At 58.1% G+C, this 230,686-nt stretch carries 203 protein-coding genes, 2 tRNA genes, 3 rRNA genes and 11 pseudogenes (1 of these 219 cut by a window edge); 101 read left to right on the top strand and 118 right to left on the bottom strand.

Going from position 1 to position 230,686, the window contains the following annotated elements; all coding sequences use genetic code 11:
• Together rnr and rlmB are read left to right on the top strand one after the other, a co-directional pair.
• A protein-coding gene (gene rnr, locus AC1M2H_RS24810) for a ribonuclease R (RefSeq protein ID WP_480149466.1) crosses the window boundary here: on the top strand, positions 1-2,253 show its 3' portion. Its footprint begins 195 nt before the window's first position; 2,253 of the gene's 2,448 nt are visible here — the last part of the coding sequence; its start codon lies off the left edge, out of view; the stop codon is at positions 2,251-2,253.
• A 78-nt stretch (positions 2,254-2,331) separates the two neighbouring features.
• A complete protein-coding gene (gene rlmB, locus AC1M2H_RS24805; RefSeq protein ID WP_045853349.1) occupies positions 2,332-3,063 on the top strand; it encodes a 23S rRNA (guanosine(2251)-2'-O)-methyltransferase RlmB in 732 nt (243 codons plus the stop codon).
• Between the two features lie 8 nt (positions 3,064-3,071).
• Here the strand turns inward: rlmB and AC1M2H_RS24800 are convergent, their stop codons facing one another.
• On the bottom strand, positions 3,072-4,367 hold the full coding sequence (locus AC1M2H_RS24800) for an MFS transporter (RefSeq protein ID WP_480149465.1): 1,296 nt from the start codon (positions 4,365-4,367) through the stop codon (positions 3,072-3,074).
• Positions 4,368-4,559: 192 nt separating this feature from the next.
• On the opposite strand from AC1M2H_RS24800, the gene AC1M2H_RS24795 reads away from it, so the two are divergent.
• Positions 4,560-6,197, top strand: coding sequence for an isovaleryl-CoA dehydrogenase (locus AC1M2H_RS24795; RefSeq protein ID WP_480149464.1), 1,638 nt, complete (start codon positions 4,560-4,562; stop codon positions 6,195-6,197).
• Here AC1M2H_RS24795 and yjfN read toward each other — a convergent pair.
• Together yjfN and bsmA are read right to left on the bottom strand one after the other, a co-directional pair.
• Entirely contained in the window at positions 6,188-6,463 is a 276-nt protein-coding gene (gene yjfN, locus AC1M2H_RS24790; RefSeq protein ID WP_480149463.1) for a DUF1471 family protease activator YjfN, read from the bottom strand. The two genes, AC1M2H_RS24795 and yjfN, sit on opposite strands and share 10 nt — an antisense overlap.
• 137 nt (positions 6,464-6,600) lie before the next feature.
• Complete coding sequence (gene bsmA, locus AC1M2H_RS24785) at positions 6,601-6,909, bottom strand: biofilm peroxide resistance protein BsmA (RefSeq protein ID WP_480149462.1); 309 nt, start codon at positions 6,907-6,909, stop codon at positions 6,601-6,603.
• Between the two features lie 209 nt (positions 6,910-7,118).
• Here bsmA and yjfP point away from each other — a divergent pair, with 209 nt between their 5' ends.
• Positions 7,119-7,835, top strand: coding sequence for an esterase (gene yjfP / locus AC1M2H_RS24780; RefSeq protein WP_480149461.1), 717 nt, complete (start codon positions 7,119-7,121; stop codon positions 7,833-7,835).
• Positions 7,836-7,897: 62 nt separating this feature from the next.
• Here yjfP and AC1M2H_RS24775 read toward each other — a convergent pair whose 3' ends face one another.
• Positions 7,898-8,173 carry a YdgH/BhsA/McbA family protein gene (locus AC1M2H_RS24775; RefSeq protein WP_095104384.1) on the bottom strand — a complete coding sequence of 92 codons (276 nt, stop codon included), beginning with the start codon at positions 8,171-8,173 and terminating at the stop codon, positions 7,898-7,900.
• A gap of 340 nt (positions 8,174-8,513) precedes the next feature.
• On the opposite strand from AC1M2H_RS24775, the gene rpsF reads away from it, so the two are divergent.
• Genes rpsF through rplI form a run of 4 tightly spaced genes read left to right on the top strand, consistent with a single transcriptional unit; the run spans position 8,514 to position 9,950 of the window.
• Entirely contained in the window at positions 8,514-8,909 is a 396-nt protein-coding gene (rpsF, locus tag AC1M2H_RS24770) for a 30S ribosomal protein S6 (RefSeq protein ID WP_095104382.1), read from the top strand.
• A gap of 5 nt (positions 8,910-8,914) precedes the next feature.
• The gene (gene priB / locus AC1M2H_RS24765; protein WP_095104380.1) at positions 8,915-9,229 is read left to right on the top strand and encodes a primosomal replication protein N; all 315 of its coding nucleotides are present in this window, start codon (positions 8,915-8,917) and stop codon (positions 9,227-9,229) included.
• 4 nt (positions 9,230-9,233) lie between these two features.
• Positions 9,234-9,461, top strand: a complete 228-nt coding sequence (rpsR, locus tag AC1M2H_RS24760; protein ID WP_002210155.1) for a 30S ribosomal protein S18 — start codon at positions 9,234-9,236, stop codon at positions 9,459-9,461.
• A gap of 39 nt (positions 9,462-9,500) precedes the next feature.
• Entirely contained in the window at positions 9,501-9,950 is a 450-nt protein-coding gene (gene rplI, locus AC1M2H_RS24755; RefSeq protein WP_041143727.1) for a 50S ribosomal protein L9, read from the top strand.
• 85 nt (positions 9,951-10,035) lie between these two features.
• Here the strand turns inward: rplI and AC1M2H_RS24750 are convergent, their stop codons facing one another.
• Positions 10,036-10,701: a LysM-like peptidoglycan-binding domain-containing protein gene (locus AC1M2H_RS24750; protein ID WP_480149460.1), complete on the bottom strand. Its 666-nt coding sequence runs from the start codon at positions 10,699-10,701 to the stop codon at positions 10,036-10,038.
• A 331-nt stretch (positions 10,702-11,032) separates the two neighbouring features.
• Here AC1M2H_RS24750 and bamJ point away from each other — a divergent pair, with 331 nt between their 5' ends.
• Complete coding sequence (bamJ, locus tag AC1M2H_RS24745; RefSeq protein ID WP_041143729.1) at positions 11,033-11,653, top strand: BamJ family beta-barrel-assembly machinery protein; 621 nt, start codon at positions 11,033-11,035, stop codon at positions 11,651-11,653.
• A gap of 306 nt (positions 11,654-11,959) precedes the next feature.
• Positions 11,960-13,363, top strand: coding sequence for a D-serine/D-alanine/glycine transporter (gene cycA / locus AC1M2H_RS24740; RefSeq protein WP_480149459.1), 1,404 nt, complete (start codon positions 11,960-11,962; stop codon positions 13,361-13,363).
• Positions 13,364-13,501: 138 nt separating this feature from the next.
• Here cycA and ytfE read toward each other — a convergent pair whose 3' ends face one another.
• From ytfE to AC1M2H_RS24720, 4 genes are all read right to left on the bottom strand, one after another.
• Positions 13,502-14,164, bottom strand: coding sequence for an iron-sulfur cluster repair protein YtfE (gene ytfE, locus AC1M2H_RS24735; protein WP_480149458.1), 663 nt, complete (start codon positions 14,162-14,164; stop codon positions 13,502-13,504).
• A gap of 82 nt (positions 14,165-14,246) precedes the next feature.
• A complete protein-coding gene (locus AC1M2H_RS24730; protein ID WP_480152029.1) occupies positions 14,247-15,221 on the bottom strand; it encodes a DMT family transporter in 975 nt (324 codons plus the stop codon).
• A 75-nt stretch (positions 15,222-15,296) separates the two neighbouring features.
• Positions 15,297-16,121, bottom strand: coding sequence for an AraC family transcriptional regulator (locus tag AC1M2H_RS24725; protein WP_480149457.1), 825 nt, complete (start codon positions 16,119-16,121; stop codon positions 15,297-15,299).
• A gap of 80 nt (positions 16,122-16,201) precedes the next feature.
• Positions 16,202-17,050: an SDR family oxidoreductase gene (locus tag AC1M2H_RS24720; RefSeq protein WP_480149456.1), complete on the bottom strand. Its 849-nt coding sequence runs from the start codon at positions 17,048-17,050 to the stop codon at positions 16,202-16,204.
• Positions 17,051-17,139: 89 nt separating this feature from the next.
• On the opposite strand from AC1M2H_RS24720, the gene AC1M2H_RS24715 reads away from it, so the two are divergent.
• A complete protein-coding gene (locus AC1M2H_RS24715) occupies positions 17,140-17,520 on the top strand; it encodes a winged helix-turn-helix transcriptional regulator (protein ID WP_480149455.1) in 381 nt (126 codons plus the stop codon).
• Positions 17,521-17,528: 8 nt separating this feature from the next.
• On the opposite strand, the gene AC1M2H_RS24710 is transcribed toward AC1M2H_RS24715, so the two are convergent.
• Positions 17,529-19,472: a bifunctional 2',3'-cyclic-nucleotide 2'-phosphodiesterase/3'-nucleotidase gene (locus AC1M2H_RS24710; protein ID WP_480149454.1), complete on the bottom strand. Its 1,944-nt coding sequence runs from the start codon at positions 19,470-19,472 to the stop codon at positions 17,529-17,531.
• Positions 19,473-19,663: 191 nt separating this feature from the next.
• Between AC1M2H_RS24710 and cysQ the strand changes: the two genes are divergently transcribed.
• Positions 19,664-20,407 (top strand): 3'(2'),5'-bisphosphate nucleotidase CysQ, encoded by a 744-nt coding sequence (cysQ, locus tag AC1M2H_RS24705; protein ID WP_480149453.1) that lies wholly within the window; start codon positions 19,664-19,666, stop codon positions 20,405-20,407.
• Here cysQ and AC1M2H_RS24700 read toward each other — a convergent pair.
• Positions 20,397-20,954, bottom strand: coding sequence for a YtfJ family protein (locus AC1M2H_RS24700; RefSeq protein ID WP_480149452.1), 558 nt, complete (start codon positions 20,952-20,954; stop codon positions 20,397-20,399). The two genes, cysQ and AC1M2H_RS24700, sit on opposite strands and share 11 nt — an antisense overlap.
• A 318-nt stretch (positions 20,955-21,272) precedes the next feature.
• Between AC1M2H_RS24700 and AC1M2H_RS24695 the strand changes: the two genes are divergently transcribed.
• Entirely contained in the window at positions 21,273-21,479 is a 207-nt protein-coding gene (locus AC1M2H_RS24695) for a DUF1107 domain-containing protein (RefSeq protein WP_480149451.1), read from the top strand.
• A gap of 74 nt (positions 21,480-21,553) precedes the next feature.
• Here AC1M2H_RS24695 and paeA read toward each other — a convergent pair whose 3' ends face one another.
• Both paeA and msrA read right to left on the bottom strand, forming a co-directional pair.
• Complete coding sequence (paeA, locus tag AC1M2H_RS24690; RefSeq protein ID WP_480149450.1) at positions 21,554-22,897, bottom strand: polyamine export protein PaeA; 1,344 nt, start codon at positions 22,895-22,897, stop codon at positions 21,554-21,556.
• A gap of 172 nt (positions 22,898-23,069) precedes the next feature.
• Positions 23,070-23,708, bottom strand: a complete 639-nt coding sequence (msrA, locus tag AC1M2H_RS24685) for a peptide-methionine (S)-S-oxide reductase MsrA (protein ID WP_480149449.1) — start codon at positions 23,706-23,708, stop codon at positions 23,070-23,072.
• Between the two features lie 209 nt (positions 23,709-23,917).
• Between msrA and tamA the strand changes: the two genes are divergently transcribed.
• Genes tamA through AC1M2H_RS24670 form a run of 3 tightly spaced genes read left to right on the top strand, consistent with a single transcriptional unit; the run spans position 23,918 to position 29,771 of the window.
• Positions 23,918-25,651, top strand: a complete 1,734-nt coding sequence (gene tamA, locus AC1M2H_RS24680) for an autotransporter assembly complex protein TamA (RefSeq protein WP_480149448.1) — start codon at positions 23,918-23,920, stop codon at positions 25,649-25,651.
• Complete coding sequence (gene tamB, locus AC1M2H_RS24675; RefSeq protein WP_480149447.1) at positions 25,648-29,424, top strand: autotransporter assembly complex protein TamB; 3,777 nt, start codon at positions 25,648-25,650, stop codon at positions 29,422-29,424. The genes tamA and tamB overlap by 4 nt, the downstream gene beginning before the upstream one ends.
• Positions 29,425-29,426: 2 nt before the next feature.
• Positions 29,427-29,771, top strand: a complete 345-nt coding sequence (locus AC1M2H_RS24670) for a gamma-glutamylcyclotransferase family protein (RefSeq protein WP_095104349.1) — start codon at positions 29,427-29,429, stop codon at positions 29,769-29,771.
• 141 nt (positions 29,772-29,912) lie between these two features.
• Here the strand turns inward: AC1M2H_RS24670 and ppa are convergent, their stop codons facing one another.
• The gene (gene ppa / locus AC1M2H_RS24665) at positions 29,913-30,443 is read right to left on the bottom strand and encodes an inorganic diphosphatase (RefSeq protein ID WP_426813336.1); all 531 of its coding nucleotides are present in this window, start codon (positions 30,441-30,443) and stop codon (positions 29,913-29,915) included.
• A gap of 401 nt (positions 30,444-30,844) precedes the next feature.
• On the opposite strand from ppa, the gene ytfQ reads away from it, so the two are divergent.
• From ytfQ to yjfF, 4 genes are all read left to right on the top strand, one after another.
• The gene (ytfQ, locus tag AC1M2H_RS24660; protein ID WP_480149446.1) at positions 30,845-31,801 is read left to right on the top strand and encodes a galactofuranose ABC transporter, galactofuranose-binding protein YtfQ; all 957 of its coding nucleotides are present in this window, start codon (positions 30,845-30,847) and stop codon (positions 31,799-31,801) included.
• 74 nt (positions 31,802-31,875) lie between these two features.
• Complete coding sequence (gene ytfR / locus AC1M2H_RS24655) at positions 31,876-33,378, top strand: galactofuranose ABC transporter, ATP-binding protein YtfR (protein ID WP_480149445.1); 1,503 nt, start codon at positions 31,876-31,878, stop codon at positions 33,376-33,378.
• Positions 33,379-33,387: 9 nt separating this feature from the next.
• Positions 33,388-34,413: a galactofuranose ABC transporter, ATP-binding protein YtfT gene (gene ytfT / locus AC1M2H_RS24650; protein ID WP_480149444.1), complete on the top strand. Its 1,026-nt coding sequence runs from the start codon at positions 33,388-33,390 to the stop codon at positions 34,411-34,413.
• The gene (yjfF, locus tag AC1M2H_RS24645; protein ID WP_480149443.1) at positions 34,400-35,383 is read left to right on the top strand and encodes a galactofuranose ABC transporter, permease protein YjfF; all 984 of its coding nucleotides are present in this window, start codon (positions 34,400-34,402) and stop codon (positions 35,381-35,383) included. Before ytfT ends, yjfF begins: the two co-directional genes overlap by 14 nt.
• A gap of 47 nt (positions 35,384-35,430) precedes the next feature.
• Here the strand turns inward: yjfF and fbp are convergent, their stop codons facing one another.
• The gene (gene fbp / locus AC1M2H_RS24640) at positions 35,431-36,429 is read right to left on the bottom strand and encodes a class 1 fructose-bisphosphatase (RefSeq protein WP_480149442.1); all 999 of its coding nucleotides are present in this window, start codon (positions 36,427-36,429) and stop codon (positions 35,431-35,433) included.
• A gap of 175 nt (positions 36,430-36,604) precedes the next feature.
• Between fbp and mpl the strand changes: the two genes are divergently transcribed.
• Entirely contained in the window at positions 36,605-37,978 is a 1,374-nt protein-coding gene (mpl, locus tag AC1M2H_RS24635) for a UDP-N-acetylmuramate:L-alanyl-gamma-D-glutamyl-meso-diaminopimelate ligase (protein ID WP_480149441.1), read from the top strand.
• 63 nt (positions 37,979-38,041) lie between these two features.
• Positions 38,042-38,563 (top strand): GNAT family N-acetyltransferase, encoded by a 522-nt coding sequence (locus AC1M2H_RS24630; RefSeq protein ID WP_480149440.1) that lies wholly within the window; start codon positions 38,042-38,044, stop codon positions 38,561-38,563.
• A gap of 88 nt (positions 38,564-38,651) precedes the next feature.
• On the opposite strand, the gene AC1M2H_RS24625 is transcribed toward AC1M2H_RS24630, so the two are convergent.
• A complete protein-coding gene (locus AC1M2H_RS24625) occupies positions 38,652-39,860 on the bottom strand; it encodes an aldose 1-epimerase family protein (protein WP_480149439.1) in 1,209 nt (402 codons plus the stop codon).
• Between the two features lie 99 nt (positions 39,861-39,959).
• On the opposite strand from AC1M2H_RS24625, the gene AC1M2H_RS24620 reads away from it, so the two are divergent.
• Complete coding sequence (locus AC1M2H_RS24620) at positions 39,960-40,142, top strand: hypothetical protein (RefSeq protein WP_480149438.1); 183 nt, start codon at positions 39,960-39,962, stop codon at positions 40,140-40,142.
• A 227-nt stretch (positions 40,143-40,369) separates the two neighbouring features.
• On the opposite strand, the gene yjgA is transcribed toward AC1M2H_RS24620, so the two are convergent.
• Complete coding sequence (gene yjgA, locus AC1M2H_RS24615) at positions 40,370-40,921, bottom strand: ribosome biogenesis factor YjgA (protein ID WP_480149437.1); 552 nt, start codon at positions 40,919-40,921, stop codon at positions 40,370-40,372.
• Between the two features lie 94 nt (positions 40,922-41,015).
• Between yjgA and pmbA the strand changes: the two genes are divergently transcribed.
• The 12 genes from pmbA (at position 41,016) to AC1M2H_RS24555 (ending at position 51,824) form a co-directional block, all read left to right on the top strand.
• Positions 41,016-42,368 carry a metalloprotease PmbA gene (gene pmbA / locus AC1M2H_RS24610; protein WP_480149436.1) on the top strand — a complete coding sequence of 451 codons (1,353 nt, stop codon included), beginning with the start codon at positions 41,016-41,018 and terminating at the stop codon, positions 42,366-42,368.
• A 111-nt stretch (positions 42,369-42,479) separates the two neighbouring features.
• Complete coding sequence (gene cybC, locus AC1M2H_RS24605; RefSeq protein WP_480149435.1) at positions 42,480-42,869, top strand: cytochrome b562; 390 nt, start codon at positions 42,480-42,482, stop codon at positions 42,867-42,869.
• 301 nt (positions 42,870-43,170) lie between these two features.
• Positions 43,171-43,509 carry a glycine dehydrogenase gene (locus tag AC1M2H_RS24600; RefSeq protein ID WP_095104325.1) on the top strand — a complete coding sequence of 113 codons (339 nt, stop codon included), beginning with the start codon at positions 43,171-43,173 and terminating at the stop codon, positions 43,507-43,509.
• Positions 43,510-43,520: 11 nt separating this feature from the next.
• A complete protein-coding gene (locus AC1M2H_RS24595) occupies positions 43,521-43,883 on the top strand; it encodes an SFCGS family glycine-rich protein (RefSeq protein WP_341799308.1) in 363 nt (120 codons plus the stop codon).
• Between the two features lie 2 nt (positions 43,884-43,885).
• Entirely contained in the window at positions 43,886-44,185 is a 300-nt protein-coding gene (locus AC1M2H_RS24590; protein WP_041143761.1) for a DUF4312 family protein, read from the top strand.
• A gap of 21 nt (positions 44,186-44,206) precedes the next feature.
• On the top strand, positions 44,207-44,983 hold the full coding sequence (locus tag AC1M2H_RS24585) for a DUF4311 domain-containing protein (protein ID WP_480149434.1): 777 nt from the start codon (positions 44,207-44,209) through the stop codon (positions 44,981-44,983).
• 13 nt (positions 44,984-44,996) lie between these two features.
• The gene (locus tag AC1M2H_RS24580; RefSeq protein WP_367969880.1) at positions 44,997-45,641 is read left to right on the top strand and encodes a DUF4310 family protein; all 645 of its coding nucleotides are present in this window, start codon (positions 44,997-44,999) and stop codon (positions 45,639-45,641) included.
• A gap of 42 nt (positions 45,642-45,683) precedes the next feature.
• Positions 45,684-46,817 carry an amidohydrolase/deacetylase family metallohydrolase gene (locus AC1M2H_RS24575; RefSeq protein ID WP_480149433.1) on the top strand — a complete coding sequence of 378 codons (1,134 nt, stop codon included), beginning with the start codon at positions 45,684-45,686 and terminating at the stop codon, positions 46,815-46,817.
• Positions 46,801-47,919, top strand: a complete 1,119-nt coding sequence (locus tag AC1M2H_RS24570) for a DgaE family pyridoxal phosphate-dependent ammonia lyase (protein ID WP_480149432.1) — start codon at positions 46,801-46,803, stop codon at positions 47,917-47,919. The genes AC1M2H_RS24575 and AC1M2H_RS24570 overlap by 17 nt, the downstream gene beginning before the upstream one ends.
• The gene (dagF, locus tag AC1M2H_RS24565) at positions 47,916-48,656 is read left to right on the top strand and encodes a 2-dehydro-3-deoxy-phosphogluconate aldolase (RefSeq protein ID WP_480149431.1); all 741 of its coding nucleotides are present in this window, start codon (positions 47,916-47,918) and stop codon (positions 48,654-48,656) included. The genes AC1M2H_RS24570 and dagF (AC1M2H_RS24565) overlap by 4 nt, the downstream gene beginning before the upstream one ends.
• A gap of 82 nt (positions 48,657-48,738) precedes the next feature.
• Positions 48,739-49,890 carry a lactonase family protein gene (locus AC1M2H_RS24560; protein ID WP_480149430.1) on the top strand — a complete coding sequence of 384 codons (1,152 nt, stop codon included), beginning with the start codon at positions 48,739-48,741 and terminating at the stop codon, positions 49,888-49,890.
• Between the two features lie 23 nt (positions 49,891-49,913).
• Complete coding sequence (locus AC1M2H_RS24555) at positions 49,914-51,824, top strand: BglG family transcription antiterminator (protein ID WP_480149429.1); 1,911 nt, start codon at positions 49,914-49,916, stop codon at positions 51,822-51,824.
• A gap of 6 nt (positions 51,825-51,830) precedes the next feature.
• Here AC1M2H_RS24555 and nrdG read toward each other — a convergent pair whose 3' ends face one another.
• The 3 genes from nrdG to AC1M2H_RS24540 form a co-directional block, all read right to left on the bottom strand.
• On the bottom strand, positions 51,831-52,295 hold the full coding sequence (gene nrdG / locus AC1M2H_RS24550; protein ID WP_480149428.1) for an anaerobic ribonucleoside-triphosphate reductase-activating protein: 465 nt from the start codon (positions 52,293-52,295) through the stop codon (positions 51,831-51,833).
• Between the two features lie 264 nt (positions 52,296-52,559).
• Positions 52,560-54,695, bottom strand: a complete 2,136-nt coding sequence (gene nrdD / locus AC1M2H_RS24545) for an anaerobic ribonucleoside-triphosphate reductase (protein WP_480149427.1) — start codon at positions 54,693-54,695, stop codon at positions 52,560-52,562.
• A 366-nt stretch (positions 54,696-55,061) separates the two neighbouring features.
• Positions 55,062-55,805: a MurR/RpiR family transcriptional regulator gene (locus AC1M2H_RS24540; protein WP_480149425.1), complete on the bottom strand. Its 744-nt coding sequence runs from the start codon at positions 55,803-55,805 to the stop codon at positions 55,062-55,064.
• Between the two features lie 307 nt (positions 55,806-56,112).
• On the opposite strand from AC1M2H_RS24540, the gene AC1M2H_RS24535 reads away from it, so the two are divergent.
• The 3 genes from AC1M2H_RS24535 (at position 56,113) to celB (ending at position 59,143) form a co-directional block, all read left to right on the top strand.
• Positions 56,113-56,376, top strand: a complete 264-nt coding sequence (locus AC1M2H_RS24535) for a PTS sugar transporter subunit IIB (protein ID WP_480152028.1) — start codon at positions 56,113-56,115, stop codon at positions 56,374-56,376.
• A gap of 80 nt (positions 56,377-56,456) precedes the next feature.
• Positions 56,457-57,764 (top strand): 6-phospho-beta-glucosidase, encoded by a 1,308-nt coding sequence (locus AC1M2H_RS24530; protein WP_480149424.1) that lies wholly within the window; start codon positions 56,457-56,459, stop codon positions 57,762-57,764.
• Between the two features lie 26 nt (positions 57,765-57,790).
• Positions 57,791-59,143 carry a PTS cellobiose transporter subunit IIC gene (celB, locus tag AC1M2H_RS24525; RefSeq protein ID WP_480149423.1) on the top strand — a complete coding sequence of 451 codons (1,353 nt, stop codon included), beginning with the start codon at positions 57,791-57,793 and terminating at the stop codon, positions 59,141-59,143.
• 80 nt (positions 59,144-59,223) lie between these two features.
• Here celB and treC read toward each other — a convergent pair whose 3' ends face one another.
• The 3 genes from treC to treR all read right to left on the bottom strand — a co-directional run bounded on the left by treC (position 59,224) and on the right by treR (position 63,430).
• Entirely contained in the window at positions 59,224-60,879 is a 1,656-nt protein-coding gene (treC, locus tag AC1M2H_RS24520; RefSeq protein ID WP_480149422.1) for an alpha,alpha-phosphotrehalase, read from the bottom strand.
• A 55-nt stretch (positions 60,880-60,934) separates the two neighbouring features.
• Positions 60,935-62,353 carry a PTS trehalose transporter subunit IIBC gene (gene treB, locus AC1M2H_RS24515; RefSeq protein WP_480149421.1) on the bottom strand — a complete coding sequence of 473 codons (1,419 nt, stop codon included), beginning with the start codon at positions 62,351-62,353 and terminating at the stop codon, positions 60,935-60,937.
• A 129-nt stretch (positions 62,354-62,482) separates the two neighbouring features.
• Positions 62,483-63,430, bottom strand: a complete 948-nt coding sequence (gene treR, locus AC1M2H_RS24510; protein WP_480149420.1) for a trehalose operon repressor TreR — start codon at positions 63,428-63,430, stop codon at positions 62,483-62,485.
• Between the two features lie 445 nt (positions 63,431-63,875).
• On the opposite strand from treR, the gene AC1M2H_RS24505 reads away from it, so the two are divergent.
• From AC1M2H_RS24505 to AC1M2H_RS24465, 9 genes are all read left to right on the top strand, one after another.
• A complete protein-coding gene (locus AC1M2H_RS24505) occupies positions 63,876-65,594 on the top strand; it encodes an IlvD/Edd family dehydratase (RefSeq protein ID WP_480149419.1) in 1,719 nt (572 codons plus the stop codon).
• Positions 65,595-65,611: 17 nt separating this feature from the next.
• Positions 65,612-65,905 (top strand): hypothetical protein, encoded by a 294-nt coding sequence (locus AC1M2H_RS24500; RefSeq protein WP_480149418.1) that lies wholly within the window; start codon positions 65,612-65,614, stop codon positions 65,903-65,905.
• A 36-nt stretch (positions 65,906-65,941) separates the two neighbouring features.
• Positions 65,942-66,636 (top strand): IS1 family transposase gene (locus AC1M2H_RS24495; protein ID WP_480147781.1). Its coding sequence is split into 2 segments (ribosomal slippage): positions 65,942-66,188 and positions 66,188-66,636, totalling 696 coding nucleotides; the frame shifts between segments, so codons are not numbered across the junction.
• Positions 66,605-67,078, top strand: a complete 474-nt coding sequence (locus tag AC1M2H_RS24490) for an RraA family protein (RefSeq protein WP_480149417.1) — start codon at positions 66,605-66,607, stop codon at positions 67,076-67,078. Before AC1M2H_RS24495 ends, AC1M2H_RS24490 begins: the two co-directional genes overlap by 32 nt.
• Positions 67,079-67,219: 141 nt before the next feature.
• Complete coding sequence (locus AC1M2H_RS24485; protein WP_480149416.1) at positions 67,220-68,506, top strand: MFS transporter; 1,287 nt, start codon at positions 67,220-67,222, stop codon at positions 68,504-68,506.
• The gene (locus AC1M2H_RS24480) at positions 68,503-69,264 is read left to right on the top strand and encodes an IclR family transcriptional regulator (protein WP_480149415.1); all 762 of its coding nucleotides are present in this window, start codon (positions 68,503-68,505) and stop codon (positions 69,262-69,264) included. Before AC1M2H_RS24485 ends, AC1M2H_RS24480 begins: the two co-directional genes overlap by 4 nt.
• A gap of 131 nt (positions 69,265-69,395) precedes the next feature.
• The gene (gene mgtL, locus AC1M2H_RS24475) at positions 69,396-69,449 is read left to right on the top strand and encodes a mgtA regulatory leader peptide MgtL (RefSeq protein WP_220432789.1); all 54 of its coding nucleotides are present in this window, start codon (positions 69,396-69,398) and stop codon (positions 69,447-69,449) included.
• A 143-nt stretch (positions 69,450-69,592) separates the two neighbouring features.
• Positions 69,593-72,301: a magnesium-translocating P-type ATPase gene (gene mgtA / locus AC1M2H_RS24470; protein WP_480149414.1), complete on the top strand. Its 2,709-nt coding sequence runs from the start codon at positions 69,593-69,595 to the stop codon at positions 72,299-72,301.
• Between the two features lie 158 nt (positions 72,302-72,459).
• Positions 72,460-74,853, top strand: coding sequence for a beta-N-acetylhexosaminidase (locus AC1M2H_RS24465; protein WP_480149413.1), 2,394 nt, complete (start codon positions 72,460-72,462; stop codon positions 74,851-74,853).
• 70 nt (positions 74,854-74,923) lie between these two features.
• Here AC1M2H_RS24465 and AC1M2H_RS24460 read toward each other — a convergent pair whose 3' ends face one another.
• Complete coding sequence (locus AC1M2H_RS24460; protein WP_480149412.1) at positions 74,924-75,784, bottom strand: aldo/keto reductase family oxidoreductase; 861 nt, start codon at positions 75,782-75,784, stop codon at positions 74,924-74,926.
• A gap of 101 nt (positions 75,785-75,885) precedes the next feature.
• On the opposite strand from AC1M2H_RS24460, the gene AC1M2H_RS24455 reads away from it, so the two are divergent.
• Positions 75,886-76,788: a LysR family transcriptional regulator gene (locus tag AC1M2H_RS24455; RefSeq protein ID WP_480149411.1), complete on the top strand. Its 903-nt coding sequence runs from the start codon at positions 75,886-75,888 to the stop codon at positions 76,786-76,788.
• A gap of 50 nt (positions 76,789-76,838) precedes the next feature.
• Here AC1M2H_RS24455 and ridA read toward each other — a convergent pair whose 3' ends face one another.
• The 5 genes from ridA to AC1M2H_RS24430 all read right to left on the bottom strand — a co-directional run bounded on the left by ridA (position 76,839) and on the right by AC1M2H_RS24430 (position 78,934).
• Positions 76,839-77,225, bottom strand: a complete 387-nt coding sequence (gene ridA, locus AC1M2H_RS24450; protein ID WP_426813312.1) for a 2-iminobutanoate/2-iminopropanoate deaminase — start codon at positions 77,223-77,225, stop codon at positions 76,839-76,841.
• A 158-nt stretch (positions 77,226-77,383) separates the two neighbouring features.
• Positions 77,384-77,845 carry an aspartate carbamoyltransferase regulatory subunit gene (gene pyrI / locus AC1M2H_RS24445; RefSeq protein ID WP_480149410.1) on the bottom strand — a complete coding sequence of 154 codons (462 nt, stop codon included), beginning with the start codon at positions 77,843-77,845 and terminating at the stop codon, positions 77,384-77,386.
• 12 nt (positions 77,846-77,857) lie between these two features.
• A complete protein-coding gene (pyrB, locus tag AC1M2H_RS24440) occupies positions 77,858-78,793 on the bottom strand; it encodes an aspartate carbamoyltransferase (RefSeq protein WP_480149409.1) in 936 nt (311 codons plus the stop codon).
• Between the two features lie 2 nt (positions 78,794-78,795).
• A complete protein-coding gene (locus AC1M2H_RS24435) occupies positions 78,796-78,855 on the bottom strand; it encodes a pyrBI operon leader peptide (RefSeq protein WP_426815560.1) in 60 nt (19 codons plus the stop codon).
• Positions 78,830-78,934, bottom strand: a complete 105-nt coding sequence (locus AC1M2H_RS24430) for a pyrBI operon leader peptide (RefSeq protein WP_080773194.1) — start codon at positions 78,932-78,934, stop codon at positions 78,830-78,832. The genes AC1M2H_RS24435 and AC1M2H_RS24430 overlap by 26 nt, the downstream gene beginning before the upstream one ends.
• Positions 78,935-79,128: 194 nt before the next feature.
• Here AC1M2H_RS24430 and AC1M2H_RS24425 point away from each other — a divergent pair, with 194 nt between their 5' ends.
• Complete coding sequence (locus tag AC1M2H_RS24425) at positions 79,129-79,581, top strand: NanQ anomerase/TabA/YiaL family protein (RefSeq protein WP_480149408.1); 453 nt, start codon at positions 79,129-79,131, stop codon at positions 79,579-79,581.
• 101 nt (positions 79,582-79,682) lie between these two features.
• On the opposite strand, the gene argF is transcribed toward AC1M2H_RS24425, so the two are convergent.
• Positions 79,683-80,687 carry an ornithine carbamoyltransferase gene (argF, locus tag AC1M2H_RS24420; RefSeq protein WP_426813308.1) on the bottom strand — a complete coding sequence of 335 codons (1,005 nt, stop codon included), beginning with the start codon at positions 80,685-80,687 and terminating at the stop codon, positions 79,683-79,685.
• Positions 80,657-80,752: a putative translational regulatory protein ArgL gene (gene argL / locus AC1M2H_RS24415; protein ID WP_480149407.1), complete on the bottom strand. Its 96-nt coding sequence runs from the start codon at positions 80,750-80,752 to the stop codon at positions 80,657-80,659. Before argL ends, argF begins: the two co-directional genes overlap by 31 nt.
• A gap of 98 nt (positions 80,753-80,850) precedes the next feature.
• Between argL and rraB the strand changes: the two genes are divergently transcribed.
• Both rraB and miaE read left to right on the top strand, forming a co-directional pair.
• Positions 80,851-81,276, top strand: coding sequence for a ribonuclease E inhibitor RraB (gene rraB, locus AC1M2H_RS24410; RefSeq protein ID WP_426813306.1), 426 nt, complete (start codon positions 80,851-80,853; stop codon positions 81,274-81,276).
• A 49-nt stretch (positions 81,277-81,325) separates the two neighbouring features.
• Positions 81,326-82,090 (top strand): tRNA isopentenyl-2-thiomethyl-A-37 hydroxylase MiaE, encoded by a 765-nt coding sequence (gene miaE, locus AC1M2H_RS24405; protein ID WP_480149406.1) that lies wholly within the window; start codon positions 81,326-81,328, stop codon positions 82,088-82,090.
• A gap of 52 nt (positions 82,091-82,142) precedes the next feature.
• Here the strand turns inward: miaE and AC1M2H_RS24400 are convergent, their stop codons facing one another.
• From AC1M2H_RS24400 to pepA, 4 genes are all read right to left on the bottom strand, one after another.
• Positions 82,143-82,646, bottom strand: coding sequence for a GNAT family N-acetyltransferase (locus AC1M2H_RS24400; RefSeq protein WP_480152027.1), 504 nt, complete (start codon positions 82,644-82,646; stop codon positions 82,143-82,145).
• Positions 82,647-82,796: 150 nt separating this feature from the next.
• Entirely contained in the window at positions 82,797-85,652 is a 2,856-nt protein-coding gene (locus AC1M2H_RS24395) for a valine--tRNA ligase (RefSeq protein WP_480149405.1), read from the bottom strand.
• Positions 85,652-86,095, bottom strand: a complete 444-nt coding sequence (gene holC, locus AC1M2H_RS24390) for a DNA polymerase III subunit chi (protein WP_132513874.1) — start codon at positions 86,093-86,095, stop codon at positions 85,652-85,654. The genes AC1M2H_RS24395 and holC overlap by 1 nt, the downstream gene beginning before the upstream one ends.
• 191 nt (positions 86,096-86,286) lie before the next feature.
• A complete protein-coding gene (gene pepA / locus AC1M2H_RS24385; RefSeq protein ID WP_480149404.1) occupies positions 86,287-87,798 on the bottom strand; it encodes a leucyl aminopeptidase in 1,512 nt (503 codons plus the stop codon).
• Positions 87,799-88,065: 267 nt separating this feature from the next.
• Here pepA and lptF point away from each other — a divergent pair, with 267 nt between their 5' ends.
• Together lptF and lptG are read left to right on the top strand one after the other, a co-directional pair.
• Positions 88,066-89,163 carry an LPS export ABC transporter permease LptF gene (lptF, locus tag AC1M2H_RS24380; RefSeq protein WP_480149403.1) on the top strand — a complete coding sequence of 366 codons (1,098 nt, stop codon included), beginning with the start codon at positions 88,066-88,068 and terminating at the stop codon, positions 89,161-89,163.
• Positions 89,163-90,245 carry an LPS export ABC transporter permease LptG gene (gene lptG, locus AC1M2H_RS24375; protein ID WP_480152026.1) on the top strand — a complete coding sequence of 361 codons (1,083 nt, stop codon included), beginning with the start codon at positions 89,163-89,165 and terminating at the stop codon, positions 90,243-90,245. The genes lptF and lptG overlap by 1 nt, the downstream gene beginning before the upstream one ends.
• Positions 90,246-90,285: 40 nt before the next feature.
• Here lptG and AC1M2H_RS24370 read toward each other — a convergent pair whose 3' ends face one another.
• Together AC1M2H_RS24370 and AC1M2H_RS24365 are read right to left on the bottom strand one after the other, a co-directional pair.
• Positions 90,286-91,788, bottom strand: a complete 1,503-nt coding sequence (locus tag AC1M2H_RS24370; RefSeq protein WP_480149402.1) for a helicase HerA-like C-terminal domain-containing protein — start codon at positions 91,786-91,788, stop codon at positions 90,286-90,288.
• Between the two features lie 98 nt (positions 91,789-91,886).
• Entirely contained in the window at positions 91,887-92,708 is an 822-nt protein-coding gene (locus AC1M2H_RS24365; protein ID WP_480149401.1) for a TIM barrel protein, read from the bottom strand.
• 119 nt (positions 92,709-92,827) lie between these two features.
• Between AC1M2H_RS24365 and AC1M2H_RS24360 the strand changes: the two genes are divergently transcribed.
• From AC1M2H_RS24360 to iolB, 3 genes are read left to right on the top strand one after another with little or no spacing between them, the layout of a single operon-like run.
• Positions 92,828-93,010, top strand: coding sequence for a hypothetical protein (locus AC1M2H_RS24360; RefSeq protein ID WP_480149400.1), 183 nt, complete (start codon positions 92,828-92,830; stop codon positions 93,008-93,010).
• Positions 93,011-93,059: 49 nt separating this feature from the next.
• Positions 93,060-94,565, top strand: a complete 1,506-nt coding sequence (locus AC1M2H_RS24355; RefSeq protein WP_480149399.1) for a CoA-acylating methylmalonate-semialdehyde dehydrogenase — start codon at positions 93,060-93,062, stop codon at positions 94,563-94,565.
• 18 nt (positions 94,566-94,583) lie between these two features.
• Positions 94,584-95,393, top strand: coding sequence for a 5-deoxy-glucuronate isomerase (iolB, locus tag AC1M2H_RS24350; RefSeq protein WP_480149398.1), 810 nt, complete (start codon positions 94,584-94,586; stop codon positions 95,391-95,393).
• 122 nt (positions 95,394-95,515) lie between these two features.
• On the opposite strand, the gene AC1M2H_RS24345 is transcribed toward iolB, so the two are convergent.
• The gene (locus tag AC1M2H_RS24345) at positions 95,516-96,364 is read right to left on the bottom strand and encodes a MurR/RpiR family transcriptional regulator (protein WP_426813300.1); all 849 of its coding nucleotides are present in this window, start codon (positions 96,362-96,364) and stop codon (positions 95,516-95,518) included.
• Between the two features lie 148 nt (positions 96,365-96,512).
• The gene (locus tag AC1M2H_RS24340; RefSeq protein WP_480149397.1) at positions 96,513-98,426 is read right to left on the bottom strand and encodes a bifunctional 5-dehydro-2-deoxygluconokinase/5-dehydro-2-deoxyphosphogluconate aldolase; all 1,914 of its coding nucleotides are present in this window, start codon (positions 98,424-98,426) and stop codon (positions 96,513-96,515) included.
• Positions 98,427-98,951: 525 nt separating this feature from the next.
• Here AC1M2H_RS24340 and iolD point away from each other — a divergent pair.
• The 9 genes from iolD (at position 98,952) to AC1M2H_RS24295 (ending at position 111,983) form a co-directional block, all read left to right on the top strand.
• Positions 98,952-100,892, top strand: coding sequence for a 3D-(3,5/4)-trihydroxycyclohexane-1,2-dione acylhydrolase (decyclizing) (iolD, locus tag AC1M2H_RS24335; RefSeq protein WP_480149396.1), 1,941 nt, complete (start codon positions 98,952-98,954; stop codon positions 100,890-100,892).
• Positions 100,893-100,940: 48 nt separating this feature from the next.
• Positions 100,941-101,954 carry a bifunctional inositol 2-dehydrogenase/D-chiro-inositol 1-dehydrogenase gene (gene iolG / locus AC1M2H_RS24330; RefSeq protein ID WP_237374926.1) on the top strand — a complete coding sequence of 338 codons (1,014 nt, stop codon included), beginning with the start codon at positions 100,941-100,943 and terminating at the stop codon, positions 101,952-101,954.
• A gap of 42 nt (positions 101,955-101,996) precedes the next feature.
• On the top strand, positions 101,997-102,881 hold the full coding sequence (locus tag AC1M2H_RS24325) for a sugar phosphate isomerase/epimerase family protein (RefSeq protein ID WP_480149395.1): 885 nt from the start codon (positions 101,997-101,999) through the stop codon (positions 102,879-102,881).
• A 23-nt stretch (positions 102,882-102,904) separates the two neighbouring features.
• Positions 102,905-103,804, top strand: a complete 900-nt coding sequence (gene iolE, locus AC1M2H_RS24320; protein WP_480149394.1) for a myo-inosose-2 dehydratase — start codon at positions 102,905-102,907, stop codon at positions 103,802-103,804.
• 150 nt (positions 103,805-103,954) lie between these two features.
• The gene (locus AC1M2H_RS24315) at positions 103,955-105,448 is read left to right on the top strand and encodes a sugar porter family MFS transporter (protein WP_480149393.1); all 1,494 of its coding nucleotides are present in this window, start codon (positions 103,955-103,957) and stop codon (positions 105,446-105,448) included.
• A gap of 277 nt (positions 105,449-105,725) precedes the next feature.
• The gene (locus tag AC1M2H_RS24310; protein ID WP_480149392.1) at positions 105,726-106,634 is read left to right on the top strand and encodes a dihydrodipicolinate synthase family protein; all 909 of its coding nucleotides are present in this window, start codon (positions 105,726-105,728) and stop codon (positions 106,632-106,634) included.
• 14 nt (positions 106,635-106,648) lie between these two features.
• Positions 106,649-108,616 carry a YjhG/YagF family D-xylonate dehydratase gene (locus tag AC1M2H_RS24305; protein ID WP_480149391.1) on the top strand — a complete coding sequence of 656 codons (1,968 nt, stop codon included), beginning with the start codon at positions 106,649-106,651 and terminating at the stop codon, positions 108,614-108,616.
• A gap of 358 nt (positions 108,617-108,974) precedes the next feature.
• Complete coding sequence (locus AC1M2H_RS24300; protein WP_480149390.1) at positions 108,975-110,351, top strand: glycoside-pentoside-hexuronide (GPH):cation symporter; 1,377 nt, start codon at positions 108,975-108,977, stop codon at positions 110,349-110,351.
• 12 nt (positions 110,352-110,363) lie between these two features.
• Positions 110,364-111,983 carry a glycoside hydrolase family 43 protein gene (locus AC1M2H_RS24295; RefSeq protein ID WP_480149389.1) on the top strand — a complete coding sequence of 540 codons (1,620 nt, stop codon included), beginning with the start codon at positions 110,364-110,366 and terminating at the stop codon, positions 111,981-111,983.
• 3 nt (positions 111,984-111,986) lie between these two features.
• Here AC1M2H_RS24295 and AC1M2H_RS24290 read toward each other — a convergent pair whose 3' ends face one another.
• From AC1M2H_RS24290 to ahr, 7 genes are all read right to left on the bottom strand, one after another.
• Entirely contained in the window at positions 111,987-112,745 is a 759-nt protein-coding gene (locus AC1M2H_RS24290; RefSeq protein WP_480149388.1) for an IclR family transcriptional regulator, read from the bottom strand.
• Between the two features lie 120 nt (positions 112,746-112,865).
• Positions 112,866-114,170 carry an ABC transporter substrate-binding protein gene (locus AC1M2H_RS24285; protein ID WP_480149387.1) on the bottom strand — a complete coding sequence of 435 codons (1,305 nt, stop codon included), beginning with the start codon at positions 114,168-114,170 and terminating at the stop codon, positions 112,866-112,868.
• A 2-nt stretch (positions 114,171-114,172) separates the two neighbouring features.
• Entirely contained in the window at positions 114,173-115,258 is a 1,086-nt protein-coding gene (locus AC1M2H_RS24280; protein WP_480149386.1) for an ABC transporter ATP-binding protein, read from the bottom strand.
• A 5-nt stretch (positions 115,259-115,263) separates the two neighbouring features.
• Positions 115,264-116,088 carry a phosphodiesterase gene (locus tag AC1M2H_RS24275; RefSeq protein ID WP_480149385.1) on the bottom strand — a complete coding sequence of 275 codons (825 nt, stop codon included), beginning with the start codon at positions 116,086-116,088 and terminating at the stop codon, positions 115,264-115,266.
• A 10-nt stretch (positions 116,089-116,098) separates the two neighbouring features.
• Complete coding sequence (locus tag AC1M2H_RS24270) at positions 116,099-116,986, bottom strand: carbohydrate ABC transporter permease (protein ID WP_283826207.1); 888 nt, start codon at positions 116,984-116,986, stop codon at positions 116,099-116,101.
• Positions 116,976-117,848 carry a carbohydrate ABC transporter permease gene (locus tag AC1M2H_RS24265; RefSeq protein ID WP_480149384.1) on the bottom strand — a complete coding sequence of 291 codons (873 nt, stop codon included), beginning with the start codon at positions 117,846-117,848 and terminating at the stop codon, positions 116,976-116,978. The genes AC1M2H_RS24270 and AC1M2H_RS24265 overlap by 11 nt, the downstream gene beginning before the upstream one ends.
• 191 nt (positions 117,849-118,039) lie before the next feature.
• Entirely contained in the window at positions 118,040-119,059 is a 1,020-nt protein-coding gene (gene ahr / locus AC1M2H_RS24260) for an NADPH-dependent aldehyde reductase Ahr (RefSeq protein ID WP_480149383.1), read from the bottom strand.
• Positions 119,060-119,621: 562 nt separating this feature from the next.
• Between ahr and AC1M2H_RS24255 the strand changes: the two genes are divergently transcribed.
• Positions 119,622-119,706: transfer RNA gene (locus AC1M2H_RS24255), tRNA-Leu, on the top strand.
• 152 nt (positions 119,707-119,858) lie between these two features.
• Positions 119,859-121,098 (top strand): annotated as a pseudogene (locus tag AC1M2H_RS24250) (tyrosine-type recombinase/integrase).
• A gap of 100 nt (positions 121,099-121,198) precedes the next feature.
• Here the strand turns inward: AC1M2H_RS24250 and AC1M2H_RS24245 are convergent.
• Both AC1M2H_RS24245 and AC1M2H_RS24240 read right to left on the bottom strand, forming a co-directional pair.
• A complete protein-coding gene (locus AC1M2H_RS24245) occupies positions 121,199-122,407 on the bottom strand; it encodes an IS256 family transposase (RefSeq protein WP_480149382.1) in 1,209 nt (402 codons plus the stop codon).
• A gap of 69 nt (positions 122,408-122,476) precedes the next feature.
• Positions 122,477-122,902: pseudogene (locus tag AC1M2H_RS24240) on the bottom strand (DDE-type integrase/transposase/recombinase); the annotation flags it as partial.
• Here AC1M2H_RS24240 and AC1M2H_RS24235 point away from each other — a divergent pair.
• The 9 genes and pseudogenes from AC1M2H_RS24235 to AC1M2H_RS24195 all read left to right on the top strand — a co-directional run.
• A pseudogene (locus AC1M2H_RS24235) lies at positions 122,850-122,987 on the top strand (hypothetical protein); the annotation flags it as partial. The pseudogenes AC1M2H_RS24240 and AC1M2H_RS24235 sit on opposite strands and share 53 nt — an antisense overlap.
• A gap of 6 nt (positions 122,988-122,993) precedes the next feature.
• Positions 122,994-123,311: a P-loop NTPase family protein gene (locus tag AC1M2H_RS24230; protein ID WP_480152066.1), complete on the top strand. Its 318-nt coding sequence runs from the start codon at positions 122,994-122,996 to the stop codon at positions 123,309-123,311.
• Positions 123,311-124,294 carry an ABC transporter permease gene (locus AC1M2H_RS24225; protein WP_426813269.1) on the top strand — a complete coding sequence of 328 codons (984 nt, stop codon included), beginning with the start codon at positions 123,311-123,313 and terminating at the stop codon, positions 124,292-124,294. The genes AC1M2H_RS24230 and AC1M2H_RS24225 overlap by 1 nt, the downstream gene beginning before the upstream one ends.
• Before the next feature lie 75 nt (positions 124,295-124,369).
• Positions 124,370-124,786 carry a RidA family protein gene (locus tag AC1M2H_RS24220; RefSeq protein WP_480149381.1) on the top strand — a complete coding sequence of 139 codons (417 nt, stop codon included), beginning with the start codon at positions 124,370-124,372 and terminating at the stop codon, positions 124,784-124,786.
• Between the two features lie 26 nt (positions 124,787-124,812).
• A complete protein-coding gene (locus tag AC1M2H_RS24215; protein ID WP_480149380.1) occupies positions 124,813-125,697 on the top strand; it encodes a fumarylacetoacetate hydrolase family protein in 885 nt (294 codons plus the stop codon).
• Between the two features lie 20 nt (positions 125,698-125,717).
• A complete protein-coding gene (locus AC1M2H_RS24210; RefSeq protein ID WP_480149379.1) occupies positions 125,718-126,716 on the top strand; it encodes a DODA-type extradiol aromatic ring-opening family dioxygenase in 999 nt (332 codons plus the stop codon).
• Positions 126,717-126,727: 11 nt separating this feature from the next.
• A pseudogene (locus AC1M2H_RS24205) lies at positions 126,728-127,894 on the top strand (FAD-dependent oxidoreductase).
• A gap of 187 nt (positions 127,895-128,081) precedes the next feature.
• Positions 128,082-129,425, top strand: a complete 1,344-nt coding sequence (locus AC1M2H_RS24200) for a uracil-xanthine permease family protein (RefSeq protein ID WP_480149378.1) — start codon at positions 128,082-128,084, stop codon at positions 129,423-129,425.
• Positions 129,422-130,066 (top strand): cysteine hydrolase family protein, encoded by a 645-nt coding sequence (locus AC1M2H_RS24195; RefSeq protein WP_480149377.1) that lies wholly within the window; start codon positions 129,422-129,424, stop codon positions 130,064-130,066. Before AC1M2H_RS24200 ends, AC1M2H_RS24195 begins: the two co-directional genes overlap by 4 nt.
• Positions 130,067-130,226: 160 nt before the next feature.
• Here AC1M2H_RS24195 and AC1M2H_RS24190 read toward each other — a convergent pair whose 3' ends face one another.
• The 23 genes from AC1M2H_RS24190 to AC1M2H_RS24080 all read right to left on the bottom strand — a co-directional run bounded on the left by AC1M2H_RS24190 (position 130,227) and on the right by AC1M2H_RS24080 (position 156,787).
• Entirely contained in the window at positions 130,227-131,960 is a 1,734-nt protein-coding gene (locus tag AC1M2H_RS24190) for an ABC transporter ATP-binding protein (RefSeq protein ID WP_480149376.1), read from the bottom strand.
• A 7-nt stretch (positions 131,961-131,967) separates the two neighbouring features.
• The gene (locus tag AC1M2H_RS24185) at positions 131,968-132,915 is read right to left on the bottom strand and encodes an acetamidase/formamidase family protein (RefSeq protein ID WP_480149375.1); all 948 of its coding nucleotides are present in this window, start codon (positions 132,913-132,915) and stop codon (positions 131,968-131,970) included.
• A gap of 58 nt (positions 132,916-132,973) precedes the next feature.
• Positions 132,974-134,578, bottom strand: coding sequence for an ABC transporter substrate-binding protein (locus AC1M2H_RS24180; RefSeq protein WP_480149374.1), 1,605 nt, complete (start codon positions 134,576-134,578; stop codon positions 132,974-132,976).
• A gap of 12 nt (positions 134,579-134,590) precedes the next feature.
• On the bottom strand, positions 134,591-135,511 hold the full coding sequence (locus AC1M2H_RS24175) for an ABC transporter permease (RefSeq protein ID WP_480149373.1): 921 nt from the start codon (positions 135,509-135,511) through the stop codon (positions 134,591-134,593).
• The gene (locus tag AC1M2H_RS24170) at positions 135,511-136,359 is read right to left on the bottom strand and encodes an ABC transporter permease (protein ID WP_480149372.1); all 849 of its coding nucleotides are present in this window, start codon (positions 136,357-136,359) and stop codon (positions 135,511-135,513) included. Before AC1M2H_RS24170 ends, AC1M2H_RS24175 begins: the two co-directional genes overlap by 1 nt.
• Positions 136,356-136,949 (bottom strand): ANTAR domain-containing response regulator, encoded by a 594-nt coding sequence (locus AC1M2H_RS24165; protein ID WP_480149371.1) that lies wholly within the window; start codon positions 136,947-136,949, stop codon positions 136,356-136,358. Before AC1M2H_RS24165 ends, AC1M2H_RS24170 begins: the two co-directional genes overlap by 4 nt.
• On the bottom strand, positions 136,946-138,073 hold the full coding sequence (locus tag AC1M2H_RS24160; RefSeq protein WP_480149370.1) for a transporter substrate-binding protein: 1,128 nt from the start codon (positions 138,071-138,073) through the stop codon (positions 136,946-136,948). Before AC1M2H_RS24160 ends, AC1M2H_RS24165 begins: the two co-directional genes overlap by 4 nt.
• Before the next feature lie 283 nt (positions 138,074-138,356).
• Positions 138,357-139,514, bottom strand: coding sequence for a CdaR family transcriptional regulator (locus AC1M2H_RS24155; RefSeq protein WP_132513954.1), 1,158 nt, complete (start codon positions 139,512-139,514; stop codon positions 138,357-138,359).
• Positions 139,511-140,686: a glycerate kinase gene (locus AC1M2H_RS24150; protein ID WP_480149368.1), complete on the bottom strand. Its 1,176-nt coding sequence runs from the start codon at positions 140,684-140,686 to the stop codon at positions 139,511-139,513. Before AC1M2H_RS24150 ends, AC1M2H_RS24155 begins: the two co-directional genes overlap by 4 nt.
• Before the next feature lie 13 nt (positions 140,687-140,699).
• Positions 140,700-142,037, bottom strand: coding sequence for an MFS transporter (locus AC1M2H_RS24145; protein WP_480149367.1), 1,338 nt, complete (start codon positions 142,035-142,037; stop codon positions 140,700-140,702).
• Between the two features lie 106 nt (positions 142,038-142,143).
• Positions 142,144-143,022 carry an SMP-30/gluconolactonase/LRE family protein gene (locus AC1M2H_RS24140; RefSeq protein ID WP_480149366.1) on the bottom strand — a complete coding sequence of 293 codons (879 nt, stop codon included), beginning with the start codon at positions 143,020-143,022 and terminating at the stop codon, positions 142,144-142,146.
• 13 nt (positions 143,023-143,035) lie between these two features.
• Positions 143,036-144,373, bottom strand: coding sequence for an MFS transporter (locus tag AC1M2H_RS24135; protein WP_480149365.1), 1,338 nt, complete (start codon positions 144,371-144,373; stop codon positions 143,036-143,038).
• 133 nt (positions 144,374-144,506) lie between these two features.
• A complete protein-coding gene (locus AC1M2H_RS24130) occupies positions 144,507-145,697 on the bottom strand; it encodes a thiolase family protein (RefSeq protein WP_480149364.1) in 1,191 nt (396 codons plus the stop codon).
• An 11-nt stretch (positions 145,698-145,708) separates the two neighbouring features.
• Positions 145,709-146,443, bottom strand: coding sequence for a 3-oxoacyl-ACP reductase FabG (fabG, locus tag AC1M2H_RS24125; protein ID WP_480149363.1), 735 nt, complete (start codon positions 146,441-146,443; stop codon positions 145,709-145,711).
• A 10-nt stretch (positions 146,444-146,453) separates the two neighbouring features.
• Positions 146,454-148,046, bottom strand: a complete 1,593-nt coding sequence (locus tag AC1M2H_RS24120; protein WP_480149362.1) for an acyl CoA:acetate/3-ketoacid CoA transferase — start codon at positions 148,044-148,046, stop codon at positions 146,454-146,456.
• Positions 148,043-149,599, bottom strand: a complete 1,557-nt coding sequence (locus AC1M2H_RS24115) for a class I adenylate-forming enzyme family protein (protein WP_480149361.1) — start codon at positions 149,597-149,599, stop codon at positions 148,043-148,045. Before AC1M2H_RS24115 ends, AC1M2H_RS24120 begins: the two co-directional genes overlap by 4 nt.
• A gap of 310 nt (positions 149,600-149,909) precedes the next feature.
• Entirely contained in the window at positions 149,910-150,068 is a 159-nt protein-coding gene (locus AC1M2H_RS24110; protein ID WP_041143845.1) for a YqaE/Pmp3 family membrane protein, read from the bottom strand.
• An 880-nt stretch (positions 150,069-150,948) separates the two neighbouring features.
• Positions 150,949-151,643 (bottom strand): IS1 family transposase gene (locus tag AC1M2H_RS24105; RefSeq protein ID WP_480147781.1). Its coding sequence is split into 2 segments (ribosomal slippage): positions 150,949-151,397 and positions 151,397-151,643, totalling 696 coding nucleotides; the frame shifts between segments, so codons are not numbered across the junction.
• A 36-nt stretch (positions 151,644-151,679) separates the two neighbouring features.
• Positions 151,680-152,060 carry a hypothetical protein gene (locus tag AC1M2H_RS24100; protein WP_480149360.1) on the bottom strand — a complete coding sequence of 127 codons (381 nt, stop codon included), beginning with the start codon at positions 152,058-152,060 and terminating at the stop codon, positions 151,680-151,682.
• A 13-nt stretch (positions 152,061-152,073) separates the two neighbouring features.
• Positions 152,074-154,617, bottom strand: a complete 2,544-nt coding sequence (locus AC1M2H_RS24095; protein WP_480149359.1) for a fimbria/pilus outer membrane usher protein — start codon at positions 154,615-154,617, stop codon at positions 152,074-152,076.
• Positions 154,618-154,646: 29 nt separating this feature from the next.
• Positions 154,647-155,336, bottom strand: coding sequence for a fimbrial biogenesis chaperone (locus AC1M2H_RS24090; RefSeq protein ID WP_480149358.1), 690 nt, complete (start codon positions 155,334-155,336; stop codon positions 154,647-154,649).
• 61 nt (positions 155,337-155,397) lie between these two features.
• A complete protein-coding gene (locus tag AC1M2H_RS24085; protein WP_480149357.1) occupies positions 155,398-155,964 on the bottom strand; it encodes a fimbrial protein in 567 nt (188 codons plus the stop codon).
• 670 nt (positions 155,965-156,634) lie between these two features.
• Positions 156,635-156,787: a hypothetical protein gene (locus AC1M2H_RS24080; RefSeq protein WP_480149356.1), complete on the bottom strand. Its 153-nt coding sequence runs from the start codon at positions 156,785-156,787 to the stop codon at positions 156,635-156,637.
• Positions 156,788-156,943: 156 nt separating this feature from the next.
• On the opposite strand from AC1M2H_RS24080, the gene AC1M2H_RS24075 reads away from it, so the two are divergent.
• The 4 genes from AC1M2H_RS24075 (at position 156,944) to yjeJ (ending at position 161,615) form a co-directional block, all read left to right on the top strand.
• Positions 156,944-157,288, top strand: a complete 345-nt coding sequence (locus tag AC1M2H_RS24075; RefSeq protein ID WP_480149355.1) for a hypothetical protein — start codon at positions 156,944-156,946, stop codon at positions 157,286-157,288.
• 61 nt (positions 157,289-157,349) lie between these two features.
• Positions 157,350-158,633 (top strand): HlyD family secretion protein, encoded by a 1,284-nt coding sequence (locus AC1M2H_RS24070; protein ID WP_480149354.1) that lies wholly within the window; start codon positions 157,350-157,352, stop codon positions 158,631-158,633.
• Entirely contained in the window at positions 158,626-160,770 is a 2,145-nt protein-coding gene (locus AC1M2H_RS24065; protein WP_480149353.1) for a peptidase domain-containing ABC transporter, read from the top strand. The genes AC1M2H_RS24070 and AC1M2H_RS24065 overlap by 8 nt, the downstream gene beginning before the upstream one ends.
• Positions 160,767-161,615: a YjeJ family protein gene (gene yjeJ, locus AC1M2H_RS24060; RefSeq protein WP_480149352.1), complete on the top strand. Its 849-nt coding sequence runs from the start codon at positions 160,767-160,769 to the stop codon at positions 161,613-161,615. The genes AC1M2H_RS24065 and yjeJ overlap by 4 nt, the downstream gene beginning before the upstream one ends.
• 64 nt (positions 161,616-161,679) lie before the next feature.
• Here the strand turns inward: yjeJ and AC1M2H_RS24055 are convergent, their stop codons facing one another.
• The 4 genes from AC1M2H_RS24055 to AC1M2H_RS24040 are packed head-to-tail and all read right to left on the bottom strand — an operon-like array spanning position 161,680 to position 167,915.
• A complete protein-coding gene (locus tag AC1M2H_RS24055; protein WP_480149351.1) occupies positions 161,680-164,832 on the bottom strand; it encodes a CusA/CzcA family heavy metal efflux RND transporter in 3,153 nt (1,050 codons plus the stop codon).
• Complete coding sequence (locus AC1M2H_RS24050; RefSeq protein WP_480149350.1) at positions 164,829-166,127, bottom strand: efflux RND transporter periplasmic adaptor subunit; 1,299 nt, start codon at positions 166,125-166,127, stop codon at positions 164,829-164,831. The genes AC1M2H_RS24055 and AC1M2H_RS24050 overlap by 4 nt, the downstream gene beginning before the upstream one ends.
• Before the next feature lie 25 nt (positions 166,128-166,152).
• Entirely contained in the window at positions 166,153-166,500 is a 348-nt protein-coding gene (cusF, locus tag AC1M2H_RS24045) for a cation efflux system protein CusF (RefSeq protein WP_480149349.1), read from the bottom strand.
• Between the two features lie 29 nt (positions 166,501-166,529).
• Complete coding sequence (locus tag AC1M2H_RS24040; protein WP_480149348.1) at positions 166,530-167,915, bottom strand: Cu(I)/Ag(I) efflux RND transporter outer membrane protein; 1,386 nt, start codon at positions 167,913-167,915, stop codon at positions 166,530-166,532.
• 171 nt (positions 167,916-168,086) lie between these two features.
• Here AC1M2H_RS24040 and AC1M2H_RS24035 point away from each other — a divergent pair, with 171 nt between their 5' ends.
• Both AC1M2H_RS24035 and AC1M2H_RS24030 read left to right on the top strand, forming a co-directional pair.
• A complete protein-coding gene (locus AC1M2H_RS24035; protein WP_480149346.1) occupies positions 168,087-168,770 on the top strand; it encodes a copper/silver response regulator transcription factor in 684 nt (227 codons plus the stop codon).
• On the top strand, positions 168,760-170,208 hold the full coding sequence (locus AC1M2H_RS24030; RefSeq protein ID WP_480149345.1) for a Cu(+)/Ag(+) sensor histidine kinase: 1,449 nt from the start codon (positions 168,760-168,762) through the stop codon (positions 170,206-170,208). Before AC1M2H_RS24035 ends, AC1M2H_RS24030 begins: the two co-directional genes overlap by 11 nt.
• A 49-nt stretch (positions 170,209-170,257) precedes the next feature.
• Here AC1M2H_RS24030 and AC1M2H_RS24025 read toward each other — a convergent pair whose 3' ends face one another.
• The gene (locus tag AC1M2H_RS24025) at positions 170,258-171,379 is read right to left on the bottom strand and encodes a ribosomal protein uL16 3-hydroxylase (RefSeq protein ID WP_480149344.1); all 1,122 of its coding nucleotides are present in this window, start codon (positions 171,377-171,379) and stop codon (positions 170,258-170,260) included.
• A 602-nt stretch (positions 171,380-171,981) separates the two neighbouring features.
• On the opposite strand from AC1M2H_RS24025, the gene AC1M2H_RS24020 reads away from it, so the two are divergent.
• From AC1M2H_RS24020 to AC1M2H_RS24000, 5 genes are all read left to right on the top strand, one after another.
• Positions 171,982-173,521 (top strand): 16S ribosomal RNA (locus AC1M2H_RS24020).
• 166 nt (positions 173,522-173,687) lie between these two features.
• Positions 173,688-173,763: transfer RNA gene (locus AC1M2H_RS24015), tRNA-Glu, on the top strand.
• Between the two features lie 187 nt (positions 173,764-173,950).
• Positions 173,951-176,856 (top strand): 23S ribosomal RNA (locus AC1M2H_RS24010).
• A gap of 196 nt (positions 176,857-177,052) precedes the next feature.
• Positions 177,053-177,168, top strand: a 5S ribosomal RNA gene (rrf, locus tag AC1M2H_RS24005).
• Together the 16S, 23S and 5S rRNA genes with 1 tRNA gene alongside form the textbook arrangement of a ribosomal RNA operon.
• Before the next feature lie 566 nt (positions 177,169-177,734).
• Positions 177,735-178,052 (top strand): hypothetical protein, encoded by a 318-nt coding sequence (locus AC1M2H_RS24000; protein ID WP_426813228.1) that lies wholly within the window; start codon positions 177,735-177,737, stop codon positions 178,050-178,052.
• Here the strand turns inward: AC1M2H_RS24000 and AC1M2H_RS23995 are convergent.
• Positions 178,051-178,195 (bottom strand): annotated as a pseudogene (locus tag AC1M2H_RS23995) (hypothetical protein); the annotation flags it as partial. The gene AC1M2H_RS24000 and the pseudogene AC1M2H_RS23995 sit on opposite strands and share 2 nt — an antisense overlap.
• 257 nt (positions 178,196-178,452) lie before the next feature.
• Here AC1M2H_RS23995 and AC1M2H_RS23990 point away from each other — a divergent pair.
• The gene (locus tag AC1M2H_RS23990; RefSeq protein ID WP_480149343.1) at positions 178,453-179,853 is read left to right on the top strand and encodes a GGDEF domain-containing protein; all 1,401 of its coding nucleotides are present in this window, start codon (positions 178,453-178,455) and stop codon (positions 179,851-179,853) included.
• Positions 179,854-179,906: 53 nt separating this feature from the next.
• Here AC1M2H_RS23990 and trpS read toward each other — a convergent pair whose 3' ends face one another.
• From trpS to AC1M2H_RS23865, 25 genes are all read right to left on the bottom strand, one after another.
• Positions 179,907-180,914 carry a tryptophan--tRNA ligase gene (gene trpS / locus AC1M2H_RS23985; protein WP_480149342.1) on the bottom strand — a complete coding sequence of 336 codons (1,008 nt, stop codon included), beginning with the start codon at positions 180,912-180,914 and terminating at the stop codon, positions 179,907-179,909.
• A gap of 209 nt (positions 180,915-181,123) precedes the next feature.
• A complete protein-coding gene (locus AC1M2H_RS23980) occupies positions 181,124-181,453 on the bottom strand; it encodes a DMT family transporter (protein WP_041143869.1) in 330 nt (109 codons plus the stop codon).
• A 16-nt stretch (positions 181,454-181,469) separates the two neighbouring features.
• Positions 181,470-181,880 carry a DMT family transporter gene (locus tag AC1M2H_RS23975; RefSeq protein ID WP_480149341.1) on the bottom strand — a complete coding sequence of 137 codons (411 nt, stop codon included), beginning with the start codon at positions 181,878-181,880 and terminating at the stop codon, positions 181,470-181,472.
• Positions 181,881-181,894: 14 nt separating this feature from the next.
• Entirely contained in the window at positions 181,895-182,584 is a 690-nt protein-coding gene (locus tag AC1M2H_RS23970; RefSeq protein WP_480149340.1) for a hypothetical protein, read from the bottom strand.
• Between the two features lie 12 nt (positions 182,585-182,596).
• The gene (locus tag AC1M2H_RS23965; RefSeq protein WP_480149339.1) at positions 182,597-183,223 is read right to left on the bottom strand and encodes a phosphate propanoyltransferase; all 627 of its coding nucleotides are present in this window, start codon (positions 183,221-183,223) and stop codon (positions 182,597-182,599) included.
• On the bottom strand, positions 183,220-183,630 hold the full coding sequence (locus AC1M2H_RS23960; protein ID WP_480149338.1) for a BMC domain-containing protein: 411 nt from the start codon (positions 183,628-183,630) through the stop codon (positions 183,220-183,222). The genes AC1M2H_RS23965 and AC1M2H_RS23960 overlap by 4 nt, the downstream gene beginning before the upstream one ends.
• 12 nt (positions 183,631-183,642) lie before the next feature.
• Positions 183,643-184,590 (bottom strand): choline TMA-lyase-activating enzyme, encoded by a 948-nt coding sequence (cutD, locus tag AC1M2H_RS23955; protein ID WP_480149337.1) that lies wholly within the window; start codon positions 184,588-184,590, stop codon positions 183,643-183,645.
• A 114-nt stretch (positions 184,591-184,704) separates the two neighbouring features.
• Positions 184,705-188,091, bottom strand: a complete 3,387-nt coding sequence (cutC, locus tag AC1M2H_RS23950) for a choline trimethylamine-lyase (RefSeq protein WP_480149336.1) — start codon at positions 188,089-188,091, stop codon at positions 184,705-184,707.
• A gap of 25 nt (positions 188,092-188,116) precedes the next feature.
• Positions 188,117-189,271, bottom strand: coding sequence for a 1-propanol dehydrogenase PduQ (locus AC1M2H_RS23945; RefSeq protein ID WP_480149335.1), 1,155 nt, complete (start codon positions 189,269-189,271; stop codon positions 188,117-188,119).
• 15 nt (positions 189,272-189,286) lie between these two features.
• A complete protein-coding gene (locus tag AC1M2H_RS23940) occupies positions 189,287-189,544 on the bottom strand; it encodes a EutN/CcmL family microcompartment protein (RefSeq protein ID WP_159871445.1) in 258 nt (85 codons plus the stop codon).
• A gap of 26 nt (positions 189,545-189,570) precedes the next feature.
• Entirely contained in the window at positions 189,571-191,175 is a 1,605-nt protein-coding gene (locus AC1M2H_RS23935; RefSeq protein WP_480149334.1) for an acetaldehyde dehydrogenase (acetylating), read from the bottom strand.
• Between the two features lie 53 nt (positions 191,176-191,228).
• The gene (locus AC1M2H_RS23930; RefSeq protein ID WP_015585230.1) at positions 191,229-191,507 is read right to left on the bottom strand and encodes a BMC domain-containing protein; all 279 of its coding nucleotides are present in this window, start codon (positions 191,505-191,507) and stop codon (positions 191,229-191,231) included.
• Positions 191,508-191,521: 14 nt separating this feature from the next.
• Entirely contained in the window at positions 191,522-191,806 is a 285-nt protein-coding gene (locus AC1M2H_RS23925; RefSeq protein WP_041143877.1) for a BMC domain-containing protein, read from the bottom strand.
• Between the two features lie 16 nt (positions 191,807-191,822).
• Positions 191,823-192,101, bottom strand: coding sequence for a BMC domain-containing protein (locus tag AC1M2H_RS23920; RefSeq protein ID WP_010634659.1), 279 nt, complete (start codon positions 192,099-192,101; stop codon positions 191,823-191,825).
• Positions 192,102-192,515: 414 nt separating this feature from the next.
• The gene (locus tag AC1M2H_RS23915; RefSeq protein WP_480149333.1) at positions 192,516-193,034 is read right to left on the bottom strand and encodes a FidL-like protein; all 519 of its coding nucleotides are present in this window, start codon (positions 193,032-193,034) and stop codon (positions 192,516-192,518) included.
• Positions 193,031-193,843, bottom strand: a complete 813-nt coding sequence (locus tag AC1M2H_RS23910; protein ID WP_480152025.1) for a winged helix-turn-helix domain-containing protein — start codon at positions 193,841-193,843, stop codon at positions 193,031-193,033. Before AC1M2H_RS23910 ends, AC1M2H_RS23915 begins: the two co-directional genes overlap by 4 nt.
• Before the next feature lie 44 nt (positions 193,844-193,887).
• Positions 193,888-194,472: a TetR/AcrR family transcriptional regulator gene (locus AC1M2H_RS23905; protein WP_480149332.1), complete on the bottom strand. Its 585-nt coding sequence runs from the start codon at positions 194,470-194,472 to the stop codon at positions 193,888-193,890.
• 149 nt (positions 194,473-194,621) lie between these two features.
• Positions 194,622-195,368, bottom strand: a complete 747-nt coding sequence (gene dagF, locus AC1M2H_RS23900; RefSeq protein ID WP_480149331.1) for a 2-dehydro-3-deoxy-phosphogluconate aldolase — start codon at positions 195,366-195,368, stop codon at positions 194,622-194,624.
• On the bottom strand, positions 195,355-196,464 hold the full coding sequence (gene dgaE / locus AC1M2H_RS23895) for a D-glucosaminate-6-phosphate ammonia lyase (protein ID WP_480149330.1): 1,110 nt from the start codon (positions 196,462-196,464) through the stop codon (positions 195,355-195,357). The genes dagF (AC1M2H_RS23900) and dgaE overlap by 14 nt, the downstream gene beginning before the upstream one ends.
• A gap of 3 nt (positions 196,465-196,467) precedes the next feature.
• Positions 196,468-197,328, bottom strand: a complete 861-nt coding sequence (locus tag AC1M2H_RS23890) for a PTS system mannose/fructose/sorbose family transporter subunit IID (protein WP_426815555.1) — start codon at positions 197,326-197,328, stop codon at positions 196,468-196,470.
• Positions 197,325-198,074: a PTS mannose/fructose/sorbose/N-acetylgalactosamine transporter subunit IIC gene (locus tag AC1M2H_RS23885; RefSeq protein ID WP_004857504.1), complete on the bottom strand. Its 750-nt coding sequence runs from the start codon at positions 198,072-198,074 to the stop codon at positions 197,325-197,327. The genes AC1M2H_RS23890 and AC1M2H_RS23885 overlap by 4 nt, the downstream gene beginning before the upstream one ends.
• Positions 198,075-198,098: 24 nt before the next feature.
• Entirely contained in the window at positions 198,099-198,584 is a 486-nt protein-coding gene (locus AC1M2H_RS23880) for a PTS sugar transporter subunit IIB (RefSeq protein ID WP_046853146.1), read from the bottom strand.
• A 10-nt stretch (positions 198,585-198,594) separates the two neighbouring features.
• A complete protein-coding gene (locus AC1M2H_RS23875) occupies positions 198,595-199,023 on the bottom strand; it encodes a PTS sugar transporter subunit IIA (protein WP_045860230.1) in 429 nt (142 codons plus the stop codon).
• Between the two features lie 120 nt (positions 199,024-199,143).
• Complete coding sequence (gene dagR, locus AC1M2H_RS23870) at positions 199,144-201,945, bottom strand: transcriptional regulator DagR (protein ID WP_480149329.1); 2,802 nt, start codon at positions 201,943-201,945, stop codon at positions 199,144-199,146.
• Between the two features lie 191 nt (positions 201,946-202,136).
• Positions 202,137-202,919, bottom strand: coding sequence for an NAD(P)H-dependent oxidoreductase (locus tag AC1M2H_RS23865; protein ID WP_480149328.1), 783 nt, complete (start codon positions 202,917-202,919; stop codon positions 202,137-202,139).
• Positions 202,920-203,006: 87 nt separating this feature from the next.
• On the opposite strand from AC1M2H_RS23865, the gene AC1M2H_RS23860 reads away from it, so the two are divergent.
• From AC1M2H_RS23860 to AC1M2H_RS23845, 4 genes are all read left to right on the top strand, one after another.
• On the top strand, positions 203,007-203,906 hold the full coding sequence (locus AC1M2H_RS23860) for a LysR family transcriptional regulator (RefSeq protein ID WP_480149327.1): 900 nt from the start codon (positions 203,007-203,009) through the stop codon (positions 203,904-203,906).
• A gap of 3 nt (positions 203,907-203,909) precedes the next feature.
• Positions 203,910-204,329 (top strand): FosA family fosfomycin resistance glutathione transferase, encoded by a 420-nt coding sequence (locus AC1M2H_RS23855; RefSeq protein WP_480149326.1) that lies wholly within the window; start codon positions 203,910-203,912, stop codon positions 204,327-204,329.
• 117 nt (positions 204,330-204,446) lie between these two features.
• Positions 204,447-204,734, top strand: coding sequence for a BrnT family toxin (locus AC1M2H_RS23850; RefSeq protein ID WP_480149325.1), 288 nt, complete (start codon positions 204,447-204,449; stop codon positions 204,732-204,734).
• Positions 204,721-205,026 carry a BrnA antitoxin family protein gene (locus AC1M2H_RS23845; RefSeq protein WP_480149324.1) on the top strand — a complete coding sequence of 102 codons (306 nt, stop codon included), beginning with the start codon at positions 204,721-204,723 and terminating at the stop codon, positions 205,024-205,026. Before AC1M2H_RS23850 ends, AC1M2H_RS23845 begins: the two co-directional genes overlap by 14 nt.
• 132 nt (positions 205,027-205,158) lie before the next feature.
• Here AC1M2H_RS23845 and symE read toward each other — a convergent pair whose 3' ends face one another.
• The 4 genes and pseudogenes from symE to AC1M2H_RS23825 form a co-directional block, all read right to left on the bottom strand.
• Complete coding sequence (symE, locus tag AC1M2H_RS23840) at positions 205,159-205,494, bottom strand: endoribonuclease SymE (RefSeq protein ID WP_234565196.1); 336 nt, start codon at positions 205,492-205,494, stop codon at positions 205,159-205,161.
• Between the two features lie 224 nt (positions 205,495-205,718).
• Positions 205,719-208,982, bottom strand: coding sequence for a type I restriction endonuclease subunit R (locus AC1M2H_RS23835; RefSeq protein WP_480149323.1), 3,264 nt, complete (start codon positions 208,980-208,982; stop codon positions 205,719-205,721).
• Between the two features lie 95 nt (positions 208,983-209,077).
• On the bottom strand, positions 209,078-210,469 hold the full coding sequence (locus AC1M2H_RS23830; protein ID WP_480149322.1) for a restriction endonuclease subunit S: 1,392 nt from the start codon (positions 210,467-210,469) through the stop codon (positions 209,078-209,080).
• Positions 210,459-211,703: pseudogene (locus tag AC1M2H_RS23825) on the bottom strand (N-6 DNA methylase); the annotation flags it as partial. The pseudogene AC1M2H_RS23825 and the gene AC1M2H_RS23830, both read right to left, overlap by 11 nt.
• Positions 211,704-211,760: 57 nt before the next feature.
• Between AC1M2H_RS23825 and AC1M2H_RS23820 the strand changes: the two are divergent.
• Together AC1M2H_RS23820 and AC1M2H_RS23815 are read left to right on the top strand one after the other, a co-directional pair.
• Positions 211,761-212,792: an IS630 family transposase gene (locus AC1M2H_RS23820; protein ID WP_480151833.1), complete on the top strand. Its 1,032-nt coding sequence runs from the start codon at positions 211,761-211,763 to the stop codon at positions 212,790-212,792.
• A gap of 26 nt (positions 212,793-212,818) precedes the next feature.
• Complete coding sequence (locus AC1M2H_RS23815; protein WP_480147914.1) at positions 212,819-213,235, top strand: VOC family protein; 417 nt, start codon at positions 212,819-212,821, stop codon at positions 213,233-213,235.
• 89 nt (positions 213,236-213,324) lie between these two features.
• Here AC1M2H_RS23815 and AC1M2H_RS23810 read toward each other — a convergent pair.
• From AC1M2H_RS23810 to AC1M2H_RS23800, 3 genes and pseudogenes are all read right to left on the bottom strand, one after another.
• A pseudogene (locus tag AC1M2H_RS23810) lies at positions 213,325-213,702 on the bottom strand (type I restriction-modification system subunit M N-terminal domain-containing protein); the annotation flags it as partial.
• A gap of 29 nt (positions 213,703-213,731) precedes the next feature.
• The gene (locus AC1M2H_RS23805) at positions 213,732-215,081 is read right to left on the bottom strand and encodes an McrC family protein (protein ID WP_480152024.1); all 1,350 of its coding nucleotides are present in this window, start codon (positions 215,079-215,081) and stop codon (positions 213,732-213,734) included.
• Positions 215,078-217,150 carry an McrB family protein gene (locus AC1M2H_RS23800; RefSeq protein ID WP_480149321.1) on the bottom strand — a complete coding sequence of 691 codons (2,073 nt, stop codon included), beginning with the start codon at positions 217,148-217,150 and terminating at the stop codon, positions 215,078-215,080. The genes AC1M2H_RS23805 and AC1M2H_RS23800 overlap by 4 nt, the downstream gene beginning before the upstream one ends.
• Positions 217,151-217,240: 90 nt before the next feature.
• On the opposite strand from AC1M2H_RS23800, the gene AC1M2H_RS23795 reads away from it, so the two are divergent.
• Positions 217,241-217,690, top strand: coding sequence for a hypothetical protein (locus tag AC1M2H_RS23795; protein ID WP_480149320.1), 450 nt, complete (start codon positions 217,241-217,243; stop codon positions 217,688-217,690).
• Between the two features lie 281 nt (positions 217,691-217,971).
• On the opposite strand, the gene AC1M2H_RS23790 is transcribed toward AC1M2H_RS23795, so the two are convergent.
• Positions 217,972-219,384, bottom strand: coding sequence for an aminotransferase-like domain-containing protein (locus AC1M2H_RS23790; RefSeq protein ID WP_480149318.1), 1,413 nt, complete (start codon positions 219,382-219,384; stop codon positions 217,972-217,974).
• Between the two features lie 177 nt (positions 219,385-219,561).
• Between AC1M2H_RS23790 and AC1M2H_RS23785 the strand changes: the two genes are divergently transcribed.
• The 4 genes from AC1M2H_RS23785 (at position 219,562) to AC1M2H_RS23770 (ending at position 222,771) form a co-directional block, all read left to right on the top strand.
• Positions 219,562-219,726: a DUF1127 domain-containing protein gene (locus tag AC1M2H_RS23785; RefSeq protein ID WP_426813206.1), complete on the top strand. Its 165-nt coding sequence runs from the start codon at positions 219,562-219,564 to the stop codon at positions 219,724-219,726.
• Positions 219,727-220,178: 452 nt separating this feature from the next.
• A complete protein-coding gene (locus tag AC1M2H_RS23780) occupies positions 220,179-220,643 on the top strand; it encodes a MarR family winged helix-turn-helix transcriptional regulator (protein WP_480149317.1) in 465 nt (154 codons plus the stop codon).
• Positions 220,644-220,649: 6 nt separating this feature from the next.
• Positions 220,650-221,717: an HlyD family secretion protein gene (locus tag AC1M2H_RS23775; RefSeq protein WP_480149316.1), complete on the top strand. Its 1,068-nt coding sequence runs from the start codon at positions 220,650-220,652 to the stop codon at positions 221,715-221,717.
• Entirely contained in the window at positions 221,707-222,771 is a 1,065-nt protein-coding gene (locus AC1M2H_RS23770) for a DUF2955 domain-containing protein (protein WP_480149315.1), read from the top strand. Before AC1M2H_RS23775 ends, AC1M2H_RS23770 begins: the two co-directional genes overlap by 11 nt.
• A 2-nt stretch (positions 222,772-222,773) precedes the next feature.
• On the opposite strand, the gene AC1M2H_RS23765 is transcribed toward AC1M2H_RS23770, so the two are convergent.
• The 8 genes and pseudogenes from AC1M2H_RS23765 to AC1M2H_RS23730 form a co-directional block, all read right to left on the bottom strand.
• A complete protein-coding gene (locus tag AC1M2H_RS23765) occupies positions 222,774-223,022 on the bottom strand; it encodes a putative Se/S carrier protein (RefSeq protein ID WP_480149314.1) in 249 nt (82 codons plus the stop codon).
• Positions 223,019-223,726: pseudogene (locus AC1M2H_RS23760) on the bottom strand (acyl-CoA dehydratase activase); the annotation flags it as partial. The gene AC1M2H_RS23765 and the pseudogene AC1M2H_RS23760, both read right to left, overlap by 4 nt.
• Positions 223,726-224,328, bottom strand: a pseudogene (gene yjiM, locus AC1M2H_RS23755) (putative 2-hydroxyacyl-CoA dehydratase YjiM); the annotation flags it as partial. The pseudogenes yjiM and AC1M2H_RS23760, both read right to left, overlap by 1 nt.
• A 108-nt stretch (positions 224,329-224,436) precedes the next feature.
• Positions 224,437-224,676 carry a DUF2164 domain-containing protein gene (locus tag AC1M2H_RS23750; protein WP_480149313.1) on the bottom strand — a complete coding sequence of 80 codons (240 nt, stop codon included), beginning with the start codon at positions 224,674-224,676 and terminating at the stop codon, positions 224,437-224,439.
• A 37-nt stretch (positions 224,677-224,713) separates the two neighbouring features.
• Positions 224,714-224,851: pseudogene (locus tag AC1M2H_RS23745) on the bottom strand (LysR family transcriptional regulator); the annotation flags it as partial.
• Between the two features lie 91 nt (positions 224,852-224,942).
• Positions 224,943-226,226: a DUF445 domain-containing protein gene (locus AC1M2H_RS23740; RefSeq protein WP_480149312.1), complete on the bottom strand. Its 1,284-nt coding sequence runs from the start codon at positions 226,224-226,226 to the stop codon at positions 224,943-224,945.
• Positions 226,219-226,881, bottom strand: a complete 663-nt coding sequence (locus tag AC1M2H_RS23735; protein ID WP_480149311.1) for a LysE family translocator — start codon at positions 226,879-226,881, stop codon at positions 226,219-226,221. Before AC1M2H_RS23735 ends, AC1M2H_RS23740 begins: the two co-directional genes overlap by 8 nt.
• A 46-nt stretch (positions 226,882-226,927) precedes the next feature.
• On the bottom strand, positions 226,928-227,743 hold the full coding sequence (locus AC1M2H_RS23730; RefSeq protein ID WP_480149310.1) for an AraC family transcriptional regulator: 816 nt from the start codon (positions 227,741-227,743) through the stop codon (positions 226,928-226,930).
• 212 nt (positions 227,744-227,955) lie between these two features.
• Here AC1M2H_RS23730 and AC1M2H_RS23725 point away from each other — a divergent pair.
• Positions 227,956-228,477: pseudogene (locus AC1M2H_RS23725) on the top strand (Rpn family recombination-promoting nuclease/putative transposase); the annotation flags it as partial.
• A 212-nt stretch (positions 228,478-228,689) separates the two neighbouring features.
• A complete protein-coding gene (locus AC1M2H_RS23720; protein ID WP_480149309.1) occupies positions 228,690-230,060 on the top strand; it encodes an NAD-dependent succinate-semialdehyde dehydrogenase in 1,371 nt (456 codons plus the stop codon).
• Positions 230,061-230,686 lie beyond the last annotated feature (626 nt).

The following is a 230,686-nucleotide window of genomic DNA, read 5'->3' as shown; positions in this document are numbered from 1 at the left end:
GGGCAATTGGTGTTTACCCGCCGTCAGTGCTACGCGCTGCCGGAGCGTCTTGACCTGCTCAAAGGCGTGGTTATTGGCCATCGCGACGGCTTTGGCTTCCTACGCGTTGAGGGGCGTAAAGACGATCTGTACCTGTCTTCTGAGCAGATGAAAACCTGCATTCATGGCGATCAGGTGCTGGCGCAGCCGCTGGGCGCGGACCGTAAAGGCCGCCGCGAAGCGCGCATCGTGCGCGTTCTGGTGCCGAAAACCAGCCAGATCGTCGGCCGCTACTTCACCGACGCCGGCGTGGGCTTCGTGGTGCCTGACGACAGCCGTCTGAGTTTTGATATCCTAATCCCGCCTGAAGAAGTTATGGGCGCGCGGATGGGCTTTGTGGTGGTCGTTGAGCTGACCCAGCGCCCGACCCGTCGTACTAAAGCGGTGGGCAAAATCGTTGAAGTGCTGGGCGATAACATGGGCACCAGCATGGCGGTTGATATGGCGCTGCGCACCCATGAAATCCCTTATACCTGGCCACCGGCGGTGGAAAAACAGGTCTCGGTGCTGAAAGAGCAGGTGCCGGAAGAGGCGAAGATCGGCCGCGTTGATTTACGCGACCTGCCGCTGGTCACCATCGACGGCGAGGACGCCCGCGACTTTGATGATGCGGTTTACTGCGAGAAGAAACGCGGCGGCGGCTGGCGCCTGTGGGTCGCCATTGCCGACGTGAGCTACTACGTGCGCCCCGGCACGCCGCTGGACGGCGAAGCGCGCAGCCGTGGTACTTCGGTCTACTTCCCGTCGCAGGTGGTGCCGATGCTGCCGGAAGTGCTCTCTAACGGCCTGTGCTCGCTGAACCCGCAGGTCGATCGCCTGTGCATGGTTTGCGAAATGACGATTTCGTCAAAAGGTCGCCTGACCGGCTACAAATTCTATGAAGCGGTAATGAGCTCGCACGCCCGCCTGACCTACACCAAGGTATGGCACATGCTGCAGGGAGACGGCGAGCTGCGCGAGCAGTACGCGCCGCTGGTGAAGCATATCGAAGAGCTGCACACCCTCTACAAAGTTCTGGATAGCGCTCGCGAAGAGCGCGGCGGTATCTCCTTTGAAAGTGAAGAAGCGAAGTTCATCTTTAACGCCGAACGCCGCATCGAGCGTATTGAGCAGACCCAGCGTAACGACGCGCATAAGCTGATCGAAGAGTGCATGATTCTGGCGAACATCTCCGCCGCCCGCTTCGTTGAGAAGGCGCTGGAGCCGGCCCTGTTCCGTATCCACGATAAGCCGACCACTGAAGCGATCACCGCTTTCCGCACGGTACTGGCGGAGCTTGGCCTGGAGCTGCCCGGCGGCAATAAGCCGGAGCCGCGGGACTACGCCGAGCTGCTGACCTCCATCGCCGATCGTCCTGACCATGAGATGCTGCAAACCATGCTGCTGCGCTCAATGAAGCAGGCGGTCTACGATCCGGAAAACCGCGGCCACTTTGGCCTGGCGCTGCAGTCCTACGCGCACTTCACCTCGCCGATCCGCCGCTATCCGGACCTGTCGCTGCACCGCGCCATTAAATATCTGCTGGCGAAAGAGCAGGGCCACAAGGGCAACAGCACCGAAACCGGCGGCTGGCACTACAGCATGGAAGAGATGCTGCAGCTGGGCGCGCACTGTTCGATGACCGAACGCCGGGCCGACGAAGCGACCCGCGAGGTCGCCGACTGGCTGAAGTGTGACTTTATGTTGGATCAGGTGGGCAACGTCTTTAAGGGCGTCATCGCCAGCGTCACCGGCTTTGGCTTCTTCGTCCGCCTGGACGAGCTGTTTATCGACGGCCTGGTGCACGTTTCATCGCTGGACAACGACTACTATCGCTTCGACCAGATCGGACAGCGGCTGATCGGCGAGTCCGGTGGTCAGACCTACCGGCTGGGCGATCGCGTGGAAGTCCGCGTGGAAGCGGTCAACATGGACGAGCGCAAAATCGACTTCTCGCTAATCTCCAGCGAGCGCGCCCCGCGCAACGTCGGCAAGACCGAACGCGAGAAGGCGAAAAAGTCCAACGCCGGCAAACCTTCCGGGCGTCGTCGCCAGGTCGGGAAGCAGGCAAACTTCGAGCCGGACAGCGCCTTCCGTAAAGAAAAAGGCAAGTCTCAGCCCAAAGCCGCTCAGCCTAAAGGCGAGAAAAAAGCGAAGAAGCCGTCGGCTAAAACGCAGAAAATAGCGGCGGCAACCAAAGCGAAACGCGCGGCGAAAAAGAAAACCGCTGAGTAAGCGGGTATCAATCTTACTGGCCGGGACATCCGGCCCGTAAAGCCGAAACGGCAATATTAACAAGCAACGAGTACATCAATGAGTGAAATGATTTACGGCATCCACGCGGTGCAGGCCCTGCTGGAGCGCGCTCCCGAGCGTTTTCAGGAAGTCTATATTCTGAAAGGCCGCGAGGATAAACGCCTGCTGCCGCTGATCCACGCGCTGGAAGCCCAGGGCGTGGTGATTCAGGTCGCTAACCGCCAGTTTCTCGACGAGAAAAGCGAAGGCGCCGTGCATCAGGGGATTATTGCCCGCGTGAAGCCGGGACGTCAGTATCAGGAGAACGACCTGCCTGACCTGCTTGCCTCACTCGATCAGCCGCTGCTGCTGATTCTCGACGGCGTCACCGATCCGCACAACCTTGGCGCCTGCCTGCGCAGCGCCGATGCAGCCGGCGTGCACGCGGTGATCGTGCCGCGCGACCGTTCGGCGCAGCTGAACGCGACGGCGAAGAAAGTCGCCTGCGGCGCGGCGGAAAACGTCCCGCTGATCCGCGTGACTAACCTTGCGCGCACCATGCGCCTGCTGCAGGAAGAGAACGTCTGGATCGTCGGCACCGCCGGTGAAGCGGACCATACCCTTTTCCAGAGCAAGATGACCGGCCCGATGGCGCTGGTGATGGGCGCCGAAGGCGAAGGGATGCGCCGCCTGACCCGCGAACACTGCGATGAGCTGATCAGCATTCCGATGGCCGGCAGCGTCTCCTCGCTGAACGTCTCCGTCGCGACCGGCATCTGCCTGTTTGAAGCCGTGCGCCAGCGCAGCTGATTAACAGGCTACTCGTCCAGCGAGCGCAGGTGATCGTCCTTATTGAGGGTCATTAGCGCGATAATGCTGACCACCGCCGTCGCCATGACGTAGTAAGCCGGAATATCAAGATTACCGGTCTGTTTAATCAGGCCGGTAATAATCAGCCCGGCGCAGCCGGAAAACACCGCATTAGAGAGCGAATAGGCCAGCCCAAGGCCGGTATAGCGCACCCTTGTCGGGAACATTTCCGCCAGCATCGCCGGTCCCGGACCTGCCAGTATCCCCACCAGCCCGCCGGCAACGAGCACTACCGCGCCTTTTATCAGCAGCGTGCTGGACTCTGCCTGAAGAATTTTCAGCAGCGGTAGCGCCAGTATTAGCAGCAGCGCCGCGGCCAGCACCATCACGTTACGTCGACCCCATTTATCGCTGAGGATCCCGGCGGGAAGAATGGTCAGCGCAAAGCCAATATTGGAGATCACCGCGATCAGCAGCGCCTGGTTAAAGCCGGTATGCAGCGATGACTGCAGGTAGGCGGGCATAATTACCAGATAGGTGTAGCCTGCGGCGGACCACACCATCAGGCGCCCGATGCCGGTGATAATCACTTTCAGGGTTTGGCTCAGGCCGGCGCTGGCCTGCGGATGCTGACGTTGCTGCTGCTGGCGGAGAAAGCCCGGCGTCTCCTCCATTTTTACCCGTAGCCAGAGCGCGACGATCCCCAGCGGAATGGCGAGGAAGAACGGAATTCGCCAGCCCCAGGCGTGGAGCGCTTCCGGGCTCAGCAGGGCGGAGAGCAGGGCGACGATCCCGGCGCCGGCCAGCAGGCCGAGGGCGACGGTGAAGGATTGCCAGGCGCCGTACAGGCCGCGCCTGCCGCGTGGCGCAAACTCGGTCATCAGCGAGACGGCACCGCCATACTCCCCGCCGGCAAACAGCCCCTGTAGAATGCGCAGCCCGGTTAAAATCAGAGGGGCCGCTACCCCGATGCTGGCATAAACCGGCACCAGGCCAATGGCCGCGGTGGCGAGCGTCATCATCACCAGAACGACGATCAGCGTCGGCTTGCGGCCGATCCGATCGCCAATACGGCCAAAAATAATGGCGCCGAGCGGGCGGAAGAAAAAGGCGATGGCGAAGGAGGCGTAGGTCAGGATCAGGCCCGTCAGCGGCGCCTCGCCGGCCAGCTGAAAGAAATTCTGCGCGATAACCGTCGCCAGAAAGCCGTAGACCGCAAACTCATACCATTCAATAAAGTTGCCGATAGATCCGGCGATCAGCGCGCGCTTGTGCGCGCCGGTAGGGCGTGTCGCGGTCTGCATAGGCCATCCTGATTTCAACAAAAAACGACAAGTGAATAAATTATTCCACAACTTTATCTCAGTGAAATTTTAAATTCTTATGCCTGTGATGCGCTTCACGAAGGGACGGATGTTTTTTTGTGACCCGGCTCGCGGGCGCTCCCGGCCCAGGCTGACCATACTGAGTACAACGCCATTGACGGAGGGAACACTATGCACTGGCCAACTCATACCGTGTTTAATCAGCCGACGCCGCTGCTGAACAGCAACTTATTCTTGTCCGACAGCGCGCTGCGCGAGGCGGTGGCCCGCGAGGGCGCCGCCTGGGATGGCGATCTGCTGGCCAGCATCGGCCAGCAGCTGGGAACGGCAGAGTCGCTGGAGCTGGGGAGGCTGGCGAACGTTAATCCGCCGGAGCTGCTGCGCTATGACGCGACCGGCACGCGGCTTGACGATGTACGCTTTCATCCCGCCTGGCATCTGCTGATGCAGGGGCTGTGCGCTAACCGGGTGCATAATCTCGCCTGGCAGGAGGACGCGCGCGCCGGCGCTTTCGTGGCCCGGGCGGCCCGCTTTATGCTGCATGCGCAGGTGGAGGCGGGGACGCTATGCCCGATAACCATGACGTTCGCCGCCACGCCTCTGCTGCAGCAGTCGCTCCCCGCTCCGTTTAGCGACTGGCTGTCGCCGCTGCTGAGCGATCGCTACGATCCGCATCTGGCGCCGGGCAATCAGAAGCGCGGGCTGCTGATCGGCATGGGGATGACGGAAAAGCAGGGGGGATCGGATGTGCTGAGCAACACCACCCGCGCCGAAAAGAGCGCGGAAGGGTTTTATCGTCTGGTGGGCCACAAGTGGTTTTTCTCGGTACCGCAAAGCGACGCGCACCTGGTGCTGGCGCAGGCGCCCGGCGGGCTCTCCTGCTTCTTTGTGCCGCGCCTTCTGCCGGACGGCCAGCGCAATGCGCTGCACCTCGAAAGGCTCAAAGATAAGCTCGGCAACCGTTCTAACGCCAGCAGCGAGGTGGAGTTCTATGAGGCCAGCGGCTGGCTGGTGGGCGAAGAGGGGGACGGCGTACGGCAAATTCTCAAGATGGGCGGCCTGACCCGCTTCGACTGCGCGCTGGGCAGCCATGCCCTAATGCGTCGCGCCTGGTCGGTCGCCTTCTATCACGCCTTTCAGCGCCAGGCGTTCGGTAAAAGCCTCGTCGATCAGCCGATGATGCGCCAGGTACTGGGCCAGATGGCGCTGCAGCTTGAGGGGCAAACCGCCTTTTTATTCCGCCTGGCGCGCGCGTGGGATAAGCGCGACGATGGGCAGGAGACGCTGTGGGCCCGCCTGTTTACCCCGGCGGCTAAGTTTGCTATCTGCAAATCCGGGATGCCGTTTGTTGCCGAAGCGATGGAGGTGCTGGGCGGTATTGGCTACTGCGAGGAGAGCGAGCTGCCGCGCCTGTACCGGGAGATGCCGGTGAACAGTATCTGGGAAGGATCCGGGAATATTATGTGTCTCGACGTCATGCGGGTGCTGAGCAAGCAGCCGGCGGCGCTGGAGCTGCTGGCGGCGGAGTGTGCGGAAGTTAAAGGGCAGAATCGCCATTTCGATCGCGCATGGCGTCAGCTGCAGCAGCTGCTGAGGCGGCCGGAGGAAGAGCAGGGGCGGGAGATAACCCGGCTGGTATACCGGCTCGGCGCGGGAGCGCAGATGCTGCGCTCCGCCTCGCCGCCGCTGGCCCAGGCCTGGTGTCGCATGATGCTCGACCCGCGCGGCGGCATGCGGCTGGATGCGCAAACGCTGGATGACCTGCTGCTGCGCGGCACCGGACGCGGGCGCCAGGCGCCTCAGGCGTAGAGAATGGCCTGGACCCGCCAGCTATCCGGCTGCTGTTCCTCGTACATCTGGACGATGCGATACCAGGAGGCGCCCTGCTCATCGGCCTTCACGGCGATGACATGCTCGGCGTCCTGCTGGCTGCCGGCAATATTGTTGACGGAAATCAGGCCGATTTCATTCAGGCCAGTGACGCAGTCCGCGCTGGCAAATTCTGCGGACTGTGCTGCAGTATGCGCCGTTGTAGCGTTAAACAGCAGGCTGGGTAGGGTAAATGATCGTTTCATCGTCAGCTCCATTTTGCGTGGCCCGAGGGCAGTCCGTTGCTAACGTCCTGCCAGGTTGACTGGCTGAACGTTATTATGCACAGGAGAACGTGAACGGATGCAAAGCAATGTAAAGCGGGGTTAAAGACGCTGCGCCGTTATTTACGGTACAGAATTGCCTGCGAATACCACTGGCCGGGAACCACGGTGTCATCAATCATTATGATGACGTAGTAATCCGCTTTAGCCGCTTCTGCTTTGAGCTTCAGCGTAGCTTCAACATCCATCGGCGAACCGTACATCAGCACGCTCACCGTCGCCATTTTTTGTAGCCCGCTGGTCTGGTTACGGTGTATCTCTTGCGGATGACTGGTCGCAGGTGGCGGGGCTTCCGGCGTTCCCTGCAGGGCGCTACAGCCGCTCAGAACGATCGCCAGTAGCCACGGTGTAAACCTACGCATAACCATATCTCGTTTCCTGTTAGTCACAGTGTAGTGGTAGCCTGAATGACATTTCCGGGGAATGTTCCCGAATTGTTATCTCTGACGCGATTTTCGAATGAAAATGTTGTGAAAGCGTAACCCAGTTCTCAACATTATAAATCGCGGCGGAACCCACGCCTCGGGCTATATGTTAGCCCATGGTACAGCGCTACTCTAGAGACTGGAGACGATAAATGATTGTACTGGAAGTGCGTAATCTCGCGGGCGGCGAGGTGCTTCATGCCTGTCCGCAAAATGCGTCAGACCGGCCTCTGCCGTGTATCGTTTTTTATCACGGATTCACCTCTTCGAAGCTGGTCTATAGCTATTTTGCCGTGGCGCTGGCGGAAGCGGGATTTCGGGTCATTATGCCCGATGCCCCGGAGCATGGCGCGCGCTACCGCGGTGATGAAAAAGGGCGCATGCAGCGCTTTTGGCCCATTCTGCTGGAGAACTTCACCGAATTCGCCGCGCTGCGCGAGGCGATCGCCGCGCAGGGGTGGATTGCGGATGGCAGGCTGGCGGTCGCCGGCGCATCGATGGGCGGAATGACGGCGCTGGGCATCATGACCCATCATCCGGAGTTGAAAAGCGTCGCCTGCCTGATGGGATCCGGCTATTTCACCAGCCTGGCGCAAAGCCTGTTTCCCTCCCCCTCCCTGGACGCGGCGCGGCTGAGCGAGTGGGACGTCAGCCATCAGCTGGCGACGCTCGCCGACAGGCCGCTGCTGCTTTGGCACGGCGATGAAGACGACGTGGTGCCGCCGGGCGAAACCTTCCGTCTCCAGCAGGCCCTGCAGCAAAGCGGGCTGGCCGAAAACCTGACCTGCGTCTGGCAGCAGGGCGTTCGCCATCGCATTACGCCAGAGGCGCTGGATGAAACGGTCGGGTTCTTTAAGCGTACGCTTTAAGCGCGGCGGCGGGCTGGACCCTTCGTCTCCGTAGCGGAGGCGAAGGGGGACAAGACCTGCGTTTAGCGATAGATTGCGGCGCTGGCGTGGATCGCGCCGTTGCTTTCCGGCTCGTGGATCAGGATCGGCTGGAAGTATTTCGCTCCCTGCGCGTCGCTCAGCTGGTTAAGGGCCTTGTCGGCCTCCTGCTCGGTGGCCATATTGTGGTTGATATAGATAACGCCCAGGCTCTGTACATCGTCCATGTTACGTGCCTGGCGTCCATCGATTTTGATGGCTGCCAGCGCGTTGGCGCTCAACAAAAGCGCAGCCATTACGGCAATGAGGATGTATTTCATAATCAACGCTCCTTATAACTGTCCTGACGTTAACCCGGGCTCCCTTGGGCTATGGATGACTCTTGATATAAGTGTAATCACTCCCTGCCGGGTGCATCGCGACCATTTCTGATGAAGTTGTTCAAAAAAGTGTCGCAGCCGCCGTTGATTAATTTTAAATCACCGACTTAGCGCGGCTTTGCCGTTAGTGCGAATTATTTGCGCAATTCGCTTGTCTTCCTGGGGCGCCGAACGTAGAATGACGCGTCAATTTTTCAGCCGCCCTTTAACCACGTTCCTTGCCTCCATGGGCCGCGGCTGACCCAGACAGGAGGCTGAATAATCCGTAAGGAGCAATTCGATGCGTCATTACGAAATCGTTTTTATGGTCCATCCTGACCAGAGCGAACAGGTTCCGGGTATGATCGAACGTTACACTGGTGCAATCACTGCAGCAGAAGGTACGATCCACCGTCTGGAAGACTGGGGCCGCCGTCAGCTGGCTTACCCGATCAACAAACTGCACAAAGCTCACTACGTTCTGCTGAACGTTGAAGCCCCGCAGGAAGCGATCGATGAGCTGGAAACAAACTTCCGCTTCAACGACGCCGTTATCCGCAGCATGGTAATGCGTACTAAGCACGCTGTTACCGAAGCATCTCCGATGGTTAAAGCGAAAGACGAGCGCCGTGAGCGTCGCGAAGATTTCGCAAACGAAACCACCGATGATTCCGAAGCTGGGGATTCTGAAGAGTAATCCTGATGACCAACCGTCTGGAGCTGTCCGGCACTATCTGCAGGACGCCAATTCGTAAGGTCAGCCCGTCAGGAATTCCACACTGCCAGTTCGTGCTTGAGCATCGTTCAGTGCAGGAGGAAGCCGGTTTTCACCGGCAGGCATGGTGCCAAATGCCCGTTATCATTAGCGGACACCAAAACCAGGCCATTACTCACAGTATAACGGTCGGTAGCGCAGTAATCGTTCGGGGGTTCATCTCTTGCCACAAGGCAAAGAACGGCCTGAGCAAAATGGTTCTGCATGCCGAGCAGATTGAATTGATAGATTCTGGAGACTAGCCAAATGGCACGTTATTTCCGTCGTCGCAAGTTCTGCCGTTTCACCGCGGAAGGCGTTGTAGAGATTGATTACAAAGACATCGCTACGCTGAAAAACTACATTACCGAAAGCGGTAAAATTGTCCCGAGCCGTATCACCGGTACTCGCGCAAAATACCAGCGTCAGCTGGCTCGCTGCATCAAGCGCGCTCGCTACCTGTCCCTGCTGCCATATACCGATCGTCATCAGTAATCGGCCGCTGTCTATTAACGACTTTAAGAGGATAAGGTAATGCAAGTTATTCTGCTTGATAAAGTAGCAAACCTGGGCAGCCTGGGCGATCAGGTTAATGTTAAAGCGGGCTACGCTCGTAACTTCCTGGTTCCACAGGGTAAAGCTGTTCCAGCTACCAAGAAAAACGTTGAATTCTTCGAAGCGCGTCGCGCTGAACTGGAAGCCAAACTGGCTGACGTTCTGGCAGCTGCTAACGCACGTGCTGAAGCAATCAATGCACTGGGCAACGTTACCATCGCGTCTAAATCTGGCGACGAAGGTAAACTGTTCGGTTCCATCGGTACCCGCGACATCGCTGACGCTGTAACTGCAGCTGGCGTTGCCGTCGCTAAGAGCGAAGTTCGTCTGCCGAACGGCGTTCTGCGCACCACCGGTGAGCACGAAGTGGACTTCCAGGTTCACAGCGAAGTATTCGCGAAACTGGTTGTTAACGTTGTAGCTGAGTAATTTTTACTCTGCTCGCGTCGAGACGCCGGCCTTGTGCCGGCGTTTTGCTTTTCTGCATTCCCCCACGGCGCTTTATGCGCGCCGATTACCGCACGCGGATAAAGCTGCCGTTGGCCTGACGGGTAAACAGTACCTGCTGCCCGCCGCCGATATCGATAGTCAGGCCGGTTACCACGCCATTCGCATTCTGCCGGATCTGTACCGTTTGCCCGGTTTGCAGCGTGCTGAGCGGTTTTCCCGAACCTTCGACCTGCGCCATGGCGTAAACGTCGGTTGGCGGCAGGTTATGATCGCGGAACAGCTGGGCGAGGGTTTTCCCCGACTCGATGCGATAGGTACGCCACTGCTGCTCGATTCCCGGCGCAGATTGCTGTTGCTGCTGCTGAGGCTGAGAGTAGGTCTGATTCTGCTGCTCGGCCGGCTGCTCATCCTGAACGGGCTCCGGGGCTACCGGCGCCATCTGGTCGGCGTCGCTTACCGTGGGCGTTGAAGTAATCGGCGGCAGCGGCATCGCCTGCGACGATGACGACTGCGGCTGGGACTGTGACTGCACGTCGAGGCTGGCGTCGCGGCTGACCTGAGCGGACGTGCTGCTGTCCTCGGAGGGAAGCAGTATGCCGATAACCACCAGCAGGGCTCCGGCGATAATGCCCCGACGGTGCATTGGCGGAAGCGGATCCATAATGCGAATGTGATCCGGGGCGTGCCAGATCTTCGCCAGGGTAGGTGTTATTTCAAAGCGCCCGGGCATGGCTTTCCTCCTGCTCCGCATATTTTTATGCTGCTCCGTAGAGTATAGATGGCTAACTTCCTGATGGACGAGACAAAGATATGTTTCGTGAGGCCAGCCTGATATTGCCTATTGTTTCTGTTTCCCTCAGATTTGTCATCATCCAGCGACAAAGTTTTACCCATCGCGCTGTGACTGATATGCTGCCCACCGCTTTATACTCGTCGTCTTTCGGGTTGCCGGCTCGCTTCGCTTATGGCGTTATTTATGCCGCCGGAGTTTAGGAGTCCGCCGCCTTCCCGCAGGCCGAAGTTTATAGCGTATGAATTTTCCACCCAAAAAAGGAACAAAGATGGCAACCCCGACTTTTGACACTATCGAAGCGCAGGCAAGTTACGGTATCGGCTTGCAGGTTGGACAACAGCTGAGCGAATCTGGCCTGCAGGGGCTGCTGCCTGAGGCGCTGGTAGCCGGTATTGCTGATGCGCTGGAAGGCAATCAGCCGCAGGTGCCGGTTGAAGCCGTTCACCGCGCGCTGCGTGAAATTCACGAACGTGCCGATGCGGTACGTCGCGAACGTTTCCAGGAGCTGGCGGCAGATGGCCAGAAATACCTCGATGAAAACCGCGAGCGCGAAGGCGTGAACAGCACCGAATCCGGGCTACAGTTTCGCGTCCTGACCCAGGGCGAAGGCGCTATCCCGGCGCGTACCGACCACGTTCGCGTGCACTACACCGGTAAACTGATCGACGGTACCGTTTTTGACAGCTCCGTTGCGCGCGGCGAACCGGCGGAATTCCCGGTAACCGGCGTGATCGGCGGCTGGATTGAAGCGCTGACCCTGATGCCGGTTGGCTCAAAATGGGAGCTGACTATTCCGCACAACCTGGCCTACGGCGAGCGCGGCGCGGGCGCATCGATTCCTCCGTTCAGCACCCTGATTTTTGAAGTAGAGCTGCTGGATATTATCTAAGCAGTAGTGGCTTCCTCTCCTCAATGGCGGGGAAGCAGTTTAAAAGTAGCGTAAAACGCTTAAGTTTTAATTTTGTTAGAGTTTAATATTGCTTAAATGATTTTTTGGCGTAGTTTTGTGAGCTGTTTCGCGTGAGCGGAGTGATATAACACTCACTTTAAACATAAAATTAACATTATATCTAAATCATAGTATTCATCCTTCCGATTCTTACCTAATATCGATAAGCCCTTTTCCAGGGGTAATGACCAATGACGGGCCAGTAGAGCTCGAACAACACAGACAGGTATAACAGGAAAATATCACATGGTAGATCAGGTTAAAGTAGCCGCTGAAGAGCAGGCTCCAACGGAACAATCGCTGCGGCGAAATCTCACAAACCGGCATATTCAGCTGATTGCCATCGGCGGCGCTATCGGTACCGGGTTATTTATGGGGTCCGGTAAAACCATCAGCCTCGCCGGGCCATCCATCATTTTTGTTTATATGATCATTGGCTTCATGCTGTTTTTCGTCATGCGTGCGATGGGCGAACTGCTGCTGTCGAATCTGGAATATAAATCGTTCAGCGATTTCGCCGCCGATCTTCTGGGGCCGTGGGCCGGATACTTTACCGGCTGGACCTACTGGTTCTGCTGGGTGGTGACCGGGATGGCGGACGTCGTGGCGATTACCGCCTACGCCCAGTTCTGGTTCCCGGACCTCTCCGACTGGGTGGCCTCGCTGGCGGTGATCCTGCTGCTGCTGAGCCTGAATCTTGCCACCGTGAAAATGTTCGGTGAAATGGAGTTCTGGTTTGCGATGGTCAAGATCGTCGCTATCGTGGCGCTGATTGTCGTTGGCCTGGTGATGGTGCTGATGCACTTCAAATCGCCGACCGGCGTGGAAGCCTCTTTTGCTCATCTGTGGAATGACGGCGGCTGGTTCCCGAAAGGGATTAGCGGATTCTTTGCCGGCTTCCAGATTGCGGTCTTCGCCTTTGTCGGGATTGAGCTGGTGGGCACCACCGCTGCGGAAACTAAAGATCCGGAGAAATCCCTGCCGCGCGCGATTAACTCGATCCCGCTGCGTATTATTATGTTCTACGTCTTCGCGCTGATTGTGATTATGTCGGTCACGCCGTGGAGTTCGGTGGTGCCGACTAAGAGCCCGTTCGTTGAACTCTTTGTGCTGGTGGGCCTGCCGGCTGCCGCCAGCCTGATTAACTTTGTGGTGTTGACCTCCGCGGCCTCCTCGGCGAACAGCGGCGTATTCTCCACCAGCCGGATGCTGTTTGGCCTGGCGCAGGATGGCCAGGCGCCGTCGATGTTCGCGAAGCTGTCGAAACGTGCGGTACCGGCGAAGGGCCTGACCTTCTCCTGCATGTGTCTGCTGGGCGGCGTGGTGATGCTGATGGTCAATCCGAGCGTGATCTCCGCGTTCACCATGATTACCACGGTTTCAGCGATCCTGTTTATGTTCGTCTGGACGATTATCCTGTGCTCGTACCTGGTCTATCGCAAACAGCGTCCACAGCTGCACGAGCAGTCCAAATATAAGATGCCGCTGGGCAAGCTGATGTGCTGGGTTTGTATGGCGTTCTTCGTCTTCGTGCTGGTGCTGCTGACCCTGGAGACCGACACGCGGCAGGCGCTGATGGTGACGCCGCTGTGGTTTATTCTGCTGGCGGCCGGCTGGCTCTTTGCCGGTAAGAAGCGTCTGGCGAAATAAAAAATCGCCGGGAGAGATTTTTAACGTTGCTTGCAACGGCCCGTAGGGGGACGGGCAGGACGCCCGTCATAAAAAAGGCCACCCGGAGTGGCCAATAAGACTGACGGTATCGAGGGCGCCCGCGGGCGCCTTTTTTATTTAGTTTCCGGCAAGGGCACGCGGGAACAGGACATTATTTTCCAGGCTGATGTGTTCCATCAGGTCATCGATAAGTTCATTAATGCCGTTGTACATCGCTTTCCAGGTGGTGCAGGCTTCCGGCGGCGGCGTTACGTTATGGGTGACGTGCTTGATCACTTCCAGCAGCTCGCCCGCTTCGTCGTGCTCGCTTTCCATCACGCTGATGGGGCCAGCGGCCTGGGTTCCCATGCCCTGCTTAATCATCGGGAAGAGGATCTGCTCCTCTTTCATCATGTGGCTGGAGAGCTCCTGATGCAGCATGGTCAGGTATTTGGTTAAGCCGTTCGGTACGTTGGGCTTATCGGCATGCACGCGCTCAACCTTGGTGGCCTGCAGAATAAGCTCCGGCAGCTGCTCGCGGTGGCGGTCATGATAGCGCACGATAATATGGTCGATGATCTCCGCGTAGGGCGCGACGCGCCAGTCGCGCTCCGCCGGCTCTTGCGCAAGCTTCATCAGCTCCGCTTCGATGACCGCGACGTCCAGCTCTTTGCGCGATGCCGCGCGATCCAGCGTCTGTTTCCCGCCGCAGCAGTAGTCCATGTCGTATTTACGGAACAGCGCGGAGGCGCGCGGGATCGTCAGCGCCAGCTCGCCTAAAGGTTGGTCACGGAAAGCCATAGCAATTACCTCGTCATCAAGAATATAAGATGCATTTTAAATGCATCTTATTGGCAAGGAAATACCCCTTTCGGATACCAGGCTATTTTTTGTTCACGCTGACCTGCGCCACCAGCCGTGGCTTTTCCGGCCGGGCGCGCACGGCGGAGATAACGCCCACGACCAGCAGCAGGATACCGCTGAGCGTCAGCAGCGGCGGCAGGCTTTGGCGCAGCAGGAAGGTATACAGCAGACCGGCAAGCGTTTCGAAGACGATAAGCGGCCCGAGGATCACCGTCGGCAGCTTCTGGCTGGCTATGTTCCAGCACAAGGCGCCGACCCACGAGCAGAGCACGGCGATGGCCAGCATTAGCGTCACGAAGACCAGCGGACGCGGGCCAAAGGGGAGGGGGAAGCTGACCTGCTGGCCGTGCAGCCACCAGCAGGCGGCGATGTAGCCCGCCAGCGAAAGCGGCAGCGTCACCAGCGCCTGCGCCGTCGCCCACATCATCGGATGCTTATCCGGATTCTCCCGCAGCCAGCGGGCGTTGCGCAGCGCGTACCATGCCCAGCAGGCCACGGAGATCAGCGCCAGCGCGATGCCGGAGGCGTAGCGCCAGAAGCTAAACGCCTCCAGCCCCTGGTGCAGCTCGGCGATATTGACGCACGCCAGGCCGAGCGCAATGCACGCCAGCGCCGGGAATAAGCGCCGCCACGGCAGACTGCCGTCGCGTTGGCTGTACAGCAGGTTAGCCAACACCGGCAGCACCACCGGCAGGGTGCCGATAATCATGGTGGCGACCGGAGCGCCGGTACGCTGGATGGCGCTGGCGAGGCAAACGTAATAGATAAGGTTGCCCATCATGGTCAGCCCGCAGGCCACCCACCAGTCCTGTGCCGAAAGCTGGCGCAGCCTTGCGCGGCCGAGCCACGCCAGCGGCAGGGCGACGAGCCCCAGCGCCAGATAGCGGCCCATGGACTGCAGTACCGCCGGGTATTCCGGCACCACCTGAGGGCCAACAAAAATCAGACCCCACATCAACCCTGCCAGCAGGGCGTACAGCACGCCGCTAATCATCACGCCATCCATCATCGTTATCGTTGGCCAAAGTGTAGGCGAGGCCAGCGGGAGAATATTGTATGAGATTGCGCATTAGCGCCGGATGACCTGCTTTTGATAGCGCACCGGGGTGATCCCGTAGCGGCGGGTAAAGGCGCGGGTCAGGTGCGACTGGTCGGTAAGGCCGGCGGCGGCGGCGACTTCGGCGGCGGGCATCCCGTGCGTCAGGAAGGCCTTGGCGCGCCACAGGCGAATAGCCATCAGCATTTGATGGGGCGTGACGTGGAAATGGGCCTTAAACTGGCGCTGAAAGTGCCAGGGGCTGAGGGCGGCAACCTGCGCCAGCTCATCAAGGGTGACCGCGCGCATGTAGTTGTCATGCAGATACTCGCGCACGCGCTCGAAGCGGTGGGCGGCTTCCGTCAGCACCGGCGCGTGACGGGCAAACGGGCGAAAGGTGTCGATGACGTCGAGCAGCAGGCCCTGCTGGGCCAGCGGATCGTCGGCGTGCCACAGGTCGTATATAAGATGGCAGAGCCGCTGCGAACGCTGCGGATCCTGGCGCACCACTTCGCTGAACCACCAGTGGCGCACGCCGGTGACCTCTTCCAGCATCTGCGGCTCCAGATAGACCATACGGTAGCGCCAGCCCTCGGCGGTTTCCGCCTCACCGGTGTGCAGCTCGTCGGGATTCATGGTGACGATGGAGTTTACCGCGGCAACGTGCTGGCTGCCGCGATAGCGAAAGCGCTCGGCGCCCAGCTCAATCGCGCCAATGCCGAAGGCTTCGTGGGTGTGCGGTTCGAAGGCGTAACGGGAAATGTGGGCATGATACAGCTCAACGCCAGGCACCTGCGCCAGATGGCGAAAGCGCGCGCTGTCTCTCTCATCGCTGAACTGTTCCGGTACGCCCTGCATCTGCTTTCTCCCCATAGGCCATCTTTGATTATCGGAGATGACCTACGGGGATGCTACAAAAATTAACCAGTTTGCAACAGTTACAGGATGCCTTTGACGCTCTCCGCCAGGGAGGTGGTCGGGCGACCAATCAGGCTGCTCAGGGTATGGCTATCGTCAAACAGGCCGCCCTTAGAGGCGCCGATATCGGAGTCAGCGAGCATATCCGCCAGCCCCGCCGGCAGGCCCACGCCCTTCAGCGCCGCGGCGAAGTCGGCTTCGCTAAGGTTCTGATAAACCACGTGCTTACCGCTCTGTTTGCTCAGCTCGGCGGCCAGCGCGCTCAGGGTCCAGGCCTCGTCGCCCGCCAGCTCGTAAACCTTCCCGGCATGGCCCTCTTCGGCGACGACGCGGGCGGCGGCGGCGGCATAGTCGGCGCGGGTCGCGGAGGCAATTTTCCCGTCGCCGGCGGCGCCGATAAAGACGCCGTGTTCCAGCGCCGGCGGCGCGCTGGCGAGATAGTTTTCGGTGTACCAGCCGTTGCGCAGAAGGGTATAGGCGATGCCGGATTCGGCCAGCATCTTCTCGGTTTCCACGTGCTCAACGTGCAGGCCAAGCGGAGATTTATCCGCATGCAGCAGGCTGGTGTAGGCGATAAATTTGACCCCGGCGGCTTTGGCTGCCTGGATGACGTTGCGATGCTGGGCCGCACGCTGGCCCACTTCGCTGGATGAGATCAGCAGCAGCTTATCCACGCCCTGCAGCGCGGCGGTGAACGCCGCCTGGTCGGTGTAATCCGCCTGACGGACGACCAGACCCTGCTGGCTAAGGGATTCGGCCTTCGCCGGGTTGCGGACAATCGCCACAATCTGGCTGGCGGGAACGGTTTTTAACAGCTCTTGCAGAACGTGGTGGCCCAGCTGGCCGGTGGCGCCGGTAATTGCGATCATGGGTCTTCTCCTTCGTGTTTATTGACTGTTGTGGTAAGCTAACACCTTAGCTAACTTTTAGTAAGTACGTACAAAAAGGTAAGTATGAAATGGCGAATCTGACGCTAAGTGAACAGCTGCGCGACGGCAATCTGTTTGCCGAACAGTGCCCGTCGCGCGATGTGTTAAAGCACGTCACCAGCCGCTGGGGCGTGCTCATCCTCGTGGCGCTGCGTGAGGGAACCCACCGCTTCAGCGACCTGCGCCGCAAGATGGGCGGCGTAAGTGAAAAGATGCTGGCCCAGTCGCTGCAGGCGCTGGAGCTGGACGGCTTTATCGACCGGGTGTCGTACCCGGTGGTTCCGCCGCACGTTGAATATAGCCTGACTCCGCTGGGTGAGGAGGTGAGCGAGAAGGTGGCGGCGCTGGCCGACTGGATTGAGCTGAACCTGCCTGCGGTTCTGGCGAACCACGAGCAGGCCGTTGCCTGAGCGGGAAGCTACTTGCTCAAATCCAGCTGATAGATGGCAAAGCCGATATCGTCGGTGGCAACCTGACGCATCGGGTACTGCGCCTGCTCTTTAATAAATGCCGCCGCCTTTTCGGTTGGCGACGTTTCAAAACGGATATCCAGCGGCGTCTTGCTGTGGATTGGGGCCAGACGCCAGTTGTTATCCGCTGCCGGGTGGATCGCCCCCGCCTTTTTCGACTCTGCGCTAATCCACGCCGCCAGCACCGAGCGGTTTTCGTCCGGGGAAGCAAAGGCAATGTGGCTATCGCCGGTACCGGCGAACTTGCCGCCGTAGGCGCGGTAGTTATTCGTCGCGACCAGGAAGGTGGCCGCTGGGTCAATGGGCTTGCCGTTAAAGGTCAGATCCTTAATGCGCTGCGCCTGCGGGTTAATCATCTGGCACTCGCCGTCGTAGCGCGCCGGCTGGCTGACGTCGATCTGGTAGTTCACCCCGTCAATCACGTCGAAGTTATAGGTGCGGAAACCGTCCCAGTTGATCAATGACTGCGGCCTGCTGCTGCTCGTGTCTATCTGATTGAACTGCCCGGCGGAGCACTCCAGCCACTCTTTGACCTCCTTGCCGCTGACCTTCATCACCACCAGGGTGTTCGGATAGAGATACAGATCGGCGGCGTTGCGGAAGGTGAGCTGGCCTTTCTCCACCTCGACGAAGCTGGCGGGATCGTTCTTGCGTCCGCCGACTTTAAACGGCGCGGCGGCGGAGAGGACCGGCAGCTTCGCCAGGTCCGGGTCGCCCTGAATAAAGTGCTCGACGTAGGCCTTCTGCGCCATATTGACCACCTGCACGGTCGGGTCGTCCTGCACCAGCGCAAGGTAGCTGTACATATTGTCGGAGGCGCGGCCGATCGGCTTGCTGACAAATTCGCGCGTCGCGTCGTGGTCGGCTTTGAGCACCGTCACCATGTTGCTATCTTCCGCCGCCAGCGACTTCTTCGCCAGCGGATCGTAGATTGGGCGGGCTTCGGCCTGCGCCCGGGTCACCTGCCAGCGGCCGTTATCGTGGCTGAGGGCCAGATCGACGATGCCTAAATGATCGCCCCACATGCCGGGCATCACGGCCGGAACGCCGTTAAGCGTACCCTGCTTGATATCCGCGCCCTTGATGCCGGCGAAATCTTTCCCCGGGAACACCGCGTGCGCGTGGCCGAACATGATGGCGTCAACGCCGGGAACCTGGCTGAGGTAGTAGACCGAGTTTTCCGCCATCGCCTGATAGGGATCGGCGGAGAGCCCCGAATGGGCGATAACCACCACCAGGTCCGCGCCTTGCTCGCGCATCTGCGGAACGTATTTGCGCGCGGTTGCGGTAATGTCGTTCACGGTCACTTTGCCCGCGAGGTTGGCCTTATCCCAGGTCATGATTTGCGGCGGCACAAAGCCGATATAGCCGATGCGCAGGGTCTGCGTTTTGCCGTCGCTGTCCTCGACTTTGGTCTCCTGAATCAGGTAGGGAGTAAACATCGGCTGGCCGGTTTTTACGTCGATAACGTTGGCGTTGACGTAGGGGAACTTCGCGCCAGAGAGGGCCTTGTGCAGGAAATCGAGGCCGTAGTTGAACTCGTGGTTGCCGAGGTTGCCCACGGCGTAATCCAGGGTGTTCATGGCCTTATAAACCGGGTGAATATCGCCGCTTTTGAGACCTTTCGCCGCCATATAGTCGCCCAGTGGACTACCCTGAATAACGTCGCCGTTATCGACCAGCACGCTGTTTTTCACCTCCTGACGGGCTTTTTCAATCAGCGTGGCGGTGCGCACGAGGCCAAATTTTTCCGTGGCGGCGTCTTTGTAATAATCAAAATCCATCATATTACCGTGCAGGTCGGTGGTTTCCATGATCCGCAAATCGACCGTCGCCGCGTTTACGCTGGCAGCGACCAGCGTGGCCAGGAGCGTTGCGCTAAACTTAATCATCAGAGGCGTCCTTTTTTATGAGCTATGGCACAGAAGAAAATGTATTTACATTATGTTGCTTACAGAATTGTGAATCATGCCAGAAAAGCGACAATTGAAACCGCCATCGCTATCACAGATAGCGCAACTCGCAGCGATGCGATATAAATAAAACAACGAGTTAACGCCACTGCAACCAGATGAGGTGGAGAATGTTAGAACAAGTATGTCAGCTTGCACGGATCGCGGGCGATGCCATTATGGAAGTCTATGATGGAAATCAGCCGATGGACGTCGCCAGCAAGAAGGACGATTCTCCGGTCACCGCGGCGGATATTGCCGCGCATAAAGTCATTATGAGCGGCCTGCTGGCCCTGACCCCCGATATCCCAATCCTGTCTGAAGAAGACCCTCAGGAGTGGCAGGTGCGCCAGCGCTGGCAGCGCTACTGGCTGGTGGACCCGCTGGACGGCACCAAAGAGTTTATCAAGCGCAACGGTGAGTTTACGGTCAATATCGCCTTGATTGAAAACGGTAAACCGGTGCTTGGCGTGGTCTATGCGCCGGTGATGAAGGTGCTGTACTGCGCGGAGAACGGTAAGGCCTGGAAAGAGGAGTGCGGCAGGCGTAAGCAAATTCAGGTCCGCGACGCCCGGCCTCCGCTGGTGGTCATCAGCCGCTCCCACGGCAACGATCCTGAGCTCGAGGAGTACCTTGAGCAGCTTGGCGAACACCAAACCACCTCGATCGGCTCGTCGCTGAAGTTCTGCCTGGTGGCGGAAGGTCAGGCCCAGCTCTATCCGCGTTTCGGGCCGACCAATAGCTGGGATACCGCCGCCGGCCATGCGGTCGCGGTTGCCGCCGGGGCGCACGTTCACGACTGGCAGGGAAGAACCCTCGACTACACGCCGCGTGAATCCTTCCTCAACCCCGGCTTCCGGGTCTCTATTTACTGAGCAGCTTGTGCAGCAGGGCGATAACCTGCTGCACTTCATCCTGGGTCAGCGCGCCGTCTTTGACCCACTGAACTTGCCCGTCCTTATCCAGCACCACGATGGCCGAGCTCTTCTCCTGCAGCTGCCACGCCTTACGCGCCTGACCGTTATCGTCGACAATAAACTGCGACCACGGGTAGAGCTGCTTGTTGCTCTCAATGCTGCTGCGCACGAACATCCCTGAGCCCGGGATCGCGTCATCGGTATTGACGATAGTGGTGGTCTGATAGCGATCGTGCGGCAGCTTCGCGGCCTTAATCGCTTCTATCAGCGTGGCGTTTTTCTCTTTTGCCGCCGTGCGTCCGGCGATGTGCTGTATCACGCGCACTTTTCCTGCCAGCTGTGAGCTATTCCAGTTTTTATAGCTAAACTTATCGTTATCCAGGATGAGTTCTCCCCGGTCGGCGATGCCAACCGGCGCGACGCGCTGACCCTCGACAAAATTATGCGCCGAGGCGATCAGCGGAAGCAGAAGGAGGGAGGCCGCCAGAATTCTACGTAGGGTCATGATGTTTCCTTATTAGATGCAGGTGATCCGACCACTTGGTCTGGCTTAAGCATAAGTGCGATTTAACGGCATGACACGCAATCAGAGTGCCAGATTGCGTGTTAACGCACATATTCGAAGAAAATCGGTGACTTATACTCACTTCTACGTGCGTATGAAAAGAAAATTCTTATTTAATGTCATCAAAAGGTAAATAAACTTATGCATGCTGGGTATTACAGAAGTTCTGGACTATAGTTTCAGGGCATTAAAATTTGCGCTCTTGATTCGTGGGCTAAGTGTGGCACCACAGGAGCGTAACCCTGGCAGGAGACAACAATGAAAATTTTCCAACGCTACAATCCACTACAAGTGGCGAAGTACGTGAAGATCCTGTTCCGTGGACGGTTATATATCAAGGATGTTGGCGCTTTTGAGTTTGATAAGGGCAAAATCCTTATCCCGAAGGTAAAGGACAAGCAGCATTTTTCTGTGATGTCCGAGGTCAATCGTCAGGTTCTGCGTCTGCAAACGGAGACGGCTTAATCTGAAAAGTGGTATAGCTGTACGGTAAAAAAACGGCTCCTGATGGGAGCCGTTAGTGTTTCTGAAGGCGACGATTACGCCGACTCTTTTTCGCTTACCACCGTTTCCGACTGCTTCGGTACCATCACCGTCGGTTTATTGTCGATGCGCGTGACCAGCAGCTGGTCGATGCGGTAGTTATCGATGTCCACCACCTCAAACTTATAGCCTGAGAACTTCACCGCGTCGGTGCGTTTCGGAATTTTGCGCAGCATAAACATCATAAAGCCGCCGATGGTTTCATAGTTGCCGGACTGCGGGAAATCGTCGATATCGAGCACGCGCATCACGTCATCGATTGGCGTACCGCCGTCAATCAGCCATGAGTTCTCGTCGCGGGCGACGATCTGCTCCTCCAGCCCCTGGCCGACCAGGTCGCCCATCAGGGTGGTCATGACGTCGTTCAGGGTAATAATCCCCACCACCAGCGCATATTCGTTCATGATCACCGCGAAGTCTTCGCCGGCGGTTTTAAAGCTCTCCAGCGCTTCTGACAGCGTCAGGGTATCAGGGACAATCAGCGTATTGCGGATCTGCACGCCGCCGGTCAGCACCAGGCTTTGGTTAGCCAGCACGCGGTTCAGCAGATCCTTGGAGTCCACGTAGCCGATGATATGGTCGATATCCTCGTTACAGACCAGAAATTTGGAGTGCGGATGCTCCGCAACCTTGTTCTTAAGGCTCTGCTCATCTTCGTGGAGATCGAACCAGATAACGTTTTCACGCGAGGTCATCGACGACGGAACGGTACGTGATTCCAGCTCGAACACGTTCTCAATCAGCTCATGCTCCTGCTTACGCAGCACGCCGGCCAGCGCTCCGGCCTCGACGACCGCGTAAATATCATCGGAGGTGATGTCGTCTTTACGCACCATCGGTAATTTGAACAGCCGGAAAATATTGTTGGCCATGCCGTTGAACAGCCACACCAGCGGGCGGAACACCATCAGGCAGAAGCGCATCGGGTTGATGATGCGCAAAGCCACGGCTTCTGGCGCAATCATACCGATGCGTTTCGGGGTCAGGTCAGCAAACAGGATGAACAGGCTGGTGACCAGAGTAAAAGAGATAATAAAGCTGAGCTGCTCGGAGAGCTCCGGCGACATATAGCGGCTTAGCAGGCTATTGAAAGCCGGGGAAAATGCGGCATCGCCGACGATACCGCCGAGAATCGCCACCGCGTTGAGGCCGATTTGCACGACGGTGAAGAACATCCCGGGGTTTTCCTGCATTTTGAGAACGCGCTGAGCGTTCACGTGACCATCATCGGCCAGCAGTTTGAGCTTGATTTTACGTGAAGCGGCCAGCGAGATTTCTGATATCGAAAAAAATGCGCTGACGGCAATCAGACAAAGTATTACTAAAATACTGTTTAACATAGTTTATCCAGCCGTTGAGGCCAGATCCTCGGAAGGGAAGTTGATAACGCTAATGTGGAATACATAAAAAACCGGTCCGAAGGCACTGGACCGGCTACAACACAGCGTAGTATAGCGTAAGGCACTGTAAAGCCGCCAGAGCGTTAATTGTACGCTCCGGTAATATTCACTATTACGCCTGCGGCGGCAGGCATACGCCGATCCCGCCGATCCCGCAGTATCCGTACGGATTTTTATGCAGATACTGCTGGTGGTCGTCTTCAGCATAGTAGAACGGCTTCGCCGTGGCTATCTCAGTGGTGATTTGCCGCGGGTCGTTGGCGTCGCGCATCGCCGTCTGAAAACGCGCCAGGCTGGCTTTAGCGGCCGCATCCTGCTCCGGGGTCAGCGGGTAGATGGCCGAACGGTACTGGGTGCCGTGGTCGTTGCCCTGCTGCATTCCCTGAGCCGGGTCATGGTTTTCCCAGAATACCTGCAGCAGCTGCTCATAGCTGACGACCTGCGGGTCATACACGATGCGTACGGCTTCGGCGTGGCCGGTGTCGCCGGAGCACACTTCGCGGTAGGTTGGGTTAGGGGTGTAGCCGCCGGTATAGCCCGCAGCGGTGCTGTAAACGCCGGGCAGCTGCCAGAACAGGCGCTCAACTCCCCAAAAGCAGCCCATTGCCAGCAGCGCAACTTCCATTCCCGCAGGAACGTTAGTCATGGAGTGGCCATTGACGGCGTGGAGCGTTGCCACCGGCATGGGGGTGTTGCGTCCGGGGAGCGCATCCGCCTGGGCGACAAGATGCGTTTTATCAAATAGACTCACGGTTGGCCTCTCTAAAACATAAGTCGTAGTTAAGGTTGTAACGATGCGTGTCTTTTTACACAATAAACACGATCGCTACGTCTGGATTAAACATAAGAATTATTTGGGTTATCGTCATTTTTTCAACCCTTAGCTGTTAGGGTTTTGTTAAGCCGGGGATCGGCGCTTTCGTTTCCTGCGGGGGGAAACAAGGATATTCAGGAGAAAACGTGCTACAAATCCGCCAGTTATGTGTCACCAGCCTTTTGCTGGTCAGCGGGGTCGCTAGCGCCGCGAGCGTGCGTTTGCAGGTTGAGGGGCTATCCGGGGAGCTGCAAAGAAACGTCCGTGCCCAGCTGTCGACGATCCAAAGTGATGAAGTCACGCCGGATCGACGCTTTCGCGCGCGCGTTGATGATGCCATCCGTGAAGGCCTGAAAGCGCTGGGTTACTACGAACCGACGATCGATTTTGATTTACGTCCGCCGCCGGCAAAAGGGCGGCAGGTGCTCATTGCCAAAGTGACGCCCGGCGAACCGGTGCGTATCGGCGGCACCGACGTCATTCTGCGCGGCGGTGCGCGCACCGACCGCGACTATCTGAATTTGTTAAAAACGCGTCCGGCCATCGGCACCGTGCTGAATCACGGCGATTACGACGGTTTTAAAAGCTCCTTGACCCGCGTAGCGCTGCGCAAAGGCTACTTTGATAGTGAATTCAATAAAAGCCAGCTCGGGGTCTCTCTCGATCGCCATCAGGCCTTCTGGGATATCGATTACAACAGCGGCGAGCGCTATCGCTTCGGCGCCGTGACCTTCAGCGGGTCGCAGATCCGCGACGAGTACCTGCAAAATCTGGTGCCGTTTAAGCAGGGGGACGAGTACACCTCCGAGAATCTGGCGGAGCTAAACCGCCGCCTGGCGGCCACCGGCTGGTTCAGCTCGGTGGTGGTCGCGCCGGAGTTTGAGAAATCGAGAAAAACGAAAGTTCTGCCCCTGAAGGGCGTCGTCTCTCCGCGCAAAGAGAATACCGTCGAAACCGGTATCGGCTATTCGACCGACGTCGGGCCGCGGGTGAAGGCGACGTGGAAAAAGCCGTGGATCAACTCCTATGGCCACAGCCTGACCTCCAGCGTCAGCCTCTCCGCGCCGGAGCAGCAGTTTGATTTCAGCTATAAGGTCCCGCTGCTGAAGAGCCCGCTGGAGCAGTATTACCTGATGCAGGGCGGCTTTAAGCGTACGGATCTCAACGATACCAAAGCCGACTCCACTACCCTCGCGGCGTCGCGCTACTGGGAGATGTCGAGCGGCTGGCAGCGCGCGATCAACCTGCGCTGGAGCCTCGATCACTTTACCCAGGCTAACGTCACCAATACCACCATGCTGATTTATCCCGGGGTTTCGGTTAACCGCACCCGCTCGCGGGGCGGCCTGATGCCGACCTGGGGCGACTCTCAGCGCTATTCGGTCGATTACTCCAACACCATTTGGGGCTCGGACATTAACTTCGTCGTCGCCCAGGCGCAGGATGTGTGGATCCGAACTCTTTACGATCGCCACCGCTTTGTGGTGCGCGGTAACCTCGGCTGGATTGAGGCCGACAATTTCGACAAAGTCCCGCCGGATCTGCGCTTCTTCGCCGGGGGCGACCGCAGCATTCGCGGCTATAAATACAAATCGATCTCGCCAAAAGACGATGACGGCAAGCTGATCGGTGCCTCGAAGCTGGCCACCGGCTCGCTGGAGTACCAGTACAACGTCAGCGGCAAGTGGTGGGGCGCGATGTTTGTCGACGGCGGTGAAGCGGTAAGCGATATCCGCAAAAGCGACTTCAAAACCGGCGCCGGCGTTGGCGTTCGCTGGCAGTCGCCGGTCGGTCCTATCAAGCTGGATATCGCCGCGCCGGTCGGCGACAAAGACGAACACGGTTTACAGTTTTACATCGGTCTGGGGCCTGAATTATGAGTTTATGGAAGAAGATAAGCCTCGGGGTCGTGCTCTTTCTGCTCCTGCTGCTGGGCACGGTTGGCTTCCTGGTCGGCACCACCAGCGGCCTGCATCTGGTGCTGAAGGCGGCGGACCGCTGGGTGCCGGGTCTGGAGATCGGCAAGGTTACCGGCGGCTGGCGTGACCTGACGCTGGAGAACGTGCATTTTGCCCAACCGGGCGTGGCGGTGACCGCCGGTCAGTTCCATCTTGCGGTGAAGCTACGCTGCCTGTGGGACAGCAGCCTGTGCGTCAACGACATTTCGCTACGCGATATCTACGTCGCTATCGATACCTCAAAAATGCCGCCTTCCGCGCCGCCGGAAGAAGAGGATTCAGGGCCGCTGAATCTCTCAACGCCGTATCCCATCACCCTGAGCCGCGTCGCGCTGCAAAACGTTAACGTCAAAATCGATGATACCGCCGTCTCGGTGCGCGACTTCTCCACCGGCCTGCGCTGGCAGGAGAAAAACCTGACCCTGACGCCGACGTCGCTGCAGGGGCTGCTTATCGCGCTGCCGAAAGTCGCCAAAGTGGCGCAGGAGCAGGTTGTTGAACCGAAGATAGAGCATCCGCAGCCGGAGGAAAAACCGCTCGGCGAAACGATGAAGGCGCTCTTTGCAAAGCCGTTGCTGCCGGAAATGGCCGACGTCCACCTGCCGCTCAACCTCAATATCGAAGAGTTCCGCGGCGAGCAGCTGCGGCTCACCGGCGATACAGATATGACCATCTACAGCCTGCTGCTGAAGGTCAGCAGCATTGACGGGCAGATGAAGCTCGACGCGCTGGACGTCGATTCCGATCAGGGCAAGGTCAGCGCCGCGGGCAGCGCGCAGCTGCAGGATAGCTGGCCGGTTGATATCACCCTTAACGGTACGCTGAATATTGACCCGCTCAAGGGCGAGAAGGTGCAGCTGAAGGTCGGCGGCGAGATGCGTAAAAAGCTGACGGTCGGCGTTGATTTAGCCGGCCCGGTGGCGATGACGCTGCGCGCCGATGCGCAGCTGGCTGAAGCCGGGCTGCCGCTCAATATGGAGCTGAAAAGCAAGCAGCTCTACTGGCCGTTCAGCGGGGAAAAGCAGTTCCAGGCTGACGATCTGCTGCTGAAATTCAGCGGCAAGATGACCGACTACGCCCTGGCGCTGAGCACCGCGGTGAAGGGGCAATCTCTGCCGCCGGCGAAAATCAGCCTCAATGCTAAGGGCAACGAGCAGCAGGTGAATATTGATAAGCTGACCGTCGCCGCGCTGGAGGGGAAAACCGAGCTGAAGGCGCTGCTCGACTGGCAGCAGGCGATCAGCTGGCGCGGCGAGCTGACCCTTGACGGCATCAATACGGCCAAAGAGGTGCCGGACTGGCCCTCGAAGCTCAACGGCCTGATCAAAACCCAGGGTAGCCTGTACGGCGGCAGCTGGCAGATGTCGGTACCGGAGCTGAAAATCACCGGTAACGTGAAGCAGAACAAGGTTGATGTCAGCGGTTCCCTGCAGGGCAATAGCTATATGCAGTGGAAAATCCCCGGCCTGCATCTGGCGCTAGGCCCCAACAGCGCCGACGTCAAAGGCGAGCTGGGGGTTAAGGATCTGAATCTCGACGCCACCATTGATGCGCCGCATCTCGACAACGCGCTGCCGGGCCTCGGCGGGACGGCGAAAGGGCTGGTGAAAGTGCGCGGCACCGTGGAGGCGCCGCAGCTGCTGGCGGATATCAGCGCCCGCGCCCTGCGCTGGCAGGAGCTGTCGATCGCCCAGGTTAACGTCAAGGGCGACGTTAAATCCAGCGATCAGATTGCCGGCAATCTCGATGTGCGTATCGACCGCATCAGCCAGCCGGGCGTCAATATCAGCCTGGTGCAGCTCAATGCGAAGGGCAACGAGAAGCAGCATGATCTGCAGCTCAAAGTGCAGGGCGACCCGGTTTCCGGTCAGCTGGCGCTGGCGGGGAGCTTTGACCGCAAAGAGGAGCGCTGGAGGGGAAAGCTGAGCAATACCCGCTTCCAGACGCCGGTGGGCCCGGTTTCGCTGACGCGCAATATCGCGCTGGACTACCGCAACCGCGAGCAGAAAATTAACATTGGGCCGCACTGCTGGGTCAACCCGAACGCCGAGCTCTGCGTGCCGCAGGCGATCGATGCGGGCGCGAGCGGCCGGGCGGTTGTCAACCTCAACCGTTTCGACCTGGCGATGCTGAAGCCGTTTATGCCGGAGGCCACCCAGGCCAGCGGCGTGTTTAGCGGCAACGCCGACGTCAGCTGGGACACCACCAAAGAGGGGCTGCCGCAGGGCAAGGTAACGCTGAACGGGCGCAACGTGAAGGTGACCCAGACGGTCAACGATGCGCCGCTGCCGGTGGCTTTCGATACCCTGAACCTCACCGCCGATCTGCACAACAACCGCGCGCAGCTCGGCTGGCTGATCCGCCTGACCAATAACGGCCAGCTTGATGGCCAGGTACAGGTCACCGACCCGCAGGGCCGGCGCAATCTCGGCGGTAATATCAACATCAATAACTTCTCGCTGGCGATGATTAATCCGATCTTCTCCCGCGGGGAGAAGGCGGAAGGCCGGCTCAACGCCAACCTGCGCCTCGGCGGCGATGTGCAAAATCCGCAGCTTTTTGGCCAGATGCAGCTCAACGGCGTCGACATTGACGGTAACTTTATGCCGTTCGATATGCAGCCGAGCCAGCTGGCCATGAACTTCAACGGCACCCGCTCGACGCTGCAGGGAACGGTGAATACGAGCCAGGGCCAGATTAGCCTTAACGGCAACGCCGACTGGACCCAGATAGACAACTGGCGCGCGCAGATCGCGGCGAAGGGCAGCAGGGTGCGGATCACGGTGCCGCCGATGGTGCGGCTGGACGTTTCGCCGGACGTGGTCTTTACCGCGACCCCGAGCCTGTTTAATCTTGACGGTAGCGTCGATGTTCCGTGGGCGCGTATTGTGGTTAACGACGTGCCGGAGAGCGCGGTCGGCGTCTCTTCCGATGAGGTGATGCTGAACGACTCCCTGCAGCCGATTAAGCCGCAGAGCGCCGGTATCCCGATCAACAGCAACCTGACTATCCACGTCGGTAACAACGTTCGCCTCAGCGCGTTTGGCCTGAAGGCGCGCCTGACCGGCGATTTAAAAGTGGCTCAGGATAGACAAGGTCTGGGCCTCAACGGGCAGATTAATATTCCTGAAGGGCGCTTCCACGCCTACGGTCAGGATCTGATCGTGCGTAAAGGCGAGCTGCTGTTCTCCGGTCCGCCGGATCAGCCTTCACTGAATATCGAAGCCATTCGCAACCCGGATGCCACAGAAGACGACGTGATTGCCGGCGTTCGCGTCACCGGCTCCGCCGACCAGCCGAAGGCGGAGATCTTCTCCGATCCGGTCATGTCGCAGCAGGAAGCGCTTTCTTATCTGCTGCGTGGCCAGGGATTGAGCAGCGGGCAGAGCGATAGCGCCGCAATGACGTCAATGCTTATTGGCCTGGGGGTTGCACAAAGTGGTCAGGTTGTGGGTAAAATCGGCGAGACGTTTGGCGTAAGCAATCTGGCGCTGGATACCGAGGGGGTAGGCGACTCTTCCCAGGTGGTAGTCAGCGGTTATGTGCTGCCGGGTCTGCAGGTAAAATACGGGGTCGGTATCTTCGACTCCCTGGCGACGCTGACATTACGTTATCGCCTGATGCCTAAGCTATATATGGAAGCGGTGTCTGGCGTAGACCAGGCTCTCGATTTGCTCTATCAGTTTGAGTTTTAGCAATGCGAATATTTGTTTACGGCAGTTTACGACGCAAACAAGGCAACAGCCACTGGATGACCAACGCTCAGTGGCTGGGCGATCATAGCGTCAACGATTATCAGCTGTACAGCCTGGGCCACTATCCAGGCGCGGTGCCCGGTGAAGGCACGGTACATGGTGAAGTTTATCGTATTGACGCATCGACGCTGGCCGAGCTGGATGCTCTGCGTACCAAAGGCGGCGAATACGCGCGCCATCTTATCCAGACGCCGTACGGCGGCGCATGGATGTATGTCTATCAGCGCCCGGTTGAGGGGTTTACGCTGATAGAGAGCGGTAACTGGTTAGACAGAGACCAGTATTAAAAACGACAGCGCCACCTTCGGGTGGCGCTGTTTTTTTGCGGCTATCGCGGATTAACCCGGCGCAGGCAAACCGCAGGCATAAAAAAACCCTTACTGACCGGGAGACCGGCGTTCAGGGTCTGGCGTTACGCAGGGGCGAACTTATTTCTTCGCCGCGCGCTCGAAGGAAGCAATGATTTCGGCTTTCGCTGCAGCAGCATTGTCCCAACCGTCAACTTTAACCCACTTGCCTTTTTCCAGATCTTTGTAGTGCTCGAAGAAGTGGGTGATCTGTGCTTTCAGCAGTTCCGGCAGGTCGTTCACATCGTTGATGTGATCGTACTCTTTGCTCAGCTTGGTGTGCGGTACCGCAACCAGCTTGGCATCTTCACCGGACTCATCGGTCATCTTCAGAACGCCAACCGGACGGCAGCGGATCACTGAGCCCGGCTCCAGCGGATACGGCGTCGGGACCAGCACGTCTACCGGGTCACCGTCGAGAGACAGGGTGTGGTTGATGTAGCCGTAGTTGCACGGATAGAACATCGCGGTGGACATAAAGCGGTCAACGAACAGCGCGCCGCTCTCTTTGTCGACTTCGTATTTGATTGGGTCTGCGTTAGCCGGGATCTCGATCACGACGTAGATATCTTCCGGCAGATCTTTACCCGCAGGTACGTTGAGTAAGCTCATGTCTGTTCCTTTAAATGTATAGCAAACAAGTGCCCGGTATTATAGCCAACTCACATCGAATGTCTTCGCTTCTTTTCATTCAGGGGGGCAGAAAGATAGCGTAATTCCCCCCTGCTAAACGGGCCTGAAATCCATAAATATAGCCACATTTTACATACTTTTATGTAAGCGATTACACATCATCTTCCGCTGCTGCTAATGAGCTTTAAATTTAGCCAGCGGTTGCTATGCTGATCTCATTTCGCAGCTCTTATCCGCTATAAGGTGCAGTAAATGGCCTTAATCAACATAAAATTTACTTTTCTGAAGTGTGATGTAACTCATCCAGTTACATTTCTGATTGTCTATAGTAATTCCGCAGATAACGATTTCACTAACAATAACCCTACGAGGATCGCCTTATGTGGAAGCGCTTACTTCTTGTCTCAGCAGTTTCCGCAGCTATGTCGTCTATGGCAATAGCTGCCCCTCTGACCGTAGGATTTTCGCAGGTCGGGTCTGAATCCGGCTGGCGTGCGGCCGAAACCAGCGTTGCGAAAGAGGAGGCCGCGAAGCGCGGTATTACTCTGAAAATTGCCGACGGTCAGCAAAAACAGGAAAACCAGATTAAAGCCGTACGCTCCTTCATTGCGCAGGGCGTCGACGCCATCTTTATCGCCCCGGTCGTGGCGACGGGCTGGGAGCCGGTGCTGAAGGAAGCCAAAGAGGCCAAAATTCCGGTCTTCCTGCTCGACCGCTCCATTGATGTAAAAGACAAAGATCTTTACATGACCACCGTCACCGCCAATAACGTGCTGGAGGGCCAGCTGATTGGCGACTGGCTGGTGAAAACCGTCGACGGCAAGCCGTGCAACGTCGTTGAGCTGCAGGGTACCGTCGGGGCCAGCGTCGCTATTGACCGCAAAAAAGGTTTCGCTGAAGCCATCGCTAAGGCACCGAACATCAAAATTATCCGCTCTCAGTCCGGCGACTTTACCCGCAGCAAAGGGAAAGAGGTTATGGAGAGCTTTATCAAAGCGGAAAACAACGGCAAGAACATCTGCATGGTTTACGCCCATAACGATGATATGGCCATCGGCGCCATCCAGGCGATTAAAGAGGCCGGCCTGAAGCCGGGCAAAGATATCCTCACCGGCTCCATTGACGGCGTCCCGGATATCTACAAAGCGATGATCGCCGGCGAAGCGAACGCTAACGTCGAGCTGACGCCAAATATGGCCGGGCCGGCATTCGATGCGCTGGAGAAATTCAAGAAAGACGGCACCCTGCCTGAGAAGTTGACTATTACGAAGTCGATGCTCTTCCTGCCGGATACGGCGAAAGAGCAGCTGGATAAGAAGAAAGATATGGGCTATTGAGTGAGCGTAGTTCATCAGGACGCTCGGTTTAGTGCCCTCTCCCCGGTGGGGAGAGGGTTAGGGGAGGGGAAACCATGAACGACGAAGTACATCAGGAGATCCTTCGTACCGAGGGACTGAGCAAATTTTTCCCCGGCGTCAAGGCGCTGGATAGCGTCAACTTCAGCCTGCGCCGCGGCGAGATCATGGCCCTGCTGGGGGAAAACGGCGCGGGTAAATCGACCCTGATCAAAGCGCTCACCGGCGTTTATCACGCCGATCGCGGTACTATCTGGCTCGAGGGTCAGGCAATAGCGCCGAAAAATACCGCCCACGCCCAGCAGCAGGGCATCGGCACCGTTTACCAGGAAGTGAACCTGCTGCCGAATATGTCGGTGGCGGACAATCTGTTTATCGGCCGCGAGCCCCGCCGCTTTGGCCTGCTGCGGCGCAAAGAGATGGAAAAGCGCGCCACCGATCTGATGGCCTCCTACGGTTTCTCCCTCGACGTTCGTGAGCCGCTTAACCGCTTTTCGGTGGCGATGCAGCAGATTGTCGCAATCTGCCGCGCCATTGACCTGTCGGCGAAGGTGCTGATCCTCGATGAGCCCACCGCCAGCCTGGATACCCAGGAGGTGGAGATGCTCTTCACCCTGATGCGCCAGCTGCGCGATAGCGGCGTCAGCCTGATTTTTGTTACCCACTTTCTCGATCAGGTATACGCCGTGAGCGATCGGATTTCCGTCCTGCGCAACGGCGGCTTCGTCGGCTGCCGGGAGACCCGCGAACTGCCGCAGATTGAGCTGGTGAAGATGATGCTGGGACGCGAGCTGGAGCACAACGCGCTACAGCGCGCGGGCCGCACCCTGCTGAGCGAGAAGCCGATCGCCGCCTTTGAAGGGTTTGGTAAAAAGGGCACCATCGAGCCGTTCGATCTCCAGGTTCGCCCCGGCGAAATTGTTGGCCTGGCGGGGCTGCTGGGATCCGGACGCACCGAGACGGCGGAAGTCATTTTTGGCATCAAACCGGCCGATAGCGGCAGCGCGTGGATCAAAGGCAAGCCGCAGACGCTGCGCTCGCCGCACCAGGCCTCGAGCCTCGGGATCGGCTTTTGTCCGGAAGACCGAAAAACCGACGGCATTATCGCCGCGGCGTCGGTACGGGAGAACATCGTGCTGGCCCTGCAGGCGCAGCGCGGCTGGCTGCGCCCGATTCCGCGCCGTGAGCAAAATGAGATTGCCGAACGCTTTATCCGCCAGCTGGGGATTAGAACCCCCAGCGCCGAGCAGCCGATCGAGTTTCTTTCCGGCGGCAACCAGCAGAAGGTGCTGCTGTCCCGCTGGCTGCTGACCAAACCCCAGTTTCTGATCCTCGATGAGCCGACCCGCGGAATAGACGTCGGCGCTCATGCCGAGATCATCCGCCTGATTGAAACCCTGTGCGCCGATGGCCTGGCGCTGCTGGTCATTTCGTCGGAGCTGGAAGAGCTGGTGGGCTACGCCGATCGGGTGATTATCATGCGCGATCGTCGGCAGGTGGCGGAGATCCCGCTCGGGGAGCTCTCCGTTCCGGCGATCATGAACGCAATTGCGGCATAGGAGTAAATCATGATGCCAGGATCTCTTCCACAAACCGGCCAAACGAAGCGTCGCTTCAGCTGGCCGAAGGGTATGCCGCAAATTATTGCGCTGCTGTTGGTGCTGGTCGTCGACAGCCTGGTGGCGCCGCATTTTTTCCAGATTGTCCTCCAGGAGGGGCGCCTGTTCGGCAGCCCCATCGATATTCTTAACCGCGCGGCGCCGGTGGCGCTGCTGGCGGTAGGCATGACGCTGGTTATCGCCACCGGCGGGATTGATCTGTCGGTCGGCGCTGTGATGGCGATTGCCGGCGCCACCGCCGCCTCGATGACCGTTGCCGGGCATAGCCTGCCGGTGGTGCTGCTGGCGTCGCTGGGGGCGGGCGCGCTGGCCGGGCTATGGAACGGCATTCTGGTGGCGGTGCTGAAGATCCAGCCGTTCGTGGCCACGCTGATCCTGATGGTGGCCGGGCGCGGCGTCGCGCAGCTGATCACCTCCGGGCAGATTGTCACCTTCGACTCGCCGCATCTGGCGTGGCTCGGCAGCGGCTCGCTGCTGCTGCTGCCGATGCCGGTGCTTATCGCCGCCGCAACGCTGCTGCTGTTCTGGCTGTTCACCCGCAAAACCGCGCTGGGGATGTTCATTGAAGCGGTAGGGATTAACATTCGGGCGGCGAAAAATGCCGGGGTCAACACCCGCATCGTCGTGATGCTGGCCTACGTGCTGAGCGGCGTGTGCGCGGCGATAGCCGGGATTGTCGTTGCCGCGGACATTCGCGGCGCCGATGCCAACAACGCCGGGCTATGGCTGGAGCTCGATGCCATCCTCGCGGTAGTGATTGGCGGCGGATCGCTGATGGGCGGGCGCTTTAACCTCCTGCTGTCGGTGATCGGCGCGCTGATTATCCAGGGGATGAACACCGGGATCCTGCTGTCGGGCTTCCCGCCGGAGCTTAACCAGGTAGTAAAAGCCGTGGTGGTGCTGTGCGTACTGATCGTTCAGTCGCCGCGCTTTATCAGCTTACTGAAAGGAGTACGCGGCCGTGATAAAACGTAACCTGCCGTTGATGATTACCCTTGCCGTATTCGTGCTGGGCTATCTCTATTGCCTGACCCAGTTTCCCGGCTTCGCCTCGACGCGGGTGATCTGCAATATCCTCACCGATAACGCTTTTCTTGGCATTATTGCCGTCGGGATGACCTTCGTGATCCTCTCCGGCGGTATCGATCTGTCGGTCGGGTCGGTGATCGCCTTCACCGGCGTGTTCCTCGCGAAAGCGATTGGCGTCTGGGGAATTACGCCGCTGCTGGCGTTCCCGCTGGTGCTGGTGATGGGCTGCGCGTTTGGCGCGCTAATGGGCTGGCTTATCGATACGCTGAAGATCCCGGCATTTATCATTACCCTCGCCGGGATGTTCTTCCTGCGCGGCGTGAGCTATCTGGTTTCCGAAGAGTCTATCCCTATCGATCATCCGGTGTACGACACGCTCTCCGGGCTGGCGTGGACCATTCCCGGCGGCGGCCGCCTGAGCGCCATGGGGCTGTTGATGCTGCTGGTGGTGATCGCGGGCATTTTTATGGCCCACCGCACCCGCTTTGGCAACCAGGTGTACGCCATGGGCGGTAGCGCCGTTTCGGCGAATCTGATGGGCATTTCGACGCGTGGAACCACGATCCGCATTTATATGCTCTCGACCGGGCTGGCGACGCTGGCGGGGATCGTTTTTTCTATCTATACCCAGGCCGGCTACGCGCTGGCCGGGGTGGGCGTTGAGCTGGACGCGATTGCGTCAGTGGTCATTGGCGGCACGCTGCTCAGCGGCGGCGTCGGCACGGTATTAGGCACGCTGTTCGGAGTGGCGATTCAGGGGCTGATTCAGACCTACATTAACTTTGACGGCACGCTCAGCTCGTGGTGGACGAAAATTGCGATCGGTATTCTGCTGTTTATCTTTATTGCGCTACAGCGCGGGCTGACGGTGCTGTGGGAAAACCGTCAGAACTCGCCGGTATCGCGGGTGAGCTAGCATAAGAAAGATCCCCTCTCGCCGGGCGAGAGGGGAAGCCAGAGGCGTTACGCGTCCGGGAACTCTTTAATGAAGTTTTCGACGTCTTCAACCATATGGTTGTTACCGACGAAGAAGGAGCGGCGCTGGTGCAGACTGGCCGGGACGATATCGAGAATGCGCTCTTTACCGTCGCTGGCCCTGCCGCCCGCCTGCTCGGCGAGGAACGCCATTGGGTTGCATTCGTACAGCAGGCGCAGCTTGCCGTCCGGGTGGCTGGCGGTGCTTGGGTAGAGATAAATGCCGCCTTTCAGCAGGTTACGGTGGAAGTCCGCCACCAGTGAGCCGATATAGCGCGAGGTGTAGGGGCGCTGGGTCCCGAGATCCTCTTCCTGGCAAAACTTAATGTACTTCTTCACGCCCAGCGGGAACTTGATGTAGTTGCCTTCGTTGATGGAGTAGGTATTGCCTTTTTCCGGGAAGCGCATGCGCTCCTGGGAGAGACAGAATACGCCAAGAGAAGGGTCGTAGGTGAAGGCGTGTACGCCGCAGCCGGTGGTATAAACCAGCATCGTGGAGGATCCATAAACCACGTAGCCTGCCGCGACCTGTTTACTGCCAGGCTGCAGGAAATCTTCGACGGTGACCGGCGTACCGACCGGGGTTATGCGACGGTAGATGGAGAAGATAGTCCCAACGGAGACGTTAACGTCGATGTTAGAGGAGCCATCCAGCGGGTCCATGAGCACCACGTATTTGGCGTGTTCGCAGCCTTCGAAGACGACGATTTCGTCTTCTTCTTCAGAGGCGATCCCGGCAACAATATCGCGTGCTCGCAGTGCGGCCTTCAATTTTTCATTGGCGAACAGATCGAGTTTTTGCTGCACCTCGCCCTGGACGTTTTCAGCACCGCTGGCACCCAGGATATCGACCAGACCGGCCTTATTGATATCGCGGTGGATGATCTTGGCGCCTAGTTTTATCGCCGACAACAAAGCAGTTAGCTCGCCGGTTGCGTGGGAGAACTCGTGCTGCTTTTCGACAATAAATTCACCTAACGTTTTCATAACCCGTTCCCTGCATGTTTATGTGAAGTAAAACGAACGCAACAATCTTAACAAAGAATAAAAAAAATACGCACAGGTGAATCGCGCCAGCAAAAAACGGATTCGCCTGAAATGCATTTCGCTGATGCCGAACATAAGGGTAAAATGTGCGCCAGATTAAAGAGGGAAGTGACGAATGCGCATTCATATTTTAGGTATCTGTGGCACGTTTATGGGGGGGCTGGCGATGCTGGCGCGTTCCCTCGGTCATGAGGTAACGGGGTCGGATGCTAACGTCTATCCGCCGATGAGCACCCTATTGGAAAACCAGGGAATCGATTTAATTCAAGGATATGACGCCAGCCAGCTGGAGCCTCGGCCGGACCTGGTGATCATTGGTAACGCGATGACGCGCGGCAATCCGTGCGTCGAAGCGGTGCTGGAAAACAACATTCCGTACATGTCCGGCCCGCAGTGGCTGCATGATTTCGTCCTGCGCGATCGCTGGGTTGTGGCGGTGGCGGGCACCCATGGTAAAACCACCACCGCCGGCATGGCGACCTGGATTCTCGAAGCCTGCGGCTACCAGCCCGGCTTCGTGATCGGCGGCGTACCGGGCAACTTCGAAGTCTCCGCGCGCCTCGGCGGCAGCCCGTTCTTTGTTATCGAAGCGGATGAATATGACTGCGCTTTCTTTGATAAGCGTTCGAAGTTTGTTCACTACTGCCCGCGAACCCTGATCCTCAATAACCTTGAGTTCGATCACGCGGATATCTTTGATGACCTGAAGGCTATTCAGAAGCAGTTCCATCATCTGGTGCGCATTGTCCCGGGCCAGGGCAAAATTATTCTGCCGGAAAACGACATCAACCTGAAGCAGACCATGGCGATGGGCTGCTGGAGCGAGCAGGAGATGGTCGGCGAACAGGGCCACTGGCAGGCGAAGAAGCTCAACGCCGACGCCTCGCAGTGGGAAGTCTGGCTTGACGGCGAGAAGGTCGGGGAAGTGAAGTGGGCGCTGGTCGGCGAGCATAATATGCACAACGGCCTGATGGCGATTGCCGCCGCCCGCCACGTCGGCGTAGTGCCGGCGGACGCCGCCAACGCGCTGGGCAGCTTTATCAACGCCCGCCGCCGCCTTGAGCTGCGCGGCGAAGCGAACGGCGTCACCGTGTACGACGATTTTGCCCATCACCCGACTGCGATTCTGGCGACGCTGCAGGCGCTGCGCGCTAAGGTTGGCGGCACCGCCCGCATTCTGGCAGTGCTCGAACCGCGCTCGAACACCATGAAAATGGGCGTCTGCAAGGACGATCTGGCGCCGTCGCTGGGCCGCGCGGACGAAGTGTTCCTGCTCCAGCCGCAGCATATTCCATGGCAGGTCGCCGAGGTGGCTGAAGCCTGCGTGCAGCCTGCCCACTGGAGTGCGGATGTCGACGTGCTGGTGGATATGATTATCAAAACCGCCCATCCGGGCGACCACATTCTGGTGATGAGCAACGGCGGCTTCGGCGGCATTCATCAGAAGCTGCTGGATAAGCTGGCCAGCAAGGCCGCCGCGGCAGAGTAATTCCGACGATCGTCTCTCTGCCCTCCGCGTGAGGGCAGATTTTTTGCTATCCTGGATTTTGTCATGCTCACTGCTGAAAAACTAACCTCCACCGATTCCCCGCATTTCCCCGCGCTTGACGCGCTGTACGCCAGGGCTTTTCCCTGGCACGAACAGCGTGAGCCGCTGGCTAAGCAGCGGGCGCTGCGCGACCCGCACTATGTCCTGGAGGCGTGGTTTGATGACGGCGAGTTTATCGGGCTGAGCGGCAGCTGGCAGTTTGCGGACTACGGCTACATTGAGCATCTGGCGATTGACGACGGCCTGCGCTCGCGCGGTTACGGTAGGCGCCTGCTTACGGAAATACTCAAGCGCGCGCCGCTGACCATCCTCGAGATCGATCCGCTCACCACGGAAATCGCCCGCAGGCGGCTGCAGTTTTACGCCGCGATGGGCTTTAGCGACAACCCGTGGCCGCATAGCCACCCGACCTATCATTGCGGCATCGCCGATCATGCGCTGGTGGTGCTGAGCTACCCGCAGGCAATTGACGAAGCGCAGTACCGACGCTTTGCGCAGCAGCTGCGCCAGGTGGTGATGGCCTGAGCCGATATCCCGGCGCTGACGCCGGGAAGGTGATGGGCTGTGCGGGCTCCGTCTCTCCCGGAGACCCGGGAGCAGCGCCGGCGTAAGGTTACTCTTTGGCTATCGGTGCTTCGTTTTCCGCGACCTTCGCGTCGCCCTGGATTGCCGCAATTCTCTGCTCAACGTCGGTAACCTGCTTATTGTTGTGCAGCAGGGTATAGGTCAGATCAAACTGCGCGCTGGCTCCCGGCTGCAGCAGCTTCACGCGTTTCTGCTCGCGCTCAACGGTGACCGGATAGGCATAGCTGGTACCTGGCTCAATGCCGGTGACATAGCCCTGTTTTTGGCTGTCGGTGTTTTTCCACAGCGTCAGGACCGGCAGCTGGCGGGTATCAAATTGAATCGACGCCCCTTTATCGCCAGCCTTGTTAACCACCGCCGCCAGCGTTTGGTGATGGTCATCGGACAGCGGCTGAATGTTAAATACCATCTCGTCAAAATCTTTGGTCGGGCCGGCATAGGTTTGCCACGTTTTCAAACCGGCTTTGGCATAGTCGTTGAACGGGCTGATGCTGGCCATCGGCGCGAGAAAACGCGCGCCTTCTTCCAGAATCGGCGTACCGAAATTGCTGTGGTAAATGATCTGATAATCATGCGGATAATCGGCGTGGTTGGTTAAGACATCGTGCAGGCTGAAGCTGTTGCTGCCGGGCACGTAGCGCAGCTCGGTCATGGTCTGCAAATCGGCTTTCTTGAAGGTACTTTCCTTCACCAGCCCGCGAACGCGAATTTCATACGGTGCGCTATCGGCCACCTCAACCTCGACCTGCGATGCCGGCGTGTTCCCGGCTTTGCCGTGCAGGGTATAAATTTGCCCGTCGGCGGTGACCGGGTGGCCGGTCCATTCGTAGCCGCAGCGCACCATCATCTCATTGAAACCTTCCAGCCAGCCCAGCCCGTTGCGGCTTTCCAGATTAATAAAGGCCGGATTAACCACCTCTTTGACCGGCGAGTCCCAGCCCATCCGCGTGCCGAAACCTTCGATTTTAAGTAAATTCATCCCGCGAGTCGGGCTGAGAGCGATAGTCAGGCCGTCCTGGCTGCGAATAACGATAACTTTACTTCCCTCCTGCTTGCCGCCATGAAGGACTTTTTGCTCTATGCTGAAATGGCGATCTTTTATCTTCAGCTGGTCACTGCTTACCTGCCAGTTTCCTTTCTCTATGCTGCTTTCAGCGCTTGTCAGCACCCAGGTTTTTGCCGCGACTTGCCCAGAAATCATCATCGCTACTGCGGTCAACGCTACTATTTTTTTCATTTTTCGTGCCTTTTTGCTGAATCGATATTGTTATCAATGAGGGAAATCTAATGGCTAGCGGCATATGAAAATGTGAAGTGCCTCACCTGGTGAGAATATGTGCGATTTGCTGTTTTTAACTGCGACTTTAGTCCTTTTTTAATGCAATTTTTATTATTGTTGCCGAAAAAAAATGTGAATTTAAACATGCTTAGCTTTAACGATTCAGCTTTTGTGGGCGACAGGCGCGGCGGGAAAACCGCGTCCGCTGGCGAGCAGCAGAACGGCGCGTCAGCCGGATAAAAGGATAAAAGCGCAAGGGGGAGCAAAACGAGAGCAAAACGAGAGCAAAACGAGAGCAAAAGGGCGGCTGAACAAAGGCTGAACAGAGGGAGAGCCCAGACGGGTGGCGTTGGGAAGATAATCTTTCCGGCAATGCGTAGCGTACGCATGCCGGGCTACAGGTTAAACGTTATCAGGTAGCCCGGACGGGCGCCGCCTGCGGGAAAATCAGGCGGGCGGCGGCGGAACTAGCTTTCGGCTTCGGCCAGCTCGCGCAGATACTGGAAGATCAGGCGCGCGGACTTCGGCGGCTTGTTCGCTTCTTTCTCTTTTTGCGCGTTACGGATCAGCGAACGCAGCTGCTGACGGTCGGCTTCCGGCCACAGGTTCAGCACTTCCGGCACCGCGTCATCGCCATCGGCAATCAGGCGATCGCGGATCATCTCCAGCTTATGGAACAGCGCAACCTGCTGGTTGTGGCGGTTCTTCAGCTTATCCAGCGCCTGGCGAATCGGGTCAACGTCGCGGCTGCGCAGCATTTTGCCAATCAGCTGCATCTGGCGGCGGCGGCCCTCTTTCTTGATCCGTTGGGCAAGTTCAATGGCGTCGCGCAGGTCGCTATCGAGCGGGATTTTATCCAGCGCGTTTTTCCCCAGCTCTACCATTTCGGCGCCAAGACGCTTCAGTTCTTCGGCGTCACGCTTAATTTCACTTTTACTGACCCAGATAATTTCATCGTCTTCATCTTCAACGTCATCATCGGGCACGTCGTCGAGCCAGTCATCGGGCTGCTTTGTCATCTCAGGCTCCTTAAAAAAGAGGCTAATGTTACCAGTTAAGGCGCGCACTGAAAAACGGTTCTCTGTTAGACTTCAATTAAGTCCTTCCTACATTATGGCATTAGCGATGAAAGTCATCTCTCAAGTTGCACAGCAGCGTAAGGCGCTGGAAGAGGCCGTGACCACGGCGCTGGAACTGGCGGCAGGTAAATCAGACGGCGCGGAAGTCTCCGTCAGCAAAACCACCGGCATCAGCGTCAGCACCCGCTACGGCGAGGTGGAGAACGTAGAATTCAACAGCGATGGCGCCTTAGGCATCACCGTTTATCACCAGCATCGCAAGGGCAGCGCCTCTTCGACCGATCTTAGCCCGCAGGCGATTGCCCGCACGGTACAGGCGGCGCTGGATATTGCCCGCTATACTTCGCCGGACCCGTTCGCCGGCGTTGCCGACAAAGAGCTGCTGGCCTTTGACGCCCCGGATCTCGACCTGTTCCACCCGGCGGAAGTGAGCCCGGATCGGGCCATCGAGCTGGCCGCCCGCGCTGAACAGGCGGCGCTGCAGGCCGATAAACGCATCACCAACACCGAAGGCGGCAGCTTCAACAGCCACTACGGCATTAAGGTATTCGGCAACAGCCACGGCATGCTGCAGGGCTACTGCTCAACCCGCCATTCGCTCTCCAGCTGCGTTATCGCGGAAGAAAACGGCGATATGGAGCGTGATTACGCCTATACCATCGGCCGCGCGATTGAAGATTTGCAGTCGCCGGAGTGGGTCGGCGACGAGTGCGCCCGCCGCACCCTCTCGCGCCTGGCGCCGCGCAAGCTCTCGACGATGAAGGCGCCGGTGATTTTTGCCAATGAAGTGGCGACCGGGCTGTTTGGTCACCTGGTCGGGGCGATTGCCGGCGGCGCGGTGTACCGCAAATCGACCTTCCTGCTTGACGCGCTTGGCACCCGGATCCTGCCGGAGTGGCTGACCATCGAGGAGCATCCGCATCTGCTGAAAGGGCTGGCGTCAACGCCGTTCGACAGCGAAGGCGTGCGTACGGAGCGGCGCGACATCGTTAAGGACGGTATTCTGACGCAGTGGCTGCTGACCAACTACTCGGCGCGCAAGCTGGGCATGAAGAGCACCGGCCACGCGGGCGGCATTCACAACTGGCGAATCAACGGCCGCGGCCTGAGTTTTGCAAAGTTGCTTAAAGAGATGGGTACCGGGCTTGTCGTCACCGAACTGATGGGGCAGGGTGTCAGCGGTGTTACCGGCGATTACTCGCGCGGCGCATCCGGTTTCTGGGTTGAGAATGGCGAAATTCAGTATCCGGTAAGTGAAATCACCATCGCCGGAAATCTGAAAGATATGTGGCGTAATATCGTGACCGTCGCCGACGATATCGAAATGCGCAGCAACATCCAGTGTGGTTCCGTGCTGCTGCCAGAGATGAAAATCGCCGGGCAATAATGGCGTGTTATACCGGATTGTTCAGGCTACGGCCTGAGGAGTAACGGGTATGTAAGGGCGCCCAGGTGGCGCCTTTTCCTTGTGCTTAAATAATAAAAAAGGAAGTGAGCAATGTGTAAAAAACTGTTAGCAGCGCTGGCTGTCTCAGCCCTGGCGATGGGTTCAGCGTCGGCGTTTGCCGCCGATCTGGGCGAGGATATGGATACCATCGCGCAAAATCTGCAGGTGGTGCAGAAGGCCTCTGATGCCGGTGAGCAAAAAGCGGCGCTGACGAAGATGCGCGACGCCGCCGCCGATGCGCAGAAAGAGACCCCGCCGAAGCTGGAAGGTAAAGCCGCGGACAGCGCGGAGATGAAGGACTATCGCCACGGCCTCGATATCCTGATTGGCCAGATTGACGGCGCCCTGAAGCTGGCCAATGAAGGCAAGGTCAAAGAGGTGCAGGCCGCCGCGGAAGAGTTCAAAACTACCCGTAATACCTACCACCAGAAGTACCGTTAAGTTCTTTTCCAGGAGGTATCAGCCGGTACCTCCTGCACGTCGTCCTTGCATAAAACCCAATCCCTGTCACATTTTCCAGCTCTTCTCTGCCGCCTTTTCGGCCGCTTCCGCTCGCCAGCTCAGTGGCTAGCTTGTGACCCTCATCACGCCGTTTGGCCGTAAATGGCAAATTTAGGCCAATTATGTGCAATGGATCGCATCTTCCGGCGGCCTTTCCACTTCGAAGTGGAAAACAACTCGCTACAAACTCCTCTCCCCCGGCGTTAGTTTTGTCCCCAGAGACATCAACGGGGTAAGACAAGTGAATAACGGAGCGGTAACACACGACGTAGGGGAGCAGGCAACGCAAACCGAGCAGCTGGCCGAGAAGATGCTGCAGCAGGTTTATACCCTGTTAGGTCGCCGTAACATCATCCCCAACGCCGTTCAGGAGCAGATGCTGACCTCCCACGTGCGGGCTATGGCCCACCGGTCAATTAGCGGCGAGCCGCTGCCGGAAGTGGACGCCAGCCTGTTTGAAGAAATTTCAGAAGATTCAATGATGCTGGCCCGCGAAGTGGTCGCGCAATTCGGCAACCTGCCAGAGGAAGAGTCCTGGCTGCTGTCCGTCCACTTCGAAGTCGCAAAAGAAAACCTGTAAGGAGCTAAAAAATGGAACAAATCACCTTAGTTATCGGCGATCGCCTGGGTAAAGGACAGAAAGTTGCCGCTGGCGCGGAAAAAGCCGGAGCTCGTGCAGTCGTGGTTCCGGGCGTTGCCGCTGATATGAAGCTGGGCGACGTGATGAAAGCAGAAAACGCCACCTTCGGCATCTCCTTCTGCGGCAGCGGCGGCGCAGGCGCCATCACTGCGCAGAACAAGCACGGCTACAAAGCGAAATACGGCATGCGTTCCGTTGATGAAGGCGTTACCGCCATCAACGAAGGCTACAACGTTCTGGGCTTCGGTTTTATGGATAAAGAAGAGCTGGGCGAGCGCCTGGTCGAAGCCTGGAAAAAGAAATACGGCGTCTGAGCATGAAAGAGCAATTCACCACCACGGTGAGCGTTACGGGCAAAGGCGAGAGCAAAACTCGGGCGTTCGCCGATGCCCTGAACCACGTGCAGGCGGCGGTGATGAAAACCTCGCCGCACATTTTATTGCGTATTGAGCCACAGGATGTGGAGGTTGTTCATGCGCGTGAAGCGGTGCGCAAAGAAGCGTTTTTATTCTTCTTTCTGCGCCGTGAACGACGGACCTACAGCGTGGAGCTGAACGTTACCGTCAACGTGACCGCCATTAATCTCGATAAAGTGGATTTCGTCACGCAAACCTGATTTTCACCATAGGGTTAAACTATGTTCCTGATAATTTTAATAAAATCGCTCATTATCGGCGGCCTGGTTGGCGTCGGCGTGGGCGCCGGAGCGGCACGTATGTTTCATGCGCCCACCACGCAAGGGATGGGCGCATTTCGTACGTTGGGCGAGCTGAACTCCTGCGAAGGCGATCCGGCTTCCCACTTCTCCTTTGGCCTCGGCTTCTTCTTTAACGCCTGGGCTTCTTCCGTTGCAGCAGGCTCCTTCACCCAGGACGTCGACCACCGCATCATTCCTAACTGGGGCGCCGCCGCGCTGATGCTGAAAAACCGCAACGTCGGCGAAACGCTGCACGATCCGAAGAAGATGGCGATTGCCTGCGGCATCATCGGCATGTTCGTGGTCTCCTTCCTTAACCTGACCGCCTCTTCCGTGCCGGAAGCGCTGCAGGTCACCGCTGTTAAGGTTCTGGTGCCGGCGGCTAACCTGCTGGTTAACACGGTGATGCCGGTGATCTTCTGGCTGGCGGCCATCGATGCCGGGAAAAAATCGGGCTTCTGGGCCACCATTTTCGGCGGCGCGGCGCAGCTGATTATGGGTAACGCCGTGCCGGGTCTGGTGCTGGGGATCCTGATCGGTAAGGGCGTTGAAGAGAGCGGCTGGCATCGCGTCACCAAAGTGATGATGTCCGCCATTGTTGCGCTGTTCGTGCTGAGCGCCTTCTTCCGCGGCTTCGACATTAAGACCCTGCAATCCTTCCACCTGGGCGTACCGAACTGGCTGGATCTGATTCACAACTCGCTCAGCGGCAAATAACAGGAGCCTCTAAATGGAACAGAATAAAGGTTTTTGGTATGCCGACTGGTCGTTCCCGATCTTTGTTGGCCTGCTCTCCTCCGGCGTCTTCGCCGGGACGCACATGTACTATCTCTACGGCATCGGCGCGTTTAACGAAGTGGCCTTCGTGGCGATGCTGAAAGCGGGCATCGATACCGGCGCCTACGGGGCGGTCGCGGCGTTTGGCGCCAGCTTCCTGTTTGCGCGCATCATCGAGGGTTCGCTGGTGGGGATCCTCGATATCGGCGGCGCGATTCAAACCGGTATCGGCCTCGGCGTGCCGGCGCTGCTGCTGGGCGCGGGCTTCGTCTTCCCGGTCGCCAACTTCGGCGCCTCGCTGGCTACCGGCCTGGCGCTGGGCCTGGCCGTTGGCTACATCATTATCCTGGCGCGTAAGTTCACCATCAATCAGAGCGACTCCACCTACGGCGCCGATGTCATGATGGGGGCCGGTAACGCCTCCGGCCGCTTCCTTGGGCCGCTAATTATCCTCAGCGCGATGACCGCCTCGATTCCTATCGGTATCGGTTCTCTGGTCGGCGCCCTGCTGTTCTACATCTGGCAGAAGCCGATCACCGGCGGCGCCATCCTCGGCGCGATGATCCTCGGCTCTCTATTCCCGATTGCTATTGGTTAAGTCCTGCGGGCGCGTGAGCGCCCGCTTTAACAGGAGAGACCCATGTTTGATTTACTCCTGCGCCGTGCGCGCCTCGTCGACGATACCCTGACCGATATCGCCATTCTGGACGGGAAGATTGCGGCGCTGGGCGAGATTAGCGCGCCTGCGCGCAAAACCGTTGAGCTGGACGGCCGCTGCTACGCCAGCGCCGGCTGGATTGACTCCCACGTTCACTGCTACCCGAATTCGCCGATTTATCACGATCAGCCGGACAGCGTGGGCATCGCCACCGGCGTGACCACCGTCATTGACGCGGGCAGCACCGGCGCGGACGATATCGACGATTTTTATCAGCTGACCCGCAGCGCGGCCACCGAGGTCTTTGCGCTGCTCAACATCTCCCGCGTCGGGCTGATCGCCCAGAACGAGCTGGCCAATATGGCCAACGTCGATGCCGATGCGGTAAGCCAGGCGGTGAAGCGCCACCCTGATTTTATCGTCGGCCTGAAGGCGCGCATGAGCAGCAGCGTGGTCGGCGACAACGGCATTACCCCGCTGGAGCGGGCGAAGGCGATGCAGCGCGAAAACGGCGATCTGCCGCTGATGGTGCACATTGGCAACAACCCGCCGAATCTCGATGAAATTGCCGACCTGCTGAGCGCGGGCGACATCATCACCCACTGCTATAACGGCAAGCCGAACCGTATTCTGACCGCCGCCGGCGAGCTGCGCGCCTCCGTGACCCGCGCGCTGAAGCGCGGCGTGCGCCTGGACGTCGGCCACGGTACCGCCAGCTTCAGCTTTGAGGTGGCGCGCCGGGCGATAGCGCTGGGCATTCTGCCGCAGACCATCAGCTCCGATATCTACTGCCGCAACCGTATTGACGGCCCGGTGCGCTCGCTGGCGCTGGTGATGTCGAAGTTTCTCGCCATCGGCATGTCGCTACCGCAGGTGGTGGAGTGCGTCACCGCCAGCGCCGCCGACGGGCTGCGCCTGACGCAAAAAGGGCGTCTGGCCGTGGGCTACGACGCGGATTTAACCCTCTTTGCCCTGCAGCACGCGCCGACGGTACTGGTCGACGCCGAAAAAGAGAGCCTGCAGGCTGACAATATTCTGGTGCCGCTTGCTGCGATTCGCGCAGGCAAGGGCTATCTGACCGAACAAGGGAGCGCGGAAAATGCCTTCGATTTTTGAAAAATACGATTTAAAACAGGTTATTAATACATCAGGCCGCATGACGGCGCTGGGCGTGTCCACGCCGCGCCCGGAAGTGGTCGAGGCCGTCATGAGCGGCATGAACCACTACTTCGAAATGAAGGACCTGGTCAACAAGACCGGCGAGTACATCGCGAAACTGCTGGACGTCGAAGGGGCGACGGTTGTCTCCTGCGCCTCCGCAGGGATCGCCCAGTCGGTGGCGGCGGTGCTGGTCAAAGACAGCAGCTGGCTGCTGGAAAACCTCCACGTCACCCCGATCGAAAACAACGAAATCGTCCTGCCGAAAGGTCACAACGTCAACTTCGGCGCGCCGGTGGGCACTATGGTGGCGCTGGGAGGCGGCAGGCTGGTGGAAGCCGGCTACGCCAACGAATGTTCCGCCGATCAGCTGGCGGCGGCGATCACTCCGCGCACCGCGGCGATCCTTTACATCAAATCGCACCACTGCGTGCAGAAAAGCATGCTCAGCGTTGAGCAGGCGGTGGTGGTGGCGCGTAAGCACAACCTGCCGCTGATCGTCGACGCGGCGGCGGAAGAAGATCTGCAGTGCTACTACAGCGCCGGCGCCGACCTGGTGATCTACAGCGGCGCCAAAGCGATTGAGGGCCCAACCAGCGGCCTGGTGATCGGTAAAACGCAGTACGTCGAGTGGGTCAAACGTCAGTCCGCCGGCATTGGCCGGGCGATGAAGGTCGGTAAAGAGGGCATTCTGGGCCTGACCTGCGCCATTGAACACTACCTGACGGCGCGCAAGGAGAGCGGCGACGAGATGGTGGCGAAAATGACGCCGTTTATTGAGCAGCTCAACGCCCTCACCGGGGTGAGCGCCAGGGTGGTCTGGGATAGCGCCGGCCGCGATATCGCGCGAGCGGAAATTAAGTTTACTGAAGCCGTCACCGGCATCGCCACCGGCGAGCTGGTTGAGGCGCTGAAGCAGGGCGAATACGCCATCTACTTCCGCGGCTATAAGGCCAACGAAGGCATTATTGAGGCCGACGTGCGCAGCGTTAGCGCACAGCAGCTGGAGATCGTCTCCCGCCGCATCGGCGAAGTTCTGAACATGGAGACGAAAGCATGAAACTGACCCCGAATTTTTACCGCGATCGCGTGTGCCTGAACGTTCTGGCGGGGAGCAAAGACAACGCCCGCGACATCTACGAAGCGGCGGAAGGTCATGTTCTGGTCGGCGTGCTCTCTAAAAACTATCCGGACGTGGCAAGCGCGGTGGCCGATATGCGTGAATACGCCCGGCTTATCGATAACGCGCTGTCGGTGGGACTCGGCGCGGGCGATCCAAACCAGTCGGCGATGGTCAGCGAGATCTCCCGTCAGGTGCAGCCGCAGCACGTCAACCAGGTCTTTACCGGCGTCGGCGCCAGCCGCGCGCTGCTGGGGCAGAGCGAAACCGTCGTCAACGGCCTGGTCTCCCCGACCGGCACGCCGGGGATGGTGAAGATCTCCACCGGCCCGCTGAGCAGCGGCGCGGCGGACGGCGTTGTGCCGCTGGAAACCGCCATTGCCTTACTAAAAGACATGGGCGGCAGCTCGATCAAATACTTCCCGATGGGCGGCCTGAAGCATCGCGATGAGTATCTCGCCGTCGCCGAGGCCTGCGCCCGCCACGATTTCTGGCTGGAGCCGACCGGCGGCATCGATCTGGAAAACTACGGCGAGATCCTGCAGATCGCGCTGGACGCTGGCGTCAGCAAAATCATCCCCCACATCTACAGCCCGATTATTGATAAAGAGAGCGGCAACACCCGCCCGGCCGACGTACGTCAGCTGCTGGAGATGACCAGGGCGCTGGTTAAATAGTCATTGCTCTGCCGTCCCCCGAACCTTTCCGTAAGGGCGGGGGACAACCACTTTCATCCCACCGAACCATCAAGGAGTCACTATGCCTGCCGCTCGTCACCTGCTTGTTGCTTCACTCTCCCTGCTCGCCGCCAGCACCTGCGCCCAGGCGCAGTACGCCTGGGTCGGCACCTATAACCCCAACGGCGAAGGTCTGTATCGCTTTACCGTCGAAGCGAAAACCGGCGCGCTGAGCAACCGAACGCTGGTGAGCTCGTTGCCCAACGTCGCGCAGCTTACCGCTTCGCGCGATGGCAAAACCCTGTATGCCGCCAGCGAAGTGGAGAAGGGCGTGGTGCAGGCGTGGCGCGTTGCCGCGAACGGCGAGCTGAGCGAGCTAAACCAGGTCTCTTCCGGCGGGGCCGGGCCGGTTTATCTCTCCCTGACGCCGGACGGTCGCCATCTGCTGGTGGCAAACTACGTTAGCGGCACGACGGCCGTACTGCCGGTGCAGGAGGACGGTCGCCTGGGCGAGGCGGTGGACGTTCATCAGGACCAGGGTCCGGCCGGCGCGGCGCGCCCGGCGGCGGCCGCTGAGGGCAGTTTCGCCATTAGCGACCATAACGGCCCCCATGCCCATATGATCTCGGCCGATCCCAGCGGGAAATACGTTTACTCCACCGATCTTGGCCTGGATCGGATCTATCAGTACCGCATGGACAGCGCCAGCGGCAAGCTGACGCCCAACGATCCGCCGTTTATCGCCGCATCTTCGCCGGGAGCCGGGCCGCGTCACTTTGTCTTCACGCCGAAGGGCGACGGGCTATGGCTGATTAACGAAGAGTCCTCGACGCTAACCTTCTATCATCTTGATAAGGCCAGCGGCCTGCTGCGCGAGGGCAAAACGGTTTCCGCGCTGCCGAAGGAGTATAAAGGCACCAGCTTTGCCGCCGGTCTGGCGCTGAGCGCCGACGGCAGGCAGCTGTACGTGGCGAACCGCCTGCATAACAGCATCGCGCACTTTAGCGTCATGGCGGACGGTAGCCTGAGCCATCAGGAAGATATCTGGACGCGCGGGGACTACCCACGAACGCTAACGCTGGATAATCAGGGGCAGTGGCTGTACGTCATGAACCAGCGTAGCGATAATATCACCCGTTTCAGCGTGGCGCCCAAAAGCGGCAGGCTGACCTTTGCCCCGGACTATACTCCGGTAGGCAGCCCGTCACAGATGGTGATATCCGCTCAACCTTGAGCCGTAAAGATGAAGGAACTGACATGCGATTTCCCAACCAACGTCTAGCACAGCTGTTTAGCCTGCTGCAAAACGAAACGCTGCCGCAGGATGAACTGGCGCAGCGGCTGTCAGTTTCTACCCGTACCGTACGCGCCGATATTACGGCGCTTAACGCGCTGCTGTTGCCCTACGGCGCGCAGTTTATCCTGATCCGCGGCAGCGGCTATCGGCTCGACGTTGACGACCCGGCGCTCTACCGGACGCTGGCGGAAACGGCCCCGAAGGCGCAGCATATTCCGCGTACCGCGCAGGATCGCATCAACTTTTTACTGATACGCTTTTTGACCTCGGCCTTTTCGCTAAAGCTCGAAGAGCTCGCGGACGAGTGGTTCGTCAGCCGCGCCACGCTGCAGAGCGATATGGTGGAGGTGCGCGAACGTTTCCAGCGCTACCAGCTGACTCTGGAGACTCGCCCGCGCCACGGCATGAAGCTGTTCGGCAGCGAAGTATCGATTCGTGCCTGCCTGACCGACCTTCTGTGGGAGCATTCGCAGCAGGGTGGACTGCCGCTGCCGGTTGATAAAGGCGGCCTGAGCGCCGAGGTGCGCGAACGGTTGGCGCGCGAGCTGCAGGAGATCCTCACCCGCCACCACGTCCGCCTGACTGACGAAGGCGAGCGCTTTATCCGCCTCTACAGCACGGTGGTGGTGCGCCGCGCCAGCGAGGGCTATCCGCTGGCCGAATTTAGCGCCGAAGACGTGGCGCAGAACGTGCGCGATGCCGCCCGGGAGCTGGTCGGGCTGCTGCAGCAGCTGGCGGGGAAGGCGCTCTCCGCGGCGGAAGAGGAGTGGCTGTGCGTGCACCTTGCCGCCCGTCAGGTGCAGGACCTCGATCCGGGCACCATCAGCGCCGACGACGACGAAGCGCTGGTGAACTACATTCTGCGCTACATCAATACCCAGTATAACTACAACCTGCTCGATGACGCCCAGCTGCATGCCGATCTGCTGACCCATATTAAGACCATGATTACCCGGGTGCGCTACCAGATAATGATCCCCAATCCGCTGCTGGATAACATCAAGCAGCACTACCCGATGGCGTGGGATATGACCCTGGCGGCGGTCTCCAGCTGGGGAAAGTACACCCCCTATGCGATCAGCGAAAACGAGATCGGTTTCCTGGTGCTGCACATCGGCGTCGGCCTCGAGCGGCACTACAATATTGGCTATCAGCGCCAGCCGCGCGTGCTGCTGGTGTGCGATACCAGCAATGCGATGGTGCGGATGATCGAAGCGACCCTGCAGCGTAAATATCCGCAGCTGGAGATCGCCGCCACGCTTTCGCAGCGCGAGTACGATCAGCTTGCGGCCGTTGCCGAGGATTTTGTTATTTCCACCGTGCGCATCGGCGAAAAGGATAAGCCGGTGGTGACCATCGCGCCGTTCCCGACGGATTATCAGCTGGAGCAGATCGGCAAGCTGGTGCTGGTGGACAGAACCCGCCCGTGGATGCTGGAGAAGTATTTCGACGAGGCCCATTTCCGGGTGATCGACACTCCCGTCGATCGCCAGACGCTGTTCGCCGAGCTGTGCCAGCAGCTGCAGCAGGAAGGTTTTGTTGATGCCGGGTTTTATGACTCAGTTGTCGAACGCGAGGCCATCGTCAGCACCATGTTTGGCGACGGCATTGCTCTACCGCACGCCCTGGGGCTGCTGGCGAAAAAAACGGTGGTCTATACCGTGATTGCCCCAAACGGCATAGTCTGGGGCGATGAAACCGCTCATCTCATCTTCCTGCTGGCCATCAGCAAAAGCGAGTATGAGGAGGCGATGGCGATCTACGATATTTTCGTGACTTTCCTGCGCGAACGGGCGATGGCCCGCCTTGCCGCCGCCGGCAGCTTTGACGAATTTAAAACCGTGGCAATGGAGTGCGTCAGCCGCTTTTAAGCGCGGCTAGCGCAGATGATGCACCACCTGGTTGCTGCTGCCGCGCCAGATAAGCATCGGGTCCTTTAAATCCTGCACGAACTTGCCGTCGACCAGCACGTTAATCAGGTCGACCACCGCCGTCTGCGCGTCGTTGAGCTCCTCAAGCCTGTAGCCCGTCCACATCCAGATATCCTTCCCCGGGCACTCGGCGCGAATGCGCTGCACCAGCGCGAGGATCTCCGGCACGTTCTGCGGGTGCAGCGGATCGCCGCCGGAGAGGGTGATTCCCTGGCGCTTAATGCGCGCGTCGTTGAGGTCGGCGATGATGCGGTCGGCCATTTCGGTGGTGAACGGCAGGCCGGAGTTGAGCCGCCACGTGCTCTTGTTGTAGCAGCCGGGGCACTCGTGGACGCAGCCTGAGACGAACAGGGTGCAGCGGGTGCCGGGGCCGTTGACGATATCGACCGGGTAGTACTGATGATAATTCATTGTTTCCTCTTCTCATTTGACGCTGTAGCGGCGTTGGCTGCGCTCGTGCGCCCAGGTCACTTACTACAGTAAGCTCCCCGGGACTTGCTCGCTTGCCGCCTTGCTACAACGCCAACTGATTTGAGGAAACCCATATAGTGGCGGTAGCCCTGGATAAAAAGCGCTTTGCGGCGCGATCCGGGAGCGGCTCCTGAATGGTCAAACGGCTACTGATTGATCCCCTCTCCTCGTTGGGGAGAGGGGGAGGGGCTAAATCGCTCGAAATTAACCGATCTGCCCGTTACCCAAATGCTTAACGCGGCGTTTAACTTCTTCCTGCTTGCCGGCGTTGAACGGGCGGGCGTCAGGGCTGCCGAGATAGCCGCACACGCGGCGGGTCACCGAGACGCGGGCCGCGTCGTGGTTGCCGCATTTCGGGCAGGTAAACCCTTTGCTGGTGCACTCGAACTCGCCGGTAAAGCCGCACTCGTAGCACTCGTCGATGGGCGTGTTTGTTCCGTAGTACGGCACGTGCTGGTAGCTGTAATCCCAGACGTCTTCCAGCGCCTTCAGGTTGTGCTGAATGTTCGGGTACTCGCCGTAGCAAATGAAGCCGCCGTTCGCCAGCGGCGGATAGGGCGCTTCGAAATCGATCTTGTCGTAAGGGTTGACCTTCTTCTCGACGTCGAGATGGAAGCTGTTGGTGTAGTAGCCCTTATCGGTCACGCCGCTGACGACGCCAAACTCGGCGGTATCGAGACGACAGAAGCGATCGCACAGGTTCTCACTCGGCGTGCTATAGAGGCTGAAGCCGTAGCCGGTCTCCTCCTTCCACCGATCCACGGCGTCGCGCATGCGTTTAACGATGGCGATGCCTTTCTCACGCAGCGCGTCGCTATCGTACATATGCTGGCCGCCGGCGAGCGCGTTGATGGTTTCGTGAATGCCGATATAGCCCAGCGAAATCGACGCGCGGCCGTTTTTAAAGATATCCGCCACGTCATCGTCCGCCTTCAGGCGCACGCCGCAGGCGCCTTCCATATAGAGAATCGGCGCAACGCGGGCCTTCACCCCTTCGAGACGCGCAATCCGCGTCATCAGCGCTTTATAAGCCAGCGCCAGGCGGCTGTCGAGCAGCGTCCAGAAGGCGGCTTCGTCGCCTTTGGCTTCCAGCGCAATGCGCGGCAGGTTGAGGCTAATCACGCCGATATTGTTGCGACCATCGTGGATCTGCTCGCCGTTTTCTTCATACACGCCGAGGAAGCTGCGGCAGCCCATCGGGGTTTTAAACGAGCCGGTGACCTTCACCACCTGGTCGTAGTTGAGGATATCCGGATACATGCGCTTGCTCGCGCACTCCAGCGCCAGCTGCTTGATGTCGTAGTTGGCGTCGCCGAACCGGTGGTTCAGGCCGTCGCGGATGGCGAAGACCAGCTTCGGGAACACCGCGGTTTTGCGGTTTTTCCCCAGACCGGCAATGCGGTTGCGCAGAATCGATTGCTGAATCAGACGCGATTCCCAACTGGTGCCGAGGCCGAAGCCAAAGGTGACGAACGGCGTCTGGCCGTTGGCGGTGTGCAGGGTATTTACTTCGTATTCCAGCGACTGGAAGGCGTCGTAGCACTCTTTCTCGGTACGTGAGCGGGCATACTCTTCGGCGTTGGGGATCTGCCACTCTTCGGCGATTTTACGATGCTTTTTGCAGCTCTCGGTCACGAACGGCGCCAGCACTTCGTCAATGCGGTTAATGGTAGTCCCGCCGTAAATATGGCTGGCGACCTGGGCGATAATCTGCGCCGTAACCGCCGTGGCGGTAGAGATAGATTTCGGCGGCTCGATCTCGGCGTTGCCCATTTTAAAGCCGTGGGTCAGCATACCCTTGAGGTCAATCAGCATGCAGTTAAACATCGGGAAGAACGGCGAGTAGTCGAGATCGTGATAGTGGATCTCGCCGCGCTCGTGCGCCTGTACCACGTCGCGCGGCAGCAGGTGCTGGCGCGCGTAGTGTTTGGCGACAATCCCGGCCAGCAGGTCGCGCTGGGTTGGGATAACTTTGCTGTCTTTGTTGGCGTTTTCGTTAAGCAGGGACGAGTTGGTTTGCTCTACCAGGCCGCGTATCTCCTGGTTCAGGCGGCCGCGTTTTTCACGCTCGATATCGCGATCGTGGCGATATTCAATATAGGCGCGAGCCAGCTGCTTCCACGGACCGGACATCAGCTGGTTCTCAACGGCGGTCTGGATTTCGCTGATATCGACCTGAGCCCGATTCTGCATTTGCTGGCTAACGACTTCTGCGACGGTGGCGCAATAGTCTGCGTCATCGACTCCCGCTGCTTTAGCTGCACGCAGAATTGCTTCTTTAATGCGCTCTGACTTAAACGGCACTTTGCAGCCATCTCGTTTCATCACATGCGGTGTCATGATCACTCCATATTTATAGAACAGGTTATCCACAGAGGCGGAAGGTATACCGAGGGCGCGAGGGACTATAGCCGCCGCCGTCTTCCTTCGGTTCCGGACCATTTTATCCACATCCCACCACCGCCTGAGTACGATGGGCTGTGTCGACATAATAGACGATTAATACAATATATAGGGCCGGAACGCATTTTAAGTTCTACATGTAGTGATTTGCATCAAAGATGTTTGCGATTTTATTGACGCAGGACAAAGTAAAAAGGTGAGAGTACGGATGGTGGGCGCTTGCGCTAAATGTAAATTTATTTGCTTAAAAAACAAGCATAAAAATCTCAGCAGGCCGCCCGGGAAGGCGGCAGGCATTGCGGCTCAGGCAATCAGCGTATCGTTAAGCAGATCGACCAGCAGCAGCAGGGCGTAGCGGGCCTGCTGCGGGCTATCGGGGAGCGGGATAATCCCGGCGGCCATGTTGGCCAGGGCGTGGTTTTCCGGCGTCAGGGCGATGATGGTCACTCCCTGGGTTCGCGCCTGCAGGGTCGCGCTTTGCAAAATAGCGTCCGCGCCGGCGGTGACCAGCACCAGCAGCAGGTGGTCGTCGCTCAGCGTCGAGGCCGTCATGCGCATCAGGGCGCTGTCCTGGCACAGGTTGATGGCGATACCGGAGGGCAGCAGCTGGTGCTGCAGCAGCGTGGCCAGCGCGACATCCTGGGCGCCGAGCGCGAAGCAGTGTACGGCGCGCGCGGTCAGCAGGCGGGATTTGAGCTTTTCGACCGCCGCCTCAGAAGTTTGCGCCAGCTGCCGGGTAAGCGTATCGCCAAGATAGCCCAGCCTGTCGCGCCAGGCGGCGGGCAGGGCGTGGCTATTCGGGCTCGCCCAGCTGGTCCGGCGCTCGCTGGCCTGCGCCAGCTGCTTGCGAAGATCGCGAATATCCTCGCAGCCGACCGAGCGGGCGAAGCGGGTGATGGTGGCCGGACTGACGCCGGCGCTGGCGGCCAGTTCATCGATGGACGCGCTGGCGGTAAAGCTCAAATTTTCCAGAATAAATGCCGCAACCCGCGACTCCTGGGCGCTAAAACGCACCAGCCCTTGCTGCAACTGACCTACGATATCCATCCTGACCGTCCCTTTCTGCAGAACATCACTTTGAAAATATTTTTCACTTACCGCCTGTGCCTATTTATAGCATCAGCCCAAGGTATTTCCTATGGTTTCGCCGTTAATCGGGCAAACAGCGTCAGCGATAATGATCAAAAATTACGTTTCGATCACATCGATGAAAATTATTTTCATATAGCCTTCACTTTCACGCAATCTTAACAATATATTCGCTGAGGCCCTAACGGGCGAGGTCATAAATCCATCTGGGGGAGAGGTCATGCAACGAATCGTTCTGTGCTGTGCAGCAGGGATGTCGACCAGCATGCTGGTGACGAAGATGAAAGCCGAGGCGCAGCAGCGCGCGCTGTCGCTGGATATCTATGCGGTGGCGGTGGCGGAATTTGAGCGCGAGCTGGCCAACGCCGATGTGATCCTGCTGGGACCGCAGGTGAAATATGAGGCCGGACGCCTGAGCGCGCTGGCCGCCCCGCACGGAAAAGCGGTCGCGGTGATCGATATGGCCGACTACGGCATGATGCGCGGCGCGGCGGTGCTTGATAAGGCGCTCGCGCTGCTTCATCCCTGATTTTTTCTCTCACATCCCGAAACTATCACGCGCGCTCACGTCGACCGCGCGCGGCTTTCTGCATGCCGAAAGAGGTCTCTATGCAAGCACTAAAAATTACCGTTATTGGCGGCGGTAGTAGCTATACGCCGGAGCTTATTGAAGGAATTATCGTTCGTTATGAACAGCTTCCGGTAACGGAGCTGGCGCTGGTTGACGTTGAATCAGGCAGGGAGAAGGTTGAGATTATCGCCGCGCTGACGCGCCGGATGCTCACCCGTAAAGGGCTGGAGCACGTTACCGTCAGCGTCCACTTCGAGCTCGACGAGGCGATCCGCGGGGCCAGCTTCGTGCTGACCCAGCTGCGCGTCGGGCAGCTGGCGGCGCGGGCCGGCGACGAGCGCCTCGGGCTGAAGTATAACCTGCTGGGCCAGGAAACCACCGGCGTGGGCGGATTCGCCAAAGCGCTGCGTACGATCCCGGTGCTCCTTGAGGTGGCGCGCAAGGTTGAGCAGCTGGCGCCGCAGGCGTTTATCCTCAACTTTACCAACCCGGCCGGGATTGTCACCGAGGCGGTGAGCCGCTACAGCAAGGCGAAGATTATCGGCCTGTGCAACGTGCCGATTAATATGCAACACATGATTACCGGCATGCTGGGGGCGAAAGAAGAACAGGTTAACCTGCGTTTTGCCGGGCTCAACCATATGGTATGGGTGCATAAAGTGATGCAGGGGCGCGAAGACGTGACCCGTAAGGTCATCGATATGCTGTGCGATGGCCAGGCGCTGTCGATGAACAATATCAAAGAGCTGCCGTGGCCGGCGCCGTTCCTGCGCGCGCTGAACGCTATTCCCTGCCCCTATCATCGCTACTTCTGGCTGACGCCGGCGATGCTGGCGGAGGAGATCGAGGCGGCAAAAACCAAAGGCACCCGCGCCGAGCAGGTGATGAAGGTCGAGCAGGAGCTGTTCAAGCTATACGCCAATCCGGCCCTCGATGAGAAGCCGGAGCAGCTCAGCTTCCGCGGCGGCGCCTGGTACTCGGAAGTGGCCGTGGAGTTAATCAACGCGATTCATAACAATCTCGGCAAAGAGATGGTGGTGAATACCCGCAACAACGGGGCGATTCACGGCCTGGACGATGATGCGGTGGTGGAAACCAACAGCATTATTGATGCCCAGGGCGCCCGCCCGCTGGCCTTTGGTGCGCTGCCTCCGGCGATGAACGGCCTGACGCAGCAGGTGAAGGCCTTCGAGCGCCTGACCATTGAAGCCGCCGTACACGGCTGTCGCGATAGCGCGTTGCTGGCGCTGGTGACCAATCCGCTGGTGGGCAACGTCACCGACGCGCAGGCGCTGCTGGACGAAGTCCTAACCATCAACCGTCAATGGCTGACGCAATTTAACTGACCGTTATTTCCTTTGGGGATCGTCTCATGTCGAACACTACGTGGATTGAACGTTACGTCATGCCCGCGGCGCTGAAAATCGCCGGGCAAAAGCACGTCCTGTCGGTGCGCGACGGCATTATTTTGAACATGCCGTTTATGCTGATTGGTTCATTTTTCCTGATCTTCGCCTATCTGCCCATTCCCGGCTATGCCGATATGATGAGCGGTCTGTTCGGCGACGTCTGGCGCGATAAAATTCTTTATCCGGTCAAAGCGACCTACGACATTATGGCGCTGATATCGAGCTTCGGCATCGCCTACCGGCTGGCGGAGAAGTACCGCACGCTCGATCCGCTGACCGCCGGGGCGATGTCGCTGGTCGCCTTCGTGATGACGATCCCGCAAAATACCCTGTTTACGCCGGCGCACGGCGCGGCGGAAGTGGTCAAAGGGGTGATCCCGGTCGGAATGGTCGGCAGCCAGGGGCTGTTTGTTGCCATCGTGATTTCGCTGCTCTCCACCGAGATTTATCGCTTTGTCGCCGGCCGCAACCTGGTGATCCGCATGCCGGACGGCGTCCCGCCGGCGGTGGCGAAATCGTTCCTCGCGCTGATCCCCGGCTTCTGCGTGCTGGCGGCGGTGCTGGCGCTGCGCCTGATCGTCGAAGCTTCGCCATTCGGCGACATTAACAGCATGATCTCGACCATTATCGGCATTCCGATGCACCACGTCGGCGGCACGCTGCCGGGGATGATCTTCTCGGTTATCCTGATCGGCATCCTGTGGACGCTGGGGCTGCACGGGGATGCCATCGTGCTGGTATTTATTCAGCCGGTATGGCTGTCGAATATGTCGGAAAACCTCACCGCGTTCCAGAACGGCCGGCCGATCCCGCACATCATTACGCAGCAGTTTTACGATCTGTGGATTGCTCCTGGCGGTACCGGGGCCCTGCTGGGGCTGGTGCTCTTTATGCTGTTCAGAAGCCGCAGTCAGCAGATGAAGCAGTTGGGGAAAATCGCCGCGCCCGGCGCGCTGTTTAATATCAGCGAGCCGATGGTGTTCGGCATTCCGCTGGTGATGAACCCCTATTTTTTCCTGCCGTTTATTCTGACGCCGGTACTGCTGGTGATCGTCTCCTATACCGCGATGGCGACCGGGCTGGTTGCTCCGCCGGCGGGGATTGCGCTGCCGTTCACCACGCCGATTTTTATTAGCGGCTATCTGGCAACCGGCGGGCATATTTCCGGGACCATTCTGCAGGTGGTGAACCTGACGATTTCGCTGGTGGTTTACTATCCGTTCTTCCGGGCGTGGGATCGCCTGAAGGCGAAAGAGGAGCACGCCTCGACCCGCGAGGAGGCCGGCAGCGCGCTGTCAACGGCCGACAGAGCCTGACGACAGCGGCGGCGCGCTGCGCCAGTCCGGGCCACCGTAACGTAGCCCGGCTAAGCGCAGCGCGAGAGCGGACGTCGCTCTTACGCCTGCAGCCACCACACGGCTTCAAACGGACGCAGAGTCATGGCCGCCGGGCGATTCGCCGCTTCCGCGTAGTTGCTCATCAATACCCGCCACTCGCCCTTCATCTCATCCGGCTGCCAGTTCTGGAATTCACGACTCAGGTTGGCCACCACCACCAGCGTTTGCCCCTGCCACTGCCGGCGATAGCACCACAGCGTTGGATGCTCCGCGCAAAGATCGAGATAGTCGCCCCAGGTCAGCAGCGGCGTGCTTTTGCGCAGGGCGATCAGCTGCTGATAGGCATAAAACACCGAATCAGGATCGGCCAGCGCCGCCTCGGCGTTGATGTGGCGATAGTTATCGCACAGCGCGATCCACGGTTCGCCCTCGCTGAAGCCGCCGTTCTCGCGGCCGTTCCACTGCATCGGCGTCCGGCTGTTGTCGCGGGATTTGCTGGCCAGAATCGCCAGCAGCTCGTCGGGCGCCTGCCCCTGCGCCGAACGTTCAATAAACATGTTGTGGCTTTCGACGTCGCGATAGTCGCTGATACGCGAGAAGTGCGGATTGGTCATGCCAATCTCTTCCCCCTGGTAGATATAGGGGGTGCCCTGCATGCCGTGCAGCACCATCGCCAGCATTTTGGCCGTCGGAACCCGATATTCTCCCTCGTCGCCGAAGCGCGAAACGATGCGCGGCTGATCGTGGTTACACCAGAACAGCGCGTTCCACGCCCGGTTGTGCATCCCCTGCTGCCAGTGGCTGAACAGCGCCTTCAGCGCCACGTAGTCAGGACGCGCGAGGCTCCATTTTTCGCCGCCGGGATAGTCCACCTTCAGGTGATGGAAGTTAAAGGTCATCGACAGCTCCTGGCCCTCCTGCGCCGCGTACTGTTGGCAGTGTTCCAGGGTGGTGGAGGACATCTCCCCAACCGTCATCAGGCCGCGCGGGGTGAAGACGTCGCGGCTCATCTCCTGCAGGAATTCGTGCGCGCGCGGGCCGTCGGTATAAAAACGGCGGCCGTCGCCCAGCTCGTCGGAGGGGAATGTCTGGTCTTTAGAGATCAGGTTGACCACGTCGAGGCGCAGGCCGTCAACGCCACGGTCGGCCCAGAATTCGCAGACCTTTTTGAGCTCCGCGCGCACGGCCGGGTTTTCCCAGTTGAGGTCCGCCTGCTCGGCGGCGAACAGGTGCAGATAGTACTGGCCGCTTTCGGCGTGCCACTGCCAGGCGTTGCCGCCGAACTTCGATCGCCAGTTGTTCGGCGCAGCGGTGGGCTCGCCGTCGCGCCAGATATAAAACTGGCGGTACGGGCTCTCTCTATTTAACGACTCGCGGAACCAGGCGTGGGCGGTCGAGGTATGGTTGAAGACCATATCCAGCACGATACGGATGCCGCGCGCTTTCGCCTCGGCCACCAGTTCGTCAAAATCAGCCAGCGTGCCGTAGGCCGGATCGATGGCGGTATAGTTCGCCACATCGTAGCCGTTATCCACCTGCGGCGAGACGTAGAACGGGGTCAGCCAGATGGCGTCCACGCCGAGCTTGCGCAGGTAGTCGAGCCGCGCGGTGACCCCACGCAGATCGCCGGTACCGCTGCCGGTCGTATCCTGGAAACTCTTCGGATAGATTTGATAAATAACGCCGTTTTGCCACCAGAGGGGAAGGGTATTCATAGTGCTTTCCTGCTACAACGAGGGGGCGCATTCGCGCCCCGAAAGGAAGATAAAGTCAGACAATCTGCAAGGTGCCCTGGCGGAATTTGCGCTGGTACACGAAGGTCGTGAGAACAATCGGCACGACGACGGCGATAGCCATTGCCAGGCCGTAAACCTGCCAGTAGGTCGGCTGGATGGAGAGGATGCCCGGCAGGCCGCCGACGCCGATCCCGTTCGCCATCACGCCGTTCAGGCCGCACAGCAGCCCGGCGAGGCCGGAGCCGATCATGGCGCAGAGCATCGGGAAGCGGTACTTGAGGTTAATGCCGTACATTGCCGGCTCGGTCACCCCGAGGAAGGCGGAGATCGCCGCCGGGACGGAGATTTCACGCTCATTCTGCTTGCGGCTGGCGATAATAATGCCGACCACTGCCGAGGCCTGGGCGATGTTGGAGAGAGCAATCAGCGGCCACACCGGCGTACCGCCCATGCTCTGAATCATCTGCATATCGATAGCCAGGGTGGTCTGATGGACGCCGGTAATAACCAGCGGCGCATACAGGAAGCCGAACAGCGCGGCGCCAATCGGCGCGAAGCTGCCGGTCATCAGGTGACGCACCGCAAAGGCCACGCCGTCGCCGATCATGCGGCCGAACGGGCCGATAAAGGCATGAGCAAGGAACACCGCCAGGATCAGGGAGCATACCGGCACTATTACCAGGTAGAGATAGTCAGGCACGATGCGCTTCATTCGCGTTTCGATAAAGCCCAGCGCCAGGCCCGCCAGCAGCGCCGGGATCACCTGTGCCTGATAGCCCACTTTGGCGATGGTAAACAGGCCGAAGTTCCACACTTCCGGTACCTGCTGACCGAGCATATAGGCGTTCATCAGCTGGGGAGAAACCAGCGTGACGCCCAGCACGATGCCAAGGATCGGCGTGCCGCCCATTTTCCGCACCGCGGACCAGCAGATGCCGACCGGCAGGTAGAAGAAGATGGCTTCGCCAATCAGCCACAGGAAGTCATAGATCGTTTTCAGCGACGGGTGCATTTGCGCCAGCGTCTGGCCGTTGCTCATCGGCAGATCGCCGATCACGTTGCGGAAGCCGAGGATCAGGCCGCCGCTGATCAGCGCCGGCAGCAGCGGGAAGAAGATCTCGGCAAAGTGCGAGATCAGCTGCTCGTGCCACTTCATGTTTTGCCGCGCGGCCTGTTTGGCCTGCTCTTTATCAGCGGAGGCCTGGCCGGTGGTGGCCAGCAGCGCCTTGTAGTAATCGTCCACGTCTGTGCCGATCACCACCTGGAACTGGCCGGCGTTGGTAAAGCAGCCCTTCACCATGCGCAGCTGCTCAATATCTTTCGGCCTGGCGATGGCCGGATTATTCAGCACAAAGCGCAGACGGGTAATACAGTGGCTGACGGTGGCGATGTTGTCACGCCCGCCCACCAGTTCGATTAATTTATCGATGTCCTGCTGATTTACTTTACTCATTGTGAGGCCTCAAAACAGAGGGAAGAGATTGCGTAATGAACTGAGACGAATCCTAACCGCTCCGCTTCATTTGCAAAATGGGAACGTTCCCGAAACGCAGCCACGATCACATAAATCCTGCCGACGGGATTAAATCAGGGTCGCGGGAATGACGATTTGACGGGGGTTAGCGCTGCCGGCGATCTGCTCGATCAGCTGCCGCGCCGCCTGGCGTCCGGCCTCGGCGTAGCCCGGATCGACGGTGAGAATTTCCGGGTGCAGGAACTTCATCAGCGGCGTGCTGCCGACGCTGGCGATCTGCAGGCTATCGATGCGCTGCTCCTGTAAGTACTTGCTGGCGCCAAGAGCGAGGGTATCGGTGGCGCAAAGCAGGGCGCTGCTGTCGGCGCCGAGGACGCTGGCGACGTTTTCATAACCCTGCTTCATGGCGAGGCCAGGCAGCGCGGCGGTGGGGGTGAGCCGGTGCTGCCGGCAGAAATCGAGATAGGCCTGATGACGGCGCTGGCCGGTGGTGACGTCGCTGTGCGGCACCCCGAGGAAGCTGATATGGCGATGGCCGCGATCGTAGAGGCGCTGCATCAGCATCTTCACCGCGCCGTCGTCGTCGTAGCAGACCGAGGCGAAGCCCGGCGCGTCGCGGGCCAGCAGCACCAGGGTTTCGCGCCACGGCGTGAGCATCTCTTCGGTAATGCCGGTGAAGCCGAACAGCACCACGCCGTCGATGTGGCGGCGGGCGAGGATCCTGAGGTGCTCGCTAACCAGCGCCGGGGAGAACTGGCTCTCCATCATAATCGGATCGTAACCCTGCTCGTAGAAAGCGGGCAGCATGGTCTGCACGGCGAGGTTTTCCGACAGCGAGTCCAGACGGGTGACGATAATCGCCACCACCTTGTCGCTCTGACCGCGCATGGCGCGCGCGGAGCGGGAGGGCGAGAAGCCGTGCTGCTGCATGACCGCTTCCACGCGCTCGCGGGTGCGCTCGTTAACGCCGCTTTCATTATTGAGCACGCGCGATACCGTCGATTTCCCGACGCCGCTTAAGCGCGCGATATCTTTGATGGTCAGCCGGTTTTGCATGCAGGATTCTCGCGGTGGTCCGATTAAATTGAGCCTAATGCTACTCAACCAGGCGGCAATGAGCAAAGTCTGGTTTATGCCCAGGAGCGGATCCGCGGACTCTTTGCGCCGCTTATTGCGCCAGCCGCTGCCCAGACCGCGGCGGCTACTTCGATACAGATCACATTTTCGCTATTAATTCGCGGGAATTTAACTTTTATATATGAAACCTTAAAAAAGCAACCTGACTGTATTGATCTGATATTAAATAATATTTTTACCAACAATGGCGATGGGACATTTTTAACTTTTACCCGTAAAAGCGTGGGGCAAGCGGGGGCGAAGATTCTATTTGTTCACTCACAAACGGCGGCTTTTGCCCGTATCTGGCGGCGAATTGACGGGATCGCCACATCAATTACACTGCCGCTAACTCCCACCTTTTCTGGAAAATGAGCGCAGCGTAATGAAGAAATATCGTAGCCAGACGTGGTTTGGACGTAAGGATAAATCAGGGTTTATTGCCAGAAGCTGGTTAAAAAATCAGGGGCTGCCCAATGATATTTTTGATGGTCGCCCGGTTATCGGGATTTGTAATACCTGGTCTGAATTAACTCCCTGCAACGCGCATCTACGCGATCTTGCCGAGCAGGTCAAAATGGGCGTTCTCGAAGCGGGCGGCGTGGCTTTTGAGTTTCCGGTGATGTCGCTTGGCGAAGCGCTAATGAAGCCGACGACCATGCTGTTTCGCAACCTTGCCAGCATGGACGTTGAAGAGTCGATTCGCGCGAACCCCATTGACGGCGTGGTGCTGCTCACCAACTGCGACAAAACGACGCCATCCTGCCTGATGGGCGCGGCCAGCGTTGATCTGCCGACGCTGGTGGTCAGCGGCGGGCCGATGCTCAACGGTAAATATCGCGGTGCGGATATCGGCTCCGGCACCGATTTGTGGAAATTTAGCGAGGACCTGCGCGCAGGCCTGATGAGCCAGGCCGAATTTGACGAGGTGGAAAACGCCATGTCGCGCAGCCCCGGCGCCTGCAATACGATGGGTACCGCGTCCACGCTCTCCTGCATGGTCGAGGCGCTGGGCATGTCGCTCCCGGGCTCGGCCGCCATTCCCGCCGTTGACGCCGCGCGTCGGCGGGTCTCCCGCCTGTCCGGCCGCCGTATTGTCGAGATGGTGAAAGAGGATCTGCGCATGTCGCAGATCCTGACCCGCGAGGCTTTCCAGAACGCTATCGTCGTCAATGCCGCCATCGGCGGCTCTACCAACTTTATCCTGCACCTTCTTGCGCTGGCCGGGCGCATCGAAGTACCGCTGACGCTGGAGGATTTTGACCGCTTTAGCCAGAACGTTCCGCTGCTGGCGAACCTGAAGCCGTCGGGAGAGTTTCTGATGGAGGATTTCTACTACGCGGGCGGCGTTCCGGCGGTGATCGGCCAGCTTACCGACAAGCTGCATACCCGGGCGCTGCAGTGCAACGGCAAAACCCTGCAGGAAAACTACCGCGAGGCGGCGATTTTAAACGAGCGCGTGATTACGCCGCGGCAAAAGGCACTGCTGGATGACGCCGGAACGATCGTGCTGAAGGGCAACCTTTGCGCCGACGGCGCGGTGATAAAGCCTTCGGCCGCGACGCCGGCGCTGCTCAACCATACCGCGCGGGCGGTCGTTTTCGAGAATATCGAAGATTATAACCGGCGCATCAATGACCCGAACCTGGACGTGCGGCCCGACGATATTCTGGTGCTGAAGGGCGTGGGGCCAAAGGGTTATCCGGGGATGCCGGAAGTCGGTAATTTTGGCCTGCCGCTGAAGATCCTGCAGCAGGGCGTGCGCGATATGGTGCGCATCTCGGACGGGCGCATGTCGGGCACCGCATTTGGCACGATTGTCCTGCACGTCAGCCCGGAATCGACCATCGGCGGGACCCTGGCTTTGGTGGAGAACGGCGACATGATTGAGCTGAACTGCCGCGAGCGCCGGCTGACGCTGCACGTCAGCGAGAGCGAACTGAGCAAGCGTAAAGAAAACAGACCGCAGGTATATCCTGATTATCCCCGCGGCTACGCCAGCCTTTATATCCAGACGGTACAGCAGGCCCATACCGGCGCTGACCTGAATTTTTTACCGGGTAAATCAGGTAGCGAAATTAAACGTGAACCCCATCCTGAATAATGAACAGAGGAAATGTTATGAGCCACTCCTGGTCCGATGATGAAACGTTATTTGCATTAGCAAAAGAAAAGCTCTTTGTTGCATTAGTGGGGGATATTCTGGATTCAATGGGATTACTCCATCAGTTTTTATCACCGCAGTTAAAACCGATTGATGCAAATATGATTATTATTGGCCGGGCGATGCCGGTTCTTGAGGCGGATTATTTCCAGCAAAGCGTCCCGGGCCATAATACGCTCAGCGAAAAGCCGTTCGGCTTAATGTTTCACGCGCTGGACGATCTGCAAAAGGGTAATGCCTTCAATCGATAGAAAACCATGATATGCTACTGGTATTTAGGGCTTTCTATGGCTACCGTTACTGTTCATTGTCCTCGTTGCCATTCCGATTCTGTTTATCGCCATGGGCACAGCTGTTCCGGGCACGAGCGCTTTCGTTGCCGGTCATGTCGCCGCGTTTTTCAGCTGGCTTATACCTATGAAGCCAGAAAACCCGGTGTAAAAGAACAGATAGTTGAACTGGCACACAACGGTGCCGGCGTCCGCGATACCGCCAGAGTTCTTAAGGTCGGTATCAATACCGTCATACGGACATTAAAAAGCTCTCGCCGTCCCGGATAACCGCTTCTCCTGTCGCTCATGCCGATGTGGCACTCATCTGCGAGCTTGATGAGCAGTGGGGCTTTGTTGGCAGTAAAGCCCGGCAGCACTGGCTCTGGTATGCTTACAATACCAAAACGGGTGGCGTACTGGCTTATACTTTCGGCCCACGTACCGATGAGACATGTCGGGAACTGTTGGCCCTGTTGACGCCCTTTAGCATCGGCATGATTACCAGCGATAACTGGGGCAGTTATGCCAGAGAGGTGCCGAAGGAGATACATCTGACTGGTAAAATTTTCACACAGCGCATTGAGCGAAACAATCTGACGCTGCGAACCCGTATCAAGCGGCTGGCACGCAAAACAATATGTTTTTCACGTTCCATCGAATTGCACGAAAAGGTCATCGGTGCCTTCATCGAAAAGTACATGTTCTACTGATTGGAGGCATTACCTGCAAAAGAACGAGGTTTATATTTGTGCGGGCGGCTCGCCGCGCTATGCGCAATGGGGAGGGTTGATGTCAACCCGCGCCATGCAGTGCGGGGCGGCGGGCGCCGTCATTCATGGCTACCATCGGGACAGCAATGAAATTTTGGATCTCGGCTTCCCGGTAGCCTCCTTCGGCAGCTACGCGCAGGATCAGGGGCCGCGCGGCAAGGTGGTTGACTGGCGCGTGCCTATTGAACTGGACGGCGTACGGGTTGCGCCTGGCGATGTGATTTTTGGCGACCGCGACGGCGTGCTGGTGATCCCTGCGGAGGCGGTGGACGACGCCTTCCACGGGGCCTTTGAAAAAGCCAAAGGTGAAAATGAAGTGCTGCTCGCGCTGAGAAAGGGCATGAGTACCGTCGAGGCGTTTGATAAGTTCGGTATTATGTAACCGCCGTTTCGCGATTCTTCACGCTTTTATTCTGCCATCACGGTTATGTAGCGACATCATTATTTGAAGAACTAAATTAAGGATACAACTATGTGTTCTGCAGACGGTCGTATCGAAAGAACGACGATAAAGAAAATTTCAGTGAAAATAATACCGATCATGGTGATGCTCTACGTTATTGCCTATATCGATCGGCAGAATATAGGATTTGCAAAACTTCATATGGCGGAAAGCCTTTCATTGAGCGAAACCGCCTATGGTCTTGGCGCATCGTTATTCTTTATCGGCTATTTATTATTTGAAGTCCCGGGCAATATCATGCTGCATAAAGTTGGCGCCCGCCTGTGGTTTGCCCGGATTATGCTGACGTGGGGCGCGATTACGGTTTTAATGGCTTTTACCACCAGCGCCAGCATGTTTTATGTTTTACGCTTTTGCCTGGGCGCCGCCGAGGCGGGCCTGTATCCCGGCCTGCTTTATTACATGACCCGCTGGTTTCCTTTGGCGTATCGTCCCCGGGTGGTGGGCTATCTGATTATGGCCAGCCTCGCGGCGAATCTGATCGGGGCTCCGATTAACGGCGCGCTGTTAAGCATTCACGGCATATTGAATCTTGAAGGCTGGCAGTGGATTTTCATTGGCACCGGGCTGCCGGCGCTGCTGTTTATTATTCCGGTCCTGTTTTTGCTGCCCGATACGCCGGAAAAAGCCCGCTTTCTGAGCGCGGAGGAAAAGGACTGGCTTGAGGCGATGCTGCAGCAGGAGCAGAGCCGGGACCGGGATCGTCAGGTGAACGGCGTGCTGAAAACGTTGAAAGACGCGCGGGTGCTGCTGCTGGCGCTGGTGCTGGGCTTTATTTCCTTCGGCGCCTATGGTTTGAGCTACTGGATGCCAACCATTGTCAAAGGGTTTGGCGTATCCGATATGACCAACGGGCTGATCAACATGATCCCCTGGCTGATGGCGATGCTGCTGCTCTGGTGGATGACGCGCAATTCGGCGCGGACCTCCGATCCGGTGAAAAATATTGCCCTGCCGATGCTGGTGGCCGCTATTTTCCTTGCCGGCAGCGCGCTGTTCATCACCACGCCCTGGCTAAGTTTTTTATGCATAACCCTGGTTATTATGGCTATATTCTCAATTCAGCCCTGCTTCTGGACCCTGACGCGGTTTTTAGGCGGTTCGGCGGCAGCGGCCGGATTAGCGGCGATAAACTCGCTGGCTAACCTCGGCGGCTTCTTCGCGCAGAATACCGTTCCGGCGGTACGCGACCTGACGGGGAGCGTCAGCGCCCCGATGTACTATTTAGGCGGGTGTATGGCCATCGGCTGCGCGGTAACGCTATTGACGATTCGCTATTTGCACCGGCGCAGCGATGACCACGATCCGCTGCACCATACCGATACGCCACAGAAAGGAGCGTTATGACCGATTATCGAGCCCCGGCGCTTAGCCGGGGTTTACGCGTACTGGAATATTTATCGGCGTCAGGCGTCCCCATGACGATGGGGGAGATAAGCCAGGCGCTCAGCCTCTCCTTCAACCACCTGTTCCGGATTATTCAGTGTCTGGAAGAGGAGGGGTACCTCAGGCAGGATGCGCGGCGCTATTATCATCTGACCGATAAACTCTCCTTCACCCGTCAGTACCGCTATATCGAGCAGCTGGCGCAGTCGGAACGCTGCCAGCAGCTGATGAAAGACTTCACCTGGCGCACCAATCAGCCCTGTCATCTGGCCGGGCTACGGGACGATCGGGTGGTGGTCATCGCCCATCGTCATCCGGACTTCGCCCCGGCGATCAGCGCCAGGGAAGGCGCGCTACTGCATACCATCCGCTCGAGCTCATCGCTGGTGCTGTTGGCCTTCGCCAGCGACCAGGATAGCTGGCGTTTGATTCGTCATTACGCGCTGGATACGGCGCTACGCGGGGAGATGGTCGAGCAGCTCTCGCGCATCAAATCCCAGGGATTTGCGGAAATCCCCCACGATCGCATTATTGGGCTGACGTCGGCCTCATGGCCGGTTTTCGGGCCGGATAGCTACGCCCATGCGGTGATTACCTGCCCGTGGTTCGATCGGCTGCCGGGAGAGTATGAAGAGACAAAGCAGGCCTTAGGCGAAATGGCGACGGCGCTGGGCGATGCGCTGGCGGCGCTAATGCGGTCAGCAATGCTGAACGCGTGATGAACAGGCCTCAACGGCTCCGCGTATACGTTTGGTTTAGTTACGCGGGGTTACCATAGCCATAATCGCCACAAATAGATCGCAGGTCGCGGTATAATCCGCGCCGTTTTTACTCACTTACCGGAGATTTTATGGACCCCGATCCCACTCCTCATCCTCGATGGAGTTATACCCCTTTCCGGTAAGCCTGCTTAGCACTGCTTTACCGGAAGCGTAAAGCAGTGACGTCCTTGATGTCCCTGCCATAAAAAAATAATGCCTGACAGGTATGTTTTACCGTGTCTGTCGCTTTTGCTGCGTTCGCCGTGCGAGCGCGGAGGGACTGTTTATGCTGAAAAATTTTACCCGGCAGCTGTTTGCGCAGCTTAGCCGCCACCTGCCACACCGCCTGGTGCAGCGCGATCCGCTGCCCGATGCCCGCAATCTGGCCAGCGCGCCGATCCCGGAGTCGCTGGGTAAGCGCTGCCTGAACGTGGCGGCAATGGATGAAAACGAAATCTGGCGCGCCTTCGACAGCCACCCGGAAGGGCTCAACGCCGGCGAAGTAGCGCAGAAAATTGCGGCGCACGGCGACAACCAAATCCCCGCCCAGCAGCCTTCGCCGTGGTGGGTGCATCTGTGGACCTGCTATCGCAACCCCTTCAACCTGCTGCTGACCGTGCTGGGCATCATCTCCTACTCCACGGAGGACCTGTTCGCCGCGGGCGTGATTGCGCTGATGGTCGGGATCTCCACGCTGCTCAACTTTATTCAGGAAGCCCGCTCCACCAAAGCGGCGGATGCGCTGAAGGCGATGGTCAGCAACACCGCCACGGTGCTGCGGGTAGTCAACGAGCAGGGCGAAAGCCGCTGGTGCGAGCTGCCTATCGATCGGCTGGTGCCGGGGGATATCGTTAAGCTCTCGGCGGGAGATATGATCCCGGCGGACCTGCGCATCCTCCAGGCGCGCGATCTTTTTGTCGCCCAGGCCTCGCTGACCGGCGAATCGCTGCCGGTGGAAAAAGTGGCCCGCAGCCGCGACCCGCAGCAGAGCAACCCGCTTGAGTGCGATACCCTGTGCTTTATGGGCACCAACGTAGTGAGCGGAACGGCGCAGGCGATCGTCTTCGCCACCGGCGGCGGCACCTGGTTCGGCCAGCTGGCCGGGCGGGTGAGCGAGCAGGAGAGCGAACCCAACGCCTTCCAGAAGGGCATCAGCCGCGTCAGCATGCTGCTGATCCGCTTTATGCTGGTGATGGCGCCGGTGGTGCTGCTGATCAACGGCTTTACTAAAGGCGACTGGTGGGAAGCGGCGCTGTTCGCCCTGTCGGTGGCGGTCGGCCTGACGCCGGAAATGCTGCCGATGATCGTCACCTCGACCCTGGCGCGCGGGGCGGTGAAGCTGTCGAAACAGAAAGTTATCGTTAAACACCTCGACGCCATCCAGAACTTTGGCGCGATGGATATTCTCTGCACCGATAAAACCGGCACCCTGACCCAGGACAAAATCGTGCTGGAGAACCACACCGATGTGTCCGGTAAAACCAGTGAACTCGTACTGCACAGCGCCTGGCTGAACAGCCACTACCAGACCGGATTGAAAAATCTGCTCGATGTGGCGGTGCTGGAAGGTGTAGAGCAGGAGTCTGCCCGCAGCCTGTCCGAGCGCTGGCAGAAAATCGACGAGATCCCGTTCGACTTTGAGCGCCGCCGGATGTCGGTGGTGGTGAGCGAACAGGACGATGTGCATCAGCTGATCTGCAAAGGCGCGCTGCAGGAGATCCTCAACGTCTCGACCCAGGTTCGCTACAACGGCGACATCGTGCCGCTGGACGAGACCATGCTGCGCCGTATCCGCCGCGTCACCGACACTCTTAACCGCCAGGGGCTGCGCGTGGTGGCCGTTGCGACCCGCTATTTGCCGGCGCGGGAAGGGGACTATCAGCGGGCCGACGAGTCGGATCTGATCCTCGAAGGCTATATCGCGTTCCTCGATCCGCCGAAAGAGACCACCGCCCCGGCGCTGAAAGCGCTGAAGGCCAGCGGCATTACCGTCAAAATTCTCACCGGCGATAGCGAACTGGTGGCGGCGAAGGTGTGCCATGAAGTGGGCCTCGACGCGGGAGAGGTGGTTATTGGCAGCCAGATTGAAGCGCTCAGCGATGACGAGCTGGCGGCGCTGGCGAAACGAACCACCCTGTTTGCGCGCCTTGCGCCGCTGCATAAAGAGCGCATCGTGACGCTGCTCAAACGCGAGGGGCACGTGGTGGGCTTTATGGGCGACGGGATTAACGACGCCCCGGCGCTGCGCGCCGCGGACATCGGGATTTCCGTCGACGGCGCGGTGGATATCGCCCGCGAGGCGGCGGATATCATCCTGCTGGAAAAGAGCCTGATGGTGCTGGAAGAGGGGGTGATCGAAGGGCGCCGCACCTTTGCCAACATGCTAAAGTACATCAAAATGACCGCCAGCTCGAACTTCGGTAACGTCTTCAGCGTGCTGGTGGCGAGCGCATTTCTGCCGTTCCTGCCGATGCTGCCGCTGCATCTGCTGATCCAGAACCTGCTGTACGATGTATCCCAGGTGGCGATCCCGTTTGATAACGTTGACGATGAGCAGATCCGTAAGCCGCAGCGCTGGAACCCGGCCGAGCTGGGGCGCTTTATGGTCTTCTTCGGCCCGATAAGCTCGATCTTCGATATTCTCACCTTCTGCCTGATGTGGTGGGTCTTCCAGGCCAACGTCCCGGAGGCGCAGACGCTGTTCCAGTCGGGCTGGTTTATTGAAGGGCTGCTGTCGCAAACGCTGATTGTGCACATGATCCGTACCCGACGCATTCCGTTCGTCCAGAGCCGCGCCGCGTGGCCGCTGTTCGCCATGACCCTGGTGGTAATGGTGGTCGGCATCGCGCTGCCGTTCTCGCCGCTGGCGGGCTATTTGCAGCTGCAGGCGCTGCCGCTGAGCTACTTCCCGTGGCTGATTGCGATTCTGGCGGGCTACATGACCCTGACCCAGATGGTCAAAGGCTTCTACAGCCGCCGCTACGGCTGGCAGTAGCCCCGGCTTCCTCCGCCCCTCTCCCGTTCAGGGAGAGGGCATTTATCTTAAACTTCATCAAGTTGTGACGCGCGTCATTTCATTTCCTTGACGCTCTTTTTGGCGCATGTTAACCAAATGTTTTGCTTTTTTTTGGCCCGTCATCAAAAGGAAAACTCATGCTTAACACCGTGCGCTATGGACTGCTTACCAGCGGATTAATTCTCAGCGGCCTCGCCTGCGCCGCCCCGGCGGGCGACCTGCCGCTTATGCCCTGGCCAGCCCACGTCGAACGCCCGCAGGCGCAGGGCGCGCTGGTGCTGAATAATCAGCTGACTCTAAACGTCAGCGGCGACGATTTGGGGGATGCCGCCGGCCGCTGGCGCGAGCGCATCGCCCGCCAGACCGGCTGGACGCTGCAGCCGCAGCTGGCGCCGGCGAAAGCGCCGACGATTAACGTGGTGATTGCCAAAAAGGTCCCGGCCATTCCGCGCCCCGACAGCGATGAAAGCTACCAGCTGAAGGTGAGCGCCGAGGGCGTGACCCTCAAGGCGAATACCCGCTTCGGCGCCCTGCGCGGGATGGAAACCCTGCTCCAGTTGATCCAGAACGGCGCGGAGAATACCGCCATTCCTTACGTTACGATCGACGATGCGCCGCGCTTCCCGTGGCGCGGGCTGCTGCTGGACTCCGCGCGCCACTTTATGCCGCTGGACGCGATAAAACGGCAGCTTGACGGTATGGCGGCCGCCAAGCTCAACGTTTTCCACTGGCACCTGACCGACGATCAGGGCTGGCGTTTTGCCTCCACGCGCTATCCGAAGCTGCAGCAGCAGGCCAGCGACGGGCTGTTCTACACCCAGGCGCAGATGAAAGAGATCGTGCGCTACGCGGCGGATCGCGGCATCCGCGTGGTGCCGGAAATCGACATGCCGGGGCACGCCTCGGCTATTGCGGTGGCCTATCCGGAGCTGATGAGCGCGCCGGGACCCTATCAAATGGAGCGCCACTGGGGCGTGCTTAAGCCGGTGCTCGACCCGACCAAAGAGGCCACTTACGCCTTTGCCGAGGCGATGATCGGCGAGCTGGCGGCGATCTTCCCCGACGCTTATCTGCATATTGGCGGGGATGAGGTGGACGACAGCCAGTGGCGGGCGAACCCGGCGATCCAGAAATTTATACGCGACAAGGGGCTGGCGGACAGCCATGCGCTACAGGCGTACTTCAACCGCCGGCTGGAGGCGATCCTCGAAAAACATCACCGCCAGATGGTGGGCTGGGACGAAATCTACCACCCCGATCTGCCGAAAAGCATTTTGATCCAGTCGTGGCAGGGGCAGGACGCGCTGGGAGAGGTGGCGAAGCACGGCTACCGCGGGATCCTCTCTACCGGATTTTATCTCGATCAGCCGCAGTACACCGCCTATCACTACCGCAATGAAGTCGTGCCCCAGGGGCTGAACGGCGTGGACACCATTACCGATAACGATAGCGCCCAGAGCTGGAGCTTCGTAATGCCGCGGCTGAAGGGGAGCGCGGTGGAAGGCAGCTTCACGCTGATAAAAGGCGAGAGCGGCTGGCGCGGGTTTATTGATTTTAAAGGCAAATCACGTCGGGCGGTGCAGGATATCGCGTGGCTGAACGATAACCAGATAACCTTCAGCGTCGATACCTGGATGGGGGAAACCCGGCCGGTGCTGACCGTTAACGACGATAAGCTTGGCGGCTACTTCCTGCTGGGCAACGCCCGCTATCCGGTGAGCGGGCAGCGGCTGGACGAGGTGCCTGAGGGGATCCCGCCGGTGGTTCCCGATGCCGAACAGCAAAAGAACCTGCTCGGCGGCGAAGCGGCGCTGTGGGCGGAAAACGTGGCGGCGCCGGTGCTGGATATTAAGCTGTGGCCGCGGGCCTTCGCGGTTGCCGAGCGCCTGTGGTCGGCGCAGGATGTCAAAGACAGCGACAATATGTACCAGCGCCTGCAGGCGATGGACGGCTGGTCAACGGTCTCGGTCGGCCTGCAGCAGCACGGCCAGCAGCTGGTGCAGTTCACCCGGCTGGCAAACGGCGGCAGCACCCTGGCGCTGCAGATCCTCGCCCAGGCCATCGAGCCGGCGCACTATTACACCCGCCAGCATCTGAAATTCCAGGCCAATAACTATCATCAGTTTGAGCCGCTGAATCGCCTGGTCGACGCGCTGCCGGCGGAGAGCGACACCGTGCGCAGCCTTAACCGCTGGGCCGAAAGGCTGATTAGCGATGCGGAAGATAGCGAAAGCGCGGACGCGCTGCGTCACGTCTTTAGCCGCTGGCAAAATAATACCGCCGATGCGCTGGCGCTAACGGAAAGCAGCTATCAGCTGGCGGCGATCGGCCCGGTGGTGCAGCAGGTTGATAAGCTGGCGACGCTGGGGCTGCGGCTGACGGATCTGGTGGCCCGCCAGGGCACGCTGGATGATAAGGAGTATGCGTCGGTGCAGGCGCAGCTGGATGAGGCGGCGAAAACCCAGGATGAGCTGGTGATTGCGGCGGTCTATCCGCTGGAGAAGCTGCTGCGGGCGACGAAGGTCGAGTAGGGGAATATGCCAGTGCCGGCCTCAAGGGCCGGCACGGTGGCAGAGGACGCTTTCCGTAGAGACCGGCGGTTTAGCCAGCGATCCCGTTCAGCTTTTCTATCACCTCATCGGAGAGCGCAATTTGCGCGCTGTCCAGGTTCTCCTGCAGATGCTGCGGCGATGAGGTGCCGGGGATCAGCAGAATATTGGCCGAGCGCTTGAGCAGCCAGGCGAGGGCGACCTGCATGGGCGTAGCCTGTAATTCGCCGGCGACCTCATCGAGCAGCGCGGACTGCAGCGGCGAGAAACCGCCGAGCGGGAAGAACGGCACGTAGGCGATCCCCTGCGCGGCCAGGCTATCAACCAGCTCGTCGTCCTGCCGGTTGGCAAGGTTATACATATTCTGAACGCAGACAATCGGCGTCATCTTTTGCGCATCGGCGATCTGTTTGGCGGTCACATTACTCAGGCCAATATGACGGATTAATCCGCGCTCTTTCAGCTGAATCAGCGTTTCCAGCTCTTTTTCCAGCAAGCCTTCCTTCGGCGTGTGGACGTCATGCATGCTGCGCAGATTCACCACCGGCATGGCGTCCAGCCCCAGATTCCGTAAGTTATCTTCTACCGCGCGGGTCAGCTCCTGCGGGCTGAAGGCCGGGATCCATCCGCCTTTTTCATCCCGACGCGCGCCAACCTTAGTGACGATGCACAGCTCGTCGGAATAGGGATGCAGCGCTTTTTTAATCAGCCGGTTGGTCTCATGCGGGCCGTAAAAATCGCTGGTATCAATGTGGTTAACGCCGGAGGCGACGGCGTCACGGAGGACCTGAATTGCCCGCGCTTCATCTTTAACCGGACCAAAAACGCCCGGACCTGCCAGCTGCATTGCGCCATAGCCTAAACGGTTAACTTCGCGGTCGCCGAGGCGGTAAGTCATTGTGGGTTTTGACATGGTGCTCTCCTGTATGAGTGTGTTTCGATTGTATCGATGAATGCGCTGTGCAACTATCCGGCTAAATAAGAACAACCTGTACGAGGTGGCGCACAGTGTCGATGGATATAGGTTTGCTGCATGCGGTAGTCGAAGTGGCGAAGGCCGGGGGATTTCGTGAGGCCGCAAGGATCACCGGCAGCAGCGCGTCGCGGCTAAGCGATGCGGTGCGTCGTGCGGAAGAGCAGCTCGGCATCAGGCTGTTTCATCGCACCACGCGTACCGTAGTGCTGACCGAAGCCGGCAGGGCGTTGATTGAGCGTCTGCTGCCGGCCATGAACGAAGTGGACGCCGCGCTGGATTCGCTCAATCGCTATCGTAATACTCCCGGCGGCACGCTGCGGCTGAACGTGCCGGTCAGCGCCGCGCGGCTGGTATTGCCCTCGCTGGTGCCGGAGTTTATCCGCCGTTATCCCAATATTCAGCTGGAGATCGTCGCTGAAAGTAACGTCCAGGATGTGTTTCGCGACGGCTGCGATGCCGGCATTCGCTACGACGAGCGGCTCGAACAGGATGTGATTGCCCTTCCCATCGGGCCGCGCCGTCAGCGTTTTGCCGTCGCCGCCGCCCCGGCCTATTTAAGCCAGCACGGCAGGCCTACGCATCCGCGCGATTTGATGCACCATCAATGTATACGCGGGCGTTACGCTACGGGCGTCATGCCGGCGTGGGAATTTGAGCGCGAGGGAGAGAGCTACAGCGTGGAGGTGAATGGCCCGCTGGTGGTGAGCGTCGGCAGCGCGGTGGACCTGGCGGTCGAATCGGCGATTGCCGGCACCGGCATTATCTATCTGTTCGAAGAGTGGCTGCAGCCCGCTATCGCCAGCGGCCAGCTCGAGCCAATATTACAGCCGTGGTGGCTGTCGTTCTCCGGTCCCTATCTTTACTACAACGATCGTCGCCTGATCCCCGTGCCCCTGCAGGCGTTTATTGATTTTGTGCGTGAGCGGAATGCGTTGTCATGAGATGAATTGCCGAAGATAACCCTCCCCGCGCAGCGGAGAGGGCTGAACAATCAGCGACGAATCGCGATCGCTTCAATCTCAATCTTCACGTCTTTCGGCAGACGCGCAACTTCAACGCAGGAGCGTGCCGGGAAGGTCGCATTATGCTCGGTGAAAAACGCTTCATACGCGGCATTCACGGTGGCGAAATCGTTCAGATCTTTGACGAATACGGTAGTTTTAACGATATCGCCCACTTTCAGGCCCGCTTCTTCAACGATAGCCTTTACGTTGTCCAGAGACTGGCGCGCCTGAGCGGCAACGTCTTCCGGTACGCTACCCGTTTTAGGATCAACCGGGATCTGGCCGGAAGTGATGATCATGCTACCCAGATCAACACCCTGAACGTACGGGCCGATAGCTGCGGGGGCATTTTCCGTCGCGATAGTTTTAGACATGAGTTCTCCTGAATAACAGCTTAATTAAGAAGTGACGCAGCATCCTTCGAGTTGCATCGACGCGGCAGGGGGCGAGTCGCCGTCAAGGAAGCAGCTTGAAGGATAGCGCGTAAGGACCCGGCCATTATAGGGAGCCGGGTTGCCAATACCAACCTCAATTAGTTGGCCAGAACCACATAATGTGAAAACTCTTTTTCACAATATTTGCACTTCAGCGCGATGTCGTTTTCACGTTTTTTCACCGCAAAGCTGGATGAAACCGGCTCGGCGTGGCTGATGCAGTTGCTGTTCGGGCAGACCAGCACGCTGTTGATGCGATCCGGCAGATTTGGCCGCGATTTGCCGACCACTTCATAGTCGTCGATGCGGTTGACCGTCGCATGCGGGGCGTACAGCGCCAGCTGGTTGACCTGCTCGTCGGTGAGGAAGGTGTTCTCGATTTTAATCAGATCCTTGCGGCCCATTTCGCCCGATGGCAGGTTCAGGCCGATGGTGATGCGCTGGTCGGTTTCGGTCAGCTTGAACAGCGTCAGCAGCTTAAAGCCCACCTGCGCGGGGATGTGGTCGATGACGGTGCCACGCTTAATGGCTTCTACCTGCAGTTTATTATCGTGTGTCATGGTCGTTTCCCCTTACAGAGCCAGCTCGCTATTCAGTACCAGTGCCAGTAACGCCTGGCGTGCGAAGATGCCGTTGCCGGCCTGCTGGAAGTACCAGGCGTGCGGCGTTTTATCAACATCGGTGGTGATTTCATCAATGCGCGGCAGCGGGTGCAGCACTTTCATATTGTCGCGGGCGCCTTCCAGATCGGCGGCGCGCAGCACAAACTGCGCCTTCACGTTGGCATATTCCGACGGGTCGAGGCGCTCCTTCTGGACGCGGGTCATATAGAGAATATCCACCTCCTCCATGACCTCATCAATGGCGCTATGCACGCTCCAGGCAATCCCTTTCTCATCGAGCATATCGAGGATGTACTGCGGCATGGCCAGCGCATCAGGGGCGATAAAGTAGAAGCGGTTGCCGCTAAATTTCGCCAGCGCCTGGGTCAGGGAGTGCACGGTGCGGCCATATTTCAGGTCGCCGACCATCGCCACGTTAAGGTTTTCCAGGCGGCCCTGGGTTTCCTGGATGGTGAACAGATCCAGCAGGGTTTGCGTCGGGTGCTGGTTGGCGCCGTCGCCGGCGTTGAGCACCGGGATGCCGCCGGAGAATTCGGTTGCCAGCCGCGAGGCGCCTTCCTGCGGATGACGCATCACGATGGCGTCAACGTAGGTGCTGATGACCGAAATGGTGTCGGCGAGGGTTTCGCCTTTTTTGCCCAGCGAGGTGTTGCTGCTGTCGGAGAAGCCGACCACGCTGGCGCCGAGGCGATGCATGGAGGTTTCGAACGACAGTCGGGTGCGGGTGGAGGCTTCAAAGAAACAGCTGGCGATAACCTTGTGCTTCAGCAGTTCCGGCTGCGGGTGCGCTTTCAGCTTTGCAGCGGTCGCCAGGACCAGTTCAAGGTCTTCGCGGCTGAGATCGTTTATGGAAATGATATGTTTTTGATATAGCGGGTTAGCCATGTTTATCTCCTGACGCCTGGGCAAAAAAAAAGCCCCTTAAATAAGGGGCTTCGAAAATTCATTGAGCAACGGAAAGAAAAACGCTACGCCAGCGCCTGTTTTCAGACGCGGTAAGACAGAATGTCGTACGCAATAGACCATGCTTCCTCCCGGCAAATCGACCGGCATTATACGCAGCTCAAATTTCGGATCAAGCGATTCGTCCACAAATAGGTAAACGTTTGCTTCGATAACCCCCCGTCAGCGCAAAAAAGCGTTAAAAAGTGGTGGTATGGCAGTCGCAAGGGGCGTATAAAAACCAGAAATGAAAAGCTGTTTTATATTTGAGGGTTATTATGATCGTCGGCAACATTCACCATCTGCAGGCCTGGCTACCGGAGCCCCTGCGTCAGGCTATCGAATACGTTAAGGCTCACGTTAGCGAGGAGACGCCGCTCGGTAAGCATGATATTGACGGCAACAATCTGTTTTATCTGATTTCGCACGACACGACCGAAGCGCTCAGCGAGCGCCGCGCCGAGTATCACGCGCGCTATCTGGATATCCAGATTGTGCTGCAGGGCGAGGAGGGGATGACCTTCAGCACCCGACCCGCCGGGACGCCGGATATCGACTGGCTGGCGGATAAAGACATTGCGTTCCTCGCCGCCGGCGAGGAGGAGAAAACCATGATTCTCAGCGCGGGAGATTTTGTGGTGTTTTATCCGGGGGAAGTGCATAAGCCGCTGTGTGCGGTGGGCTCGCCCGCCAAAGTGCGCAAAGCGGTGGTGAAGATGCTGATGGGCTAAGCGCCGTCAATCCCCGGTCGTGCCGCATTTACCGGGGCGACGGGCCGGTGCGGTAGCCCGGAGCAGGCGCCGCGCGCCGCCTCCGGGAAATCCCCGCCGGGTTATTTACTCAAGGTCGCGACCATCACCGCCTTGATGGTGTGCATGCGGTTTTCGGCCTGATCGAAGACGATGCTCGCTGCGGATTCAAACACCTCGTCGGTGACCTCCATGCCGCCGTGCAGGCCGAACTCGGCGGCCATCTGCTGGCCAAGTGCGGTTTGATCGTCATGGAACGCCGGCAGGCAGTGGAGGAACTTCACCTGCGGATTGCCGGTCAGCGCCATCATGCTGCTGTTGACCTGATAGTCACGCAGCTGGGCGATACGCTCGGCCCACTTCTCTTTGGCTTCGCCCATCGAGACCCACACGTCGGTGTAGATAAAGTCCGCGCCCTTCACGCCGGCGGCGATATCTTCGGTCAGGGTAATGTTGCCGCCGTGCTTTTGCGCCAGCGCTTTGCATTTGGCCACCAGGCTCTCTTCCGGCCAGCAGGCCGACGGCGCGACGAGACGCAGATCCAGTCCGGTAAGGGCCGCCGCTTCGAGCATTGAATTACCCATGTTATTACGGGCGTCGCCGGCGTAGGCGAGGGTCATTTCGTTGAATGCTTTCCCCGGCAGATGCTCCTGCATGGTCAGCAGATCCGCCAGCAGCTGGGTAGGGTGAAATTCGTTGGTCAGGCCGTTCCACACCGGCACGCCGGCGTATTGGGCGAGGGTTTCAACCACTTCCTGGCCGTGGCCGCGATACTGAATACCGTCATACATCCGGCCCAGCACGCGGGCGGTGTCTTTAATGGACTCTTTATGGCCGATCTGGCTGCCGCTTGGCCCGAGGTAGGTTACGCGCGCGCCCTGATCGAATGCGGCAACTTCGAAAGAGCATCGTGTGCGGGTAGAGTCTTTTTCGAAGATGAGCGCGATGTTTTTGCCGGCGAGATGCTGGATTTCAATGCTATTTTTTTTATCGGTTTTGAGTCTGGTCGCCAGCTTGAGCAGGGTGGTGATTTCTGCAGGTGTAAAATCAAGCAACTTCAAAAAATGCTTCTGATAAAACGTCGACATAGTTCCCTCGCATGGCTTAAGCCACTTATTGAATTAAAATTCACTTTATATGTATGAATATTCATTTGCAACCCCGCGACACAAATCTTTCGCGCAAAGGTGGAGGCAATCACGGCGGTATGTGACAATAGAAGTAACTGCCGCACATTATGAGGAACGAGCCATGGCAAACCCGGAACTACTGGAAGAACAGCGTGAAGAAACGCGTCTGATTATCGAAGAGCTGCTCGAAGACGGCAGCGATCCGGACGCGCTGTACACCATTGAGCATCATCTCTCCGCCGACGACTTCGAAACGCTGGAAAAAGTTGCGGTAGAAGCCTTCAAGCTGGGTTATGAAGTGACCGAGCCGGAAGAGCTGGAAGTCGAAGAAGGCGACACCGTGATTTGCTGCGATATCCTCAGCGAGAGCGCGCTGAAGGTTGAACTGATTGATGCCCAGGTTGAACAGCTGCTGACGCTGGCAGAAAAGTTTGGCGTGGAGTATGACGGTTGGGGCACCTACTTCGAAGACCCTAACGGTGAAGATGGCGACGAAGACGATGACGAAGATTTCGTCGATGAAGATGACGACGGCGTACGTCACTAAGCCGCTGATGGATACGGCGGTATCTGCCGCCGTATAGCAAGGAATCTCGATGGACTACCCGCAAATACTCTCCCCCGTACTCAACTTCCTGCACTGCACCACCCCGCAAGCGTGGATTGATGAAGCCCGTAAGCCGGAAAACCTGCCGCTGCTGCTCACCGATCATATGGTTTGCGAACTGAAAGCGGCGCAAAACGCCATGCTGTTGGTGCGTAAATATGTCGCGGATAAAGAGGGCGCAGACGAGCTGCTGGCCTGCCTGAAGCCCTACGAGGACTTTACCTACCGCTGGGGCCCGGAGCCGGATTTCGTCGCGCTGCACAGGCAGATCAATAAAAGCACCATGCCGCATACGGACGACCCGTGGGGACGCCAGCTGATTGACAGCATGGTGCTGCTGATTAAAGAAGAGCTGCATCACTTTTGGCAGGTACGCGAGATCATGCTGGCGCACGACATCCCTTACGTCAAAATGACCGCCAGCAGCTACGCCCGCGGATTACGCCGGGAGGTGCGCTCCCATGAGCCGGCGATGCTAATCGATAAGCTGATTTGCGGGGCCTATATCGAAGCGCGCTCCTGCGAGCGCTTTGCCGCTCTGGCGCCGTGGCTGGGGGGCGATCTGCAGAAGTTCTACCTGTCGCTGCTGCGTTCGGAAGCGCGCCACTTCGAGGATTACCTGCGCCTGGCGCAGCAGATTGCCGGAGAAGATATCAGCGAACGCGTGCGCCAGCTGGGCGTCGCGGAAGCCGCGCTGATCAATGCGCCGGAGGCCGAGATTCGCTTCCATAGCGGAGTGCCGTTCGTTGCCTGAAGCGGGTCCCCGGCAGGTGCAGCGCATCCGGGGATGTAAATCACCGCGCTAATTACAGCGTCTTAAGCATCCGCACTTCGCAGTCAACGTGGCCGGTATGGCCCAGCGGTGCGTCGATATGCTCGAAGCCAAGGTGCTCGTATAGACCCACCGCTTCCTTGAGGAAGGCGGTCGTTTCCAGATAGCAGCGTCTGAAACCCTGCTCGCGGGCATGATCCAGCGCGAGCAGCGCCAGCTTTTTCGCCAGCCCCTGTCCGCGCGCGGAAGGCATAAAGTACATTTTCTGCAGCTCGCAGATATCGGGCTCGCTATGGGCCAGCGGCGCTACGCCGCCGCCGCCGACCACCTGACCATTCTGCTCGACCACCCAATAGGCGGAACCCGGCTGGCTGTAGAGCTGGAAAAGCTCATCCAGATTAGGGTCGGCTACCGTATAGCCTTTATCGGCCGTCAGCCCGTATTCGGCTGAAACCTGGCGAATAACGCCGGCGATGGCCGCATTGTCTTGCGCGGTGATCCGGCGCAGCGACACCGTGATGGTCGCGATCGTATTCATACGATTACTCATAGCAAAAATGGCGGATGATGCTGTTGTTAATAACATCGGAAAAGGGGGCAGCGCAAGCGCTGTTCAACGCGACGGCCGTTAACGCGTGGCAATACGCGGTGATTATGCCCCTTGCCCGGTCAGGCAAGGGGCAGAGGGTTACAGCGCGGCGATCACGGCCTGCTGTTCAACCAGCTTGCTTTTCGCTTCCGCATAGCCTTCCAGTTTTTCACGCTCTTTAGCAATGACCGCTTCCGGCGCGCGGGCGACAAAGCCTTCGTTGGCGAGCTTGCCTTCGATACGACCAATTTCCGCTTCAACCTTCGCCACTTCTTTCGCCAGGCGCGCCAGCTCGGCGTCCTTGTCGATAAGGTCGGCCATCGGGATCAGCAGCTCGGCGCCGTCGATGATCTTGGTGACGGAAACCGGACCTTTATCATCGGCAGCCAGCACGGTGATGCTTTCCAGACGCGCCAGGTTCAGCAGGAAGCTGCGGTTGTCGTTTACGCGACGAATGGCATCGTTGCTGCAGCCGCGCAGCAGAAGCTCCAGCGGTTTGCCCGGGGCAATGTTCATTTCCGCGCGGATGTTACGTACGGCGATGATGGCCTGCTTCAGCCACTCGGTATCGGAAGCCGCGGCTTCATCAACCTGGGACGCATCGTACTGTGGGAACGGTTGCAGCATGATGGTGTCGGCGCTGATGCCGCCAATCACCTTAACGCGCTGCCAGATGGTTTCGGTGATAAACGGAATAATCGGGTGCGCCAGGCGCAGCAGGGCTTCCAGCACGGTCACCAGCGTATGGCGGGTGCCGCGCAGCTCGGCCTCGGTGCCGCCGTTCATCACCGGCTTGGTCAGTTCCAGATACCAGTCGCAGAACTGGTTCCAGGTGAACTCGTACAGAATGCCCGCGGCGATATCGAAGCGGTAGCCATCCAGCGCTTCGCGATACGCTTTGATGGTCTGATTGAACTCGGCGAGGATCCAGCGATCGGCCAGAGAGAGCACCATTTCGCCGCCGTTGAAGCCGCAGTCCTGATCTTCAGTGTTCATCAGCACGAAGCGGCTGGCGTTCCACAGCTTGTTACAGAAGTTACGGTACCCTTCCAGACGCTTCATATCCCAGTTGATGTCGCGGCCGGTGGAGGCCAGCGCCGCCAGGGTGAAGCGCAGGGCGTCGGTGCCGTGCGGCTCAATACCGTTCGGGAACTGTTTTTCCGTGCGTTTACGGATTTTCTCCGCCAGCTGCGGCTGCATCATGTTGCCGGTGCGTTTCTCCAGCAGCTCCGGCAGGGAGATCCCGTCAATCATATCCAGCGGGTCGATAACGTTGCCCTTGGATTTGGACATTTTCTGCCCTTCGTCGTCGCGGATCAGGCCGGTCATGTAGACGGTATGGAACGGTACCTGCGGTTTGCCGTTTTCATCCTTGATGAAGTGAATGGTCATCATGATCATGCGGGCAATCCAGAAGAAGATGATGTCAAAACCGGAAACCACGACGCTGCTGGGATGGAACTGACGCAGAGCGTCGGTGTTTTCCGGCCAGCCGAGGGTGGAGAAGGTCCACAGCGCGGAGGAGAACCAGGTGTCCAGTACGTCTTCGTCCTGACGCAGGGCGACGTCAGCGCCGAGGTTGTTTTCCTGACGCACTTCGTCTTCGGTGCGGCCAACGTAAACGTTGCCTTCGTTGTCGTACCACGCCGGGATGCGGTGACCCCACCACAGCTGACGGGAGATGCACCAGTCCTGAATATCGCGCATCCAGGAGAAGTACATGTTTTCGTACTGCTTCGGCACAAACTGAATGTCGCCGTTCTCCACCGCCTCGACCGCTGGTTTTGCCAGCACGTCGGCACGAACGTACCACTGGTCGGTCAGCATCGGCTCGATAACCACGCCGCCGCGATCGCCGTACGGTACGGTCAGGTCGTGCGGTTTAATCTCTTCTAACAGACCCAGCGCGTCGACGGCGGCAACCACCGCTTTACGCGCAGCAAAACGTTCCAGATTCTGGAACTGGGACGGGATCGCGTTAGGGTAGACGTCAGACTCGTTGCCTTTGGTGTCATACACCTCCGCAGTTTCGCGGATATCGCCGTCAAAGGTCAGGATGTTGATCATCGGCAGGCCGTGACGTTTACCGACTTCATAGTCATTAAAGTCGTGCGCCGGGGTGATCTTCACGCAGCCGGTGCCCTTTTCCATATCGGCGTGTTCGTCGCCGACGATCGGGATGCGGCGGTCAACCAGCGGCAGAATCACGAATTTGCCGATCAGGTCTTTATAGCGCGGATCTTCCGGGTTCACCGCCACGCCGGTATCGCCGAGCACGGTTTCCGGACGGGTGGTGGCGACCACCAGGTAATCTTTACCGTCGGCGGTTTTCGCGCCATCGGCCAGCGGGTAGCGGATGTGCCACATCGAGCCTTTAGACTCGCGGTTTTCCACTTCGAGGTCGGAAATCGCGGTGCGCAGCTTCGGGTCCCAGTTGACCAGGCGCTTGCCGCGGTAGATCAGGTCCTCTTTGTACAGACGGACAAAAACTTCCTTCACGGCGTTGGAGAGGCCTTCATCCATGGTGAAGCGCTCGCGCTCCCAGTCCACGGAGTTGCCCAGGCGGCGCATCTGACGGGTAATGGTGCCGCCGGATTCCGCTTTCCACTGCCAGATTTTATCGATAAAGGCGTCGCGACCGTAATCGTGGCGGGTTTTCCCCTCTTCGGCGGCAATCTTACGCTCAACCACCATCTGGGTGGCGATACCCGCGTGGTCGGTACCGGCCTGCCACAGGGTATTTTTACCCTGCATGCGCTGGTAGCGAATCATGGTATCCATGATGGTTTGCTGGAAGGCATGACCCATATGCAAACTGCCGGTGACGTTCGGCGGTGGGATCATGATGCAGAAGCTCTCCTGGCTTTCATCACCATTCGGTTTGAAATAGCCCTGCTTTTCCCAGTGCTCGTAAAGCGGCTGTTCGATATCTTGTGGGTTGTATGTCTTTTCCATTATTTCCAGGTTGCCGTGTTCAGGTTGAAACCAGCCATGCGGTACGCTTTATAGCGTTCGCGCGCCAGTTGTTTCAGAGAGTCTTCGTAAGGGACAAAGTCTATCACTTCTGTGAAAGCGGTGGCAAAATCTGCAAAGTTTGTCCGCAGACTGATCAGAATATCGCGCGGGCTGCTGTTGCGCTTTTGCGGCCAGGCGACCTCCACCGGCGCGCCGCCTCTGGGGCCTTCCCCCGCCAGATTATGCGGGACAAAACTCTCCGGTGGCCGCGTCCACAGCGCTTCGTCGAGGCGAACCGCCTGCTGCTCGTCTTCGCAGGCGATCAGCACGCGTTTGCCGCTGCGCCAGCGTTCTGCGGCAATTTCACACACCAGCTGTTCGACGGCGCTGAGGCCGTCCTGTTGCGCGTCATTGTCCAGAAGATAAAAGGTTGCGTTCTTCATATCTCTACCCGTTGTCTTTCCCGTTGCTTGCTGGTTGGCCGCCTTTGGGCACTCCAGCCGCAGAGTCAACTATGCTGGCGGGAGTGTGCGCCGCTCTGCCGCCGCGATGCAACTCGAAATCCATAGGGTACAGAATTCTAATTGCTCGAACTCACGGGCCGGATAAGCGTCGCGCTATCCGGCCCGCAAGATTACTCTTCGCCGGTAAAGCCGGCGCGATTGAGCAGGAACTGCGACAGCAGCGCCACCGGACGACCGGTTGCGCCTTTGGCTTTACCCGAACGCCATGCGGTGCCGGCGATATCGAGGTGCGCCCAGTTGTACTTGCGGGCGAAGCGCGACAGGAAGCAGCCGGCGGTAATGGCTCCGCCCGGACGGCCGCCGATGTTGGCCATATCCGCAAAGTTAGACTCCAGCTGATCCTGGAACTCGTCGTCCAGCGGCAGACGCCACGCGCGGTCGCCCGCCAGCTCGGATGCGCCAATCAGCTCGTGGGCCAGCGGATTGTGGTTCGACATCAGACCGGTGATATGGTGCCCCAGGGCAATCACGCAGGCGCCGGTCAGCGTCGCCACGTCAATCACCGCTTCCGGTTCGAAGCGCTCAACGTAGGTCAGGACGTCGCAGAGCACCAGGCGGCCCTCGGCGTCGGTGTTCAGCACCTCAACCGTCTGGCCGGACATGGTGGTCAGGACGTCGCCCGGGCGATAGGCGCGGCCGCCGGGCATGTTTTCACAGCCCGCCAGCACGCCGATGACGTTCAGCGGCAGCTGCAGCTCGGCCACCATGCGCATCACGCCGTACACCGCCGCCGCGCCGCACATATCGTACTTCATCTCGTCCATGCCTTCGGCCGGCTTGATGGAGATACCGCCGGAGTCGAAGGTCAGGCCTTTACCGACCAGCACGATCGGGCGCGCGTCTTCCGCCGGGCTGCCTTTGTACTCAATCACCGACATCAACGATTCGTTCTGCGACCCGTTGCCGACCGCGAGGTAGGAGTTCATTCCCAGCTCGCGCATCTGCTGTTCGCCGATCACCCGGGTGATGACGTTTTTGCTCCAGGTATCCGCCAGCTGGCGCGCCTGGGAGGCGAGATAGGCCGCATTGCAGATGTTCGGCGGCATGTTGCCGAGATCTTTTGCCGCTTTGATCCCGGAGGCGATGGCCAGGCCGTGCTGGATTGCGCGCTCGCCGCTGGTCAGTTCGCGACGGGTTGGCACGTTGAAGACCATTTTACGCAGCGGACGACGCGGCTCGCTCTTGTTGGTCTTCAGCTGATCGAAGCTGTACAGCGTCTCTTTGGCGGTCTCAACGGCCTGGCGAACTTTCCAGTAGTTGTTGCGCCCTTTGACGTGCAGCTCGGTCAGAAAACAGACCGCTTCCATCGACCCGGTATCATTCAGGGTATTAATGGTTTTTTGGATCACCTGCTTGTACTGGCGCTCATCCAGCTCACGCTCTTTGCCACATCCAATCAGCAGAATGCGCTCTGACAGAATATTTGGCACATGGTGCAGCAGCAGAGTCTGGCCTGGTTTACCTTCCAGTTCGCCGCGGCGCAGCAGGGCGCTGATATAGCCGTCACTGATTTTATCGAGTTGTTCGGCAATGGGGGAGAGGCGACGCGGTTCGAAGACGCCGACTACGATACAGGCGCTCCGCTGCTTCTCCGGGCTACCGCTTTTTACACTGAACTCCATGCACTACGCTCCTGAATCTTAAAGACAACGACGGTGGCTACGGATAGAATTGCAAGCTTTCGTAACTCATGTCCGCTGTTGTGGTGACTTCGTGTTAATCTTAACGTTATTACGGCCTTGGTTCGTCAGAAAAAAACCTGATACGCAGAACCGATGAGTCATTTAATCTTAGCGATGTTTTCGACGACCAAAGAGAATAAATGACGTTTAAGCCATGAAACAAGCAATTTTCCTGCAATAAGACGGGTTTTTACGGGCGTATTTATAGTGATAATCATAAGATATCTGGTTCGTGAGACGCTGAAAAGCCAGTTGGCGATCCTATTCATCCTGTTGCTCATTTTCTTCTGTCAGAAACTGGTCAGGATCCTCGGCGCTGCGGTCGATGGCGAGATCCCGACCAATCTGGTGCTCTCGCTGCTAGGGTTGGGTGTTCCGGAGATGGCGCAGCTGATCCTGCCCCTGAGCCTGTTCCTTGGGCTGCTGATGACGCTGGGCAAACTGTACACCGAAAGCGAAATCACGGTGATGCACGCCTGCGGCCTGAGCAAAGCGGTGCTGGTGAAGGCGGCGATGATCCTCGCGCTGTTCACCGGCGCGGTCGCGGCGGTTAACGTGATGTGGGCTGGGCCGTGGTCGTCCCGTCATCAGGACGAAGTGCTGTCGGAAGCGAAAGCGAACCCCGGCATGGCCGCGCTGGCCCAGGGCCAGTTCCAGCAGGCCAGCGACGGGAGCGCGGTGCTGTTTATTGAAAACGTTAGCGGCAAGCGTTTCCAGGACGTATTCCTCGCGCAGCTGCGGCCGAAGGGCAACGCCCGCCCGTCGGTAGTGGTCGCCGATTCAGGCGAACTCTCGCAGCAGAAAGACGGCTCGCAGGTAGTGACCATGAATCAGGGTACCCGCTTTGAGGGTACCGCGATGCTGCGCGATTTCCGCATCACCGATTTCAAAAACTATCAGGCGATTGTCGGCCATCAGGCGGTCACCTCGGATCCCGATGATACCGAACAGATGGATATGCGCACGCTGTGGCATACCCAGACCGATCGCGCCCGCGCCGAGCTGCACTGGCGCTTCACGCTGGTGGCGACCGTCTTTATCATGGCGCTGATGGTGGTTCCGCTGAGCGTCGTCAACCCGCGCCAGGGCCGCGTGCTGTCGATGCTGCCGGCAATGCTGCTTTACCTGGTCTTCTTCCTGGTGCAAACCTCGATTAAGTCCAACGGCGGCAAAGGCAAGCTCGACCCGATGATCTGGATGTGGGGCATCAACCTGCTCTATTTCGCGCTGGCGGTGCTGTTGAACCTGTGGGATACGGTGCCAATGCGTCGCTTCCGTGCCCGTTTTAACAAAGGAGCGGCGTGATGCAGGCGTTTGGCGTACTTGACCGTTATATCGGTAAGACGATTTTCAACACCATCATGATGACGCTGTTCATGCTGGTTTCGCTGTCGGGCATTATCAAGTTCGTCGATCAGCTGAAAAAAGCCGGCCAGGGCAGCTACGATGCGCTGGGCGCCGGGCTCTATACCCTGCTCAGCGTACCGAAAGACGTGCAGATATTCTTCCCGATGGCGGCGCTGCTCGGGGCGCTGCTTGGCCTCGGCGCGCTGGCGCAGCGCAGCGAGCTGGTGGTGATGCAGGCCTCCGGTTTCACCCGTCTGCAGGTGGCGCTGGCGGTGATGAAAACCGCTATCCCGCTGGTTCTGCTGACGATGGCGATGGGGGAATGGGTTGCGCCGCAGGGCGAGCAGATGGCGCGTAACTACCGCGCTCAGCAGATGTACGGCGGTTCGCTGCTCTCCACTCAGCAGGGCCTGTGGGCGAAAGACGGCCACAACTTTGTCTATATCGAACGGGTTAAAGGTAACGATGAGCTGGGCGGCGTGAGCATCTACGCCTTCAACGAAGCGCGGCGCCTGCAGTCGGTCCGCTACGCCGCGTCGGCGAAGTTCGATAGCGAGAATAAGGTCTGGCGCCTGTCGCAGGTCGACGAGTCCAACCTCACCGACCCGAAACAGATTACCGGTTCGCAGATGGTTAGCGGCACCTGGAATACCAAACTGACGCCGGATAAGCTGGGCGTGGTGGCGCTGGATCCCGACGCGCTGTCGATTAGCGGCCTGCATAACTACGTCACCTATCTGAAGTCCAGCGGTCAGGATTCTGGCCGCTACCAGCTCAATATGTGGAGCAAGATCTTCCAGCCGCTGTCGGTGGCGGTAATGATGCTGATGGCGCTGTCGTTTATCTTTGGTCCGCTGCGCAGCGTGGCGATGGGCGTGAGGGTGGTCACCGGGATCAGCTTCGGCTTTATCTTCTACGTGCTGGACCAGATTTTTGGCCCGCTGACCCTGGTCTACGGCATTCCGCCGATTATCGGCGCGCTGCTGCCGAGCGCCAGCTTCTTCCTGATAAGCCTCTGGCTGATGATGAGAAAAAGCTAGCGCACTTCCCCCTCTCCGCCGCGGAGAGGGGGAGATTAACCTAACGTTTCCGCCCGCCGAGTAAGCTTCCCAGCATCCCTCTTACTATCTGATTCGTCACCTGCCGCACCGCGCTTTTGGCCGCCGTTTGCACAATACCGTCGCGCTTGCCGCCGCGCGGGCCGGTGGTACCGAACAGAATATCCTTCAGGCCGCCGAGCAGTCCGTCGTCGTCGCCGCTCTGCTGGCCTTTGGCCGGCGGCGCGTCCTGCTGCTCGGTGGTGGCCTGCACCCCTTTCTGCAGCATTTCAAACGCCGACTCGCGGTCGACCTCCTCCTCATATTTTCCGTACAGCGCGGAGTGGTTTATCAGCCCGTTACGCTCATCGTCCGTCACCGGCCCCATCCGCGAGCAGGGGGCGATAACCATTGCGCGCTCTACCACCGAAGGGCTGCCCTTCTCGTCGAGGAACGAAATCAGCGCCTCGCCGGTGCCCAGCTCCTGAATGGCCTGTTCGGTATTGAACGCCGGATTGGCGCGCATGGTTTGCGCCGCCGTTTTGACCGCCTTCTGATCCTTCGGCGTAAAGGCGCGCAGGGCGTGCTGCACGCGGTTGCCCAGCTGGCCGAGCACCGCGTCGGGGATATCCGCCGGGTTTTGCGAAACGAAGTAAACCCCCACCGCCCTGGAGCGGATCAGGCGGATAACCTGTTCGATTTTATCCAGTAAAACCTGCGGCGCATCGTTAAACAGCAGGTGTGCCTCATCGAAGAAGAAGACCAGCTTCGGTTTGTCCAGATCGCCGGCTTCCGGCAGGCGCTCGTAGAGCTCCGAGAGCATCCACAGCAGGCTGGCCGCGTACAGCTTCGGCATCTGATACAGCTTTTCAGCGCTGAGGATATTAATCACCCCTTTGCCGTTGGCATCAACGCGCATCCAGTCCGCGATATCCAGCATCGGCTCGCCGAAGAAGTGCTCGGCCCCCTGCTGCTCAAGCGTCAGCAGGCCGCGCTGGATCGCTCCCACCGAGGCGCTGCTGATGTTGCCGTACTGGTTCTGGAAGCTTTTCGCGTTATCGCCGATGTACTGGGTAATAGCGCGCAGATCTTTAAAGTCGAGCAGCAGCAGGCCGCGGTCGTCGGCAATGCGGAAAATGATATTCAGCACCCCGGACTGGACCTCGTTGAGGTTCAGCAGGCGCGCCAGCAGCAGCGGCCCGAGGTCTGAAACCGTGGCGCGAAGCGGGTGGCCCTTCTCGCCGAAAATATCCCACACCACCACCGGGTTAGCGTGCGGCTGCCAGTCGCTGACGCCGATTTTGTCCAGCCGCGCCTGCAGTTTCTCGCTGCTCTGGCCCGCCTCGGCAATACCGGTGAGGTCGCCCTTCACGTCGGCCATAAATACCGGGACGCCGATTTCGGAAAATGACTCCGCCAGCTTTTGCAGGGTGACGGTTTTACCGGTTCCGGTAGCCCCGGTAATCAGGCCGTGACGGTTGGCCATTTCGGGAAGTAGATGCAGCTGTTTTTCCAGCGTGCGCGCAATCAGCAGGGGTGAGCTCATGGTCGATTCCTCCATTTATCCTGCGTCGATTATAGGCAGACTCGCCGCAAAGAGGTGAGAGGAATCGACACTTTACCCGGCGCGGGCGTCCGATTTCTTCAGGCGCCGTGCTGCTGAAGCAGCGCGATGCTCTGCTCCACCTCACGACGGATATCGTCTTCACGCCAGTTCGCCAGCTCCGGCGCAAACGGCTCGAAGGCGTAAACCCCCCGATAGCCGCGCGCTTCCAGATTTTTGACCTGCTCGCAGGTTTCCAGCCTGTCGCCCGGCGTCAGCATAATGCGCTCATCGTCGGTGAGCTCTTCGCGCGGGCGGCTATCCTCGACGCCGGAGAGATGGACCAGGCCGATGGCGTCGATCTCCAGCTGGCTAAACTCCTCATCCGCCTGCGGGTAGAGGTGGTGATGGAAGGTATCGATCAGCAGCTTAAACGGCACGCGGGCGTCGTGAATCAGCGTTTGCGCCCGGGCCGCCGAACGCAGCGAGCTTTGTGGAAAGCCCAGCGGCTCAACCAGTCCCTGGATACCGTAAAAAGAGAATAGCGGCGCCAGCTCGCGCAGCGCGCTCAGCGTCTCGTCGGTGGAGACCGCGCTGCCGTCGTTGAGCGGGCAGAGCACCAGCGACTTCGCGCCAACGGCCTGCGCCTCCTTCAGCAGGGACTCGGTCAGGCTGCGCACCTCCGGCGTACGGCAGTTGAAGGGATAAACCGCATTGATGGTCAGAATCTCAATATGGTAGCGCTCGGCCAGTTCGCGCACCTGGCGGGCGCTGAGGTCGTCCGTCACATTACCGCCGGGTAAATCGTTGCGCAGCTCGACTTTGTTCAGCCCGAGGCCGTTCACCAGGCGAAAGAAGGACTCGATATTCAGCGCAGGGGCAATTTTGCGATTAATGCAGAAGCGGTGCCGGGCAATAGTCATTTTACTCTCCGGGAACAGGATGAAGTGAGTTCGTTCGATTATCCTCTAGTCAAAACGTTTATTTCATAATTGGCAATGAGTGAAATGGCGATTTTTTGAGCCGACTCGCAAAATAGCGTGTGACAAAGAGCCTGGGCGTTCCGGGGAAAAACGCCACGGCGTCTGTTTTCTGGCGATCGCGCTTTCTTGCCGGAACAGAAGCGTTATTGCTGAAAATTGCGACCATCATCACCAAAATAGAATTTCATTTTATATCTATGTTGAAATATAAATTTCATTTTACTACGGTTATAGCACAGTAAAATCGGAGATGGGCCGCAGCGTTGGCCTTCCACACCATGAGGCGAGAACATGACGATCACAGGAAACTTTATTGGCGGGCAGACCGTGACCAGCAGCAGCAATGAAACGATGCCGGTGTTTGACCCGGCGACGGGAAAAGTGGTGCGCGAAGTCACCCTCTCCACCGCGCAGGAGGTCTCTGACGCCATTCAGGTCGCGCGCGACGCCTTTGACAGCTGGTCGCGTACCACGCCGCTGCGCCGCGCCCGGGTGCTGTTTAACTTTAAAATGCTGCTGGAGCAACATGCCGAAGAGCTGGCGGGGATCATCGTTAGCGAGCACGGTAAGGTGTGGTCGGATGCGCTGGGCGAGCTGATCCGCGGCCTGGAAGTGGTCGAGTTCGCCTGCGGGATCCCGCACCTGATTAAAGGCGAGTATTCGTCCGACGTCGGTACCGGCGTGGACAGCTATTCCCTGATGCAGCCGCTGGGCGTGGTGGCGGGGATTACGCCGTTTAACTTCCCGGCGATGGTGCCGATGTGGATGTTCCCGCTCGCGCTGGCCTGCGGCAACAGCTTTGTCCTCAAGCCGCCGGCGCTGGCGCCTACCGCCGCGGTGCGCCTCGCTGAGCTGCTAAAAGAAGCGGGCCTGCCGGATGGAGTCTTTAACGTGATTCACTGCAGCAACGAAGACGCCGGGCAGCTCTACACCGATCCGCGCATTGCGGCGGTCAGCTTCGTGGGCTCCTCCGGCGTGGCGGAGCACATCTACAAAACCGCCAGCGCCCACGGCAAGCGGGTGCAGGCGTTCGGCGCGGCGAAAAACCATGCGATCGTCATGCCGGATGCGGACCTCGATGCCACGGTGAACGCGATTATGGGCGGCGCCTTTGGCTCGGCGGGCGAACGCTGCATGGCGCTGCCGGTGGTGGTCGCCGTTGGCGATGCCACGGCGGACAAGCTGATTGCCCGTCTGCAGCCGCTGGTGCAGGCGCTGAAGGTCGGCCCCGGCTGCATGCGCGGCAGCGAAGAGAACGAAATGGGCCCGGTGGTTTCCGACAGCCATCAGAAAAAAGTGCTGGGCTATATTGATAAGGGCGTCAGCGAAGGCGCGAAGCTGGTCGTCGACGGCCGCAAGCCGCACGTGGCGGGTTATGACGAAGGCTACTACGTTGGCGGGACCCTGTTTGATAACGTGACGCCGGAGATGACCATCTGGCGGGAAGAGATTTTCGGGCCGGTGCTGGGAATTGTGCGCGTCGCCGACTATCACAGCGCGCTGGAGCTGGTGAACAGCCACGAGTTTGGCAACGGTAGCGCCGTCTTTACCAGCAGCGGCCACACCGCGCGTGAATTCGTCCATGACGTGCAGGCCGGGATGGTCGGAGTCAACGTGCCGGTGCCGGTACCGATGGCGTTCCACAGCTTTGGCGGCTGGAAACGCTCCGTCTTCGGCGCCCTGAACGTACACGGGCCGGACGGCGTGCGTTTCTACACGCGCATGAAAACCGCCACCGTCCGCTGGCCGGAAGGGCAGCAAACCGTATCTGAATTCAGCATGCCGACTTTAGGCTAATCGGCGAAGGAGAGCGCCATGTCGTTACTGGCTAAATCGCAAAAAGAGGGGCAGATCCAGCATATTACGCCGCAAAGCGCCGGCTGGCGCTATATCGGCTTTGACGTCTGGATGCTGAAAAAGGGACAAAGCGTGACGCTGGAAAGCGGCGAGCGCGAGCTGTGCCTGGTGCTGGTCGCCGGGCTGGCCTCGGTCAAAACGACGAAGGCCGATTTCCCGGACCTCGGGCAGCGAATGTCGCCGTTTGAGCGCACGCCGCCGTGGTCGGTCTACGTGCCGCCGCAGGATAAAGTTGAGGTTACCGCTGATTCCGATCTCGAGCTGGCGGTATGCAGCGCGCCGGGTAAGGGGCGCTTCCCGGCGCGGGTGATTCGCCCGCAGGAGGTTGGCGTTGAGCATCGCGGGAAAGGGCGCAACCAGCGCCGGGTGCACAATATTCTGCCGGATAGCGCGCAGGCTGACTGCCTGCTGGTGGTCGAGGTCTACACCGATGAGGGGGCCACCAGCTCGTGGCCGTCGCATAAGCACGATACCGCGCTGCCGGGCCGGGAGACCCAGCTGGAAGAGACCTACTATCACCGCTTCGACCCGCCGCAGGGCTTTGCCTTCCAGCGCGTCTATACCGACGATCGCAGCCTGGACGCCTGCATGGCGCCCTACAACCACGACGTGGTGATGGTGCCGCGCGGCTATCATCCGGTGGCGGCGATCGCCGGCTACGACAGCTACTATCTGAACGTGATGGCCGGGCCGGATCGTCGGTGGCTGTTTAGCTGGGAAGAGGATCACGCGTGGATCAATAGCCCCGATTACCCTCGCCACGACTGATACGTTATGAACGTTACGCAGGGCCGGTTAGATTTGCTAACCGGCCTTTTTTGTTGGCGGAGATTTTCCTGTCGCGCTGCCTGAGCGGGCTTTATGGGGCGTGCGCCGCATCTGGCCTGGCGCTATTGCGCCTGCGGCTCTTTGCTGCTGTTCAGCGCCAGCGAAACCGCCAGCGTCTGGGCGAGGCATAGCGAAGCAACCTGCGAGCGGAAGCCGTCAACCTGGGCCTCGCGCACCACGAAGCAGACGTCGCTGAATGCCGCGAGCGGGCTGACCTGGCTGTCGGTGATGGCAATCTGCCGCGCCTTGCGCTGGGCGCCGAGCTCAACCAGCTCAACCACTTCGCGGGCGTAAGGCGAGAAGCTGACCGCCACTACCACGTCTTTCGGGCCAACCAGGCTCAGCTGCTCGGTAAACATGCCGCCAAGCCCGTCAATCAGGAAGGCCTTGCGGTCGAGATGGCGCAGGGCGTAGGTCAGATAGGAGGCGACGCTAAACGAGCGGCGCAGGCCGATGACGTAGATATTCTCCGCTTCCGCCAGCAGGGCCACGGCGCGCTCAAGATCGTCGCCCGAGGTCTGCATCGCAAGCTGCTGCAGCGCCTGGGTGTTGACCATGGTAAACATATTGAGAATTTCGGTCGGGGTTTCCGGCGGCGAGCTCTCATCGCTGGTGGTCTGGCGAAACAGGCGCGCGCGCTCGGTATAGTTGGCGGTCTCTTCCATCAGATGCTGTCTGAACATCTGCTTCATTTCGTTAAAGCCGCTGAAGCCAAAAGCGTTCGCGAAACGAATCAGGGTTGATGGCGGAACGTCGGCCTGCTGGGCGATAGACGCGACGGTATCGAAAGCCACGCTATTGCTGTTATCCAGAATATAGCGCGCCACCTGTTTTAAGCGTTTGCTTAACGTATCGTAGCGGCGCCTGATCTCATCCTGCAGGATGGTAAGTTGGGTTGGATTATTGGCCATAAATTGCGCTCTGATGAAATGAAAGAAATATAACTTCCAGTGTACCAAATGAAGCGAATTTTTCATTTTTTGCGATGAAATACGCGATTCATTTCACGAAGAAATCAGAAAGCCCGCACCGGAGGGGGACGGTGCGGGCCGGGCAGGATTAGTCGCGGGCCTCGCGCCAGTAGCCGATAAGCGCCAGGTAGTTGCGTTTCACCTCATCGATCAGCCCCTCGTCGCTAAGCTCGCCCTGCATCCAGCGGCGTGAAGGCTGACCAAAGATGGTGCGGCCGACGGCAAAGCCTTTGATGATAGGGTGATTCGCGGCTTCGGCGAATCCGGCGCGCAGGCGGTCGGGGGACGCGTCGAGGCCAAGGATCAGGATCCCGCGGCACAGGCTATCTTCGCGTTCGATCAGCGCGGCGATCTGCTCCCAGTTCGCGCTGGAGAGCGGCGGCAGCTTCCACCAGTCGGGCTGGATACCGAGCTGGTAAAAATGTTCCAGCATGGCGTAATAGTGGCGCTCGTCCTTATCCGGGCCGCTCTCCGGCAGGATCACTTCCAGCAGCAGCTCGTGCCCGGACTTATTGCAGGCCTGCCAGACCTCCAGCAGCAGCGCGTCCTGCTCGGCGCGCAGCGCCGCCGGGTCGGCCGGATGATAGAAGACCAGGCACTTAACCACCTGCTCCAGCGGCCAGTCGATCAGCTGAGAACCGATATTGCCGTGTTCGAGACGCAGCGGGCGCGAACCCGGCAGCTCGATGGGCCGCCCGATCCACCAGCCTTTGCCGGTAATGGCGTTCAGCGCGCGCTGGCCGTAGGTGCCATCGGCGAGGATACCGCTGCGCCGATCGAGCCCAGCCTCCTGCGCCGCCGCTTCGGCAGCGGCCAGTAGCAGCAGCTTGAGCTGAGGAATGCAGGCCGTATCGCGGCCGGTTTCCCGCACCAGCTCCGCCAGCTGCTTGCGGTGGTCAAAGGCGAAAATGCACAGCTCGGGCCACTGCTGGCGGCGGCTGGTCACCCGGTGCAGATGGTTCAGCCGCGCGTCGAGATCCGGACGCGGCACCGATTCCGCGCGCAGCAGATAGTCATCCAGCTCAATCCTGGTCGGCATCGCCGGCGCGCAGCCGTGGCGTGAGACCACCAGCGCCCCGCAGGCGTTAGCGTAGCGGCAGGCCTGCTCCCAGCCCTCGTCGTTCAGCCAGCCGCGCAGCAGGCCGGACATAAAGGCATCGCCGGCGCCCAGCACGTTGAGCACCTCCACCCGCACGCCCTGCTGTAGCGGCACGCTGTCCCAGCTGTCGGGGATCTCGCCTTCCAGCACCACGCAGCCCATCGGACCGCGCTTGCACACCAGGGTGGCTTGGGTGGCGTGGCGGACGTTTTTCAGCGCCGTCAGCGTATCGGTGCTGCCGCCGGCAATATGAAACTCTTCTTCTGTCCCGACCACTAAATCGAACAGATGTAGCACTTCCTGCAGCTGCCGGGTGACGGAACCGGAAGCAATGAAACGCGTTTCACCATCGCCGGGCGAGGTTAATCCCCACAGCACCGGGCGATAGTCGATATCCAGCGCCGTCCGCAGGCCGTGGCGCCGGGCGTACTCCAGCGCTTTCAGTACCGCCGCGCGGGTGTGGGCATGCGAAAGGTGCGTACCGGTGATCGCCAGCGCCCGGGAGGAGGCGATGTACTCTTCCTTAATATCTTCCGGCGTCAGCGCCATATCGGCGCAGTTGTCGCGGTAAAAAATCAGCGGGAAGGTTTCCTGATCTTTAATCCCCAGCATCACCAGCGCGGTGAGGCGCTGCGGGTCGGTGATCAGATATTCGGTATCGACCCCGGCGCGGTTTAGCGTTTCACGTAAAAAGCGGCCATTGTGCTCATCACCCACGCGGGCAAGCATCGCCGATTTTAAGCCCTGAATGGCGGTGCCAAAGGCCACGTTGCCGGAGGAGCCGCCCAGATATTTAGAGAAACTGGCGACGTCTTCCAGCCTTGCGCCAATCTGCTGGGCATAGAGGTCGACGGCCACCCGGCCAATACAGATGACGTCGAGCCGCTTTACTGCTGCATTCATAGCTAGGGTTTCCTTTTGCATGTCTGCTGTACGGAAGGGTCGATAGCGACGAGGTCTCCACAAACAGCCTGAGTGTGAACGATTCCCCTTAGTTTGAGAAATAAATATTTCATTTGCAAATTGGATCGAAATTAAAAAACCAAAAGTGTGAGGGATCTACCACTCTGCGGCGCCGGGCACCATTATACAAAGGATTGCCGGCGCCGGCTGCGTCCTGGTGAAAATCGGTGCATGATAAGCGCCTTTATACATGATTTTTAAAAGGATATCGGCATTCGCGTTGGCGCGGAATGCGAGGAGGATTGCGCGCCGATGTCGATGAAACGAATGAAATGCGCCGAGAGTTTGATCCTTCTCGCAAAATGAAATGTTTTTTCTGTATTTGTATTTAATGAAAAAAATGTTTGCCTATAATCCAACAGTATTGCAGTGGCCGTTAACGATTTCCCTCTCTACTCCCGGGATTGCCGCAGGGGCAAAAGCGCTAACCCACACACAAATACTGAATAATAAGGATTGTGCAACATGGGCAAACTGAGACTGACAATGGCGCAGGCGCTGGTGAAGTTCCTTGATAACCAGTATCTGGAAGTCGATGGCGAAGAGCATAAATTCGTTAAAGGCATTTTTGCCATCTTCGGCCACGGCAACGTGCTGGGGATGGGCCAGGCGCTGGAGCAGGACAGCGGCGAAATGCGGGTATTCCAGGGGCGTAACGAGCAGGGTATGGCGCACGCGGCGACCGGTTTTGCCAGGCAGTCTCTGCGCCGGCAGATCATCGCCTGCACCTCTTCCGTAGGGCCCGGCGCCGCCAACATGATTACCGCCGCGGCTACCGCCACCGCCAACCGTATTCCTCTCCTGCTGCTGCCCGGCGACGTGTTTGCTACCCGCCAGCCCGATCCCGTTCTGCAGCAGATTGAACAGAGCTATGACCTGAGCATCAGCACCAACGACGCGTTTCGCGCGGTGAGCAAATACTGGGACCGTATTACGCGCCCGGAGCAGCTGATGAGCGCCTGCATCAACGCGATGCGCGTCCTGACCGACCCGGCAGAGACCGGCGCCGTCACCCTCTGTCTGCCGCAGGATGTGCAGGGCGAAGCCTGGGATTATCCGCCCGCTTTCTTCGCCCGACGGGTGCACCGTCTCGACCGTCGTCCGGCCAGCGCCGCGCAGCTGGCGGATGCGCTGGCGGCGATTAAGGCCAGCCGCAAACCGCTGATTATCTGCGGCGGCGGGGTGAAATACGCCGGCGCCGGCGAAGCATTGTCCCGCTTCGCCGAACGCTACGGCATTCCCTTTGCGGAAACGCAGGCCGGGAAAGGCTCGGTGGTCTCTTCCCATCCGCTGAACGTCGGCGGAGTGGGGGAAACCGGCTGCCTCGCGGCCAACCTGCTGGCGAAAGAGGCCGACTTAGTGATTGGCGTCGGCACCCGCTTCAGCGATTTCACCACCTCCTCAAAATGGCTTTTCCAGCACCCCGACGTGCGCTTCCTCAACGTCAACGTCAGCAACTTTGACGCCTGGAAGCTCGACGGGATCCCGCTGCTGGCCGATGCCCGCGAAGCGCTTACCGCGCTGGACGGCGCGCTGGCGGGCGAGTCCTGGCAGGCGCAATGGGGAGCGCAGATCGACAGCGCCCAAAGCCGTCAGCTGAAAGAGACCCGGCGCGTCTATCAGGCGGTATGGCAGGAGGAGTCTTTCGTCCCGGAAATTGACGATCGTCTGGATCGCGATGCGGTGTACCGCGAATTCCGCCAGATCACCGATTCAACATTAACGCAGTGCAGCGTGCTGGGCGTGCTGAACGAAACGTTGGCCTCCGATGCGGTGATCGTCGCGGCGGCGGGCAGCCTGCCCGGCGATCTGCAGCGCGTCTGGCGCAACCGGGCGATCAACACCTATCACGTTGAGTACGGCTACTCCTGCATGGGCTATGAGGTGAACGCCGCGCTGGGCGTCAAACTGGCGCAGCCGGAAAGCGAGGTCTATTCGCTGGTGGGCGATGGCTCATTCATGATGCTGCACTCCGAGCTGGTCACCTCTTTGCAGGAGCGCGCCAAGATCAACGTCGTGCTGCTCGACAACATGGCCAACGGCTGTATCAACAACCTGCAGATTGGCCACGGTATGGGCAGTTTCGGCACCGAGTTCCGCTATCGTTCGGCGGAAAATGGCCAGTTACAGGGTGGGCTGGTGCCGGTCGATTTTGCGACCATCGCCGCGGGCTACGGCTGCAAAACCTGGCGCGTCACCACCCTTGATGAGCTGCGCCAGGCGCTGGACGCCGCGCGTCGTGAAACGGTCAGTACGCTGATTGATATTAAAGTTCTGCCGAAAACCATGGTGCACTCGTACGGCAGCTGGTGGAACGTCGGCGTGGCCCAGACGGCGCTCTCCGAACGGATCCGTAAAGTCGCAGAGCAGATTAATGAAAAACGCGCCGAGGCGCGGGACTACTAAAACAGAACACTTACCCTGAACCCTACAGAATCGCGGGAGAACACAATTATGTCACTCAGATTAGGCGTTATCGGCGCAGGCGCCATTGGTAAAGAGCATATTCGTCGCTGCACGCAGGTATTACAGGGGGCCACGGTGGTGGCCGTTTCGGACATTAACGCCGACAACGCGCGGGCGGCGGTTGCGCTGCCCGGCGTTCACGCCGAAGTCTACGCCGACGGTCACGACGTGATTAACGCCAGCGACGTTGACGCGATCCTCGTGACCTCATGGGACCCGACCCACGAAGAGTATACCCTCGCGGCGATTGCCGCCGGCAAGCCGGTATTCTGCGAAAAGCCGCTGGCGATGAGCGCCGAAGGCTGCCGCCGCATTGTCGATGCCGAAATAAAAGCCGGCCGTCGGCTGGTGCAGGTCGGCTTTATGCGCCCGTACGATGAAGGCTACCTGGCGCTGAAAAAAGTGATTGATGACGGCGACATCGGCGCGCCGCTGATGCTGAAGTGCGCGCACCGTAACCAGAGCGTTGGCGAGAACTACACCACCGATATGGCGATCACCAACACCCTGATCCACGAGCTGGACGTGCTGCGCTGGCTGCTTAACGACGACTATCGCTCGGTGCAGGTTCGCTTCCCGCGCGCCACCTCCCACACCCACGCCCGGCTGAGAGATCCGCAGATCGTCTCGTTTGAAACCAAAAAAGGCGCCCTGATCGACGTCGAGGTTTTCGTCAACTGCCAGTACGGCTACGACATCCAGTGTGAAGTGGTGGGGGAAACCGGGATTGCGCGCCTGCCGGAGCCGTCGGCGGTGCAGATGCGCAAAGCGGCCAACCTTTCAACCCCGATCCTCACCGACTGGAAAGACCGCTTTATCAAAGCCTACGACGTCGAGCTACAGGCCTTTATTAACGACGTGCAGGCCGGCAGGCTGCAGGGCCCGTCGGCGTGGGATGGCTATGCGGCCTCCGTCGCCGCCGACGCCTGCCTGCAGGCGCAGGAAAGCGCCGGGCCGGTAGCGGTCGCGCTGCCGGAATGCCCGGCGTTCTACCAGCGCTAAGCGGGACTTCGTCTCCGGAACCTCTGCAACCAGGACTCGACGATGAAAATTGCCTTTGATGTGGATGTGATTAAAGACCTCGGAATTAGCGCGATGGTGCATCAGGTGGCGGAGTGGGGCTACCGCTATATTGAGCAGTCGCCGCACCCGCAGATTAACCCGTTTTATAAGCACCCGCGCGCCGGGCGCGAAGTGATTGCCGAGTATAAGCAGGCGCTGCGCGACACCGGCGTTGAGCTCTCTTCACTCATCTGCGTCTATCGCTGGTCGGGTCCGGATGAAGCGCGTCGTCAGGCGGCGGTAAAAAACTGGAAGCGGCTGATCGAAGTTGCGGTAGAGATGGGCGTCCAGGTGATCAACACCGAGTTCTCCGGCGATCCCAACCAGCCGGAGATCTGCGAAGAGATGTTCTATCGCTCGATGGAAGAGCTGCTGCCGATCTTTGAACGCGAAGGCATTCGCGTCGAGATCCAGGCGCATCCGTGGGACTTCTGCGAAGAGAACAACGAAACCGTCGATATCGTGAAGTCGTTCCGCAGCGACAACGTGAAGTACGTGTACAGCGTGCCGCACACCTTCTTCTATGACAAAGGGAAAGGCGACGTGGAGAAGATGCTGCGCTACGCCGGCAGCGATCTCTCCCACGTGCTGATTGCCGATACCCGCAACCATACCAGGCACTGCCGTTACATCGTCAACCCGCCGGGCGTTGATGCCGCCGTGCACCAGCACGTGGGCGTCGGGGAAGGGGACGTTGATTTCAACGCGCTGTTCCGCACGCTGCGCGAGATGAAATTTGCCGAACGGACGTTCAAAGTCGGCGGCGAGCCGATTGTGGCCGCCTCCCTGTTCGGCTACCCGGAAAAGATGAAGTACCAGGCAGTGGAAACCCGTGAACTCATCGAACGTGAATTGCTGCGTCGTTAAGACGCGGCGGCAGGAGCAACCTAATGAACAAAGATAATATCAAACTCGCTATCGCCCCGATCGGCTGGACTAACGACGACATGCCGGAGCTGGGCGGCGAAAATACCTTCCAGCAGATCGTCAGCGAAATGGCGCTGGCGGGCTTTAGCGGCAGCGAAGTTGGCAGTAAATACCCCCGCGATCCGGCGGTGCTGCAGCCGATGCTGGCGATCCGCGGCATCCAGATCTGTAACGCCTGGTTTAGCACCTTTTTTGCCGACGGGCAGCGCGAAAAAATCATTGATGAATTCGTTAACCATATGAATTTCCTCCATGCGATGGGGGCGAAGGTGATCGGCTGCTCCGAGCAGAGCGGCAGCATCCAGGGGCTGGATAAGCCGATTCTGGCCGACGCCAAGCCCTGCTTTAGCGAAGAGCAGTGGCAGCGGGTTGCCGAGGGCTATAACACTCTGGGCCGTCTGGCCGCTGAAAAAGGGATGCAGGTTTGCCTGCACCATCACATGGGCACCGGCGTTCAAACGACGGCAGAGATCGATAAATTTATGTCGCTGGTGGATGACGGCGTCTTCCTGCTGTACGACACCGGCCATGCCTGGTACTCCGAAGGCGGCGAAGAGCCGATGCTGGCGATCCTCAAAAAATATCTGCCGCGGATCAACCATGTGCACCTGAAGGACGTGCGCCCGGCGGTGATTGAGCAGGTGCGTCGCGACGGGCTTTCTTTCCTCGACGGCGTGAAAAAGGGCACCTTTACCGTCCCCGGCGACGGCATAATCGATTTCCGTCCGGTATTTAAGCTGCTGGATGATTTTGGCTACAAGGGCTGGATGGTGGTGGAAGCCGAGCAGGATCCGGCGCTGGCCAACCCCTTTGAATATGCGCTGAAGGCGCGGAAATATATTCGCGAAACGGCAGGGATCTAATCGTTGTCTCCCCCTTCAGGCCATGCGGCAGCGTGGCCTGCTTTTTCCCGGCGCTGCGCGCTAATCAGATACACACGTCAGTGAGGCCATCGCCTCTGCATTCGGACCAGAGCGGATCTCCCCCAACAAGGCAGGTTACTGGAGTCTATTATGTCAAAGGAACAATATCTCACCCTCAACAGGGCCTCGGGGCCAAATAGCGATGCCCCGACCACGCCGTTTGTGAAAATCGTCGCGCTGATCGCAACGCTCGGCGGCCTGCTGTTCGGCTACGACACCGGCGTTATCTCCGGCGCATTGCTGTTTATGGGCAGTGAGCTGCATCTCACCCCTTTCACCACCGGCCTGGTGACCAGCTCACTGCTGTTTGGCGCCGCGTTCGGCGCGCTGCTTTCCGGTTATCTGGCCAGCGCGGCGGGTAGAAAGAAAATCATCCTCTGGCTGGCGGTTATCTTCGCCGTCGGCGCCATCGGTACCGCGCTGGCGCCCGACGTGAGCTGGATGATTTTCTTTCGCCTGGTGCTCGGCGTGGCGGTCGGCGGCGCGGCGGCGACCGTGCCGGTCTATATCGCCGAAATGGCGCCGGCGAATAAGCGCGGGCAGCTGGTGACGCTGCAGGAGCTGATGATTGTCTCGGGCCAGCTGCTGGCCTATATCTCGAACGCCGGATTCCACGCCGTGTGGGGCGGGGAGAGCACCTGGCGCTGGATGCTGGCGGTCGCCACGCTGCCCGCCGTGCTGCTGTGGTTCGGCATGATGTTTATGCCCGATTCACCGCGCTGGTACGCGATGAAGGGGCGCCTGGCGGAAGCGCGGCGGGTTCTGGAGCGCACCCGCCGCAAAGAGGACGTCGAGTGGGAGCTGATGGAGATCAGCGAGACTCTCGACGAGCAACGCAATCTCGGCAAGCCGCGGCTGCGCGAAATCATGACTCCGTGGCTGTTCAAGCTGTTTATGATTGGCATCGGTATTGCCGTTATTCAGCAGCTTACCGGCGTAAACACCATTATGTACTACGCGCCAACGGTGCTGACGTCGGTGGGGATGAGCGACAACGCCGCGCTGTTCGCCACCATCGCCAACGGAGTGGTGTCGGTATTGATGACCTTTGTCGGTATCTGGATACTGGGTAAAATTGGCCGCCGGACGATGACCATGATCGGCCAGTTTGGCTGTACCGCCTGCCTGGTGTTTATCGGCGCGGTGAGCTATTTGCTGCCGGAAACCGTCAACGGCCAGCCGGACGCGCTGCGGGCCTATATGGTACTGGCGGGCATGCTGCTGTTCCTGAGCTTCCAGCAGGGCGCGCTGTCGCCGGTGACCTGGCTGCTGCTGTCGGAGATTTTCCCCACCCGCCTGCGCGGGATCTTTATGGGCGGGGCGGTGTTCTCAATGTGGATCGCCAACTTCCTGATTTCACTCTTCTTCCCGATCTTGCTGTCGTGGATTGGCCTCTCCGGGACGTTCTTTATCTTCGCCGGAATCGGCGTATTTGGCGCGCTGTTCGTTATTAAATGCGTGCCGGAAACCCGCAACCGCAGCCTCGAGCAGATTGAGCACTATCTGCAGGACCGGCTTGATACCAGCGAAGAGCGCAAGGCCGCGCGTAAGGTCTGGGCCGAATCCCAGGCGGATAAGGTCTGAGTTAGCGTTACCCCGAAGTATCCCGCCAGGCGCCGTGCCGCCTGGGGGGAATTCGGGCCGGCACCATCCTGGTATTCTCCCCGCTTCCGCTGTGTTTACCGGGCCATGAATCAGCGCCGTTGCAGCATTTTGTGATCCAGCCTGAAAAATGGACACCTGCGTCCGCAACCCCCTTTCCCTTCCCTTTCCCGACAGCATAGTATAATCGTTAAATAAACGAACGCTGTTCTATAATGTAGAACAAACATAGCGAGCAATGCATCAGCAAGGAGATCTCATGCAGCAGACCGTGCAGTTCTCGGGGATTATTCCGCCTGTTTCCACCATCTTTACCGCCGACGGCCAGCTTGATAAGCAGGGCTTCGCGGCGCTTATCGACGACACGATAGCCGCGGGCGTTGACGGCCTGTTCTTCCTCGGCAGCGGCGGGGAGTTCTCGCAGCTCGGCGCCGAAGAGCGTAAAGCGGTTGCGGCGTTCGCTATCGGCCACGTCGATCGGCGGGTGCCGGTCCTGATTGGCACCGGCGGCACCAACGCGCGGGAGACCATCGAGCTCAGCCAGCATGCGCAGGCGGCGGGGGCTGACGGTATTGTGGTGATTAACCCCTACTACTGGAAAGTATCGGAACAGAACCTGATCCGTTACTACCAGCAGGTGGCGGACTGCGTCACGCTGCCGGTTATTCTCTATAACTTCCCGGCGCTCAGCGGCCAGGACCTGACGCCAGCGTTGGTCAAAACCCTGGCGGATTCACGCCGCAATATCGTCGGTATCAAGGACACTATCGACTCCGTTGCCCACCTGCGCAGCATGATCCTGACCGTAAAGTCGGCGCACCCGAACTTCTCGGTACTCTGCGGCTACGACGATCACCTGTTCAATACGCTGCTGCTGGGCGGTGACGGGGCGATCTCGGCCAGCGTTAACTTTGCGCCACAGCTGTCGGTTAAGCTGCTGCAGGCCTTCCGCGACGGCGACCTGGCGCAGGCGGCGGGCTATCATCAGACGCTGCTGCAAATCCCGCAGATCTACCAGCTCGATACGCCGTTCGTGAACGTGATTAAAGAGGCGACGGTCCTGTGCGGCCGGCCGCTGTCGACGCACGTGCTGCCGCCGGCCTCGCCGCTGGATGACGCAGGTAAGGCGCAGCTCAAAGCGCTGCTGCAACGGCTCAAGCTCTGCTGAAACGGAAAAAGACGATGACCATCGACAAGATTTTCACCCCGCAGGACGATGCATTCTATGCGGTCACCACCCACGCCGCTGGCCCTCAGGGCGCGCTGCCGCTGACGCCGCAAATGCTGATGGAGTCGCCGAGCGGCAACCTGTTCGGCATGACGCAAAACGCCGGTATGGGCTGGGACGCCAACAAGCTGACGGGAAAAGAGGTACTGATCGTCGGCACCCAGGGCGGGATTCGCGCCGGCGACGGCCGGCCAATCGCGCTGGGCTACCATACCGGGCACTGGGAGATTGGCCTGCAGATGCAGGCGGCGGCAAAGGAGATCACCCGCAACGGCGGCATTCCCTTTGCCGCCTTCGTCAGCGATCCGTGCGACGGACGCTCCCAGGGCACCCACGGGATGTTCGACTCCCTGCCGTACCGCAACGACGCGGCGATCGTGTTTCGCCGCCTGATCCGCTCTCTGCCAACCCGGCGGGCGGTGATCGGCGTCGCCACCTGCGACAAGGGGCTGCCGGCGACGATGATCGCCCTGGCGGCGATGCATAATCTGCCGACGATCCTCGTGCCCGGCGGAGCGACGCTGCCGCCAACCTTTGGCGAGGATGCCGGAAAGGTGCAGACCATCGGCGCGCGCTACGCCAACCATGAGCTGTCGCTGCAGGAAGCGGCGGAACTCGGCTGCCGCGCCTGCGCGTCGCCGGGCGGCGGCTGCCAGTTTTTAGGCACCGCCGGCACCTCGCAGGTGGTGGCGGAGGCGCTGGGCATGGCGCTGCCGCACTCGGCGCTGGCCCCCTCCGGGCAGGACGTGTGGCTGGAGATTTCGCGCCAGTCGGCAAGGGCGGTGAGCGAGCTGGATAACCGCGGGATTACCACCCGCGATATCCTGACCGATAAGGCCATCGAAAATGCGATGGTGATCCACGCCGCGTTTGGCGGTTCAACCAACCTGCTGCTGCATATTCCGGCGGTTGCCCATGCGGCGGGCTGCGCCATTCCCGACGTCGAGCACTGGACGCGCATTAACCGTAAGGTCCCGCGGCTGGTCAGCGTGTTGCCCAACGGCCCGGACTATCACCCGACGGTGCGCGCGTTCCTCGCCGGCGGCGTGCCGGAAGTGATGCTGCACCTGCGCGATCTCGGCCTGCTGCACCTCGATGCCATGACGGTCACGGGCCAGACGGTCGGGGAAAACCTCGACTGGTGGCAGGCCTCGGAGCGTCGGCAGAAGTTCCGCCAGTGCCTGCTGGAGCAGGACGGCGTCGATCCGGATGACGTGATCCTGCCGCCGGAGCGCGCCAGGGCGAAAGGGCTCACCTCGACGGTGGCCTTCCCGGTGGGTAACATCGCGCCGGAAGGATCGGTGATCAAAGCCACCGCCATTGACCCCTCGGTGGTGGACGACGACGGCGTTTACCGCCACACCGGCCGGGCGCGGGTATTTGTCTCGGAGGTGCGGGCGATCGGAGCCATTAAAAACGGCGAGATTGAGCGGGGCGATATTATGGTGGTGATCGGCGGCGGGCCGTCCGGCACCGGCATGGAGGAGACCTATCAGCTCACCTCGGCGCTGAAGCACGTGTCGTGGGGCAAAACGGTTTCGCTGATCACCGACGCCCGCTTCTCCGGCGTCTCGACCGGCGCCTGTTTTGGCCACGTGGCGCCCGAGGCGCTGGCGGGCGGGCCCATCGGCAGGCTGCGCGATAACGATATTATCGAGATCGTGGTTGATCGTCTTGCCCTGACCGGCAGCGTGAACTTTATCGGCGACGCGGAGGCGCGCCTGACGCCGGAGGAGGGTGCCCAGGTGCTGGCGGCGAGAGCGCCGCATCCGGATCTGCACCCCCACGATTTTTTACCGGACGATACTCGCCTCTGGGCCGCGCTGCAGTCGGTGAGTGGCGGGACCTGGAAAGGCTGTATTTATGATACCGATAAAATTATTGAGGTTATTAACGCTGGTAAAAAAGCCCTCGGCTTATAAATAATTAAGCGGTTAATTATAGCCTGCGGAAAATATTCCGCGGGCGAATTTTAGTTTCCTTAAAAAGGCTATTTTTTGACAATTTTATCATTCAATAAGTCATTAAAAATAAAAGCTAAAAATATTTTTCAGTTTCATCTTTATATCGACCGTAATCACAAAAACAAAAAAACATAATTCATAAATTAAAAATGGTCATTGTTGTAAAAACGAGCAGCTAATTACACTCCATTAACACGATAACGTGAATTAGGCACACGCATCACGGGTGTTTTCCTGACGACGCTGCGGGTATTTTTTTGCCCTCTTCAGGCCCCTGACGTTTGCATCATTCCACTCTCTGGGGTTGGGGATAAATATGCAATTAACCATGAAAGATAAAATTGGCTACGGGCTGGGCGACACCGCCTGCGGCTTTGTCTGGCAGGCGACGATGTTCCTGCTGGCCTATTTCTATACCGACGTCTTTGGGCTTTCCGCCGGGGTGATGGGCACGCTGTTCTTAATTTCGCGCGTGCTGGATGCCGTTACCGATCCGCTGATGGGGCTGCTGGTGGATCGCACCCGCACCCGCTACGGTCAGTTCCGCCCGTTCCTGCTATGGGGGGCGATCCCGTTTGGCCTCGTCTGCATGCTCACCTTCTACACGCCGGACTTCTCCGCGCAGGGTAAAATCATCTATGCCAGCATCACCTATATCCTGCTGACGCTGGTATACACCTTCGTCAACGTGCCCTACTGCGCGATGCCGGGGGTGATCACCGCCGATCCAAAAGAGCGCCACACGCTGCAGTCGTGGCGCTTTTTCCTCGCCGCCGGATCGCTGGCGATCAGCGGTATCGCGCTGCCGCTGGTGGGGATCATCGGTAAGGGCAACGAGCAGGTGGGCTACTTTGGCGCGATGTGCGTGCTGGGGCTGACCGGCGTGGCGCTGCTGTACGTCTGCTTCTTTACCACCAAAGAGCGCTACACCTTTGAGGTGCAGCCGGGCGCTTCGGTGATGAAAGATCTGCGGCTGCTGTTCGGCAATACCCAGTGGCGGATCATGTGCACCTTCAAAATGATGGCGACCTGTTCCAACGTGGTGCGCGGCGGGGCGACGCTCTACTTCGTCAAATACGTGATGGATCACCCGGAGATGGCGATGCAGTTTCTGCTGTACGGCAGCATCGCCACCATGTTCGGCTCGCTGGCCTCGTCGCGCCTGCTGGGGCGCTTCGATCGGGTGAAGGCCTTTAAAGGGATTATCGTCATCTATTCGCTGTTAAGCCTGCTGCTGTTCTTTATCCCTGCCGAGCATATTGGGCTGATTTTCGCGCTCAACATCGTTTTCCTGTTCATCTTTAACACCACCACGCCGCTGCAGTGGCTGATGGCCTCCGACGTGGTGGATTACGAAGAGAGCCGCAGCGGCCGCCGTCTCGATGGGCTGGTGTTCTCCACCTATCTGTTCAGCCTGAAGATTGGCCTGGCGATCGGCGGCGCGGTGGTGGGCTGGGTTCTCGCCTTTGTGAACTACTCCGCCAGCAGCAGCGTGCAGCCGGTGGAAGTGCTCACCACCATTAAAATCCTGTTCTGCGTGGTGCCGGTGGTGCTCTACGTCGGCATGTTCATCATGCTCTCGCTCTACAAGCTGAGTGATGAGCGCGTTGAGGCCATCAGCCAGCAGTTACGTAAGCATCGCGCGGCGCAGAGTGAAGACGTTCCCGGCGCCGCGGCCGCAGCATCTAATTAAAAGGGAGGCACTATGTACACGATTACTAACCCGATTTTGACCGGCTTCAACCCCGACCCGTCGCTGTGCCGACAGGGCGAGGATTACTACATCGCCACCTCCACCTTTGAGTGGTTTCCGGGGGTACGCATATACCACTCGCGGGATCTGAAAAACTGGTCGCTGGTCAGCACGCCGCTGGATCGCGTGTCGATGCTGGATATGAAAGGCAATCCTGACTCCGGCGGCATCTGGGCGCCGTGCCTGACCTACGCCGACGGCCTGTTCTGGCTGCTGTATACCGATGTCAAAATTGTCGACTCGCCGTGGAAAAACGGCCGCAACTATCTGGTAACTGCCCCTTCTGTCGAAGGCCCGTGGAGCGAGCCGATTGCGATGGGTAACGGCGGCTTTGACCCGTCGCTGTTTCACGATAGCGACGGCCGCAAATACTACATCTATCGCCCGTGGGGGCCGCGCCACCACAGCGATCCGCACTGTACCATCGTCCTGCAGGAGTATTTCCCGCAGACGCAAACCCTGGCGAAGACGCGCAAAACCCTGTTTACCGGCACCGACCTGCGCTATACCGAAGGGGCGCACCTGTACCACAAAGACGGCTGGTACTACCTGCTGGTGGCGGAGGGTGGTACCGGCTACGAGCACGCGGTGGTGGTGCTGCGGGCGAAAAATATCGACGGGCCCTACGAGCTCTCTCCGGAGGTGACGCTGATGAGCAGCTGGCACCTGCCGGAGAACCCGCTGCAGAAAAGCGGCCACGGTTCGCTGCTGGAGACGCATACCGGCGAGTGGTATATGGCCTACCTCGTCAGCCGCCCGCAGCGCCTGCCCGGCGTGCCGCTGCTGGCGTCCGGCGGGCGCGGCTACTGCTCGCTGGGGCGGGAAACCGGCATTACGCCCGTCGCCTGGCGCGACGGCTGGCCGGTCATCGAGGGCGGTAAGCACGCGGCGCAGACGGTACCGGGGCCGCAGATGGCGGAAAGCCAGGCGCCGGCAGAGCCAGCATGGTGCGACGAGTTCGACGGCGCGGCCCTCGACCCGGAGCTGCAAACCCTGCGCATTCCCTTTGATGAGACGCTCGGCTCCCTCAGCGCCCGGCCGGGCTATCTGCGCCTGTACGGCAACGATTCGCTTAACTCCACCTTTACCCAGTCCACGGTGGCGCGGCGCTGGCAGCACTTTGCCTTCCGCGCTGAAACGCGGATGGAGTTTGCGCCGGAGAACTTCCAGCAGAGCGCCGGTTTAACCTGCTATTACAACACTAAAAACTGGAGCTACTGTTTTGTCGACTTCGAAGAGGGATGGGGCCGAACGCTGAAGGTGCTGCAGCTCGACCACAACGTCCCTTCCTGGCCGCTGCACGACCAGCCGATCCCGGTGCCGGACGAGGCGCAGAGCGTGTGGTTGCGGGTGGACGTTGACCATCTGGTGTACCGCTATAGCTATTCGTTTGACGGCGAGAACTGGCACCGGGTGCCGATCGACTACGCGGCGTGGAAGCTGTCGGACGACTATATCGGCGGCCGCGGGTTCTTTACCGGGGCGTTCGTCGGCCTGCACTGCGAGGATATCAGCGGCGACGGCTGCTACGCTGATTTTGACTACTTCCGCTACCTGCCGGTAGCAGAGTAGCCATCAGGCCGGGTAGCCCAGCGCTTTTGACAGCTGGTGCCCGGCCTCTTCCAGCTGCAGCCGGAAGCGGGCGAGCTCGTCATCATCCACCCGCGAAGTGAGGGTGGAGAGGCTCAGCGCGGCAATCACCCGCGATTCATGATTCCACACCGGTACCGCCACGCAGCGCACGCCCTGTTCGTTCTCTTCGCTATCCAGCGCGTAGCCCTGGGCGCGGGTTTGCGCGAGTATTGCCAGCAGCGCCTCGCGGGAGGTGATGGTCGTGGGCGTGAAGGGCGTGTACTGATAGCCTTCGAGCAGGGTATTCAGCTCCGCGTCGCTCAGCCAGGCAATCAGCACCTTGCCGATGGCGGTGGCGTGCACCGGCAGGCGGCGGCCAATGCGCGAGTAGGCGATGGCGGCGAGCCGGCCTTCGATCTTTTCTATATAGACCCCTTCGCGGCCGTCGAGAATACCGAGATGGGTCGTCTGCCCGGTATGCCGGGATAGCTCCGTCAGCCAGCTTTTCGCTTTTTGACGGATATCCATTGAGCCCACCACAAAGTGGCCGCGCTCCACCAGCTTCATGCCGAGGCGGTATTTGCCGTTTTCCGGGTTCTGATCGATATAGCCGTGCAGCTGCAGGGTTTTGAGCAGCGAATGGAGCGTGCTTTTGCTCAGGCCCATTTGCTTGCTGATGTCGGTGATTTTGAGCTCCTTCGCCTGGTCGTTAAACAGATCGAGGATCGTCAAGGCACGTTCAACAGACTGAATAATAGGCATTATGTACGACCATTCGCGCGGGGAGAGGGTGAAAAAATACCTTTTTTACGCTGAAAAATCAAACGGCTGGGGTGAAAATGTCCCGTCGCCCCGCTCGGCGCGGGGCGACGAGGCGGGGGCTTACTTTATCTCTGCGAGGGCGGTTTTATCCACGTACGGCTTCATCAGCGCATCGGCCTCTTTCTGCGCGGCCTGGGCCGCCGCTTCCGGGGTGACTTTCGCATCGTTAACTACCGCCGCCAGCTGGTTTTCCATCGCCTTACGTACGGCGACGGTTTCCCAGGTGGAGTACCACGGATGGGCATATTGCAGCTGTTCCAGGGCGATGGCCGCGCGCGGGTCCTGCTGCAGATAGGCCTTCATTTCCGGCGTATCGTAGGCGGCTTTACGCGGGGAGAAGTAGCCGGTAAAGCGGCTCCACGCGCCGTTGACCTGCGGGCTGACGAGGTAAGTGAGGAACTGATACGCCGCTTTTTTCTGCTCGTCGGAAATGCCTTTAAAGCTCACCAGGCTGGCGCCGCCGATCGGCACCGCGCGCTGCTCTTTGGCCGGCAGCATCGCCACGCCGAGCTCGAAGTCTTTGCTGTTTTCGCGCATAAAGCCCAGCGCGCCGGTGCTCAGCATCGCCATCCCGACCTTGCCGGAGAAGAACGAGGCGCTGATCTGCTTCGAGTTCAATACGCCGGAGGGCATCACCTTGTCCTGATACACCAGGTTCTGCCAGAAGCGCAGGGCGCCGATGGTGGTCGGGGCGTTGTAATACACCTCGCCAGGATAGTCTTCGTTAAAGTATTTCCCGCCGTTGGCGCGCACCAGCGCCGAGAAGATCCAGCCGCCGTAGTCGTCGTTGGTGGACGGCAGCATAATGCCCCACTGGCCTTTGCTCGCGTCGGTCAGCTTTTTGGCATCCGCCAGCAGCTCGGCCCAGGTCTGCGGCGGCTGTTTGATCCCGGCCCGCTCGAACAGGGTTTTGTTGTAGTAGAGGATCGGCGTCGAGTTATGGAACGGAATGGCGTAGGTGGTGCCCATCACCTGGGCGTTCTTGTGCATCGCCGGCCAGAACTCTTTGACCAGGAAATCCCCGGCCTTCTGGTCGCCGTATTTAAACAGCTCGTCCATCGGCAGGATCTCATCCTTGAGCGCGAGGTCGGTGGTGAAGTTGGCGGACATAATCACCAGCGCCGGCGGCTGCCCGGCCTTCTGCGCCGACTCGGCTTTGATCTTGGTGGTGTCGTAGTTGCCGGTAAAGATCCCGCGCACCTCCACGTCCTGCTGCGAGTCGTTAAAGGCTTTGATGACGCGGGTCATCTCCATGGTCAGCTTGCCGTCTACCGGCGCCGGGAACATGAAATCGATCTTCTCTTGCGCCAGCGCCGCGCCGCTCAGCGCGAGCGAAAGCCCGACCGCTGTAAGAGTTTTAAGCATGGTCAATCTCCTGGAGTAAACGCCTGATGAGCGGGCGCTAAATTGTGCTGTTGCTCAGCATGAAAAAGATGAATATCCCCGGGCGAAAAGCCGAGGATCAGCGAATCGCCTTTCTCCGGCACCGCGCCGCGATGGCGGCGGCTAAAGCGCAGGGTGCCGATGGGGGTGCTGACGTGGAGCAGATAGTCGGCTCCCATCAGTTCTCGTTGCAGCACGGTGGCGGGCAGGCGCAGATGGCCCTCCTCCACATGATCGCTGATATGTTCCGGGCGAATGCCTACCCAGACGCGGGATTCGTCGCGATAGCGCGGCGGCAGCGGATGACTCAGCTCGCCGAGCCGTACCTCGCCGTCGGCGCAGGGCAGCGACAGCAGGTTCATCGCCGGGGAGCCGATAAACCCGGCGACGAACAGGTTGGCCGGGTGGGCGTAGAGGTGCTCCGGACGCCCGACCTGCTGCACGTGGCCGGCGTTCATCACCACGATGCGGTCCGCCATCGACATCGCCTCGGTCTGGTCGTGGGTGACGTACACGGTGCTGGTTTTCAACTGCTGGTGGAGGTCCATAATGCTGTCGCGCACCTCGCTGCGCAGACGGGCGTCGAGGTTGGAGAGTGGCTCATCCATCAGGAACAGCCGCGGATTGCGCACGATGGCGCGGGCCATCGCCACCCGCTGGCGCTGGCCGCCGGAGAGCTTCGCCGGTTTGCGATCCAGCAGGGCGTCGAGCTGCAGCATCTGCGCGACTTTATCGACCCGCGGCTGCCAGCTGGCCTTCTCCTCTTTGCGCACCTTCATGCCGAAGGTGATGTTGTCGCGCACCGACAGATGCGGGAACAGGGCGTAGTTCTGGAAGATCATCGCGAAATTGCGCTCGCGCGGCGACATATCGGTGATGTTCTGCTCATGCAGCCAGATTTCACCGTCGCTAACCCGATCGAGCCCGGCCAGCAGGCGCAGCAGGGTGCTTTTACCGCAGCCGGAGGGGCCGACCAGCACCACGAACTCGCCTTCGTGAATATCCAGCGACAGGGCGCTGAGGGCCGGCTTGCCGTCGAAGCTTTTGGTGATATTTTGCAGACTCAGCATCGTGATTAGCGCTCTTGCGTCGGGCAGCTGATGTTTTCGTCATACAGCCACGGCCCGGCATAGTGCGCCAGCGAGTGCTGGTAGCTCACCCACTGCTCACCCACCTGGCGGTGCATCAGGCAGGAGGCCGGCGACAGGTCGTAGTACGGGCGGGTATCTTCGTGGAAATAGGGCACCTGATGGACGGTTCCCGGCACGGTGGAGATAATCGCCTGGCGATACTGGGTCATCGTCAGGCTGTGGTTATGCCCGCAGAAGATGCGCGTCAGCGACGGGAAACGCTCCACCAGCGCCAGCAGGCGATAGCCGTTTTCACAGGCGATGGGGTCCATCTGGGCGTTGCCCAGCGGCAGCGGCGGGTGGTGCATAAACACCGTCGTCGGCTTATCGCCGCCGTCGAACAGCTGGGCTTCCAGCCATTTAATGGTCTCGTCGGTCAGCCAGCCGCTGGAGGTGCCGGCGCGGCTGGAGTCGATAAACAGCAGGCGGGTAGCGAAATCGTCCACCGCGTAGCGCATGTTCTGCGGGTCGCTGCCGAGCAGCGGGCACAGCGGATGCAGGTATTCGAGAAACAGCTCTTTATCGTCGTGGTTGCCGGGAATCAGATACAGCGGGTAGTTCAGGCCGCCGAGGATCTGGCGAGCCGCCTCGTACTCCTCCGGGCGGCCGCAGTTGACGATATCACCGCTGACTACCACCGCGTCCGGACGCTCCTGCAGGGCGTTGAGCCGGGATACCACTTCGGCGTTGGCGGCATTAACGTCGATAAAGCCGTACAGCTTCTGGCCGCGGCTGCGGAAGTGGGTATCGGAAATTTGCGCTAACAGCATCAATAACTCCTTATTTGATCCCGGAGAAGCCGAAGCTTCGCAGGAACTGTTTCTGGAAAAGGATGAACGCCAGCATCAGCGGCAGGCAGACCATCAGCGTCCCGGCGCCGATGGTGCCCCACTGGCCGCCGGATTCGGCGCCCATGGCGAAGGAGACCAGCCCCACGGTCAGCACTTGCTTATCGGGATCGTTGAGCATCATTAGCGGCCACAGGTATTCGTTCCAGTGGTAGGTAATGCTGACGGTGGCGAAGGCCAGCACCGACGGCCAGGACATCGGCAGCAGCACGCGGAACAGCACCTGCCACCATCGACAGCCCTCCATCAGCGCGGCTTCCTCCAGCTCCTTGGGGATGGCGAGGAACGCCTGGCGCATCAGGAACACGCCGAACGCCGAGGTGAAGTAGGGCATCATCACCCCGGTGAGGGTGTTGAGCAGGCCGAAGGTTTTCAGGGTCAGCATGTTCGGCACCATCATCACTACCGGCATGATCATCAACTGCACTAAAAACAGCAGGAACAGGGTCTGCTTGCCGCGGAACTCGTGGCAGGCGAAGACGTAGCCGGCGGTGGTGATGGTCAGCAGCTGCACGCCGAAGGTGCCGAAGGCGAAGATAAGGGTGTTGGCGTAGAGGCTCAGCCAGTCGGCGCTGGCCCAGGCGTCGCGGAAGTTATCGAGGGTCAGCGGCAGCCGGGGCAGCAGCGAGGCCATATCCTCACCGAAGGTAGTGGCGCTGAACGAGGTCGCCAGCATCCAGATAAACGGGCTGACCCACAGCAGCGCCAGGCAGCACATCAGCACGCTGAGGGTAAAGGGCTGCGAACGGCGCAGGCGTAGCCACAGCGGACGCGATGCGCCCGGCGAGCGCACGGCCAGCGGCGAGATTTCAGCGCTCATGGTGGGCTCCTCTCTCCAGCAGTTTGAGGTTAAGCAGCGAGAAGGCGAACAGCCCGGCCAGCGTCAGGAAGGTGGCGGCGGAGGCTTTGCCGAAGTCGTGGGTATCCCACGCCAGGTTCTGGATGTAGTAGAGCAGCACGGTGGTGGCGTTGTCCGGCCCGCCGCGGGTCATCACCGCCACGTGGTCAATCTGGGTGATGGAGTAGATCAGCGCCGTGGTGATGACGAAGCTCAGGGTCGGGCGCAGCAGCGGCAGGGTGACCTTAAAGAACACCTGGCGGCGGGTGGCGCCTTCCATAATCGCCGCTTCGCGGGTCGAGGCGGGGATGCTCTGTAGGCCGGCGAGGAAAAACAGCATGTAGTAGCCGGCGAACTTCCACACCCCGATCAGCGCCAGCGCCAGCAGGGCGGTGTTGCTGCGCCCCAGCCAGTTGTTGTTCATGGGCCCGAAGATTTTCGCCAGATAGTGGTCGAGCAGGCCGAGGCCGGGCATAAATATAAACAGCCACAGCGCGGCGGCGCTGACCATCGGGATAATCATCGGGAAGAAGAAGGCGGTGTGCAGCCAGCGGTTGAGGCGGTGGTTTTCGCTCAGCGCCACCGCCAGCAGCAGGGCGAGGGTCACGCCCGGTACCACCGTTAGCAGGATATAGAGCAGGTTATTGACCAGCGATTGCCAGAAGACGCCATCGGCGAACAGGCGGGTGAAGTTATCGAGGCCGACGAACTGCGCGCCGTCGCTGACCATCCGGGTATCGAACAGGCTGTCGTAGACCGAGCGCCCCAGCGGGAACCAGGTAAAGAGCAGTAAAAACAGCAGCGAAGGCGACAGTATCAGCCAGGGGAGCCAGCTTTTTCTCATAACGGCGACGTCTCAATCGGGCATTATCGAAGCACGGATTGTGAGAAGCTTTGACTGCAAAAATATGGCGGAGAGATGACTATTTAATGAACGGAAGGGAACCGCAGCCGGACAGACGGGCCGCCCGGCGGGAAGGTTAGCGCATGGCCTGAATCATTTGCGCTCAGGCAAGACGCATGCGACGGATATCATCAAAAGTCGGCTTTCAGCACCACCCGATAGCGGGCTTTGCCCTCGCGGACGTGCTTGAGCGCGGCGTTGATTTGCGACATCGGAAACTGCTCGGTGATCGGCGCGACCTTGCTGCGCCCGGCGAACTTCATCAGCGTGCGCAGTTCGGATGGGTTGCCGGTGGCCGAACCGGAGATGCTGAGGTCGCCGCGGATCAGGGTAAAGGCGGGCACCGGGAACGGCTTCATCACCGCGCCGACGGTATGGAATTTGCCGCTGTAGGCCAGAGCTTCGAAGTACGGCTGCCATTCCAGATCTACCGCCACGGTGTTAATGATCAGGTCAAACTGGCCGGCCAGCGCTTTTAAGGCTTCAGGATCGCGGCTGTTGACCACCCGATCGGCGCCCATCGCCAGCACTTCCTGCTCTTTCGCCGGGTTGGAGCTGAAGGCGGTAACCTCCGCGCCCATCGCCCGCAGCAGCTTAATGGCGATATGGCCGAGGCCGCCGATACCGATGACGCCGACGCGGCTGGTGGCGGTGACGTTGTGCATCAGCAGCGGTTTAAACACCGTAATCCCGCCGCAGAGCATCGGGCCGGCGGATGCGATATCGATACTTTCCGGCAGCGGGATCACCCACTGCCAGTCGGCGCGCAGCTTATCGGCGAAGCCGCCGCGGTTGCTGATGGTTGGCACCGAGCCTTCCAGACATTTGATCTGGTGGCCGCTGATACAGGCGTCGCAGTGCCCGCAGCTGCGCGCCGTCCAGCCGATGCCGACCTTCTGGCCGATCTTCAGCCCCTTATTCTGCGCTGCGCTACCCAGCGCCGCCACGCGGCCAATCACCTCGTGGCCGGCAACCAGAGGATAGCTCGACACGCCCCATTCGTTGTCGATCATCGACAGGTCCGAGTGGCAGATGCCGCAGTACTCCACCTGGACTTCGACATCTTCCGGTCGGAGTTCGCCGGCGTCGTATTCCCACAGCGACAGATCGGCGCCCGCTTCTTTGGCGGCGTAGCTTTTAATTGTGCTCATGACGGTTTCCTTGGTTTGGCGGAGATAAGAAGGAAGTGTAGAGCATTGGGGGGGTGGATGCCTGCCCTAAGAAGAGGGAACGGCGTGCTTTCTGCTGCGTGAGCTCCTGGGATTAACAGGCATATCGCGGGGCGGGCGGGGATGTCTAAAAAGGAGTTCGCAGGGCCCGGCTGCGCCGCCGCGCCGGGAATGTTTATCGGCGTTGGGAGAGATAAGGGGGAGAAAGGGGATGAAGTGAGAATGGATTGAGAAAAGTGTGAACGCTGAATGAATCGTTTCCGGGGTATGAGGTCTTTCAGCGAAGCGTCGTGAGGGGATTTCGGTGGCGGGAGATAGGGAGCAACGGTATCTGTTGGGGGCCGATGGCGTTGGCGAAAGGGGGCGGGGCGTTTTGTGTTTACGGTTATGGGAAATGGAGGGGGAAGGGGGAAAAACGTGGCCCGTACGGCCCCGTGATTCCTTTGTGTTGTTTTTTTCGACACTTAGCGCAGCTTGCACATGCTGTTGCTTGCATGGCGGCCATCGACAGGTATAATCCACAACGTTTCCGTATCCCTTCTGTGCCGGAGTGGCGAAATCGGTAGACGCAGTTGATTCAAAATCAACCGTAGAAATACGTGCCGGTTCGAGTCCGGCCTTCGGCACCATTAGCACTTCCAAGACCATCCGAGAAAGTCCAATTATCCCTTAAAAATCAATTATTGCAGCGATTTTTACGTCCTGAGTCGTCCGAGGTTGTCCGTTGAAATCCGGATGTCATTGGGGGCATCTACACTTCGATTGAAAATGTGCCCCCAAAATGAAGCTCAACGCCCGCCAAGTCGAGACCACAAAGCCCAAAGACAAAACTTACAAAATGGCCGATGGTGGCGGTTTGTATCTCGAAGTTTCGGCTAAGGGGTCTAAATACTGGCGCATGAAATACAGACGCTCCTCTGACAAAAAAGAGGATCGCCTTTGGTGTTTGGACAACAGTGACACTTGCTCAGGCAAGAGCAAAGCGCGATGAAGCCAAAAAGCTGTTAGTGCAGGGCATTGATCCGAAAGCCGAACAGAAAGAAGCTCAGGCTGAGAATTCGGGGGCATACACTTTCGAAACTATCGCTCGTGAATGGCATGCCAGTAACAAGCGCTGGAGTGAAGACCATAGAGCGCGAGTTCTTCGCTATTTTGAGCTTTATATCTTCCCTCATATCGGTTCGTCCGACATTCGCCAGCTCAAAACCAGTCACCTGTTAGCCCCGATTAAAAAGGTTGATGCCAGTGGCAAGCATGACGTCGCGCAGCTTCTTCAGCAGCGTGTCACGGCCATTATGCGTTATGCCGTCCAGAACGATTACATCGACTCTAACCCGGCCAGTGATATGGCTGGTGCTTTATCAACAACCAAAGCAAGACACTATCCTGCTTTACCTTCTAACCACTTCCCTGAGTTTCTCGCTCGTCTTGCTGCATATCGTGGCCGTGTAATGACACGGATCGCTGTCGAACTTTCTTTACTAACTTTTGTGCGTTCCAGTGAGTTACGTTTCGCGCGTTGGGATGAATTCGACTTCGATAAATATCTTTGGCGCGTACCTGCAAAACGAGAAGAAATTAAAGGCGTGCGTTACTCGTACCGTGGCATGAAGATGAAAGAGGAACATATCGTTCCGCTTAGTCGGCAGGCGATGATTTTGTTAGAGCAGCTTAAGCAGATTAGTGGTGATAAAGAGTTACTTTTTCCGGGGGATCATGACGCAACTAAGGTTATGAGTGAAAACACGGTAAACAGCGCATTGCGTGCGATGGGCTATGACACGAAAACCGAGGTCTGCGGACATGGGTTTAGGACGATGGCGCGCGGTGCGTTGGGGGAGTCGGGGTTATGGAGCGATGACGCTATAGAACGTCAGTTAAGCCATTCAGAGCGGAATAATGTACGTGCTGCATATATTCATACCTCCGAGCATTTGGATGAACGGCGTTTGATGGTGCAATGGTGGGCTGACTATCTTGTGATCTTGACCCGCCATCTCCGGACAGCTTTTGTATCTTAAGTTAACGATGCCCGCTGCCGCCGGTACTCTCTCGGAGAGTGATATCCCAGCGCACTGTGCGGGTGAGACCCTGTACATGATTCTGTGTAAATGCCTTTTCTCAGAAGTGACCGTCCAGACGGTCACCGAACTCGATAATAAAGCGGCTCATTGCCATACGCCAGTCCCTCAGCGGCATCGTCCATTTCTGTGATGCCGCCTGGATTGCCAGCCACACCACCTTTTTCACCGCGTCGTCTGTCGGGAATACCTTCCGTTTCTTGATTGCATGCCGGATCACGCTGTTCAGCGACTCGATGGCGTTGGTCGTGTAGATCACCTTGCGGATGTCTGCCGGGTAAGCGAAGAACGTCGTCAGGTTGGTCCAGTTTGCCTGCCAGCTCCGGCTTATCTGCGGGTAGCGGCTGTCCCAGGCACTGGAGAACGCTTCCAAAGCCTGCAAGCCGGCCTCTTCCGTGGCAGCCTGATAGATGGCTTTCAGGTCACGGGTCACTGCTTTGTAGTCCTTCCAGGAGACGAACCGCAGGCTGTTGCGCACCATATGCACGATACACAGCTGAATGCGGGCTTCCGGATACACCGCGTTGATGGCGTCGGGGAAGCCTTTCAGCCCGTCAACACAGGCGATGAGGATATCGTTCAGACCACGGTTTTTCAGCTCTGTCAGCACATTAAGCCAGAACTTCGCACCCTCATTTTCGGCCAGCCACATACCCAGCAGTTCTTTCTGGCCTTCGATATTGATACCCAGTGCCAGGAACACAGATTTGTTGATAACGCGGCTGTCCTGCCGGACTTTCAGGACGATACAGTCAAGATAAACAATGGGATAGACTGCATCCAGTGGACGATTTTGCCATTCGACAACCTGCTCAATGACAGCATCGGTGACCTTTGAGACCAGGGCCGGTGAGACATCCGCGTCATACAGCTCTTTGAACGCGGCGGCGATCTCACGGGTGGTCATCCCTTTGGCGTACAACGATAAAATTTGGTTATCCATCCCGGTGATCCGGGTCTGGTTTTTCTTTACCAGTTGCGGTTCGAAAGAGCCATCGCGATCGCGCGGTGTACGCAGCTCCAGCGGGCCATCGCCAGTGATAACTGTCTTTTGGGTATAGCCGTTGCGGGCGTTGGTCGCCGGTTTGGGCTGATGTTTATCGTAGCCGAGGTGATGGGTCATTTCGGCGTTGAGCGCCGCCTCAACACTGATTTTTTTGAGCAGGCGATCGAACTGGTTGAGATCGTCAGGGGTTTTGAGATTTTTGGCCAGTTCATTAGCCAGAGCCTGCAACTGTTTTTCGTCCATAAATTAACCTGTTTTTGATGTTGGATTGAACATATCAAAATCAGGCAATTACACAAATCTATGTACAGGCTCTTCCTTCATCGTTTTCACGAACCGTTCGGCCATGCCGTTACTTTGTGGGCTGCTCACCGCTGTTGTACACGGCTCCAGATTCAGTTCTCGCGCGAACTTCTTCGTTTCATGCGCGGTGTACGCTGAACCGTTATCTGTCAGCCACTGCACTGGTTTACCCGGCAGCGTGCTACCGAAGCGCCTTTCCACTGACCTCAGCATCACATCCTGTACCGTTGAACTGTTGTAGCCTCCCGTGCTCGCTGCCCAGTCTATGGCCTCCCGGTCGCAACAGTCCAGTGCGAACGTCACCCGAAGCTTCTCGCCGTTGTCACAACCGAACTCGAAGCCGTCTGAACACCAGCGCATATCGCTTTCCGCTACCGCGATTTTGCCTTTATGCTCCCGCTTCGGACGCTCTGGTTTATCACGCAACAACAGCATTAAGGATTGTGGCGTTAAGTTTGCGGACAAGCACGATTTACTGACCAGCCTGAGCGGCGGTAATCAGCAAAAGGTATTGCTGGCGCGGGCAATGGCGAGCGCAAAGAAAGTGCTGGTGCTGGAGGAACCGACCGCAGGCGTGGATATCGATGCCAAATATGAAATCCATCAACGTATTCGGACATTGGCGGCCAGCGGTGTTTCGGTAATCCTGCTCTCCAGTGATTTAGGCGAAACCATGTCCCTATGCGACACGGTCTGGACCCTGTTTCACGGCAGCGTGGTGAACACGTATCGCATGCCGGATGAGCACGATAAAGCATCAATTATTGCCGATGTGGTGGGGCAAGAAACATCCGATGACGACCCCAGTCAATCAAGTGTTAGCCTGAAGCAGGAGTGGATGTGATGAATACAAGCAGAGATGTCAGCCTGGTAGCCTCGCAGAAGCCAGCGATCAGACGCCAGTTCTCGCTGTCTGACTGGATGCTGCCGTTGTTGGTGGTTGTCGTTGCAATTGTGACCGGGATTATTCAACCCCGGTTTTTATCGGTGAGTAACGGCATTAACCTGGCCTGCCAGCTCGCGCCGCTATTAATCCTTTCTCTGGGGCAGGCGGTGGCGGTTATTCGGGGAGGGCTCGATCTTTCCCTCTCTTCTGCTATGTCGCTGGCGGGAGTGGCCGGGGTGATGGTGATGAACCATGCCGGTATTCCCGCCGGGCTGCTGGTGATGCTGCTGGTGGGCGCTCTCACCGGCGCGGTGTCCGGCATGCTGATCTCCTTTTTTAATACTTCGCCGCTGGTTATCACGCTGGGTATGCTCTCGGTTGCTCAGGCGTTTGCGCTGATCCTTTCCGGCGGAGTGCCTATCTACGATGTTCCCGCAGCTTATATTGACGCGGTCGGCTACGGCACGCTGCTGGGAGTGCCGGTGATGGTGTGGATCGCCGTCGCGCTCACCGTGGCTATTGGCGTGCTGCTGAAATATACCCTGTTTGGCCGTTACGTTTACGCCATGGGCTCTAACGTCTCTGCCGCGTCGAAATCTGGTATTAATGTTCGCCTGAATACGGTGCTGGTTTATATGGTCAGCGGATTTTGCGCCGGTATCGGCGCCATTATCCTCACCGCCTGGACCAGTTCCGCACAGCCGATTGCGGCGGCGAATTTGACCCTGCAATCGCTGGCGGCCGTGGTACTAGGCGGTGTCGCTCTGACCGGCGGAGCCGGAAATCTGCGCCAGGTAATTACCGGCGTGGTGGTTCTGACCCTGTTATCCAACGTAATGAACATGGTCGGCGTGTCGGCATATTACCAGACGCTTGCCGTAGGCGTGGTCATTATTCTGGCGGTGGTTCTTGACCGCTTTCGTCGTCGGGAATCGTATTAATTTTTATCGCCAATATTTATTCGCAATACATAGGGCATGCTTGCCATTATTTATCCTGCTATAAGGAGTGTTGTTGTGTCTGCAAACGTTAAGTATATCAATCCTGAAAATACCAGCCCGGCCCAGGGGCTTTACTCTAATTTGACAAAAGTTCGTGCCGGCGATCTCTATTATATCTCCGGGCAGCTCTCGGTCGGCTATGACGGCAGCGTGGTTGGTAACGGTGACTTTGATGCGCAATTCGCCCAGGTATTTAAAAATCTCGCTGACGTGCTCACTGCCGTTAATTGCGATTTTAATGATGTCGTTAAATTCAATACCTATCTGGTGGCGTCACAGCACATAGATAGTTTCATGAAAAATCGGGCAAAACTTTTCCCCAGCCTATTTGCGACTTCTGATTATGCTCCTAATACCCTGCTGGTGGTTGACCGCCTGGTGAAAGAGGAGTTCCTGATTGAAGTGGAAGCCGTTGCCCGTTCACGCGATTAATGTCAGTTCTGCAGGAAAGGTTAATTATGAAGCTGGTCACTTATGTCTACTCAAACAACACGAGAATTGGTGTCATTAATCACGCTGGTAACATTATTGACGTCAGCGATATTGTAAAAACGAATGATATGAATGTGCTTATCGAGCGTTTTGCCGAGGTCGAGAGCCATTTAAGATTATGCTGTGAAGATGCCGGCGAAAATGAGGTGGCAATTGACGCCGTACGCCTGTTGGCGCCGATCCCGATGACGCGGCGCAATATTTTCTGTGTCGGCAAAAACTATTATGCGCACGCGGAGGAGTTCGCTAACAGCGGCTATGACTCCAGCGCGGCGGCGGGTAACGTACCGGCTCATCCTATCATTTTTAGTAAGCCCTGCACCTCCATCTGCGGCCCCGGCGACGCCATCGACAGCACGCTTGATCCGTACCACACCATTGATTATGAAGCCGAGCTGGCGGTGGTGTTGGGGAAAAGGGGACGGGTTACCCAGGATGAGGATCCCATGACTTTCGTCTTCGGTTATACCCTGGTGAACGACGTCACCTCTCGCCATTTGCAGAAACAGCACAGTCAGTGGCTGTTGGGTAAAGGCATTGATGGTTTCTGTCCGATGGGGCCGGTTCTGGTCACCGCCGATGAGTTTGGCGCCCCCTCAAATCAAACCATCTCCTGTTATGTGAATGGCGAACTGCGCCAGCAGGCACCTGTTTCAGATCTGATTTTTGATATCCCACGATTAATTAAAACTATTGGTCAGAATATTACCCTGCTACCGGGAGATGTTATTGCCACCGGTACTCCAGCAGGCGTGGGGCTCGGATTTACTCCGCCTCGTTACCTTGCTCCTGGTGATAGCGTAACGGTTTCTATGGATGAGATTGGGCAATTAACCAATACCATAATTTGATATAAAAGAATGAGGTTCTTATGGCTAAGATAGTCAGTGCAATCAGTATGTCTCACGTTCCGGGGGCATTAGGCTGGGCCGATGCTCCTTCCCCCGAACAGCGTCAACGGTTGGCGGAAATTCATGCCAGGTTAAAACAGTGTATCGATGAAACTAAGCCCAATTTGATCATCGCTTTTTTGGACGATCACTTTGAGAATAATTTCCGTAACTTAATGCCGACACTCGGCATCCCCATTAGCGAGGCGAATATTGGTCCCGCGGAATATATGATGGAGGCGCTGAAGTTTGATAAACAGCACAGCATCGCCAGCAATGCGGATATTGCGCAACGGTTACTGGAGAAACTTATTCACGGCGGTTTCGAAGCGACACGGATGGGCGCGATAGAATATGGTAACAACCTGATGATGCCGCTGGTATTTATTAATCCGGAATTTAATATCCCGGTCGTACCTGTATATATCAACGTCTTCTCTCCGCCGCTGATGCCCTATTCACGTGCCTACGATCTCGGTACAAAAGTACGTGAAATCATCGACACCTTACCGGATGAGTACCGCGTGCACTTTCTCGCCACCGGGGGACTGTCGCACTGGCCTCCGGTCTGGACGGAAGGGGCCCCGGAAAGCGATGAGCTGCTGCAGCGCATGAAGGTCTACCAGACCATTGGCAAAGAGGCGCTGATTAATGATCCGACGCTTTATACCGATTTCGCACAGTATGAAATTGAAATGATGAGCAAAATGGAGTGGCCGCTAGGTAATAGCCATCCGCTGGTCAACGAAGAGTGGGACCGTGAAATGCTGGAGCGTTTCGAAGCTGGCGATGTCGACTACATGCGCGCGCTGACCTACGACGAAGTGGAAGAGCGTGGCGGTCACGGGGGCCATGACGCGCTCAACTGGGTGGCGTTAATGGGCGCAATGAAAGGAGCCCGCCCCGATTATGTCGCCTATGAATCAGTACCTGAGTGGATCACCGGGATGAGTTATCTGACCTATCCTGGCCAGGAATAAGGAGAAGCGAAATGGCGAGAATTGCAGTCGTAGGTGCGGGCATGGGTGGTCTGGCTTTCGCTTCGGTAATGCGAAACAGTCAACACGAGGTGACCGTGTACGAACAGGCCAGTGAACTGGCTGAACTGGGGGCGGGAATCTCTTTATGGGCTAATGGCACGCGCCTGTTTGAAGAGATGGGCATTGCTGCGCAGATGGCGGAAAGATCCTGTGAAACGGAGATGGCGTTTTTCAGAAATGAAGACGGTAGCGTAGCCGGCGCTCAAGCGTTGGCGAGGGAAAACTGGTATCGGAATGAGTATGGCTACCCCTATTACGGGGCGTTCCGCACTCATCTTCAGTCAGCATTACTCGATGTGATCGGTAAACAGACTATTCGTCTGAATAAGCAGCTGGTGCGCCTGGAAGACGCGGATGATGAAATCACCCTACATTGGGCGGATGGGTCGATGGACAGTGCCGATTTAGTGGTGGGGGCCGACGGTATTAAGTCGGTCGTGCGGCAGTATGTTAGCCCCGACGCGTCTCCGCTGTTCACCGGCAATAGCGCGTTTCGGGGCCTGGCGAAAACTGCCGATCTGGATCTGTTGCCGGAACCACACTCCTTTACCGACTGGATGGGCAACGGTATGCACGTGCTGAATTTTCCCGTGGGTAAAGATTTCGCTTATCAGACCATCGTGGTGTTTATGGATGGGCCGGAAAAGTGGCAGGAAGAGTCATGGCGCGTTCCGGCGGATGCGGAGGAAGTCCGCGCCCATTTTAGCGGCTGGCATCCTGCCGTCGGCCAACTGCTGGAACACGTTAATCTGGCAGAACGCTGGGGAATGTTCTAGGTCAGCCCGATGTCTTCCTGGTACCGAGGGCGCGCGGTGCTGATTGGTGATGCCGCTCACGGCATGATGCCGCATCACGGACAGGGGGCGATCTCCTCTTTTGAGGATGCGGTGGCGCTGGCGCATATTCTCAATGATGACGCCACGACGTCCCTTGCTGACGGGCTCAAACGCTATGAACAGGAACGCAAGGGGCGCGGTGAAAAAATCCAAAAATCCTCGAGGCGGCTGAATGATTGCCTTCACCTTCCGGATGGCCAGCAACGCGCCGAGCGTAATGCGGTACTCAACAGCCTGCAACAGCACTTCTCCTGGCTGCACAGCTATCAAATCGGCGTTTAACGACGGGGACTGAGCAGGGACTGCCTGCTCAGAATCGTTTTTTGGCGCGCCGTTCCCCATAGTCCCGGCGGGCCGAATGCAAAACAAGGCATTGCATATCATGTCGCTGACCGTCAGATAAGCGGCACGGTTATTGCCTGTGATTATGTACCGTACTCAATGCACTCCCTCTTTTACAGGTATCAACATGCCCAACACATCGGTAGTACTATCGGTAGGAATCGAAGACAAGGTGTCGCCCACCCGCACGTTGATGTTTGCGCTCCAGCATCTTCTGGCGTTGACCGGGATCTGGGTCTTTCCGGTGATCATTGGCGCCTCGCTCAACCTTACCAGCCAGCAGACCGGCACCATCGTGCAGGCCTGTTTTTTCACTACCGGCATTGTCACCATTTTGCAATCGAGCCGATTCCTGCGCCTTCCGGTCGTTCAGGGGCCGACGGCCGCTTTTATGGTCGCCGTCCTGGGGTCGGCGCATAGCGTTGGGCTGGGTACCACCTTCGGGTCGATGTTTGTGGCGGCATTAATTTTCGCGGCGCTCTCCATCCCGTTAAAACGGCTGGGGATTACTGGCCTGATGATTCGCTATATCTCACCACCTGTCGTTTTTGGCTGTCTCCTGGTTATTATCGGCGCGCAGCTTGCCAGCATTGGTCCGGCTGGCTGGTTTAGCACCGCCAGCGGCGGGACGTTGGGTAGTAGTTTTATCGCCGCGCTGGTGACGGTCCTCACCATTATTGGCTGCATGGTGTTTGGCCGCTATGACCTGATAAAACGCGGCGCACTGCTGTGGGGGATCTGCGTCGGCGCGATCGTATTTAAGCTCATGACGGCGTGGCATCTGCCTGAGCTCGCCAGCACGCCATTTATCTCATTACCCCGCTTCTTCGCCTTTGGATTCGGCGTGTCGCTACCGGTGGTTTTGCTGATGATGCTGGCCTTTTTGCAAGCATCAGCGGAAGCGATGGGCATGTATTCTCTGCTGGCCGATTGGGGCGGACAAACGCTGACGACGCAGCGTATTAATCGTGGATTATTTACTGAGTTTATCGGCTGTGCCGTTGGTGCGGCGGCAGGCGGGCTGGGTACGACGTCGTACCCGGAGAATGTTGGCATTATTCGGGTTTCTGGCGTAGCCAGCCGCTTTGTCACTCTGACCGCCGGGGTCTTGTCGTTACTTATTGGCCTGCTACCGCCAGTAGGGCTATTGCTGGCATCGTTGCCTGAACCCGTCCTTTCCGCCGCGTCCTCCATTTTGTTTGGCATTATCGCCCTGAGCGGGGTGCAGATAATGGCGCGTATTCACTGGGATGAACTCAACCTGGCGGTCGCCGCGCCCGCTTTCATCCTCTCAATGGGCAGTATGTATCTACCGCCGGCGGTACTGGATTTACTGCCCGCCTCGCTGAAGGGGATTGTGGCACAGCCGATGATTGTTGGCATCATCCTGCTGATTTCCCTCAATCTTATTATCAATGTATTCGTACGCGGTTTACGCAAGCCGGCGTTTGAGGAGGAGACACTCTTATGATGAAAAAAGTGACATGGGAGATTAATCCTGCCCGCACCGCGCTGATCGTCGTGGATATGCAAAAGGTATTTTGTGTGGCGGGCGAAGGGTTATACGTCCCGGACACGGCGAATATTATCGGAAACATTCAGGCGCTCAGTAGCCTGGTGAGGAAATGCAACATGCCGGTGATCTATCTGCGGCACGTGGTACGGGGAGATGGCAGTGACACCGGGCGGATGAGCGATCTCTACCCTAACGTCAATGCGCTGCTGGGGCGCGAGAATCCCTCGGTTGACATCATCGATGCGCTCTCTCCCAGGCCCGGCGACATCGTGGTGGATAAGCTGTTTTACAGCGGTTTTCACAACACCGACCTGGATGCGATTTTACGCATGAAGGATATCGACACCCTGATTGTCTGTGGCACGGTGACCAACGTCTGTTGTGAAACCACCATTCGTGATGGCGTACATCGCGAATATAAGATGATTGCTTTAAGCGATGCCAATGCGGCGATGCCCTATCCGGATATGGGGTTTGGCGAGGTGAGCGCAACTGATGTCCAGCGTATCTCTCTGAGCGCTATGGCCTATGAATTTGCCGAGGTGACGGATACCCAGGACATTATGTTACGAATCCAGCAGGCTGCGATGAGGTGAGACGCGTTCCGGCTTCCTCGCAACCGTCGGTCACACCGGGATTGACCGCTGAACGCGGCGGCAGTTGGGGCAACGTTGCATCGCCGTGGAGGGTGCGCTTTGCTACTGACGTCAGGCCGTGCCGGGCGCTCAGCGCCCGCCGGCTTCACGCACGATCCGCTCAGCAAGCCGCGAGGTGCCCGTCGCCAAAATCGGTAAAGCGCTGCTGCGCACTCTGCCAGCCGAGGGGTTTGATGGGGTCAGGGCGCTCCGGCATCGCGCTGGCGATACGGGGTTCCCGTTGGTGCGCGACCTCCGGCATAGGAACGGCGCTAAGCAAATGTCGGGTATAAGGGTGCTGCGGATGGCGCAGCACCCGATCGCGTGGGCCGATCTCCACGATCTGGCCGCCAAACATCACCGCCACCCGATGGCAGATGCGCTCTACCACTGCCATATCATGGGAAATAAACAGGTAGCTGAGCTGATGGCGCAGGCGTAGATCCTCCAGTAGCGTCAGCACCTGCGCCTGTACCGACACATCCAGCGCCGAAACCGACTCATCGGCGATTATCACTTTCGGGTTCAGCGCCAGGGCGCGGGCAATGCAGATGCGCTGGCGCTGGCCGCCGGAGAACTGGTGCGGATAGCGTTGCATCGCCTCAGCGGGCAGGCCGACCTGCTGCAACAGCTGCGCCACCCGTTCGCGACGCCGGGGGATGGGCAGCTGTTCGTGGATCAGCAGCGGCTCGCCTACCAGTTCGAAAATGGTTTTGCGCGGATTGAGCGCCGCCCAGGGATCCTGAAACACCATCTGCAAATCACGCCGCACGGATCTTAATGCCTCGCCCTGCAGGCCGTGCAGCTCCTGCCCGTTAAGCCGCGCGCTGCCGCTAAACGGCACCATATTCATCAACGCCTTCGCCGTCGTGGATTTCCCGCAGCCGCTTTCGCCGACGATGCCCAGCGTTTCGCCGGGGAAAAGATCGAAGCTAACGCCTTCTACGGCGTGGACTTCCCGACGCACGCGCAGGCCATCGCCGCGCACCGGAAAGCGCACGCAGAGGTCGCGGACGCTGAGCAGTGGCTGGGTCTGTTCAACCGGCGCCAGCGCGGGCGCCTGGCCCAGCACCGGCACCGCCTGTAACAGCTGGCGGGTATAGGGCTGCTGCGGCGCGGTAAACAGCGTTTCTACCGGAGCCTGCTCGATAATGTTGCCGTGATTCATTACCAGCACGTCATCGGCCATTTCCGCCACCACGCCCATATCGTGCGTGATCAGCAGCAGGCTGGTGGAAAACTCCTGCTGGAGTTCACGCATCAAATCGAGGATCTGCGCCTGGATTGTGACATCCAGCGCGGTGGTCGGTTCATCGGCGATCAGCACCTGCGGCTGGCACAGCATCGCCATCGCGATCATTACCCGCTGACGCATGCCGCCGGAAAGCTCGTGCGGATACTGCTGCAGACGCTTTTCGACGTGGCTGAGTTTGACCGCATCCAGCATCGTGCTGACCCGGCTACGCCGTTCGCGGCGGCCCAGCGCTTCGTGGCGTTGCAGCGTCTCTTCCAACTGTTGGCCCACCGTCATCAGCGGGTTGAGCGAGGTCATCGGCTCCTGAAAAATCATGGCCATCGATTTGCCGCGCAGCTGCTGCATTTGCCGCTCAGGCAGGCTGAGCAGATCCTGATTAGCGAAAATAATCGCGCCGCCCGGAATCTGCGCCTCTTCAGGAAGCAGCCCCATGATCGCCAGCGAGGTTAGCGACTTACCGCTGCCTGACTCCCCGGCGATGCACAGGGTTTTGCCTGGCCAGAGCGCGAAGCTGACGTCATCTACCACCCGCTGCGCGCCAAACTGGATCGACAGGCGCTCCACCGAGAGCAGCGGCGCCGTAAACATAGCTGCTGACATAGCGCTCCTAATTAAACACGCTGTTGGGAAAATAGAACGACACCACCCAGTTAGGCTGGTCGACGATTTCGCTAATGCGCAGATCGCCGCATACCGAGCAGAGCATATAGGCCTCCTCCGCCGACATCCCTTGTTCGCGGCACAGCGCATCGATGGTATAGCTCACCGCGTCCCGCGCGGCGGTCATCAGATCCGGGCCAATGCCGGTAAAAGCGTTGTAGCCGTGCCGATCCAGATGGTCGGTGACCGGGCCGGGCGTGGCAAAACGCGGGGTTTTCAGTGGCATATCTTTAACCACTTCCAGCGTCACTACTACGTCCATGGCGCTTTCTATCGCCGTGCCGCAGACTTCGCCGTCGCCCTGCGCGGCGTGGGTGTCGCCAATAGAAAACAGCGCGCCTTCCACTTCCACCGGTAGCCATAACGTGCAGCCGGCGGCCAGATCGCGAATATCCAGATTACCGCCCACGCGGCGCGGCGGCACCACCGAATGGTGGCCTGTGGCGGCAGGCGCGACGCCGATGGTTCCGGCGAAGGGCTTCAGCGGCACGCGGCCATAGCGGCCAAAAGCGCAGGGAGTTAAGCTTTGGCTGTCATACTGCCAGAGCGTCAGCGCTGGATCGGGAAACTGATCGGCCAGCAGGCCGAAGCCGGGAATATTGGCGGTCCAGCCAAAGCCGCCGGGACGAAATGATTCCAGCGTCACCTTCAGCGCGTCGCCCGGCCGGGCGCCTTCCACATAGATTGGGCCGCTGACCGGGTTGAGCTTATCGAACGGCAGCGTAGAGATATCCGCTGCGGCGGAGACGGGATTGAACCAGCCGTTAGACGCATCCAGACAGTGAAACTCCAACTGGCTGCCGGAGGCTACGCGCGCCGCCGGGCTGAGGCTATTGTCCCAGCCGAAATGGTGCTGAGCATGGTGAATGGTTTTTACCAGACAGTTTTGGCACATCTTAACTCCCCTTTAAACAGCGGCGCCGCCGCGGTAATGGCGGCACGGCGCCAGCAAATTATTTCAGCCCGATATAGTCGTAGTTAACCGGCACATGTACCGGGTCCACATAGAGCGCGTCTTCGCCGCCCATGCGCGCGGAATGCACGGTGTAGCGCTTCTCGTTAAACACCGGTACCCAGGGCGCGTCGTCCATCGCGGAGGTGAAGATTTTGCGCCAGGCTGCAATGCGCGCGTCCTGCTGGTCTGGTTTCACCATGCTGTCCGCGGCCGCCGCCTGCGCATCCAGCGTTTTATTGCAGTAGCGCGCCCAGTTCCAGCCGCCATCTACCGCGCCGGCGCAGCCCAGAATCGGGCCGTAGAAGTTGGATGGATCCGGGAAGTCGGCAATCCACGCCATACCGCCGGACCACACCATCGGCGCCTGGCTGGCGGAGCCGCCTGCCGCAATCACGCTGGCCTGCGCCAGAGATTTGATGCTGACGCGAATGCCCACTTTCGCCAGATCCTGCTGGATGGACTGGGCGATACGCGGCTGCGGGTCGGTGTTCATCACATAAAGCTCGGTGGCGAAACCGTTGGGGAAGCCTGCTTCGCTGAGCAGTTGCTTCGCTTTCGCCGGATCGTAACTGAACCCCTGATAAGCCTTGTCGTAGCCAGGCATGGCGGGCGGCAGCGGCTGGTTGGCCGGCGCCGCGCGTCCATTGATGATGCGCACGATGCGAGCTTTGTTTACCGCCGTGTTTACGGCCTGGCGGACTTTAAGGTTATCGAAGGGCGGCAGCGTGGTTTTCATCGTCACGTAGCCGGTCTGCAGCTGGTCGCCGGTGACCATCAGGCCCTTATAAGCCGGGTTGTTTTTAAATGCCAGGAACTGCGCGGGCGGCACGCCGTCGCCGGCAATATCCACTTCGCCTTTTTCCAGGCGCAGCAGCGCGACCGAGGGATCCTGCCCCATTTCGAACTTAATGCGATCCAGCCGCGGCACGCCGGGTTTAAAGTAGTTCGGGTTCTTGCGGAAGATCAGCTCCTGACCCAGTTTCCACTCCTGGAGTTCAAACGCGCCGCTGCCGACCGGGTGTTTGCCGAAATCCGCGCCCCATTTTTCGACTTCCTCGCGGGGAACCACTGACGCGAAGTTCAGCGCCAGTACGTGCAGGAAGGTGGCGTTAGGCTCTTTCAGGGTGATCTTCACAGTACGATCGTTCACCGCCTCGATACCGCTCAGGGTTGTGGTTTTACCGTTGGCCTCTTCGTCATAGCCCGCGATGGGGCTGAAGAACCCGGCGCCCGGACTCTGGGTTTTCGGGTTAACCGTGCGCTCCAGTGAATATTTCACGTCCGCCGCCGTCACTTCCCGGCCATTGTGGAATTTCACCCCCTTGCGCAGCACGAAGGTATAGACCTTGCCGTCGTCGGAAATGGCGTAGCTTTCCGCCAGATCGTTCACCAGCTCGGTGGTGCCGGGACGGTAATCCATCAGGCCGTCAAACAAGCTTTTGATCATCGACCAGTTTTGCCAGTCGTAGCCAATGGCCGGGTCGAGCGTCGCCACGTCGTTCTGGTAGGTCACCACGATATCGCCGCCGGTCTTCTCGTCAGCCTGCGCGCCATAAGAGAAACAGGCCGCGGCGATCGCCATCGTCAGTAATGCTTTTTTCATTATTTTCCCCTGCTACTTTTTGACATCAATGCGCGGATCGACCCACGGCAGTACCAGATCCGCAATAAGGTTGCCGCCCACAATGGCAACCGCTGAGACGGTGGTTACCCCGACAATCACCGGAATATCCACCTGTTGAATCGCCTGCCAGGCCAGCTGGCCGATGCCCGGCCAGCCGAAGACCGACTCAACCACCACCAGTCCGCCCATAAAAATACCGATATCAATGCCAATCATCGGGATCAGCGGCAGTACGGCATTCGGCAGTACGTGACGCAGCAGTACGCGTGTCCTGCCCAGCCCTTTGGCCCGCGCGGTGCGGATAAAGTCCTGCTGCAGTACCTCAATCATTGACGAGCGCAACATTCGCGAATACCAGCCGCTGCCGAGCAGGCCAAGGGTGAGCGCCGGTAGCGCCAGATGGCTGAAGCCGCCGTAGCCTCCCATCGGGAACCAGTTGAGCACCACGGCGAAGAGATAGAGAAACAGCATCGCGGCGATGAACTGCGGCGCCGAAACGCCGACAAAGGAGAGCGCCATCAGCAGTCGGTCAGCCAGCCCGCCGCGTTTTAGCGCCGCCAGGGTGCCGAAGACGATGCCCAGCACCAGTTCGCAGACAATCCCCGCCGCCATTAGCTGCAGCGACGGCCCGATGCGGGCGGAAACCAGCTCGCTTACTTCGCTACGCTGAATGAAAGAGCGCCCCAGATCGCCATGCAGCAGTCCCGTCAGGTAGCGGAAATACTGCTGATAAAACGGTAGGTCTAGTCCCAGCTGATGGCGAATGCTTTCAACCACTTCCGGCGTGGCGCTGCGCCCGGCTATCTGGCGTGCCGGATCGGCGGGCAGCATAAACAGCAGCAGGTAGCAGATTAGCGTGACGCCGAGCAGGATCAGCAGCGCGTGCAGCAGACGTTTTCCCAGAAACAGCATCAGCTTCTCCTTTTTAAGCCGGGATCGAGGGCATCGCGCAGGGCGTCGCCAGCAATGTTGAAAGAGAGCGACAGCAGCACGATCGCCGCGCCGGGAAAGAACACCAGCCACGGGGCCGAGGTGAACCAGGTCTGGCTTTCAAAGATGATGTTGCCCCAGCTCGCGGTCGGCGGTTGTACCCCCACCCCGAGAAACGAGAGGGTGGCCTCCAGCAGTACCGTCGTGGAGATGCCCAGCGTGGCCCAGACCAGCACCGTCGGCACCAGATGCGGAATTAAATGCACGCCGAGAATGCGTAAGGTACCGGCGCCGAGGGTGCGTTCTACGGCGATAAAGTCGCGCGCGCTCAGGGCGCTGGTTTCGGCGTAGATAACCCGCGCGATCTGCACCCAGTTCACCATGGCGATCACCATCGCCACGATCCAGACGCTGGGCTGGAAAATAGCCGCCAGCGCAATCGCCAGCAGCAGCGCCGGAAACGCCATCATCAGGTCGGTAAAGCGCATCAGCAGTCCTCCGATACGCCCCTGCAAATAGCCGGCGCTTAGCCCTACCAGTACGCCGGTCAGCACCGCAATGCCGTTAGCGACGACGCCGATCAGCAGCGAGGTGCGTGCGCCGTAAATCAGCCGCGAAAACAGATCGCGCCCCAGCAGATCGGTGCCCAGCCAGTACGTGGCGTTGGGCGGAAGCGGCGCGCCCTCCAGACTTAATCCTTCGACAAACTGTTCATCGGGATCGAAAGGGGCGAGCCAGGGGGCGAACAGCGCAGCCAGCACCACCAGCAGAATAAACAGCAGCGAGAGCAGCAGCGCGGGTCGCCGCAGAAGATATCCGACCTGGCTCATCGCGTCCCCCGCTCGCCTGGCGTTATCCGCAGTAACCACTGCTGCGCCACCTGCGCCACCGGCTGGTTGCTACGCATTGATTCCGTGCGCAGACGAACCCAGGCCTGCTGTTCGTCGATGTTTTCCGCCAGCATCAGCGCCGCCAGCGCCCGGGTAATCTGCGGCACTGCCGCCAGACGCTGGCGCAGCAACGCCTGCTGCTGCTGGGCGTCATGGAGCTGCTGGCGCAATCCCACCGCCATCATCAGCGTGGTGTAGATAGCCCGCTGGGTAATGGGTTTGGTGAGGATCGCCGTGGCGCCGAGATCCAGCGCGCGCTGTACCTGGGAAAGCCCTTCGTGGGAGGTCAGTGCGATTACCGGTATCCCCGCCAGATTGACCTGCTGCAGGGTTAGCGGGCTGGCGAACGCTTCCAGCTCCACCAGCACCGCGCAGGGGGCGAGCGGCGGCGCTGCGTCATCCGCCGTCAGGTGATGCCAGCGAATGCCCATCCGCGTCAGGTTCTTTTCCAGCGCTTCGCGGCTCCTCGCTTCGCAGTCCACCAGCAGGAGCGGCTGAGCATCAAAATCCGGGGAGAGTAGCGTTTTCATTTCACAATCCTCAGGTCAGGTCTGGCGGAAACCGTCCGGCCCTGGCGCAGGTCGGTGGCAGAAAGATAGGGGTCGGGCATCACCGGCTGCGATTCGCTATGTAAAATCTGAAAGTGGGTTTGTTGCAGCTCTGCGATATAGCAGGGCAGGCAGGCGTGGTTATTTTGCGCCAGCACCGCGAGCGCGCCCGGCGAACGGGCATCATACTGGCGATGTAGGGCTGCCAGCACCGCGTCCGGCCGGCTGTCTCCGGCCTGACGCAGGCTGTCGGCGAACAGCCTTACCGCCCTCCAGGCGCCGATGTAATAGTGGGAAATGCGCCGCGCGCCGTGCTGCAGGCGCTGCCGGGCGCAAAAGTCGGGATCGACGCTTTCAAAAAACGGGCCGCAGGAGAGCAGACGCACCGCCCGCAGCGGCGCGACTTCAGCCACTTCGGCCTCGGTAAAGTTACAGCTGAGCACGGCTAACGTCCGCCGCTCTTGAATGCAGGCTTCGTCCAGCGCGCGGAGAAAAGCGTAAGCGCTTTCGCCCACCAGATTGTTGAGGACAAAATCGACCTCTGCGCTGAGAATCGCCTCCACCAGCTCGGCTACGCCGCGGTTTCTCAGATGCAGATATTTTTCCCCGACTACCGTGCCGCCGGAGGCTTCCACAACCTCGCGTGCGATGCGGTTGCTCTCCCAGCCCCAGACGTAGTTAGAGCCGGCCAGCCAGGCGCGAGTGCCGAACGTCTCCAGCGCCAGCCGCAGCAGCGGCAGCAGGGTCTGATTCGGGCAGCCGCCGAGATAGACCACCTGTTCGCAGCTTTCGAACCCTTCGTAAGGCGAGCCGTACCACAGCAGAAGGTTATGCTGTTCCAGGTCCGGAATGATCTCCTTCCGGCTGGCGGAGGTGATGGTGCCGAAGATATGGCGGATGCCCTGGTCGATAAAGGAACACACGGCCTCGCCGTAGGCCGCCAGATCGCCGGCAGGATTAATATGTCGGGCCTGAATCTGAAACGGATAAGTGGGATCGGCGTTGATTTCCGCCAGCGCATGAAGCGTACCGGCCAGCGCGCTGTTCGCCATGTGGCTGTAGGTCCCCTCCGTGGACAGCAGAATGCCGATATCAATGGTTTTCACGTGCGTGCGCTCTCCACAATAAAAAAAGCCCGATCGTCCTTAGCAGGACAATCAGGCTTCATTACCTGTCGATATTTAATGGGGACAAGGCTTAAGGGTTGCCCCGGCTTGTATATATTCGATATGAAAAATTCATGCCATTTTTAAAGTGCTGAGAGATCATTAGGTTAGATTTTTCGCTTTTGCCGTATTGCACCGCGATGGGGCGGTATCCCTGGCGCGGTGCAGGCTTAGGGGGCGATGCGTGCATTTTCCTTCGCGGCATGTCTCTTTCGTTGTCGCCTCAGCTCAGCGTATCAATCCACTCGCTCTGCCGCGGGTTCTGCCGCCGGTAGCAATGAACCGACACCGAGAGCTGCACCAGGTCGGTAAACACCATCGGATCCAGCTGGATATGCTTTTTAATCTGCTGTAGCCGGTAGGTGAGGGTATTGCGGTGGATCCCCAGCTGCAGCGAGGTCTTGCCCGGTTCGGCGTTATTGGCGATAAAACAGGCCAGCGTATCCAGCAGCGCTTCGCCGGAATCATGCTCCAGCAGCTGCCGCACGTTGTTGTTAAAGAAGTTGACCATATAGCTGTCTTCCAGCACCCGAAACAGGCACAGCATCGCCATTTCGCGGAAATAGTAGATCTGCCGCTGCGGCTGCACTTTGCTGCCCACTTCTATCACCGAACGGGCGAACCGAATCGCCTCGCGAATGTCGGGCGCGCTATCCGCCTGTACGCCAACGCCGATGTGATAATGGCTGATCTGGGTGCTGAGGATAAACTCGATCCCCTTGAGCAACGTCTCCTGCGGCTCGTTCAGCGCATCGAGGATCAGGATTTCGTTACTGCCCAGCAGGATCACCTCCCTGACCCCGGCCAGCTGCGAGAACTCGCGCAACAGCGTGCTCAGGATCTCGCTCAGATGGCGCTGTTCCACCTGGATGGTGACCACCACCGGCACCAGCGGCGTGTCGAAGGTGAAGCCCAGCTCCGCCAGGCGGCGCAGGGCCTCCTGGCCCGGGTGGCTCTCGCCCTGCTCAAGATACTGGCAGAACAGAGTGTCGCGCAGGCGCTGCCGCCAGTTGGTTTCGCGCATCTCCATCGCCTGGCGCACCAGCAGTTCGGCGGTAAGCACCGCCAGCTCGGCATAGCGGCTGATCGCCGACGGATCGCCGCTGATCCCCACCACCATCACCACCCGATCGGCAAAAATAATCGGATGATTAATACCGGGATGGACGTTCTGAAAGCGCGCCGCTTCCGCGGTGTTATGGATGCAAATGCGCTTTCCGGTGCGGATCACCTCGCGGGCGATCTCGTGCTGTTCGCCAATACGATGGCGTTCTCCGGAGGCAATAATCTGTCCGTGATGATCGATCACGTTGACGTTGTGATGGATGATCGCCATTGCCCGGGTGACGATCTCATTAGCCAGCGCTGTTGTAATAATCATGCTGTTATCCGCTCGTGTTCATTCCGCCGTTGCCCGCATAAAAAGGTTCGAAGCACATTTTCCGCCGCGTCGGCGAGCAGCTTTTCGCAGGCGCTCATTGATTCCGCCAGCGGCATCGGCCGCGGGCAGATCGACCACATGGCGTCAATATGATATTGGTAAAGCTGCTGGCTGGTGTCATCCCGCCCGCCGCACAGGGCGATCACCGGTACGCCGCGGCGCGCGGCGGCGTTCGCCACCCCCACCGGCGCTTTGCCGAACGCGCTCTGGCGATCGAGCCAGCCTTCGCCGACGATGGCCAGCGCAGCGTCGGCGAGGTGACTATCGGCGTTTAGCAGCTCCAGTACCAGCTCGATCCCGGGGCGCAGCGTGGCGCCGGCGTAGGCCATCAGCGCGGCGCCCATTCCGCCCGCCGCTCCGGCGCCGCTTAAGGCGCCGACGTCGTAGCCCAGCGTCTGCGTTAGCTGCCGGTTATAGTGGGTCATCCCCGCTTCCAGCTCGCTGAGCGCGGCGCTGTCCGCCCCCTTTTGCGCGCCGTAAATCCAGGTGGCGCCCTGTTCGCCCAGCAGCGGGTTGCTGACGTCGCAGGAGGCCTGCACCTCGATATGGCGCAGGCGCGGGTCCAGTTCGCGCAGGTCGATGCGCTGAATGCGCGCCAGATCCTGTCCCGCGGCGGCGGCCGGCAGCAGCGAACCGTCTGCGCACCAGAAGCGCGCGCCGAGCGCCTGGGCGAAGCCGATGCCGCCATCGTTGGTGGCGCTGCCCCCCAGCCCGATAATCAGCCGCCGGCAGCCGGCGTCCAGCGCCGCTTTCACCTGTTGGCCCAGACCGTAGCTGCTGGCGCGGCGCGCGTCCCGCCGCGCCGCAGGGGTGAGCTCCAGCCCGCAGCTTTGCGCCATCTCGATAATCGCCTGGCCGCCGGGCAGCAGCAGCAACGCCGCCTCGACGGGCTGGCCGTAGGGATCGCGGCAAAGGTGCCGCTGCCAGGTCGCGGCGCCGAGCTGCGGGCTTTCCGCCAGCGTTGCCAGCAATCCTTCGCCGCCGTCCGACACCGGCATTTCCACCAGCGTCAGCGGCGCGCCGACGCGGCGTAGCCCGCTGGCGACCGCGGCGCAGGCCGCCTGCGCGCTACAGCTGCCTTTGAACGAATCCAGCGCGATGACAATTTTCATGGGTTCTCCTGGTTTACGACGCCTGGCGCGGCGTTTTATCGGTGGTCATTAGCTGAAGCAGCATGCCCAGCAGGGCGCATCCCGCCATGGTGAAGAAGGCGTAAATATAGCCCGCCGGGTTCGACCAGCCGCCGCCCAGCTGGATCAGCCAGCCCATCAGCAGAGGGGAAACCCCGCCGCCGATAAACATCGCGGTGGTGATGATGCCGTTGGCGGTGGAGGTGGCGCGTTCATCGGCGGAATCCGACGCCATAGCGTAGTAGATCGGCCATACGGCGTTGGCGACCAGGCCGAAAAAGAGCTGGATGGCGATCAGCCGCGGCATATTGGTGGCGAAGTAGAACAGCGCGATGCCGATACTCATCCACAGTCCGCAGATGATCAGCGTGCGCTTGCGGCCCAGGCTGTCCGACAGCCACGGCCAGATCACCTGGCCCAGGGTGCCGGTGAGGGTAAAGACGATGCTTAACCCGGCGGCGGAGGCCAGAGACAGGCCGGAGACGTGGTACAGATAGGGCGGCAGGACGACGTTAATGCCCATATAGACAATCTGCGTCAGCAGGGTGTTGCCCGCGGTAAGCGAGATATTGCGGTTACGCAAGGTGCGCAGGAAGGTCCGCATCCCTTCGCCTTTTGCGACATGGCTGCTGTCCTGCGTCGCCGGGCGCGTCATCCCCTGCTGCTCGATGTGCTGGTAAAGGGTGGTGATACGGTCGGCGGTGGAATACTTCGCCCAGAAGATCATCAGCGGGATGGCGACAATCAGCGCCAGCAGGAAGCAGTAGCGCCAGCTGCCTTCGCCGAAGGTGGTCAGCACCAGGCTGGCGACCACCCCGCTCAGCAGCGCGCCGATCGGATAGCCGGTATGGTGGACCCCCAGCGCGAAGCCGCGTTTCTCTTTCGGCCACCATTCGGCGGTATTGCTGACGCCGACCGGTTCGCCCCAGCCCGCGCCGAGGTTCACCCCGACCCGCTGCAGCACGAAGGTGGTCAGTCCGTGGCTGATGGCTTTAATCCCGGAAATGAACGACAGGGCGGTGTAGCCCAGCACCAGCGGCACCTGAAAACGCGCGCGTTTCCAGCCGGAGCCATAGCGATCGCTCCAGATCGAACCGGGGATGTCGAGGATCGCCAGGGCGACCATGATCAGCGCCACCAGGTTACCCCACTGTTCCGGGGAGAGGGAAAACTCCTTTGAGATGACCGGCCCGAGGCGCAGGATCATTTCGCGATCGTAGGCGTTAAGCACCCAGATCAGCCAGCACACCAGCAGGGAAACCCAGGAGAAGCGATGTATTAGCTGCTTTTTCACGCCTTTTTCGCTGGCAGGCGTTTGATTAATCGTTGTCATAGTGTTTGCTCCACGGCGCCGCGACAGCGTGATGGGCGCCGCTTGTTGTCAGGGTCAGAGTAAGTTCACCGGGTATTATTATTTTGACGGCGAAACGGATATTCATTTAACCAATGAAGCGCCGCTCCGCTACGCCGGTGATGCCCAGTCCGTAAATGGCGAACAGGCTGCCGCGCAGCTGATTATCTTCCGGGAAACGCGGCAGCGGCGGCTGCGCCATCGAGGTCACATACAGCACATCGAGGTTTTCCCCGCCGAACATCACGCTGGTGACTTTCTTCACCGGCATCTCGATAATGCGGTCCACCTTGCCCTCCGGCGTATAGCGCACCAGCTTGCCGGCGTAGACCAGCGCATTCCACAGGCAGCCTTCGCTGTCCACGGTGGCGCCGTCCGCCGCGCCGCCTTCGCTGCGATCCACCTCGCAGAACACCCGCTCGCGGGAGAGGTTGCCGCTGGCGGCGTCGTAGTCCCAGGCGCGGATCTCGCCGGTCCAGGTGTCGGCGAAGTAGAAGGTCTCGCCCGACGGACTCCAGCAGGGGGCGTTGGAGACGATGATGTTCTCCTTGAGCACGTGCAGCGACAGATCCGCATCCAGGCGATACAGCGCGCCGCTCGGCTCCTCTTCGCGCATATCCATCGAACCGAAGAGAAAGCGCCCCTGGCGGTCCACCTTGCCGTCGTTCAGGCGGTTGAAAGGTCGGTCCGCTTCCGGGTGATGCAGCAGCTCAAGTTCGCCGCTGGCGAAATCGAGGAGATGCACGCCGTGCTGCAGCGCCACCACCGCGCCTGCGCCGTTCTGGCGCAGGGCGAAGGAGCCGATTTTCTGCCGCACGTCCCAGCTCTGAATCGCGCCGCCCTGCGCGTTGCAGGCGAATAGCCGCCCGTCCTGACTGTCCACCCACCAGAGCCGCTGTTGTTCTACGTCCCAGACCGGGCTTTCGCCGAGCCGGGTTTTTAAATCCAGCAACACTTCAATGCGCATGATTGTCTCCTGGTTAAATTTTTTCTCCGCCTGCGGGCCTGGCCGCGGCGGCGGTATGTGAGGGTTGGCGTTGAATAAAGAGCGCCACCAGCGCGCCGACGATCAACAGCGCCACGGCGAACCACAGCCCGGAGGTGGCGGAACCGGTACGATCCTCAAAGGCGCCGAGGATAAAAGGCCCCAGAAAACCGCCGCACAGGCCAAGACAGTTGAGCAGGCCGAAGCTGCCCGCCAGCATATGGCCGCTCATGATCGAAGGTAGCCAGTTGAAGATGATGGATTGCATGGCGAAGAACATGAAGGCGGCCAGCGAGAAGCCGAGCAGGGCGACGCTATGGCCGCCGGTGGCGCCAATCGCCATACCGATCGCCATCACCAGGTAGCCCGCCATCAGCATGCGGCGCGAGCGCTGTTCCGTGCGGGCGAAGCGCGGCAGCAGCACCCCGCCGCAGGCGGCGGCCACCCACGGAATGGCGGTCAGAAAACCGATGTGCAGCGGCGTCAGCTGCCCCCAGCTGCCGATGATCCCCGGCAGGAAGTAGCTCAGTCCGTATACCGAGAACTGATGGGTAAAGTAGATCAGCACCAGCAGCAGGAATACGCGGGTGGTGAGGGCGGTTTTGAGGGAAAAACGGGCGGGAGCCTGGCTGGTCTCCCGCGCTTCGCGGGCGAGATCGGCGTCGATCGCCCGGATATCTTCGGCATTCAGCCACGGCGCATCCGCGGGCTTATCCGGCAGCTTGCGCCACACGATGACGGAGAGGAGGATCGCCGGGAGGCCCTCAATAAAGAACATCCACTGCCAGCCGTGCCAGCCCGCCGCGCCGTCGAGATTCAGCAGCAGCCCGCCCAGCGGCGCGCCGATGATGTTGGCTAAGCAGACCCCGAGCAGAAACAGGCCGGTGGCCTTGGTGCGCTCCTCCCGGCCAAACCACAGCGTCAGATAGTAGATGATGCCGGGATAGAGACCCGCTTCCGCGGCCCCCAGCAGCAGGCGCATAATGTAAAACGACGTTGGCCCGGTCACGAAGGCCATCGCGCAGGAGATGATCCCCCAGGTGATCATGATGCGGGCGATCCAGCGGCGGGCGCCGATCTTCGTCAGAAACAGGTTGCTGGGGATCTCCAGTACCGAGTAGGAGAGGAAAAACAGCCCCGCGCCCAGCCCAAAGGCGGTCGCGGAGAGGCCAATATCCACCGACATGCTGGCTTTCGCCATGCCGATATTGGTGCGGTCGATAAAGCTGATGATGTACGCCACGATCAGCAGCGGCATCAAATGACGGTAGATCTTTTTATGCGTTTGCCGGAGCGGCGTATCGCTCATCGCCTTTTCATTTATTGCGGACATGGTTATTATTTCCCCGTAATCGTGGTCAGAAGCCTTGCCGGGATCGTGCCGATCCCGCATGTCAGCTCTCAGGTTGTCGCCGGGCGCTGACCCGAACGACGCCCGGCCCGAAGCCCTACTTCGGGCCGTTTTTCTACGCTCCTTCGCGCTCAAACAGCATCGAAATACCCTGTCCGCCGCCGATGCACATGGTCACCAGACCGGTGCGCGCGCCGCTGCGCTCCATTTCGTACATCAGCTTGACCGGCAGGATCGCGCCGCTGGCGCCGACCGGATGGCCCAGCGCAATCGCGCCGCCGTTGACGTTAACCCGCGCCGGATCGAGGCGCAGATCGTTGATCACCGCCAGCGCCTGGGCGGCGAAGGCCTCGTTGAGCTCCACCAGATCGATGGACTGCACGTCCAGATTGAGCCGATCCATCAGGCGACGGGTGGCGGGGGCGGGACCAAAGCCCATAATGTCGGCGCCGCAGCCTGCCACCGCCCAGCCGCGAATGCGCATCCGCGGCGTTAAACCGCGTTGCTCCGCCTGCCGGCGCGTCATCATCACCAGCGCCGCCGCGCCGTCGTTAATCCCGGAGGAGTTGGCCGCGGTGATCACGCCGTCTTTTTTGAACGCCGGACGCAGGGCGGCGAGTTTTGCGCGCGGGGTATCGCGCGGATGTTCGTCGGTATCGAACCAGCGGGTCGCTTTTTTGCCGTCCGGCACTTCCAGCGCCAGGATCTGCTCGCGAAAGCGGCCCAGTTCAATCGCTTTCAACGCCTTTTGCTGGCTGTCCCAGGCGAAATCGTCCATCGCTTCGCGGGTGATACCGAAGCGCTCCGCCACGTTTTCGGCGGTCATGCCGTTGTGATAGGGCCCTTCCGGCCAGGTCAGGATGGAGATCAGCCCATCCTCCAGCTCGCCGTTGCCCATGCGATAGCCGTCGCGGGCTTTGCGCAGGTAGTAGGGCAGCTGCGTCATGTTCTCGGTCCCGCAGGCGACCACCACCTCCGCCTGGCCGCTCTGCAGCTCCATCATGCCGTCCGCCAGCGCCTGCAGCCCGGAGCCGCACTGGCGGTTGACCGAATAGGCGGTGCTCTCCTGCGGGATCCCGGCCCGCAGCTGGCAGACGCGGGCGATAAAGCCGCTTTCGGCGATCTGTCCGACGTTGCCGACGATCACCTCATCCACCTCCTGCGGCGCCAGCCCGGCGCGCCGTACCGCTTCGCGGATCGTCGCCGCGCCGAGATCGTGCTGGTGGGTATGTTTCAGACTGCCGTTGAAGGTTCCTATCGCGGTGCGTACGCCGCTGACGATCACAATATCATTGGCCTGTGCCATGGTTTTTCTCCTTACAGAATCATGCCGCCGCCGACGTTAATTACCTCGCCGTTGATGTAGCGGGCCCCTTCGGAGGCAAGAAACGCCACGCATTCGCCGACGTCTTTCGCCTCGCCGGCGTAACCCGCCGGAATTTTGTCGATCATGATTTGCCAGACGTTTTCCGGCACGCCGCGGGTCATATCGGTATCGATAAATCCGGGGCAGATGGCGTTTACCGTCACCCCTTTTTTCGCCAGCTCGCGGCAGGCTGTTTTGGTCATCCCCACCACGCCCGCCTTCGAGGCGGCGTAGTTGGTTTGCCCGATGTTGCCCAGCCAGCTGGCGGAGGCGATGTTGATGATGCGGCCCGCGCCGCGCTCGCGCATGCGGATGGCGGCCTGCTGCATGCAGAAGAAGGTCCCTTTCAGATTGACGTCGATTACCGTATCCCAGTTCTCTTCCGTCAGCTTGTGCAGCATAGCGTCGCGGTTGATCCCGGCGTTATTGACCAGAATATCCACCGGGCCGAACGCCGTTTCCGCCTCGGCGAACAGGGCTTCGACCTGCGCTTTTTCACTGATGTTGCAGCTGATGAAGAGCGCCTCCGCGCCCGCGTCGCGCAGGGCGGCGGCCGCGGCCTCGCCGTGGTCGTCGCGATCGGCGATGACCACGCGCGCCCCTTCGCTGGCGAGTATTTGGGCGATGCCAAAGCCGATGCCGCGTGCGGCGCCGGTGACAATGGCGGTTTTAGTGGCAAGTTTCATAAACGGTTCCTTACGTGTGTGATGATGAATCGGGGGAGAGGCGCTGCGCCAGCCCGCAGGGGGCGGGCTGAAACAGCGCGCTGTCCATCACGGTCAGCTCCGGGGCGATTAACGGGCGAAAATCCATGTGCGCAAGGATGTCGCGTTGCAGATCGACGCCGGGGGCGATCTCCGTCAGTACCGGCCCCTCAGGGCGCAGCTCGAACACCGCGCGTTCGGTAACGTAATGCATGGTTTGCCCCTTCGCGCGGGCCAGCTCGCCGTTATAGGAGATCTGGTTGACGCGGGTGACGAACTTGCGCACCTCGCCTTCGCGGACGATGCGCAGCGCCCCCCCTTCGCAGGCGATCTCCAGCCCTTTAGCGGTGAAGGAGGAGCAGAACACCACGTGGCGCGCGTTCTGGGTGATGTCGATAAAGCCGCCGGCGCCGGGGCAGGAGGCGCCGAGGCGCGTGGCGTTGACGTGGCCGCATGGGTCCATTTCCCCGGCGCCCATAAAGGTGATGTCCACCCCTGCGCCGTTGTAATAGAGCATCTGGTCCTGGTGGCTGATCATCGCGCTCAGGTTGCAGCCGATGCCGAAATCGGTGCCGCCGGCCTGCTGCCCGCCGTAGATGCCCGACTCCACCGTGATAGTGACCCGATCGCCAAGCCGTTCTTCGTGGACGATGGCGCCGATGACGTCGTTGGGAATGCCGGTGCCGAGGTTGATGACGCAGCCGGGCGTCAGGTAGCGGCAGGCGATGCGGCCGATCAGCTTGCGCAGGTCCAGCGGCAGCGGGGCATTCTGCGCCGCGGGCAGGCGGATATCGCCGCAGAATGCCGGGTCGAACGCCCAGCCGGAGGTCTGACGATGATTCGTCTCCGGCTCGTCGCAGACGACGATGGCGTCGATCAGCGTTCCGGGCACGGTCACGCTTTTCGGATGCAGCGAGCCCGTCGCTACGCGGTATTTCACCTGCGCCAGCACCTTCGCGCCGTAGCGTTTGGCGGCGAGGACGGCGTGCAGCACTTCCAGCTTCATCGCCTCTTCGTCGGTGGTGAGGTTGCCCGCCTCGTCGGCGTGGGTGCCGCGCACAATCACCACATCCAGCGGGATCGCCGGGTAGAAGAGATACTCTGCGCCGCGAAATTCGACATGTTCGATCAGGTTGGGCTGCTCGCGGGTACGGGCATTCATGCGTCCGCCCTCGATGCGCGGATCGACAAAGGTGCCCAGCCCGACGGGGGAAAGCCGTCCCGGCAGGCCGGCGGCCATCGCCCCGTACAGGTGGACCATTTGCCCCTGCGGCAGGCACCAGGCCTCTACGTCGTTGTTATTGATCATCGCCATCCAGCGCGGCGCCAGCCCCCAGTGGGAGCCGATAATACGGCGGACCATCCCCGGATGGGCGAAGTGCTGGTTGCCGCGCTGGCGATCGCTCTGCCCGGCGGCGTGCATCAGGGTCAGGTCGCGCGGCGCATCGGTTGCCAGAAAGCGCGCTTCGATGGCCTGCAGAATGGATTCCGCCGCGCCGATAAGCGTCATGCCGACGGTACAAACCGTGTCGCCGCTGCGGATAAGCTGCGCCGCCTCGCGGGCGCTGATAAACCTGCTGCTCACTTTTTCTCCTCCGTCGTCAGGCTGGTGATAGATTCCGCAAGCCGCGTTTTGAGCTGCCGCTTGCTGACCTTGCCGTTATGGGTGCGCGGCAGGGTGCGGGTAAAGATGATGCGGGCCGGGAGCTTGAAGCGGGCGATCTTCACTCTCAGCCAGGCAAGGATCTCCTCGCTGGTGAGGTGGGAGTGCGCGTCAGGGACGATAAACGCCACCGGCTCTTCGCCATACACCGGGCTGGGGGCGGGGATCACCGCGACTTCGCGCACCCCCTGATGGGTCGAAATAATGTTTTCCAGCTCAAGGGAGTAAATCTTCTCGCCGCCGCGATTGATCATGTCCTTGCTGCGATCCTTGATATACAGCCAGCCCTCCTCATCGAGATAGCCGAGATCGCCGGTGCAGAACCAGCCCTGCGCGTCGCAGCTGGGGCGCCGTTCGCTGCGCTGCCAGTATTCGCGGATCACCACGTCCCCTTTCAGCCAGATATGGCCGATCTGCCGGCTGGGGAGAGGCTGCTGGCTATCGTCGAGAATGCGGATGGCCAGACCGGGGATCGCCTGTCCTGAACTGCCGCGCTTCTCATTGTCCCAGACGTCGACCGGGAAAATGGTGGCCGGGGAGGTGGTTTCGGTCAGCCCGTAGATCGGGTGAATGGCGGTATTCGGAAACAGCGTTTTTAACTCGCCGATCAGCCCCTCGTTCAGGTGGCCCGCGCCGCAGGCGATGGCGCGTAGCGAAGGCCAGGTGGTGGGCTGGAGGGCATTGCGCGCCCGCGCCGCCTGGCAGAGCAGGATAAACACCGTCGGCGAGCCGTGCAGAAAGGTGATGTTCTGCTCGCGCAGGGTGTTGAGTACCTCAGGGGCGTTAAAACGCTGCTGCAGCCAGATGCTCGCGCCGAGGGTGATAAACAGGGCCAGCAGCGCCGACAGCCCGGTGATGTGATAGATCGGTACCGCCAGAATGGTGCTGTCTGCCTCCGTCAGATTCAGCTTTTGCGCATAGGCGTCGATGGCGCACAGCAGGTTGCCGTGGGTGATGATGGCGCCCTTGGGCTCGCCGGTGGTGCCGGAGGTAAACATCATTATCGCCGTGTCGTCGCGGGTCACCTGCACCGGCAGCTCCGGTAAAGCGGCGGGCAGCGTCAGCGCCTGCCAGTCGGTGAGCGCAACGCAGCGCGCGTTTGCCGTGTGCCCCAGCCAGTCCTGTAAGCTGGCATCGAATAACACCGCCTGGGGAGCGATATGGCCCACCAGCTCCTCGCTTTCGGCCTGTTTTAGCTTAGTGCTGAAGGGGATCACTTCGATGCCCAGGGCGAGGGCGGCGAAAAAGATCTCGCAAAAGGCCGGGTGATTGCCCCAGGCCAGCAAAATACGATCGCCTTTGCGTAATGACCAGACGCGGTCGAGCTGCGCCATGGTCTGCTGTACCCGCTGGTGGAAATCGCGGTAGCGATAGCGCTGATCTTCAAACGCCAGCGCCAGGGCGTCCGGGCGGCGTGAGGCGCTGTGGCGCAAGGCCTGGTATAAATTGTGAAAGTCGGCGGAGGTGCTGCTCATTTGTCTCTCCTGACATAGCATGATGGCTTGTCGTAGTCTGGAGAATTTCCGCAGCGGAAATTGCTGAATGCTTCACAACAAAAATTCAACAAAATTGGAACGGCTTTGTAATATTGCACAAGGCGGCGAGCGGGCGGGTTTATTCGTTGGCGGGTGGGGATTTCAATTTCATGCTCTCAGCGGTCGCCCGTATCGCAAACCGTTCAGCGGCGTCGTCGGCATGAAAAAGAGATGTTAGTAGCAGGCCAGCGTGGCGAAAAGTGACCTGGCATAAAGCACGGCGCCTGGGCGCCGTAATGGCGGGGGGCGGTTAATCGCGGGTTTGCACCCAGAACGCGTGAATCAGGCCGGGAATATAGCCCAGCAGCGTGAGCACGATGTTAAGAATAAACGCCCAGCCGAATCCTTTACCCAACAGTACGCCAAGCGGCGGCAGAATAATCGTTAAAACAACTCTCCAGAATCCCATATACGCTCCCTCTAAGTAGAATTAACCGTTTACCTGACTAAGCTTAGTCATTCTGCCCGAGAGTGCCAGTTTGTCCGGCGTTTTGCTCTTCTGCGTCAAGACGGACGGTAACGATCGCCGGGAATGGCGTTCCGCATCGGACACGCCGTCAACGCCGGTGATAGCGAAGGCTTTAGCGTTCTGGCTGATTTGTGATCGGGGCCTGTATAAAGGTGCCGCGTGTTTTAAACCTGAATACCCGCGGGTAAATGAAATGCTTGTCGGTTGTTATTTGGGTGTTTAAAATTAATTAAATAACGGCGCCGTCTGGTAACATCCTTTCTTAATATATAGATGTTATCAGTCGTTATTTTCAGTCTGCTGAGGCTGCCAATATTTTCGGAAGGTTAATGAATGTTTTAATATATTTCTGGAGAGCGTGGTGGCCGGCGTCGCAATACTCCAGCGTCTTTTAACATTTGCGTTAACTATTTCATGCATCTGGCCATCCAAAAATGAAGAACCAGGGGCGGAAGCTTGCTAAATATGCCGCCGGCGGATAGCTTGCCGAATTAATAATGGTATGGTTTACCGGCTGGAATACTTAATAAATTAAGCAATCTGGTAACATTTTTCAGGCCTGTCGGGATGCATTTGAATTTATACCTGGTTACATCAATGCCAACCTGGAAACAAACTGATAATCTATTTATGGATCTTGCTGAAATAAATAGATATCCCTCGCATTTCTCGCGTTGTGATATGGATTTTCTATAGCGGAACATAGTTAAATTCCATTTGTTAATCCTTATTTGATCGGTTAATATTTGCGCGAAAAATTTTCTATCACTAGCCGAATATACAACTCACTGATTTCAAAGACACTGGGTAATGCCTCCAATCAGTAGAACATGTACTTTTCGATGAAGGCACCGATGACCTTTTCGTGCAATTCGATGGAACGTGAAAAACATATTGTTTTGCGTGCCAGCCGCTTGATACGGGTTCGCAGCGTCAGATTGTTTCGCTCAATGCGCTGTGTGAAAATTTTACCAGTCAGATGTATCTCCTTCGGCACCTCTCTGGCATAACTGCCCCAGTTATCGCTGGTAATCATGCCGATGCTAAAGGGCGTCAACAGGGCCAACAGTTCCCGACATGTCTCATCGGTACGTGGGCCGAAAGTATAAGCCAGTACGCCACCCGTTTTGGTATTGTAAGCATACCAGAGCCAGTGCTGCCGGGCTTTACTGCCAACAAAGCCCCACTGCTCATCAAGCTCGCAGATGAGTGCCACATCGGCATGAGCGACAGGAGAAGCGGTTATCCGGGACGGCGAGAGCTTTTTAATGTCCGTATGACGGTATTGATACCGACCTTAAGAACTCTGGCGGTATCGCGGACGCCGGCACCGTTGTGTGCCAGTTCAACTATCTGTTCTTTTACACCGGGTTTTCTGGCTTCATAGGTATAAGCCAGCTGAAAAACGCGGCGACATGACCGGCAACGAAAGCGCTCGTGCCCGGAACAGCTGTGCCCATGGCGATAAACAGAATCGGAATGGCAACGAGGACAATGAACAGTAACGGTAGCCATAGAAAGCCCTAAATACCAGTAGCATATCATGGTTTTCTATCGATTGAAGGCATTACCGCTGAACTGAATACCAATGCCGGGAGCGCCGGTTTCATAAACCGGCATGCCGCGGACGGTTAGCCCCGGAACCGCTGGCCTGTTCACGACGACGATATATTGCGCCCCCGGATCGCAATTATAGAGTCGGTGGTGTAGATTCATCCCGCCTATCGTTCGGCTATAAAGAATTGAACCAACCGGAAGCGTCGGATCGGCCGATATATATGGATACAGCGTCATACCCTGACGCTCTTCTGTGCCACCATTGGGACCCTCATTACCCGCATAATCGGTATAAGAGCATAGCCGTGCAGCCGAAACCCCGCTGCAGAAAAATATCCCGGCCAGCAGTACAATCATTTTTTTCATTTTATTCATCTCTTTATGATTATTATCGGCACAGGGCTTCAGCCTGGCTGACTCCGGAAATTTTCTTCTTGCTGGCAGGAAGGGTATAGGCGGCGGTACATTTCTGCCCCGCATTTTTACCCCAGCTCACCGTCAGCACGCCCGTGGGCTGCAGGCCGGTCATATAGACCATCCCGGCGTCGCTCACTATACTGGCCTGGGATTTAGCGGCACCGGCAAGCGTGACCATCGCGCCAAAAGGCACCTCGCGGCCTGCAGCGGTTTTAAGACGAATAAATGCCCGCTGCCCAATATTCCCGGCATAGTTTGCGCGTACGATGGCGCCTCGGGTGGGGACAACCTGCTGCGTGGTCTGCATCAGCTCCATATCGTCGCCAAAGGATGTGCTATCCAGAGTAATATCGGTACCGCGGTAGGGGGTAATATAGGGAACGATGGCGTAGCCGCGATTGTCCGTGACGATAGTTGAATCTGAGGTGAGCCTGACGTTGTCCAGGCCCGGAGCTTTGATTAACACGGCCGCGTCGCTGATATTCTGCCCAAACGTTATTCCGTCCGCGTGGGCGATCAGGCTGCCGCTGGCGCCGTAGTCGACCCGCCGGCTGTGATTGTCGTAGCTGTAGCCGGCGTTTACGCTGCCGCGCGAGCCGTTATAGGTTCCCCTGAGATCGCCACTGTAGTGCTCACGGTTGCTGTAACCCTGCTGGATGTCCCATTCGAGATTATTGTTTTCCAGCCCGATGCCGCCCAACGAAACGTACTGATCGGTAGATCCCGGGCTACTCTCGGTTAGCTGATAGCTTGCATAGGTATTGGGCAGCCAGTTGCTCAGAGGGATGGAGACGTTTAGCGCGAGGCGCTGATCGTTACGCGCCTCACGGCTGGAACTGTGTGAACCCCAGGTGTAGCGGTTATAGCTATAGCCCAGATAATAGCTGATGCCATGCCAGCCGCCGTTATAGCCCAGGCTTAAGGATTTATTTGTACGCTTGCTATCCCAGTAATCTTCGATAAGCGCGCTGATGGACAGGCTCCCTCGTGATTTTCCCAGACTCTGATTTAGCGTCAGGTTGGTACGATTGCGCAAAGAACGCGCCAGGTAGTAGCGTCCGTTATCGGAATACGTATTGAGCACTTCGGACAGCGTGTTGAACCCTTTCGTCGAGTAGCGATAGCCCGCGATAGTAAAGTTGGTTCCGGTTTCGATAATATTTTTACCGTAGCGTATACGCCACGACTGGCCGGACGTTTTATCGTCATAGCGTTTTTTAGACCATGCCTGGGTCACGTCTGCCGACAGGGCGCCAAGGCTGGCGAGGTTATATCCCAGCCCGCCAGAAAGGGCCTGATATTTTGCCGATGCCTGCACGCCGCCAAAAATCGTGGCGCTGGTTGATAAACCGTATTTGGCGGTGGCCTGGGTGAAAGGGGTTTCATCGATGGTGCCGACGTAAGGGCGGTATTTTCCCGAGGTGATTTCATACTCGAACTGATTTTCCCTGAGCATGACCGGCAGGGCCGCAAAGGGAACGATAAAGTTCTGCCTCGAGCCGTCGGACTCTTCAACCGTTACGTACAGATCGCCGCTTCCGCCGCTGGGGTACATATCCGTAATTTCAAACGCGCCCGGGGCAACGTAGGTCTGATAAACCTGGTAGCCATTCTGCTTGATCACCACGCGGGCGTTGGTTTTAGCAATACCACGAATCACCGGGGCATAGCCGCGCATGCTCTCCGGGAGCATGCTGGTATCCGTCGCCAGCTGCACGCCGGAAAAGGGGACGCTGTCGAATATGCCGGATAAAGAAGAGCTTTCGCCGAGAATCAGATTGCTGCTGATGGAGCGCAGGCTGCGCTGGAGATAAAGATAGGCGGAATCAAAATGAGCTGATTCCCCCTTACTTTTGTTCCACATGCCAAGGTTTCTGATGCGCCACGGGCCGATATTTATCCCGGATACCAGATTCAGGCCGTAGTATTCATTATCGTTTTTAAAATCCTGCGAGCCGTTAAACTGATAGTTCACAAACAGGGCGTTTATGCCGTCATCGAATTTTTCCGGCGGGATGTAGTCGTTGGCCACCGTGCTCATCGCGGCCTGAGGCGTGGAAATATCCAGGCGCTGGGCGGTGAAGTCGAAAATCGTTTTGCCGTCCGGAATGATATCGAAATTGGCGCAGCCCTGTTCATTCTCTTTCATTTCGGGGAATGATTTAACCCGGACGCCATACCGGGAAAGCTCTTCCAGCGTAAAGCAGGGGGTAAGGTTTAACTGTTTATCAAGCCTGCTGTGCTCGGTCGTAACAAACTTAACGTTTTTGGTTTCCACATAGCGGCCATTAAAAACGACATCGACCCGGTAGTCGCCCGGCGCCTGAGCGTTGACCGACTGATAAATTGACAGATCGGGAACGCTGGATGCATCACCTCCGTTGGCTGAGGTAATAAATGCGGGATCGAAGAATTCACGCGCATTCACCGTAGTGTGAATGCTCGTCGTCATTATAGTAATAATCGCTATGCAGAGCGTAGATAGCCTGAAGGTATCTCTGTGTTCTATTGGCATAAAAACATCCATTTATAAATGCGAACTGTTTATGGCAATCTCGATGAATAGAGGGAACCTGCACCTCCATAATCATTGACTATTTTCCACGTTACTTTGGTAGCATTGCCGCCATCTTTTAGCGTGATAGCTTTTGATGAAAAAGGTTCGATGAATTTAATGTCTGACTGATATTCACTGGCACCAATTTGTACGTTTCTAAAATAGAAGAAAAACGGCGTCGGGTTTTTTATCGTTAGCCGCTTCCCTGACTTCCGCCACTCTAATTTGCCGGCTTCGGCATTATTGGATAATTCGGCTAACGCTTTTGGCCTGTAAATCAGCCGCATGCGATGGCGAACGGCGAGCTGTATGGTATTTCTTTTCGCATAGGTATCATCAGACGGCGGGATAGCCATAATGTTGAAAAAGTAAGACGATTCGCGATCGGTCGGGGCATTAATAGTGGCGGTGGAGAATATACGGACGGTGTTTTTCTGTTTCATCTCCAGGCGAAAAAGAGGCGGTGTGACCATAAAGGCAGGTTCTTTTCCCTCTGGTGCTTCAACCCACGATTTGATCAGATAAGGCATCTCGTCTTTATTATCAATTTGCGCAGATATCTCGCGGGCGCCTTCTTTATAAAGATAGCGGGTTGATTCGATAACAATTCCCGCATGCGCAAAGCCGCTCAGCATCATGGCGAAGGCAATGATTGCCTTGATCATCATCTGGTACATTAGATTCCTTCAGCATTTAATTAAAAGGGCCTGCTGGATTCGCAGGCCCTTTAAGAATTAATTAGATGGTGTAATCAATGGTAAAGGTTGCAACGCCTTTAACCGGGCCTTCAGTAACCGGGTTTGCGCCGTTGACTTTCACGTAGCCAGCGACGTATTCCAGGTTAGTTGTTTGATGCGGAGTATAGGCTTCGGCAACCGGAGTGCCATCGAACTGGATACGAGAGCTGTTGCTCAGTTTCTGGATACCGATACCGATGTTTTCAGCGCCATTAGGGGCAACGTTGTCCAGAATTTCAGGAGATGCAGAGGTTGTACCGGTAACTTTAACGCTCAGGCCAGTTACGTTGTTTTCATCCGGGCCACCGACAGCACAGTCGCTCACCTGGAAACCAAATTTCTGGTTTTTAAATAAGGTATTAGCAGCCTTACCGGTTGCTTCAGCTGTGGTTACGGTCATTAACGTAACGATACCGTTATTAAGAGTACCGGTCGGCGTTACGACGCAAGAGGTCTTAGAGTCTGTTACATCGCCCTGGATAGTGACTTCAGCCTGGTTCGATGCAAAAACCTGAGCGCTGAAAGCAGTAGCGGCAGTAATAACCATAGCCAGAATTGTTTTTTTCATCCGTTTAATCCATTCATTTAAAGTTAATTTATTAATTACCGGAAAAGAAGCCGAATATAGTCTTCAGCAACTTATCCCGTATGTATCCATATATACTTACTTTGCAACCCTTGCGGCTTGTATGGGTAAGTGCCGCTATATTAATCCCGGCCGGTTAAAATACTCATCTGAATTTTTTTCAATAAAACTTAATACATATAAAAAGTCGACCGTTGCGGGCCGGAGGCGGTTTCCCTGAGCGGCAGAAAGGGCGCTCGTAGCGGGCGCTATAGGGCGGTATGGCGGCAAAAATTATTCGCGGAGATAAAACGTGAAGTTAAACAAAGTTAATATCTACAAAGATTCTATTCAGCCTGGTCTGAAAACCGGGAGCGGTAGCACTCTTTGGGGGATGATATATTAGTGAAACGCTTATAATCATCGTATTAACGCGACGGCTCTCCCGTTTATTATTTGTGGCGGCGGTCATATCGCTGTTATCGAACGCGGTAACGCGTTGAAAGTCATTGTACCAGGCAGATAAAACGCTGAGATGGCCTTCAGCGCGAATTCAGGTCTCTTATTTAAGGGCCGTAGAGTGGTGGGTATGCCGGGCGTCTCTTTTGCTAAATGCATCGTATCTTGTTGTTAATGCTTGAAAAATATCATTTACTTTTGTGATTCACAAAAATTAATAGCGGCCTGTTGCGATAGAACCAGCCTGAACTGGCCCGCTATCGGAGCCGCGGTGAGAAGAGGGACCATGCGTATGGTCGAGGTTTATAGAGAACAGATTGAGTCCTGAAAAATTATTGTCCTGACGATAGCCGCTTTTCTTATTCATATTTGCACTTCTTATTTTACTCTTAACTTTGGATTATTCATGAAACTAAAGTTGTTTTTTTACAGGAAGTGCCGAAAATAGCCTCCCATCAGCACAGCATATGTGATTGATAAATTTATACCATCTGGAATATACAACTTAAATTGATAAGGAATAATGATGAAAGAACTTTCTCTTGAAGAAATGAACGTCGTTTCTGGCGCTTACTCCTGGAGCAGTCCTTGGGATATTTTTAGCAATATCGGTGAAGCTGTAGTAAGCGCAACGCTGGGTGCGGTTGCCGGTTTTGCTACTGGCACAATCATTGGCGGAAAGCACGGCGGTGACGGCGGCGGAGTTCTCGGATTCGGCACTATCGGCCAGGGCGTTGGGATGATCGGTGCCGGTATTATCGGTGGCATCACCTGCGGTATCGGCGGGCTGATCGTCGGTTTCGAGGACACCTGGAAATATACCCAAACAGCACTTGATGGTTTTCTTGACGGTACCTTCAAGCCTTAATTTTGGCTAGCTTCCATTTTGGCCCGATGCGTCGGGCCTTTTTATATCAGGTCAGGTACTCATGGGTAAAGGATTGTTCAGGCAGGAAGCAATAGAGCATCAGAGAAGCTACTGGCAAGGAAGAGTTATTCTGTTTGGCGGCGTTTCACCCTTAGTTGTTTCCGCATGCTGTATTGTTTTTTTAGCTGTCATTATTGCCATGCTCGGCTTTTTTAAATACACCAAAAGAATTGACGTCGCCGGAGAGGTTATCACTCTGCCTCATCCTCTTAATATATCCTCACCGCAGCCTGGCTCGATTGCCAAACAGTATGTCGAGGTTGGCGATGTGGTTAAGAAAGGTGCGGTATTATTTGAGCTTGATGTATCCAAAAACACCGACGTCGGCAACGTCAGTGATACCAATGTTTCGATGGTGAAGGCCAAGATTGTCAACGCTGAAGATATCATAAAAAAACTAAAAGCGAACAAAGATGATTTTATTGGTACCACGCGTCGCCAGATTCAGCGCTATGAACGCTCCCTTGATGAAACTGAGAAAATGCTGACGACGGCCAAAAAAGGCCTTTCACATATTGAGACCTCGCTGCAGAACTATAGCAGCTACCTGCAGCGAGGGCTGATCAATAAAGATCAGTACAATAATCAGCACTCTCTTTTCGTCCAGCAGCAAAATGCGTTTCAGTCGCTATCATCGCAGAAAATGCAGATAGAGCTGCAGCTCACCCAGACCCGCAGCGATTTAACGGTAAAGACCGCCGAGATTGATAATCAGATTACGTCACAATACAGCCAGCTGAGAGATCTGCAAACCCAGCTTATTGAAAACAGCGCGAGCGGAAGAATTTTAGTTAAGTCTACGATCGATGGCCGGGTGGAATCGATAGCCGTTACGCGTGGTCAAATGATCGAGGCCGGCAGCAGCTTAGCCCAGGTTAAGCAGCTCAGCGGAATTAATTACTATTTACTGCTATGGCTCCCCGATAACAGTTTGCCTTATGTCAAAATCGGCGACACCGTTAATATCCGCTACGATGCTTTTCCTGCGGATAAGTTCGGTCAATTTTCTGGCAAAGTCATGTCAATTTCATCAATGCCGGCTACCCGTCGGGAATTATCTGACTATGGCAACAGCCAGGCCAGTAGCAATACGTTACCCACGCTCTACAAAGCAATTATCAACGTTAAAGAGAAAGAGTTTATTTATAAGAACAGAACGCTTGTGCTATCTAACGGCCTTAAGGCGAAGAGCATCGTTTTTACCGAGGAAAGGCCGCTTTATCAGTGGCTGTTTTCACCAGTATACAAAGTAGTTCAGAGCCTTAAGGGACCCAACGATGAATAAAGACGTGCTTGATTCAATTTTTAGAAGGATCAACTTTTCACTTAAGAATAAAGTCCCGGTCATTATACAGTCTGAATCAACGGAGTGCGGCAACGCCTGCTTATCAATGATTTGTGGCTTTTACGGCAAAGATATCGATCTGTTCAACTTTCGCAATATCTACGGCTCCTCGTCGCAGGGGACGACGCTGAATGCCCTGGCGACGATTGCGCAGAAGGCTGGCCTGAAAACGCGCGCGCTATCTCTCGATCTGGAAGAGATTAGGGAACTCCGTCTACCCTGCGTGCTCCACTGGTCGTTGAATCACTTTGTGGTGCTGGTTGCGATAAAAGGTAAGCGCTTCGTTATTAACGATCCGGCGCTGGGGCGACGGGTAGTCCACCGTAAGGAAATATCAGAAAACTTCAGCGGCATTGCGCTTGAGGCATGGCCGGATAGCGGCTTCGTTCAGGAAAAGCAGCGCTCCCGGCTGAAGCTGCGGGAGTTAATGCACAACATCGTTGGCCTGAAGTCAGCGCTGACGAAAATATTGATGCTGTCGATAGTTATTGAAACGGTCAATTTGCTGCTGCCGATGGGCACGCAGGTTGTTACCGATCATGTTATTACCGCACATGATGAAAACCTGCTGCTGGTCATCTGCATCGGGCTAATGTTTTTTACGATTTTTAAAACCTGGGTCAGCATGCTCCGGGCGTGGGTTTCGCTAAAGCTGAATACGCTGACCGACGTGCAGTGGAAAACGAGCTTTTTTGATCATCTGATCGGCCTGCCGCTCGCTTTCTTTGAGAAGCGCCAGCTCGGGGATATACAGTCGCGGTTTGCTTCCCTGGATACCATTCGCTCAACCTTCACTAACAGCATTGTGAACGGAATTATTGACTCGATCATGACCATCGGCCTGCTTATTATGCTGAGCCTGTACGGCGGCTGGCTGGTGTGGGTTGTGCTGGGATTCACCCTTTGCTACGCCGCGATGCGCGCGATCACCTATAAATTTTATCGCGCCATTAATGAAGAGCTAATCGTCAAGCGCGCGCGTTCCGGCTCGCATTTTATGGAGTCGCTGTACGGCATCGCGACGATAAAGTCGCTTAACCTCAAAAACAGGCGCTCGCAGCACTGGCTGAATACCAATATTGATGTCAGCAACGCCGGCTTGAAGCAGACGCGTTTCGATATGCTGTTTGGTGGGATTAATACCTTTATTAACTCGGCCGATCAGGTTGTCATTTTATGGCTGGGGGCGCAGATGGTTATGGATAACACCATGACCATCGGGATGTTTATGGCGTTTAACGCCTATCGCGGCCAGTTTGCGCAGCGTGCCGCCGCGCTCATCGATCTCACTATGCAGCTGAAAATGCTGTCGCTGCATAACGAGCGTATTTCAGAAATTGTCTATAGCGAGCCGGAGGCGGAGCTGCCGGTAAGAAAGATTTTCGCAGACGATATCGGCGTCTCTTTAGAAGTGCAGAATTTGGCGTATCAGTACGATCGGTTGTCAAAGCCCGTTTTTTCTAACGTCAATATTAGCGTTGCCGCAGGAGAATCCGTCGCGCTGATCGGCGCATCGGGGGTCGGTAAAACGACGCTATTAAAAGTCATGTCTGGCCTGCTGACGCCGGAGCGGGGGGATATATTTATTGGCGGCTTTGATATTAACAAAATCGGTATTAATAACTTCCGCAGCAGCATCGCCTGCGTACTGCAGGAGGACCGCCTGTTTTCGGGATCGATTGCCGATAATATTTCCGGCTTCGATGATGGCATGGACCAGGCGCTGATCGTGGACTGCGCGATGAAATGCAATATCCATGAAGAAATTCTGCGCATGCCGATGGGCTATGAAACGATCATCGGCGAGCTTGGCGCCGGGATCTCTGGCGGCCAAAAGCAGCGCCTGCTCATTGCGCGGGCGCTGTATCAAAAACCGAAAATTCTATTTATGGATGAAGCCACCAGTCATCTCGATATTAATAATGAAAAGCTGGTCAACTCGGCGATTGAGTCTTTAAACATTACCCGAATTATTATCGCCCACCGTCCTTCAACCATCGCCTGTGCCGATCGGATTATTGATCTGGCAAAACTTACCCTGTTGCCACAGCAGCCTACTACGGAGACTATTTTATGAACATCTTAACGGGTATTAATACCGGGATAATTAAATCCCCCAACGCCGTGCTGGCGCTGGCCCTGAAGGTGCAAAGCGTCCTGACTGCAGAAATGCTGATGTACCTTCCGCCCGATCGGGTACAGGACCTGCTTTTTGCCGTTTTCAGCGGCTACCGCAGGCTGCAAATGATGTTCCGCGACGATCCTGAGGGCATCAGGGCGCGTACTATCGCCGATAGCGAGCGGCTGAACGGCCGCACGCTCTCCGTCACCCTTGATGAAATACAGAATCCCAGCGCCGCGCTTCGGGTAACCGATTTTGTGATGAAAGAGCGGCAGGATAAGATCGTCTTTCTCTTCTTTTTGCAAAATGAGGAGGTGATCTCTGTGGATTTGGCCGTCACCCAGATGGAGTTTCTGCTGAATCTGCTGTTAGCAACGATACACAAGTCCGAGGACGCCGCCTTTATTTCTCTGGCGCTACAGGGCAACGATTTTATTCCGTTCTATACCGTCGATTTTGCAAATATCGACAGCTGCGGGATTAACTACAATAAATTTAACGTGCCGGCATGGAAATTTTCAGCCTTCAGCGATTTTTATTCGCTGGTAATGATTGAGGGCACTGGCGATATTCCATGTGGGGCAATTATTAAAGCGCAGCCGGGGCTGGAGGCGAGCCGGATTAAGGCGATTGGCGAATTATTATTAAATAATAACTCATTGCTGGCGCCTTACCGGCAGCGCGCGCTGGCCTTTGAGTATCAAAAGATAGATCCCCAGGTGAAAGAAGAGGAGATGGAGAAGCTGCTGCGGGCGCATATTCAGCATCGAACCCTGAAGATGTCGCCATCAATGTGCTAGCCGCTCCTGCCAGAGTTAGCGAGGGCGAGCGGGCCGAAGCGCGTCCGGCCCGCTCGCCGCCGGATTATGCCCGCTGCGCCGGGCGCCGGTGCCGGTACAGCCACATCAGCTTATAGGCCGCCGGAATGATAAACAGCGACAGCAGCGGGGCGGTGATCATCCCGCCAATCATCGGCGCGGCGATGCGGCTCATCACCTCGGAACCGGCGCCGGTGCCCCATAAAATCGGCAGCAGGCCGGCGATAATCACCGCCACGGTCATCGCCTTGGGCCGCACGCGCAGCACCGCGCCCCGGTACAGCGCCTCGTCGAGCCCGTCGGCGCTGAAGGTCTCCGCGTTTTCCAGCGACGGCTCCGCTTCGATGGCGTGGCGCAGGTACATCAGCATCACCACGCCAAACTCCGCCGCCACCCCGGCAAGGGCGATAAACCCGGTGCCGGTCGCCACCGACAGATGGAACCCCATCCAGTAGAGGAACCAGATGCCGCCGACCAGCGCGAACGGCACGCTGGCGATAATCAGCAGCGCCTCGCCGAAGCGGCGGAACGCCAGGTACAGCAGCACGAAAATGATCATCAGCGTCATGGGCACCATCAGCTTCAGCTTCTGGTTGGCGCGCTCGAGCAGCTCAAACTGGCCGGAGTAGGAGACGCTGGTCCCCGGCTTGAGCTTCACTCCCTGAGCGATGGCCCGCTGCAGATCGTGAACCACCGAGACCATGTCGCGATCCCTGGCGTCGATATAGATCCAGCTGGTCGGGCGGGCGTTCTCGGTTTTCAGCATCGACGGGCCGGTTACCACCTTCACCTCCGCCACGTCGCCGAGGACTATTTGCTGCTGCAGCGGCGTCAGGATCGGCAGCTGGCGCAGGGCTTCCGGGCTATTGCGATAGCTCTGCGGGTAGCGGATGTTGATCGGGTAGCGCTCGACGCCTTCCACCGTTTCGCCGACCATCGCGCCGCCGATGGCCGATGAGACGAACAGCTGCACGTCGCCAACGCTCATGCCGTAGCGGGCGGCCTGCTCGCGATTAATGTCGATATTGAGATAGCGCCCGCCGATGAGCCGTTCCGCCAGCGCCGAGGTGACGCCCGGTACGGTGCGGGCCACGGCTTCAATCTGCTCGGCGGTTGCGTCGATGTCGGCGAGGTTTGTGCCGGAGACCTTAATACCGATCGGGCTTTTGATCCCGGTGGAGAGCATATCGATCCGGTTGCGGATCGGCGGCACCCACAGGTTGGCGAGCCCCGGCAGGCGCACGGTTTTATCCAGCTCTTCGACGATCTTCTCCATCGTCATCCCCGGGCGCCACTGATCCTGCGGCTTGAGCTGAATGGTGGTCTCGACCATCTCCAGCGGCGCGGAATCGGTGGCGGTCTCGGCCTTACCGGTCTTGCCGAACACGCGGGCCACTTCCGGCACCGTCATAATCAGCTTATCGGTCTTCTGCAGCATATCCGCCGCCTGCGAGGCGGAAATCCCCGGCAGCGTCGACGGCATATACAGCAGATCGCCTTCGTTGATCTGCGGCAGGAACTCGCCGCCCACCCGGCTGAGCGGCCAGATGACCGTCAGGATCGTCAGCGCCGCAACCAGCAGGGTCGCCTTCGGCCAGCGCAGCACCTTCAGCAGCAGAGGGTGATAAATGCGGATCAGAAAGCGGTTGAGCGGGTTGCTGCTCTCCGCCGGGATCTTGCCGCGGATCCACAATCCCATCAGGATCGGGATCGCCACGATCGCCAGCAGCGCCGCCCCGGCCATCGACCAGGTTTTGGTAAACGCCAGCGGGCCGAACAGCTTTCCTTCCTGCCCTTCGAGGGTGAAAATCGGGATAAACGACAGGGTGATAATCAGCAGGCTGATAAACAGCGCCGGGCCCACCTCCACCGAGGCGTCGGTGATGATTTTCCAGCGCGTCTCGTTGTCGAGGCGCTGCTGCGGATGCTGATGATCCCACTCCTCCAGCCGCTTATGGGCGTTTTCAATCATCACGATGGCGGCATCGACCATCGCCCCCACAGCAATCGCAATCCCGCCCAGCGACATGATATTGGCGTTCAGCCCCTGGAAATGCATCATGATAAAGGCGAAGCACAGGCCGAGCGGCAGGGAGATAATGGCGACCAGCGCCGAACGTACGTGCCAGAGGAACAGGGCGCAGACCAGCGCGACGACGATAAACTCCTCCAGCAGCTTCATGCTGAGGTTGTCAATGGCCCGGTCGATCAGCCGGCTGCGGTCATAGGTGGTCACCACCTCAACCCCTTCCGGCAGGCTGCCCTGCAGGGACGCCAGCTTGCTCCTTACGGCCGAAATCACTTCGCGGGCGTTCTTGCCGGAGCGCAGGATCACCACGCCGCCGGCCACTTCGCCTTCGCCGTTCAGTTCAGCGATGCCGCGGCGCATTTCCGGGCCGATTTGTACCCTGGCGACGTCGCGCAGATATACCGGCACGCCGCTGTCGCTGGTTTTCAGCACGATGCTGTTAAAGTCGTCGAGGCTTTGCAGATAGCCGCTGGCGCGCACCATATACTCGGCTTCCGCCAGCTCGACGGAGGAGCCGCCTGCCTCCTGGTTGGCGCTATCCAGCGCCGATTTCACCGCCGACAGGGTAATGCCGTACTGGGTCAGCTTCAGCGGATCGACCACCACCTGGTACTCTTTGACCACGCCGCCCACCGAGGCCACTTCCGAAACGTCCGGGATGGTTTTTAGCTCATATTTTAAAAACCAGTCCTGCAGCGAGCGCAGCTCCGCGAGGTCGTGCCTGCCGCTGCGATCGACCAGCGCGTACTCATAGATCCAGCCGACGCCGGTGGCGTCCGGCCCCATTTCGGCGCTGACGCCGGCCGGGAGCTTGCCCTGTACCTGGTTGAGGTACTCGAGCACCCGCGAGCGCGCCCAGTAGGGATCGGTGCCGTCGGCAAAAATCACGTAGACGTAGGAAGCGCCGAACTGCGAAAAGCCGCGCACCGTTTTGGCGCCCGGCACCGACAGCATGGTGGTGGTCAGCGGCCAGGTGACCTGGTTTTCAACGATTTGCGGCGCCTGGCCGGGGTCGCTGGTCTTGACGATCACCTGCACGTCGGAGAGATCCGGCAGGGCATCCACCGGCGTGTGGACGATGGTCCACGCCCCCCAGATGCTGAGGAACAACGCTCCCATCATCACCAGAAAGCGGTTGGCCACCGAGCGCCGGATAATCCACTCAATCATTTGTCATCTCCCCGGTGCGCATGCGCCGCGTTATCCGGCTTGTCCGACGCGGCGGCGGGCGGCTGCGCGCGCATCCGATCCAGCGCGCCGGAGATATTGGCCTCGGAATCAATCAGGAACAGGCCGCTGGCGACCACCTTCTCTCCTTCGCGAATGCCGGAGCGGATCGCCGTCATATCGCCGGACTGCTGGAAGACCTCGACCCGTTTCGGCACGAAGCGGCCGTCGCCGTCCACGGTGATGACCCGCTGCTCCGTGCCGCTGTCGATCAGCGCTTTCGACGGGATCAGCAGCATCGGCTGGCTCTGCGCGTTCAGCTTCAGCCAGGCGGTCATCCCCGGCTTTAGCGCCTCATCCGGGTTATCGACCTGCAGGCGCAGCTGCAGCGTGCGGGTAGCCGCATCCACGCCGGGCAGAATGCTCCATTTGCTGACGGTGAAGGTTTTGTCCGGCTGCGCCGGGACGGAAAGGACAAACTGCGAGGCGTCTTTAATCAGCCAGGCGATGGATTCCGGCACCGAGGCGCTAATCCACACCGGGTCCATGCCCTGAATTTTGGCCACCACGTTATCCCTGGCGATGTTCATCCCGGCACGTAAATCAAAGGCGGTGATCGCGCCGTCAATCGGCGCTTTCAGGGTGAAGCGGGTCTGAATTTTATTCGTCGCCTTCAGGCGGCGGATATCGTCATCCGGCATCCCGGCGAGGCGCAGCCGCTCGAGGATCCCCTCCACCTGGGTCGCGGTGCCGCCGGTTTCCCGCAGCAGCAGATATTCGCTCTGCGCCTCGACCCAATCCGGAATCGTCAGGTCGATCAGCGGGGCGCCTTGCTTAATCTTATCCCCGACGGTCAGCGGGTAGACTCTGTCGATGAAGCCCGCCGCGCGCGCCTGGACGATGGCAAACTGGTATTCGTTATAGCTGACGTTGGCCGGGAAGGTCTGCGCGTAGCTCAGCGGCCCGCGCGCGACGGCGGCGGTTTTAACGCCCAGATTCTGGGTTTGCGTCGGGTCGATGCGTACGCCCGGCGCGGCCGAGGGCGGCGCCTCTTCATCGGCGTATTTGGCCACCAGGTCCATATCCATAAACGGCGATTTTCCCGGCTTATCAAACCGCGTATTGGGGTACATCGGGTCATACCAGAACAGGACTTTACGCGCCTGCCCGGCGGCAGGCTCCGCGTCGCCCACAGGGTGCGCCGGCGCAAGCCCGATATAGAGACCCGCCGCAATTATGCCGCCAAGAGACATACTGCTGATAACGAGCGCAGCGGTTTTAAGTTTTAGAGAGACCATCGTAATGCGCTCCGTGAACACCTTATTAGTTAACGTGGATATCCTGTAATAAGGAGAGGCTGCCCTGCTGAATAAAGGTGAAGGTGACCTTATCGCCAGGCTTAACCGCGTTAAGCCGGGTTTGCGGGGTGATGGTGAAACGCATGGTCATCGGCGGCCAGTTCACCGCCGGGATGGCGTCATGGTCGATGGTGACTTTTTTCGTATCCATATCAATGATTTTAACTTCGCCGGTGGCGCTAATGGGCTGCGCCTGCCCGGCGGCGGACGCGGCGGGCATCATTTCGCCGTGCTGGTGCCCGGCGGCCTGGGCTCCGGCGGCTACGGCAGACAGAAGAAGACCAAAAATGACCGTTTTTGCGACATGATTCATGATTAACACTCCTGATATTCAATAATGGGTTATTCCAGCCAGCCGCCGCCGAGGGCGGCAAAGAGCTGAATTTCGTTAACCTGGCGGGCGTAGTTGAGATCCAGCAGGGCCTGCCGCGTGGCGAACAGCGAGCGCTCGGCGTCCAGCACTTCGATATAGCTCACCGCGCCGTGCTGATAGAGCGTTCTGGCGCGCTGGAGGGTGATTCGCAGCGAGTCGAGATAGCGCCGCTGGGCGCTGATTTGATCCGCCAGGCTCTGGCGCAGGGCCAGGGCGTCAGCCACCTCTTTAAAGGCGGTCTGGATTTTCTGTTCGTAATTCACCACCGACTGCTGCTGGCGGATTTCGGCGACGTCGAGATTGGCCTGATTACGCCCGGCGTTGAATATCGGCAGCTCGATTTTAGGGATGAAGTTCCACATCCCGCTGGCCGGATTAAACAGGCTGGAGAGGTCGGCGCTGCTGGCGGAAAGTGAGCTGGTTAGCGTAATCGACGGGAAAAAGGCCGCCCGCGCGGCGCCGATATTGGCGTTCGCCGCCCGCAGCCCGTGCTCGGCCTCTAAAATATCGGGGCGCTGGAGCAGGATCTGCGAGGAGAGGGCGGGCGGCAGCCTGACGTCGTGAATATCCGCCGTGTCGTCCGCCGCGTCGTCGGGCAGACGCTGATAGCTGCCCAGCAGCAGCTGCAGAGCGTTATTGGCCTGCGCCAGCTCGCCTTCCCGCCTGGCGATGTCGGCGCGGGTGCTTTCAATCACCCCGCGCGCCTGCTCCAGCGCCAGCACGCTGCTGCTGCCGGTCAGCAGCTGTTTTTCGATAAAAGCGTAGGACTGGCGGTAGTTTTGTAGCGTCTCGCGCGCCACGGCGAGCTGCGCCGCGGCCAGCCGCTGGTTGAAGTAGCTTTGCGAAACGTTCGAAACCAGCAGGATGTGCACCGCGCGCCGGGCTTCTGCGCTGGCGAAAAAGGCCTGCCGCTGCGCCTCGCTCATGTTTTTCAGGCGGCCGAAGAAGTCGAGATCGAAGCTGAGGTTCAGCCCGGCCTGATAGTCGCTGGTGGTGGCGGTATCGCCTTTGAGCTTTCCGCCGTAGGTGGTGCTGGCGGAGGTATCCAGCTGCGGATAGCGGTCGGCGTCGGTCACGCCGTACTGCGCCCGCGCCTCCTGTACTTTCAGGGTAGCCATGCGCAGGTCCCGGTTATCGACAAGCGCGGCGGCAATCAGCGATTTGACCTGCGGATCGGCGAAAAACGCGCGCCAGCCGGCGTCCTGATAGCCCGCAGGCGGCGCAACCAGTTTGTTCTGGCTGAGGGAGAACTGCGGCGGTACCGGCAGGGGCGGCTGCTGGTACTCCGGGGCCAGGGAGAGGCAGCCCGTCAGGATAAAAATAACGCTGAGTGAAATAAGCTTTAGCTGGCGCATGGTGGCAGATTTATCGGCTATCAAGGAATGTCTCGTACTTTACGCAACGGCGTCTGTTTGACGCGTGACGGGAAAATGACAAAGCTGTCATTTTCCTGAGAATTCATTGCTATCCGGTTTGGCTCCTCTAAAATTGAAAACCCGCACAACCGGCGCGTGAAGGAGCAGGTGATGAAGATTTTGATCGTCGAAGATGAGATGAAAACCGGTGAATACCTGACGAAAGGGCTGACGGAAGCCGGTTTTGTTGTCGATCTGGCGGATAACGGTCTGAACGGCTATCACCTGGCGATGACCAGCGATTATGACCTGCTGATCCTCGACATCATGCTGCCGGACGTGAACGGCTGGGATATCGTCAGAATGCTGCGTTCCGCCGATAAGGGCATGCCGATCCTGCTGCTGACCGCGCTGGGGACCGTTGAGCATCGGGTTAAGGGGCTGGAGCTCGGGGCCGATGACTATCTGGTGAAGCCCTTTGCCTTTGCCGAGCTGCTGGCGCGCGTAAGGACGCTCCTGCGTCGCGGGGCGGCGACGATCGTTGAGAGCCAGTTCCAGGTGGCGGACTTAACGCTCGACCTGGTCAGCCGTAGGGTGACCCGGGCGGGCTCGCGCATCACGTTGACCAGCAAAGAGTTTACGCTGCTGGAGTTCTTTATCCGCCATCAGGGCGAAGTTCTGCCCCGCTCGCTGATCGCCTCCCAGGTCTGGGACATGAATTTTGACAGCGACACCAACGCCATTGACGTGGCGGTGAAGCGGCTGCGGGGCAAAATCGATAATGATTTTGAGCCTAAGCTCATCCAGACCGTGCGCGGCGTCGGCTATGTGCTTGAGGTGCCGGATGGCGATTAAGCTGCTGCAGCGGCCTTTTTCGCTGGCGACGCGGCTGACCTTTTTTATCAGCCTGGCGACGATAGTGGCCTTTTTCGCCTTCACCTGGATAATGATCCACTCGGTAAAGGCGCATTTTGAAGAGCGTGACGCCCACGACCTCAGGCAGCTGGCCACCACGCTTGAGACGGTGCTCAACCATGCCGACTATCCCCAGGCGCGGCGGCTGGAGATCTTAAAGGACGTGATCGATGGCTACGCCAACGTCTTTATTTGCCTTGATGATGGCAGCGGCAAGATCCTGTTCCAGTCGCCGAACGGCCCCGATCTCAGCCATATCATGAGTACGCCGGGGCTTGCCGCCAGGCTGCAGGATGGCAACGTCGTCTCGTGGGTAGACCCGCATCCACGGGCGTTAAGCCATGACAATCACCAGATGCAGACCCGCTCCTGGCGGCTGATTATGCTGCCGCTTAGCCGCGCGGCGGACGGCAGGCCGGCCTACCGCCTGCTGATGGCCCTGTCGATCGATTTTCATCTTCACTATATTAACGAGCTGAAGGCGAGGCTGATTTCGGCGGCGACGATGATCAGCATCCTTATCATCTTTATCGTGCTGTTCGTGGTCTATCACGGACATAAGCCGATTCGCCGGGTCAGCCGGCAGATTCAAAATATTACCTCCCGCGACCTCGATGTGCACTTAAACCCGCAGTCCGTGCCGATTGAGCTGGAGCGGCTGGTGCTGTCGTTTAACCATATGCTTGAACGTATCGAGGATGTGTTTACCCGCCAGTCCAACTTTTCCGCGGATATTGCCCATGAGATCCGCACGCCGATCACCAACCTGGTGACCCAGACGGAGATTGCGCTCAGCCAGACCCGCAGCCAGAAAGAGCTGGAGGACGTGCTGTACTCCAATCTGGAAGAGTTCTCGCGGATGTCGCGGATGGTCAGCGATATGCTGTTTCTGGCGCAGGCCGACAATAATCAGCTGATCCCGGAGCTAAAAGCGCTGAATCTGGCCGATGAGGTCAGTAAGGTCTTCGACTTCTTTGAAGCCTGGGCCGAGGAGCGGGAAGTGGCCCTGCGCTTTAGCGGCAGCGCCTGCTGGGTGGTTGGCGATCCGCTGATGCTGCGCCGGGCGATGAGTAATTTGCTCTCTAACGCCATCCGCTATACGCCTGGCGGCCGGGCGGTTACCGTGCATCTGACGGAGGCCAGTGACCAGATCCAGCTGATCGTTGAGAATCCGGGAACGCCGATCCCTGCGGAACATCTGTCACGGCTTTTCGACCGCTTCTACCGTGTCGATCCCTCCCGCCAGCGTAAAGGCGAGGGGAGCGGCATAGGACTGGCGATCGTTAAATCAATCGTCACCGCCCATCGCGGTAGCGTGGCGGTGGAGTCCGACGCGCGCTCAACCCGCTTTATTCTGATGCTACCAAAACGAGCGTAATAACAGCAGGCCATAAAAAGAAGCCCGGCGGTGCCGGGCTTCGGGATGCTTACTCTTCGAAGTACCAGTAGCCCTGGTTGATAAGGCGCGTCAGCTCGGCGATAAATTGCGGGTTGTGCAGCGCCTTGCCCAGCTCATCTTTACCCAGTGAAGTGTAGCGGCACAGCGCATCCAGCGCGTCGGTATCGGTGATTGCCAGCGCTTCGCTGTTCACGAAGAAGCTGTCGCCGATATGCAGCACCCGCAGGCCGCTCAGGCGGGCCAGCGTTTCGCCGCCGCTCAGGGCATCAACAACCTCTTCTTCTGCATAAGGCGGCTCGGCCGGGGCTATGTCCAGGTCGTGACGCGGCGTGGTGGCAAAACCGCCGAACCACCGGGTGAACTCCTCCGGCTGGCTAATCATGTCGATCATCATTCCGCGCAGGCGTTCGAGCTCATACTCTTCTACCCGACCGGGATGTTCGCGGCAGGTCAGGTCCGGATCGCTGTAGTGCTCGCCGCCAAGATCGTTTTCCAGCGCGTAGTCGGCAAAGCTGCTGATCAGGTCGCGGCCGTTCGGCCCGCGGAAGCCAACGGAGTAGTTGAGCGCCGTTTCGTGGGTGATACCGTCGTGCGGGAATCCCGGCGGGATATACAGGATATCGCCCGGCGCAAGGTCTTCATCAATAATCGGTGGGAAAGGATCGACGTGCAGCAGCGCCGGATGCGGGCAGAACTGACGCATCGGCAGCTTGTCGCCCACGCGCCAGCGGCGGCTGCCCATGCCCTGAATAATAAAGACATCATACTGGTCGATATGCGGGCCAACGCCGCCGCCCGGGACCGAGAAGGAGATCATCAGGTCGTCCAGGCGCCAGTCAGGCAGCACGCGGAACGGGCGAACCAGCTCGGCGGCGGGCATATGCCAGTGGTTTACCGCCTGCGCCAGCAGCGACCAGCCGGTTTCGCCGAGACCATCAAAATGTTCGAACGGCCCGTTGCTGGCCTGCCACTGTTCGTTCACCAGGCTGACCAGCCGACTGTCGACTTCCGGTTCCATGGCCAGACCCGCCAGCTCGTCCGGGGTGATCGGATCGACGAAGTTCGGGAAAGCGTTCTTTAATACTACCGGCTGCTTTTGCCAGTACTTCTCTAAAAACTCGGGCCAGTTAATGTTCAGTTGATAAGCCATAGATTCACACCACTAAGGAAGAAACGGTCCTGATTATAGAAAGGTGTGAACCGAGGGCGCCTTGTCGTGAGTCAAAGCGGCTGCTTAATCCGCCGTTTGGGGCATCTCTAAGCCGGAGGGAATCATCTGCGCGCAGGCCGTCGCGCATTTTTGAAAAAACGGTATTTTGTCTGCAATGAGCCGCAGGCCGCGCCAGGACTGGGTTTTATCGGCTTCGGATATTTGTGAAATGGATGGGAAAGTTCAAATAATGAGCGCTTGATAGGTTTTTTGTATTTTATGGCTTGCCATACCAAAAGAACTCCCTATAATGCGCTCCCACTGACACGGAAAATGTGAACAACTTCACAGATTAAGCCGGATCGGAAGAGAAAAAATCCTGAATTAAAGGATTGACTCTGCAAGAGGAAAGCGTATTATACGCCACTTCGCAACGGTGAGCGAAAGCCGCGTTGCACTGCTCTTTAACAATTTATCAGACAATCTGTGTGGGCACTCAAAGTGACATGGATTCTTAACGTCTTCGGACGAAAAATGAATACCAAGTCTCTGAGTGAACATACGTAATTCATTACGAAGTTTAATTCAAGAGCATCAAACTTAAATTGAAGAGTTTGATCATGGCTCAGATTGAACGCTGGCGGCAGGCCTAACACATGCAAGTCGGGCGGTAGCACAGAGAGCTTGCTCTCGGGTGACGAGCGGCGGACGGGTGAGTAATGTCTGGGAAACTGCCTGATGGAGGGGGATAACTACTGGAAACGGTAGCTAATACCGCATAACGTCGCAAGACCAAAGTGGGGGACCTTCGGGCCTCATGCCATCAGATGTGCCCAGATGGGATTAGCTTGTAGGTGAGGTAACGGCTCACCTAGGCGACGATCCCTAGCTGGTCTGAGAGGATGACCAGCCACACTGGAACTGAGACACGGTCCAGACTCCTACGGGAGGCAGCAGTGGGGAATATTGCACAATGGGCGCAAGCCTGATGCAGCCATGCCGCGTGTATGAAGAAGGCCTTCGGGTTGTAAAGTACTTTCAGCGAGGAGGAAGGTGTTGAGGTTAATAACCTCAGCAATTGACGTTACTCGCAGAAGAAGCACCGGCTAACTCCGTGCCAGCAGCCGCGGTAATACGGAGGGTGCAAGCGTTAATCGGAATTACTGGGCGTAAAGCGCACGCAGGCGGTCTGTTAAGTCAGATGTGAAATCCCCGGGCTCAACCTGGGAACTGCATTTGAAACTGGCAGGCTTGAGTCTTGTAGAGGGGGGTAGAATTCCAGGTGTAGCGGTGAAATGCGTAGAGATCTGGAGGAATACCGGTGGCGAAGGCGGCCCCCTGGACAAAGACTGACGCTCAGGTGCGAAAGCGTGGGGAGCAAACAGGATTAGATACCCTGGTAGTCCACGCTGTAAACGATGTCGACTTGGAGGTTGTTCCCTTGAGGAGTGGCTTCCGGAGCTAACGCGTTAAGTCGACCGCCTGGGGAGTACGGCCGCAAGGTTAAAACTCAAATGAATTGACGGGGGCCCGCACAAGCGGTGGAGCATGTGGTTTAATTCGATGCAACGCGAAGAACCTTACCTGGTCTTGACATCCACGGAATTCAGCAGAGATGCTTTAGTGCCTTCGGGAACCGTGAGACAGGTGCTGCATGGCTGTCGTCAGCTCGTGTTGTGAAATGTTGGGTTAAGTCCCGCAACGAGCGCAACCCTTATCCTTTGTTGCCAGCGGTTAGGCCGGGAACTCAAAGGAGACTGCCAGTGATAAACTGGAGGAAGGTGGGGATGACGTCAAGTCATCATGGCCCTTACGACCAGGGCTACACACGTGCTACAATGGCATATACAAAGAGAAGCGACCTCGCGAGAGCAAGCGGACCTCATAAAGTATGTCGTAGTCCGGATCGGAGTCTGCAACTCGACTCCGTGAAGTCGGAATCGCTAGTAATCGTGGATCAGAATGCCACGGTGAATACGTTCCCGGGCCTTGTACACACCGCCCGTCACACCATGGGAGTGGGTTGCAAAAGAAGTAGGTAGCTTAACCTTCGGGAGGGCGCTTACCACTTTGTGATTCATGACTGGGGTGAAGTCGTAACAAGGTAACCGTAGGGGAACCTGCGGTTGGATCACCTCCTTACCTGAAAGAACCTGCCTTTGTAGTGTCCACACAGATTGTCTGATGAAAAGTAAATAGCAAGGCGTTTACGCGTCGGGAGTGAGGCTGAATAAGGCTGCTCGCTTTCTATTAATGAAAGCTCACCCTACACAAAAATATCACTCAGTGAGTGATAAGCAATTTTTGTGTCCCCTTCGTCTAGAGGCCCAGGACACCGCCCTTTCACGGCGGTAACAGGGGTTCGAATCCCCTAGGGGACGCCACTTGCTGGTTCGTGAGTGAAAGTCGCCGACCTCAGTATCTCAAAACTAACTCAGTGAGTTATGTTTGAGATATTTGCTCTTTAAAAATCTGGATCAAGCTGAAAATTGAAACGACACACGTTGAGTGTGTTCGAGTCTCTCAAATTTTCGCAACGCGACTGTTTTACGAAACAGCTTCAGGTTGTGAGGTTAAGCGACTAAGCGTACACGGTGGATGCCCTGGCAGTCAGAGGCGATGAAGGACGTGCTAATCTGCGATAAGCGTCGGTAAGGTGATATGAACCGTTATAACCGGCGATTTCCGAATGGGGAAACCCAGTGCAATTCGTTGCACTATCGTTAAGTGAATACATAGCTTAACGAAGCGAACCGGGGGAACTGAAACATCTAAGTACCCCGAGGAAAAGAAATCAACCGAGATTCCCCCAGTAGCGGCGAGCGAACGGGGAGCAGCCCGGAACCTGAATCAGTTTGTGTGTTAGTGGAAGCGTCTGGAAAGTCGCAGGGTACAGGGTGATACTCCCGTACACTAAAATGCACATTCTGTGAGTTCGAAGAGTAGGGCGGGACACGTGGTATCCTGTCTGAATATGGGGGGACCATCCTCCAAGGCTAAATACTCCTGACTGACCGATAGTGAACCAGTACCGTGAGGGAAAGGCGAAAAGAACCCCGGCGAGGGGAGTGAAAAAGAACCTGAAACCGTGTACGTACAAGCAGTGGGAGCCTCTTTTATGGGGTGACTGCGTACCTTTTGTATAATGGGTCAGCGACTTATATTCTGTAGCAAGGTTAACCGTATAGGGGAGCCGCAGGGAAACCGAGTCTTAACTGGGCGTTAAGTTGCAGGGTATAGACCCGAAACCCGGTGATCTAGCCATGGGCAGGTTGAAGGTTGGGTAACACTAACTGGAGGACCGAACCGACTAATGTTGAAAAATTAGCGGATGACTTGTGGCTGGGGGTGAAAGGCCAATCAAACCGGGAGATAGCTGGTTCTCCCCGAAAGCTATTTAGGTAGCGCCTCGTGAATTCATCTTCGGGGGTAGAGCACTGTTTCGGCTAGGGGGTCATCCCGACTTACCAACCCGATGCAAACTGCGAATACCGAAGAATGTTATCACGGGAGACACACGGCGGGTGCTAACGTCCGTCGTGAAGAGGGAAACAACCCAGACCGCCAGCTAAGGTCCCAAAGTCATGGTTAAGTGGGAAACGATGTGGGAAGGCCCAGACAGCCAGGATGTTGGCTTAGAAGCAGCCATCATTTAAAGAAAGCGTAATAGCTCACTGGTCGAGTCGGCCTGCGCGGAAGATGTAACGGGGCTAAACCATGCACCGAAGCTGCGGCAGCGACACTATGTGTTGTTGGGTAGGGGAGCGTTCTGTAAGCCGTTGAAGGTGGCCTGTGAGGGTTGCTGGAGGTATCAGAAGTGCGAATGCTGACATAAGTAACGATAAAGCGGGTGAAAAGCCCGCTCGCCGGAAGACCAAGGGTTCCTGTCCAACGTTAATCGGGGCAGGGTGAGTCGACCCCTAAGGCGAGGCCGAAAGGCGTAGTCGATGGGAAACAGGTTAATATTCCTGTACTCGGTGTTACTGCGAAGGGGGGACGGAGAAGGCTATGTTAGCCGGGCGACGGTTGTCCCGGTTTAAGCATGTAGGCGGAGGTTCCAGGTAAATCCGGAACCTTTTAACGCTGAGGTGTGACGACGAGGCACTACGGTGCTGAAGTAACAAATGCCCTGCTTCCAGGAAAAGCCTCTAAGCATCAGGTAACATCAAATCGTACCCCAAACCGACACAGGTGGTCAGGTAGAGAATACCAAGGCGCTTGAGAGAACTCGGGTGAAGGAACTAGGCAAAATGGTGCCGTAACTTCGGGAGAAGGCACGCTGATGGTAAGTGAAGCGACTCGCTCGTGGAGCTGAACTCAGTCGAAGATACCAGCTGGCTGCAACTGTTTATTAAAAACACAGCACTGTGCAAACACGAAAGTGGACGTATACGGTGTGACGCCTGCCCGGTGCCGGAAGGTTAATTGATGGGGTTATCCGTAAGGAGAAGCTCTTGATCGAAGCCCCGGTAAACGGCGGCCGTAACTATAACGGTCCTAAGGTAGCGAAATTCCTTGTCGGGTAAGTTCCGACCTGCACGAATGGCGTAATGATGGCCAGGCTGTCTCCACCCGAGACTCAGTGAAATTGAACTCGCTGTGAAGATGCAGTGTACCCGCGGCAAGACGGAAAGACCCCGTGAACCTTTACTATAGCTTGACACTGAACACTGGTCCTTGATGTGTAGGATAGGTGGGAGGCTTTGAAGCGTGGACGCCAGTCTGCGTGGAGCCATCCTTGAAATACCACCCTTTAATGGCTGGTGTTCTAACGTGGGCCCGTAATCCGGGTTGCGGACAGTGTCTGGTGGGTAGTTTGACTGGGGCGGTCTCCTCCCAAAGAGTAACGGAGGAGCACGAAGGTTAGCTAATCCTGGTCGGACATCAGGAGGTTAGTGCAATGGCATAAGCTAGCTTGACTGCGAGCGTGACGGCGCGAGCAGGTGCGAAAGCAGGTCATAGTGATCCGGTGGTTCTGAATGGAAGGGCCATCGCTCAACGGATAAAAGGTACTCCGGGGATAACAGGCTGATACCGCCCAAGAGTTCATATCGACGGCGGTGTTTGGCACCTCGATGTCGGCTCATCACATCCTGGGGCTGAAGTAGGTCCCAAGGGTACGGCTGTTCGCCGTTTAAAGTGGTACGCGAGCTGGGTTTAGAACGTCGTGAGACAGTTCGGTCCCTATCTGCCGTGGGCGCTGGAGAATTGAGGGGGGCTGCTCCTAGTACGAGAGGACCGGAGTGGACGCATCACTGGTGTTCGGGTTGTCATGCCAATGGCATTGCCCGGTAGCTAAATGCGGAAAAGATAAGTGCTGAAAGCATCTAAGCACGAAACTTGCCCCGAGATGAGTTCTCCCTGACCCTTTAAGGGTCCTGAAGGAACGTTGAAGACGACGACGTTGATAGGTCGGGTGTGTAAGCGTAGCGATACGTTGAGCTAACCGATACTAATGAACCGTGAGGCTTAACCTTACAACGCCGAAGCTGTTTTGGCGGATTTGAGAAGATTTTCAGCACTGATTCAGAGTTGAGTACGCAATAATTTGCGCAGTAGTAAGGCGGCAAGCGAAGGAAAAGAAGGAGCATACTGGAGTATGTGACTGAGTTTACGAGCGCAGGCAACGCAGCTGATGCGATAAAGAATGGCGTACTGAGCACAAAGAATTTGCCTGGCGGCAACAGCGCGGTGGTCCCACCTGACCCCATGCCGAACTCAGAAGTGAAACGCCGTAGCGCCGATGGTAGTGTGGGGTCTCCCCATGTGAGAGTAGGGAACTGCCAGGCATCAAATAAAACGAAAGGCTCAGTCGAAAGACTGGGCCTTTTGTTTTGTCTGACGTTTGTCGGTAAGCGCTCTCCGGAGGAGGACAAATCCGCCGGGAGCGGATTTGAACGTTGCGGAGCAACGGCCCGGAGGGTGGCGTGCAGGGCGCCCGCCATAAACCGCCTGCCGCAGCCCAAATCGCACGCCGCGACCCGCACTCTTCTGATGAGAAAAAACCTTTCTTTCCCCGATGCTATATTTAAAATATAAATCAGCTATGGTTTAAATATAAAAACACGCTTTCTAATTAATGCTCTGAATAGTATTAATTCATTTATTTATTATATTTACTTAATATTATTAATCACTTACAAAATAACCTTTCGCCGTTTAAAGCGTAATATCATAATAGCTGGACTTTGCGAAAAAAATGATTTACTGTCCTTAACACTTTGTTAACTTGATCGGATTCGGGTTAGCTGAATTGTGATATAAAATATCAAGCGTACTGCCGATATTAATGCCTGTTTCGGTCGCTTACGGGGCCAAATAACCTCTGTTACCGGGCGGCAATATGAGAATATAAATGAAAATCCTGCTTAGCTGGCCCCCTTTACGCCGGCTCACCCGCTACATACAAGAACGCCTCACCTTTTTGGTCCTGCTCTGCTGGCCGGCAATTATCTGGCTGGCGTGTCGGGTCTGCGTCTGGCTGGCCGATAGCGCGTATACGCTGCTGGGTAAGCCGTTAAGCGAGTCGTTTACCGTCTATCTGCAGCCGCTGATGACCTTTGGCACGCTGGTCCGCATCTCCGTGAGCTGGGTCGTGCTGCTGTTCATTCTGTTTAGCATGGCGATGGGCTTTACCTGGCTGCTGCGCCGCGTGATGAGCCGCAAAAGCTAACCGTATTCAGCACCCGCCTGGCGGCGGCCAGCGTTTCGCCCGACTCGGCGACGCGATACTGAATTAGGCCATCGCGCGGCGTTTTGAGATGACTATTGTCAGTCAATATCGGCCTGGATGCGTCGTTTCGTCTCCTGAGCGGCGAGCCCTGATCCGGGCGGCGGCTTCGAGGCGCTGCCCGTTAACCGAATATCTATCTTTGCCAGCACCTCGTCCTTGCGCATTGAGTATATCCATCCGTTAACTGTGGGATGTTGCCGCCGCGTGTCGAACCGTCATCCACCATCCGGATGGAATGGCGTAAATGGCGATTGCTGCATTTTCAATCTGGTTGGTCATAGCTAACTGTTGTAAGATCTGCGGCCCTGAAAGGCGAAAACGTCAGCGAGCGCTTTATTCAATGAGTGATGAAAGCAAAAAATATATCGCGATTATTTTTAAGGAATGGCTGCCGCTGCACGACGGCCTGACGCCGGAAGTGAAGGCGGTGCTTAATAATATTGCCACCGGGCAGGCTGAAGCGCTGGCAGCCCGTTTTTATGACTTTATTTTTCAGGACCCGGATATTGCCAGGCACCTTACCTACGACCTGGTTCAGGAACGTCTGAGCCGCTCGCTGGCCGGCTGGGTCAAAGATATTTTGACCTGCGAGAAGGACGACCTGCAGGCGCTGGCGGAAAGGCAATACCATATTGGCAGCATTCACTCGCGGATCGGCATCCCCGCCGAGGCCGTGCTGCGCGGCGCCAGGCAGCTCAAGGCCGGGGTGATTGAATACGTTCGCGACAGCGCGATTGACCGCCAAACCGGCATTGCCGCCATCTACTATGCGATTATGGCGTTTAATATGGCGATCGAGATGATGTGCCACGCCTACACCCTGTCGCACTATCGGGCCACTAAAAACGAAGAGGCCTATCGCCTGTACAGCCTGATGGATAACGTGCCGATGGAGTACGGTAAACAGCAGGCCGCGCTCTCCGGCTGGGAAAATACCGTTATTTTTAATATCGTTAGCGAAAATAAAAACGATATTAACGCCACGTTATTATCGGAATCCGAGTTTGGCCTGTGGTTCCGCCATAAATGCGTGCGCTATTTTAACAAGAACGCGCAGATGGAAGAGATCGCCGATTTGATTACGCAGGTAGATAATTTAATCATCGGCTGGAAATCCTCAGACAGCAGCGCAGAATATAAAAATACGCAAACTCTGCTCCAGAGCATCCACCTCCATTGCCAGAAAATCAGCAGCCAGCTCGGGGTTATCTTCAGCAGCCTGTCGCAAATGCAAAATGGCAAAGACGCCCTTACCAGCCTGCTCAACCGTCGCTACCTGCCGGTGGTCCTCAAGCACGAGGTCACGCTCGCCATGGAGTATGAGCGGCCGATGACGGTCGCGATCGTCGATATCGACCATTTTAAAGAGATTAACGATAGCTGGGGCCACCAGGTGGGCGACAGGGCGATTAAGCACGTTGCTGACCTCCTCAGCGATAATATCCGCTCCAGCGACTATATCTTCCGCTACGGTGGCGAAGAGTTTCTGCTGGTGCTGGTGGAGACCGATGCCCGCGAGGCTCATGCGCTCCTTGAACGCCTGCGCAAAAATATCGGCCAGCTCGCCTTCAACGTCGGTGGCGAGACCGAAATCGCCATTACCGCCAGCATCGGCTACGCGGTTCATAGCGGCCATCCTGACTACAATCTGCTGCTGCGCGATGCCGATAGCGCGCTCTATGCCGCCAAGCGCGACGGACGCAACTGCGTGAAGATGCATGAAGGCGCCAGCGGCGACTAAGCCGTCTGCCGGCCAGGTCCCCGCAGGCGAAGCGCGATGGCGAGTCGCCGCGTTCAGAACAGGATCGGTAAGCCCAGACCCCGTTTTACCTCATGCAGCGTTCGCTGCGTGAGGCCGTTAGCCCGCTCGCTGCCCTGACGCAGCAGCTCCAGCAGCATGCCTTTATCGGCAATAAACCGCGCCCGGCGCTCGCGTATCGGCGCCAGCAGCGTCTGCAAACACTCCTCCAGCGCGTTTTTACACTGCCGATCGCCCAGTCCGCCGCGCTGATAGTGCGCCTTCATTTCGGCAATCAGCGGCCTGTCGGGGTGGAAGGCATCGAGATAGGTAAAGACGACGTTACCTTCCAGCTGGCCCGGATCGGCAACGCGCAGGTGGCCGGGGTCGGTATACATGGCGCCGACCGCGCGATGGATCTCCTCTTCGCTGGCCGAAAGCGTCAGCGTATTGCCGAGCGATTTTGACATTTTTGCGCCGCCGTCAACGCCCGGCAGACGGCCGACCTCGCTGAGCAGCGCCCGGCAGGGCTGCAGCACCGGCGTCGTGGTCAGGCTATTCATCTTATGTACGATTTCGTTGGTCTGTTCGATCATCGGCAGCTGATCGTCGCCAACCGGCACCAGCGCGGCCTTAAAGGCGGTGATATCGGCCGCCTGGCTGATGGGGTAGGCCAGAAAGCCCACCGGCAGCGAGCGGGCGAAGCCTTTCTGCGCAATCTCATGTTTGACGGTGGGATTGCGCTCGACGCGGGCGACGGTGACGATATTCATGTACAGGGCGCTCAGCTCGGCCAGCGCCGGGAGGGCCGACTGCAGGCAAATCGTGGTTTTGTGCGGATCGATGCCGACGGCCAGATAGTCGGCCATCACCTCAAAGATATTGTTGCTGATTTTCTGCGGGTCGCTGCCGTTATCCGTTAATCCCTGCAGGTCGGCGACCAGAATAAACTGCTGGTGGTCATGCTGCAGCTGCACGCGCTGGCGCAGCGAACCTACGTAGTGGCCGAGGTGCAGCTGGCCGGTAGGGCGATCGCCGGTAAGAATGGTTGGGTTGGTGTTCATCAGAAACTCCTTACGATGCTGTTAAGCCGAAAGGGGTCGCTGAGAAACGATAAAGCCGCCTTCCGGCGGCTTTAAAAATGGAAACGTTAATCGTACCGCCTGTTATGCAGGCAGCCACCAGCGGCGTGAGCGGGTAACGACAACGTTTCTGTTCATCGGGCTATCCTGCCACGAAACGGGGGCGGGGTAAACCCGCGCGCCGCCGGCCTTCACATCGTAGAGAAGACGTTCATGATGATGCCGCCGGAAATAATCAGCACCATGGCGAAGATGGCCGGCAGATCCGGTTTCTGCTTGTAGAGGATCATTGAGCAGATGGTGACGCCGACGATCCCAAAGCCGCACCACAGCGAGTAGGCCACGCCCACCGGGATGGTGCTCATCGCGCGGGTGAGGGCGAAATAGCACAGCCCGTAGGCGCAGACTACCAGCACCGACGGCGCCAGTTTGCTAAAGCCGTTGGTCTTTTTGATCATCGAGGTGCCGGTGATTTCGGAGCCGATTGACAGCGCCAGCCACAAAAATCCGAGATTAAACATATGCTATTCCTTTCAGTCAGTTGGCGATTTTTTTGTCGAGAGGCGTAACCGGCTCGGCGGGCGCCGGGGCGCTCTCCTCGCTGCCCATTTTCGAGAACAGGTTCATGATGATGATGCCGCTGGCGATAACCACCATGCCGATAATGGCCGCGGTATCCGGATGCTGGCCGTAGAACGCCATGCCCAGCGTGGAAACGACGAGGATGCCGGTACCGGACCAGGTGGCGTAGGCCAGGCCGACGGGAATATCTTTCACCGCGCGGGAGAGCGAGTAGTAGCAGGTGCAGTAGAGAACAATCAGCAGCGCGAGCAGCATCATTTTGGTTGCGCCTTCGCTGCTGCCGAACATTTTAAGCGTCGAGGTGGCTGAGGTTTCGGAGACGATAACCAGCAGCATCCATAGCCAACATTTTGTTTTGGAAGACATAATAAACTCCGGGTCTATTTATTAAGATAAGGTTCTTTTTTTCTGTTTTTTAAAAAATCGATGGCGGCATCGGTCAGCTCGGCATCGGGCGCGGCGGCTAGCGCCGGATTATTCACTACGTCCGTGACGGTAAGATAACGCCGCGCCGCGCTTGCCGGCGCCGCCGCTGCGCCAGCGCCCGACCTCAGCCGCTCCAGCAATTCGTTCATGTCGCACAGCGTCACGCAGCACGCCGTCAGGCGGGCCAGCGTCGCGCGCATCTGTCCGGCGTAGGCCGAGCCGGTCGCCGCGCCGTACAGCTGATTAAGCTCGCTGTCGGGATCGCAGTGGTAGCGCAGCGCCAGCACCGGCAGGCCGCTAAGCAGCGTCTCGTGCAGGCGTCTGGCGAACGGGCTGCGCAGGCTGCCGTTGGTCAGGTCTGCCGCCAGCGGATAGTCGAGGAACGGCACGATCGCCGCGCGCCAGGCTACTGCCGGCAGCGCCTCCTGCCAGACGGACGGCGGAACTATCGCCCCCGTTTCCTGCCAGCATGCGGCGTCCGGGATATCGTCGTCCAGTACGATATGCAGAGGATGCCCGCAGCCCGCCAGGCGGCGGTGGATCGCCTGCCGGTAGCCGTCGGCGGCGGCGACCATCACCAGCACCGGCGGCTGTAGCCGCTGAACAATCCGCGTCACCAGGCGTTCGATCTCTTCGTCGGTCATGGCCAGTCTCCGTTAAGCGCGCTGGGTGATGATGACCTGCGCGCCGTTTTTCAGCCCGGCGGCGTTAGCCTCTTCGGTATCGATATGGAACTCAAGCGCAAAATCCTCGCGTACCCGAATCACCACCTCATCAAACGTCAGCCGGCGCTCGCCGTTGCTGCGGACGCTGACCTTCTGCCCGTTGCTGACGTTCAGCCGACGGGCGTCCTGCGGCGTCATATGAATATGTCGCCAGGCGCAGATCACCTGCGAACGAAGCTCAACGTGGCCCGCCGGGCCGATCAGCAGCGCGCTGCCGGTGTTCTCCAGCTGGCCGGACTCGCGTACCGGCGCTCTGATACCGAGAGTGAAGCAGTCGGCGCGGGAAATTTCCAGCTGGCTGCGCGGGCGCGTGGGGCCGAGGACGCGAACGTGGGTCAGGGAGCCCTTCGGCCCGACCACGGTGACGCACTCTTCGGCGGCGAACTGCCCCGGCTGACGCAGCGGCTTCAGCGGGGTGAGCGCGTAGCCCTTGCCGAACAGCGCCTCGACATCCTGCTGCGCCAGGTGAACGTGGCGGTTAGAGATGCCGACCGGGATCTCCGGGGCGATGCGGGTCAGGCGGGCGGCGATTTTTTCATGTAACAGAGCGTCGATCATGCCTTTTTCCCTTTCCTCTGCGCGGCGTTTTTGTCTTCCGCCTGGCCCGCCGCCGGCTGCGGCGGATAGGGGGCGGCCGGCTCTTTTTCTTCCGCAGGGAGCGGTGCCTCGGCCTTAGCCGCAGGGCGCGACGGGCGGCCTTTTAATTTACCCAAGGCATCGACCACGCTGCGCTCCGGACGGGCGATAACCAGCGAGCCGACGAGCTGGCCTGCGGCGACGACCTCGACGCCGCGCTCAATCGCGGTGTGGATGGCGCTGATTTCGCCCTCAAAGCAGACGCTGACCAGCCCCGAGCCGATTTTACGATAGCCGATGCAGCTTACGCCTGCGGCTTTACAGGCGGCGTCGACGGCCTGAACGGCGGCGACCAGCCCTCGCGTTTCAATTACGCCTAAACTTTTCATTGTCAGCTCCTGTTAATGGCGGACTAAACGAATATCAAAATCAAACTGGGCGAAGAACGTTTCCAGCTGGTTTAACTCTTCGGGCGAATAGGACGGGTCCTGGGTGATCGGGTACGGCATATCCAGGCGCTCATATTTTTTACGCCCCAGCTGGTGGTACGGCAGCATATCGATGCGGCGAATATGTCCGCGTTTTGCTAGCTTCTGTACGTAATCAATGGCGCCGGTAATCGCCTCCCAGGAGTCGTTATATCCGCGCACCAGCGGCATCCTGACAATCACGTTGGCGCCGGAGTCCACCAGCCACTCCAGATTGCGGCGGATCCCTTCGTTGCCAATGCCGAATAGCGCTTTATGGTGCGCGCTATTGATCTGCTTAATATCGAATAAGAAAGTGTCGGTGACCGCCGCGAGCTTCTGGTAATTAGCCAGCGAGGTGGTGCCCTGGGTTTCGATCGCGGTATTGAGCATCATCTTTTTGCATTCGCTAAACAGGGCGACGGCAAAATCGGTCTGCAGGCTCATCTCGCCGCCGCCGATGGTCACGCCGCCGCCGGAGGCGATATAAAAATCGTAATCCTGCATGATTATCTCCATCAGCTCGCTGACGGTGACGTCTTTACCCATAATATCCAGCGCGTTTTGGGTGCAAATCTCTTCACATTTACGGCAGCCGATGCAGTCTTTATTGCGGTCAACGAAGTGCTTCATTTCGCCGTTTTCCTCCGCCCGGTAGTGAATACCCGCCGGACAGACGCTGACGCAGTCGCCGCAGTTCACGCACTTATCCTGCGAGAACATCACCTGAAACTGACTGGTAAGCCCTTCCGGGTTCGCGCACCACGGGCAGCGGATATTGCAGCCCTTAAAAAACACCAGCGTGCGAATGCCATCCCCGTCATAAATCGAGTATTTCTGGATATTGAATATGCGCCCGGTTAATTCTTGTGTTGCGATCACGCTTGCCTCCTCCTCGCCCTCCGGCAGGCCGCAGCAACCTTATCTGCGGCCCACCCTCGGTGAAGAACTTCCTGTTATTTCTCAAATAGGGCTCAAATATTTCTCAAATGGCGCCTAGAACTTCTCAATCACCGTGCGGCTGATAATTTCATCCTGCACCTCTTTGCACAGCTCAACGAAGTAGGCGCTGTAGCCCGCCACGCGGACGATCAGGTCGCGGTATTTTTCCGGCTCCTGCTGGGCTTTTTTCAGCACTTCGTTATCGACGTAGCTGAACTGCATCTGGCCGTTGCCGAGAATCGAGGCGGTACGCAGCAGCGTGATCAGGCCGTGGCGTCCTTCAGGCGTATCCAGCAACCCTTTGAGGAACTTGAAGTTATGCACCATGCCGATGTTCATGGTCTCCACGTTCATCTTGCTGACCGACTTGATTATCGCCGTCGGACCCTGCTTATCGGCGCCCTGCGTCGGGCTGATGCCGTCCGAGAGCGGCATCCACGCCAGGCGACCGTTCGGCGTGGCGTTGGTCAGCTCGCCGATCGGCGTGTTGTTGGAGATCGACAGGGTGCCGTGGCTGAGGGTGGAGTAGAGCATCTGGTACTTACGGCACTCGCGCTCGGTCCACTCGGTAATATCCAGCGCGTACTGGTCAACGTAGTTGTCGTCGTTGCCGTATTTCGGCGCGTTCAGGCAGTCGCGGCGCAGCCCTTCGAAGCCTTCAAAGTTCGCCAGCATCGCGTCGCGGATCTGCTCGAGGGTATATTTTTTATCTTCATAGACCAGCTTGCGGATCGCGGCGAGGGAGTCGACGTAGGTCGCCAGGCCCGAGAAGATCAGCCCCGGCCCGTGGTTGACCATCGCTCCGCCGGCCGCCACGTCTTTACCGCTCTCCATGCAGCCTTCCACCAGCAGCGACATCAGCGGCTTCGGCGCCACGTCGCGGTGCACGCGCTGGCTGATTACCGTGCCGATTGCCGACAGGCGCACGATATGGGCAATCTGCTGTTTCACCGCCGCGTCGAAGGCTTCGAAGGTGTGCAGGTCGCGCAGGTCGCCGGTATCCAGCCCCTGATAGCTGTCGAACAGCACCATCCGGCCGCGGTTCAGCACGAACTCGATGGCGATGGGCCACTGGGTGTAGCCGGTAGAGGTCCACTGGTATATGCGGCCCGATTTCTGCGGCTCGACGCAGCCCATCAGGCAGTAGTCGCGGGCGTCTTCAAAATCGAAGCCTTTACGCAGCATCATCTTGATATGGGAGTCATCGAAGTGGCAGGCCGGGAAGCCCATGCCCGCTTTCACCACGTCGACGATTTTTTCCATGTACTTCTGCGGCGACTGGTTGTGAATGCGGCAGGCCAGCGACGGCTGGTAAACCTTCACGAAGCGCACGGCGTCCATAATCAGGTAAGTTAAGTCGTTGCAGGCGTCGCCGCCGGAGCGCTTCTGGCCGCCGACGGTCAGGTTGATAAATGGCTGATAGCCGGCGAAATATTTTGCCCCCAGCTCGCTGGACATCCACATCAGCTCGGCGCACTTGATGATAAAGGCCTGCATCATCTCCAGCGCGGACTCGTGGGTCAGGCGGCCTTCGCGAATATCGGCCTCAAACATCGGGTAGCAGTACTGGTCAACGCGGCCGAGGGAGAGGCCGGTCTGGTTCTCTTCGACTTCGAACAGCGACTCCACGGTCCAGATGCTCTGCAGCGCTTCCTGCAGGGTTTTCGGCGGGTTGGCCGGCACGTTCTGGTTAACCTCGGCGATGGTCAGCAGTTCGGCGCGACGCCGGGCGTTCTGCTCCGTGGCCGCCAGCTCCCGGGCGTGGGCGGCGATGCGGTGGGAGTAGTTAATCACCCCTTCGCAGGTTTCGATCGCCGCCTTGTAGTAATAAATGCGGTCGATATCTTCCGGATTTTCCATGCTCAGCTGGTCGAGACGGGCCTGCGCATCGGCCTTAATGCCGCTCATCCCCTTGGTGAACAGCAGGACGTCGTAGCCCGGACAGGTATCGCCCCCGCCGTTGATCTGGTGATAGGAGAGGTCGCTGACGAAGGTCTCGCCGCTGAACGCCCAGACGCCGGCTTCGCGATACTGGGCTTCGCAAATCTCATCCAGCGAGCGGCCTTCCCAGAACGGGACGATCTCTTCGCGGATAGTTTTTTTATCTTCTTCGCTAATCTCAAACGGATCCTGCGGGCGGGTGCTCATGGTGTCGAGCTCGTCGCGCACCCAGCGCCAGGCGATATCCGGTGAGAAGGCGCCCGCGCGCGGCTTACCGCACGGATGGCCGACGATCAGTTCGTCATCCTGAATCAGGATCGGCGCGGTTTCGCAGGCGTGGCGGAACGCTTTGGCGCGCAGCAGAATGGTCGGCATGCCCGGGTTGGCTTTGACCACCTCGGTAAAGGCCAGCGCGCGGTAGATGGAGACGCTCGGGCGCACGGTCAGGTAGTGGTTACGCAGGCGCTGCATGCGCGGGGTCAGCCCTTCCATTACCGGGGTATCGCCGCAGGCGGCGAACGGGGCGGCGGAGACCTGCTGCGCGCCGCGGAACAGGCGCACCGGCAGATTCAGCGCGCTGAGGTTGTGCTGCGCGCTGAGGAACATATCGGAGAGCGCGTTGATGCTGGCATTCTCGAGGCTCGCGCCGTGCAGCAGGGCGTCAAACATCGGATAGCCGTCAATGGCGCAGGCGGCGCGGACTTCGCTCAGCTCCGCCAGCTTGAACCACAGGCATTCGACGATTTCATAGGCCTGCTGCGGCGTCAGGGCGCCGCTGTCGATATCGCGCTGGTACCACGGCAGCAGGGCCTTGTCGGCGCCTTCCGGATTCACCGCATAGCTGCCGTTATCGAGCTGCAGCGCGAGCTGGAACAGATAAAAGGCCTGGCAAGCTTCTTTAAAATTGCGCGCCGGGTGGGCCGGAACCTGGTGCAGGATGGCGGCGCTATCGCGCAGTTCGCTCTGGCGATAAGCGTTGCTTTCGCCGGCGGCCAGGGTTTCCGCGCTGTTAGCCAGGTTCTGTGCCAGGGTCAGCAGGCCGTCGCAGGCGTAAATCGCCGCGCGGCAGCCGTTGACTTCATCCATGCCGCTACGGCTGACGGCGCTGCCCAGGCTGCGGGTCTTCTCTTCGAGCTGGTGTTTTATCGCCAGCGCGCCCTTCTCGATGAGCAGCTTATAGTCCGGTGAGTCGAGGTCGCCGTTCAGATTGAGAAACTGGAACGCCGACGGGCGACGGGCCGCGCTTTCGTCGTGAAAGATGGCGCCGCGCGGTTTGCGGGTCTGGTTGCCGACGATCAGCTCGTCGGCGCTGATGCACACCGGCAGCTGGCGCATCAGTTCATAGAAGCGGCGCGCCGGTTTAACGGCGGCGGGAACGCCCGCGATATCGCCGTCAAGGGCGTTGAGCGTCGCGGCATGTTCGGTGCACAGGGCGCTTTTTTGTGAGAGTAAACGATTTGCCAGCACGTTGACGCGCGGCGTTAAGCTGTAGTGTGCCATGGGTAAGGTTCTCCAGTTCTTGTTATCAGTGGCCCTGAACGGCGCTGCCGGTCCACGCCCGGCGATAGAGTTCGGTTAAAGCGTTAGCGTCCGGCGCGCGCGGGTTGGTTGGGGTACAGCTATCGCGCAGCGCCTGGCCGACCATCTCCGCCAGCCGGCGGTCAAAATCGGCGGCGTCGACGCCGGTATCGCGGATGCCGGCCGGCATGGACATTTCGTCTTTTAATGCCTGAATGGCGATCAGCAGGCTGGCGACGCCCTGGCGGGTGCCGGCGGCCGGCAGATCCAGCAGATGGGCCAGGCGCGCGTATTTACGCGCGGCATCGGTATCGCACTGCCCCTGGTAGTCCGCGTTCCACGCCACGACTTCCACCATCAGCAGCGCGTTGGCGCGGCCGTGCGGGACGTGGAAGACGCCGCCGAGCGCGTGGGCGAGGCTGTGGGTGATGCCGAGCGAGGCGTTGGTGAAGGCCATGCCCGCCATGCAGGAGGCGTTGTGCATCTTTTCCCGCGCCGGCAGGTTATCGCCGCTGCGCCAGCAGGTCGGCAGATAGCGAAATACCTGCTGCACCACTTTCTCCGCCAGCGCGTCGGAAAAGTCGCTGGCATTGAGAGAGACGTAGGCTTCCAGCGCGTGGCACAGCACGTCCATCCCGGTATCGGCGGTGATTGCCGGCGGCACCGAGGCCGCCAGCGCCGGGTCGAGAATGGCGATATCCGGCAGCAGCGACGGGTCCACCAGCACCAGCTTTTCGGCGCCGGCTTTCACCACCGAAAAGGCGGTCACTTCCGAGCCGGTACCGCTGGTGGTGGGGATCGCCACGAAGCAGGGGCGCTCGCGGCGGGCGTCCGGACGGGTTTGCGCCAGGGCGAAAATGACCGCTTTGGCGGCATCAATCACCGAACCGCCGCCGAGGGCGATAACCAGATCCGGATAGCGGCTGTCCATCAGCTTCATACCGCGCACGACGGTGGCGATATCCGGATCGGCCACCACGTCGTCCCAGGTCTGGAAGGGGATGCCGCGCTGGTGCAGAATTCGGGTCACGCGATCGGCGAGGCCAAACTTCACCATCGCCTTATCGGTGACCAGCAGGACGCTGCGGGCGGGAAGCTCGCTCAGGACCGCCAGCGCGTCCTGACCAAAGCGGATCCGGGGTTTCAGCAAAAATTCACTCATTGGACTATTCACTCCTTAAGCGTCCCGAAACACGTTCTCGACAATGGCAACCACCGACATGGCCTTATAGCGGTCCCGGTTGAGCGCTAAATACTCTTCGGCCAGCACGATGTCGTGCATGCCGGCGCCGACGCTATCGACGGCGACCCAGGTCTGGTCCTTCATTGGCCGCTGCTCATCGTCTAATCTGGCGATTAACAGCAGGTTGCTGCCGCGTAGCTCAGCGCATTTCTGCGTGGCGACGACATGTCCGACTACCTTTGCGAGAATCATCGTTTTTATCGCCTTATCTCAATGCATTACTTACCGAGGCGCTCCAGCACCTGGCGGATAACGCGCTCCACGTTCTGCTCGTTGATGTCGCCTTCCGCCTCGACGTCGGCGTGGACCGCAAAGCGATCGTCCGCCGTCGCGCTGCGGGTCGCGGCGGTTGCGGGGGCCGGCGCGGTGAAGCGCACGTCGTCAATGATGCTGCGATGCGGGTTATCGACCGGGGCGACGATGGTGGGCTGCGGCTCGGGGCGGCTGCCCGGCGCGCGCAGCTCATCGATGGAGCGCACGCCGTAGCCCACTCTGCGGATGTTGAGCAGGTTCATTGGCCCAACGTTATCGGAGCTGGAGCCGCCGCCGACGGCGCCGCAGCCGAGGGTTAATGCCGGGGTAATATTGGTGGTCGCCCCGATGCCGCCCAGCGCCGCCGGGGTGTTGATCAGAATGCGGTTAACCGGTTTTTCGAGGCAGAACTGGCGGATAACGTCCTGGTTGCGGGTGTGGATCACCAGAGTGTGGCCGAGGCCTTCGTTGGTCAGCAGCTCCATCACCCGATTGCAGGCCGCCTTCCAGTCCTCTTCCACGTACAGGCCGAGTACCGGGCACAGCTTTTCGCGCGAATAGGGGTTTTTGTGCGAGACGGTGGTCTGCTCGGCGATCAGCACCCGAGTGCTGGCCGGAACGCTGAAGCCGGCCATCTGGCTCAGATAGAGCGCGGTTTTGCCGACCACTTTGGGGTTGATGGTGCCGTTGGCGCGCAGCAGCAGGGCCGCCATTTTCGCCGCCTCGCCTTCGTTCATAAAGTACGCGCCCTGGGCTTCCAGCTCGCGATGGACTTCGTCGTAAATGCAGCGTTCGACGATGATCGACTGCTCGGAGGCGCAGATCACCCCGTTATCGAAGGTTTTGCTGGTGATGATATCTTTCACCGCGTGGTGGATATCGGCGCTGCGTTCGATAAACGCCGGGCCGTTGCCCGGGCCGCCGCTGATGGTTGGGGTGCCGGAGGCATAGGCCGCGCGCACCATCCCTTCGCCGCCGGTGGCGAGGATCAGCGAGACCTCTTTGCTGTGCATCAGTTCGGAGGTGGCTTCAAGGGTCAGTTCGGTGATGGCGCTGACGCTGCCCGCCGGGGCGCCTGCCGCTTCGGCGGCGCGCTTAACGATCTCTATCGCCTTCCAGCTGCACTCGCGCGCGCCGGGATGCGGGGAAAAGATAATCGCGTTGCCGGCCTTGAGGGCAATCAGCGTTTTGTAGATAACGGTTGAGGTCGGGTTGGTTGACGGCACCAGTGCACAAATCACCCCCAGCGGCACGCCCACGTCCATCACTTTTTTTAGCGGATCGTCATGAATGATGCCGACGGTCTTCATATCTTTGATGGCGTCGTAGACGCGCAGCGAGGCAAAACGGTTCTTCAGCACCTTATCCTGCCAGTTGCCAAATCCGGTCTCTTCCGAGGCCATTTTCGCCAGCGCTTCGGCGTGGTGCGCCGCTTCCTGGGCCACGTTTTTCACGATGGCGTCGATTTGCTGCTGCGAAAAGGTGGCCAGAATCGCCTGGGCCTTTTTGGCGCTGCGCACCAGTTCCCGCGCGTTCTGGCGGGATTGCAAATCGTTATCCAGTTCAATCATGAGTCTATCCTTCATCAGACGAAAAGAGTGGAGACGGGGCGCGCCCTGTCAGGTCATGCTTTGTGCTGCGACGCGATTTTTTCGATATCGTTATGCGGTCGCGCAATGACGCGGGAGGTAACGACTTCGCCGATGCGTTTCGCCGCTTCCACGCCGGAATCCACCGCCGCGTTCACCGCGCCGACGTCGCCCTTCACCATCGCGGTGACCAGCCCGGAGCCGACGTTCTCATAGCCAATCAGCTCGACGTTGGCGGCTTTACACATCGCGTCGGCGGCTTCAATACAGGCCACCAGACCTTTGGTTTCGATCAGACCAAGAGCTTCTTTCATCATGTTGTCTCCCGTTATTCCGCGACTTTGTAATGCGCGACGATTTTGTTGATGTCGTTATGCGGACGCGCGATAACCAGCGAGGTCACCACCTCGCCGATGCGCTGCGCCGATTCCACGCCGGAATCCACCGCCGCCTTCACCGCCCCGACGTCGCCTTTTACCATCGCGGTGACCAGCCCGGAGCCGACGTTTTCATAGCCAATCAGCTCGACGTTGGCGGCTTTACACATCGCGTCAGCGGCTTCGATACAGGCCACCAGACCTTTGGTTTCAATCAGACCTAATGCATCACCCATTTGCGTTCTCCTGGCCTTAAGCCTTGTGTTTAATAACAATTTTGTTGATGTCGTTATGCGGACGCGCGATAACCAGCGAGGTCACCACCTCGCCGATGCGCTGCGCCGATTCCACGCCGGAATCCACCGCCGCTTTTACCGCGCCGACGTCGCCTTTCACCATCACGGTGACCAGCCCGGAGCCGATGTTTTCATAGCTAATCAGCTCGACGTTGGCGGATTTGCACATCGCATCCGCTGCTTCAATGCAGGCCACCAGGCCCTTGGTTTCAATAAGCCCCAATGCATCACCCATGGTTGTTCCTCCAGACAGGTTTGTGATTCGGGAAAACCGTCCGCGTAACGGCGTCAACACGCGGTAGCGGCGTTCGGGGTCCACTATAGGGAATAGCGAGCGGGGTGGAATTTAAATCCGCGTGGTGTCTGTTTTTAGTTTTTTACTCTGATATTTAGATCTATAAGGGGGCGTATTTATCTCTTTGTGCTGGTTTTTGCTGATGGAATTGGCTGCGGATGCGGCGAGTTTTTCAGCGTACCGGCGGGCGGCGGTAAATGTTAACAGTTTGCTAATTTATTGCTGGGGCAGGGTAATTTATCCACTTATTAAGTGTGGTTATGGTCATGTTTTCCGTCGGGAGCTAAACGCAAAAAGTGCGGTTTTAGAGCATGCGGTGGCGCAGGAAAAAGGCGGGGCGGGTGGGACAGGCCGTCAGTCGAGCTTGCTGCCGGACTTCAGGGTGCAAACGTAGAGCGGCGAATTGATCGAGCTCAGCAGAATCGCCTGCTCATTGAGCTTCTGGGCGTTGAGAAACAGACCGTCGTGGCTGTCGGACATCTCGCGCATAAAGTAGGCGAAGATAACGTCCGGGGATTCGTCGATCGATGAGGCGCTGGACTCCCAGCGGCTGATGCGGTAGTGGCGCTCGGTTGAGGAGATGCGTTTACTGGTGTAGCTGAATTTGACGTAGCGCTGCAGGTAGAGCCAGCCGGCGGCGGAGTCGGTATAGCCTTCGACCACCATCGAGCCTTTGCCGTGGGCGGCAAAATTGAAGTGAACGTTGCCGTTGACGTTCTCTTTATCCATGTTTTCAAAGCGCATGATGGCTTTGGTCGAGCAGCTCATCTCCCCGTCGTTTTCCGCCGGCAGCAGCTTCCAGGCGCTGAGCCCGACGGCGGTGATAAACGCCAGGGCTGAGAGGGCGAAAAAAGGCCGGGGGGCGAGTCTCATGACGGTTTCCAGGAGTAGTAGAAATAGTTATCGCAATAGCTGAAGGGGTTGTCTTCATGCATCGCGCAGTGGGCGAGGAAGACGCGGCCCAGGCCGTTGGTCTCCAGCCGATCGCCGTAGAAGAAGACAAAGCGTTCCCCGGACTTGCACTCCAGCTTCAGCCGCTGGCGCACGGCGTCAAAGTTGTTGCCGTAGGCGGTTTCGGCCACGGATCGCAGCATCTCGTCGCTGGCCAGCAGCTCGCACTGGCTGTGGGTCATCTGCGTCAGGGTTATGGGGCGCGATTCGCCGCTGCCGAAAAAGCTGAAAAGCATCAGCAGCAGGGCGATGGTCAGCAGGCAGACGCCGGCGATATACCAGCAGGTGCCCCGCGCGTGCCGGGCGGACTTCGGGCGCGGCTCTGCGACCGGCGGCGCGGCGTCCGGCTCCGCGGGCGGCGGGGAGGGCGGTTCCGTCTGCGGCTGCGGCGGCGCGGGAACATCCAGCTGATGAACGGTGATTTCCGGGTTCAGCTGCAGCAGCCCGCGCGAGACGGTGACGATAATATTGTCGATCTCATAGTGGCGGAAGGTTTTGCGCAGCATGCTCAGATACTGATTGAGGTTGCTGTTCGAGGAGGTTAAGCCGTTGTCGTCCCAGACCTTTTTGAGCACCTCATCGCGGCTGACAATCTCCGGATGACGCAGGAAAAACCACAGTAGCGCGCTGGCGGTAATTGACAGCTGGCTGTCCGCCTCATCGCTTCCCGGTAGGATTAGTGTGCCGTCCGTTGCATCATAAATGAGACGGCCATTGATGTTGTAGCGCATCGCGGCCTCAGTCTGGTTGCCTGACTCATCAGGCTCAACGTGCTTCACGCGGGAAGCGTCATTCTCGTTAGATCGCTGACCAGCGATCGTCGGTGTTCGGCGCTCATGGTGCGCCCCTCGGTTAGCTCTGATAGCCAGATGCCGTCCGCCGCGTAGCGTACCAGGGTGCCGGTGTGGCCGTTATCCAGCGCATCGCCCTGCGCGAGGTGATCCAGCATCCAGTCGCGCCAGCATTTTCGCAGCACCGGCTCATCCGGCATCGCCAGCGACAGCACCATCAGCTGGCGGCTCTCCTGGGTGTCCGTCAGCTCAGGGGCCGACAGATAGTGCAAATAGGCGCGGGTAAAGCGGCCGTAAGAGACGTTATCCGCGGCCATCAGCTCGGCGATCGCCTCTTCCATAATCGCCAGCAGGCGGGCAAACAGAGCAAAGATCAGCGCCTGCTTGCTGGGAAAGTGGTGCAAAAGACCGCCTTTACTCACCCCGGCTTCGCGCGCTACGGCGTTCAGCGACAACGAGGCGATGCCGTCCCTGCCGGCAATCATCGCCGCGGATTCCAGCAGCTGCTGATGCAGACGGACGGGGTCTTTTTTTCGGTGTTGGGCTTCCAGGTTCATGGCCTGAATCATACCGACCAGACGGTATGATTATTCTTGATCGCTATCAATGTGCGGGGGAGTGGGCGGCGGTGGAATGCCGTTATTGCGCGGAGGCTCACAATTCGTCATAGAAATCAGCGCGTGGCGTGCGGCAGTCGCTGCCGCACGCGGCCGGGTCTTTAATCAACCAGATCCTTGACGATACTCATCAACCGGCGAATATCTTCCGGGCGGGTGTTCCCGCTTTGCGGGTCGATGATTGAGCTGTAGATATGCGGCATCACCTGCGCGACGCCGGCCTGCAGGCAGGTTTGCAGGATGGCGGCGAAGTTATTCAGATCGATACCGCCGGTGGGCTCAATCAGCGTCATGCCGTTCTGCACGGCGCTTTGGGCGAGAACCTTTAGCTCATCCAGGGCGCGTTCCCCGCCCATGGGAAAGAACTTAGCGGCGTGGGCGCCCATATCCTGAATCATCCTCACCGCCGCATCGGCGGAGACCCTGGCCGGAGTGCCCTGCGCGCTGCTGACTCCGGTGGAGATAAGCACCTCCCCGGAGCTGCCGGTGGGGCTTATCAGTGCGTTAATCCGCGTGTTCTGCCCGCCGGTGGCGGCCAGCGCTCCTGCGGCAAAGCCGCAGCCGGTAAAGGTCTGATTGACGTGGGCGGGATGAAGCCGCGCCGCAATCATCGCCGCCTTATAGAACTGCGCCGGATCGCCCGCCCCCAGGCCAACGGAAATCGACGGAACTTCCTCCATCCAGCGGCGCACCTCCGTCACGCCCTCATCCGCGGTCGCAAACTGCGCCGATAGCACGCCAATCACCGCATGGCCTTCGGCGGCATCGTGAATCTCCCGGGCGTTGGCGATATCTTTTGCCAGAACGTTAATCGCGACCCGCCGGCGGTAAAAGTTAATCTGCTGCATGTTCGGTAATCTCCTTGAGTCGCGCGATAATAAGCGCCATCTCACCTTCGGCAATGGTCCGCGGGTCGAGGCTAAACACGCCCTGGTGCAGGGCGTAGCGGCGGGCATAGATGGCGATGTCGCCGCCGCGCAGCCGGGCTTCGACTTCGCTGGCGTCAAGGCCGAGGGCCTCTTTATCCACCCCGATGCGAATGCGCCAGATGGCCCGCCCGGCCTCGTCCTGTTCGATATCCGCCTGCAGCCCGCGGAGGGCGGATATCGCCGCGGCGAAGGGGCGCAGGGCGGCCGCATCGGGCGCCGGAGCCGCCGTCTGATAGCGGTTGAGGGCGTACACCAGGCCCACCATATTCTCTTTGCCAATCTTCATCGCTCTGGCGATGCCGTTATGCTGCGCCCTGCAGGCCGCGATCCAGGTGCGTTTTCCGCTAATAAAGCCGGAGGTGGGGGCGTTGAAGGCCTTGGCGCCGCTGTAAATCACCATATCCGCGCCGGTGGCGACCCAGCGGCGAAGATCCTCTTCGGCGGCGGCATCGACAATCAGCGGCAGGTTGTGCCGCCGGGCGACCTGCACAAAGTCGTCGATGGCAAGCATCCCTTTTTGCACGCAGTGGTGCGATTTCACAAACAGCAGCCCCGCGGTACGCTCGCTGACGGCGCTCTCCAGCTGCCAGCGCGCGGCGAGATTGCTGGACCCGACCTCGACCACCCTTCCGCCGCCGAGGCGGATCGCGCTGGTTATCGGCGCGCCGTAGTCGACGTTGTGGCCGCGCAGGATAATGATTTCGTTGGCCAGGCCGCCGCTGTCCGGCATTTGCGCTACCTTATCCGGCTCGCCGCGGGTGATTGCCGCGGCCACCGCGATGGCAATCCCCGCCGAGGCGCAGGACGTCAGGTAGCTATCCTCGGCGCCGGTGTGGGTGGAGATAAGCTCCCCGGCGCGCTCGGTGAGCCTGTCGATTTCAACGAACGCTCCGGCGGCTTCGGCCGCGGCGTGCATGACCTCCGGGTCAACGGACGAGACGCCGAGGATCGTCATTTTGCCGCAGGCGTTAATCACCCGCTTCAGCCCGAGCTGTTGATAAATATTACCGTTCATGGCCTACAGCACTCCCGTCAGCGAACACACGATGCTGATCGCGACAATCGACAGTAAAATCGTGGTGTAGCGCGGACCTTTTTTCAGCAGATAGAAGTAGACGGCAAAGACCGCCGCCAGCGGCAACAGGCCCGGCGCGATAGAGTCGAGGATCTGCTGCACCACCACCTCGGAGCCCTTCAGCGCGCTGATTTTCAGCGGGGTGGTGATTTTGACGTAGCTTGCCGAAAGCGCGCCCATCATGATCAGGCCCAGCACGTTGGCGCCGTAGATCAGCTCTTTAATGCGCCCCCCCTGCAGCAGGCCGATTATCGAATCCCGCCCGAGGGTATAGCCTTTATGCACCAGCCCGTAGCTTATCGCCATGGTGATCGCCGGATAGAGGATCAGCGGTGCGATCCCGCCAAAGGCGCTGCCGCCGGCGGCAAAGGGGATAAAGATTGCAATCAGCAGCGGCATGACCGCGGCCCAGATTATCGAGTCGCCCATCCCGGCCAGCGGCCCCATCAGGCCGGTTTTGATCCCGGTAATGGAGGCGTCGCTAATCGGTTCGCCGCGGGTTTTCTGCTCTTCCATGGCGATAGAGATACCCTGGATAACCGCGCCGAAGGTTTGCTCGGAGTTAAAGAAGTTGAGGTGGCGCTTCAGGGCCTCGGCCTGCTCCTCTTTCTCCGGATAGAGCTTTTTGATAATCGGCGTCATCGAGGCGCAGAACACCAGGCTTTGCAGACGCTCGTAGGAGCTGGAGACTTCCGCCCCCAGCCAGTAAATTAGCCAGGCCTTGGTGATATCGGCTTTGCTCAGCGCCCGGCTTTCGCGGGCTCGTTCAACCAGCTCATGTTGCATGACATCGCTACTCATTATGCCGCCCCTTCATTTTTGGCGAGGCCTTTAATCAGGAAGGCCACGCAGGTACCGAAAATCGCCATCGCCATGATGTCCACCTTCAGGTAGAGCACCGCAAAGAATCCGCCGATAAACCACGGCAGCAGGCTCTTCTTGCCAATCACCATGATGGTGATGGCGAAGCCCAGCGCGGGCAGGATGCCGCCCATAATTTCAAACGAGTGGGTCAGCCAGTGCGGCATTAGCTTGAGGAACTTCTCGACCACGCTCTGCCCGAAGTAGTTGGCGGCGAAGACCACCGGGAAGCGCAGCAGCAGCCCAAGCAGGGCCGGGTAGATGAAGGCGCAGCGCATGATCCCCGTCATGTTGGCGCTTTCGGCATGCTTATCGGCCATGTGCACCCACGCCGCGTTCAGCGTCCGGCGCAGCTGATCGAGGAACACTCCGATCACGCCAAACGGAATCGCCAGCGCAATCGCCAGGTTCGGCTCCATCCCCGCCTTCACGGCAATCGGGATGGCGATACAGGCGGCCAGCGCCGGATCGGACGGAACGTTACCGCCCGGGGTGGAGGTGACGCCCAGATAGACCAGCTGCATACCCGCGCCGATGATCATCGCGGTCTTCATATCGCCCAGCAGCAGGCCGACGAAAACGGCAACCACCACGGGCTGCAGCAGCATGGCGGAGAAGGTATAGCCTAAACGTAATCGAGCGAACCAGTAATAGAGTCCCATCAGGCTCGCAAAGAGTAATGTGTCCATAGTTTTTACCTGCTTATCAACTGGTTAGAATTTTTTCAGGATGTCGTCCAGCGACTGGGGCTTATCTTCCGGGATCGTCTGGAAGAACACCTGAATTCCGCTGTTTTTCAGCTCGCCCAGGATGCCGACGTCTTTTTCATCGAGGGTGATGTTCTGAAATACGGCTTTCCGGTTTGGTCCGCCGCCGAGCCCGCCGACCTGAATCGAGGTGACGTCGAAACCCTGCTGCACGGCCTGCTGGATGGCGCTGAGGGACGGAAACAGCACCAGCACGTTCCCCTCGCCGAGCTGGTTCTCCCGCCAGGCCGCGGTAAAGCTGGCGTTGCCGAAACAGTCGACTTTGATATTCGGCGGCGCGGCCATCAGGTAGATATTTTTCATAAACGGATCGGCGTCGAGCTCGTCGCTGACCACGGCGATGCGGTTAGCCTGCGACTGGCCGACCCACTTGGTGACGACCTGGCCGTGAATCAGACGGCTATCGATACGACATAAAACGATTTTTGCCATGATGGGCTCCTTAATGATTTAACTGGTTCACGTGGGCGACGACGTCGCGGCAGCTGCTGCGTCCGGCTTCTACCAGCTCGCTAACGCAGCCGGTCAGCGGCCCCTGCTCGCGCTTATCCAGCGCTTCCAGCAGCAGAGAAGCGTTGAGGCCGCAAATCACGGCGATCGGGTAGTCCGCGCTCAGGCGGGCGGCGACGTTAGAGGTGGTGCCGCCAATAAAGTCGGTGAGGATCAGCGAGCCTTCCGGCATCGACTTCACCGTCGCCTCAACGCGCTGGTAATACTCGCCGAGGGTATCGACGGGCATCAGGGCGATTTCCGTCACGCCTTCGATTTCGCCCGTGACCATACGCAGGCTGTTGCAAAGCGGCGTGCCCCAGCCGCCGTGCGTCAGCAGCAGAATTTGCGGTAGTGGGTGTGCAGGTACAGTAGATGACAAGGTGGCCTCCTGGCGCCGTTTTATAGACGCTATGGATAGAGCAAAGGCCGTGCCAGCATTAGTGTCATCTGCGGGAGATAAGAGGGGCCGGCGGGCCGGGAGGCCGCGCCAGCAAAGGGATTAGCTATACAATAATTCGTAGATATAAATATATTCCGCATCCGACAGGCGGATGGCGTAGGCCTCCTCCACCGGGTGGAAGGCGGATTTAATGACACTAAAGGCGTGAGTATCCATATTGGGCTTCATTTCCAGCGCCATCTGTAACGGTTTGCGGTTAATCACGATACGCTCGACCATACAGCAGCAGTGGATCAGGAAACGTAGTGTCACCTGGCGGCTGGGGGCGATCGCCAGGGTCTTGCGCAGCTGGCTCAGGACGCCCTCCATCTCTTTGAGGATGCGCTGCGGGTTGAGCACCGAAATATGGTTGATGATGCTCTCCATCGTCAGCGCGCTGATAAAGCGGGACGCGCTGCGCTCCATCTCCAGCCGCCGCTCGGCGCTGGAGAGATCGGGGGTCAGCAGGCTTAACACCAGCTCCGGGCCCTGCTCGGAAAAGAGCTCCTCCAGCGAGATAAACGGAATATCCGGCAGCCCGGGCTGGAAGGTCCCGACGATGCCCGCCAGCCGCTCGTGGGCGCTAATGGCCTGCTGCACGCGCTCCGGGCTGCGCACTTCGTTATAGTCGAGGATCACCATGCGGGTATCCTGCGACATCAGCTCGCCGAAGCTCTCCTCCAGCACCGTTTTGATTTTCTCCGCCGTGCCCATGTCGGTAATGCAGGAGATGACCAGCACCTTGCCGACATTTTCCTGCTGCGGGGTACACAGCTGGCTGGGGATGCCTTTTTCCTGCATAAGCGCCGCCAGCCGCGGCAGGTCGCTGGTCTCGTAGCTCAGATCGAGGCCTATCTCCAGCAGGCTGGTCAGGGTGATATCCGGCATCAGCAGGACGTCTATCTGGAACAGCTTGCTGATGGTGCTGCCGAAATGCACCAGCGAGCCGATATCGACGAGCAGGATCAGCCGCTGCCAGCGCCGCGCCTGCATCAGCCGGATTAACGCATCCAGGGTGTCGTGCACCGACTGTTCGAACGGCATATCGATGGCGCAGAATAGCTCGCGCTCCAGCACCCGGTTGACGTACTGCGCCATGCTGGTGGCGGTGGTGGCGCCGTGGGCTATCAGTATCACTCCGCAGTCGGGGCTGACGCCGATCCGCTGGCGGTAATGGCGGCACTCCTTGAGGAACAGGCACAGCCAGACCACCTCCGTCGCCGGGCACTGGATATTTAGCAGGTCGTTGATTTTCCTGCATAGCCGGGTGGCGTTCTCATACTCATCTTTGCAGCGATCGAGAATCAGGCTTGAGGAGTAAAGCTGCGGGATCAGCCCCCGCTGGACGTAGCCGATCAGCGCCAGCAGGTGCTTGCGCAGGGGATTGACCAGATTTTCCGGCAGGGAAAAGCCCAGGATCTGCTCGACATAGCTAATCAGCAGGGCGACGCGCTCTTCAATCTGGTCGCCGTAGCGCGGGGAACGCGTGCCGCTGTCGCGGCTGTAGAGACCATATTCGAAAATGGAGCTGAGCTTGTTTTTGAGAATGGCCAGCGTCTCCGCGGGCGGAACGTTACTGTTGCGCAGGTTGACGTATTCCCGGGTCAGGAAGCTGTAGAACAGATCGCTCTCTTCGATGCCGCCGTCGCCGCCCGACGGGCTTTTAAGCTGCGGCAGCGTGCGGGCGTCAATACTGAGCAGGGGTTTCCCATTGAACAGCGCGTCGACCAGCATCCGCTGCTCCTGGGTGGGGTTCGTGGCCCCGTCCGCCAGCTTGCCATCCAGCAGCAGGACATCGTGCTGCGCCGCCATCCCCGATGCCCATGCCTGGGCGCATAAAAACTGGATATCGCTTTTTAGCTGGCCGATATTGCCTTCCAGCGGCTTATTCAGCAGCCACAGCAGTAGCGTTTTATCGATGCTTACCGAGCGCTCGATCTTGCGGCTCTCCCGCTGCAGGAAGCCGATAATCAGTTCGATCTGCTCCTCCAGCGAGCGCTGGCGAATGCCGGGGAGGTCGATGGCGACCTGAATGCGCCGTTGAAAAGTGCGCAGCAGCGACGAGCTCACCGGCTCGGTGGTGGCGCAGATCAGGCGTACGGTGATGCTGCGCGCCGGGCCGCTGGCGCCCAGCGGGCGATACTCGCCTTTATCCAGCAGCGAGAAGAGCTTCTCCTGGCCTTCATAGGGCAGGCGGTGGACTTCGTCGAGCAGCAGATAGCCGCCGTCGGCCTGTTCAATCAGGCCGGTCTTGCTCTCCGTTGCGCCGGTAAACGCCCCCTGCCGATGGCCAAAGAGGTGGGAAGAGAGCAGCTCCGGGTTGTTGGCGTACTCGGCGCAGTTAAAGTAGACGAGGGGCGGAGGGCTATCGTCGGTGCGCTCGCAGGCGTAGCGGTGCATCAGCTCGGCGAAAAAAGTCTTTCCGACGCCGGAGGGGCCGGTCAGCAGCACGTGCAGCCCGTGCGGGTAGAGCACCGCCGCTTTGCCTTTTTCCACCGCATCCCGCAGGCTGCGATCGTGGCCGATTAGCAGCGTGAATGGATCGCTGACCGGCGGCAGATCCCGGTCGGGCAGCAGGTCGCTAATGGCGCCGATCTCGCGCTCTGATTCAGTCAGCGGCCGATCCAGCAGGGCCTGAGTAGCCTGCCGATGCAGAAAGAATACCGGGCGCCCGCGGGTTTTGATAACCAGTCCGTCGCTCCACAGCTGGTTTAAATCCTTGCTGACGGAGTTACGCGCCAGGCCGAGGTTAAAACCGATTTGCTCCGCGGTGAAGGCGCCGGCGCCAGCGGCCAGGTCGTCCCGGCTGATGGTCTGCGTCAGCCGCTCCAGTTCACGCAGTACTACCTCAATACGTCTCATCTCGTTACCGGATTGATTAAAGGTGATGCCTCAGAACATACACCATCCTGGCCGATGAGAAAGAGACGGGAAGCGAAGTTGCGGGCCTCTGACCGCAACAAATAGCGGTTTCGGGATAAATCAGCGCGTCAGGGACTAAATCAGCCTGTTTGAGCGGCGACGCCGGGCGGCCGGGCATCGCCTTGATACGCTTAATCCACCCGCTGATGGATTGCCAGCCCGCTCTCTCCGGCCGCCAGCTCCGGGCGCAGCGTCAGGGAGGGGATCAGATAGTCGCCGTGGTTTTGCCGGCGGAAGGGGATTGGCGCGGTGCTCGCCAGTGTATCCAGCCGCTGCCCGAGTTCCCGGCACTGTTGCGCAAAGCGCTGCTCGTCCGTTTTCTCGGTGCGGTAGAACACCAGCGGCGGCAGCACCTCGAAGCCGGGATAGAACAGCATCCCGTGCTGGATTGGAAACAGGATATCGTTAATCGGTCCGTTAATGCCGCGCGGGGCGTAGTGCTCCTCCCAGCCGCCGGTGGTGACCACCAGCATCGCCCGTTTGCCCGCCAGGGTGCCTTCGCCGTAGCGGTCGCCCCAGTGGCGGTCGCAGTGCTCCCCAACGCCGTAGGCGAAACCGTAGGCGTACACCCGGTCGATCCAGCCTTTCATAATGGCGGGCATGGAGAACCACCATAGCGGGAACTGGAAAATCACCGTATCCGCCCACAGCAGCTTCTCCTGTTCCGCAACGATATCCGCGCTTTGGGTGCCCTGTTCAAAGGCCTGCTTTGAATCGAGGGTCGAGCGCCAGAAGTCGCCGACCGGCGGGGCGCTGCTGTCGTCGGCATCAAAGCCGGCTTTCCAGCGCATAGCGTAGAGATCGGAAACCTGCACCTCGTGGCCGGCGTTTTGCAGATGCTGGACGGCAAAATCCTTTAGCGCGCCGTTTAGGGAGCGTGGTTCCGGATGGGCGTAAATCAGCAGTACTTTCATAAAAATCACCTCTGAGTCATGGAGAGCTGCAGAGTAGGCGGCCTGGAGTTATAGTAGAAATTAATTGCTTAAATTTCAGGTATAGCCATGATTAATTTGCATCGACTGGATCTCAACCTGCTGCGCACCCTCGACGTACTGCTGAGTGAAAATAACGTCACGCGAGCGGCGCAGCGGCTCAACCTCTCCCAGCCGTCGGTCAGCATTCAGCTGGCGCGCCTGCGGGAGATTTTTGCCGACCCGCTGTTGCTCCCCGGGCCGCGCGGGATGCTGCCCACCGCCCGCGCCGATGCGCTGCGCGGGCCGCTGCGTGATGCCCTGCTGGCGCTGGAGCTGGCGGTCGCCCCCGCCGACAGCTTCGATCCGCTGACGGCGACGCAGACCTGGCGAATTGCGGCGACGGACTATATGGCCTCGGCGATTGTGCTGCCGGCGCTGAATATTCTGCGCCGCGCGTCCCCGTCGAGCCGGATGGCGCTCTTTGAGCTCCAGCCTTCCCGCCTGCTGCAGCAGGCGGAGCGCGACGAGGTCGATCTGTTCTTTCATACCCATGACGGCGTCCCGCAGGAGCTGCATCAGCGGCTGCTGTTTAGCGAGCGCTACGTGCTGGCGGGCCGGGCGGGGCATCCGGCGCTGCGGGCGCCGTTGAGCCTGGCGCAGTTTTGCCAGCTGGAGCAGGTCATCGTCTCCCCGGACGGCGGCGGCTTTAGCGCCGCGACCGATACCGCGCTGGCCAACCTTGGGCTTTCGCGGCGGGTTGTCCTCTCCGTGCCACATTTCCTGTTTATGCTGGAGACGCTGCGCAGCAGCGATCTGGTCGCCATGCTGCCGGAGCGGCTGCTGCGCGGAATGAGCGGACTGACGATTGTCGAGCCGCCGCTGGCAATTGCCGGGTTTGATATGCTGATGCTGTGGCACGAGCGCTGGCACCGCGATCCGGCCCACCGCTGGCTGCGCCAGCAAATTGTGAGTTCACTGGAGGATTAAGCCATGTTAAGCGGATTGAATCACCTGACCCTGGCGGTCAGCAGCCTGGCGCCGAGCGTGGCGTTTTATCAGCAGCTGCTGGGGATGAGGCTGCACGCGCGCTGGGATAGCGGCGCCTATCTCTCCTGCGGCGACCTGTGGCTGTGCCTGTCCCTCGATCCGCAGCGGCGCATTACCCCGCCGGAGGAGAGCGACTACACCCACTACGCGTTTAGCGTCGCCGAGGCCGATTTCGCCGGGTTCAGCGCACGGCTGGAAACGGCCGGCGTGGCGGTATGGAAGGTGAACCGCAGCGAAGGGGCGTCGTATTATTTCCTCGACCCGGATGGCCACAAGCTGGAGCTGCACGTCGGCAGCCTCGCTCAGCGCCTGGCGGCGTGCCGCGAGCAGCCGTATAAGGGGATGGTGTTTTATGGCGAGTGAATGGGGCATAACCTTTACAAATCAGCCCCTGAAAATGTGAGGTTTTTTCCAACATTGATAGTATACTTGCCTGATAATTGTCTATACTTTTTTGTATATACAATCGGGATGAATGCTATGCCAATGGAGTTTGAATGGGATGCAAACAAGGCAGCAAGCAATCTAAGAAAACATGGGATTCGGTTCGAGGAGGCGGTACTGGTTTTTGACGATCCGCAGCACCTTTCCCGCCAGGATCGTTATGAAAACGGTGAGTATCGATGGCAAACCATCGGCCTCGTTCATGGAATTATCGTTATTCTTGTGGCGCATTCGGTCCGTTTTGAAAGTGGGGCTGAGGTGATTCGTATTATCAGCGCCCGGAAGGCGGACGGCAAAGAGAGGAACCGTTATGAGCACAGTTAAATATCAGCGCGACAAGCCGGCCAGGCTGAGCGCTCAGCGTGAAGACGAGCTCAGAACGCTGGCGAACAAATCAGATGGCGAAATTGATTACAGCGATATTCCCGCTTCAGGCGATGAACGGTGGCCGGACGCGGTACGCGGTAAATTCTACCGACCGTTGAAAACCCAGGCCTCTGTGCGGATTGATGCCGATGTGATGGAGTGGCTTAAGCGTCCGGGAAAAGGCTATCAAACCCGGCTGAACGCGATTCTGCGGGAAGCCATGCTGCGCGAGCAGAATAAGAAATCGTAACTATTCCCGACGTTCGGCGCGCGATAGAGATTGCCCCACTGGGGGCGTTTGCCGCGTCTTGTTGGGGCGACGAGTCAGCAGGCGACCGGGAACCCGTAGCCCCGGTAAGCGCAGCGCCACCGGGGATTGAGCTTATGCCAGCTTAGGTTTTTGCCCGGCGATCGCGTCGATTAACACCTGCACCTGTTTCTGCTTGCGCGCCGACAGCTTGCCGACCCGGCGCAGAGAGGCGGTGAGTTCCGGCTCCGGCTGCCTGGCGGTAATCACGATGCAGCCGTTCATCACCTTAAGATCCACTTCGGTGCCGGTGGCAAAACCCGCTGCCTCCAGCCACTGACCCTTCATGGTCAACGCCGGAATACGCTGGTAATCAGGATGACGCGTCGCATAGCTCACGGTTAAATGACGGTTATTCGCCGGGGAGACTTCAGGATCGGTGAATTCTGCAATAGAATGCGGGGTAGTCATGATGGCTATTCCTCTAGAAATAGTGATTGTGATAAGCAGGACGCCCGTGTTGCTGCACGGGCGTCCTGCGCTAAATAACACCTGTAAATCTAACCAGTAAATAAAAATAAAGCCAGCTGAAAATAGGCAATAATAAAGATGCTACTGGAAAGATTTATTTGGTCATTAAATTGATGGGAAATATAAACCAGGCCGGATAAGCGAAGCACCATCCGGCAATAAAATTAGCGCACCGTGTTAATATGATTCTGCTTAAAATTCTCCGCCTGCGCCAGCACGCCCATATACACATCATCGTTCGCCACCGGCGGAAACTTATGCTTATGCAGCAGCAGAATGAGTTCCACCTTCAGTTTCGCTTTAATATCATCGCGCTTGCTCCAATCCGGGTACTTCGACGTGTTATCGACCACCGCCTTCATCTCTTTCGCCAGCGCCAGCATCTTGTCTTCTTCAAAGGTGAACTGATACTTATCGCGCATATGTGCCAGAATGTCGTAGAAGGCTTTCTCTTCAATATCAATCCCCATCTCGGCGTAAGTACCCATTTCGGTTTTAATATCGTAGATAATATCGGTCATCTCCTGGCTGAAGGAATCGAACTCTTCACCATTGAGAATATCATCTTCCCGGCGCTCGTTATATTTATCCATAATCGACTGGAAACGACGGGTGAAGTTGATCCCCTGCAGCTGGTTGATCTGTTTAAAATCGCTTATCGCTTTTTCCAGCAGTTTTTGCAGCAGCTGGATCTTTGTTGCCGGGAGTTTGATCTTATTAATGCGCGTCAGATAATCTTCATCAAAGATATCGATCGATTCCGCTTTCTTGTCACCAAGGAAAAACAGCTCTTCCACTCCATCGGCTTTTAACGCCTCGGCAATCATCTCACGTACGCGGGCGTTCATTTGCGTCACATCAGGCGCGTCACCTTTGGTCAGCTTGAAGACGATCGAACGTACGGCGAGGTAGAAATGGATACGATCGCGCTCCGCCTGAGATAACGCTTCGCTGCCGCAGCAGACGTCATAGGCGGCCTTCAGGCGCTTCACCAGCCCCATAAAGCGGCGTTCTGTCTTCTGGGTACGCATGACAAACTCTGCCGCCTGATTCAGGCACGCCAGCTGCGCCTGCGGTTCTCCGGTGAAGTAAGCCCGGCTGTCAAAATCGTGTAAAACCTGCGCCAGCAGATCGAGGTGATTTTTCACCTCGATCACCGACTGCTGAATATCTTCAAAGTTCGTGGCATCAATACGCGAATACATCGCCAGCGCCTGATTCATCTGACGCTTAATGCCGATGTAGTCGACGACTAACCCTTTGCTTTTGCCTTCCAGCTTGCGGTTGACGCGGGAGATGGTCTGGATCAGATTGTGTTTTTGTAGCGGCTTATCGATATAGATGGTATCCAGCTCCGGGACGTCAAAACCGGTCAGCCACATGTCCACCACGATGGCGATTTTGAAATTCGACTTCGCGTTTTTGAACTGTTTATCCAGCTCTTTGCGGTACTCTTTACTACCCAGCAAATCGTACAGTTTAGCGTCATCATCTTTACCGCGCGTCATCACCATCTTGACCATTTCGGACGGCGGCAGCTCTTTCTCTTCCTGCTCGGTCAGTTCAACGCCATCCGGGGCCTGTTTAGCCTCAAACCACGCCGGACGAAAGTCTTTCAACTGACGATAGAAATCCCAGGCAATTTCCCGACTGGCGCAGACAAACATCGCCTTGCCTTTCACCGTAGAACCTTCGGCGACACGTTTTTCATAGTGCTTAGCAAAGTCTTCCGCCAGCGCCTCCAGGCGATCGTCGTCGCCGAGAATGGCGTTCATGGTGGCACTGGCTTTTTTGCTTTCGTCAATTTGCCACTCATTGGTGCCCGCGTTAGCGCAATCTTCGTAGTACTTTTCTACCTCTTCCAGTTTACGGGCATCGAGGATGACCTTCGCGGCGCGGCCTTCGTAGACAATGCGTACCGTGATCTCATCCTGAACGGATTCGGTCATGGTATAGCTGTCCACGATGTCGCCAAAGACTCCCATCGTGGCGTCGATAGGGGTGCCGGTAAAACCGACATAGGTGGCTTGCGGCAGCGAATCGTGCAGGTATTTGGCGAACCCCCAGGCTTTACGCACCTTACCGCTCTCTTTATCGACGATCACCTTCTGATCGAGGTTGACCTGGCTGCGGTGCGCTTCGTCGGAAATACAGATGATATTGCTGCGCTCTGAAAGGAGTTCGGCGTCTTCGGTAAATTTATGGATAGTGGTCAGGAAGACGCCGCCGCTGTTACGACCGGCCAGTTTTTCCCGTAGATCGTCGCGGCTGGTGACGGGCACCACCGTTTCGTCGCCGATATAGTTTTTGGCATTACACATCTGCGCCGAGAGCTGATCATCCAGATCGGTGCGGTCGGTGATCAGCACGATAGTCGGGCTGGCGAACTCGACGCTTTTCATCAGCAGGCGAGTTAAGAACTGCATGGTGTAGCTTTTGCCGCAGCCGGTCGCGCCGAAGTAGGTGCCGCCTTTACCGTCGCCGAAAGGTTTACGCGCCCGCTCAATGCTGTAGTACAGCTTGCGGGCCGCATAGTACTGCGGGTATCGGCAGCAGATTTTCACTTCATGTTTGGCTTTATCCGGGAAGCAGATAAAGTTTTTTATTACGTCCAGCAGGCGTACAGGGTGAAACAGTCCCTGAATCATTGAGTGCAGGGATGGGATGCCGTCCTGCTCGCGATTTTCATTACCGGTGACTTTACGCCATGAGTAGAAGTACTCGTACGGTGCAAACAGGTTACCCATACGATTATTGACGCCGTCGCTGATAATGCACAGCGCGTTATAGACAAACAGCTGCGGAATATCGCGGCGGTAGCGGATGCAGAGTTGTTTATAGGCATCGCCAATACTGGCTTCCTGCTCGCGCACTGCGCTTTTAAATTCAAACACCACTAACGGCAGGCCGTTAATATACAGAATGGCATCCGGAATACGCGGCTGGTTTTCTTTGCCGGTAATGGTCAGCTGATTGACGATTTTAAGGCGGTTCAGCGGCTGAATAAGATAGCTTGCTGGCGTTTCAGCGGCTTGTTGTAGCGGCGCGTCTTCGGTATCAAACAGTTCACGCAGCGCGGTGGGCAGATGCCGGGTGTCGAGCAGTTCGATATAGAGATCTTTCTGCTGGCGATCGTCTCGTTTAAACAGGAATCCGTTAGCCAACCAGGCGCAGAAGGTTTTATTGCTTTCGTAGAGATCGGAGGCGGGCAGCGTAGTGAACTGCTTGATCAGACGCTGGATCTCTTCTTCGGTGATACCGTCGGCCTGATAGCGCGCGGCGAGATAGTGGCGGAGATCGTCTTCGATAATCACCTGATCGAGACTGGAACGCGGCACATTGTTGCCGATCAGGTGCTGATAGCCCTGATCCTGTAACAGTTCAATTATCGCCTGTTCTAACTTCGCTTCACTGAATGAGAGATGCATATCTCGCTCCGGCCCTGGCTGGTTTTCTGGTAAGGATTCCTGTAACAGAAGAAAACCTTATCAGAAACCCCCTGATTTTACAGGGGGGAAATGCATTATGCGGGTTCGGTTTGGGCTACTAAATTTGGCAGATCCTCCAGAGAGAGCTCGCCGGAGATAAGTTTAGGGAGCAGGGTGTCGCGGAGGGAGGTTAGAGATTTGTTTTCCAAATTACAGGAATACATTTTATCAAAATAACTACTGACCTTTCCGGCAAATAAACTCATTACAGAAGGTGTCGGTATCGCAATATAAAAACTATCAAAGCAGCTATTCTGTACTCGTTGGCGACCTGATGAGCCGACCATGTTTTGTATTGCGTGTGACCTGAAATTATTTTCTCGGGCTAAACAAGCTACATACGAATAATGTACTTTTGTATTGCCTCGCATCACAATAAATTCGGTAGAACCAAATGCAATTTCTTTTTCATCTAGGAAATCTACGAATCCCGTTTTACCATTTTCTAAACAAGGTGTAATTCGAGCGAATAATGTGTCATTTTTTTGAAACTTGGCTCCGCCAGCATATGGTTTTTCAATAACCTCTGAGATCGAATACCCTTGAGTGGGTAAGGACTTCATGTCAACATACTTTGCAATTGTATTTTGAGGTAATTTTACACTGGGATTTATATTTATGGCTTTTGCTACAGACTCCAGCGTCCAACCTTTAGGTACCCAGCCCAACTCTGTTTCTTCAAATTCAGCCGGGAACAGTGCACGAACATCCGCCGGAAGTGGTTTTAAATCTGCACTATTGCGTACTTTTTGACGCAGTTCGGCGCGAGACTGTAGCGTTTCCGGGATTGAGTTTCCCGCGTCCAGCGCGTTATCAATCACCGGATCGAAATCTATAAACCACGATCGGAAAATGGTTGTACTCAACTCAGAAAAAGTACTACTCAATTTGATGTTAATCTCAATTTTATTATCTATAATATCTAATACTGATAATATTCTTTTTTGCAGATGTTTGGGCGGTAATTGAATATTAATGTTTGATAAAACCTGTTGGCTCAAGTTCGATATTGTCGTTCCTGTTGCTATTCTTTGAAATATTTCTCTGTAAATAGGAGTCTTAAATAAATAAACCAAAAATAAAGGTAAGGCAAAATCTTCATGATGCAAACGATATCTAATAGTAAATCCTGAGAATATACAATTTAAGGGAATGTCATTAACATAAGCAACTTGTCCAGCCCCTTCTCGTTTGACCGATGAGCGAGCAAATATAATGTCACCTTTTTTAATTAGGTAATCATCGATTCTTGCTAAGGCTTTTGTATCTAAAGCATCAAGATTTTCTGTACTAACAAATCGTCCTTTGTAAAGATCCTTAACGCTTATAATAGGATAATCATTTCCATAACTATCCTTGTCATAATTAGCACCATTCTTAAAACTTCCAAGATCTGAAAGTTTGTAGTTTTCCCACTTACTCCACATAACCCAGCGCCTCCAGGTTCTGGCGAATCGCGTTATCCAGTTCTTCCGCCTGCTTCATCTGCGCAAACAGTGTCTGCGACAATTCGCGCATTTTGGTTTCAAACGCCACGCCGTCATCTTCCTGCTCGGCGGCACCGACATAGCGGCCCGGCGTCAGCACATAGTCGTTCGCCTTCATCTCTTCAATAGTCGCGACCTTGCAGAACCCAGCCAGGTCTTCGTACTGCGCCAGCTGGCTGTCGCCACGCTTAATACGCTCGGCCAGCTCTTCCGGTGTGCTGCGCCATGCGTGGTAGGTGTCGGCGATGGTGGCGATGTCGTCCGCCGTCAGCTCTTTGATGGTGCGGTTGATCATGGTGCCGAGGTTACGCGCATCGATAAACAGCGTTTCGCCCTGACGGTTACGATAGCCTTTGGCCGGATCGGCTGCCTTCGACCTGGTCATAAACCACAGGCACACCGGGATCTGGGTGGTGAAGAACAGCTGGCCGGGCAGGGCGATCATGCAGTCAATCAGATCGTTTTCGATCATCTGCGCACGGATCTCGCCTTCGCCGCTGGTGTTGGAGCTCATCGAGCCGTTTGCCAGCACAAAACCGGCGGTACCGTTGGCCGACAGCTTGGAGAGCATATGCAAAATCCAGCCGTAGTTGGCGTTACCGGTCGGCGGCGTACGATAGCCTGCAAAGCGCGGATCTTTGGTTAGCTCGGCGTCGTTACGCCAGTCTTTCAGATTAAACGGCGGGTTGGCCAGAATATAGTCGGCTTTCAGGTCCGGGTGCTGGTCGCTGAAGAAGGTATCCGCCGGTCGTTCACCGAGGTTGGCGGACAGGCCGCGAATGGCGAGGTTCATCTTCGCCAGCTTGTAGGTGGTGGCCGTTAGCTCCTGACCGTACAGGGCGATATCACGGCTTTTGCCCTGATGGCTTTCGACAAACTTCACCGACTGGACAAACATCCCTGCCGAGCCACAGCAGGGGTCATAAATTTTGCCCTGGAAGGGTTCGAGCATTTCGGTCAGCAGCGTGACCACGCATTTTGGCGTATAGAATTCACCGCCGCCTTTGCCTTCGGTAGCAGCAAACTTGCCGAGGAAGTATTCGTACACGCGACCGACCAGGTCTTCTTTCGACAGTGCTTCGACGTCGGTTTCGTGAGCCAACGTTTCAATGTTGTCGATGGTATCGATCAGCGATGCCAGCTTCTTGGTTTCCAGATTCTGACGGCTGAAATATACCCGTGATCATTGAAACTGCTTGATTTCGTCGGTGCTGAGGATCATGCTCAGGCCATGAACGTAAAACTGACCTCCGCACAGATTGCCGCCCTTGAGGCTCAGCACCGGCAGAGTCGTGACCGCCGTGTCTGCGACCGGATACGCTGCGTGCTGCTTTCTGCTCAGGGCTGGTCTCCTGCCATGATTGCGCAGTCTCAGCTCATTCATGAGACCACGGTTCTGCGTCATCTATCGGATTATCTCAGCGACGGTAAGCTCACCTCTGATAACGGCGGTTCGCAGGAGCATCTGACTCCCGGGGAGTCTGCCGAACTTCGTCAGCTTCTGACTGACACTGTTCACATCACGACGGCCAGTATCGTGTCGCTTGTCCGTGACCGCTTCGGTGTGCGCTACAGCATTCCGGGTATGAATAAGTGGCTTCACCGCAACGGGTTCACCTGGAAAAAACCGTCAGGTATTCCCCATAAGTTCTGCCCGGCACAACAGCAGCAGTTCATGACGCATTATGAAGCGCTGAAGCAGGCTGCCGGTGACAGCGAACCCATTCTGTTTATGGATGCGGTACATCCGACGCAGTCAACGAAGCTGAGCTGTGGCTGGATAAGAAAGGGGGAACTGAAAGCGGTGAAAACCACCGGGAGCCGGACCCGCCTGAACATCATCAGCGCCCTCAGCGTGAACGACCTGGCCCGGACGGTGACCCGTGATTATCCGCAGATTAATGCGGATGCTATCTGCCGTTTTTTTATTGCAGTTCGCCAGACTTATCCGGTGTCGCAGAAAGTGCATCTGATACTGGACGGTGCGCCTTATCACCGGGCATCGCTGGTTAAGGACTGGGCCTTCGTGATGAATATTGAACTGCATTATCTGCCGCCGTACAGCCCGAACCTGAACCCGACAGAACGGTTGTGGAAGGTGATGAATGAGCATGTGCGGAATAACCGGTATTTTGCGTCAGCGAAAGCCTTCAGGGACGCGATAAGAGGATTTTTTGAACGAACCCTGCCGGAACTGGGGCAGAAACTGGGCTGTCGTATCAACGACAATTTTCAGGTGCTCAGTTCCGTGTCAGAGACATAACGACGTATAGCGTAAGGTGTTCACCTGTGAACAAAATAACTCTCATTGATCATGTTGCAATAACTGTTGCCGACCTTGAAGTATCTTACTGTTTTTACGATAAATTGTTTGGTGCAAAAATTCATGCAGAGTACGCCCCCTTTGGGAAACTGCTTGTAAGGCAGGTATCGCTGGGTGATATTGTCCTGAGTTTACATCAGGTTGAGAATGGCGTGGAACTTGTAGCTAAAAGGCCAATGCCAGGGAGTGCTGATTTATGCTTCCGGTGGGGAGGGACAATTCTCAGCGTGTTAGAGCTACTTGAGAAAAACGATATCGAAATAATCCATGGCCCGGTGCCCCGTGAAACGAGTTCAGGTCAGCCATCACAATCTGTTTTCTTTCGGGATCCTGATGGAAATCTGCTGGAGTTAATGGCTGCTGATAATAAAGACCAAGGTTAAAATACTCAATAAAGTCAAAAATAAATATTTTCATCTGCAGGACTTAATGTGGCTCCCTGAAACAATCTGCACTTTGAAGTTTATTGAGTATAGTTATCCGGCAGTGCGCCTTTCAGCGTCGGGTTGCGCTTCTCAATGGTGGAGAGCGCGGTATCAATGCGTACGGCAATATCATCCTGCTTGGCGTGCTGTTTGATGAATGACCAGCGCGCCTCTTCCGGCAGATAGAAGATGTTGTCCTGCTGATAGAAAACTTCCATTTCGAGGAAATCGCCCTGGCCTTCGTCTTCCATCTTTTTACGGCGGGCTTCAAACTTATCGCTGATAAATTTCAGGAACACGAGGCTCAGTACTACGTGTTTGTACTCAGAGGATTCAACGCTGCCGCGAAGCTGGTTCGCGGTATCCCATAATGTGTCTTCAAAGCCTTTCTTTGCTTTGGCTTTTTTAGTTGGTGCTTTGGCCATGATGGACTCGTTCTGGAAAAATTTAGTGGCTATTGTAACGATAAAATCGACAAAGGTCCGCTGTCTGTCAGGCTAAACTTTGCCGGCATAAGTAACCTGGAGGTTCGCAGGCTGGTGCCTACCTCGAACGGTACCACCCACAGGCGTAGCGTCTTTCCCCCTGAATGATTGAATTCAAAAGGGTGCTCAAGCGGAACGCTGAATCCGGCATGGTGGGGATAAATTAAGAGCATGTCCCCTGCGCCTTGCAGATGATTCACACCATAGGCCAGCATTTGGTATAAATCGCTCTGGGCAAGGTTGAACTTGCTGTTGGTTGCTTCAACCAGCTTCCATTTCATGTCGCAAATAATAGATGATTTCTCTGAGTTATCGTGCGGTATAAGCCAGATGTCCGGGCGGAGCTGAAACATGGAAGATGTGTCGTACCGGGCAAGATAATGTGACCTCGACTGCGGCTTCACCTGCCAGTGAGCGTGGTAATGCTGACGGAACCATGTCGTCACAAAGGCTTCAAATACGGCCTCCATAGGGAACAAGAGGGAGATGGCTTCTGTATGGCCTTGCATACAATGCGGCGAATTACCTTGCAAGATTAGCTTTGCCCAGTTCAGCGCCTTTTCGTAATGCTGCATATGGCGATCCAGATGAATCTGCCTGAAGGCGATATCAATATTATCGACCTTCGGTATGGGTTCAAAAAGCGCCTGCAGGCGGTTCAGGGCCTGTAGAAGTTGCGGGTTAGTCGCGTAGCTATAAACCTTATCAATAGCCGTTTTCAACAGCCGGTTTTCTGGTCGCTCGACGCGATATTCATCATATTCCACATAGAAGCGATCGCGGCGGACGCTATTTTTTTTGAGCTGCTCGCTTATCAGTAATTTACCTTTTAGCCAGGGAAGGTTGTCCTGCTGACGGAGGTAATCGTGTTTTAATCCTTTGCGAACGATAGCCTCCATGCTCGTGATGAACTGTTGGATGAAAATATCCATTAATGTCATCCGTGACGTCATGATGCTGGCTGCTGTGGTTTCAATATGGCGAAAATCCTTCAGCGTTGTCAGCATCATTAATAATCGCTGGCGGGCCTCAAGTGGCTTATCTTGCTTCTTACCCGTTTTTGGCAGGACCTCAATAAGCCGCTGTTGAGGCAGAGCAATAATGCCAACGTAATTTTTCACCTGAATAACTTTGACGCCACCAATGGCGCGCAGAGATAACAAGCGTTGGTCCTCACCCTCATTGTCTTTCAGGCAGCGTTGTTCTAGCCAGCGAAATGCTGCGGTAGGGAGTGGTTCTGCATCCGCGAATTTTCCCCGGTCCTCTTCGCTGACAAGATAACCGTACTCAAAAATGGAGTGTGTGCTGCCAGCCATCAGTCTTGCACCGCCGCTGTAGAGCCCGGATTGTAAATTTGCTGGTATGCCAGCGCATTATCCCAGACCGGATCGTTGTCCTTACATAATTGATAGCTGATGCCTGCTTCCTGAAGGTCATCAATCGCAGTTTTGCCGAAAAGCGTTGCCAGATCGTTCTGGTTTTCTACTGAGCGAACAAAATGCAGTGATTTTTCTGCTTTTTGATTGTCACCGAGCACCAGACGAATTTTCTGCCAGTCATTATAAAAATACTCTTCCAGTAGCGGGAGTATTTTATTCTTCATCACGCGTTTTAATTTTTTAAACGCTTCAACGGGATTGTCTTTCTCTTGTACGACCGGCATAAAAAAAGCGTGTCCGAGGGTATGCTCGCTGTCATAAAGCGCCTGAATTCTCGCATTCAGCGTAGTAAGCAATTCCGTAAGATTAATTCCCTGGATAACCGTGTCGTTCAGTACCGATACATCCGGCATGAGGGGCTGAAATTCGAAGCGCCGACGCAAGGCGGTATCTAATGCGGTCAGAGAACGATCCGCGGTATTCATGGTACCTATGATGTATAGATTATTAGGTACAGAAAAGGGTTGCGATGAGTAAGGAAGGCTAACGCTTAGCGCTTCACTTTCGCCTACGCGTTTAGAGGTTTCAATCAAAGTAATGAGCTCGCCAAATATCCTGGAGATATTGCCACGGTTAATTTCATCAATGATCAGGACGTAATTCTGCTTTTTCTTTGTTTGTGGCGCTTCTGGCGTTGCGGGGAGATGCCATTCTTTAATCAGATATTGAAGGATGCCGCGAACGTAGGAAATATTATAAATATTCTCTTTCTCCCCCTGATAAAGACGACGAATATTTTCAATCGATGCCGGATAGCCTTTATCAAGTTGATCGTTTTTGGATTGGGAGGGGAATACCCGGAATGTGCTGTTATTGGCATAGGAAACCCGGAAGACGCTGCCATTAGTTGTCTTTAAAACAATCGTGTCTTTTTCTGCACACTGGGCTTTGAACTTCTCCAGAGCATCATCAAGGGCCAATTGAGCCCCTGCGTTACCGAAAGAAGCATCTTCGCAAATTTGCTTGAATACGCCGGGTTTTATGTCATAGCGAACATTGCCATCATCACTGGTTTCCGCCCGAAGTCCCTCAATGAACTCTTCATAGCCAAAACTTTGGTGGAAGGTGATAAAGCGTATGCGCTTTTCGTCAATGAGCGTGTCATACATCTTTTTAAGCTCGGTGCGACGCTCTGTTTTTTCTTTTCCTTCCAGGCGAGCATAGGCTTGTGGCTCGCAGGCGCGTACTGCAATTTCAATGGTTTTGTAGGTTTTTCCTGTTCCCGGTGGTCCATACAGTATGAGGTTTTTAGCGGGAAGAATATCGTTCGGTTCATTGCCACGATCATCATCGCTTAAGATGGATGACTCAATGCTATCTGCACTGTTGCCCTCTTCTTCAATTTCAAGCTCATACAGATGCCAAAGCGACATATTGAGTTCAATATCGTCCGGGTCGTTATTGAGGTAGCGATGGAGGGTTTCTTTAAGGGCGATATTAAGCTTAAACCACTTTGACGGCGTCCATTCACCGTCCTTTGGCAGATTTAGCTGGAAGTGGTTATTGCAATAATTATAAACGCGGAAAAAGACTCCTTCGTTGATAATGCTGGTTATTTGCGAGGGGTAGAAGGCTGCAAAGGTGCGGCTGCATAGTGCACGGTAGAATTTCTTCAGCTTGCCTTGCTCTTTTAGAGACTGTAAGCGTTGATGAGCCTGCTCAAACACCTCAAGTGTGCAACCAGAGGCAATGAGCCTGGTGAGCTCGCGGAGGTCATCTTTAGCTTGTATAAACTCTTCATGAGACATGCCACCTTGTCGCAGGCTGGCAACCCGGTTATCGCGTGTATACCAAAGGTCCAGGATGGTTTGATCGCTGAAATCTGGCTTCTCGCGCTGAACCCGGCCAACAATCTCACGATATCCTGACCCCCACTCAGCATTGTTTTCATTATTTTTCTGCGCGAAGTTCCTGAAGAAAGGGGCGAGTGATTGTGGATCTTGTACCATTTGACAGACTCCCTGATGCCAATACTATTGATCATGCTTATATTTTATATCAAAAAACGTAATGTATTGCGTTAAACATTTATCAGAAATATGAAATGGCGCCAATTTTATTTTCCCATTGATAGCGAAGGGTTTTCAGGCAAAATGGTGAAATGGATTTTATTGAGTCGTTATCATTATGAGGTGAACAATATGCGAGATTTTAATTCTGGCGACATTAAGGGCGATGTCACTATCAATGATCATTCAACTGAGAATAAATTTAAGCTATTAATTCATTGTGATAATGATGAATTACTTTCAGAAGAGCAGCATCGGTTAAAAATTTTGGCCGGGTGCGGTATTTTAATGCTCTTTGCCGGAGGGTGGTATTATATTCATGGTCAATGGGATCTGGTCTCTGGTTTGACCGGATTTGCCGGTGGTTTTTTCAGCCTTGCGACTATTTGTCGCTCAGATGTGCCAACGACTTTTGAGAAAAGACAGCTCGATGCTTTACAGGAGATTAATCTCATTCTGAGAGAAAGGGATGTCAGATAGCTAATATGGCTTTGCGACTATAAATTTAGTTTCAGGGGGAGGCTGAAACTAAATCATAAAGCAAACAATCGGCTGAGCATATGCCATCGTCTTTATTCCCGTAGCCTGTTCCGTTTTTTTGCAAGCGATGCAGCAGCAGCCTATATGTTTTAGGTGTTAAAGAGAGTTGTCTCTCCCGTCCGGTCGGGAAATCCCGGAGACGGCGCCGAACGCGCCCTATCCGGGCTACCAGCCTGCAGACGGCCGGGAATCCGTCGTTCTGCTCAGCGGCGAGATATTCTTCACTCCATCGCCACCTTCACCGCCTCTCCCAGCTTCACCATCACCTCCCGGTGCTTGTCGATCGGCGGCAGGGCGCAGTTGATCCTTAAGCAGTTGCGGTATTTCCCCGAGGCTGAAAACAGCGAACCCGGCGCGACCTGGATTTTCAGGCGGCACAGCTGCTTCGCGACGCAGACCATATCGACGTGCTCGGGGAGCTCGACCCACAGCATATAGCCGCCCTTCGGCCGGGTAACGCAGATGCCGCAGGGGAAGTATTCCCGCAGCCAGCAGGTGTAGATCTCCATATTGCGCTGGTAGATCTGCCGCATCCGCCGCAGGTGGCGGTGATAGTGGCCTTCGCGGATAAAGTTACAGGCGGCCAGCTGGGTTGAGGGCACGTTGGTGCCGCTGGCGGCGTATTTCATCTGCAGCAGGCGATCGTAATAGCGGCCCGGCGCGATCCAGCCAATGCGCAGGCCCGGCGCGATCGTTTTGGTAAACGAGCTGCAGAGCATCACCCGGCCGTCGATATCCCACGAATGAATGGTGCGCGGGCGCGGGTAGTCGGTGGCCAGCTCGCCGTAAATATCATCTTCGAAAATGACGATATCGTGGCGCTGGGCAAGAGTCAGCACCGCGCGCTTGCGGGCGTCAGGCATGATAAAGCCCTGCGGATTATTGCAGTTCGGCACCAGGACTACGCCCTTGATCGGCCACTGCTCCAGCGCCAGCTCCAGGGCTTCTACGCTGATCCCGCTGTCTGGGTCGGTGGGGATCTCAATGGCCTTGAGCCCCAAACCGCGCAGCAGCTGCATGGTGCCGTAATAGGACGGAGATTCGACGGCAACGATATCGCCGGGCTGGCATACCGACAGCAGGGCCAGCGATAGCGCGCTGTGGCAGCCGCTGGTAATGATCAGGTCGTCGGCGGTGACCACCGAGCCGCCGTCGAGCATCAGGCGGGCAATTTGTTCACGCAGTTCGCGGCGCCCGGCCAGCTCGTCGTAGTTCAGCACCTCGCTGAGATTATGCTGAATCACCCGGCTAAGCTCACGCCACAACGGTTTCAGGCTCGGCTGATTGACGTCCGGCGAGCCGCCGCCGAAGGGGATGATGGTTTTGTCGTTGCGCGCGTCGAGCATGGTCAGCACCTGATCCCACTGGGTGATTTCCACCGGGCGCTGCACCGGACGCGACATCGGCGGTACCGGCGGCTGGGCTTTACGCGGGGCGACAAAGTAGCCGGAACGCGGCTGGGGGACGATCATCTGCTGCTGTTCCAGCGTCTGGTAGGCCTGCTGCACGGTGCTGATGCTTACTCCGTGCTCCTGACTCAGGCTGCGAACCGAAGGCAGCTTCTCCCCGTGGCGATACAGCCCTTGCTCAATACGCTCCGCCAGCAGGCTGGCCAGGTGTTGGTAACGCGTCATGCTGTATCCCTTATTGTCGCCATACAGATTGATAAAGCAGTACAGATGGGCGGTGAAAATCCCACGCAGATACTGTTTTAGCCAATCTGTATGTTAAAGAAAAGAGTTTTTTGAATCTGTATTGTTTACCCTCGGATCCGCGAAGATAAAGCCTCTGGCAAGGTGAGGAGGTGGAGTATGGAATTTCATGAGAATCGGGTAAGGCAGCCGTTTATTGGTTTTGTCCTGGTAGGCAGAGCGTTCAAAAAATGGTGGCTGCGGATGCAAACGCGCCGGGTTTTGCAGCAAATGAGCGACGAACAGCTAAAAGACGTCGGGCTGCGGCGGGATCAGGTCAATTAAAAAATGCGCTTGTTCCCGGACTGCGGAGCAAACGTGCTGTCCGGGCGAGCGGCCTGCTCCCCGCAGGCTGCGAGCCGTAACCGTCCAGGCCAGCAGTCTGCCTGGTCCGGAGCGGGTGAGGAGTTGGCGTCATCCGGGATCGTTACATTCAGCGTATTTATCAATTCATGCTTCTCCTCTCTTCGTTTCTTGATACTTATCGTGATAAGTATTATTTTCCTCACAGCTATTAGCCTGGCCACCAGGGCTATTTTGCTTGTCATTTTGAACCTGAGCAGCGCTCGACAAAATACGAAAGTATTTTGCACGCCCTTCAGGGCGGCCCGGAGGATGAGCGTAGCGAGTGACTTCTCACGTACTACCCGTACGTTCCGGTTTCTCCGCGCGCTCCGCGTGCAAACTGCCTGCGCCAATAACGCCTGGTGGGATAGGCTCTACATGAGGAAAGAAAGATGACTGAAGACGAACTGTTTGCCCGCCGTCCGATGGGGATGCGCATGGCGATGGTGGTCCGCCAGTGGCGCGCGACTATCGATGCCGCCATCACCGACACCGGCCTGACCCAGTCAAGCTGGACGGTGCTGATGCAGCTGTATCAGCTGGGGGACAACGTCTCGGTTAGCGAGCTGGCGGAGGTGCAGGGCATTGAACTGCCGCCGCTGATGCGCACCCTCAGCCAGCTGGAGAAGCAGAGCTATCTGCTGCGTTCCACATCGCCCTATGACAAACGTATACGCCTGCTGACGTTGACGGCGGAAGGCCTGACGAAACTGGAGGATCTGAACCGCGTGATTGAAACTTATCAAACCCGCGTTACCCGGACCATCCCGGAAGCAGAGCTCGCCACCTTCAGCGCAACGTTAAATCAAATCGCCTGCAATTTGCGGACAATCCGCGAAGAAGATAACAAGATCTAAAAAACTATGATGACGCCAGAACAAAAATTTGCCCGCTGGGTAAGGGTAAGTATTGCCGCTTTCCTGGCGATCTTCGCCTGGTTTATCGTTGCCGATATCTGGATCCCGCTCACGCCGGACTCCACGGTGATGCGCGTGGTGACTCCGGTATCGCCGCGGGTTTCCGGCTATGTCGCCCAGGTCTATGTGCACAACAACAGCCAGGTGAAGAAAGGGGATCTGCTCTATGAGCTGGACCCGACGCCGTTTACCAATAAGGTGCAGGCCGCGCAAATCGCCTTTGCGCAGGCGAAGCTGAGCAACCAACAGCTGGACGCGCAGATCGCCGCCGCCCGCGCCAACCTGCGCACCGCGCAGTTCACCGCCCGTAACGACAAAGTTACGCTCGATCGCTACCAGCGCCTGAGCACGATGCAGAGCGTCTCGCAGTCGGATCTGGATAAGGTGCGCACCACCTGGCAGACCAGCGAGCAGTCGGTCAGCGCGCTCAGCGCCAGCATCCAGAATCTGCTGATCCAGCGCGGCGAGCGCGACGATGCGCGCAACGTGACGCTGCAGAAATACCGCAACGCCCTGGAAGAGGCGCAGCTGAACCTCGCCTGGAGCAGGATCTACGCCGAAACCGACGGCATGGTCAGCAACCTTCAGCTTAGCCCCGGCCTGTACGCCACCGCCGCTACGCCGCTGCTGGCGCTGGTGAGCAACCAGACGGATATCGTCGCTGATTTTCGCGAGAAGAGCCTGCGCCATACCGCCGTGAACACCGATGCCGCGGTGGTCTTCGATGCGCTGCCGGGCAAGGTTTTCCCGGCGCACGTCACCAGCAGCGACGCCGGGATTTTGGCCGGCCAGGAGCAGGTTAACGGCCAGCTCTCGCAGCCGGAGCAGTCCACGCGCTGGGTGCGTGACGCCCAGCGGATGCGCATTCACGTCGCGCTTGATGAGCCGCTCGACAAACCGCTGCCGACCGGCGCCCGCGCCACGGTACAGTTGTACAACAGCGAGGGTCCGTTTGCCCGCACTTTTGCCGGCGTGCAGATCCATCTGGTGAGCCTGCTGCACTATGTCTATTAATACGCTGGCCCGGGTTTTTACGCCGCACGGCAAAATAGTCTATACGGCGAATGATTTTCGCCAGACGCTGCGCATCGCCGCCGCCGGGACTATCGCCCTGAGCATTTCGACCTTCTACGACGTGCAGTACGGGGTTTTCTTCGTGGTCTATCCGCTGATGCTGCTGTCGCTGGTGCCGGTGTTTAACCGCCACGTCGCGCGGCAGTTTCTGTTCAGCGCGGCGGTAAACTGCGTGGAAATGGTGCTGATCGTCGGCTATCTGTCGCAGTGGCCGGTGATTATGACGCTGGTGGTCTTCGGCCTCTACGTGATGCGCTTTCGTTTTATGAGTCAGGGGCCGCTGTTTCTGCTGGGCTCGATGGGCGTGGTCTGTCAAAGCACGATGCTCAACTTCATGAGCTATCCCACCAGCAACTGGCATACGCTGATGTTTTCCAATATCGAAGCCTGCGTGATGGCGGTGGCCCTCAGCGCGCTGCTGAACTATCTGATCCCGGACGTTGAGCCGCGCCGGCCGCCGCCGCGGATTGAGAAGGATGCCGCCCGCATTCGCCATGAATCTCTGCTTTCCGGCAGCGTCGCGACAATGATTTTCGTGGTTTTCCAGATCTGCGATCTCAGCGATTCCCTGTCAGCGCTGATGGCCGGGATCCTGATCCTCTTCCCGATGCACTACCGCGGCGCGGTGATCAGCTCCATCTGGCGGGTAGTGGGCGTGGTGCTGGCCTGCCTCTATATTCTGGTGGTGCAGCTACTTATTTATAATTTCAGCAACCATATGGTGCTGATGATGCCGCTGATTGCGCTCGGCCTCGCCTTCAGCGCGCGGCTGCACGTGATGGAAAAAGTGGGGGCCGGCGTGGGCTTCGCCAGCATCACCACCATCGGCATTATGTTTGGCCAGAACCTGCACCCGGATCAGGATCTGATCTTCAGCGATCTGTACCGCATTAGCTCGGTCACCATCGCGCTTATCATCACCCTGACGCTGGTGTTTCTCGTCCACCGCATCCTGAACTGCTTTGCGCCGACGCGGTTCGTTATTACCGAATAGGATCAGGCCGGAAAGGTGGCGATAAGGCGCCACTCTGCGGCAACGTAGCGATAAATCGCCTCCGTGGCGCCGGGAATCACCCATCGCTGCTCCTCTCCCGGCAGGCAGCGAAGAGAGATGCACAGGCCGCAGCCGCCGCGCAGCTGGCGCGAAATATCCTTCACCTGGAAGGCGATCCCCGCCGCCTGCAGGGCCTTGCGGGTGCGCACGACGCCCGGCGTCGAGTGGAATAAAAACAGATACTCCGTCATCCGCGGCGCCTCTGGTGTAGGCCAATCAGCGCCGCGCCAACCGCACCGGCAAACTGGGCATCAGGATGGGTGTGCACCGCGATCCCGGCGTGGCCTTCAAGCATGCGCGCAAAGGCGGCGCAGCGGCTGACGCCGCCGGTAAACAGCAGCGGCCCCTGGGCCGAAAGCCGGGCGAGAAAGTTGGCGCTGCGGCGAGCCATGGCGTTGATCACGCCGGCCAGAATCGCTTCCGGCGCGACGCCCGCCGAGCGCAGGCTAATCACTTCGGATTCGGCAAATACCGTGCACATGCTGGTGATGGCGTGCGGTTCGACGCCTTCGGTGATGCTATCCAGCTGCTCAACGCTGGCGCCGAGGGTGCGCGAGATAACCTCCAGAAAGCGCCCGGTGCCTGCCGCGCATTTATCGTTCATCAGGAAGTCGGTGAGATTGCCGTCTTCGTCGAGCTGGATGACCTTGCTATTCTGGCCACCAATATCGATTACCATGCGGGTGGCGGGCGCCTGAAGACGCGCGCCGAGGCCGTGGCAGGAGATCTCCGTCACCTGTTTATCGGCAAAATCCACCAGCTGACGCCCGTAGCCGGTTAAGGTTAAAAATGGCCGCTCGGCAAGATCGGCGCTGAGGGCTTGCCACGCCTCGTGGATGGCATCCACCGGGCGAAAGGGCGTCGGGCAGAGAAAGCGTCGCTGGATAACGCCCTCTTCAGGATATCGCTGCCGCTGAGCGCGGGCGGATTGAGCTGCCCGACGCGATAGAAGTTCGCCAGCGCCCGTCGCTCGCGGTTCTTGAGCTGAACGGCGTCGCGCAGCGCGGCTTCGCTGATTTTGCGGCCAAAGCGGGCTTCGACCGCCTGCTGCAGGCGCAGGATCTCCGTTTTCCACAGCGCGTGGGAGGCGTCGCCGTTGGCGCTGTTCGGCAGCTGCATCACGTGAACCGGCTTGAATTCGGCCATGTACTCATACATTTTCTTTTTGCCGTCGCAGGTAGTTTCACCCACCACCAGATCGGAAAAGTAGAAGTAGGGGCATTTATCCGTTTTGCCAAACCCGTAGCTGCTTTTAATCAGCGGGCAGAGGTTGCGCGGCAGGTCTTTTTCCGCCTCTTCGATGGTTTCATCGGAGGTTGAGCACAGCGAGACGACGACGGCGCCTGCCGCCATCGGGATCTCCTGGGGCATAAAGGTGCAGTAGGTTCCGACGAGGGGGATATTTTGCTCTTTCAGGTCCATCACCGTGAGAAAGCCCTTCTGGCGGGCCTCGGAGAACTGGTCAAAAATGGCGGGTAGATCGGTAATCAGCGACATGGTTTTCCTTCCCCGTACACGGGAGATAATGAAAGAGTCCGCATTATAACCATGTCAACAGTGTGTGATTATTGATCTCCCGCCGATGTTGGCCTATTGCGGGCAACATCAGAACACTTTCTTCGCGTCCATCTCCTCCTGGATCCGCTCGCTGTAGGCCACGTGGGTGCGAATGGCTTCCTCAATCCCGGCGTTATAAAACAGGGGGCCCAGCTGTTCAGCGATAAAATCCACGAAGAACTCGGCATCGAACTGCTCAAGCTCAAGGTCAAAATTTCTTTCGCAATAGGTACATAGCTTTTCGCGAAGCTGCTCGCGCTCGCCGGGGGTCAGGTTGATGTCAGCCATTTTTACTCCTTAAAAGTGTTCCGGATTCACGGCAAGCTCAGCTGGGGATCCAGCTATCCCACGCCGGCCGCGGGCCGAACTCTGCCAGCAGAAAATCGATAAACGATCGTACCTTAGGATTGCTGTATTTGCTGGGGAAATAGAGGGCATACGGCGCATGCGTTTCGCAGGTGATTTGTCTCAAACAGGATGAAGAGAGCAGCATTCGCGCTGCCGGCTTTACCCGTATCGGCTAAGCGCAGGCCCCGCCGGACGCGCGGGGCCGCTTAGCGTAAAAACAGCGATGGAATCTGCGAGAGCAGCCACAGCAGCAGGCCGATGGTACCCCCGACCAGCGTGCCGTTAATGCGGATGAACTGCAGATCCTTCCCGATATTCAGCTCGATCTGCCGCGACATATCGCGGGAGTCCCAGCTCTTCACCGTATCGCTAATATGACGGGTCAGGAAGGTGGCAAACTCCGGCGCTACCCGATGCGCCGCCTGCTCGAGATGCTCATTCAGCGACTCGCGAAGGGCGTTATCGTGGAGCAGCGTTTCGCCAAACCACTGACCGGCCTCGGCGATCCGCTGCTTGATCCGCGAATCGTCGCTGCTGACGTCATTTTTAATCCATCCGCGCAGGTCGGCCCACACCTCGCCAAGATAGCGGTTAAACGTCTCGTCGTTTTTCAGATAGGCCTTTATGTTGTCCGCTTTTTCCGCCATCAGCGGATCGGTTTTCAGGCTGTCGATCAGCTTTTGCGCCGCGCGATCGAAGGTCTGGCGGATCTGATGAGTGCGATCCTGGCTTACCTCGTCAAGAAGCGTATTGACCGCATCGGTGACCATTTCGGCGCTGTGTTCGCCCAGCCATTCGGTGGGAAGAATTTTGGCCTTGAGCGGATGCTCGGTCTCCAGCCAGCGGATGATACCGCGGGCAATAAAGGCGCGGGAACTGTCGCGCTGCAGCAGGGCGATAAGCTGGCTGATAAGCGAATCCAGCAGCTTTTGGTGCCGGTTATCGCGGGTTAACCCTTCGAGCATCATGGCGCTGGTTTGCGTCAGGTCGACCTTATCGATGGCCTTGTGCACCGCGCGGCGCAGCAGGCGCTGAATGCGCGCATCGTCGGTGAGCTCGAGGAAGCCGCTCATCACCTGCAGCAGATGCTGGCCCACCCGCCGGGCGTTCGCCGGCTGGCTAAACCAGTTGCCGAGCATCAGCGCCGGCTCGTAGCGGCGGATCAGCGCGACCAGCGAGGGGGTATCGAGGAATTTTTCCTGCACGAAAAAGCCGAGATTGTCGGCAATTCTGTCCTTATTACGCGGGATAATTGCCGTATGGCGGGAGACAAACGGCAGCGGAATGCGGCGAAACAGCGCCACCACTGCAAACCAGTCCGCCAGCGCGCCGACCATCGCCGCTTCGGAGATAGCCTTCAGCGCGCTGACCCAAGGCGTCGGCGGCAGCAGCAGGGTAGCGACAAAAATCGCGGCCGCCACGAGCAGCAGCGACAGGGCCAGAAGTTTGGCACGTTTTAGTTCAGCAAGTTTTTCCATAGCCTTAAGCATATAACCTGACGGCTAACTCGTGCAAAAACTGCCAGATAATCCAGCCGCCAAAGCCCATCAGTATCGCGCCAGCCGCCCGTTCAACCCGCCAGATAACGGCGCCAAGGCGGCGCTGCACCTGCGGCAGGGCGATCAGCGATACCAGCAGTAAATCCCACAGCAGCACCACGCTGGTCATCCAGACTCCGCAGGTTATCTGCTGGGTGAGGGTCACCTGCGGGCCAAGCAGGGAGGTCATCAGTGCGAGGTAAAACAGAGCATTTTTGGGGTTTAGCAGCGCCGAAGCCAGCCCCAGCAGCAGCTGCCTGGCAAGCGAAGGGCACCGGGCCGCCGCCGCTTCCAGGGCGAGCGTGCCGGGTCGGCTTCGCCACAGCTGGCCGCCGAGCCACAGCAGCCAGGCGGCCCCCAGCAGCGCGATTGCGCTAAACAGCAGCGGGGCGTGGCGCATCATGCTCCAGCCGACGATGGCGATCGCAATATACAGCCCGTTGCCCAGCGCAATGCCGACGCACAGGCCAGCGCTACCGCGCAGGCGATAGCGGATGGCGTAGCCCATCAGGAGAAAGAAATCTGGCCCGGGGCTCAGCAGGGCGACGAAGTGGGAGAGCGCCAGCGCGGGAAACGCGGGCGGGAAAAGAGCAGTAAACATGTCCATAGCGACCTCGGAATAAATCTGAGATCACCCTACGCTGGGCCGGGCACTAATTATTGTCTGATATTGATCGGCCAAGCGTGTACTGGCGCGGCGTGGCGGCGGTATAGCTGACGAAGGTTTTATGGAAGTGGCTCTGATCGGCAAATCCGGCCTGGTAGCCGACGTCGGCTATTTCATCCCCGGCGCGCAGGCGGCCCCTGGCGTACTCGATCCGCGCCATGTTGATAAAGCTGGCTGGCGTCAGGCCGGTATCCTGCTTAAAGATGCGGATCAGGGTCTCTTTGCGCAGCGCAAATTCGTCGGCTAGCGTATCCAGCGAAAGCGGCAGCGGCAGGCTCGCGCTAACTCTGTCGAGCAACCGTACGCTGCTGCCGTGAAGGACTTCCGGCGGTGTCGGGCATAGCGGCAGTTCCCGCAGCAGCCGCGCGATGGCGGCGGGTAGCTCAGCGGTCTGCTGCCGCAGCGTCAGCTGAACGATGTGCTGGTACTGAAGGAAAAGATCGGCGCTGCGCAGCAACGGCTGCGGCGCGGCAAGCCGCACGGCGCCGGACAGGGCAGGAAGCTGCGCCAGGCACCAGTCAACGTCGAGATAGAGCATGTGGTAGCTGCGCGGCCGTCCGGCAAGGGGATTACAGCTGTGCGGCGCGCCGGGCGGGATCGCTATCAGGTCACCGGGGCGCAGCAGGTACTCCCGTCCGTTGCAGATGCAGCGCGTTTCACCCTCAATAATGGCCCCCAGCGAAAGCTGCGGATGGCTGTGGCGTTTATACGCCCGGCGGCTGCCCCAGGTGCTGCGCAGCTCCAGCCAGGGGAGCGTCTCGTCGCGCCAGAAGGTTTGCTGAATATCGCGAGTGTGGTTCACAAAAGCTCCTGCAGCGAAAGGATTATGGATTTATAGCACGACCGCCGGCGGCTGTCTCCGGCGGGCGTTTTGCGAGCGGGCAGGCGAAAAAATGTCGTTATTACCGGCGGACAAAAATATCCTCCGTTCCGGCGCGCAAAGAGATACGCGGAGGCGGGTAGAGTCGTTTTAGTGTTCCTCCGCGCAGGCCATTTACCATGTAAAAAGGCATATCGCTATGCTGGCTGAATGGCTTTACCCACCCGGCCCTTGCCCGCGGATTATATGCGACCGCTTTTCCGCTGGTGGATATTACGGCGATCCCGGATGACGAAATCGTCCAGAACCGGCGCGTAGCGTTGCTGGAGTTCATGCAAAAGCATATCCGCCAGCGCGATTTGACGGCTCTGGTCGAGCAGATAATTGTTATTTTGGTTAAGGAATATACTAATGACAGCCAGCTAAAAACGCTGTTTAATTACCTGGTATATTCCGGCGATGCCCCCCGTTTTGGCAGGTTTATTCGTGAGCTTGCCCGGCGGGCGCCGCAGCATCATAAGGAGGGGCTAATGACCATTGCTGAAAGACTCCAGGAAGTTGGGCGTAGAAAAGGTAAGATTGAAGTCCGGCTTGCGGGCCAGAGAATTGAAGGGCTGCGTATTGCCCGTATGATGCTGGCGAACGGCATCGCTCTGGAGACGGTGCTGCGCATCACCGGCCTGTCAGAAGAGGAGATTACCGCCGCTAAGCGTTGATTGTGTCGCGACATGGCCTTATCAGGAGGCGTGGCTGCTATTACTTACTTCCTCGTTAAACCTGTTCTCCGGTGGATATCGTCTGACGATCTCCGGCCGGAATCCTCCGTAAATACCTAACTTTACCTTTATGACCAGCTATCTCTACTAACCTTAATGTCCTGAGCGGTATTAATGACTGCATAAATGACGATACTAAGGAGACATACGACATGGCCTATCAGACGGTGAATCCTGCAAATAATCGGCTTATTAAAGAGTATGCCCCGCACAGCGATGCCGACGTGGAGGCAGCGCTGCAGAAAGCGGATGCGCTCTACCACTCCGCATGGTCGAAGGGCGATATTGCCCGGCGCTTACCGATCCTGCACAGGCTGGCGGACCTCATCGATAGCCGGGTTGAGGAGCTGGCGAAAATTGCCAGCCAGGAGATGGGCAAGCTCATCGGCCAAAGCCGCGGGGAGGTTAAGCTCTGCGCGCAGATCGCCCGCTATTACGCCGATAACGCCGAGCGCTTTCTCGCACCGGTGAAGTATCCCTCTGAGCTCGGCGAGGCGTGGGTTGAACACCATCCGATCGGCGTGCTGATGGCGGTGGAGCCGTGGAACTTCCCCTATTACCAGCTGATGCGCGTGCTGGCGCCGAACCTGGCGGCGGGGAATCCGGTGCTTGCCAAGCACGCCAGCATCGTTCCGCACTGCGCGGAAACCTTCGCTCATCTGGTGCGTGAGGCCGGTGCGCCGGAGGGGGCGTGGACCAATCTGTTTATCTCCCAGGATCAGGTGGCGAAGATTATTGCCGACGATCGCGTGCGGGGAGCGGCGCTGACCGGCTCGGAAAAAGCGGGCGGCGTCGTGGCGGCGCAGGCGGCGAAGCACATCAAGAAATCGACCCTCGAGCTGGGCGGAAACGATGTCTTTGTGGTGCTGGATGATGCCAGCCTCGACAAGGCGGTGAAGACCGGCGTACAGGCGCGGCTCAACAATGCCGGTCAGGTTTGTACCGCGGCGAAGCGTTTTATCCTGCATGAAAAAATCGCCGAGCGCTTCCTGAGCCAGTTTACCGAGGCGTTCCGTCAGGTGAAGATCGGCGATCCGCTGGATGAGAGCACCACGCTGGGGCCGCTCTCCTCCAAAGATGCCCTGGAGACGCTGACTAAACAGGTTGATGAGGCGGTGAAGCATGGCGCCAGGCTGCATCTTGGCGGCAAGCCGGCGCAGTGCGAGGGCAACTATTTTGCACCGACCATTCTGACCGGCATCACCCGCGATAATCCGGCGTACTTTGAAGAGTTCTTCGGCCCGGTAGCGCAAATTTATGTGGTGAAGGATGACGATGAAGCGATCCGCCTGGCGAACGATTCGCACTACGGGCTCGGCGGCGCGATATTCAGTCAGGATACCGAGCGGGCGAAGCGAATGGCGTCACGAATTGAGACCGGGATGGTCTATATCAACTGGCTGACCGATACCGCACCGGAGCTGCCGTTTGGCGGCGTGAAGCGCTCCGGTTTTGGCCGCGAGCTGGCGGATCTGGGGATTCGAGAGTTTGTGAACCAGAAGCTGGTGGTGATCCGCCGGTAAGATTAGGATGCAATAAGAAAAACCTGCCGCCCGGCAGGTTTTTTCGCGCTTTTATCGAGGTTATTAGAAGGTAACGCCGGCGCCAACATAGGCGCCATCAATCTGTCTCTTTGTTAAGAGTTTTATTGATATTTGATTAATTGATATACATCAACTTAGATCTTATTTAATGCGGGTTGTGTATTTTTAGAACGATCTATTGAAAATTATGCGAAGCGAAAATTTTTATCCGGAATATAAACGATTAACTGTCAAATTAGTACTGTGTAAATGATGTTTGTAAGTGTGAACGTTTATTGTGTAAGTTGGCGTGATGCGGTTTTGTATATTAAAAAAGATGCTTGTGGATATGTAAGAGTGGTCGACATCATAAGGTGTCATTCTTAAAAATAATAACTGTGTCTGCTTCAATATATTTTAGGGCATGTATCATGCTCCAGTTAGTATTACAGGTAACTATAGCTGATGAAAGTGGAATGGATGATCTTATGTCATTTGGTCAATGCCAAACTGTGTATGCATCGAAGCGAAAAATGTAACCCTTTAAATAGTCCAGTATTAAATGATGAGTCTGATGTGGAGGATTATATTTCTATTACTGAGCATGCGCGGTAAAGGCAGGCTAT

It is taken from the genome of Klebsiella sp. F11, from assembly GCF_056712265.1.
Note: the sequence above shows the minus strand (reverse complement) of the source record. Positions and strands in the feature narration are given on the sequence as shown.

Coding starts and splice junctions, on each gene's coding strand:
- rlmB (WP_045853349.1), top strand. CDS start 2,332: ATGAGTGAAATGATTTACGGCATCCACGCGGTGCAGGCCCTGCTGGAG.
- AC1M2H_RS24800 (WP_480149465.1), bottom strand. CDS start 4,367: ATGCAGACCGCGACACGCCCTACCGGCGCGCACAAGCGCGCGCTGATC.
- AC1M2H_RS24795 (WP_480149464.1), top strand. CDS start 4,560: ATGCACTGGCCAACTCATACCGTGTTTAATCAGCCGACGCCGCTGCTG.
- yjfN (WP_480149463.1), bottom strand. CDS start 6,463: ATGAAACGATCATTTACCCTACCCAGCCTGCTGTTTAACGCTACAACG.
- bsmA (WP_480149462.1), bottom strand. CDS start 6,909: ATGGTTATGCGTAGGTTTACACCGTGGCTACTGGCGATCGTTCTGAGC.
- yjfP (WP_480149461.1), top strand. CDS start 7,119: ATGATTGTACTGGAAGTGCGTAATCTCGCGGGCGGCGAGGTGCTTCAT.
- AC1M2H_RS24775 (WP_095104384.1), bottom strand. CDS start 8,173: ATGAAATACATCCTCATTGCCGTAATGGCTGCGCTTTTGTTGAGCGCC.
- rpsF (WP_095104382.1), top strand. CDS start 8,514: ATGCGTCATTACGAAATCGTTTTTATGGTCCATCCTGACCAGAGCGAA.
- priB (WP_095104380.1), top strand. CDS start 8,915: ATGACCAACCGTCTGGAGCTGTCCGGCACTATCTGCAGGACGCCAATT.
- rpsR (WP_002210155.1), top strand. CDS start 9,234: ATGGCACGTTATTTCCGTCGTCGCAAGTTCTGCCGTTTCACCGCGGAA.
- rplI (WP_041143727.1), top strand. CDS start 9,501: ATGCAAGTTATTCTGCTTGATAAAGTAGCAAACCTGGGCAGCCTGGGC.
- AC1M2H_RS24750 (WP_480149460.1), bottom strand. CDS start 10,701: ATGCCCGGGCGCTTTGAAATAACACCTACCCTGGCGAAGATCTGGCAC.
- bamJ (WP_041143729.1), top strand. CDS start 11,033: ATGGCAACCCCGACTTTTGACACTATCGAAGCGCAGGCAAGTTACGGT.
- cycA (WP_480149459.1), top strand. CDS start 11,960: ATGGTAGATCAGGTTAAAGTAGCCGCTGAAGAGCAGGCTCCAACGGAA.
- ytfE (WP_480149458.1), bottom strand. CDS start 14,164: ATGGCTTTCCGTGACCAACCTTTAGGCGAGCTGGCGCTGACGATCCCG.
- AC1M2H_RS24730 (WP_480152029.1), bottom strand. CDS start 15,221: ATGATTAGCGGCGTGCTGTACGCCCTGCTGGCAGGGTTGATGTGGGGT.
- AC1M2H_RS24725 (WP_480149457.1), bottom strand. CDS start 16,121: ATGCAGGGCGTACCGGAACAGTTCAGCGATGAGAGAGACAGCGCGCGC.
- AC1M2H_RS24720 (WP_480149456.1), bottom strand. CDS start 17,050: ATGATCGCAATTACCGGCGCCACCGGCCAGCTGGGCCACCACGTTCTG.
- AC1M2H_RS24715 (WP_480149455.1), top strand. CDS start 17,140: ATGGCGAATCTGACGCTAAGTGAACAGCTGCGCGACGGCAATCTGTTT.
- AC1M2H_RS24710 (WP_480149454.1), bottom strand. CDS start 19,472: ATGATTAAGTTTAGCGCAACGCTCCTGGCCACGCTGGTCGCTGCCAGC.
- cysQ (WP_480149453.1), top strand. CDS start 19,664: ATGTTAGAACAAGTATGTCAGCTTGCACGGATCGCGGGCGATGCCATT.
- AC1M2H_RS24700 (WP_480149452.1), bottom strand. CDS start 20,954: ATGACCCTACGTAGAATTCTGGCGGCCTCCCTCCTTCTGCTTCCGCTG.
- AC1M2H_RS24695 (WP_480149451.1), top strand. CDS start 21,273: ATGAAAATTTTCCAACGCTACAATCCACTACAAGTGGCGAAGTACGTG.
- paeA (WP_480149450.1), bottom strand. CDS start 22,897: ATGTTAAACAGTATTTTAGTAATACTTTGTCTGATTGCCGTCAGCGCA.
- tamB (WP_480149447.1), top strand. CDS start 25,648: ATGAGTTTATGGAAGAAGATAAGCCTCGGGGTCGTGCTCTTTCTGCTC.
- AC1M2H_RS24670 (WP_095104349.1), top strand. CDS start 29,427: ATGCGAATATTTGTTTACGGCAGTTTACGACGCAAACAAGGCAACAGC.
- ppa (WP_426813336.1), bottom strand. CDS start 30,443: ATGAGCTTACTCAACGTACCTGCGGGTAAAGATCTGCCGGAAGATATC.
- ytfQ (WP_480149446.1), top strand. CDS start 30,845: ATGTGGAAGCGCTTACTTCTTGTCTCAGCAGTTTCCGCAGCTATGTCG.
- ytfR (WP_480149445.1), top strand. CDS start 31,876: ATGAACGACGAAGTACATCAGGAGATCCTTCGTACCGAGGGACTGAGC.
- ytfT (WP_480149444.1), top strand. CDS start 33,388: ATGATGCCAGGATCTCTTCCACAAACCGGCCAAACGAAGCGTCGCTTC.
- fbp (WP_480149442.1), bottom strand. CDS start 36,429: ATGAAAACGTTAGGTGAATTTATTGTCGAAAAGCAGCACGAGTTCTCC.
- mpl (WP_480149441.1), top strand. CDS start 36,605: ATGCGCATTCATATTTTAGGTATCTGTGGCACGTTTATGGGGGGGCTG.
- AC1M2H_RS24630 (WP_480149440.1), top strand. CDS start 38,042: ATGCTCACTGCTGAAAAACTAACCTCCACCGATTCCCCGCATTTCCCC.
- AC1M2H_RS24625 (WP_480149439.1), bottom strand. CDS start 39,860: ATGAAAAAAATAGTAGCGTTGACCGCAGTAGCGATGATGATTTCTGGG.
- yjgA (WP_480149437.1), bottom strand. CDS start 40,921: ATGACAAAGCAGCCCGATGACTGGCTCGACGACGTGCCCGATGATGAC.
- pmbA (WP_480149436.1), top strand. CDS start 41,016: ATGGCATTAGCGATGAAAGTCATCTCTCAAGTTGCACAGCAGCGTAAG.
- cybC (WP_480149435.1), top strand. CDS start 42,480: ATGTGTAAAAAACTGTTAGCAGCGCTGGCTGTCTCAGCCCTGGCGATG.
- AC1M2H_RS24595 (WP_341799308.1), top strand. CDS start 43,521: ATGGAACAAATCACCTTAGTTATCGGCGATCGCCTGGGTAAAGGACAG.
- AC1M2H_RS24590 (WP_041143761.1), top strand. CDS start 43,886: ATGAAAGAGCAATTCACCACCACGGTGAGCGTTACGGGCAAAGGCGAG.
- AC1M2H_RS24585 (WP_480149434.1), top strand. CDS start 44,207: ATGTTCCTGATAATTTTAATAAAATCGCTCATTATCGGCGGCCTGGTT.
- AC1M2H_RS24580 (WP_367969880.1), top strand. CDS start 44,997: ATGGAACAGAATAAAGGTTTTTGGTATGCCGACTGGTCGTTCCCGATC.
- AC1M2H_RS24575 (WP_480149433.1), top strand. CDS start 45,684: ATGTTTGATTTACTCCTGCGCCGTGCGCGCCTCGTCGACGATACCCTG.
- AC1M2H_RS24570 (WP_480149432.1), top strand. CDS start 46,801: ATGCCTTCGATTTTTGAAAAATACGATTTAAAACAGGTTATTAATACA.
- dagF (WP_480149431.1), top strand. CDS start 47,916: ATGAAACTGACCCCGAATTTTTACCGCGATCGCGTGTGCCTGAACGTT.
- AC1M2H_RS24560 (WP_480149430.1), top strand. CDS start 48,739: ATGCCTGCCGCTCGTCACCTGCTTGTTGCTTCACTCTCCCTGCTCGCC.
- AC1M2H_RS24555 (WP_480149429.1), top strand. CDS start 49,914: ATGCGATTTCCCAACCAACGTCTAGCACAGCTGTTTAGCCTGCTGCAA.
- nrdG (WP_480149428.1), bottom strand. CDS start 52,295: ATGAATTATCATCAGTACTACCCGGTCGATATCGTCAACGGCCCCGGC.
- nrdD (WP_480149427.1), bottom strand. CDS start 54,695: ATGACACCGCATGTGATGAAACGAGATGGCTGCAAAGTGCCGTTTAAG.
- AC1M2H_RS24540 (WP_480149425.1), bottom strand. CDS start 55,805: ATGGATATCGTAGGTCAGTTGCAGCAAGGGCTGGTGCGTTTTAGCGCC.
- AC1M2H_RS24535 (WP_480152028.1), top strand. CDS start 56,113: ATGCTGGTGACGAAGATGAAAGCCGAGGCGCAGCAGCGCGCGCTGTCG.
- AC1M2H_RS24530 (WP_480149424.1), top strand. CDS start 56,457: ATGCAAGCACTAAAAATTACCGTTATTGGCGGCGGTAGTAGCTATACG.
- celB (WP_480149423.1), top strand. CDS start 57,791: ATGTCGAACACTACGTGGATTGAACGTTACGTCATGCCCGCGGCGCTG.
- treC (WP_480149422.1), bottom strand. CDS start 60,879: ATGAATACCCTTCCCCTCTGGTGGCAAAACGGCGTTATTTATCAAATC.
- treB (WP_480149421.1), bottom strand. CDS start 62,353: ATGAGTAAAGTAAATCAGCAGGACATCGATAAATTAATCGAACTGGTG.
- treR (WP_480149420.1), bottom strand. CDS start 63,430: ATGCAAAACCGGCTGACCATCAAAGATATCGCGCGCTTAAGCGGCGTC.
- AC1M2H_RS24505 (WP_480149419.1), top strand. CDS start 63,876: ATGAAGAAATATCGTAGCCAGACGTGGTTTGGACGTAAGGATAAATCA.
- AC1M2H_RS24500 (WP_480149418.1), top strand. CDS start 65,612: ATGAGCCACTCCTGGTCCGATGATGAAACGTTATTTGCATTAGCAAAA.
- AC1M2H_RS24480 (WP_480149415.1), top strand. CDS start 68,503: ATGACCGATTATCGAGCCCCGGCGCTTAGCCGGGGTTTACGCGTACTG.
- mgtA (WP_480149414.1), top strand. CDS start 69,593: ATGCTGAAAAATTTTACCCGGCAGCTGTTTGCGCAGCTTAGCCGCCAC.
- AC1M2H_RS24465 (WP_480149413.1), top strand. CDS start 72,460: ATGCTTAACACCGTGCGCTATGGACTGCTTACCAGCGGATTAATTCTC.
- AC1M2H_RS24460 (WP_480149412.1), bottom strand. CDS start 75,784: ATGTCAAAACCCACAATGACTTACCGCCTCGGCGACCGCGAAGTTAAC.
- AC1M2H_RS24455 (WP_480149411.1), top strand. CDS start 75,886: ATGGATATAGGTTTGCTGCATGCGGTAGTCGAAGTGGCGAAGGCCGGG.
- ridA (WP_426813312.1), bottom strand. CDS start 77,225: ATGTCTAAAACTATCGCGACGGAAAATGCCCCCGCAGCTATCGGCCCG.
- pyrI (WP_480149410.1), bottom strand. CDS start 77,845: ATGACACACGATAATAAACTGCAGGTAGAAGCCATTAAGCGTGGCACC.
- pyrB (WP_480149409.1), bottom strand. CDS start 78,793: ATGGCTAACCCGCTATATCAAAAACATATCATTTCCATAAACGATCTC.
- AC1M2H_RS24430 (WP_080773194.1), bottom strand. CDS start 78,934: ATGGTCTATTGCGTACGACATTCTGTCTTACCGCGTCTGAAAACAGGC.
- AC1M2H_RS24425 (WP_480149408.1), top strand. CDS start 79,129: ATGATCGTCGGCAACATTCACCATCTGCAGGCCTGGCTACCGGAGCCC.
- argF (WP_426813308.1), bottom strand. CDS start 80,687: ATGTCGACGTTTTATCAGAAGCATTTTTTGAAGTTGCTTGATTTTACA.
- argL (WP_480149407.1), bottom strand. CDS start 80,752: ATGAATATTCATACATATAAAGTGAATTTTAATTCAATAAGTGGCTTA.
- rraB (WP_426813306.1), top strand. CDS start 80,851: ATGGCAAACCCGGAACTACTGGAAGAACAGCGTGAAGAAACGCGTCTG.
- miaE (WP_480149406.1), top strand. CDS start 81,326: ATGGACTACCCGCAAATACTCTCCCCCGTACTCAACTTCCTGCACTGC.
- AC1M2H_RS24400 (WP_480152027.1), bottom strand. CDS start 82,646: ATGAATACGATCGCGACCATCACGGTGTCGCTGCGCCGGATCACCGCG.
- AC1M2H_RS24395 (WP_480149405.1), bottom strand. CDS start 85,652: ATGGAAAAGACATACAACCCACAAGATATCGAACAGCCGCTTTACGAG.
- holC (WP_132513874.1), bottom strand. CDS start 86,095: ATGAAGAACGCAACCTTTTATCTTCTGGACAATGACGCGCAACAGGAC.
- pepA (WP_480149404.1), bottom strand. CDS start 87,798: ATGGAGTTCAGTGTAAAAAGCGGTAGCCCGGAGAAGCAGCGGAGCGCC.
- lptG (WP_480152026.1), top strand. CDS start 89,163: ATGCAGGCGTTTGGCGTACTTGACCGTTATATCGGTAAGACGATTTTC.
- AC1M2H_RS24370 (WP_480149402.1), bottom strand. CDS start 91,788: ATGAGCTCACCCCTGCTGATTGCGCGCACGCTGGAAAAACAGCTGCAT.
- AC1M2H_RS24365 (WP_480149401.1), bottom strand. CDS start 92,708: ATGACTATTGCCCGGCACCGCTTCTGCATTAATCGCAAAATTGCCCCT.
- AC1M2H_RS24355 (WP_480149399.1), top strand. CDS start 93,060: ATGACGATCACAGGAAACTTTATTGGCGGGCAGACCGTGACCAGCAGC.
- iolB (WP_480149398.1), top strand. CDS start 94,584: ATGTCGTTACTGGCTAAATCGCAAAAAGAGGGGCAGATCCAGCATATT.
- AC1M2H_RS24345 (WP_426813300.1), bottom strand. CDS start 96,364: ATGGCCAATAATCCAACCCAACTTACCATCCTGCAGGATGAGATCAGG.
- AC1M2H_RS24340 (WP_480149397.1), bottom strand. CDS start 98,426: ATGAATGCAGCAGTAAAGCGGCTCGACGTCATCTGTATTGGCCGGGTG.
- iolD (WP_480149396.1), top strand. CDS start 98,952: ATGGGCAAACTGAGACTGACAATGGCGCAGGCGCTGGTGAAGTTCCTT.
- iolG (WP_237374926.1), top strand. CDS start 100,941: ATGTCACTCAGATTAGGCGTTATCGGCGCAGGCGCCATTGGTAAAGAG.
- AC1M2H_RS24325 (WP_480149395.1), top strand. CDS start 101,997: ATGAAAATTGCCTTTGATGTGGATGTGATTAAAGACCTCGGAATTAGC.
- iolE (WP_480149394.1), top strand. CDS start 102,905: ATGAACAAAGATAATATCAAACTCGCTATCGCCCCGATCGGCTGGACT.
- AC1M2H_RS24315 (WP_480149393.1), top strand. CDS start 103,955: ATGTCAAAGGAACAATATCTCACCCTCAACAGGGCCTCGGGGCCAAAT.
- AC1M2H_RS24310 (WP_480149392.1), top strand. CDS start 105,726: ATGCAGCAGACCGTGCAGTTCTCGGGGATTATTCCGCCTGTTTCCACC.
- AC1M2H_RS24305 (WP_480149391.1), top strand. CDS start 106,649: ATGACCATCGACAAGATTTTCACCCCGCAGGACGATGCATTCTATGCG.
- AC1M2H_RS24300 (WP_480149390.1), top strand. CDS start 108,975: ATGCAATTAACCATGAAAGATAAAATTGGCTACGGGCTGGGCGACACC.
- AC1M2H_RS24295 (WP_480149389.1), top strand. CDS start 110,364: ATGTACACGATTACTAACCCGATTTTGACCGGCTTCAACCCCGACCCG.
- AC1M2H_RS24290 (WP_480149388.1), bottom strand. CDS start 112,745: ATGCCTATTATTCAGTCTGTTGAACGTGCCTTGACGATCCTCGATCTG.
- AC1M2H_RS24285 (WP_480149387.1), bottom strand. CDS start 114,170: ATGCTTAAAACTCTTACAGCGGTCGGGCTTTCGCTCGCGCTGAGCGGC.
- AC1M2H_RS24280 (WP_480149386.1), bottom strand. CDS start 115,258: ATGCTGAGTCTGCAAAATATCACCAAAAGCTTCGACGGCAAGCCGGCC.
- AC1M2H_RS24275 (WP_480149385.1), bottom strand. CDS start 116,088: ATGCTGTTAGCGCAAATTTCCGATACCCACTTCCGCAGCCGCGGCCAG.
- AC1M2H_RS24270 (WP_283826207.1), bottom strand. CDS start 116,986: ATGAGCGCTGAAATCTCGCCGCTGGCCGTGCGCTCGCCGGGCGCATCG.
- AC1M2H_RS24265 (WP_480149384.1), bottom strand. CDS start 117,848: ATGAGAAAAAGCTGGCTCCCCTGGCTGATACTGTCGCCTTCGCTGCTG.
- ahr (WP_480149383.1), bottom strand. CDS start 119,059: ATGAGCACAATTAAAAGCTACGCCGCCAAAGAAGCGGGCGCCGATCTG.
- AC1M2H_RS24245 (WP_480149382.1), bottom strand. CDS start 122,407: ATGGACGAAAAACAGTTGCAGGCTCTGGCTAATGAACTGGCCAAAAAT.
- AC1M2H_RS24230 (WP_480152066.1), top strand. CDS start 122,994: ATGGCGAGCGCAAAGAAAGTGCTGGTGCTGGAGGAACCGACCGCAGGC.
- AC1M2H_RS24225 (WP_426813269.1), top strand. CDS start 123,311: ATGAATACAAGCAGAGATGTCAGCCTGGTAGCCTCGCAGAAGCCAGCG.
- AC1M2H_RS24215 (WP_480149380.1), top strand. CDS start 124,813: ATGAAGCTGGTCACTTATGTCTACTCAAACAACACGAGAATTGGTGTC.
- AC1M2H_RS24210 (WP_480149379.1), top strand. CDS start 125,718: ATGGCTAAGATAGTCAGTGCAATCAGTATGTCTCACGTTCCGGGGGCA.
- AC1M2H_RS24200 (WP_480149378.1), top strand. CDS start 128,082: ATGCCCAACACATCGGTAGTACTATCGGTAGGAATCGAAGACAAGGTG.
- AC1M2H_RS24195 (WP_480149377.1), top strand. CDS start 129,422: ATGATGAAAAAAGTGACATGGGAGATTAATCCTGCCCGCACCGCGCTG.
- AC1M2H_RS24190 (WP_480149376.1), bottom strand. CDS start 131,960: ATGTCAGCAGCTATGTTTACGGCGCCGCTGCTCTCGGTGGAGCGCCTG.
- AC1M2H_RS24185 (WP_480149375.1), bottom strand. CDS start 132,915: ATGTGCCAAAACTGTCTGGTAAAAACCATTCACCATGCTCAGCACCAT.
- AC1M2H_RS24180 (WP_480149374.1), bottom strand. CDS start 134,578: ATGAAAAAAGCATTACTGACGATGGCGATCGCCGCGGCCTGTTTCTCT.
- AC1M2H_RS24175 (WP_480149373.1), bottom strand. CDS start 135,511: ATGCTGTTTCTGGGAAAACGTCTGCTGCACGCGCTGCTGATCCTGCTC.
- AC1M2H_RS24170 (WP_480149372.1), bottom strand. CDS start 136,359: ATGAGCCAGGTCGGATATCTTCTGCGGCGACCCGCGCTGCTGCTCTCG.
- AC1M2H_RS24165 (WP_480149371.1), bottom strand. CDS start 136,949: ATGAAAACGCTACTCTCCCCGGATTTTGATGCTCAGCCGCTCCTGCTG.
- AC1M2H_RS24155 (WP_132513954.1), bottom strand. CDS start 139,514: ATGATTATTACAACAGCGCTGGCTAATGAGATCGTCACCCGGGCAATG.
- AC1M2H_RS24150 (WP_480149368.1), bottom strand. CDS start 140,686: ATGAAAATTGTCATCGCGCTGGATTCGTTCAAAGGCAGCTGTAGCGCG.
- AC1M2H_RS24145 (WP_480149367.1), bottom strand. CDS start 142,037: ATGACAACGATTAATCAAACGCCTGCCAGCGAAAAAGGCGTGAAAAAG.
- AC1M2H_RS24140 (WP_480149366.1), bottom strand. CDS start 143,022: ATGCGCATTGAAGTGTTGCTGGATTTAAAAACCCGGCTCGGCGAAAGC.
- AC1M2H_RS24135 (WP_480149365.1), bottom strand. CDS start 144,373: ATGTCCGCAATAAATGAAAAGGCGATGAGCGATACGCCGCTCCGGCAA.
- AC1M2H_RS24130 (WP_480149364.1), bottom strand. CDS start 145,697: ATGGCACAGGCCAATGATATTGTGATCGTCAGCGGCGTACGCACCGCG.
- fabG (WP_480149363.1), bottom strand. CDS start 146,443: ATGAAACTTGCCACTAAAACCGCCATTGTCACCGGCGCCGCACGCGGC.
- AC1M2H_RS24115 (WP_480149361.1), bottom strand. CDS start 149,599: ATGAGCAGCACCTCCGCCGACTTTCACAATTTATACCAGGCCTTGCGC.
- AC1M2H_RS24110 (WP_041143845.1), bottom strand. CDS start 150,068: ATGGGATTCTGGAGAGTTGTTTTAACGATTATTCTGCCGCCGCTTGGC.
- AC1M2H_RS24100 (WP_480149360.1), bottom strand. CDS start 152,060: ATGAATAAAATGAAAAAAATGATTGTACTGCTGGCCGGGATATTTTTC.
- AC1M2H_RS24095 (WP_480149359.1), bottom strand. CDS start 154,617: ATGCCAATAGAACACAGAGATACCTTCAGGCTATCTACGCTCTGCATA.
- AC1M2H_RS24090 (WP_480149358.1), bottom strand. CDS start 155,336: ATGTACCAGATGATGATCAAGGCAATCATTGCCTTCGCCATGATGCTG.
- AC1M2H_RS24085 (WP_480149357.1), bottom strand. CDS start 155,964: ATGAAAAAAACAATTCTGGCTATGGTTATTACTGCCGCTACTGCTTTC.
- AC1M2H_RS24080 (WP_480149356.1), bottom strand. CDS start 156,787: ATGAATAAGAAAAGCGGCTATCGTCAGGACAATAATTTTTCAGGACTC.
- AC1M2H_RS24075 (WP_480149355.1), top strand. CDS start 156,944: ATGATGAAAGAACTTTCTCTTGAAGAAATGAACGTCGTTTCTGGCGCT.
- AC1M2H_RS24070 (WP_480149354.1), top strand. CDS start 157,350: ATGGGTAAAGGATTGTTCAGGCAGGAAGCAATAGAGCATCAGAGAAGC.
- AC1M2H_RS24065 (WP_480149353.1), top strand. CDS start 158,626: ATGAATAAAGACGTGCTTGATTCAATTTTTAGAAGGATCAACTTTTCA.
- yjeJ (WP_480149352.1), top strand. CDS start 160,767: ATGAACATCTTAACGGGTATTAATACCGGGATAATTAAATCCCCCAAC.
- AC1M2H_RS24055 (WP_480149351.1), bottom strand. CDS start 164,832: ATGATTGAGTGGATTATCCGGCGCTCGGTGGCCAACCGCTTTCTGGTG.
- AC1M2H_RS24050 (WP_480149350.1), bottom strand. CDS start 166,127: ATGGTCTCTCTAAAACTTAAAACCGCTGCGCTCGTTATCAGCAGTATG.
- cusF (WP_480149349.1), bottom strand. CDS start 166,500: ATGAATCATGTCGCAAAAACGGTCATTTTTGGTCTTCTTCTGTCTGCC.
- AC1M2H_RS24040 (WP_480149348.1), bottom strand. CDS start 167,915: ATGCGCCAGCTAAAGCTTATTTCACTCAGCGTTATTTTTATCCTGACG.
- AC1M2H_RS24035 (WP_480149346.1), top strand. CDS start 168,087: ATGAAGATTTTGATCGTCGAAGATGAGATGAAAACCGGTGAATACCTG.
- AC1M2H_RS24030 (WP_480149345.1), top strand. CDS start 168,760: ATGGCGATTAAGCTGCTGCAGCGGCCTTTTTCGCTGGCGACGCGGCTG.
- AC1M2H_RS24025 (WP_480149344.1), bottom strand. CDS start 171,379: ATGGCTTATCAACTGAACATTAACTGGCCCGAGTTTTTAGAGAAGTAC.
- AC1M2H_RS24000 (WP_426813228.1), top strand. CDS start 177,735: ATGAAAATCCTGCTTAGCTGGCCCCCTTTACGCCGGCTCACCCGCTAC.
- AC1M2H_RS23990 (WP_480149343.1), top strand. CDS start 178,453: ATGAGTGATGAAAGCAAAAAATATATCGCGATTATTTTTAAGGAATGG.
- trpS (WP_480149342.1), bottom strand. CDS start 180,914: ATGAACACCAACCCAACCATTCTTACCGGCGATCGCCCTACCGGCCAG.
- AC1M2H_RS23980 (WP_041143869.1), bottom strand. CDS start 181,453: ATGTTTAATCTCGGATTTTTGTGGCTGGCGCTGTCAATCGGCTCCGAA.
- AC1M2H_RS23975 (WP_480149341.1), bottom strand. CDS start 181,880: ATGTCTTCCAAAACAAAATGTTGGCTATGGATGCTGCTGGTTATCGTC.
- AC1M2H_RS23970 (WP_480149340.1), bottom strand. CDS start 182,584: ATGACCGACGAAGAGATCGAACGCCTGGTGACGCGGATTGTTCAGCGG.
- AC1M2H_RS23965 (WP_480149339.1), bottom strand. CDS start 183,223: ATGATCGACGCTCTGTTACATGAAAAAATCGCCGCCCGCCTGACCCGC.
- AC1M2H_RS23960 (WP_480149338.1), bottom strand. CDS start 183,630: ATGAAAAGTTTAGGCGTAATTGAAACGCGAGGGCTGGTCGCCGCCGTT.
- cutC (WP_480149336.1), bottom strand. CDS start 188,091: ATGGCACACTACAGCTTAACGCCGCGCGTCAACGTGCTGGCAAATCGT.
- AC1M2H_RS23945 (WP_480149335.1), bottom strand. CDS start 189,271: ATGAGTGAATTTTTGCTGAAACCCCGGATCCGCTTTGGTCAGGACGCG.
- AC1M2H_RS23940 (WP_159871445.1), bottom strand. CDS start 189,544: ATGATTCTCGCAAAGGTAGTCGGACATGTCGTCGCCACGCAGAAATGC.
- AC1M2H_RS23935 (WP_480149334.1), bottom strand. CDS start 191,175: ATGATTGAACTGGATAACGATTTGCAATCCCGCCAGAACGCGCGGGAA.
- AC1M2H_RS23930 (WP_015585230.1), bottom strand. CDS start 191,507: ATGAAAGAAGCTCTTGGTCTGATCGAAACCAAAGGTCTGGTGGCCTGT.
- AC1M2H_RS23925 (WP_041143877.1), bottom strand. CDS start 191,806: ATGGGTGATGCATTAGGTCTGATTGAAACCAAAGGTCTGGTGGCCTGT.
- AC1M2H_RS23920 (WP_010634659.1), bottom strand. CDS start 192,101: ATGGGTGATGCATTGGGGCTTATTGAAACCAAGGGCCTGGTGGCCTGC.
- AC1M2H_RS23915 (WP_480149333.1), bottom strand. CDS start 193,034: ATGAGACTCGCCCCCCGGCCTTTTTTCGCCCTCTCAGCCCTGGCGTTT.
- AC1M2H_RS23910 (WP_480152025.1), bottom strand. CDS start 193,843: ATGCGCTACAACATCAATGGCCGTCTCATTTATGATGCAACGGACGGC.
- AC1M2H_RS23905 (WP_480149332.1), bottom strand. CDS start 194,472: ATGATTCAGGCCATGAACCTGGAAGCCCAACACCGAAAAAAAGACCCC.
- dagF (WP_480149331.1), bottom strand. CDS start 195,368: ATGCAGCAGATTAACTTTTACCGCCGGCGGGTCGCGATTAACGTTCTG.
- dgaE (WP_480149330.1), bottom strand. CDS start 196,464: ATGAACGGTAATATTTATCAACAGCTCGGGCTGAAGCGGGTGATTAAC.
- AC1M2H_RS23885 (WP_004857504.1), bottom strand. CDS start 198,074: ATGGACACATTACTCTTTGCGAGCCTGATGGGACTCTATTACTGGTTC.
- AC1M2H_RS23880 (WP_046853146.1), bottom strand. CDS start 198,584: ATGGCAAAAATCGTTTTATGTCGTATCGATAGCCGTCTGATTCACGGC.
- dagR (WP_480149329.1), bottom strand. CDS start 201,945: ATGAGACGTATTGAGGTAGTACTGCGTGAACTGGAGCGGCTGACGCAG.
- AC1M2H_RS23865 (WP_480149328.1), bottom strand. CDS start 202,919: ATGAAAGTACTGCTGATTTACGCCCATCCGGAACCACGCTCCCTAAAC.
- AC1M2H_RS23860 (WP_480149327.1), top strand. CDS start 203,007: ATGATTAATTTGCATCGACTGGATCTCAACCTGCTGCGCACCCTCGAC.
- AC1M2H_RS23855 (WP_480149326.1), top strand. CDS start 203,910: ATGTTAAGCGGATTGAATCACCTGACCCTGGCGGTCAGCAGCCTGGCG.
- AC1M2H_RS23850 (WP_480149325.1), top strand. CDS start 204,447: ATGCCAATGGAGTTTGAATGGGATGCAAACAAGGCAGCAAGCAATCTA.
- AC1M2H_RS23845 (WP_480149324.1), top strand. CDS start 204,721: ATGAGCACAGTTAAATATCAGCGCGACAAGCCGGCCAGGCTGAGCGCT.
- symE (WP_234565196.1), bottom strand. CDS start 205,494: ATGACTACCCCGCATTCTATTGCAGAATTCACCGATCCTGAAGTCTCC.
- AC1M2H_RS23835 (WP_480149323.1), bottom strand. CDS start 208,982: ATGCATCTCTCATTCAGTGAAGCGAAGTTAGAACAGGCGATAATTGAA.
- AC1M2H_RS23830 (WP_480149322.1), bottom strand. CDS start 210,469: ATGTGGAGTAAGTGGGAAAACTACAAACTTTCAGATCTTGGAAGTTTT.
- AC1M2H_RS23820 (WP_480151833.1), top strand. CDS start 211,761: ATGAACGTAAAACTGACCTCCGCACAGATTGCCGCCCTTGAGGCTCAG.
- AC1M2H_RS23800 (WP_480149321.1), bottom strand. CDS start 217,150: ATGGTACAAGATCCACAATCACTCGCCCCTTTCTTCAGGAACTTCGCG.
- AC1M2H_RS23795 (WP_480149320.1), top strand. CDS start 217,241: ATGAAATGGCGCCAATTTTATTTTCCCATTGATAGCGAAGGGTTTTCA.
- AC1M2H_RS23790 (WP_480149318.1), bottom strand. CDS start 219,384: ATGACGCGTTACCAACACCTGGCCAGCCTGCTGGCGGAGCGTATTGAG.
- AC1M2H_RS23785 (WP_426813206.1), top strand. CDS start 219,562: ATGGAATTTCATGAGAATCGGGTAAGGCAGCCGTTTATTGGTTTTGTC.
- AC1M2H_RS23780 (WP_480149317.1), top strand. CDS start 220,179: ATGACTGAAGACGAACTGTTTGCCCGCCGTCCGATGGGGATGCGCATG.
- AC1M2H_RS23775 (WP_480149316.1), top strand. CDS start 220,650: ATGATGACGCCAGAACAAAAATTTGCCCGCTGGGTAAGGGTAAGTATT.
- AC1M2H_RS23770 (WP_480149315.1), top strand. CDS start 221,707: ATGTCTATTAATACGCTGGCCCGGGTTTTTACGCCGCACGGCAAAATA.
- AC1M2H_RS23765 (WP_480149314.1), bottom strand. CDS start 223,022: ATGACGGAGTATCTGTTTTTATTCCACTCGACGCCGGGCGTCGTGCGC.
- AC1M2H_RS23750 (WP_480149313.1), bottom strand. CDS start 224,676: ATGGCTGACATCAACCTGACCCCCGGCGAGCGCGAGCAGCTTCGCGAA.
- AC1M2H_RS23740 (WP_480149312.1), bottom strand. CDS start 226,226: ATGCTTAAGGCTATGGAAAAACTTGCTGAACTAAAACGTGCCAAACTT.
- AC1M2H_RS23735 (WP_480149311.1), bottom strand. CDS start 226,881: ATGGACATGTTTACTGCTCTTTTCCCGCCCGCGTTTCCCGCGCTGGCG.
- AC1M2H_RS23720 (WP_480149309.1), top strand. CDS start 228,690: ATGGCCTATCAGACGGTGAATCCTGCAAATAATCGGCTTATTAAAGAG.